Genomic DNA, 230686 nt, shown 5'->3' on the forward strand with positions numbered 1-230686 from the left:
GCGCAGCGTGAACCCGGCGTGCCGGCGCAGCAGCGGGTCGAGGCGGTCCACGGCGGCGGCGAACTCCGGTTCCTGGTCGAGCAGTTGGCGGCCCATGCCCGGCCATTGGGAGCCGTAGCCGGAGAAGACCCACACCACGCCGGGGTGGCCGGCGGTGCCGGGCGCGGCGGTGACCACGTGCGGGTGCGGGTGGCCGGCGGCGAGCGCGGTGAGGGCCGCCACCGTGTCGTCCCGGTCGCGGGCGACCACGGCGGCGCGGTGCCCGCCGCGTCCGGTGCGGCCGGCCAGGGTGTGGGCGACGTCGGCGGGGTCGGCGCGGTGGACGGGGGCGGTGCGCAGCCAGTCGGCGAGTTCGGCGGCGGCGTCCCGGACCCGGTCGGCGGCGGGGGCGTCCAGCAGCGTGATGGCGGGCGGCCGGGGGCCGTGAGAGCGGGGCGGCGCGGGTGGTTCCTCCAGCACCACGTGGGCGTTGGTGCCGCCGAAGCCGAAGGCGGAGACGCCGGCGGTGGCGGTGCCGTGGTAGCGCGGCCAGGGTTCGCAGCCGGTGACCACGCGCAGCCGCAGGGCGTCGAAGTCGATGTGCGGGCTGGGCGTGGTGAAGTGCGGGTGCGGCGGGATCTCGTCGTGCCACAGCGCCAGTGCGGTCCTGGCCAGCCCGGTGATGCCGGCCGCCGCCTCCAGGTGGCCGAGGTTGGCCTTGGCCGAGCCGATCAGCAGCGGGTGCCGCGGATCGCGCCCGGCGCCCAGGACGGCGCCGAGCGCGGCGGCCTCGATGGGGTCGCCCAGCGCGGTGCCGGTGCCGTGGGCCTCGACGTAGTCCACCCGGGCCGCGTCGACCGGTCCGTGGTGCGGGTAGCAGCGGCGCAACAGGGCTTGCTGGGCCTGTCCGTTGGGGGCGAGCAGCCCGTTGGAGCGGCCGTCGCTGCCGACCGCGGTGGCGCGGATCACGGCGAGTATCCGGTCGCCGTCGCGCTGGGCGTCGGTGAGGCGTTTGAGTACGGTGACCACGCAGCCCTCGCCGCGCACGATGCCGTCGGCGCGGGCGTCGAAGGCCTTGCAGCGGCCGTCCGGGGCGAGGGCTCCGGCGCGTTGGAAGGCGAGGGTGACGGCGGGTGACAGCAGCAGGTTGACACCGCAGGCCAGCGCCAGGTCGCTCTCGCCGTCGGTGAGGCTGCGCACCGCGTGGTGGACGGCGACGAGCGAGGAGGAGCAGGCGGTGTCCACGGCCATGCTGGGGCCGCGCAGGTCGAGGAGGTAGGACAGGCGTCCGGCGGCGACCGACAGGGCGGAGCCGGGCGGTGTCCAGGCGTCCACCGCGCCGAGGTCGGCGGTGGTCAGCCGGGCGTACTCGTTGCCGCTGATGCCGACGAAGACCCCGGTGTCCGAGCCGGCCAGCGAGCCGGCGGGCACCGACGCGTGGTCCAGCGCCTCGCGGGCCACCTCCAGCAGCAGCCGCTGCTGCGGGTCCATGGCGGCGGCCTCCTGCGGGGCGATGCCGAAGAAGTCGGCGTCGAAGCCGGCCACGTCGGCGAGGAAGGCGCCGTGCCGGCTCACCGCGGCGAGCGCCGGGTCGTCCGGGGGCGCGAACCCCGCCCAGCGGTCCTCGGGGACGGTGCCGACGGCGTCGCCGCCGCGGGTGAGGAACTCCCAGAAGGCGCCGGGGCCTTCGATGCCGCCGGGCAGCCGGCAGCCGATGCCGATCACCGCGATCCGGGTGTCGCCGCGGGGGCCGGGCGCGGCCGGTTCGCGGTCCGTACCCGTGGCGGGGGCGCCGGAGCACACCAGGTCGAGCAGGCGCCGCAGGGTGGGGGCGTCCCACAGCGCGGTGCCGGGCAGGGCGACCCCGGTGGCCTCGGTGATCTCCCCGGCGAGCGCGACGGCGTCCCGGGAGGTGACCCCGAGTTCGGCGAACGGCCGGTCGTCGGTGACCTCGGCGGGGTCGGTCCCGTACCGTTCCCGCAGCCGGGCGAGGACGGTGCGGCGGACGACGGCGGCGGTCTCGTCGCGGCCGGCGCTCACCGCCGGGCCTCCGCCGGGTCCGGGGTGTAGCCGGGGGCGCCGTCGGCGTCCGACCGGTAGCAGCCGGCCAGGTAGCGGGTGCGGCAGGCGGTGCGGGAGACCTTGCCGCTGGAGGTGCGCGGTACGGTGCCCGGGGGCACGGCCACCAGCCGGTGCAGGCGGATCCCGTGCCGGGCGGCGACCTCGGTGCGGGCGAGGCGTTCCGCGGCGGCCCACTCGTCCTGACGTACCGTCAGATTCTGTCGGTGTTCCGCGACGACCACCAGGAGTTCACCGTCGTCGTCGCCGTTCCCGTCGGGGACGGTGAAGGCGGCCGCCCGGTCGGTGCGTACCGAGGTGACGGTGTTCTGCACCGTTTCCTCGATGTCCTGCGGGTAGTGGTTGCGGCCGTCCACGATGATCAGGTCCTTGGCGCGGCCGGTGACCAGCAGCCGTCCCTCGTGCAGGGCGCCGAGGTCTCCGGTGCGCAGCCACTCCCCCGCCTCGCCGGGCAGCGGTGCGGCGAAGGTGCCGGCGGTGCGCCCGGCGTGCTTCCAGTAGCCCAGGCCGATGTTGGGGCCGCGCAGCCGGATCTCGCCGACGTGGCCGTCGGGCAGCGGCACGCCGGTGTCCGGGTCGGTGACGCGGATGCGCTGCCCGGCCGGTGCCCCGCAGTCCACCAGCAGCGCCGGGTCGTCCCCGGCCGGGCCCGCCGGGACGACCCGGCCCCGGGCGAGCGCGGCGCGGTCGCAGGCCACCTGCCGGGGCACCGAGTCCGGCCGGTCGGCGCAGGCCAGCACGGTGGCCTCGGCGAGCCCGTACGCCGGGCACTGGGCCTGCGGGCGCAGCCCCGCCGGGCCGAACGCCCGCTGGAAGCGCTCCAGGGTGGCCCCGCGCACCGGTTCGCTGCCGTTGATCAGCACCGCCACCCGGTCCAGCCGCAGCCGGGCGGCCTCCGGTGCCGGGACGCGCCGCGCGCAGTAGTCGTAGGCGAAGTTGGGGGCGGCGCTGAGGGTGCCGGGGTAGCCGCCGAGCAGCCGCAGCCAGCGCACCGGGTGCTGGAGGAAGGCCACCGGGTCCATCAGCACCGACGGCCAGCCGCCGGTCACCGGCGCCGCGACGCTGAGCACCAGCCCCATGTCGTGGAAGAGCGGCAGCCAGCCGACGCTGGTGGTGGTGTCGGCGGCGAGCCCGAAGGCGCCGGCGGCCTGCCGGGCGTTGGCGACCACGTTGCGATGGGTGATCATCACGCCGGCCGGGGTGCGGGTGGAGCCGGAGGTGTACTGGAGGTAGGCGATGTCGTCCGGGTCGGGCGGCGGCAGGGTGCGTCCGTCCTCGTCGTCGGGGATCCGGTCGGTCTCGATCACCGGGGCGCCGGGCACCGCGTGCCGGGCGGTGAAGTCGCGTACCGCGCCGGCGGTCGCGGAGTCGGTGAGCAGGCAGGCCGGCTCGCAGTCGTGCAGCACTGCCGCCAACCGCCCGGAGTGGCCGGGCAGTTGAGGGCCGAACAGCGGCACGGCGATGACCCTGGCGTACAGGCAGCCGAGGAAGGCGGCCACGTAGTCGAGCCCCTGCGGCAGCAGCAGGGCGACCCGTTCGCCGGGGCCGGTCCGCCGGGTCAGCTCGGCGGCCACGGCGGTCGCCCGCCGGTGCAGTCCCCGCCAGGTCAGCGAGTCGTGCACCCCGGTGGCGGCCGGCGCGCCGCCCGGGCCGGGGTCGGGGAAGCGCACGAAGGTGAAGGCCCGGTGGGCCGGGCGGACGGTGGCCCAGTGCCGCAGGTGTTCGGTGAGCGGGCGGTCGTCCGGCGCTGGCCGTGCTTCGCGGACGGCGGACATGGCGGCTCCAGGTTCTCGGGGGGGGGACGGGGAACTCGGGGCGGGGCACGCGCGTCCCGGCGGCGTGCCGGGCCGGTGCGCACGGCGGACGCGGCGGGGCGCGCCCACGGTGGTCACAGCGGGATGTTGCCGTGCCGCCGCTCCGGGGCCGGCCGGCTCTTCTCCCGCAGCGCCCGCAGCGCCCGCAGGACGTACCGGCGGGTCTCGCGGGGCGCGATGACGGCGTCGAGGTAGCCGCGTTCGGCGGCGGTGTAGGGGGTGGCGACCTCGCGTTCGTAGGCGTCGGCGAGTTCGCGGCGCAGCGCGTCGGGGTCGGCGGCCTCACGCAGGGCGCGCCGGTGCAGGATCTCCACCGCGCCGCGCGCCCCCATGACGGCGATCCGGGCGGTGGGCCAGGCCAGGTTGACGTCGGCGCCCAGGTGCTTGGAGCCCATCACCGCGTATCCGCCGCCGTAGGCCTTGCCGGTGACCACGGTGACCTGGGGGACGGTGGCCTCGGAGTACGCGTACAGCAGTTTGGCGCCGCGGCGCACGATGCCGTCGCGTTCCTGCTCGGCGCCGGACAGGTAGCCGGGGACGTCGACGAAGGTGAGCAGCGGGATGCCGAACGCGTCGCAGAAGCGCACGAAGCGGGCCGCCTTCTCGGAGGCGTCGATGTCCAGGGCGCCGGCGGCGTGGGCCGGCTGGTTGGCCACCACGCCCACGGTGGCGCCGGCCGCGCGGGCGAAGGCGCACACCACGTTGGGCGCGAACCGCTCGTGGATCTCCAGGAGTTCGCCGTCGTCGACCACGCGGCGCACGATGTGCCGCATGTCGTAGGCGGCGCGCGGGGAGGCCGGGGCGAGGGTGTCGAGCACCGGGTCGTCGGCGGCGTCGTCCGCGCCGGGGCCGGCGTAGACCGGCGGCGGCTCGCAGTTGTTGGCGGGCAGGTAGGACAGGAGCACCCGGGTGAAGTCGAAGGCGTCGGCCTCGTCGGCGGCCAGGTAGTGGGCGTTGCCGTTGACGGTGGCGTTGGCGCGGGCGCCGCCGAGGGCTTCGGCGGTGGTGTCCTCGCCGGTGACCGAGCGGATGACGTCGGGTCCGGTGACGAACATCCGGGAGGTGCCCTCGGTCATCACGGTGAAGTCGGTGAGCGCCGGTGAGTAGGCGGCGCCGCCCGCGCAGGACCCGAGCAGCAGGGAGATCTGCGGGATGACCCCGGAGGCGCGGACGTTGCGGTGGGCGAGTTCGGCGTAGTGGGCGAGGGAGACCACGGCTTCCTGGATGCGGGCGCCGCCGGAGTCGTTGAGGCCGACGACCGGGCAGCCGGTCCTCAGGGCGTGGTCCATCACCTTGAGCACCTTGCGGCCGAACGCCTCGCCCATGCTCCCGCCGAAGACGGTGGCGTCGTGCGCGAAGAGCGCCACCGGCCGCCCGTCGACCGTGCCGTGCCCGGTGACCACGCCGTCGCCGTACGGGCGGGACGCGCCCAGGGCCGGGCAGTCGTGGCGCACCAGGGCGTCGGTCTCGGCGAACGAGCCGGGATCCAGCAGCAGTTCGACGCGTTCCCGGGCGGTGAGCCGGCCTCGGGCGTGCTGCCGGGCGGCGGCCTGTGGTCCGCCGCCGAGCAGGGCGCGGGCGCGGCGTTCGGCGAGCGCCGTCAGGGCCGCCGCCGTCCGCGGGGGTGTCGTCGTCGCGTCGGCCACCGTCATGCACGTCCCTCCTCACCCGGCCGGGTACCGGCCGTGCCGGTCGGAGGAAAAGACTCCTGGGCGGCGCTACCGGTGGGTAAGTGCGTGTGGTGACAGTTCCGGCACGGTCCGCTGTCAGCGCGGTGACAACACGCCCGCGGGGCGGGCGTCCGGCGGGCCGGTGGCGCCGTGTTGTGTCGCGGCGACAGTCGGAGGCGGCCGGGTTGTGCCGCCGGGGACTATGGCCGCCGCCGGGCCGCTTCGTAGCGTCACCGCTTGCCAAGCGACGGGTCCGAGGGCCTGCGGTGCCGTGCGCGCGCCGCACCGGTCGCGGGACCCGCTGCACCGAACGCGAAGGGACGAGCCCTGGTGAAGACGAAGCGGAAGAAGACAACGGCGGACCACGGGACCGCCGTACCGCACCGCACCACCCGTACGGTGGCCGCCGTCGCGGCCCTGCTCGCCTGCTCGCTCGCCGCGCCCCAGGTGGCGGCGGGCACCGCCCGGGCCGCCGAACCGGCGGCCACCACCTGCGACGCGCCGGACGCGGCGATCTACACCGCGCCCGACGCCGTCACGGCGGCACCGGGCACCGTGCTCGCCTGCCGCCAGGTCACCCTCACCCAGGTGCCCGGCGGCATACCGATGACCGCGTGGAAGGTGCAGTACGCCTCCACCGACAACTCGGGCCGCCCGGTGGCCGTCTCGGGGACGGTGGCGGTGCCCACCGCGCCGTGGACCGGCGCCGGCAGCCGCCCGGTGATCGCCTTCAACCCCGGCACGCTGGGCCTGGGTCCGCAGTGCGCGTTCTCCCGGCAGCTGGCCGGCGCGTACCAGGACGAGTACGAGGGCGACAACATCGCCGCGGCGCTCAAGGCGGGGTTCGCGGTCGCCGCCACGGACGGCGCCGGCTACCTGGGCGGGCAGACGCATCGGTACGTCTCCGGCACCGACGCGGCCCACGCGCTGCTGGACATCGCCCGGGCCGCGCCCGCCGTGCCCGGCAGCGGTCTGGACCCGCAGGCGCGGGTGGGGCTGTGGGGGTACTCCGAGGGCGGCGCGGCCAGTTTGTGGGCGGCCCAACTCGCGGGCTCCTACGCGCCGGAACTGCGGGTGGCCGGGGACGCCTCCGGCGGGGTGCCGGGCGATCTGAAGACGGTCGCCGCCTCGCTCAACGGCGGCGCGTTCGCCGGGTTCCTCGGGGACGCGGCGATCGGCATCGCGGCGGCCTACCCGACGCTGCCGTTCGACTCGCTGCTCAACTCCACCGGGCGGTCGGCGGTGGCCAAGGCCAAGTCGCTCTGCCTGGCCGGCACCGTGGTCTCCTTCGCCGGTCAGCGCATCGAGAGCTACAGCACCGCCGGTTACAGCCTCGACCAGCTCTACGCGCTGCGCGGCACCGACGGACGCAGCTGGGGCGAGATCCTGGACGCCCAGAAGCTCGGGGTCGGGGTGGGCCCGGCCGGTTCCGGCGCCGACCACGAAGTGGCCTTCCCGGTCTTCCAGTACCGGGGCCTGGCCGACGAGGTGATCCCCACCGCCACCGAGGACGCCACCCGGCAAGCGTACTGCCGGGCCGGGATCACCACCGCCTGGAAGACCTACCCCGGTGACCACCTGCTCACCGACAAGGAGGCGGTGAACGACGCCGTCGGCTGGTTCGCCGACCGCTTCGCCGGCAAACCGGCGCCCGACGACTGCTGATCCGCCGCGCGGGCCGCCTTGCCCCGGCCGCGTGTTGTCAGCAAAGTGACAAGACGCGGCCGGGCAATCCGCGTTCCGGTCAGCAGCGCGCGCCCGGACGGGCCGGTACGGTCGACGGCCCGGAGCGGTCCCGCCACGCGGAAGGAGCGGCAGCCACGGTGTCGGAGCGCAAGCTTTCGGTCCATGAACCGTTCAGCCGGTTACCGCCCCAGCTCCACGACCACTTCCTGCCGTACCTCCCCCAGGTCTCCGAGGACGTCGTGGCGGCCATCCAGACGCAGATCCCGGAGTACGCGCGCCCCGCCGACCCGACGTACACGCGCACCGTGCGCACCGGGGTGGAGCAGGGGCTCACCTTGTTCATGGAGCGGCTGCGGCAGCCGGTGGGCGCCTCGGAGTCGGTGATCGACACCTATCGCAGCATCGGCCGCGGGGAGGCCAACGAGGGGCGCAGCCTGGACGCCTTCCAGGTGGCGCTGCGGCTGGCGGCGCGGGTCACCTGGCGGCGCATCAACGAGCTGGCCGACCCCGAACTGGTGCCGCGCGAGGTGCTGGCCGCGCTCGGTGAGGCGATCCTGCTGCACCTGGACGAGATAGCCGAGGCCACCTCCGCCGGGTACACCGAGGCCCGATTACGCGCCGCCGGGGAGCTGCAACGGCGGCGCCGGCGGCTGCTGGAGATGCTCATCAGCGAACCGCCCGCGCCCGCGGAGGTCGTCAGCGACCTGGCGCACGCCGCCCAGTGGCCGGTGCCCAGGGACATCGCCGTGCTCGTGGTGGACCACGCCGGCGAGCCGGAGGCGGCGCCGCCGATGGTCCCGCCGGAGTTCCTGGCCCGCTTCGACTCCCGTCCCGGTTGTGTGGTCGTCCCCGATCCGGACGGCCCCGGCCGGGACCGCGCCGTCGACCTGGCGCTGCGCGGGCACCGCGCCGCCCTGGGGCCGACGGTGCCGGTGCCGCAGGGCGCCCGGTCGCTGCGCTGGGCCACCGAGGCGCTGGTGCTGGCCCGCCGCGGCATCCTCCCCGGTGACCAGGTGGTGCGCTGCGCCGAGCATCTGGCGACCATGCTGCTCTTCCGCGACGAGGCGCTCACCGACGCCCTCGCCGCCCGCCATCTGGGCCCGTTGCAGAGCGTGCGCCCGCCCCATCGCGACCGGCTCGCGGAGACCCTGCTGTGCTGGTTGCAGAGCGGGCGCAACGCCAACGAGGTCGCGGTGCGCCTCGGTATCCATCCGCAGACCGTGCGTTACCGGCTGCGGCAGCTCGACGACCTCTTCGGCGATCTCCTCCAGGACCCCGACGCCCGCTTCGAGCTGGAACTGGTGCTGCGCGCGGCCCGGTTGCGCGAGGGTCGCGGCGCCGGGTGAGGGACCATGGGACGGGAGAGGTGGTGCCCGCGATGACGGTCAGGCTGGCGCTGGCCGGGGACACGATGCTCGGCCGCGAGGTGGCGGGGCGCCTCGCGCGGTGCGGGGCCGACGCGCTGTTCGCGCCCGAGGTCGGGCGGGCCGCCGCCGCGGCCGATCTGTTCGTGCTCAACCTGGAGTGCTGCGTCTCCGACCGCGGCGCCCCGGCCCCCGTCCCCGGCAAGCCGTTCTTCTTCCGCGCCCCGCCCGGCGCGGTGCGCGCGCTGGCCGGGCTCGGGGTGGACGCCGTCACGCTCGCCAACAACCACGCCCTGGACTTCGGCCCCGAGGCCCTCGCGGACACCCGTGAGCTGCTGGCCGGGGCGGGGATCGCGGCGGTGGGCGCGGGGCCGGACGTGGCCGCCGCGCGGGCCCCGGCGGTGCTGACCGCGGGCGGGGTACGGGTCGGGCTGCTGGGCGTCACCGATCACCCGGAGGAGTTCGCGGCCGGTCCGGACCGGCCCGGCACCGCGTACGCGGATCTGTGGTCGGGGGTGCCGGGGTGGCTCACCGACGCGGTGGCCGCGCTGCGGGAACGGTGCGACGTGGCCGTGGTCACCGTGCACTGGGGGCCCAACATGACGCCGCGGCCGGTGGCCCACGTACGCCGCTGCGCGCCTGGGTTGCTGGCGGCCGGCGCCACCGTGGTGGCCGGTCACTCGGCCCACGTACCGCACGGTTTCACCCGGCGGGTGCTGTACGACCTCGGGGACTTCATCGACGACTACGCGGTGCACCCGGTGCTCCGCAACGACCTCGGGGTGCTGTGGCTGGTGACGCTGGACGGCCCGGTGGTGCGACGGGTCGACGCGGTGCCGCTGGCGCTGGACTTCTGCCACACCCGGCGGGCGGTGGGCGCCGAGTACGCCTGGATGCGCGACCGGCTCACCTCGGCCTGTGCCGAACTGGGCACGCCGCTGGGTGACATGGGCGACCGCCTCACCGCGCGCTGGGTGTGACGGCGGGCCCGGCGCGGCCACGGGTACGCTTGGCTCGGCCCCGTGAGTGGATCATGCTCGGGGCGACAGCGCCGCACCGCGGTGGGGCGTGCGAACAACGGGACCTTCAGGGGGTACCAGTGACCTGCTTCTTCGATCCTTCCCACGCTCCGGGCAGCGTCAGCGTGATGTGGGCCCCGCAGTGGGGCGTCTCCCGGCCGATCCAGGCGTGCGGGCCGTGCGCGCAGCGGGTGCAGACCACCCCGCCGCCGTTCTACATGCCGCAGGGCGCCGCGGCCGGTTACCCGCAGCCCACCGCCGGTTACCCGCAGCCCGGCTACCCTCAGCAGGGTTACGCCCAGCCGTCCGGCGGCTACGCCCAGCCCGGTTACCCGCAGCGGCCCGGGCACAGCACCGCGGCCGTGGTCGGCGCGGGCGTGGCGGGGCTGGCGGCCGGCGCGCTCCTCAACGAGATGCTGGACGACCACGAGCCGCAGGTGATCGAGAACACCACGATCGTGGAGAACAACTACTACGAGGGCGACGAGTACGACACCGTCGTCACCGACGACGACGGCGGCTTCTTCTAGCCCGCCGGCGGACCGCCGACCGGCCGGGAAGCGGCCAGGGCGCACACAGGGCACCGGCCCGGCCGACTGATGTCGGCCGGGCCGGTGCCCTGTTCGGCTGGGTCCGTCGATCGGATCCGGTCAGTGGCCGCCCTCGTCGACCACGGTGACGTCGGCGATGTTCCGCTCGATCTCCGGGGCGGGCAGCGCGGTGGCCCGGGCCCAGTAGTAGATGCCCAGCGAGAAGACCGCGATCACGGCCATGTCCCACCACAGCGGCAGGTTGCCCTTGGAGCCGTCGCCGAAGCCGCCCTGCCAGGAGATGACGCCCATGCCGATCAGGTAGACCGGCAGCCACTGGGCGGCCTTCCAGTCCAGCCGGGGCGCCTGCGGCAGCCCCTTGCGGTGCGCGTAGGTGGCGTACCCGCCCAGCAGCAGGTAGCCGAGGACGATGGCGATGCCCAGGCGCCACAGGGTGCCCCAGCCGGACCAGTAGATGATGAAGCTGGAGATGACGAAGGAGACCGGGGATATCCACGAGCCGCCGGGCAGCCGGTAGGGGCGCGCCCGCTCCGGCAGCCGGTCCCGCAACACGCCGAAGGCGAGCGGGGCACCGGCGTACATCAGCACGCTCGCCGAGGTGATGAAGCTGACCAGCTGCTGCCAGCTCGGGAAGGGCAGGAAGCAGACGACGCCGGTGACGAACGAGATGATCAGGCCGAACCACGGCACGCCGCGCTTGTCGGTGCTCTCGAAGAGCTTGGGCGCGTAGCCGTTCTTGCTCAGGCCGTAGGAGATGCGCGAGGTGGAGGTGGTGTAGATCAGGCCGGTGCCGCCGGGGGAGATCACCGCGTCGACGTAGAGGACGACGCCGAGCCAGCCGAGGCCGACCAGGGTCGCCAGACCCGCGAACGGGCCGCTGATGCCGGCGAAGTCGAGGTTGGCCCAGCCCTTGGCGAACGAGGCGCCGGGCAGCGCGCCGATGAAGACGACCTGGAGCAGCAGGTAGATCAGGGCGCCGATGGCGACCGAGCCGAGCGTGGCGCGCGGGATGTCGCGCTTGGGGTTGCGGCTCTCCCCGGAGAGCTGGATCGCCTGCTCGAAGCCGAGCAGGGCGAAGATGATGCCGCTGGTGCTGATCGCTCCGAGGATGCCCTTGACGCCGAACGGGGCGAAGCCGTGCGAGGTGAAGTTGCTGCCGTGGAAGTGGGTGGCGGCGAGCACGAAGATGGTGAAGAGCGGCACGGCCACCTTCCACCAGGTGGCGGCGCTGTTGGTGTGGGCGAGCAGCCGGACGCCGAGGAAGTTCACCGCCACGAAGACGGCCATCAGCACGACTGCGACGACGAAGCCGCTGATGGTCAGCGTGGAGTCCTTGTGCTGGAGGCCCTGGGCCCAGTGCCAGTGACCGGCGTAGCCGATCATGGCCTCGACCTCGATCGGGGCCACGGTGGCCGCCTGGAGCCAGGAGAACCAGCCGAAGGACATGCCGGCCAGGCCGCCGAAGGCGTAGTGCGGGTAGCGGGCGGTGCCGCCGGCCACCGGGAAGAGGCCGCCGAGTTCGGCGTGGACCAGGGCGAGCAGCACGATCGCCACGGCACCGATGCCCCAGGAGATGATGGCGGCCGGTCCCGCCACGACGACGGCGTTCTTGGCGCCGTACAGCCAGCCGGAGCCGATGATGGATCCGACGGACGCCCACATCAATCCGATCAGACCGACATCGCGGCGCAGGGTGCTGGGATCACGTGCCGTCTGCGGGGCGTACTGGTCAACGCTAGCCATGAGGGCCTCTCGAAAAATGGGATGAGATTGAGAGTTGCCTCAGAGTAGGGAGAGTTAAGTGCTCTGCAAAGATCCCGTGTCTGAATAGTTACCTTCCCTGCCGCCGCATCGCAGGTAGGCGCGGGTCAGGGCGCAATTTCCGCCCTCACCCGCGCCTCTTTGGACCCTGTCCGGCTAATCGGACCCAGCAGACACAAGGTCCACACAGAACGGGACCTTGGAAATCCAGTTTCTGTGAAGTAAAGGAATGCGACATTCCCGCCGGACGGCCGCGGCGGCCCCGGCGGGCTACCCGGCCGGCGGCAACTCCCCGGTGCGCGCGACCTCGGCGTACCAGCGCGCGCTCGACTTGGGGGTGCGCACCTGCGTGGCACGGTCCACCCGCACCAGCCCGAAACGCTTCCCGTAGCCGTGGGACCACTCGAAGTTGTCCAGCAGCGACCACACGAAGTAGCCCCGGACCGGGGCACCATCGCTGATCGCCCGGTGCGCCGCGGCGAGGTGATCGTGAATGTAGCGGATCCGGTCGGGATCGTGCACCATTCCGGACGCGTCGGGTTGGTCGTCGAAGGCGGCGCCGTTCTCCGTGATCAGCAGCGGCAGCCCCGGATGGTCGGCGCTCAGCCGCATCAGCAGGTCGTACAGGCCCGAGGCGTCGATCGCCCAGCCCATGGCGGTGCGCTCCCCGTCCGGCCGCCGGAAGTCCACCCGGTCCGCCCCTGGCCAGGGCGAATGCGTGGTGGAGCCGTGTCCGTCGGCGCGCTGCGCGGGCCGTCCGTCGGGGGCGGCGGCGACCAGGGTCGGGGTGTAGTAGTTGACGCCGAGCGCGTCGAGCGGCTGATGGACGGCGCGTTCGTCGCCGTCGCGCACGAAGGACCAGTCGGTGACCGACGCGGTGTCCTCGACGAGGTCCGCCGGGTAGCGGCCGTGCAGCATGGGACCGGTGAAGACGCGGGTGCCCAGCGCGTCGATGCGCCGGGCGGCGTCCAGGTCGGCCGGGTCGTTCGAGGCGGCGCGCACCAGATGGGGGTTGAGGCAGACCGAGACCCCGGCGTGCCCCGGCAGCACGGCGCGCAGCGCGCTCACCGCGAGGCCGTGCGCGAGGTTGAGGTGGTGGGCGGCGGCGAGCGCGGCGGCCGGTTCGGTGCGGCCGGGCGCGTGCACCCCGGAGCCGTAGCCCAGGAAGGCGCTGCACCACGGCTCGTTGAGGGTGGACCACAGCGGCACCCGGTCGCCCAGGGCGGCGCCGACCAGGGCCGCGTACTCGGCGAAGCGGTACGCGGTGTCCCGGTGCGGCCAGCCGCCGGCGTCCTCCAGCTCCTGCGGCAGGTCCCAGTGGTAGAGGGTGAGCGCCGGCTGGATGCCGTGCGCCAGCAGGTCGTCGACGAGGGCACGGTAGAAGTCCAGGCCGCGCTGTACGGCGGGGCCGCGCCCGGTGGGCTGCACCCGGGGCCACGAGACGGAGAACCGGTAGGCGCCCACCCCGAGGCCGGCCATCAGCGCCACGTCCTCGGCCCGGTGGTGGTAGTGGTCCACCGCCTCGTCCCCGGTGTCGCCGCCGGTCACGGTGGCCGGGCGGTGGCTGAAGGTGTCCCAGATCGACGGGGTGCGGCCGTCCTCGCGCACCGCGCCCTCGATCTGGTAGGCCGAGGTCGCCGTCCCCCACAGGAATCCGGTGGGGAACCGCAGGGTTCCGGGGTCGCGGGCGGGTTCGGTCATCGATGGCTCCCAATCGTGCGGGGTCGGGCGGCGGGAGGTACGCGAGGCCGGGCGGCGCGGGGCGGACGGGGTCGCCTGGCTCATCCCTTCACCGCCCCCTGCATCACACCGCCGACGATCTGCTTGCCGAAGAGCGCGAACGCCACCAGCAGCGGCACCGTGGCGATCACCGCGCCGGCCATGATCACCGCCTCGTTGATGTTGTATCCGCCGCCGATGCCGGCCAGCGCCACCTGCAACGTCGGGTTGCCGGTCGGGGTGAGGGCGATCAGCGGCCACAGGAAGTCGTTCCACGCCTGGACGAAGGTGAGCATGCCGAGCACCGCCATGGCGGGACGGGCGGCGGGGAAGACCACGTGCCACACGATGCGCAGCGAGTTGGCGCCGTCGGTGCGGGCGGCCTCCAGCAGTTCGGTGGGGAGCGCCTCGCTCAGGTACTGGCGCATGAAGAAGACACCGAACGCGGTCACCAGGCCGGGCAGGATCACCGCCTGGAGGTGGTCGGTCCAGTGCAGCCCGGAGATCAGCTGGAACAGCGGCAGGACGCTGAGCTGCGGCGGCACCGCGATGGTGGCGACCACCAGCGTCAGCAGCACGTTGCGTCCGGTGAAGCGCAGCTTGGCGAAGGCGAAGCCGGCGAAGGTGGCGAAGAGCACGGTGGCCGCGGTCACCGCGCCGGCCACGATCACCGAGTTGACCAGCGCCAGGCCGAGGGAATGGGCACCGGGTCCGTTGTAGTTCCACACCGCCCGCAGGTTGCGCAGCAGGTTGCCGCCGGGCACCAGCGGCGGCGGGCTCTGGGCGATCCGGCTCTGCGAGGTGGAGGCGGCCACCACCGCGAAGTACAGGGGGAACAGCGAGGCCACCGCCACCACGGTCAGCACCAGATACGCCAGCGGTCCGCCGTGCCGTTGCCGTCCGGCCCGTACGCCCAGGCGCAGGCTCGTCATGTCCGTCCTCCCGCCCTGCCGCGCCGCAGCCGGACGGCCACCGCGTTGGCGGCGCCGATCAGCACCGCGAGGAAGAAGATCACCCATGCGACGGCGGCGGCCCGGCCCAGGTGCTCGGAGCTGAAGGCGAGCCGGTAGACGTAGAGCGCGAGGGTGGAGTACTGGTTGTCCGGGCCGCCGTTGATGCCGAGCTGGCTGCCGCCGAACAGATAGGGCTCGCCGAAGAGTTGGAGCGAGCCGATGGCCGAGATGATCGCGGTGAAGAGGATGGTGGGCCGCAGCGCCGGCACGGTCACCCGGCGGAACTGCTGCCAGCAGTTGGCCCCGTCGATCGACGCCGCCTCGTACAGCTCCTGCGGGACGGCCTGCATGGCGGCGAGGTAGATCAGGGTGTTGTAGCCGGTCCACCGCCAGATGACGATGGCGGAGACGGCCAGTTGTGAACTCCACGACCCCGCCTGCCAGGCGACCGGGGGCACCCCGAACCAGTGCAGCACCCAGTTGACGAAGCCGGCGTCGTCCTGCTGGAAGATGAACTGGAAGATCAGCGCCGCGGCGGCCACCGAGGTGGCGTAGGGGGCGAGCAGCGCCACCCGGAAGAACGCCCGGCCGCGCAGCCGGTAGTTGAGCAGGTGGGCCAGTCCGATGGCGGCCAGGAGCTGCGGCACCGCGGAGAGCACACCGATGGTGAAGGTGTTGCGCAGCGACTTGAGGAAGACCTGGTCGTGCAGGAGCGAGGTGTAGTTGTCCAGCCCGGTCCAGGTCATCTCGTTGGGGGCCAGCGTGCTGACGGAGTGCAGCGAGGTCCAGCCGGTCCACACCAGCGGGAAGACCCCGAAGGCGGCGAAGAGCAGGAAGAAGGGGGCGACGAACAGGTAGGGGGTGAGGCGTACGTCGAGCCGGTAGAGCCGGCCGCGCCAGGTGGGGCGGGCGGGCGGTGGCGGGTGGTGCGGTGCGGGGCCGGCCGGGGGCGGGGGCTGGGGCCCGCTCCCCCGGGCGGCGGTGGCGGACACGGCCACGGCGTTCTCCTTGGGCGGGGTCGGTGCGGTTGCCTGCGCGGGGGCGGCCGGGACGCCGCGGTGGTGTCGGGTCCCGGTGCCGCGCGCGCCGGGTCAGCCGGTGGTGTCCGTCCGGATCTGCGTCATGGTGGCCTGCCACGCCTGGTCAGGGCTCTGGTGGCGCTGTTCCATCAGCAGCACGCCGTTGCCCATGTCGTTGCGGATGACGCCGTCGTAGCGGCCGATCGGGGCGGCCGGGATCTTCCGCGCGGCCTCGGAGAAGATCCGGCCGATGGGGGCGCCGGACAGGAAGGCGTTCTTGGCGCCGGCGACTTGGGGCAGCGGGTAGGCCTTGACGTTGGACGGGAAGTTGCCGACGTTGGGGGTGGCGAAGACCTTGGCCTCCTGCGGGGCGTCGGTCAGCCAGCGCACCAGTGCCTCGGCCTCGGCCACGTGCCTGCCCTGGGCGGGGACGGTCAGGTAGGAGCCGCCCCAGTCGGAGGCCTGCGGGGCGGTGGCCACGTTCCACACCCCGGAGTTCTTGGGCCCGGCGTCGTTGACGATGTTGGCCATCTGCCAGGCGGGGCAGATGGTGGTGGCGAAGGTGTTGCCGGAGAAACCGGCCGACCACTGCGTGGAGAACTGCGCGATGCCGCCGGTCTCGCCAGCCGCCACCGCCTGCCCGGCCAGCCGCCAGGCGGCCTTCACCGCCGGGTTGGTCTCGTACACCGGATTGCCGGAGGTGTCGTAGTACTGCTGGGCGCCGCTGCCCACCACGCTGTTGAACAGGCCCTCGCCGCTGTCCAGGAAGTAGGTGCCCTTGGGGGCGTGCTGCTGGTAGCGCTTGCCCACCACGTTGACGAAGGTGTCCCAGCTTCCGGTCCACAGCGCGCCGACCGCGGCGGGGTCGGTGGGCAGCCCGGCGGCCTTGAACAGCTTGGTGTTGTAGCAGACCGCCTCCGGCCCCAGGTCGGTGCCGAGGCCCACCACCTTGCCGTCCGCGGCCTTGCCCTGCGCCCACTTCACCGGTGCCCACGAGGACGGGTCGACCCCGGACACCTTGGACAGGTCGGCGAACTTCCCGGCCAGCGTGGTGGTCACCTGGCCCATGCGCGAGATGTCGAACGCCTGGATGTCGGCGGCGCCGGAACCGGCCGCGAGGTGGGCCTGGGTGGCGTTCCAGTAGTTCTGCTCGTTGGAGTTGTTGTCCTCGACGATCTTGATATCGGGGTGGAGCTTCATGTATTCGGCAAAGAGGCCCGCGCCCTTGTCGTTGTAGCCGAACGTCCCGAAGTCACCGACCTTCAAGGTGATGGTCCCGGAGGAGGCGGACGTCTCCCCCGGGCCGTCGGAGCATCCGGCGAGCAGACCGGCGGCGAGCGCCGCGGCGGCGGCCACCACCGGCAGGCGGCGGCGTGGCCGGTGAGGGTGCGGACGGGAGGTGGACATGGCGGAGCCCTCCTGAATGGCGACTGGCTGGCGCGCGGTTGGGCGCGAGAAGCTGCGGCTGGACGGCGGTGCGCGGTGGTTCACAGTTCGGTGACATGTGACAAGTGAAGTGTCGGCTACTGTGGGAGCGCTCCCAGCCGACGTGAGTCGAAGACTCTCCGGTCTCCGGGAGGATGTCAAGGGAGCGGAGTCGCCCGGCGGACGACCGGGGCACGCCGCCGACGGAGGGACCGGGCAGTGGAGCACGACAGCCGGGAGGCGACGATGACGGCGAACGGACGGCGGATGCGGGGGCCGACCCTGGAGGAGGTGGCCTCCCTGGCCGGGGTGGGCCGGGGCACCGTCTCCCGGGTCATCAACGGCTCCGGGCGGGTCAGCCCCAAGACCAAGGCGGCGGTGGAACGGGTCATCGCCGAGCTGGGCTACGTGCCGGACCGGGCCGCCCGGGCGCTGGCCGGCCACCGCAACGACGCCATCGCGCTGGTCATCCCCGAGTCCGAGAGCAAGCTGTCGGAGCCGTACTTCTCCGACATCATCCGCGGTGTCGGCGCCGAACTCGCCGAAACCGACACGCAGTTGCTGCTCACCTTGATCCGCACCCCCAAGGAGCGCCAGCGGCTCGCCCAGTTCCTCACCTCGCACCGGGTCGACGGCGTGCTGCTGGTCTCGGTGCACGAGGACGACCCCCTGCCCGACCTGCTGGAACGCATCGAGATGCCGGCCGTGCTCAACGGCCGCCGCTCCGGCCGGGAACGGGTCAGCTACGTCGACTCGGACAACGTCGGCGGCGCCCGCGCGGCCGTGGCCCACCTGGTGGCGCGGGGGCGCCGGACGATCGCCACCATCACCGGCCCGGGCGACATGTACGTGGCCTCCTGCCGGTTCCAGGGGTACGCCGACGCGCTGCGGGAGGCCGGGCTGCCGGTGGACCGCCCGGGGCACGGCCTGGTGGCCGCCGGGGACTTCACCGAGGAGAGCGGCACCCGGGCGATGCGGCTGCTGCTGGAGCGCCGCCCCGAGGTGGACGCCGTCTTCGCCGCCTCCGACCTGATGGCGGCCGGGGCGCTGCGGGCGCTGCGCGAGGCCGGTCGCCGGGTCCCCGACGACGTGGCCCTGGTCGGCTTCGACGACTCGGCGGTGGCCCGGCACACCGAGCCACCGCTGACCAGCGTGCGGCAGCCGATCCACGCCATGGGCAGCACCATGGCCCGGGTGCTGCTGGACGAGATCGCCGACCGCTCGGCCGCCCGCCGCCAGGTGGTGCTCAGCACCGAGCTGGTGGTGCGGGAGTCCGCCTGACCGCTCCGCTCCCCCGCCCAACCTCCTTCAGGAAGTGAACGCATCCGGGCCCCTTGACGCGGCACCGGGGCGCTGGCTTGATGTGATGCGGTGTCAGATGACAGCGCGTCGCCGACACCGGTGACCCGGTGCCCGTAGCCGGCGGCCCCCGCCGCCGCACGTCGCCGCCGCCCCGCAGCGAACCGTACCGCCCCACCAGGCGGGCGGTTCCGCCGCGGCAGGCGTGGGAGCGCTCCCAACCGGCGCCGTCCCACCGCACCACCACGCACCGCATCCACCGACCGACCAGCGAAAGGATCGGCAGTGCCGCATCCCCTCATGCGTCGGCTCAGAGCAGCCGCTACGGCGGCCGTGCTGGGTACCGCGGCGCTCCTACCCGTCGTCGCGTCCCAGCCGGCCCACGCCGGTACGGTCCACGTGGCCAACCCCTACGTGGGCGCGACGAGTTACCTCAACCCCGACTACGTCGCCGAGGTCAAGGCCCAGGCGGCGGCCGACGGCGGCAGCCTCGGCGCCGCGGAGGCGAAGGTGGCGGACTACCCGACCGCCATCTGGCTGGACCACATCGCCGCGATCGCCGGTGACGGCACCCACCGCGGCCTGCGGGCCCACCTGGACGCCGCCGAGGCCCAGGCGAAGAGCTCCGGCTCGCCGGTACTGGTCGAGCTGGTCGTCTACGACCTGCCCGGCCGGGACTGCGCCGCGCTGGCCTCCAACGGCGAACTGCCCGCCACCGCGGCGGGGCTGGCGCAGTACGAGTCCCAGTACATCGACCCGATCGCCGCCATCGTCGGCGATCCGGCCTACGCCGACCTGCGGGTCGCCGCGGTGATCGAGCCGGACTCGCTGCCCAACGCCGTCACCAACCAGAGCAAGCCCGCCTGCGCCGCCGCGACCCCCTACTACGAGCAGGGCATCGAGTACGCGCTCGACAAGCTCCACCCCGTCCCCAACGTCTACACCTACCTCGACATCGCCCACTCGGCCTGGCTCGGCTGGTCGAGCAACATGGGCCCGGCCGCGCGGGAGTACGTCAAGGTGGTCTCCGCGACCAAGGCCGGGTACGACAGCGTGGACGGCTTCATCAGCGACACCGCCAACTACACACCGCTGCGCGAGCCGTTCCTGACCGACCCCGACCTCACCGTCGGCGGCACCGCGCTCAAGGCGGTCAACTTCTACCAGTGGAACCCCTACTTCGACGAGTACGGCTACGACAACGCCATGTACTCGACGCTGGTGTCGGCCGGGTTCCCGGCCCGGATCGGGTTCCTGATCGACACCTCCCGCAACGGCTGGGGCGGCCCCGGACGCCCGGCCGCGCTCGACCCCACCCCGGGCAACGCCACCGACTACGTCAACGCCAACCGTGTCGACAAGCGCCCGTTCCGCGGTGACTGGTGCAACGTCGACGGGGCCGGCCTCGGTGCCCGTCCGCAGGTCCAGCCGTACGGCGCCGACAGCCACATCATCGGCTTCGTGTGGATCAAGCCGCCGGGCGAGTCCGACGGCGACTACCCCACCGCCACGCACAGCCACGGCGACCCGCACTGCGACCCGGCCGGCACCCAGACCGACGGCAACGGCGGCACCTACCCCACGGGCGCCATCCCCGGCTACGACGTCCCGGCCGGGCAGTGGTTCCCGGCGCAGTTCCAGCAGTTGGTGAGCAACGCCTACCCGGCGATCGGCTCCACCGGCGGCACCGGTGACACCACCCCGCCGACCGCGCCCACCGGGCTGACCGTCACCGGCACCACCGCCTCCAGCGTGTCGCTGTCGTGGTCGCCGGCCACCGACAATGTCGGCGTCACCGGATACCGCGTATACCGCGGCACCACCCTGGCGGCCACCGTGACCGGCACCTCGTACACCGACACCGGTCTGTCCGCGGCCACCTCCTACACCTACACCGTCACAGCGTTCGACGCGGCCGACAACGTCTCCCCGGCCTCCGCCGCGGTCACCGCGACCACGGCGAGCGGCGGCGGGGGCGGCACCGGTTCCGGCTGCCGGGCGGCGTACACCGTCGCCAGCGACTGGGGTTCCGGCTTCACCGCGAACGTCACGGTCACCAACACCGGCCAGACGCCCACGAAGTCGTGGACGGTGACCTGGACCTGGGGCGGCGACCAGAAGGTCACCAACGCCTGGAACGCCGCCTACACCCAGACCGGGGCGTCGGTGACGGCGAGCGCCCAGAGCTACGACGCGGTGATCGCCCCCGGCGGCAACACCTCCTTCGGGTTGCAGGCCACCTACTCGGGTGCCAACCCGGCTCCCACGCTCAGCTGCACCGCGAGCTGAGACCGGCGCGGCCGGAGGCGGGCGCGACGCCCCTCCGGCCGCGCCGCTCCACCACCGGCGGTGGGACGGACGGGTGATCCGGCGGCCGGGCGGGACCGGCCGGGCGGCGGGCCCGGTGCGGCGGCCGTAGGATCGCCAGGGCCGGTCACCGGGACACCACGAGGTGCCGGTGACGGATGTGCGTTCCACCGTCCCGGGAGGTCCCATGCGCCTGCGTCCCCGTCCCGTCGCGGCCAAGGGCGGCGTCGCCGTCGCGGCCACCACGCTGGCCCTGGCCGGGGTGGCCTGCCAGGCGCCGGGCGTCCACCGGGCGAGTCAGGCCCCGGCGGCGGACGCCCGCCCCTCGGCGATCGTCCTGGGCCACCGGGGCGCCTGCGCCTACGCCCCGGAGAACACCCTGGCCTCGATCGACATGGCCCGGCAGCTCGGGGTCACCTGGGTGGAGAACGACGTCCAGCGCACCAAGGACGGCCACCTCGTGGTCATCCACGACGCGACGCTCGCCCGGACCACCGACGCGCGGCAGGTCTATCCGGACCGGGCGCCGTGGAACGTCTCGGACCTCACCCTGGCGCAGATCGAGAAGCTCGACGCGGGCAGCTGGTTCTCCTCGCGGTACGCCGGCGAACGGGTGCCGACCCTGGACCGCTACCTCGCCCGGGTGGAACGCAACCGGCAGAACCTGCTGCTGGAGATCAAGGAACCGCGGCGCTACCCCGGGATCGAGCGGCAGATCGCGGACACGCTGCGCCGCGACGGCTGGCTCGACCAGGACCACGTGGCCCGGCGGCTGATCGTGCAGAGCTTCTCGGCGACCTCGCTGGCCGCCTTCCACCGGCTGCTGCCCCAGGTCACCACCGGCCTGCTGGGCAACCCCCCGGTGTCCGAACTGAAGCGGGACGCGGCCTTCGCCGACCAGATCAACCCGGACGGCAACCGGGTGCCACCCGGCTACTTCGCCGCCGTCCACGCGGTGCGCGGGCCGCACGGCCGGCCGATGCGTGCCTTCGCCTGGATCGTCAACGACCCGCGGACCGCGGTACGGCTGACCCGGGAAGGCGCCGACGGCATCATCACCAACAAGCCGGACGTGATGCGGAAGGCGCTGGCGGCCGTCGCCGCGCCGGCCACCCCCAAGAGCTGACACCACATCAGCTTGCGGGCGTGGCCGCCGGGCGGGCGCCGTCGCGCTCCGCAAAGCGCCGGTGAGCACCGAAGGCACCCGTCGCACAACCTCCCAAGCCGGGAATCGCGGCCTTTCACCCTTACGGGTGGTGCCAATTTGACTACGCACTGCAACACTTCTTTACAGCGCCAGGCTTTGACATGGCGAGAGGAGGTGTTTTGCGGTGACCGAAAGCATCGAGGCATACGAGCCCCCCATGCTGGTCGAGGTCGGCTCCTTCGCCGAGCTGACCCGTTCCTACCACTGGGGTGACTACCACGACTGGCACCACGGTTGGTACGGCTGGTGGGACGACTGACCCAGCGCCCTTGCGGCTGCGCCGGTGCGGGGACACCGGCGCAGTCCGCCTGCGCACATCGGTGAGGGGGGTTGTGTGGGGGTGGAGTTCGCGGTCTTTCCGGACCATCCGCACGGCGCGGCGCTGGCGCGGGGGTTGCAGAGCGCGAGCGGGGGGCGGTCGATCGCCCATCCGTCGGGCAGGCCCTGGATCGTGGGGCACTGGGCCGAGGACGCGGTGGTGCGCGCGTCCGTCGGTGACCGGAGCGCCGTGGTCTTCGGCATGACGGACTTCGACGAGCGGTCGCTGGCGGCGGGGCTGGCCACCGTGGTCTCCACCGACGAGACAGGCGCGCTCACCGGCCCGTTGGCCGGCAGCCACCACCTGTGTCTGTCGGTCGGCGGTGAAGTGCGCCTCCAGGGCAGCCTGTCGGGGGTGCGCGAGGTCTACTTCGCCGAGCACCACGGGGTGACGGTGGCCTCCGGCAGCGCCGCGCTGGCCGCCCGGCTGTCCGGCCGCGGGGTGGACGAGGAACGGCTGGCCCTGCGGCTGCTGGCGCCGGACGCGCCGTGGCCGGTCGGCGACGAGAGCGGCTGGGCCGGGGTCACCACGCTGCCGGTCGGCCACTGGCTGCGGCTCGCCCGGGACGGCGGCGGACGGGTGGTGCGCTGGTGGGTGCCGCCGGAGCCACGGCTGCCGATGGCCGCCGCCGCGGCGGCCGTACGGGAAGCGCTGGCCGAGGCGGTCGCGGTCCGCACGGCACGCGGCGGGGTGCTCAGCGCCGACCTGTCCGGCGGTCTGGACTCGGCCGGCCTGTGCTTCCTGGCCGCCGACGGCCCGGCCCGGCTGGTCACGCTGCACGCGCTGGCGGTCGACGCCGGCAACGACGACAGCGCGTGGGCGGCCCGGTCCGCCGAACGGCTCGGCGCCGCGCGGCACGTGGTGGTGGCCGCCGACGACGGCCCCCGGTGGTTCGCCACGCCGCCGTGCGCCGACGGTGATCTGGAGGGCCCGGTCGTGCTGGCCCGCACCCGGGCCAAGGCCGCCCACGCGGTGGCCCACGCGGCGCGGGAGGGCTCCCGGATCCATCTCACCGGGATCGGCGGTGACGAGTTGTTCACCATGCGCCCGGCGTTGCTGCACGCGATGGCGCGGGCCCATCCGGCGGTGGCGGTACGGCAGTTGCGGGCCACCCGGACGCTGGGCCGGTGGTCGCTGCTGACCACCGCGCGCCAGGTATGGGGCGGCGGTGACTACCCGCGCTGGCTGGCGCGCTGCGCCGAGCGGCTCACGCTCACCCCGGGTTCGTCCTGGGTCACCGGTGCCGACTGGGGGGTGCCCCCGGTGATGCCGCCGTGGGCGACGCCACGGGCCACGGCCACCGCGCGCCGGTTGCTGGCCGCCGCGGCCGAGGCCCGTCCGGCACCGCTGGCCCCGCTGCGGGTGCAGCACGACATGATCCGCGCGGTGCGCGCGGCCGGCGCGGCGGTACGCGGTCTCGGTCACGCCGTCGCCGGCCTCCAGGTCGCCTACGAGGCCCCCTACCTCGACGACCGGGTGCTCGACGCGGCGCTGGCGGTGCGGCTGGCCGACCGCTGGGCGCTGGACCACTACAAACCCGTACTGGCGGCGGCGCTGCGCGGCGTCGTCCCCGGCGAACTGCTCGACCGCCGTACCAAGGGCGACTACAGCGCGGAGCTCTTCACCGGGCTGCGCCGCCACCGGGACGACGTGCTCGACGTCTGCGCGGAACTGGCCGACCGGGGCCTGGTGGACGGCCAGGCGCTGCGCGCGGCGCTCACCGGGCTCCATCCGGTGACCCGGGGGCTGCTGCCGCTCGACGCCACGTTGTCCTGCGCCACCTGGCTGCGGGCGGTCGGGCACGACACGGCGTGGCAAGGAGGTGCGGCGTGAGTTTCACACTGGCCCGTCATGTGACCCGTTCGGCCACCGAGGGAGGCATGGTGCTGCTGGACGAACGCAGCGGCCGTTACTGGCAGTTGAACGCCACCGGGGCCACCGTGCTGGAGGCCCTGCTGGACACCGGTGACGAGGCGCTGGCCGCCGCCGCTCTGCGGGAGCGGTGTCCGAGCGCGGGCGACCGGGCGGAGCGGGACGTCGGGCGGCTGGTCGCCATGTTGCGGGACGCCGGGCTGGTGGTGTCGTGAGCGCCCAGGTGACGCTGGACGAGCGGGCGTTGCTGCCGTGGTGGCGGCGGGCGGTGGCGTTGTGCGCGGTCTTCGCGGCCCGGCTGCTGGTGCGCCTGCCGCCGGGGCGGTTGCGGCGGGTGCTCACCCGGGTGTGCCGGGGCGCGCGGCCGGCCGGCGCGGAGTCGGCGGCCCGGGCGCGGGAGGCGGTGGTGGCGGTGAGTCTGCGCTGCGCCGGCCCCTACTGCCTTCAACGGTCGGTGGCCACCGCGTTGTTGTGCCGGCTCTCCGGTCAGTGGCCGGACTGGTGCACGGGGGTGCGCACCGAGCCGTTCCGGGCGCACGCCTGGGTCGAGGCGGAGGGTGTTCCGGTCGGCGAGGACGCGGCGGGGTTGCGCGGTTTCCGGGTGCTGCTGAGGGTCTCCGCCTCGGGGAGGCGGGCCGGGTAGCGGGCCCGGGTGCGCGTCGGCTTCGCGGTGCGCGCGGCGCGGCGCTCCGGTGTGCGGTGCCGGGTCCGGCCACCCGGCGTACGCCGCCGTGGTCCTACCGCCGGGGGCTCAGTCCGCGCAGGGCGGTCTCGACGACCCGGTCGGCGAAGGCGGCGGTGAGCGGGCCGGTGCGGTGGAGCCAGCGGTCGAGCACCGGGCCGAAGATCATGTCGACGGCGAGGTCGAGGTCGACGTCCTCGGCGAGCTGGCCGGCGTGGCGGGCGGCGCGCAGGCGTTCCTTCTTCAGTTCCCGCATGGGGCCGCCGAGGCGTTCGGCGTATTCGGCGGCGAGCGCGGGGTCGTTGACGATCTCGGTGTGCAGGGCGCGCATCGGGCCGTCGTAGCGGGGGTCGCGCAGTTCCTCGACGGTGGCCCGCAGCACGAGTTTGAGGTCGGCCTCCAGGTCTCCGGTGTCCGGGAGCGCGGTGGGGCCGCCGTCGGGCGGTTCGGCCAGGGTGAGGAAGGCGTCGAAGAGGAGTGCGCCCTTCGAGGGCCACCAGCGGTAGATGGTCTGCTTGCCCACCCCGGCCCGGGCGGCGATGCCCTCGATGCTCAGCTTGGCGTAGCCGACCTCGCCGACGAGGTCGAAGGCGGCGGTGAGGATGGCCCGCCGGGAGGTCTCGCTGCGGCGGCGGGAGTCCGGGGTGCCGCTCCGGCGCTGAGTGGTCATGGGGCGACCTTACCAGGAGCGAGACGAGACGGTCCGTCTTGACTCGGGCCGGTCGAGCTGTCATGGTCGCTGGCAAGACGAGACGGCTCGTCTCGCTGGAGGCGACGACCGTCCGCCCGCCCCGGCCCCCGCACCCGAAGGGAATCCCCCATGACCACCGCCCCCTCCGCCGCCCGCGCCCCCCGCACCTGGTTCATCACCGGGGCCGGCCGGGGGCTCGGCCGCGCCTTCACCGAAGCCGCCCTCGCCGCCGGCGACCGGGTGGCCGCCGCCTCACGGGACATCACCGGGCTCGAAGAGCTGGCCGCACACCACGAGGGACGGCTGCTGCCGCTGCGGCTGGACGTCACCGACCGCGCCGCCGTCCTCGCCACGGTGGCGGCAGCCGCCGACCACTTCGACGGCCTCGACATCGTGGTCAACAACGCCGGGGTGCTCGCCACCGGCATGGTCGAGGAGTTCACCGAGGCCGAGGCCCGCGCCCACCTCGACGTCAACTTCTTCGCCGCGCTGTGGGTCACCCAGGCGGTGATACCGGTGCTGCGGGCACGGGGCCGGGGTCACCTGGTGCAGATGTCCAGCATCGGCGGCGTGACTTCGATGGCGACCACCGGACTGTACAGCGCGGGCAAGTTCGCGCTGGAGGGGATGAGCGAGGCGCTCGCCGGTGAGGTCGCCGGGTTCGGCGTCAAGGTGACCATCGTGGAGCCCGGCGGCTACTGGACCGATCTGTACGCCAACGCCACCGCCACCACCCCCGACCCGGCGTACGCCGGACTCCGCGCGGAGCTGGAACGGCTGTGGGCGGAAGGCTCCGTCGACAGCGAACCGCGGCTCGCCGCCGAGGCGTTGCTGACCCTGGTGGACAGCGACGACCCGCCGCTGCGGCTGATCCTCGGCGGGACGGTGTACGACGCGGCGCTGGCGGCATACCGGCGGCGGATGGAGACCTGGGCCGCCTGGGAACCGGTGACCCGGGCCGCCGAGCACGCCGCCCCGGCCCCGTCCGGCCAGGGGTGACGCCCGGGCCTGCCGCCCCGCGTCACCGGGTCATCCGGTCGATGGCGGCCATCGGCACCGCCACCATCGCGGGCCGGTTGCGCGCCTCGTACATCGCCTCGTAGACCGCCTTGTGCACGGTGTAGGCACGCAGCAGCACCGTCTGCTCGCGCGGATCGCGGCCGGCGACGGCGGCGTACCCCCGGCAGAACGCGTCCTGGGCGCGGTCGGCCCAGGCACGTCCGGCCCGGGCGCCGGCCGGATCGGGGGCGCGGTCCGGCACCGCGAGGTGGGCGGCGTAGTCGAAGGAACGCAGCATCCCGGCGACGTCGCGCAACGGTGAGTGCTTGACAGCGCGTTCGGCCATGGGCGCCGCCGGCTCGCCCTCGAAGTCGATCAGTGTCCAGCCGGACCGCGAACGCAGCACCTGGGCGAGGTGGAGGTCGCCGTGCACCCGCTGGACGGGGACGCCGGGCGGCAGGGCGGCGAGGGCCGCGAAGGCGTCCCGCAGCGCACCCGCGTACCGGCGCAGCCCCGGCACGACGTGCTGGGCCTCGTCCAGCCTGCCGTTCATCGCCTCGGCGAGCGCGACGAGTTGATCCCGCCCCATGGTGTCGCTGCCGAGCGCGGCGGCCAGGTCGGCGTGGACGGAGGCCACCGCGCGCCCCATGGCGAAGACCTCCGCCGCGAAGCCGGTTCCGTCCCCCTCCCACCTGCCGTCATCGGTCAGCAGCCGCCGCAGATCGCGTCCGGCCAGCTCCCAGCCGTCCACCGCGCCGGAGAGGAAGGTCTGCACGATGGCGCAGGTCAGCGGCGCACCGTCGAGTTCGCCCTCCACGGCGCCGTGCAGTGGCGCGGTGTACGGGCTGGCGCTGGCACGCAGCGCGCGCTGGAGTTCGAGGTCGGGGTTGACCCCGGTGTGCAGGCGGCGGAAGACCTTGAGCAGGTAGCGGTCGTCCACCACGACACAGGAGTTGCTCTGTTCGGCGCCGATCGGGCGGCTGGCGGAGGCGGGCTCGGCCAGCGGTGCGGCCACCCCGGAGCGCACCGGCGGTTCGCTGCGGAAGGCCAGCGGGTGGTGGGTGCGTCCGGACCCGATCAACCGCAGGATCTCGCAGACGAGTTCGTGGTCGGCGAGGGCGTCGTAGAGGGTCGTCCCGTCGATGTGGCCGATGACGTGGGGGCCCGGCGGCTCCGGCGCCCCGGCCCGGACGGCGAGCGGCACCTGGTAGTGCTGGGCCGCGGTGCCGTCGGCGAAGTCGACGCGGACCACCAGGAAGAGCCCCCGGGGTCCGCCCTCGGCCAGCCGGTCGGCGAAGACGGTGCGCTGCACCACGCCCACCCGGGCCGGACCGGCGCCCTTGCCGGCGAACCAGCGCTGCCGCGGCAGCCAGTCGGCCAGCGCCGCCTCCGTCCCCGGCGGCAGCACCGGTCCGGTACGGCTCACCACATCCGCCGCGACGCTCACAGCACGTCCTCCGACGGCAGCAGCGCGAACCAGTAGAACCCGTGGCCCTTGAGGCTGAGCCGGTAGGCGTCGGTGACCACCGGGGGGAACGGCACGTCACCGGTGATCTCCACCGGGGTGGTCCCCAGGTAGGCGCCGAGCGAGAGTTCGGCGGGCTGCGGATGGCGGGAGAAGTTGTTGACGCACAGCACCGTGGAGCGGGTGCCGTCCTCGGCGACGTGGCGGCGGCGGTAGGCGAAGACCGCCGGGTTGGAGGAGGGCACCTCCTCGAAGTCGCCGAGTCCGAACGCCGGATGGCGCCGGCGCAGCCCGAGCATCCGGCGCGTCCAGTGCAGCAGCGAGCTGGGCCCGGCCATCTGCGCCTCGACGTTGACCGCCTGGTAGCCGTGGACCGGATCGGTGATGGCGGGCAGGTAGAGGCGGGCCGGGTTGGCCGAGGAGAAGCCGGCGTTGCGGTCGGGGGTCCACTGCATGGGGGTGCGTACCGCGTCCCGGTCGCCGAGCCAGATGTTGTCGCCCATGCCGATCTCGTCGCCGTAGTACAGGATGGGCGAGCCGGGCAGCGACAGCAGCAGGGCGTTGACGAGTTCGATCTGGTCGCGGTCGTTGTCCAGCAGCGGGGCGAGGCGGCGGCGGATGCCGATGTTGGCGCGCATCCGGGGGTCCTTGACGTACTGGTCGTACATGTAGTCGCGTTCCTCGTCGGTGACCATCTCCAGCGTCAGCTCGTCGTGGTTGCGCAGGAAGATGCCCCACTGGCAGCCGGAAGGGATCGGCGGCGTCTTGGCGAGGATCTCGGAGACCGGGTGGTGGTTCTCGCGGCGCACCGCCATGAAGATGCGCGGCATGACGGGGAAGTGGAAGGCCATGTGGCATTCGTCGCCGCCGACCGAGTAGTCGCCGAAGTAGTCGACCACGTCCTCCGGCCACTGGTTGGCCTCGGCCAGCAGCACCCGGCCGGGGTACTCGGTGTCCACCAGGCGGCGCACCCGCTTGAGGAACTCGTGGGTGCGCGGCAGGTTCTCGCAGGTGGTGCCCTCCTCGGCGTACAGGTAGGGCACCGCGTCCAGCCGGAAGCCGTCCACCCCGAGGTCGAGCCAGAACCGCAGCGCGGCCAGGATCTCCTCCTGCACCGCCGGGTTGTCGTAGTTGAGGTCGGGCTGGTGGGAGAAGAACCGGTGCCAGAAGTACTGCTTGCGCACCGGGTCGAAGGTCCAGTTGGAGGTCTCGGTGTCGACGAAGATGACGCGGGCGTCGCGGTACCTGGTGTCGTCGTCGGCCCAGACGTAGTAGTCGCCGTAGGGGCCGTCGGGGTCGGTGCGGGAGGCCTGGAACCACGGGTGCTGGTCGCTGGTGTGGTTCATCACGAAGTCGATGATCACGCGCATGCCGTGCCGGTGGGCGGCGCGCAGCAGTTCGGCGAAGTCCTCGACGGTGCCGGTGTCGGGGTGGATCGCGCGGTGGTCGGAGACGTCGTAGCCGCCGTCACGCAACGGGGAGGCGAAGAAGGGCGGCAGCCACAGGCAGTCCACCCCGAGCCAGCGCAGGTAGTCCAGCTTGGCGGTGAGACCGCCCAGATCGCCGATGCCGTCGCCGTCGCTGTCGTGGAAGGCCCGCACCAGGACCTCGTAGAAGACGGCCCGTTTGAACCACTCGGGTGCCGGGGCGAGGGCGGTGGTGGTACGGGGCAGGCCGCCGGGGAGCGGCGCGGCCACCGGGGCGAGCGGTGACGACGTGGGCGTGCTCAACTGTTCCTCCCATGGGTGGCGGGGATGGGGCGACGGTCCGCACGGGGCGGGGTGTGCTGCGGGGACCGGCCGGGCACGCCGGACGCCACCGGTCGTCCGCCCGCCGGTGAGGTTGCGGTCCCGCGGGTGCCGGGGAGGTCCGACGGACGCGCCACCAGCATCACGTCCGGCGGCCCGGGGCTGCCAGGAACCGGTGGAGACTGCGGCAACTCCCGCAAGTCGCGAGATCGTTCAGCGCACCGGCGCCGGATCGCGCGCCGGTGTGACGGGCACCGGACGCCGCCGCCCCCAGCGTCTGGTCGCCGGGCGTTCCACGACGCCGTACAGCACCCAGGCCGCCAGCAGGCTCACCGCGAGGAAGGCGAGCACCAGCCCCACGGCGGCCGGGGTGGACCAGGTGCGTCCGGCGCCGAGCAGCCGGTGACCGTACATCAGCACCAGCCGGTGGACCAGGTACAGGGCGAACGACAGCTCGCCGAGGCGGACGAGCGGCGGCCGGCCGAGCACCCCGGCGCGTCCGGTCACATCCGCCCGGGCCACCGCGGGGATCAGCAGGGCGAGCGGCACGATGGTGACCGCGGTGAGGCTGTACAGGTAGGGCGCCCGGGTGGCCCCCCAGTAGCAGAGCACCAGCAGGGCGGTGGCGGGCAGCGGGCCGACCGGGGACCACCGGCGGGCCCGCACCGTCCGGGCGAGCACCGCGCCGAGCACGAACTCCGGTAGCCGGGCCGCCGGGAGCACGTACACCAGCCAGAACCGCCACTGCGGGCTGGTGCCGTCCGGCATGGAGACCAGCGGACGGGCCGGCAGCGCCTCGGCGACCAGCGGCAGCAGGGCGACCACGGCCACCATCGCCGCGGCCCACCACCACAGCCGTTCGGGGCGGATCCGGCGGATGCCGCGCCACAGCAGCGGGAACGCCAGGTAGAACAGCACCTCGCAGGAGAGCGACCAGGTGACGGGGTTGCCGCTGCCGAACATGGTCACCTGCGGGAACCAGGACTGGATCAGCAGCAGGTTGGTGACGGCCTGGCCGACGGTGAAGACACCACCGGTGGCGGCCAGCAGCGCGAACGCGGCGACGGCGGTGAGCAGATGGCCGGGGTAGACCTTGGCGCACCGCCGCCGCCAGAACGCCCGGGCGGTGTCGCCGGGCGCCGCCGACCAGGCCAGCACGAAGCCGCTGAGGACGAAGAAGAACGACACCCCGAGCCAGCCGGCCTTGGCCACCAGCGCGGAGAACCCGTGCTGCGCCCCGGGGTCGCCGAAGAAGTGCTCGAAGGAGGCGTGGAAGACGAAGACCAGGGCTGCCGCGACGAACCGCAGTCCGGTCAGTGAAGGCAGTCTGGCGGTACGGGGATCGGCAGGTGTCATGACCGACGGCTCCTGGTTCTCGGGCGGTGCCGCCCACGGGGGACACGGCGTCGCCGCCTCGTGGGGACGCGGGGCGCGCCGCCGCGTTGTTCGAATTTCAGGGCAGCAGAGCGACCCCGGCCGTGTAATCAGCGCGGCCCGGATCCGCGACGGTTGCGGCAAGTCACGACAGTCGTCACGCGGCTGTTGTGGTCGGTGCCCCGGGCGGGCTTGAATCGGGTGCGTCTGCGGTGCTTCCGCGCCCTCCCCGGGCTGTCTTTCCCGGGCACCCGGGCATCCCCTTTCGCAGCAGGGAGACATCCGTGTCCAAACGCATCCTGGTGGTGCTTTCCGAGTACGGCTACTGGGGGGAGGAACTCGTCGGTCCGCTGGAGGCGTTCGACGCCCGCGACTACCGCACCACGTTCATCACCCCCAACGGCAAGCGGGCGCACGCGCTGCCGCCGAGCCTGGACTCCGAGTACCTCGACCCGCCGCTGGGCCGTTCGGTCACCAGTCGGGACATGGCCCGGCGCGCGCGGGCCCTGGACGACTCCAGCCGGCTGGACAACCCGCTCAGCCTCGCCGAGATGGTCCCCGAGCGGCCCTACTACAGCGCGCTCAACCACCTCCGTGAGCTGGAGGAGTACCACCGCGGGCTCGCCGGGGCCACCGGCGAACTCCTCTCCGCCTTCGACGCGTTGATGATCGTCGGCGGCAGCGGTCCCATCGTTGACCTGGCCAACAACGAGCGCCTGCACGAACTGGTGCTCGCCTTCGCCGCGGCGGGGCGGCCGATCCTCGCCGAGTGCTACGGCGTGGCGACGCTCGCCTTCGCCCGGGACTGGGAGAGCCGGCGCAGCCTGTTGTGGGGCAAGCACGTCACCGGCCACCCCAAGGAGTACGACTACAAGGACGGCACCGGCTTCCTCGGCGTGGACTTCAACATGGGTCCGCCGCCGTACCCGCTGGAGTACATCCTGCGGGACGCCACCGGGCCGGACGGCCGCTTCCACGGCAACGTCGGCAAGGAGACCTCGGTCGTCGTCGACTTCCCGTTCGTCACGGCCCGTTCCACCCCGGACTCCACGCTCGCCGGCGAGTTGCTGATCGAGGTGCTGGAGAACGGGCTGACCCGCTACGGGTGGTAGCGGCGCGCCCGGTGCCGGGTGCCGTGTCGTGCGCCATGTCGTGATGTGCCGTGTCGTGCCGTGTCCCAGGGTTCCCAGGGAGGGACGGATGTCCGCCAGACCAGGCAAGGCCGCGCTCTTCGAGCAGTTGGCCGCCGACGGCATCACCCATATGTTCGGCAACCCCGGCACGGTCGAGCAGGGCTTCCTCGACCTGGCCGACGGCAGTGCCACGCGCTATGTGCTGACGCTCCACGAGAGCGTGGCGGTGGCCATGGCGGACGGCTACGCCCGCGCGGGCGCCCGGCCCGGCCTGGTGCAGTTGCACAGCGGGGTGGGGCTCGGCAACGCGATCGGGATGCTGTACCAGGCGCGGCGCGGTGGTTCGCCGCTGGTGGCGCTCGCCGGCGAGGCCGGGGTGCGGTACGACGCGATGGACGCGCAGATGGCCGCGGACCTGGTGGCGATGGCCGAGCCGGTGACCAAGTACGCGACCCGGGTGGTGCATCCCGCGTCGCTGCTGCGGGTGGTGCGCCGGGCGGTGAAGATCGCCATGACGCCGCCGCGCGGACCGGTGCTGGTGGTGCTCCCGGCCGACGTGCTCGACCAGGAGACCGAGGAGCCCGCGGTGGCCGCCGGTGTGCCGTCGACCCGGGTGGTGCCGGAGCCGGACGCGATCGAGTGGGCCGCCGACGCCCTGCTCGCCGGGGACCGGCCACTGGTGCTGATGGGCGACGGGGTCGCGGTCAGCGGCGCGCAGCGGCAACTCACCGAGGTGGCCGAGTTGTTGGGGGCGCCGGTGTGGGGGGTCAACTCCTCCGAGGTGAACTTCGACACCACGCATCCGCTCTTCGCCGGCAACCTCGGCCACATGTTCGGCGCGGACAGCGCCCGGGTGGTCGCCGACGCCGACCCGGTGCTGATCGTCGGGACGTATGTCTTCCCCGAGGTCTTCCCCGAGCTGGCCGCCCCGTTCCGGCCGGGCGCGCGGATCGTGCACATCGACGCGGACGCCTACGAGATCGGCAAGAACTTCCCCGTCGGCGTCGGCCTCGCCGCCGACCCGGCGCCCACCCTGGCCGCGCTCGCCGGACGGCTGCGGGCCCGCGGACGCGAACCCCGCCGCGGCACCCGGACACCGCCGGAGAACGGCACCCGGACACCGCCGCGGGCCGACGGCCAGGCGGCGCCGCGGACCATGACGGACCGCTTCGCCGCGGAGCTGGCGGCGCAGGCACCGCCCGGGCTGGCCGTCTTCGACGAGGCGCTGACCTGCTCGCCCGCGCTGACCCGGTGGCTGCCGCCGCGGGTGCCGGGCACCTACTTCCAGACCCGCGGCGGTTCCCTCGGAGTGGGCATCCCGGGGGCGCTGGGGGTCAAGCTGGCCCGGCCGGAGCTGACCGTGGTCGGCTTCACCGGCGACGGCGGCAGCATGTACACCATCCAGGCGCTGTGGACGGCGGCCCGGTACGCCATCGACGCCAAGTTCGTCGTCTGCGACAACGGCCGTTACCGGCTGCTGGACCACAACATCGAGCGCTACTGGCGGGACCGGGCGATCGAGCCGCACGCCTACCCGGACGCCTTCGACCTGTCCCGGCCGCGGATCCGCTTCACCGAGTTGGCCGGCTCGCTCGGGGTGCCGGCCGTCCGGGTGGCGGAGCCGGAGCAGGTGGCGGACGCGGTGCGCGCCATGCTCGGCCACCGCGGTCCGTTCCTGGTGGACCTGGTGACCGACTGACCGTGCGGCACCGCCCCGACGACGTTGCGAGGAGCAAGCCATGCCGACCGTGCAGAACCACGCGGAACTCACCCTGGCCACGGTGGAGGACCTGGCCCGCCGGTGGTACCGGGCGCTCGACCGGCACGACCCACTGGAGGAGGTGGTGCCGTTCCTGGTCCGCGACGGGCTGGTGATGCGCTTCCCCGAGGGCACTGTGGAGGGCCTGGCCGGCTTCGCCGACTGGTACGAGACGGTGACCCACCGGTTCTTCGACGAGGCGCACGAGGTGCGTTCGGTGGCCGTGCTGCCGATGGGCCCGGCGATCGCCGAGGTGAAGGTGGTGGTCAACTGGCAGGCCAGCGTGTGGTCGCCACCCGCCCCGCAGAGCCGGTGGCTCGGCTTCGACGCCCACCAGACCTGGACCGTGGTGCTCGACGGGGGCTCCGCGCGGATCCGCGGCTACACCGTGGACGCGCTGGAGCCGATGCCCGGCTCGGCCGTGCTGTGACCGCGGCGGCCGGCGCCCGATGGAACTGACACGACATCAGCCGGATCGATTCGGGGAATGTGCACATGGGTACCGTCAAACCGCTCAAGACCGGACGACTGGCCGGCAAGCGCGTCGGCGTCCTCATGGAGAGCGACTTCGTGGAGGACGAGATCGACTACTACCTGCGGCGCTTCGCGGAGGAGGGCGCCGAGGTACGGCTGCTGACCCGGCTGTGGGGGCAGCCCCGGCTCACCTTCACCGGGCACGAACACCGGCGCGCCGTCGAGGTCGACGGTGACCTGGAGGCGCTGGACTACCACGAACTGCTCCAGTACTCCGCGCTGGTGGTGCCCGGCGGGATGGTGGCGGACCGGCTGCGGTACAGCGAGGACGTCGACCAGGCGTCGCCGGCGCTGGAGCTGCTCCGACGGGCGTTCCGCATCCCCAACCTGGTCAAGGCGTTCTGCTGCCACGGGCTGCTGCTGGTCTCGGCCGCCCCGGAGCTGGTCCGGGAGCGCCCGGTCGCCTGCCACAACAACCTCGCCGCCGACGTGCGCAACATGGGCGCGGTCTACCTCAACCAGGACGTGGTGGTCGACCGCGACCTGGTCACCGTGCGCACCGCGGACCACTGCCACCTGCTGGCCCGTACCGTCATCGAGCGCCTGGCCGAACTGCGGAAGGCAGCCGCGTGAACGCCCACCTCAGCTGGTCCTTCTCCGACAGCGCGGCCGGCTACGTACTCTCCCGGCAGGGCAGCCGGGTGCAGATCAAGACGCTGGACGACCGGGAACTCACCCTCCATCTGTCCGAGTCCACCTCGGCCGAGCTGCTGCGCAACCTCGGCGAGCCCTACCGGGACGTCACCGAGCGCATCGACGAGTACCTGGTGCACGGCGCCCTGGTCTTCTCCTACGGGCCGGTCTACCCCGATCCGGAAGGGCTGTACTTCCAGGTGTCCAAGCTGCTGTTCGTCGGGGACGGCGAGGTGCCGTACCCGTTCGACCGCAAGGGCTGGTGGGTGCGGCAGATCGAGCGGCTGGGGCGGTTCTACCGCCGCTCGCAGTTCGGTGACGGCCCGGTGGACTTCACCGATTACCGCACCCGGGTCAACACCGCCGGCCACAAGACCGACGAGCACGTGCAGGAGACCGACACCATCTCCCGGATGGTGTACGGCATGGCCAGCGCCTACATGCTCACCGGCGAGGAGGACTTCCTGGAGGTAGCCGAGCGCGGCTCGCGCTACCTCCACGACCACATGCGCTTCCACGACGAGGCCGAGGACATCGTCTACTGGTATCACGGCATCGAGCTGGAGCGGCTGCGCGAACGCAAGCTGTTCGCCTCGGAGTTCGGCGACGACTACCAGGCGATCCCGGCCTACGAGCAGATCTACGCGCTGGTCGGGCTCGCCCAGACCTACCGGGTCACCGGCGACCCGGTGATCGCCAAGGACATCGAGGACACCGTCCGGCTGTTCCAGAAGTTCTTCCACGACCCGCGGCTGGGCGGCTACTACTCGCACATCGACCCGGTGACGCTCAGCCCGCACCACGACGGCCTCGGCCCCAACCGGGCTCGCAAGAACTGGAACGCGCTCGGCGACCACGCCCCGGCGTATCTGATCAACCTCTACCTCGCCACCGGCGAGGAGCGCCATCTGCGCATGCTGGAACACATCTTCGACATGATCGTCACCCACATGCCGGACCGCTCGCCGGGCGGCAGCCCGTTCGTCAACGAGCGCTTCCAGGGTGACTGGACGCCCGACCACACCTGGGGCTGGCAGCAGAACCGGGCGGTGGTCGGCCACAACCTGAAGATCGCCTGGAACCTGATGCGGATGAACGCCGTGCTCCCCAAGCGCGAATACCTCGCGGTGGCCCGGGAACTGGCCCGCACCATGCCCGCGGTGGGCCGTGACCCGCAGCGCGGCGGCTGGTACGACACCGTGCAGCGCAAGGCGGTCAACGGCCGGCACGCCTTCGCCTGGCACGACCGCAAGACCTGGTGGCAGCAGGAGCAGGCGATCCTGGCCTACCTGATCCTCGCCGGCCACACCGGTGACCACGACTACCTGCGCCACGCCCGGGAGGCGTCCGCCTTCTACAACGCCTTCTTCCTCGACCACGACGAAGGCGCCGTGCACTTCACCGTGCTCGCCCAGGGGCTGCCCTACCTGATCGGCAACGAACGGCTCAAGGGCAGCCACGCGATGGCCATGTACCACAAGGCCGAACTGTGCTATCTCGCCGAGGTCTACACGCAGTTGCTGGTCAACGGCGAGCCGATCGAGCTGTGGTTCAAGCCGCGTACCGACGCCGAGTTCCCCGGTCGGCTGCTGCGGGTGGCCCCCGACATCCTGCCGCGCGGCCGGGTGGTGCTCGACCGGGTGCTGATCGACGGCGCCCCCAGCACCGACTTCGACGCCGAGGCGATGACGGTCGCGCTGCCGGTCAGCTCCGAGCGGCAGACGGTACGGGTCCGGCTGCGGCCGGCCGACGGCTGACCGCGCCCCCGCCGCGTTCCGCCCCGGTCGTCCGTACGGTACGGCCGGGGCGGACGCATGGCGTGTGGTGCGCCCCGGGCCGGGTGGCCCGGGGCGGGGTTCACGCGACGCGGGCGAGGGTGGCGACGGTGGTCGGCACGCTCTCCAGCGGGGTGGTCGGGGTGGGCGCGGTGGCCGCGGCGCGCTCCACGGCACGCAGCAACTCCTCCTTGCCGGGCACCCCTTCACGGCGCCAGGGGCCGATCGCCACGGTGGGCACCATGGTGACCCCGTGCCGTCCGCGAGCCTCGGCGACCGCGTCGAGGTGGCGGCGGGTGTACCGCTCGGAGAGGATGGCCGCCCGGTACGCCCTCGGGTCGAGCCCCACCTCGGCGGCGAGCCGGGTCAGCTCCACCGGGTCGGAGATGTCCGCCCACTCGTGGAAGTACGCCGTGGAGACCCGCTCGGTGTAGGCGGTGCCCACGCCGTGGTCGAGCGCGAACTGGTAGCCCAGGAACGCCATCCGGCTGCGCCGCAACGGGGTTCCGGGCGGGCTCGGCAACTCCACGCCGACCCGCTCGGCCAGCGGCCTGACCTCCGCCTCCCAGATGCCGCGCGGGTACTCCCCCACCTCCACGGCGCAGTCGGGGTTGACCTCGAACGGATGCCACTCCAGGACGACGTCCTGGCGGGGCAGCGCCTCCTGGAGCACCCGGCGGGTGATGAGGCTGAACGGACAGATGTAGTCGAACCAGACGTCGATGGTGACGGTCACGGACTCTCCTCACGACGAGCGGAGGTTGACGTGTGCCACGCGTCCCGGCCGGCCGGGACGCGCGAGGGGCCGGGGAGCGCGGCGGGGCGCGCCCCGGTGGGTTCGGGGGGCCGGGCCGGGGAGCCGAAACGGCGCAGCACGGGGCGTTCGTAGCCCACGTGCACCAGCCAGGCCAGCAGCAGCGACACCACGGCGCTGAGCAGCACCATGCCGACGGCGGCCGGGGCGGACCACGCCCGCCGCTCCCCCAGCGCGATGTGCCCGTAGCGCTGCACGAGCCGGTGGACCAGGTAGAACGCGAACGACACCTCGCCCAGCCTCACCATCGCCCGATGGCGGAACGGCGACCGCGTCCCCCGTACGTCGGCCACCGCGGCGGCGCTGATCAGCCAGGTGACGGGGACCAGGGTGACGGCCACCATGCCGTACTCGAACGGCGCGTACAGCGCGACGGCGTAGCCGGCCACCAGGGCGGCGCCGGCCGGCAGCAGCCCCGGGCCGCTCCAGCGTCCGGCGCGCACGATGCGGGCCATCACCATGCCCAGCACGAACTCCAGCGCCCGTACCGGCGGGAAGGCGAAGACGAACCAGTACCGCTGCTCGGAGACGGCCAGCCACGACATGTGCGGCTGCCCCGGCAGCAGCGCGCCGGCCACCGCCGGTACGCAGCACACCGCCGCCACCAGGGCGCCCGCCCACCACCACAACCGCTCCGGGCGGACCCGCGCGACCAGCCGGAACAGCAGCGGGAACGCCAGGTAGAACAGGGCCTCGCAACTGAGCGACCAGCTCACCGGGTCGACGCTGAGGATCACGTTCACGTCCGGGGTCCAGCTCTGCACCAGCAGCAGGTTGCGCACCGCGCCCGGGGCGGGCAGCCCGGCCCAGGCCAGCAGGGCGAGGGCGGCCAGGAAGGTGAGCAGATGGGTGGGGTAGATGCGGAAGAACCGCCGGCGCCAGAAGCGGCGCGCGGGGTCGTCCCGGCGGGCGGACCAGGTCAGCAGGAAGCCGCTGAGCACGAAGAAGTACGAGACACCGACCCACCCGGCCTTGCCGGCGAGCCAGGAGAAGGCGGCACCGGCCGCGTGGTCGCGGAAGGCGTTCTCGTAGGTGGCGTGGAAGGCGAAGACCAGCGCGGCGGCGACGAACCGCATGCCGGTCAGCGACGGCAGGCGGCCGGGACCGGGCCGGCCGACGGTGTCGGATGCGGTGGTCGCGGTCATGGTGGCTCCCGGGAGGAGGGGTTCAGCGAGGCCCGCGTCGGGCGAGAGGTCGGCGCGCCGTCCGGACCGGGCCCGCGCGGAGCCCGGAAGGGGGAGGTACGGCCCCGGGGTTCGCGGCCCGGACGGCGCGTCGTGGCGGCCCCGTCACCGACGGAAGGCGGCGGGGCGGGTCGGTGGTCATGTCGGCCGGGCCGACCGGGCGGTGAGCCGGGGCACGAGCGCGAGCGCGGCCAGGGCGAGCACGGTGTTGGCGACCAGCGCGGCGGTGAAGGCATGCCAGTGGGCGGCCGGTGTGGTGCCGGAGCCGAGGGCGGTGAGGAAGACCAGGCCGACCACGGTGACCCCGAGCGACATGCCGATCTGGGTGGACGTCTCCAGCACGCCCGAAGCGGCGCCGGAGTCGGCCGGCGGCACCCCGTCGAGCGCGGCGCCGAACAGCGGGCTGACGCCCAGCCCCTCGCCGAAGCCGATCACCACGAGCGCGGGCAGCAGGACCCACCCGGTCGCCCGCTCCCCCGCGGTCACCGAGGTCACCAGGAGCGCCACCGTGCCGGCCGCGTTGACCAGGTAGCCGATGGCCGGCACCCGGTGCCCGGCCACCGCCTGGAGCTTCGGTGCCACCAACGAGGCCGCCACGAAGGCGATCGCCAGCGGCGCGAAGGTCAAACCGGCGGCCAGCGGCAGGTATCCGAGACCACTTTGCAGCTGGAGGGTGAGGACGAAGAAGAGCCCGGCGTTCCCGGCGAAGAAGACCAGGGCGACGAGGTTGCCCCCGGCGAAGGCGGGCCGACGCAGCAGCCGGGGGTCGATCAGCGCGTCACCGCCGCGCGCGGCCACGGCGCGTTCGACGGCGAAGAACGCGGCGAGCGCGGGCACGGAGACCGCGAGGCAGATCCAGCACCACGCGGGCCAGCCGGCCGACCCGCCCTCGATCAGCGGCAACGACAGCGCCAGCAGCGCCACCGTGAGCAGCAGCGTGCCGCGCACGTCCAGCCGCGGGCGTCGCCGGCCACCCGGCACCTTGGGCATCACCAGCGCGGCGCCGATCAGCACCAGCAGTCCCAGCGGCACGTTCAGCAGGAACACCGACCGCCAGGACAGCCCGAACAGGTCGGCCTGCACCAGCAGTCCGCCGAGTACCTGGCCGACGACGGAGGCGACGCCGATCGTCGCCCCGAACACCGCGAAGGCACGCTCGCGCCACCGGCCGTGGAACGACGTCTGGAGCACCGAGAGAACCTGCGGGTAGAAGAGCGCGGCGCCGAGCGCCTGCGCGACCCGGAAGCCGATCAGCGCGCCCGCCGAGCCGGCCAGCCCGCAGGCGAGCGAGGCCGCGGTGAACAGCGCCAGCCCGGCCTGGAACATCCGCCGGGCGCCGTGGATGTCGCCGAGGCGTCCCCCGGTCACCAGGAAGAGCCCGTAGGCGAGCACGTACCCGGAGACCACGAGTTCGACCTGCGGGTAGCTCGCGCCCAGCCCGGTGCGCACGGCGGGCACCGCGACGTTGACGATGAACGAGTCCATGACGGCCATGAAGGTGCCGGCCATCACCACCACCAGCAGCCATCCGTCGCGGGCGGACGGCACCGCCGCGCCGCGGGGCCGCGCGGAGGCCACCGCCGTGGTGGTCACACGGGTTTCCGCCACGAAAGCCTCTCCTCGCCGGATGTCGTCGAACGGCACGCCGGCGTCGGGCGGTCACGCCAGGTGCGCGGCCGCCCGCCGTGCCCCGCCGTACGCCGTCTCCCGCGCCGCGTCGTGCCCTTCAACCTTCGCCACAGCCCGGCCCGGGGGACAACTCCGACTTGTGAAAGAAGTCCTTGAGAGGCATGAAGGCATCTGGATCCGGCGGTTGCCGCGCACGCTCCCCTACGGCACGACTCGCGTCACCAACCTGCTCGACGCCGTCTCACACTTCACCTGGCGACGTCAGACCGAGGGTGGAAAGTCCTCACTGGATCAGCTCCTTGTGGGGGTGGTCCGACGACACCGGGCAGACGTGGATCTGAAGGCTGTAACCGCTTCCCACGGTGATCATCGTCGGGCGGTGGGCCAGGCTGTGGGCAGGGGCGGTCGACGCAGCGGCGGCCTGGTCCTCGTAAGGGATCCAACTGCCCGTGCTCGCGTCCCATTCGTCCGAGGCGATGGTCAGCAGCGGGGTCAACTCGGCGTCGCAGACCGCGCAGAGGCGGGGGACCGGGTCGGTGAGGCCCCAGCGGGACCAGCCACCGGTCTTCCAGCCGGGCGCGAGGGACAGTTCGTCGAGGTAGAACTCCCCGGGCGCGAGCTCGTAGGAGCTGTCCGGGGCCGCGCCGGCCGACTGCCACGTGGCCCAGTCGTCCAGCCGTGCCCGCAACTGCGTGCTGAGTTCCATGGGGTGGGGGTACTCGGTGACCTGTTCCGGGTCGAGCAGGCACGGCTCGGGCACGTAGTCCTCGGACTGGACCGCTGCCGACTGCGGGGGCGCCGTGAGGACCTCGGTGACCGTAGCGGCGGACCGCCAGAACAGCGCGGTCCTGGGCCTGGGTTCGGGCAGGTGGTCGAAGGGACACCACAGCACCTGGAGCAGGTCGGCCCCCTCGGGGACCACCGGCAGGGGGACGTCCCGCACGTACAACTGGGCCACGGGCAGCATGGCGACCGGTCCGTCGGGCCACGGCCGATCCGTCCTGAGCTGCTCGTCGGACACCAACTCCTCGGGGCCGAGGCCCGGTTGGCCCGCCGCCGCGGCCTGGATGCGCCGTCGTCGCCGTACATCCGCCGGCGAGACGGCCGGGTTCACCCCGTCCGGCTCATGCGGGCCCTCGCAGTACGGCCACGGCTCGGCGGCGGGCCACAGCAGCGGCCCACCGACCGAGCTGTCGTACGGCGACGGCGACCCGGGGCGGGGATGCAGCCGGGTCGCCGTACGTGCCAGCGGGGCCAGTTGGGGCAGGACCGCGGAGACGTCGACCGGCCGCGGTGGGGTGGTACGGCTCATCCTGGCTCCCGGCGATGTCGGTCGGTGGCGTCAGTTACCGAGGTTGAGGCCGCTGCTGGCCTGGGTGTTGGGGATGACGATGTTGCCGAACAGCTGTTGCCTCGTTCCGTTCGCCCGCTCGACGGTGGCGCTCATGGTGACGCCGTAGGGGATCGTACTGGTGCTGCTGAGGTAGTCGGGTGTCACCTCGTAGAAGATCGCGTCGTTGCCGCCCAGGCCTTTGATGGCTCGCCTGGTCTCCTGCTCGTACGTCCGCATGCTGGGGGTTCCGGTGTTCATGCCCACCTGCCAGCAGGGGACGAGGTTGGCCTGTCCACCGTCGCGCACCTGGCCCTTCCCGCCGAGTACGTTGGCGATCAGGTGGCACCGGGCGACGACGGCCCCCGGCGCGTGTGCCGCGACGAACTTCTGCGCGTCCTGCAGGCCGGTGATGTCCCCGGACGCCACGCTGCCCTCGCCCGGCGGGTTCCGCAGGCACGCCCGTGCCATGGCCGCCCGGGTCCCGGGCGGTCCGGGCGGGACGGTGGTCTTGTTGCGCTGCGGAACGGGCTGGGTGGTGTTCGTCAGCCAGCCGTGGCCGTCGTCGACCGCCCCGCCCGGCCTGTGCTCCAGGCAGTCGGCCTGCGGCCCGCGACGGGTTCCGGTCGCCCAGACCGACTGGTAGACCCCGAACCCGAGATCCTGGTAGATGACCACATTGCCGTCGTTCTGGATGTTGAGCAGGCACCCCACCCCCTGATTCCCGCAGTCCCAGGTGGTGTTGCTGGCCCAGATGGGCTGGTCCGCACGGTTGTAGACCACCAGGTTCCCGTCGAACTGGAAGGCCAGGTAGGCGCCGCCCGCGTTGGCCTGCGGCGCGGTCCACTCGATGTTCCCGTTGATCCGGACCTCGAAGGTGCCCTTGTTCATGTCGACCCAGGTACGGCCGTCCGGCGACGCCCTGCGGCTCCCGTCGCCGAGCCGCCAGCCCCCACTCCACGGATTGTGGAAGGGGCCGATGGCCGTACCCGGCGGAAGGCCGAAGACGATGCCGGAAGGTTTCGCCTTCGGCGTGGGACTGCCGGGGCGAGCGACATGGTGGGCCGGGGCCGGGTGGGACGATCCGGCCGACGCGGTCGGCGCGGTCTGTGCGGCCTGTGCGGCCTGTGCGGGCAGCGTCAGGCCGAGGGTGGCGAGTGCGGTGACGGCGGTGGCGGCGAGAATGCGCGGTAAATGCACGCGTGATCCCCCTTATGGGTCGGCGTGGTGTATTTCCTGGGTCACGGCGGGCTGCCCTTGGCGATACGAACGCCATGGCGACGGGTTCCACTCGCCGACGACCGGACTTTCGGTTGTCTGGGAACTCCCAGCGAGAATGCGGTTGTCGGTGCTGGTCCTCGTTCAGCCGTCGATCTGGTGCTGTCTGCCGACGGTGAAGTGGCGAGGTGGTGATTTCACACCTTCTTCGCATGTTCTGCGCATGCGGCCCCCGGAATTCCGGACTTTGCCTTCGGCTACGGCAGCACGATCCTGCACCGGAACAGCTCCGGGCGGTACCCCTACGGCGATTGTTTTCCCGCCGGATCGACAACAGGGTCGGACGAGTTCCTCTGCTTCTTCGGCAGGCGCGTGGACATCCGAAGCGGCGGCCATACCCACACCGCCCCGGTGACCGCAGAAGTCTGGGACAGCGCTCCGCCTGAGGATGCGTGAAGGAGATCGCTCCAACGGGCGCCGCGCGTCGGCCGCCGGCGGGAGACGGGTGTCCGTCAGGCATCGGCCGACCTACCGCCTTCCGGGTGACCCACGCGCCCGGTGGTACACGGGTGCCCACTCGTGCGGGTGCATCGGCGGTTTGCGCCCTACCCGTCGGCGCGCCCCGGGGGTTGACTGGGCGTCCCTGTCACCGAGCCGTGGGAGGCAAACCCGTGGATGTGATCGTGCGCGCCGGTGGAGGCGACGACGGCGACAAGCTGCCCGGCCAGCCGTGGCCCGGGCCGACGGAGGACCCCAAGCCTGACGGCAGCGCTCCGGAAGGCGACGGGAAACACCGGAGGTGACGACCACCGAGGAGCGGCCTGGCCACGCCGGGCTGGGCCGCTACCTGCACGAGATCGGCGCACTCACCCCCGAGTGGGCCGAGGCGTTCCACGCGGTGCCGAGGTCGGCGTTCCTGCCGGACCTGATGTGGCCGCACGACATGGAAACCGGCCGCTCCTCCCCCGTCGACCGGCGGAAGGACCCCGAAGCGTGGGGCCGGTACGCGCACGAAAACTGTCCGATCGTCACCCAGTGGGACGACGGCGCCCACGACGGGATCGAGCCCGGCACGGTGCCGACGAGTTCGGCGAGCGCACCGTCGGTGGTGTTCCGGATGCTGGCCGACCTCGATGTGCAGCCGGGCCACAAGGTTCTCGAACTCGGTGCCGGGACGGGCTACAACGCCGGCCTGCTCGCCTACCGGGCGGGTGCGGGCAACGTCGTCACCGTCGATGTGGACCCGGCCGTGACGGCGCGTGCCCGGCGGGCCCTGGACGGTCTCGGCCTTGATGTCGAGGTGGTCACCGGTGACGGGCTGGCCGGCTTCCCGGACCGGGCCCCGTTCGACCGGACGATCGCCACGTTCGGGCTGCGCTCGCTGCCGGGAGCGTGGGTGGAGCAGACCCGGCCGGGGGGCGTGATCGTCGCGCCGTGGGGGACGAACTTCGCCCACCACGACGCGGTGGCCCGGCTGGTGGTGGCCGGGGACGGCAGGTCGGCGTCGGGACGGTTCAGGCGGCTGGTGGAGTTCATGAAAGCCCGCTCGCAGCGGCTCGAGTTCGCGGGCCACAGCGCGTACGTGCCGGACGACGTACCCGGCAGCGCGGACGAGTCGTACACCGAGGTGCCGGCCGGGGACTTCCCCGCGCACCTGGACGCTCCGGCCCGGTTCGCGGTCGGACTGCGTGTCCGCGATGTCTGGCATGGCATGTCGGCTTCCGGGGATCGGCGGCTGGCCTGGTTCTACGGCCTCACCGACACGTCATGGGCGGTGGTCGCGTTCCGCGACGGGGAGAGGAGGCATCCGGTGTACCAGTCGGGGCCGCGCCGCCTCTGGGACGAGGTCGAGGCCGCGTGGCGCTGGTGGTGTGCGGTCGGCCGGCCGGGGGTGGACGGGTTCGGGCTGACGATGCGGCTGGACGGTGGCCACGAGGTGTGGCTGGAGACCGGGGACCGGCGGGTGCGGGTGCGGCATGAGTGATCCGCTGATCGGGCGCTCAGCAGGATAGGCGGGTGGCCTTCGACTGCCCGCCTCCAACACGTGGACGATCCGGCCGACGGCTGACGCGGCGAGGCCCGGACCCGACCGGGTGAAACGGCGATACCCCGCCGACTGCGGCTCGTCATCCACGGCCCGGCCACCCTCCTCCCCTGGTCCGCCGCCGCGATCGCCGCCCTCGGCCTGGTGCTGCACCTGCTGACCACCCGGGGCGCCACGGCCGCCAGCACGGAGGCGTCCCGGCTCGCCCAGAAGGTGTGAGGCGGCCCTTCGAGCCTGCGCGGACGCAACGCGCGGTACGCGGCGGGTCCGCCGAGCCGGAGGCTTGCGTACCGGCGGGCGGCCGGCGGGCGCGCACACGCCTAGGCGGAGCGGATCGGGGTGGTGTTCACTGAACGCGCCGTGCCCGTCGGATGTCGTCGGATGGGGGGAAGGTCCGTGGGGCGACCGAGGCGAGAACTGGACCCGCAGGCCGGTCCGTTGGAGGCGTTCTGCCATGACCTGGAGGAGTTGCGGGCCGCGGCCGGGCTGACGTTGCGCAGGCTGGAGGAGCGCTCCGGGTATTCGAAGGCGGCGCTGTCGAAGGCGACGTCGGCGGTGTCGTTGCCCTCGTTGGACCTGACGATGGCGTACGTCGGGGCGTGCGGCGGGGATCAGCGGGAGTGGGAGAGCCGGTGGACGGCGTTGCGGGAGGTGCTGAACGCGAGCCGTCCGGAGTTGCTGACCGATCCGTCCGGCCCCGCCGGGACGGACGCGGCGGACGCGTTGCGGGTCGTCCGGGAGACCGCCGGGGCCGGTCGCCACGGGGAGGCCGCCGCCATGGCCGCCGCCTGGGAGGAGCACGCGCGGCGCAGTCACGGCGACGGCAGCGCACAGGTAGCCCACTGGGCCGGGATCCGCGCCGATCTCGCCCGGATGGCCGGGGACATGGCGGGTGCCACCGGGCTGTGGATCGCCGCCGCCCGTGCCCGCCTGGCCGGCGGACCTGCCGACGACCCCGCGCTGCTCGCCGCGGCCCGCAGCGCCCACTGGTGCTGGCAGCAGATCGCCGACCCCGACCGTGCCCGGCAGGCCGGGGTCCAACTCCTCGATCTGCTGCGGTCGTTACCCGCGTTGGACCCGCGGCACGTCGCGGCGGCCGAGTACCGGCTCGCCGCGCTGGGGCCGGGGGCCACCGCATCGCCGCGGCCGGATCCGGCGGGCACCCGGTGGCCGGGGTCGGCGGATCCCGTCTCGGCGCCACCGGGGACCGCACCGTCCGGCGGCCGGGTTCCCCGCCGCGCCGTCGCCCCTCTGCTGTCCGGCGACCCGGACCGCGTCGGCCCGTTCCGGCTGCTCGGCCGGCTCGGATCGGGCGCGATGGGGCAGGTCTTCCTCGGGGTCTCCAGGGCGGGGCGGCCGGTGGCGGTGAAGGTGGTCCGTTCCGAGCTGGCCGAGGACGCCACCTTCCGCCGCCGGTTCGCCGCCGAGGTCGCCGCCGCCCGCACGGTGCAGGGTCCCTACACCCCGGCGGTGGTGGACGCCGATCCGGACGCCGAGCGGCCGTGGATGGCGACCACCTGCATCCCCGGGCCCTCGCTGGGTGACGTGGTGTCGTCCGGCGGCCCGCTGCCCGCCCCCGTGGTCCGCGCGCTGGCGGCCGGCATCGCGGAGGCGCTGACCGCCATCCACGCCGCCGGGGTGCTCCACCGGGACCTCAAGCCCGGCAACGTCCTGCTCGACCGCGACGGGCCCAAGGTGATCGACTTCGGCATCGCGCACGCCGCCGACCACACCCGGCTCACCCGTACCGGGGCCCAGCTCGGCACGGTTCCGTACATGGCACCGGAGCAGGCGGCGGGGCGGCCGGTCGGACCGGCCACCGACGTCTTCGCACTCGGATCGCTCCTGGCCTACGCGGCCACCGGCATCCCGCCGTTCGGGGAGAGCGGCACCGGCGAGGTGCTCTACCGCATCGTGCACTCCGAGCCCGACCCGGAGGCGCTGGAGTGCGCGGATCCGGCGCTGCGCGAGCTGATCGGGGCGTGCCTGGCCAAGGACCCGGCGCGCCGGCCGACGCCCGGGAGGATCGTGGCCGCCTGCGCGCAGGCGGCCGGCGCCGAGCCGTGGCCGCCGCCCGCGCTCGCCGCCCGGCTCGCCGAGCACGACGCGGAGTTGACCACGTTGCTGGCCCGGCAGCCGGAACGCCGCCGGATGCGTCCGACGCGTCCGGCGCTCCGGTTCAGCCTGGTGCCGCTGGTCCTCGCCACCGGGATCGTGGTGGCCGTGATGCTGGTCGGCTCGCGCGGCGGCACCACGGGCCACGACACCGGGACGCCACCGGCCACCTCCCGCTCCGCGGCACCGGTGCCGAAGCCGGCCCGCGACGGCCAGGACCCGTACACCGGGGCGCACTGCGGACCGGACCAGCAGGAGGCCGACCGGCGCGCGATGACCTGGCCGGACGGCTCCCCCTACGGCTACCTGGTGCTCTTCCACTCCCCCGGCTGCGCGGCGAGTTGGGGTTACGTCTACGGCCCCAACTCCCACAAGTGGTCGGTGCACATCACCGCCCACCGGCAGGGCGACGGGGCCACCGCGCCCTCCGCCTTCTCCGGCGACCTGCGCCCCAACTCCTGGGGCAACGTGCTCTCCACCCGCACCGGCTGCGTGTGGATCGAGGGGTGGGTCAGCGAGGAGAAGGCGCAGTCCCGGCACACCGTCACCGACTGCGTCCAGGACGGCGGCCCGGTCACGGTCACCGGGTCGCCGTGAACCGGCGGCCGGCTCAGGCGATGCCGAGCAGGTGGTCCATGGCGAGCTGGTCGAGGCGTTCGAAGGCCATCCCGCGTTCCGCGGCGGCGGCCACGTCGAACTCCTCGTAGGCGGATCGGTCGGCGAGCAGCGTCGTCACCGTCTCGCCGGGGGCCAGGGTGGGCCGGGCCAGGTCGTCCAGCCGGGCGGCGCGCAGCGCCTCGGCAACCCGGGGGTCGGCGCGGAAGGCGGCGGACCTGGCCTTCAGCGCGAGGTAGTTGCGCATGCAGCCGGCCGCGGAGTCCCACACCCCGTCGGGGTCCTCGGTGCGCGGCGGCTTGAAGTCGAAGTGGCGCGAGCCGCGGTACCCGGCGGATTCCAACAGGTCGACCAGCCAGAACGCCTGGCGGAGGTCGCCCGCGCCGAAACGCAGGTCCTGGTCGTACTTGACGCCCGACTGGCCGTTGAGGTCGATGTGGAAGAGCTTGCCGGACCACAGCGCCTGCGCGACGCCGTGGGTGACGTTGAGCCCGGCCATCTGCTCGTGGCCCACCTCGGGGTTGACGCCGACGAGTTCGGGGTGCTCCAGCCGTTCGATGAAGGCCAGGGCGTGGCCGACGGTGGGCAGCAGGATGTCGCCGCGCGGTTCGTTGGGCTTGGGCTCGACGGCGAAGCGCAGCGGGTAGCGCTGTTCGTGGACGTAGGCGGTGAGCAGGTCGAAGGCTTCCTTGAGGCGGTCGAGGGCGGCGGGTACGTCCTTGGCGGCGCCCGATTCGGCGCCCTCCCGGCCGCCCCAGGCGACGTAGACCTCGGCGCCGAGTTCGACGGCCAGGTCGATGTTGCGCAGGGTCTTGCGCAGCGCGAAGCGGCGCACGTCGCGGTCGTTGGCGGTGAAGGCGCCGTCCTTGAAGACCGGGTGGGTGAACAGGTTGGTGGTGGCCATCGGCACCTTGAGCCCGGTGGCGTCCAGTGCCTGCCGGAAGCGCTTGAGGATGGCCTCGCGGCGGCTGTCGGTGGCGTCGAAGCCGAAGAGGTCGTCGTCGTGGAAGGTGACCCCGTGGGCGCCGAGGGCGGCGAGGCGGTGGACGGCCTCGACCGGGTCGAGCGGGGGCCGGGTGGCGTCGCCGAACGGGTCGCGGCCGGCCCAGCCGACGGTCCACAGGCCGAAGGAGAACCGGTCCTCGGGGGTGGGGGTCAGTTCGTCGGTCACCGTGTCTCCCTGGGGTGTGCGAGGGGCGGGTCCGGCCACGCCCTATTGGTTAAGCCGGAAAACAAACTAATATCGCTGCGCGGCGCCGGGAACCCCCCGGCGCCGGTGAACCGCCGGGGAGGCCGGGTTGGCTGCACAGCAGGACGCGCGAGGAGAACGGGTCGTCATCGGCGTGGACAGCTCCACGCAGGCCACCAAGGCGGTGGCCGTGGGCGTGGACACCGGCACGGTTCTGGGCACCGGGCGCCACGCGCACTCCGTCACCTCCGGGGCGGGCCGGGAGAGCGACCCGGAGCAGTGGTGGGCCGCGCTGACCGGGGCGGTCGCCGCCACCGGCCACGCCGGCCGGGCCGAGGCGGTCGCCGTCGCCGGGCAGCAGCACGGCCTGGTGGCGCTCGGCGCGGACGGCCGGCCGGTGCGCCCCGCGCTGCTGTGGAACGACGTGCGTTCCGCGCCGCAGGCCGCCGCGCTGGTCGAACGGTTCGGCGCCGAGGAGCTGGCGGAGCGCACCGGCAGCGTGCCCACCGCCGCGTTCACCATCGCCAAGTGGGCCTGGCTGCGGGAGAACGAGCCGGCCGCCGCCGACCGGGTGGCCGCCGTCCGCCTGCCGCACGACTACCTCACCGAGCAGCTGACCGGAGCCGCCACCACCGACCGCGGCGACGTCTCCGGCACCGGCTGGTGGACCCCGCACGGCTACGACGGTGAACTCCTCGGCCACGTCGGGCTGTCGGCGGCGGCGCTGCCGGAGGTCGTCGCGCCGGGCACGGCGGCCGGACGGGTACGTGGCGGTGACGGACCGCTGCGGCCCGGCACCCTGGTCGCGGCCGGCACCGGGGACAACATGGCCGCGGCGCTGGGCCTCGGGCTGCGCCCCGGATCGCCGGTGGTCTCGCTGGGCACCTCGGGCACCGTGTTCGCGGTCACCCGGGGCAGGCCGCGGGACCCCTCCGGGGTGGTCGCCGGGTTCGCCGACGCGCTCGGCGGCTGGCTGCCACTGGCCTGCACCCTCAACTGCACGCTGGCGGTGGACCGGTTCGCCGCGTTGCTCGGCCGCGACCGGGAGGCCGTGGAGCCCGGCGGCACGGCCGTGGTGCTGCCGTTCCTGGACGGGGAGCGCACGCCCAACCTGCCGTACGCCTCGGGGCTGTTGCACGGGCTGCGCCACGACACCACGCCCGGCCAGGTGCTCCAGGCGGCCTACGACGGCGCCGCGTACTCGCTGCTGGCCGCGGTGGACGACGTGTTGCGGGCCGGTGGTGAGGAGAACGATCCGCTGGCGCCGCTGCTGCTGGTGGGCGGCGGTGCGCGGGGGACGGCGTGGCGGGAGACGATGCGGCGGCTGTCCGGGCGGCCCGTTCAGGTGCCGGCCGCCGAGGAGCTGGTGGCGCTGGGCGCGGCGGCGCAGGCGGCGGGGGTGCTGACCGGGGAGGCCGCCGACGAGGTGGCCCGCCGCTGGGGCACCGGCCGGCCCGCCGTGGTGCTCGATCCGCGGCCGGCCGACACCGAGGCGCTGGCCCGGATCGGCGACACGCTGCGGCGTTCCCACGACCTGATGGCCCGTCAGCTACCCGCCGCCGAAGGGTGATACGGGTGCTCGACACGACCGGACGCGGCGTCGCGCAGTCACCGTCGGCCGCCTCCCAGCGGGACATGCGCCGGCACAACCTCGCCGCGGTACTGCGCACCGTGGCGGCGCACGGCCCGCTCTCCCGCGCCGCCGTCGCCGATCACACCGGGCTCACCCGGGCTGCGGTCTCCAGCCTGGTCGACCAGTTGCGCGCGGACGGCCTGGTGGCCGAGGTGGGGCGGGCGCCCAGCGGCCGGGTGGGGCGGCCGGGCACCGCGCTGGCGGTCAACGAGCGCGGCCCGGCCGGACTCGGGCTGGAGATCGGCGTGTCGCACCTGGGCGCGTGCGTGGTGGATCTGCGCGGCGAGGTCAGGGTGTGGCTGCACCGCGACACCGGCAACCGCGGCCGGGACGCCGCCGAGGTGCTGGCGGAGCTGTCCGCGCTGGCGGGGCGGGCGATCGACCGGGCCGGGGCGGAGGGGCTGCGTCCGGTGGCGGCGGTGCTCTCGGTGCCGGGGGTGGTCGGCGCCGACCCCGGGGTTCTGGAGCACGCCCCCAACCTGGGGTGGCGGCAGGTCGCGGTGGCCGGGGCGGTGCCGTCGCGCGGGGTGCCGCTGCGCGCGGAGAACGAGGCCAACCTCGGTGCGCTGGCCGAGGTGTGGACGGGTTCGCCCGGCCCCGATGTGCTCCATGTGTCGGCGGAGGCCGGGATCGGCGCAGCGCTGGTGATCGGCGGGCGGCTGTTCCGCGGGGCCCGGGGGTTCGCCGGTGAACTGGGCCATGTCCCGGTGCATCCGTCCGGCCCGCCCTGCGGCTGCGGTGCCCGCGGCTGCCTGGAACGGTACGCGGGGCTGGAGGCGGTACGGACCCGCGCCGGGCTGGCCCCGGACGCCGCCGACGGGGACGTGGTGGCCGCGCTCGCCGCCCGGGCACGCGAGGGGGACGCCCGGACCCGGGGCGCGCTGGGCCGGGCGGCGACCGCGCTGGGCACGGCGCTGACCGGGGCGGTCAACCTGATGGATCCGGCGACGGTGGTGCTCGGCGGCGCCTACGCGGAGCTGGCGCCGTGGCTGCTGCCGGGGATGCGCCGGGAGTTGGCGGCGCGGGTCACCGTACGTCCGTGGCGGGACGGGCAGTTGACGGTGTCGGTGCTGGGGCGACGCGGTCCGCTGCTGGGCGCCGCGCTGTCGACGGTGCGGCGGATCGTGGAGGACCCGGTGGCCGCGGCGCCGGAGGGCGGCTGGGCGGGGTTGCGGGGGTGAACCGTGGCCGGGGGGCGTCCGTCCGGTACGCGGTCGGCGTGGTACCGGTGCGTCGGCGGCGGGTTGAGCCTTCAAGGAGTGAAGAACACGCCGCCGTTGGGATGTTTACCTCGTTCACATCTTGACCTCCATGTGCGGGGCGCGGGAATCTCTGCTGGGCGCCGCCCGCGGTAGGTGAGACGAGTCGGCGGCGACCGCCGCCGTCCGCCCACGTGCCGACGGCGGTTTCGTACTCACAGCCGTCACTGACGACCGGTCCGGTCGCGGCGCAGCCGACGCCGCGGCGCCTCCGGTCCCAGCCAGGGAGGACAGCTTGAGACAACACCCACCCCACGGCGGCCGGACGCGCCGGCGCCTGACGGCCGCCCGTGTGGCCGGCGCACTGGTCACCGCCGCGGCGCTGGTGGCCGCCGTGATGCCCGCCGCGTCGGCGCGGACCACGGCGGCCCCGGAGCACGGCGGCCACGCCACGGCCGCGCACCACGGTACGGCCCCCTACCTCGACCCCCGGCTGCCGGTGCGGCAGCGCGTCGCCGACCTGCTCGGGCGGATGACGCTGGAGGAGAAGGTCGGCCAGATGACCCAGGCCGAGCGCGGCGCCGTCGACTCCGACCAGGGGCAGATCACCGATCTGAAGCTGGGCTCGCTGCTGTCCGGCGGGGGTTCGACGCCGGCCTCCAACACCCCGCGGGCGTGGGCCGACATGATCGACGGCTACCAGTCGCACGCGCTCGCCACCCGGCTGCACATCCCGCTGCTCTACGGCATCGACGCGGTGCACGGCGACAACAACCTGGTCGGGGCCACCATCTTCCCGCACAACATCGCGCTGGGGGCGACCCGGGATCCGGCGCTGGTGCGTGCCGAGGAACACATCACCGCCACCGAGACCCGGGCCACCGGGCCGCAGTGGGTCTTCGCGCCCTGCCTGTGCGTCACCCGCGACGACCGCTGGGGACGCGCCTACGAGAGCTTCGGCGAGGACCCGGCGCTGGTGGAGCGGATGGAGACCGCAATCGACGGCTTCCAGGGCACCCGCCCCCAGGACCTCTCCCGCCCCGACCACGTGCTGGCGACCGCCAAGCACTTCGCCGGTGACGGCGACACCGCGTACGGCACCTCCACCACCAACACGTACACCATCGACCAGGGCGTGACCGTCACCGACCACCGGCACTTCGCCGCCGTGGACCTGGCGCCGTACGTCCCCGCGGTGCGCGAGCACCACGTCGGCAGCGTCATGCCGTCCTACTCCAGCGTGCGGTGGACGGACGTGCCCGGCAGCACCCCGGTGAAGATGAGCGCCAGCAAGGAGCTGCTGACCGGTGTGCTCAAGGAGAAGATCGGCTTCCAGGGCTTCCTGATCAGCGACTGGGAGGCGATCCACCAGCTCCCCGGGGACTACGCCACGCAGGTGCGCACCGCGGTCGACGCCGGGCTCGACATGTTCATGGAGCCGTACAGCGCCGAGCGGTTCGAGCAGACCCTGGTCTCCGAGGTGCGGGCCGGGCGGGTGCCGATGGCCCGTATCGACGACGCGGTGAGCCGGATCCTGCGGGCCAAGTTCGAACTCGGCCTCTTCGAGCACCCCTACACCGACCGGCGCGACATCGGCACGATCGGCTCGCCGGAGCACCGGGCGGTGGCCCGCCGGGCGGTCGCCGAGTCGCAGGTGCTGCTGAAGAACGACCACGGGGCGCTGCCGCTCAAGCCCTCCCAGCGGATCTACGTGGCCGAGGTCAACGCCGACGACCTCGGCAACCAGGCCGGCGGCTGGACGGTGACCTGGCAGGGCCAGTCCGGCAACGGCCGCTTCCCCGGCACCACGATCCTCCAGGGCATCCGGCAGGCGGCCCCGGACGTCACCTACAGCGCCGACGCCTCCGCGCCGACCGCGGGGTACGACGTGGGCGTGGTGGTGGTCGGCGAGACCCCGTACGCCGAGGGCATGGGCGACGTCGGCAACGGCCACACGCTCGACCTGTCGGCCGCCGACCGGGCCGCCGTCGACAAGGTGTGCGGGGCGATCCGCACCTGCGTGGTGCTCGACGTCGCCGGCCGGCCGCAGATCGTCACGGACGAACTGCCCAAGGCGGACGCCTTCGTGATGTCCTGGCTGCCCGGCAGCGAGGGCGAGGGCGTGGCCGACGTGCTCTTCGGCAAGCGGCCGTTCACCGGCAAGCTGCCGGTGTCGTGGCCGCGCGCCGAGAGCCAGGAGCCGGTCAACGTCGGTGACCACCGTTACGACCCGCTGTTCCGGTACGGCTACGGACTGACCACGGGGCGCTGACCGCCGACCCGGGCCGCCCGCACCCCGGTGCGGGCGGCGGGCGGCTCAGACCATGGCGCTGGTGATCACCGCGAACGTGGCGCCGAAGGGGTCGGTGAACATCGCCAGCCGGCCGACGTTCTCCGCGTCCATGGGGGCTATCAGCGCGGTGGCGCCGTGCTCGGCGGCCCGGGCGGCGGTGGTGTCGCAGTCGATCACCTCGAAGTAGGGGTGCCAGTCGGAGGTGGTGCCTGCCGCCAGGTTTTCCGGCTGGAGCTGCATGATGCCACCGTGCTGGGCGTCCTGGCCGCCGCCGGAGGGGGTGACCAGGGTGTAGCCGGGGCCGAAGTCCACGTCGCGCAGGTCCCAGGAGAAGACCGAGCGGTAGAAATCCTTGGCCGCCGAGGCGTCGGTGGTGTACAGCTCCGTCCAGCACAGGGTGCCGGGGGCGGTGACCTCCTCCAGGCCCGCGACGTCGGCGGGCTCCCAGACCGCGAAGTCGGCGCCGGTGGGGTCGGTGAAGCCGGCCATGCGGCCCGCGGTGAAGACGTCGAACGGCCCGAACCGCACCGTGCCGCCCGCCTGCTCGACGGCCTTGGTGGTGGCCTGCGCGTCGGTGGTGTGGAAGTAGAGCGTCCAGGCGGAGCGGGCGCCCTCCTCGGTGAGCAGGCCGGCCGCGGCGACGACGCGGTCGCCGAGCCGGAAGAATCCGTACCCGCCCGCGTCCGGCCCCGCGGACTGGAACTCCCAGCCGAACAGCTCGCGGTAGAAGGCCGCGGCGGCGTCCACGTCCGGCGTGCCCAGGTCGAGCCAGTTGGGCGCGCCGGGCACGAAGTCGATGGTGAGCATGGATGGTCCTCCGGCTCGTACGGTGGCGACGGCCGCCGTGCCGCGCGGAACGCGTCCCGGCGGCGGTCCCCTCGTACCTTCAGCATGGCAGGGCCCACTGACAATCGCCGTTCCGGCGGGTGCGCGGACGCGGGGCGTGGCCTTACGGACGCGGGATGTTGCGTAGGTTCGCCCGGGCCAGGTCGAGCATGCGGCCGACGCCGCCGTCGAGTACGGTGCGTCCGGCGGAGAAGGCGAACCCCTTGACCTGCCCGGCCGACAGGTGCGGCGGCATCGACAGCGCGTTGGGGTCGGTGACCAGCTCCACCAGGGCGGGTCCGTCGTGGGCCAGCCCCTCGGCGAGGGCGTCGCGCACCTGGCCGGGGCGTTCGGCCCGGATCGCGTGGATGCCCGCGGCCCGTGCGATGGCCGAGTAGTCCACCGGCGCGTGGTCGGTCTGGTAGTCGCGCAGGCCGTCCACCATCATCTCGAGTTTGACCATGCCAAGCGAGGAGTTGTTGAAGACGATCGTCTTCACCGGCAGGTCGTGCAGGCGCACCGTGAGCAGCTCCCCCATCAGCATGCCGAGGCCGCCGTCGCCGGAAAGCGAGATCACCTGCCGGCCGCGGTCGGCGAACTGGGCGCCGATGGCGTGCGGCAGCGCGTTGGCCATGGTGCCGTGCAGGAAGGAACCGATCACCCGGCGGCGTCCGTTGGGCGTGATGTAGCGGGCCGCCCACACGTTGCACATGCCGGTGTCCACGGTGAAGACCGCGTCGTCGGCGGCGAGTTCGTCGAGCACGGCCGCCGGGAACTCGGGGTGGATGGGCACATGGCGTTCGACGTTGCGGGTGTAGGCGCCGACCACGTTCTCCAGCGCCCTGGCGTGGCGGCGCAGCATGCGGTCGAGGAACGACCGGTCGGTCTTGGCGCGCACCAGCGGCAGCACCGCCCGCAGCGTCTCGCGGACGTCACCGTGCACCCCCAGCTCCAGCGCCGTGCGAGCGCCGAGCCGTCCCGCGTCGTGGTCGATCTGGACGGTGCGGGCCTGCGGCAGGAAGTCGTCGTACGGGAAGTCGGTGCCGAGCAGCACCACGAGGTCGGCCTCGTGTATGGCGTCGTAGCAGGCGCCGTAGCCGAGCAGGCCGCTCATGCCGACGTCGAAGGGGTTGTCGTACTGGATCCATTCCTTGCCGCGCAGCGAGTGGCCGACGGGGGCGTGGACGCGGTCGGCGAGGCGCATGACCTCCTCGTGGGCGCCGCGGACCCCGGCACCGCAGAAGAGGGTGACCGTGGCCGCCTCGTCGAGCTTGCGGGCCAGCGCCGTCACCTGGTCCTCCGGCGGCAGCACCCGGCCGAGCCCGGTGACCAGGTCGCTCGTCCCGGTGGGGTACCCGGACTCGGCGTGCGCCAGGTCGCCGGGGAGGACCACGACCGACACGCCCTGGTGGCCGATCGCGCGTTGCAGCGCGATGCGCAGGACGCGGGGCATCTGGGCGGGTGAGCTGATCAGCTCGCAGTAGCGGCTGCATTCGGTGAACAGCCGTTCCGGGTGGGTCTCCTGGAAGAAGCCGGTGCCGATCTGCTTGGCGGGGATGTGCGAGGCGAGCGCGAGCACCGGCGCGCCGGAGCGGTTGGCGTCGTACAGGCCCTGGATCAGATGGGTGTTGCCCGGTCCGCAGCTGCCCGCGCAGACCGCGAGTTCGCCGGTGAGCTGGGCCTGCGCGGCGGCGGCGAAGGCGGCGGCCTCCTCGTTGCGTACGTGCACCCACTCGATGCCCTCGGTGCGCCGTACGGCGTCCACCACGGGGTTGAGGCTGTCGCCCACCACCCCGTAGACGCGCTCGACCCCGGCCTGCCGGAGGATCTGCGTGAACTGCTGGGCCACGGTCGGGTTGGCCATACGGTCTCCTCGCGCGTCGTCGGCGGTGCGGATGCCACCGCCGGTGCCGGTCACGGCACGTGTGTCGCTTCCGATCCTGTCCGTGCCGGGCCGCAACCGCAGCGGGAGCGGCCGATCCGGGCACGGCTTCGGCGGGTCGCGGGCGGCGGGCGGTCACCCGGGTGGACTCCTTCGGCCTGACGGCGGGCGGGTGGCGGTGGTTCGGTGGGCGTGGCGGCCCACCGGCGGGGCCGTGGCCGACGGAAGGCGGAGCGGATGAGCGAGCCGACACAGGACGCCCCCGGCGAGGGCCCACCCGGCAGAGGGGTGGCACCCGCCCCGGGGACCACGCTGCTCGCCGAGGTGGCGGCGGAGTTCGCCGGGACGCTGGTGCTGATCCTCTTCGGCTGCGGCGTGGTCGCCCAGGTCTCCGCGGGCGGCGCGCTGACCAACCCCAAGGGCGGTCTGGGCGCCCATGACAGCATCGCGTGGGCCTGGGGCCTGGGGGTGACCTTCGGCGTCTACCTGGCGGGCCGGATCAGCGGGGCCCACCTCAACCCCGCGGTGACGGTGTCGCTCGCGGCCTTCAAGGGGTTCCCGTGGCGCAAGGTGGCCCCGTTCGCGGTGGCCCAGACCGCCGGTGCCTTCGTCGCCGCGCTGCTGGTGCGCTGGAACTACACCGAGATCCTGGCCAGGGCGGATCCGGGGCACAGCGTCAAGACGCAGACCGTCTTCTCCACGCTGCCCGGCAACGGCTCACCGGTCGCCGGGGTCCACCAGTGGGGTGCCTTCCGCGACCAGGTGATCGGAACCGCGCTGCTGATGCTGCTGATCCTGGCCGTCACCGATCTGCTCAACACCCCGCCGGGCGCCAACCTCGCCCCGCTGGTCATCGGGCTGATCGTGGTCGTCATCGGCATGGCGTTCGGCGCGGACGCCGGGTACGCGATCAACCCGGCGCGTGACTTCGGGCCCCGGCTGGCCAGCTTCCTGACCGGGTACCGCGGGGCGTGGCGGGACCAGTGGGGCGACTACTACTTCTGGGTGCCGATCGTCGGGCCGCTGGTCGGCGGGGTGGCCGGCGGGGTGTTCTACCAGCTGTTCGTGGGGCGTTTCCTGCCCCGGCCGGAGCCGGAGCCCCCCGGGGAGCTGCCGTCGGCGCCCGGCGCCGGGGCGTGAACGCGCGGACGCGACGAGGAGAGGCGGCGGGCGATGGCGGACTTCGTCGGCGCGGTGGACCAGGGCACCACCAGCAGCCGTTTCATGATCTTCGACCACGACGGCAACGAGGTGGCCAAGCACCAGCTGGAACACACCCAGATCCTGCCGCGCCCCGGCTGGGTGGAGCACGACCCGGTGGAGATCTGGGAACGCACCAACGTGGCCATCCAGAACGCCGTGCGGGCCGCCCGGATCGCCGCCTCCGACCTGGCCGCCATCGGCATCACCAACCAGCGCGAGACCACCGTGGTGTGGGATCCGCGCACCGGCCAGCCGTACTGCAACGCCATCGTGTGGCAGGACACCCGCACCGACACCATCGCCTCCGCCCTGGACCGGGACGAACGCGGTGAGCTGATCCGCCGGCGCGCCGGACTGCCGCCGGCCACCTACTTCTCCGGCGGCAAGCTGCGCTGGATCCTGGAGAACGTCGACGGGGTGCGCGCGGCGGCCGAGCGGGGCCACGCGCTCTTCGGCACCACCGACTCGTGGGTGCTGTGGAACCTCACCGGCGGTCCCAACGGCGGCATCCACGCCACCGACGTCACCAATGCCAGCCGCACCATGCTGATGGACCTGGAGACGCTGGACTGGGACGACGAACTGCTGGAGATCTTCGGCGTGCCCCGGGCGATGCTGCCGCGGATCCACTCCTCCGCCGACCCCGAGGCGTTCGGCCAGGCCCGCACGAGCCGGCCGCTGCGGACCCCGGTGCCCATCACCGCGGTCCTCGGCGATCAGCAGGCGGCCACCGTGGGCCAGGTGTGCTTCACCCCGGGTGAGGCCAAGAACACCTACGGCACCGGCAACTTCCTGCTGCTCAACACCGGGACGGAGCCGGTGCGTTCGCGGCACGGGCTGATCACCACGGTCTGCTACCGGTTCGGCGAGGGCCCCGCGGTGTACGCGCTGGAGGGGTCGATCGCGGTGACCGGATCGGCGGTGCAGTGGCTGCGTGACCAGATGCGGACGATCCGGGACGCGGCGGAGAGCGAGACGCTGGCCCGTACCGTCCAGGACAGCGGCGGGATCTACTTCGTGCCGGCGTTCTCCGGGCTCTTCGCCCCCTACTGGCGCTCCGACGCGCGCGGGGCCATCGTCGGCCTCGCCCGCTACCACACCAACGGCCACCTGGCCCGGGCCACCCTGGAGTCCATCTGCTACCAGAGCCGGGACGTGGTGGAGGCGATGGCCCAGGACTCCGGGGTGCGCCTGGACGTCCTCAAGGTGGACGGCGGGGTGACCGCCAACGACCTGTGCATGCAGACCCAGGCCGATGTGCTCGGCGTCCCGGTCAGCCGTCCGGTGGTCGCCGAGACGACGGCGCTGGGCGCGGCGTACGCGGCCGGGCTCGCCGCCGGGTTCTGGCGCGACACCGACGAGCTGCGGGAGCACTGGCACGAGTCGAAGCGCTGGGAGCCGCGGTGGAGCGAGGAGCGGCGGGCCGAGGGGTACGCGGGCTGGAAGAAGGCGGTGCGGCGCACGCTGGACTGGGTGGAGGTGTGACCACGCACACCACGGGTCACCGCGGGGCGGGGTGATACGCGTCATTTCGCCGGATCGCCCGGATGGGTAGGGTGGCGCGATCGTAGCGGGCGGCGAGCAGGAGACGCCCGGCGAGCGCGAGAGGGGAATCCGGCGCCCATGGCTGCCGACCTGTCCGGTGTCATCGCCGCGACCACGCAGTGGCTCACCCGTTCCTACCCGGTGACCGGTGGCGCGCTGGACGCCGCGCTGGCGCAGGCCCAGGCCCGTCAGGCGGTGACCGCCGCGGCCTGGCTGCGCTATCCCTCCCAGGCCGACGCCGCGCTGCTGGAGCTGCTCGGTCCGGGTGGCTCGGCGGCGCTGGACCGGCTCACCGGTTCCGGCGCCGCGGCTGCCGACGTCCCCGGCGCCGGTGAGGCGTGGCGCAGCTGGGTGGACGAGGTGGTGGCGAGCTGGGCGGCGTGCCTGCTCACCGACGCTCCGCTGGCCCGGGCCGCGGTGGCCGCGCTCGACGGGTGCGAGCACGCCGCGGGGCTGCCGTTCGAGTTCCGCCGGCTGACCGCCCCGGACCCGCACGACCGGCACGCCGCGCCGCTGCTGCGCCACCCCGATCTGCTGGCGCCGGTCGCCGCGCTGCACCGCTCCGAGCTGCTGCGCCGGCTGTCGGCCGGCCACGCCGCGGAGACCGAAGCCGCGGCCTGAGCGCGTCCCGCCCGCAGCCGCACCGCCGTCGGCCGTGCGGCTGGTCCCTGCCGACGTCTTGACGCGGGGAGTTGGTCTAGTCCAACGTCTGGTCCAGGCCTGTTCGACTCCCCCACCGCTCGTCGTCAGGAGACCGGCATGACCCCAACTCTCCGGCGTCGGTGGCGTGTCGCGCTGACCGCCGGCGTCACCGCCGCCACGGCCACCGCCGTGGCGGCGGCCATGAGTCCGACCGCCGCCGACGCGATGGCCTCCCCCGCCCCCGCCGCCACCGCCCAGCTCCTCACCAACCCCGGCTTCGAGACCGGCACCCTGTCCGGCTGGAACTGCTCGCCCCAGGACAAGGTGGTCACCACGCCGGTCGCCGAGGGCTCCTACGCCCTCGCGGCCACCCCGAGCGGCGGCGACTACGCGCAGTGCGCGCAGACCGTCGCCGTCCGCCCCGGATCGACGTATACGCTCACCGCCCAGGTACAGGGGTCGTACGTCTACCTCGGCGCCACCGGCACCGGCACCACCGATCCCAGCACCTGGACCTCCTCCGCCTCGTGGGCGCCGTTGTCCACCACGTTCACCACCGGCCCCGCGACCACCTCGGTGACGGTGTGGGTGCACGGCTGGTACGGGCAGGGCACGTTCGGCGCCGACGCGCTGTCGCTGACCGGTCCCCCGCCCGCCGACGGCACCCCCACACCGACCCCGACGCCCACACCGACGCCCACGCCGACCCCGACTCCCACGCCCCCGGGCGGCACCGGCGCCTTCCAGCACCCGGCCTACCTCATGCCGCTGGACAACAGCCCGCAGTCGGTCACCGACATCGTCCAGGGCTCCGGCGAGAAGCAGTTCCTGCTCGCCTTCGTGCTGGACTCCGGCGGCTGCACCCCGGCCTGGGACGGGGACCCCGCCCACACCGTGGCCGCCGACACCACCGTGCGCGCCGACGTCGACGCCGTCCGGGCGGCCGGCGGCGACGTGGCGGTCTCCTTCGGCGGCTACAACGGCACGGAACTGGGCGCCAGTTGCGGCGGACCGGCCGCCCTGGCCGCGGCCTACCAGCAGGTCGTCGACGCCTACCGGCTCACCCGGATCGACCTGGACTGGGAGGGCGACGACCTGGACGCCGACATGGCGGTGCGCTGGGCCGCGATCAAGACGCTGGAGCAGCACGACCCGGGGCTCGACGTCACCCTGACCATCCCGATGACCAGCGTCGGCCTGCCCGACACCGGCAAGGACGAGATACGCCAGGCCATCGCGGCCGGCGCCCGGATCGACGTCGTCAACATCATGGACTTCGACTTCGGCCTCACCGCCGGCACCGAGACCGACGCCGCCGAGACCGTGGCCGACGACGTCAACACCCAGCTCCAGGCGCTCTACGGCTGGGACTCCGCCACCGCCTGGGCGCACACCTCGATCCAGCTCATGAACGGCCACACCGACCAGCCCAGCGAGCTGTTCACCCAGGACACCTTCACCGCGCTGCTGGCCTTCGCCCAGTCCAAGCACGTGGCCGCCTTCACCTACTGGGACGTCAACCGCGACCGGGCCTGTGACCCCAACACCGAGCACCGCTGGGCGGACGGCGCGTGCAGCAGCGTTCCGCAGAACCCGTGGGACTTCACCCGGATCGTCACCCGCTACACCGGCTGAACCGGCGCACCGGGCACGCGGATGCGGGGGCAGACTGGACCCATGTGCCGCAGCATCCGCACCCTCCGCCCGCCCATGACCCCCGACGTCACCGAGGAGGAGATCCACGCCGCCGCGTTGCAGTACGTACGCAAGGTCTCCGGCTTCCGCGCGCCGGCGGCCCACAACCGCGCGGCGTTCGACGCCGCGGTGACCGCCGTCACCGACGCCACCCGGCACCTGCTGGCCTCCCTGGAGGTACGCGGCGCCGGCCCGGCCGCACCGCGCGCATGACGACGGCGGCCGGGACCCGTAAGGGGTCCCGGCCGCCGTTCACGCGGGGTGGTCCGCCGGTGGCTCAGCGCGCGGGGAAGGCGTAGCCGTAGCCCTGCGCGTCGAGTTGGTCGAGCAGCCGGGCGAGGGCCGCCACGGTCTGCGAGCGGTCGCCGCCACCGTCGTGCATGAGGATGACCGCGCCCGGCCGCAGGTTGCTGTTGACATTGCGCAGGATGCCGTCGACGCCGGGGCGCCGCCAGTCGTTGGCGTCGTCGGTCCAGCCCAGCGGGCGCAGCCCGTGGTCGGCGGCGATGCCGCGGATCATCGGCGAGAAGTCGCCGCCGGGGGCGCGGTAGTACCACACCTTGCCGCCGTTCCCGGCGGCGCCGGCTATGTCGTTCTGGGCGTCGACGATCTCGTGGACGTTGTAGTCGAACCCCTTGCCGCTCTGCTTCTCGTCGTGGTGCACCGAGTGGTCGCACAGCCGGTCGCCGGCCGCGACGATCTCCTTCGTGAGGTAAGGGTAACGCTGCGCGTTGGGGCCGATCTCGCAGAAGGTGGCCTTGGCGTGGTGCTTGGCGAGCAGCGCGAGCACCTGCGGGGTCCAGCGCGGGTCGGGCCCGTCGTCGAAGGTGAGCGCCACCGACTTGCCGCCGCCCTCCACCCCGTGCGAGATGGTCAGCGGGACGGTGGCCGACGAGCCGGGTGCCTTGCCGGGGGCCGCGCCGGAGGCGCCGGCCGGGTGCGACGGCGTGCCCGGGGCCTTGCCGGCCGGGGCCGACGCCTTCCCGTCGGACGCCGGGGCCGAGGAGGCCGGCGAGGACGGGCCCGACGGCTGCCGCGAGGGCTTCGCCGGGGCGGAAGCGGACGCCGGAGCGGCGGACGGGGTGGCTGGTGAGGAGGGGGCGACGCGTGCCGACGTCGCAGTGCTGTGCGCACCCGAGTGGGTACCGCACGCGGTGAGCGCGCCACCGCCGAGCGTCGCCACGAGCGCGGCGGCTGCCATCGCTTTGGCCCTGGCCGTTGCCACTGTTCTACCTCCGAGGGCACGCCGGGTGCCCGGATCGCTGGTGGGTCTGAGGAACGCGGATGATGCCGGCCCGGACGGCGGTGTCCGGTGGCCGGTCGTAGGGGGAAGGCCGGTGCGGGCCGGCCGTGGTGGAGCCGGTCGCCTTCGGGCGGACCGGCGAGGGGTGCGGATGACACGGGCGGACGGGCACGGAGGCCTGGTCGGGGAACCGGGTGCGCCCGCCTGTCGGGGGGCGCCGCATGCCGCGTCGGTGCCGAGGACCGCCCCGCGCACCGGCCTCGGGGCCGGCGGACGGCACGGCCGGGGCGGCGCCCCGGGCACGTCACTCGCACTTTTCCGATTTGCACCCGGTTGGGTCGGTCCACCCTAAACGAGAAGGGCGCGCGCGCCCCAGGGCGTACCGCGCATCAGTGGTGTGATTTATCTCCCTACAGGCGCACGACGAACCAACCCGGCGCCAATTACGTCTCCATGGTCGACTGAGCCCCGGCACGGGCGTCGTGGGCTCCCCGGTCATGGCACGGAAGCCGCCGGGGGACAGGGGGTTGGGCCATGAAGTGGGGCAAAGCGGCGTTGGCCGTGGGGAGCGCGGGGCTGCTGTGCGGCATGGTTCCGGCGGGGACGGCACTGGCCGCGCCGACCGCGCCGGAACGGGACAAGCCGGTGGTGATCCTCAACGGCAACCTCGACGCCAGGCCGGGCGAACTGGTGGACATCGCGCTGGACGGCGTCGGCCACAAGGCGGGCTCGCACGGCGTGACCGCCTCGTCACCGGCGTTCCACGGCCCGGTGCGGCTGCGCTGGCACAGCGACGCGTACGGCTCGGGCTGGGACGCGCTGGTGGCGCTGCCGATGACCGACAAGCCCGGCTGGTACCGGGTGAACGTCGCGGTGGGCGGCCGGGTGGTGGGCCACGACCAGATACAGGTGGTGCGTTCGCAGCGGCCGTCGTTCGCGGTACGGGCCTCCGACACCGTGGCCCGCCCGGGCGAGCGGCTGTGGGCCGGCTTCGACGACCTGTACCCGGGCGAGACCGGGCGGGACTTCACCGTCTCCTCCCGGGCACTGGCGAAGCCGGTGCGCCTGGTGCACGACAAGACCACGGACTTCTACAACCCCCGGGCGTTCAGCGCCCGTCCGCAGTTGCCGGCCGGTGTCAAGGACGGCACCTACGCCTTCGTGCTCTCCGGTCCGCACGGAGTGATCAAGTCGGTGCGGCTCACCGTGCGGGCGGCCCGCCCGGGCGACCCCGACTACCGCGGCGTGACCCGTGGCCCGTCGTTCTACGCGCCGGGCAACGGCCCGGGTGACGGTCCGGACGCCAAGGTCCGCTCCGGCGGCCGGATCGGCGTGGTGTGGCGGGACCGCTACCCGGACGCCGGTGAGGACGAGCGGCTGGTGGCCACCTCCCCCGCCTTCACCGCGCCGCTCAAGCTGCGCCTGGACGACAGCAAGGGCGCCGACGGGGACGACCCGCGCTACATCGGCGTCGCCCGGGTCCGCACCGGACTGCGCCCGGGCAGCTACCCGGTCACCGTGGTCAGCCACCACGGCCGGGTGGTCAAGACCCGCCGGCTCACCGTCACCGCCGCCCCCGCGGCACACGGCGACGCGGGGCGGCCGACGGTCACCGAGATGGGCGTCGGCGCCGGGGCGCTGGCGCTCGGGCTGACCGGGGTGGGCCTGGCGGTACGCAACCGCCGCTCGACGCGTACCCCGCACGACGCCTGACCGGAGCCGGGCCTAGCGCCCGGACGGGACCGGCCGCGCCGTCCGCCTGTCGCCCGCGGACGGCGCGGCCCCGCCACCTCCGTGGCCGTCGGCGGCCCGGCGTGGGACGCTGGACGCAAGGACACGAGAGGGGCCGCCACCGAGGAGACTCGGGAGGGGCGATGGGACGAGAGGTCCCCCGGCTCGACTTCACCCGCGACGACCGCCGCCGGTACCGGGAGAAGATGCGCGCCTGCCTGGACGCCCTGGCGCTCATGCTGCGCGGCGTCCGGTTCGACCAGGAGCACCCGCAGGTCGGGCTGGAGCTGGAGCTCAACCTGGTGGACGACGACGCCGAGCCCGCCATGCGCAACACCGAGGTGCTGCGGGCCATCGCCGACCCGGCGTGGTCGACCGAGCTGGGCCGGTTCAACCTGGAGGTCGACATCCCGCCGCGCACCCTGACCGCCGGCGGACCGGGCGACTGGGAACGCGAGGTGCGCGCCGCCCTCAACCACGCCGAGGCGCGGGCCGCCGCGCTCGGGGTGCACCTGATCATGGTGGGCATCCTGCCGACCCTGCGGCAGCAGGACGTCGGGATCACCGCGCTCTCCGAGAACCCCCGCTACCACCTGCTCAACCAGCAGGTCTTCGCCGCCCGGGGCGAGGACCTGCGGATCGCCATCGACGGTCCGGACCGGCTGCGCACCTGGGCGGAGAGCATCACCCCGGAGGCCGCCTGCACCAGCACCCAGTTCCATCTCCAGGTGGCCCCACTGGAGTTCGCCGCCTGCTGGAACGCCGCCCAGGCGATCGCCGGGGTCCAGGTGGCGCTCGCCGCCAACTCGCCCTTCCTGTTCGGCAAGGAGCTGTGGCGGGAGACCCGGATCCCCCTCTTCGAGCAGGCCACCGACACCCGCGCGGTGGAGCTGAAGGAGCAGGGCGTGCGCCCCCGGGTGTGGTTCGGCGAGCGCTGGATCACCTCCGTCTTCGACCTGTTCGAGGAGAACGTGCGCTACTTCCCCGCCCTGCTGCCCATCTGCGACGAGGACGATCCGCTGCGCACCCTCCAGGACGGCGACACCCCCGCGCTGTCCGAACTCACCTTGCACAACGGCACCGTCTACCGCTGGAACCGCCCGGTGTACGACGTGGTGCACGGCGTTCCGCACCTGCGGGTGGAGAACCGGGTGCTGCCGGCCGGCCCCACCATGGCCGACGTGACCGCCAACGGCGCCTTCTACTACGGGCTGGTGCGCGCGCTGGCGGAGGAGGAACGCCCGGTGTGGTCGCGGATGTCGTTCGCCGCCGCCCGCGACAACCTGCACGCCGCGGCCCGGTACGGCATCGACGCGCGGCTGTACTGGCCGGGGATGGGCGAGGTGCCCGCCCCCGAACTCGTGCTGCGCCGCCTGCTGCCCCTGGCCCACCAGGGGCTGGAACGGGCCGGGGTGGACGCCGACTGGCGCGAGCCGATGCTCGGCATCGTGGAGCAGCGGTGCGTCACCGGACGCAACGGCGCCACCTGGCAGGCCGAGGCGTTCCACGCCGTCGACGACCGGTTCAACCTCGGCGTCCACCAGGCGCTGCGCCGGGTGACCGCCGACTACATGGAGTACATGCACCTCAACGTGCCGGTGCACACCTGGCCGGTCGACTGATCCCCCACCGCGTCGGAGCGGCGCACTGTAGCAACACCTCCGCCCCGGCGGGGCCGGATCGCGGTGAAGTCAGGAGAAAGGGGGATGCCGGGGCGTCCGCCGCCCGGGCGGTCGGCGGCGACACTAGCCTGCCGCGCGTGGAGATCTTCGCCGACACGCTCCGCCGATTCCCGCTCGTCGCCCGGCCCCGCCCCAACTGCCCGCCGCTGCGGATGCGGACGGACGAGCTGTGCGCGCTCGCGGAGGCCGCGGACCGGGACGACAGCCTGCCGCTGGCGTCCGCCGTGCACAACCAGGCCGCGCTGCTCGCCTCGGACGTGGGGCTGCCGGAGCTGGCCCGGGCCTGGTGCCGGCGGCACGCCGAGGTCTACCTGCGGGCCGTCCCGCTGTCCGCCGCCACCGCGCGCCAGGCGCTCGAACCGCTGGTCAACCTCGGCCGGTTACAGGTGCGGGACGGCGCCGCCGCGCACGCCGTGCGACTGCTGGACGCGGTGTACGAGGCGGTCGCCACCGGCCGGCCCACCGAGGTCGACGGGGTGGCGCTGCCGGCCGCGGAGCTGACCGCGACCGAGGGTGACCACGACGCGGTGGTGCGCTGGCTGTCCGGGGTCCGGCTCGCCGACGCCGTGCGCGCGCTGATCGGCTTGGGCCGCTGGCAGGACGCGGAGGCCCGGCTGCGGCGGCAGGGCGCGGTGGGGGCGCGGATGTCGGAGGGACGCCAGGTGGCGGTGGTCTGCCGGGTGCTCGCAGGCGACGCCGAGGGCGCGCTGGCGCTGGTGGGGCGGACGGTCGCGGGCGAGCCGTGGGAGGCCGCGGTGACCGCGTGCCTGGCCGCGCTGTGCCGGCGGGCGGACGGCCACCCCGCCGCCGCGGACGCCGACGCCGCGCTCGACGCCTGCCGCCGGCTCGACCTGCCGCCCCGCCTGACGGTCTTCGCCACCCGCCTCGCCCTCACCGCCGTCGACGTCAGCGGCGGCACCGGCCACCCCGGCGCCCGCGACCTCGCCCACGACCTCCTCGACCGCACCACCGGCCGCCGCGACGGCTACGCGGCCCGCGAGGTACTCGGACACCCCGGCTGCGCCGTATTTATGACGGAGCATCAGCTCAAGGAGCTGACCGACACCGTGGACGCCTGCGGCCTCGGCCACGGCTCCCTGCCGGCCGCGTCGCAGGCGGCGCTGTCCACCGCGCTGGAGACCGCCGAGGCCGTGATCGCCCGAGTCCTCACGGCAGGCGGCTGAGCCGGACGGCGGGGCAGTCGGCCACGACTCCCTGCCGACCGCCGGGGCCGTGGTCACCCGGGCCCTGACGGCAGGCGGTTGAGCCGGGGTGACCGTCCGGCACGCCGTGTGCTTCGATGCCGCCATGACCGGCAACCCCCTGGCCCCGCGCGTCCGTCGCCGCCGCGACGCCGACCTCGACGGCTGCGCCCGTGCCCTGCGCGCCGTCCACGAACACGACGGCTACCCCGTGGAGTGGCCCGCGGACCCGGTGGCGTGGCTGCGCCCGCCCCAGTTGCTGGCCGCCTGGGTGGCCGGAACGGGTACCGGCGTCGCCGGCCACGCCGCGCTGACCCGTGGCGGCCCCGGCGACGCCGCGGCCGAGGCGTGGGGCGCGTACGGGGGCGCAGACCCCGCGGCCACCGCACTGGTCGGCCGCCTCTTCGTCGACCCGGCGGCCCGTGGCGCGGGCCTCGGCGCGCTCCTGCTCGACCAGGCGGTACGCGAGGCCCGGCGCGTCGGCCTCCATCCGGTCCTGGACGTGGTGTCCACCGACACCGCCGCGGTGGCGCTCTACGAACGGCTCGGCTGGATCCGTACCGCCTCCGCCGACCAGGTGTGGGGTTCCGGCCGCACGGTGACGGTGCGCTGCTACGCCGCCCCGGCGGGGTGACCGGAACGCGGCGGACGTGGCCGGGTGTTCTTCCGGACGGAACCCGCGCACCCCCTGGCGTTCCGTCGCCGGGCGCATACTCTGCGGACATGGACTGCTGCCCTCCGTCCCGCCGCCAGGCCCTGCTGTGGACCGGTCTGGCGGCGGTGGCCACCACCGCACTGGGCGCCGCGCCCGCCGCGCACGCCACCGCACCGGACGCGCTGCTCGTCACCGACCTCGACGTGGTCACCGTCACCGACACCAGCGTGGTGATCACCTGGTTCAGCGGCTCGCGCACCGAGCGGGACCGCTACGGCGCCCCCGCCCCCGTCCCCGGCGACACCGAGCTGCTCCTCGGCGACCCGGGCAACCCAGCCTCGCTGCGTACCGTCCTCCACGAGGACGGGCCCACCGCGTTCCACTACGCGGAGGTGCACGGCCTGGAGCCCGGGCGCACCTACGCCTTCGAGGCGCGTACCGCGGGCCGGCCGGCCCAGCAGTCGTCATTGCAGTTCCCCGGCAGCGGCGGCTCGATGGACCTGCCCGGGGTCTTCACCACCCTCCAACCGCCGCCCGGCAGGCCGCTGTTCACCATCGCGCTGGCCAACGACACCCACATCGGCGAGCAGACCAGCGGCATCGTCCACGGCGCCTGGCCGCCCTCGTTCCAGCAGGACCCGGGGCTGCCGCCGTACCCGGAGGTGATGCTCGGCGCGATGCTGGAGGACCTGCGCCGGCCCGACCGCGGCGCCGACGTCCTCGTGGTGGCCGGCGACCTGACCTCCGAGGCGAGACCCGCCGACGTGGCACGGGTACGCCAACTCCTCGACGGGTGGGGGACGTTGGGCACCGATTACTTCGTGGCCCGGGGCAACCACGACCGGCCGCACGTGGGGGACGCGTACGCCGGGTGCACCCCGGTCTCCGGCGCCGCCGACCACCACGACTGCTGGGGGGACGTGTTCACCTACCGGCGGCAGGCGCTCACCGAGCACGAGGTGGGCGGCCTGCGGCTGATCGGGCTGGACACCACCACCCTGGACGCGCCCGGCGGCACCCTGGAGGAGGCGCAGTTCGCCGAGCTGGCCCGGCGGCTGCGGCACGACAAGGAGCGGCCCACGCTGCTCTTCGGCCACCACCCGGTGACGTACGAGTCGGCGGTCACCACGGCGGCCGGCCCCTCCTTCGACCTCGACCAGCACCAGGCCCGCCGGCTGGAGGCGCTCTACCGGCGCACCCCCGGGGTCTTCCTGCACCACAGCGGCCACACCCACCGCAACAAGCGCACCTTCGCCGACGACGCGGGACGGGTGGAGTTCCTGGAGGTGGGCGCCGTCAAGGAGTACCCCGGCGGCTACACCCTGGTGCGGCTGTACACCGGCGGCTACCAGGTCACCTTCCACAAGACCCGCTCCGACCTGGCCCGCCGGTGGAGCCAGCGCAGCCGCGCCGAGTACTTCGGGGTCTGGCCGCACTACACGCTGGGCACGATCGCCGACCGCAACCACACGGTGGTGCGCGACCTGTCGGGGCTCACCCGGCCCACCGGTACGCGGACGGCGACCGGCGGCTGACCTGCCGTCCGGCGGGCGGCGCTGCCCCATGCCGACGATTTCCGGTCCGCCGGCCGGTGCCCGCTCCCCCGCGCGGGCAGGGATCGGGCATGCCCCTGCTCGTCGGAACCTCGGGGTGGCAGTACAAGGACTGGCGTGGCGTGCTCTACCCGCCCGACGTGCCGCAGCGCGCGTGGCTGGCGGAGTACGCCCGGCGGTTCGCCACCGTGGAGAACAACAACGCCTTCTACCGCCTGCCCTCCCCCGAGACCTTCGCGGCCTGGCGGGAGACGACCCCGGAGGGGTTCGTGATGGCGGTCAAGGCGAGCCGTTTCCTGACCCATATGAAGCGGCTGCGGGATCCGGCGGAACCGGTGGAGCGGCTGCTGCGGCACGCCGCCCCGCTGGGGTCGCGGCTGGGCCCGGTGCTGTTGCAGCTGCCGCCCACGCTGCGGGGTGACGCCGGTCTCCTCGACGCCTGCCTGGAGCGCTTCCCGGCCGGGGTCCGGGTGGCGGTGGAGCCGCGTCACGAGTCGTGGTGGACGCACCCGGTGCGCGCGGTGCTGGAGCGCCAGGGGGCCGCGCTGTGCTGGGCCGACCGGCTGGCGCGTCCGGTAACCCCGCTGTGGCCGACGGCCGGATGGGGATACGTGCGCTTCCACGTGGGCATCGCCTCGCCGTGGCCGCGGTACGGGCGGCGGTCGCTGGTGTCGTGGGTGGAGCGGATCGCGCGGGAGTGGCCGGACGACGCCGACGTCTTCGTGTACTTCAACAACGACCCCGGGGCGGCGGCGGTGCTGGACGCGGTGGCGTTCGCCCGGCTGGCCGCGGCGGCGGGGCGGACGGTGGGGCGGACACCGGCGATTTCGGGCCGTTCCGGGCCGCCGGGCCGCTGACCGGTGCGCTACCCGTGGTGGCGCGGGCCGTGCCGCGCCATGGTGGTACCCGGCCCGCGCGCTCCACCGCGCCGGGCCCGTTCCGGTCCCCGCTTCGCGTCACCCACGGAGGTCGCATGTCCCCCGGAACCGCTCCGCCGCACCGCGCCGGCCCGCCGCGCCGCGTCCATGCCGCCCGCCGGGCCGCCGCGCTGGCCGTGGTCTCGGCCGCCACCGCCGCCCTGGTCACCGTTCCGGCGGCCGGTGCCCACGCCGCCTCCCCCGCCCCGCCGCGTACCTCCGCCCGGGGCGGGGTCCTGGTGGACACCGGCACCGGACGCCAGTTGTGGGACAAGGGGGCCGACACCGCCCGCCCGATGGCCAGCACCACCAAGGTGATGACCGCCCTGGTCGTCCTGGACCGCCGTGATCCGCAGCTCGGCCGGCTCGTCACGGTCAAGCGGGTCTACCGCGACTACGTGGCCCGGATGGGCGCCAGCACCGCCGATCTGCGCACCGGCGACAAGCTGACGGTTCGTCAACTCCTGTACGGCACGATGCTGCCCTCCGGATGCGACGCCGCCTACGCGCTCGCCGACGCCTTCGGCAGCGGACGCACCATCGCCGCCCGGGTCGCCTCGTTCATCGCCCGGATGAACGCCGAGGCGGCCCGACTCGGGCTGCGCCGTACCCACTTCGACTCCTTCGACGGCATATCGCAGCACGGCACCAACCACGCCTCCCCGCGCGACCTGGTCCGGCTGACCCGGTACGCGATGGGCAACAGCCTGTTCCGCACGCTGGTACGCACCCCGCGCACCGTCCAGCGGGCCACCGACGGGCGCGTCTACACCTGGTACAACACCAACCGCCTGGTGGGCTCCTATCCGGGCGCGATCGGCGTGAAGACCGGTTCGGGCACCGCGGCCGGGCTGTGCCTGGTCTTCGCCGCCACCCGGGGAGGCCGCACGGTGGTGGGCGTACTGCTCGGCGACAACAACCGCTTCCCGGACGCGGAACACCTACTGGACTGGGCGTTCGGGGCGCGGCACACCTCCCGGCAGGCGTTGCCCGCGCTGCCCGCCGGCCTCCGGGCGGACTGATGTGACCCGGGCCACCCGCCCCCGGGACCGGGGCGCCGTCCTGGCGGCGCCCCAACTCCCGCCGCCCGCACGGCATGTGGCCCGGGCCACACCAACGGGGTGAAAAGCAGTGGCCCGGGCCACATCCGGCCCCGGCCGCGAGTGAACGTGCTCACAGGCCCCACCGGGCCTACGACCCGGCATAGTGGCGCCGTGCGGTACATCCGGCCACTTCCGGATGTACGGGTCTGACCTGGGCTTTCCTCCCCGTGGACCCGTTCGTCGAGGGGTGGTGCGCGGCGCCTGGAGGGCGTGTGATACGGCGGCCGGTAGTAACGGGCCCTCTTGGCTCCCGTTCCGAACCGGGTTACCAAGGATGTGTCACCACGACACGCGGCAATCCAGTCGCGATCCCGTCCCCCCGACGAGCGCCTCAACTCCCGTGTGCCGTCGGCCCCCGCCACCGCGTCGGGTCCCTCCCCGGACCACCGCATCTCGGCGGGAGACCCCCAACCACGTGAGGTCTTCTCTCTCCATGCGCAAGTTCACCAGCCGTCTGCGTACCACCGCCGCCCTGCTCGCCACCACCGCCGGTCTGGCCGGCGCGGGCGCGGCCCTCGTCCCGGCCACCGCCTCGGCGGCCCCGGCCTCCCCGCAGGCCATCGCTGCGCAGATCGTCCCGGCGAACCAGCTCGCGTCCTTCAACCAGATCATCTCCCACGAGAGCGGCTGGAACATCTCCGCCACCAACGCCTCCTCCGGCGCCTACGGCCTGCCGCAGGCCCTGCCGGGCTCCAAGATGGCCTCGGCCGGTTCCGACTGGCGGACCAACCCGACCACCCAGATCAAGTGGGCGCTGGACTACATGAACTCCCGCTACGGCAGCCCGAACGCCGCCTGGGCCTACTGGCAGACCCACCACAACTACTGATCGGCCCGTCCGATCCGATGACGCGCCCGATCGGGCGAGCGGTCAGCCGTCCGGCCCCGCCGCCATGATCCGCGTCACAGCCTCCGAGGGGGCCCGGTTCTCCGGGCCCCCTCCGGCGTTCCCGGCCGCCCCGGCGCGACGCCCGCGCCACGCACCGTTCGCCTCCCCGCGGCGAGCGGTGTAGGTATAGGCGTATGGCCCGCCCACAGGGCCGATCCTGGGCCCTGTCGGCCCCGCGAGTCACCGGTCGGCGCCGGGGTCGGCGTGAGCAACCGCGTGTCTCGGCCGCGGAGCGCAAGGAACGCGAGGAGCGCCGGCCCCCCGGGCGGCGCCCCCGGTCCCCGCTGAGCCCGCGCTCGCTGGCCGGCCAGGTCTTCGTCCTCCAGGTCTTCGTGGTGCTGCTGCTCGTGGTGGCCGGCGCGGTCGCCCTGGTCCTGCAGGCCGGCCGGGACAGCACCGAGAACGCCCGGAACCGTTCGCTGGCCGTGGCCGAGTCCTTCGCGTACGCCCCCGGCACCGCCGCCGCGCTGGCCTCCCCGCACCCCACCGCCGTCCTCCAGCCCCGCGCCGAGCAGGTGCGCCGGGACGCCGGGGTCGACTTCCTGGTCGTGATGAACCCGCGAGGGATCCGCTACACCCATCCGAACCCGGCCGAGATCGGCAGGCGCTTCGTCGGCGACCTGGGCCCGGCCCGCTCCGGGCAGCCGACCACCGAGACCGTCCAGGGCACCCTCGGCCGCCTGGTGCAGGCGATCGTCCCGGTGCCCGGCGCACACGGCCGGGTGGTCGGGCTGGTCGCGGCCGGGATCCGCACCAGCCAGGTCAGCGGCGCCGTCAACCGTCAGTTGCCGATACTGCTGGGCGCCGCCGCGGTGGGGCTCGCCCTCGCCACCGGCGGCACCGCCCTGGTCACCCGCCGGCTGCGGCGCCAGACGCGCGGGCTCGACCCGGCCGAGATGACCCGGATGTACGAACACCACGACGCCGTACTGCACGCAGTGCGCGAGGGCGTCCTCATCGTGGGCGGCGAGGGGCGGCTGGTCCTCGCCAACGACGAGGCGCGCCGGCTGCTGGCGCTGCCGCCGGACGCCGAGGGGCGCCCGGTGACCGCCCTCGGGCTCACCGGGCGGGCCGCGGAGGTGCTGACCGGCGGCGAGGCCAGCACCGACCAGGTGGTGCCGGCCGGGGAACGGCTGCTGGCGGTGAGCGTCCGCCCCACCGACCGGGCCGGCGGCCCGCCCGGCTACGTGGCCACCCTGCGCGACACCACCGAACTGCGCGCCCTGTCCGGCCGCGCCGAGCAGGCCCGTACCCGGCTGCGCCTGCTGTACGAGGCGAGCATGCGGATCGGCACCACCCTGGAGGTGTCCACCACCGCCGACGAGCTGGTCGCCGCCGCCGTACCGCGGTTCGCCGACTACGTCACGGTGGATCTGCTGGCGTCGGTGCTGGAGGGCGAGGAGCCGCGGGCCGGCGAGGAGGAGCAGATGTGCCGGGCGGCGGTCGGCGGCATCCGTCCCGACCACCCGCTGTATCCGCGCGGCTCCCTGGTGCGGTTCAGCGCGGCCACCCCGATGGGCGCCGGATTCGGCAGCGCCCGGGCCGTCCTCGAACCCGACCTGCGGGCCAAGCCGGACTGGTTCGCCCAGGACCGCGAACACGGCCGGCAGATCGCCGCCTTCGGCATCCACTCGCTGATCACCGCCCCGATCCAGGCCCGCGGGGTGGTGCTGGGGCTGGCCAACTTCTACCGCTCCGAGGTGCCGGCGCCGTTCGAGGAGGACGACCTCTCGCTCGCCGTGGAACTGACCGACCGGGCCGCGGTCTGCATCGACAACGCCCGGCGCTACACCCGCGAACACACCATGGCGGTCACCCTCCAGCACAGCCTGCTCCCGCGCGGCCTGCCCGACCAGCACGCCCTGGACGTCGCCTACCGCTACCTGCCGGCCCGCGCCGGGGTCGGCGGCGACTGGTTCGACGTGATCGCGCTGCCCGGCGCCCGGGTGGCCCTGGTGGTCGGGGACGTGGTCGGCCACGGGCTGCACGCGGCGGCCACCATGGGGCGGCTGCGTACCGCGGTGCGCAACTTCTCCTCGCTCGACCTGCCGCCCGACGAACTCCTGGGCCACCTGGACGAACTGGTCAGCCAGATCGACCAGGAGGAGGCGGGCGACGACGGCGCTCCCCCGGTCACCGGCGCCACCTGCCTGTACGCCGTCTACGACCCGGCCGAGCGCCGCTGCACCATGGCCCGGGCCGGCCACGTCGAACCCGCGGTGACGCGTCCGGACGGCACGGTGGGCTTCCTGACCCTGCCCGCCGGCCCCCCGCTGGGGCTGTCCGGGATGCCGTTCGAGGCGGCCGAGGTGGAACTGCCCGAAGGCAGCCACCTGGTGCTCTACACCGACGGCCTCGTCGAGGACCGCACCCGGGACATCGAGGAGGGCCTCGACATGCTGCGCGCCGCCCTCACCGCGGCGCGGGGCTCGCCCGAGGAGATCTGCCGTGCGGTGCTCGACGCGATGCTGCCGCCGCGCCCCAGCGACGACATCGCCCTGCTGGTGGCCCGTACCCGGGCGCTGCGCCCGGACCAGATGGCCCGCTGGGAGGTGCCCTCCGACCCGGCCGCCGTGAGCACGGTACGGGCCGCCGTGACCCGTCAGCTGACCGAGTGGGGCCTGGAGGAGAGCGCGTTCACCGCCGAGCTGGTCCTCAGCGAGCTGATCACCAACGCGATCCGCCACGCCTCCGGCCCGATCGGCGTACGGCTGCTCCGCGACCACGCGCTGATCTGCGAGGTCTCCGACACCAGCAGCACCTCCCCGCACCTGCGGTACGCGGCCACCACCGACGAGGGCGGGCGCGGGCTCTTCCTGGTCGCCCAGTTCGCCGACCGCTGGGGCACCCGGTACACCGCCACCGGCAAGGTCATCTGGGCGGAGCTGGCGTTGTCGTGAGCGCTGTTGTGAGCGCTGCCGTGAGCGGGGCGGCGGGCGGCCCGGTTGCCGTCATTCGGCCGCCTGCCGTCACTCGGCCGCCTGCTGGAGCCTGGCGTACGCCAGTTGCAGCGCGTCGGCCGCCGCGACGGCGGTCATCCCGCCGGTGATCCACCGGGTCGTACGGGGCAGCACCACGAGCCCGGCCAGCCCCGCCGTGGCCACCCACTGGGTCAGGCAGAACGGGCAGGTCACCAGCTCACCCACGGCGTGCCGCACCGGCCCCGGGCGGGGCGCCTCCATCACCTCACCGGGGCCCGCGGTGCCCTGGTAGGTGGTGAACGGGGCGCGCAGCGGGGTCATCACGGAGTCCTTGGCCAGCATCCGGCTGATCCGGAAGGTGGCCACCGCGAGCAGCGCGAGGTCACCGGCGGCCGGACGGGACGCGGGCCGGCCACGCCACCGCAGCACGGCCGCGGTCGCGGCGGCGGTCAGCGTGGCGTAGCCGGCGAGCAGCGCGGTGTACCCGGTCAACGGGCGCTCGTCGCCCGCCTCGTCCTGCCCCTCCTCGTAGCCCGCGCGGATCCGCGTCCACCATCCGCCCACTCGCCGCCCTGCTCGCACGCGCCCTCCAACGGTCTCGCCACGTTCCGTTCCGCCCGCCGGGCCGGGGCGCCGGCGGGCCGGGGCGGACGGGTACCCGGCGGGCGCGGCGCCATGCCGGAGCGCCGGAGCGGGGCAGGGCGGGGCCGGGCCGCCGGGCGGGGAGGTGTGCTCGCGATCACCCAGTAAATATGATCGATCAGGCTGCGGGAGTGGGCGGTCCGCCCTAGGCTGCCGTCCATGAGCGCACACTATGACGTCGTCGTCCTCGGGGCGGGCCCGGGCGGGTATGTCGCCGCGATCCGCGCCAGCCAGCTCGGCCTGACCACCGCCATCGTCGAGGAGCGGTACTGGGGCGGGGTCTGCCTCAACGTGGGGTGCATCCCCTCCAAGGCGCTGCTGCGCAACGCCGAACTCGCCCAGATCTTCAACCAGGAGGCCAAGACCTTCGGCATCCAGGTCGACGGCGCGGTCACCTTCGACTACGGCCAGGCGTTCATCCGCAGCCGCAAGGTGGCCGACGGCCGCGTCAAGGGTGTGCACTACCTGATGAAGAAGAACAACATCACCCAGTACCACGGGCGCGGCACCTTCATCGACGACCACACCATCCAGGTCCCGCTGGCCGACGGCAACACCGAGCTGATCTCCTTCGACCACTGCGTCATCGCCGTCGGCGCCACCACCAAGCTGCTGCCCGGCACCTCGCTCAGCGAACGCGTGGTCACCTACGAGGAGCAGATCCTCAGCGACACGCTGCCGCGCAGCATCATCATCGCCGGGGCCGGCGCCATCGGCGTCGAGTTCGCCTACGTCCTGCGCAACTACGGGGTCGAGGTGACCCTGGTGGAGTTCCTGGACCGGATCGTCCCGCTGGAGGACGCGGAGGTCTCCGCCGAACTCACCCGGCGCTACCGCAAGTTGGGCATCAACATCCTCACCTCCACCCGGGTCGAGGCGATCAACGACCGCGGCGGTTCGGTCCAGGTGGTGGTCTCCACCGGCGGCCAGCAGCAGGTCCTGGAGGCCGACAAGGTCCTCCAGGCGATCGGCTTCCAGCCCCGGATCACCGGCTACGGGCTGGAACGCACCGGTGTCGCCCTCACCGAACGCGGCGCCATCGACGTGGACGCCCGCTGCCGCACCAACGTGCCGCACATCTTCGCCATCGGTGACGTCACCGCCAAGCTCATGCTCGCCCACGCCGCCGAGGCGATGGGCGTCGTCGCCGCCGAGACCATCGGCGAGGCGGAGACCATGGAGCTGGACTACGTGATGATCCCGCGCGCCACCTACTGCCAGCCGCAGATCGCCAGCTTCGGCTGGACCGAGGCCCAGGCCCGCGAACAGGGCTTCGACGTCCAGGTCGCCAAGTTCCCCTTCTCCGCCAACGCCAAGGCCCACGGCCTCGGCGACAGCGGCGGCTTCGTCAAGATCCTCAGCGACGCCCGCCACGGCGAACTCCTCGGCGCCCACCTCATCGGCCCCGAAGTCACCGAACTCCTCCCCGAACTCACCCTCGCCCAGAAATGGGACCTCACCGTCCACGAAGTAGCCCGCAACATCCATGGCCACCCCACCCTCGGCGAAGCCGTCCAAGAAGCCATCCACGGCCTCGCCGGCCACATGATCAACATGTGACCACCCGGCGCCTCCGCGCCCCGTCTGCCCTGTGGTGATGTGGGCCGGGGGGGGCGTGGAGGCGCCGCGGAAGTGGTCAGGGGGTTCGGCCGTAGTACGCGAGACGACGCCGATGGCGGCGCAGCCTCGTGCGCGGGAAGTGTGTGGCATGGCTGAGCCGTTGGGCGAGGGAGACGATCGACTCGTCGGCCTCCGTTGCTCGGAGGCGTGGAAGTGCCGCAGGGTGTGGAAGCCGTGCTCCCTGGAGGCGGTGTAGCGGCGTGCTCCCCCGCGTTCGGGGTCTTTCAGTACGGCGATGACGCCGGCCTTGACCAGGGCGGGTTTCCACGTCGAGTCGTTGAAGTGGTTCCGCTTGATGGCCTCGCCCTGCTGTGTGGTCACCAGCAGGCGGTGGGTCCGCGGCTGGCGGTGCCTGGCTTCCGCCCGCGTCTGCGGCGGGCGCGGGTCGTCCCACGGCAGGGTCACCGGAACCGGGGCGAACAGTTCTGCGTGCTGCCGGATGGCCAGCGCCACGCTGGGAGGCAGGGGGACGTCGCGGACCTTCTTCCCCTTGGGCAGGGCGAAGCACGGCTTGGCGGCGACCAGTCGGACCTGCCGCCGGATGTGGACGACCCCTTCGGCGAAGTCGATGTCGTCCAGCTCGTTATCGGCAGGAAGGTTCGAGGACCAGTGGTCGGTGGGGGCTGCCGTCCGGGCAGGCCACTCGACCAGCAGCCACAGGACGGGCAGGACGCCGTCCCGCCAGCCCTGTTCGGCCGAGGCCCGGGCCCTGGGGCGGGCGGTTGACGCAGTGGCCGGCCGTGCGGACCCGCAGGGCCGCGAAGTGCGAACGCATCGGGTCGCGGGAGCCCTGTCGCCGGGTGACCTCGGTGAAGGTGCAGCGTCCCGGATCGGCGGCGTGAGCGGTCCCGGTCGGCGGGGCCTGAAGCGGCCGGCAGCCGTTGGCGCCCTTGCGGGCGGGCGCCTTGGAGACCGCGGACATGGGGAGGGTGTGCCCCAGAGACCCCAGAGGTGTCTTGTGAAAACTAGGGGATGGCTCACCGGGAAAACTAGGGGAGGGATCGCCGAGTCGCAGAGCCTACCGTGGGGCGCACGCAGCTTTCCGGAGGTTGATTCATGGCTCATGCCGACCGAGCGCCAGTCTTGACCCGTTTTCCGCCCACGCCATCACTGTTCCATCCCCCGCCGGAGCTGAACGGGCTGCAACGGGACCGGCCGGTCACCCGGTTCCGGCTCGCTGACGGCACGACCGGTTGGCCGGCCACGCGCTACGAGGACGTGTGCCAGGTGCCGACCGACCCGCCCGAGCACACCCGTCCGCGTCGGCTCGTCGCCGGCGCGTTCACCGCCCGTCGTGCGGACGCGATGCGACCGCGAGTGACCGATGTGGACGCCGACCTGGTGGAGAACTCGTGACTAGTCTGCGCTTCGGTGCGTTCCTGCCCCCGATCCACCCGCTGGGGGAGAGCCCGACGTGGTGGCTGCGCCACGACCTGGACTTCATGGCGCACCTCGATCGGCTGGGGTTCGACGAGGCGTGGATCGGCGAGCACCACTCGACCGGTCGGGACCTCATCGCCTCGCCCGAGATCTTCATCGCGGCGGCGGCGGAGCGCACCACCCGGATCCGCCTCGGGACCGGCATGACCTCGCTCCCGTACCACCATCCGCTGTGGGTGGCCGACCGGATGGTGATGCTCGACCACCTCACGCGGGGCCGGGTGATGCTCGGGGTCGGTCCCGGCTCCCTACCCTCCGACGTCGCCATGATCGGCATGACCCCCACTGAGAGCCGCGAGCTCCTCGAGACCCATCTCGACGTCATCCAGCGGCTGCTCGCCGGTGAGTCGGTCACCACGACGGTCGGGAGCCACACACTGGTCGACGCGACGCTGCAGCTGCGCCCGTTCACCGAGCCGTGCTTCGAGATCGCGGTGGCCGCGACGGCGTCGCCGACCGGCGCGCGCCTGGCCGGCAGCCGCGGTGCGAGCCTGATCTCGCTCGGGGCGACCATGAGCCAGGACGGATTCGACGCGCTGGCGTACCACTGGGGGATCGCCACCGAGCGCGCCGCCCACGCGGGACGGCCGGCGCCCGACCGCGCGACCTGGCGGCTGGTCACCAACGTGCACGTCGCCGAGACCCGGGAGCAGGCCTACCGCGACGTCGAGTTCGGGCTGCAGGACTGGTTGAGGCACCTGAATGACAACGCGGCCACGCCTGGGCTCGCGCTGCCCGACGGCAGCACGCGGGAGCTGATCGAGTTCGTCAACGAATCGGGCCTGGGCGCGATCGGCACGGCCGACGACGTCCGCCGCCAGATCCAGCGCATGGTCGACCAGTCCGGCGGGTTCGGCACGGTGCTGCTGCTGGCGCACGACTGGGCCGACCCGACGGCGAAGTGGCGCTCGTGGGAACTCGTCGCCCGTCAGGTCGCCCCACACTTCCAGGGATCGGGGACGACCCACGCCCAGGCGTCCCACGACGCCCGGGCCCGGATTCTCGCGCGGCGCGAGGAGGCGCGCATCGCAGCCGGCGCGGCGCTCGAGCACATGAACCGCAAGTACGCCGACGAGGTGGCCGGGGGGGCCTGACCGTGCCGTCGTGACACGCCTGTCCGTGGAAGACGAACGCCGCCAGGGGATCTCGTGGTCCGGGGCTGTGGCACCGGCGCGTCGCCACCCGGTCCCGCGGGCCGCGGCGTCGCCCGGCGACGTCGGACGGACAGTCAGCGCCCACCGCGAGCGACACCGCCGGATCAAGAAGGAACTTCGCCGGGCCGTTGACCGCGGCCCGGCAGCGAGCACCGATGCCTGCAGAAGGAGACGTTTCCGTAATGGCGACATGGTTGATCACCGGAGCCGCCCGAGGGCTGGGCGCTGAGATGGCCCGGCACGCCCTGAAGGCGGGACACGACGTCGCCGTCGGCGCCCGGCGTGTCGACGCGTTGCCCGACGACCTGCGCGGCGCCGAGCGATGCCATCCGGTCACCCTCGACGTCACCGACCAGGCCCAGATCGACCGTGCCGTCGCGCAGGTCGTCGATCGGTTCTCCACGATCGACGTGCTGGTCAACAACGCGGGCCGCGTGCTGGTGGGTGCGCTGGAGGAGGTCACCGACGCCGAGGCCAGGTCGCTGTTCGACGTCAACGTCTTCGGTTTGATCAACGTGACGCGAGCGGTCCTGCCGACGATGCGTGCCGCTGGAAAGGGCAAGATCGTGCACATCGGCTCCCGGGCGGGGTTCGAGGGCGAGCCCGGGGTGAGCCTGTACAGCGCCTCGAAGTTCGCGGTCGCCGGTATCAGCGAAGCCCTCGCCCGCGAACTGGGACCGTTGGGGATCCAGAGCATGGTCGTCGAGCCCGGGGCGTTCCGCACCGACCTCTTCGACGCCAGCTCCATGTCGGTCTCCGGGGCCCGGCTGGCGGCCTACGACGGCACCCCCGCCCACCTCGTGCGCGACGGGGTCGACGCGGCCAACCACGCCCAGCCCGGGGACCCGGTCAAGGGCGCGGCGCTGATCGTCGAGGTGACCGACGGCGAGACGCTGCCCTCGCACCTGCTGGTGGGCAGTGACGCTTACGAGCGTCTTGAGGCCAAGAACGCGATGGTCGCGGAGCACATCGCCCCGTGGCGCAGCAAGGCGCTGGCCACCGCGCACCGCGACTGAGCCTGACCGTTTCGCAGCGCGCCGCAGCGCCGGGCTCTGCTCGGCCCCACGGCGCGAACGTCCCCCGGCCGTGCCGCCCGGGCCGGCTGGGTGGGCGTGGTCGACGCCCGCGCGGACGCCGAACTCGACGGGCTTCCCGTTGCACTGCGTGGGAAAGTCGCCGCCGCGCAGGCAGCGTGGGTCGTTCCTCACCGGGCGCGGCACACGGTCGTCCCGGAACACCACTGGCCGCACGAAACCGATCCCGCCGCGCTGCGCGGCGCTCGGGGTCGCCGATTCGGAGGCCGTTTTCGGACCCGCCGTCGTCGGCTGGACCGAAGAGCCGGCGCTCGACCGGTTCGTCGACACGGTTTGGTGGGCCGAAGCACTGCGCGAGTGGCTCGGCAGGCCCGGTGACAACCCCTGGACTCCGCGGCCGGACGGCCGCCGGCGAACGGGAACGGCTGGTGGCGCCCGGGTGAACGTGCCGCCGGCGAGGACGACGAGGCCGACGCGGGCCTCCTGTCGTAAACCGGACCAGCGAAGGAAGGAAAGCCGTGCCGAACGCAAAGCTCAAGGAGATCCAGCAGGCCGTCGTGACCGGGGACCCGGGCGCGCTGGCCGGGCTGCGGGTGCCGGAGAGCTACCGCGGCGTGACCGTGCACGCCGAGGAGACCGAGATGTTCGAGGGCATCGCCGGCGCGGACAAGGACCCGCGCAAGTCGCTGCACGTGGAGGAGGTCCCGACACCGGAGCTCGGGCCCGGTGAGGCGCTGATCGCGGTGATGGCGAGCGCGATCAACTACAACACGGTCTGGACCTCGATCTTCGAGCCCTTGCCGACCTTCAAGTTCCTCCGGCGCTACGGGAAACTGTCCCCGCTGGCGAAGCGGCACGACCTGCCGTACCACGTGGTCGGCTCGGACGCCTCGGGTGTCGTGCTGCGGACCGGGCCCGGGGTGCACCGCTGGAAGCCCGGCGACGAGGTCGTGGCGCACTGCCTCAGCGTCGAGCTGGAAGGCCCCGAGGGCCACGACGACACGATGCTCGATCCCGAGCAGCGGATCTGGGGTTTCGAGACCAACTTCGGTGGCCTCGCCGAGATCTCCCTGGTGAAGGCGAACCAGCTGATGCCCAAACCCGCGCACCTGACGTGGGAGGAGGCGGCAAGTCCCGGGCTGGTCAACTCGACCGCGTACCGGCAGCTGGTGTCGCGCAACGGTGCGAACATGAAGCAGGGCGACGTGGTCCTGATCTGGGGTGCCTCCGGCGGGCTCGGCTCGTACGCCACGCAATACGTGCTCAACGGCGGCGGCATCCCGGTGTGCGTCGTGTCCAGCCCGGAGAAGGCGGAGATCTGCCACCGCCTCGGTGCGGAGCTGGTCATCGACCGCAGCGCCGAGGGGTACCGGTTCTGGCGGGACGAGCACACCCAGGATCCGAAGGAATGGCAGCGGTTCGGCGCCCGCATCAGGGAACTGACCGGCGGCGACGACGCGGACATCGTGTTCGAGCACCCGGGCCGGGAGACGTTCGGCGCTTCGGTCTACGCGGCCCGCAAGGGCGGCACGATCGTGACCTGCGCGTCCACCTCGGGGTACACGCACCAGTTCGACAACCGGTACCTGTGGATGAACCTCAAGCGGATCGTCGGATCGCACTTCGCGAACTACCGGGAGTCGTGGGAAGCCAACCGGCTGATCGACAAGGGACTCATCCACCCGACGCTGTCGAAGTCCTACGCGCTGGAGGACACCGGCCAGGCCGCACTCGACGTGCACCGCAACGCGCACCACGGCAAGGTCGGCGTGCTGTGCCTCGCGCCCGAAGAGGGCCTCGGCGTGCGGGACGAGGACAAGCGTGCCCGGCACCTCGGCAGCATCAACGCATTCCGCCAGGTGCCCCGGGATACCGGTCGGTGACGCGGCAGGCGTGGCCGTGAGCGACGAGTTCGGGGCCGAGGCCGGTGAACCGCCACGGGTGAGGTGGGGACTCGGTTCCGGGTAAGGCATCCGAGCCATGGCACGGCCCTCGATGTACCCGCCCGAGCTGCGCAAGCGCGCGGTCCGCACGGTCGTCGTTCCCGGCCGCCGCCCGGCGTGAGTTCGGCGTCGCCGGCGCCCTCCGCGGCAAGAAGGTGATCACCACCGTGCCGGATCCGGCCGCCGCCCGGGCCCCGGACCTGCTCGACCGCGAGTCCGTCGCCCCGGCTCCGAACCGCGCCTGGTCGCCGACTTCACACACGTCGCGGCCTGGGCGGGCGTCGTCCATGCCGCGTTCGTCGTGGACACCTTCACACGTCGCGTTGGCGGCTGGTCCGCGTCGCTGTCGAAGGAGACCCGACTCGTCCTGGACTCCCTGACATGGAGCCGCGGCAGCGCGACCGCGACGGCCGTCCGCCGCCCCCCGGCGAGTTGGTGCACCGCTCCGACGCCGGTTCGCGATACACCTCGTTCCGCCTCGCCGAAGACCTCGACGCGGCTGGCATCGCAGCCTCGATCGGCTCGGTCGGCGACGTGTACGACAACGCGCTGACGAAGTCTACGATCGGCATGTTCAAGACCGAGGTCATCAAACCGCAGCGGCCGTGGACGACACTCTCGCACGTCGAACTCGCCACCGCCGAGTGGGCCGACTGGTACAACCACCGTCGGCTCCACGGTGAAATAGGGCAAATTCCGTCTGTAAAATAGGGCAAATTCCGCCTGTAATACGAAACAAACTACTACCGAGCAACCACGAACCCCCAGCTCACAGCCGCCAACTGAGATCGAAACCAGGGCGGTTCATCATTCAGCTCACGGGTTCAACGGCGTGATCGACTGGGATAGACATGGATATGGCCATCGGTTTTCCGATCCTTCTTCCGCGCGGTCTGTCGGTGCGCGCGCGACGTAGGAACCGCTCCATGAGAGAGGGGATCGTGCATGATCGAGCGAGAGTCCGAGCTCGCTGAGCTGGCTGCAGCTTTTGCCGAGTCCGCCGCTGGGGGTGTGCGGGTCGTCGTGCTCAAGGGGGTTGTCGGGACCGGTAAGACAGCGTTGATGGAGGAGTTCGGTGGCCGGGCTCGTGGGGCGGGGGCGCGATTGCTCCGGGCGAGTGGGGCGCCGACCGAGAGCTCGCTTTCCTTGGGCATCGTGCGTCAGTTGCTTGCTGGTGAGGTTTTCGACCGCGACAGGGCGGTGGTCGTGCGTGGTTTGCTCGACCACCAGTTGCTCGCCGATGCGGCGTGCGACGGGGTGAGTCGCTCTCGGGTGTTGGACGGGTTGGCGACGGCGGTCCTGGAGTTGGCCGAGCAGAGCCCGGTGGTGATCGCCATTGACGACACACAGTATCTCGACGCGTTCTCCCAGGATTGGCTGATCTATCTGATCCGCCGTGCCGGGCTCGCCCGCATCTTGATCGTCCTTGGCTGGCGCGACGACGACATCGAGATGTCTCCGAGCAACTCCCGGCTACTGTGCGCCGAGCTCTACCAGCATGCCTACTTGCGACTGCTGCTGCTGGCTCCACTGTCGTCGAGCGGCGTCGCGGAACTCATGACCGAGCGACTCCCCCAGTCCGTTTCGACGGAACTGGCCGCGGAGGCACACCAGCTCACCGGTGGCAATCTGCTGCTGCTGCATGCGTTGCTGGAGGACAGTTGGGCTGCCATCCGCGGCGATGGCCCGCCGACCGAGCTGAACACCGGTCCCGAGTTCGAGCGGGCGGTCCAGCTCGTCCTGCGCCGGTGCGATCCGGTGACGTTGCGGGTCGCGGGTGCGATCTCGGTGATCGGTGAGCCGTCGCGGTTCGCCTTCCTCGACCGGCTGGTCGGCGTCGCGTCGGACCGGGTCGCTGCCGCCACGCAGATCCTGACCCGGACCGGTTTGGTGGAGGCCGGCCGGATGCGGCACCCGATCATGGCCGGCGCCGTGCTCAACGCCTTCTCGGCCACGGAGCGCTCCGAGCTGAGCCGACGCGCCGCGGATCTGCTCAAGGCGTGTGGTGCGGACTCCTTGACGATCGCGGAGCACTTCGTCGCCTCCGGCCGTCTCGACGACCCGTCGGCCGTGCTGAACCTGGTGGAGGGGGCGCAGCAGGCGCTGGAGGAGGGCCACTCGCGGCGGGCCACGGAGTTGCTGCGGCTCGCGTACCAGGTCGACACCGACGGCCGGCGTCGGGTGGAGATTCTCGCCCTGCTGCTGCGGGCGGGGTGGCGGGACGATCTGCGAGCCTCGGTCGGGCATCTGTCCGAGCTGACCGAGGCGATGCTGAGCGGTCGGCTTCGGGGCCGGCACGCGACGATGCCCATCATCATGCTGCTGATCCAGGGGCGGGTGGAGGATGCCTGCTCCGTGCTCTCCCGGCTGGCGGCCGACGTGCCGCCGGGCTCCCGGCCCTCATGGGAGTTCGAGATGGTACGGATGTGGCTGGCCAACATCTATCCGGGCATCTTCCGGCGCGTGGCCGGCGAGAGCAGGACGAACGGCACGCCGATCATGCCTCCGGGCGCTATCGGTTATCGACTGCTCGAACACTTCCAGAGCTCCCACCACCAGGGGGCACCCGCGGAACGCCTGGTCCAAGCCGACGAGGCGCTGTGGCAACAGCCGCTGACCGAGATCAATCTGTTGCCGCTCATTCTCGCGTTGCACACGATGATGTATGCCGAGCGATTGGAGGAAGCCGAGCAGCGGTGCCGGGAACTGACGCAGACCTGCCTCGACCTCCAGGCACCCACCTGGCGTGCGCTGTTCTGCGCGATCGCGGCGGACATCGCCTTGCGCCGAGGCTCGCTCGGCGTCGCGGCCTCCCGGGCGGCCGCCGCGCTCGAACTCGTCCCGGTCGCCGAATGGGGCGTGATGGCCGCTGAACCGTTGAGTACCCTGCTGACGGCGCAAACGCTACAGGGCAAACACGACGAAGCGGCACGCACGCTCGCCCTGCGAGTGCCGGACGTGATGTTCGAGACGCCGTTCGGCCTGTCCTACCTGCTGGCGCGCGGCCGCCACTACGTCGAACGCGGCCTCGCCCAGGTCGCCCTCGACGATTTCCAGGCCGTCGCCGACCTGCTCGACCAGTGGGGGGTGGCCCAAACCGAGACACTGCCGTGGCGCACCGAGATGGCCGCCGCTCACCTGCAACTCGGGGACCACGAGACGGCCGCGCGCTACGCTCGCGAGCAGCTGCGGCGCATCGGGACGGACAGCCATCTGCGGGTGCGCGGACGCACCATGCGGCTGCTGGCGGCCACCCGCGAACTGCACCTGCGGCCACCCCTGCTGTGCGAGGCTGTGGATGTGCTGCACCGAAGCGGGGACAAGTTCGAGTTGGCGACTGCGCTCGCCGCCCTGCGCGATACATACACCCAACTTGGTGATGCCGGCCGGGCGCGGTCAGTGGCACGCAAGACCAACAGCATCAGGCAGGCGTGCTTCGCGGAACAACCCGCTCGGCGGGTCGACGCGCCGGACGTGCTGGAGGAGACGGAAGTCGACATGCTCGCGCTCAGCGACGCGGAGCGGAGGGTCGCCAAGTTCGCGGCAAAAGGCCTGACCAACCGGGAGATCGCGAGCAAGCTCTACCTCACGACCAGCACGGTGGAGCAGCACCTGACCCGGATCTACCGCAAACTGGGGGTCAGCTCACGAGTACAGCTGCTGTCCCGCCTCGGACCCCAGCCAACCCCCTCACACCCGGCTCTTGAAAACGCCTCCGCCTGAAGGGCTGTCCCGTAACACCTGGTCACGGTAGGGCCCTGCCCACTGGGAAGCCGGGACCGACAGACTGCTCGCCACGATGGCGGGGCGGTTCGCCCGGGTGAAGACCCGGCGGCGGCTCCGATGGGTCCATGGGTCCTGCTCGGGCTGCCGGCCGACGTGCCCGGCAAGACCCGCTGGTCGATCGCCGGGCACGCTGATGACCCGGACCCGCATGGCACGCAGCACCTGCTGGCCCGGGCAAGCTGGGACACCACCGACGGGTGTCCACGACGACCTGCGGAACCACGTCACCTTCCACCTCCGCGACGCCGACGCCGTGTTGGTGGTCGACGAGACCGGCGACCTGAGGAAGGGCCGGTGCACGATCGGGGTCGGCGCCAGTACACCGGCGCCGCCGGTCGGATCGAGAACGCCCGAGTCGCGGTGCATTCGACCTCCGCCGGCGCCCGCGGACACGGCCGTGATCGACCGGGAGCTCCACCTCCCGCGGCCTTGGATCACCGAACCGGACCGGCACGACGAGGCCGGCATGCTCATCCGCGTCCTGGCCATCGGCCGCGGCCTCCGCAGCCGGACCGCCGTCGGGCTGCGGCGTGCCGACGAGATCACATCCTGCCCCGGCATGCCTGGCAACGGTTCTCGGCCGGGTCAGGAACCCAAGGGCAGCGCCGGCACGACTGGGCCCTGAACAGCCACCTGATCCCACCGGCGGGCCGAGGAGCCGGCGTTCCATCGCTGCTGTTCCCCCGAGATCGTGCCGCCGCGCAAGTCGCGGAGGGGCTGGCCGGGCTCGACGAACACCAGGTTCGGCGCCGGACTTCCTGGCAGCGCCGGACACTGCTTCGCGGTGCTCACCCACGCCCTGCTCGCCATGGTCGCCGCCAGTGAACACACCGAGCAGCCCGCCACGGACGGGCTGACTGCGCTGACCGGCAACGAGATCCGCCGACTCTGCACGGTCTTCGTCATCGAACCCGCCCCGCCGCCGAGCTTGCCCCCAGTCCTGGTCACGCCGGCGACGACGCCACCAACACCGCGCCAGGATCAGCCACTACCAACGCCAGGTGGTGGCCACCCTCGCACGCGCACGACGAACTACGGCCGGCGTACTGGAAGCAGGGGCCCCTGGCCGGCCGATGGGACAGATCGCCGTTCTCCGAAGATCAATCATGCCGCTTTGACCGGGATCCCCCGGAGGCCCCGCAGCGTGAAGTCGGGGCCGAATTCAATATCGCCCGCGATCTCGTACTCCGGCAACTCGTCCAGCAGCCGATTCAACCAAATATGCATCTCCATCCGAGCCATATGAATTCCAAGGCAGATGTGAGGCCCGAAACCAAATCCGATATGTGCTTTACGGAGACGGAAGATGTCGAAGGAGTCCGGGTTGTCCCAGCGAGCGGGATCGCGATTCGCGCATCCCAGAAGAGCCACGACCGAGGAACCCTCGGGGATCGTAAAGCCCTCGACCTGCGACTCGTCGCTACAGGCGAAGCGCAAGACCGATTGCGTGAGAGTCGACCAACGGTGGACCTCCTCGAGTGCGGCGGGAACGAGCGACCTGTCGGCGACCAGCGCGCGACGTTGGTCAGGATGGCGTCCCAGCGCGTACAACATCATCGCCATCACCTGTGCGGTACTCTCATTCGCCGCAACCGTCAGCATCGTCCCGTTGGCCAATATTTCCCGATCAGGCATGGACGGCGCGAAATCGTCGAACACCATCTGGCCCATGAGCGATCCATCAGACACCCCCAGCGCACGGTGCCTTTCGATGAGGCCGCCGATGTACGAGTTCAAAGCAACTGCTGCCGCAGCGCCCTCGGCGACAATCTCTTGCCCCCTCGGAGTCGGGTCCAGCCGCGCGCCGAGAACCGCCGCCGTTGCGTCACTCCATTTGATGAAGTCGTCGTACACGTCCTCTTCGACGCCCAGCAACTGGGCAGTGACAACAGTGGGAATGATCCGCGTCATCTCCGCGAGAGCGTCGAGAGATTCGCCGGAGCGAAGGCGTTCGACGAAACGATCCACGTATACGTCCACAACTCGCTGTATCCGCGCCGCCCACTCGGCCTCGACAGCCCTGCGCTCGAATCCTGGCTCCCAGATTCCGCGGACCCTCTGATGCCGTGCACCATCGGTGCCGAGAAAAGTCGGTCCGCCGAACGCTTTCTCCATCTCCGGGAGCACGTTCGCCGAGTTGAAATGGCGGATGTCACCAAGCACTCGCGCGCAGTTGTGATGCGACATGATCATGTACTGATCGTGGTGGGAGTTGTAGACAACCGGCCCCAAAGCTCGCCATGCGGCCATGGTCTCATAGGGGTCCTGCACGAAGTCTGGATCAAGCATGTTCAAGTCCACGGTGGGACATTCCGTCACTGCGGAGTTCATCGGACGTCCTCTCCCTGGCCGGGATCGATATCACCGGGCGTCATTGCGGCCAACACGTGTTCAGCGGGAACGTTGTAGCAGTGGGCATCAAGAGTGTGCAGCTGGGACAAGCGGATGAGCTCATCCTTGTCAGTCGCCTCGATGAGACCTCCGCACATCGGGCAGCTCACTTCAAGGCCGGCGTCCATGGCCGCACCCTCTTCCGGTTCGTCGCTGAACAGACCCTGGCGTTCCGCCGTGATGCCTCGTTCGGAACGGAAGCCGAAGAGCACACGCCTCACGCAGTCGGCTATCTCGGCGATGTGCTCGTGTATGAAGAAATGACCTCCGGTCAGGACCTTGATCTCGAAGGATCCGGCTGCGTGTTCTCGCCAAGCACTTGCCTCCTCGAGCGACACGCTCGGATCGCGATCGCCCGTTATTGCCATGATCGGCACGTTCAACGTCGTCTCTGTTGTCGGCGCACGATACGTCTCGACGGCCCGATAATCGCCACGGATCACGGGAAGGATCACGCGTCTCATCTCGTCGTCTTCGAGAAGAGCCGGGTCCGTGCCACCCAGCGATCGGAGGTTGGCGATGATGCTGTCGTCATCGGCCGCATGAGAATCCTCATCACGATGACGCGACGGGGCGCGGCGCCCGGACGCGAACAATGCGAGCGGCGCGCGTCGATCATCTCGCTGGAAGCGACGCGCCACCTCGAACGCCACCACCGCACCCATGCTGTGACCGAAGAATGCGAGTGGCTGCGTTTCCCACGGGATCAGCGCCTCACAAATCTCATCGGCGAGCTGACCAATGTCCTCGATCAAAGGCTCGTGACGACGGTCCTGTCGCCCTGGATACTGGACTCCGAGCACCAAGATGTCCGGTTCGAGCGATTTTGCCAGCGAGTGAAAATACCCTGCCGAACCGCCCGCGAACGGAAAGCATACGAGATGTACTCGACCGCGCCGAGCCGAGCTTCGCAGCGGCCTGATCCAGGATCCGCCACTCGTGGTTGATGCGTGCACGTTCCTTCTTTCTCAGGCTGCGCGACCGGCAACACCGCTGGTCGCCGAGAACGGGAATCCGAAGCAATCGACGCACAGCCAGGTGGTCGGCACCGGCCGCGGGGAGTCCTGCGATCCGACGCGTGACGGCGGCCTCAGGGCGTAGCTGTCCGGTCTACTGATCGAATGGGCTCCGCCCTGCCGGGAATTCGAAGGTACCGACTTCCGGCCTGGTCAACGGGATCACTTTGCGGCTGGCGAACTTCCAGATCCCGTCCTCGCGAACGTATTCATCCTTGTAGTACGCGGTGGCCCGTGAGATCCCGCCGGCCCGCACATCGCCCTGGGCGAAGACATGGCAGTTACCGGACGCTCGGGATTCGTGAATCTCATTGATGACATGATTGGCCGTCAGATGGCAGAGGTTCTCCATCTGCCCGTAAATATCGACTTCGAAGTGATGCCGGATCTCGTCCTTCCCGGTGAACCTTCCCAGTCCGAACTCTTCTTCGTCGAAAACCGGGCCGACGTCGCTCCACAGCTCCATCAAAGAATCGAACTGGCGAGTGTCGAGCCGATACGCATACTTGGCCGTCAGCTCAATGATGTCGAGTCGATCGACCATGCGAGAGAATGCGTTCTCCGTCACCACGGGAAGCCTCCGGTAACTTGTTCGCGCCTGGGGCGCTGACAGGACTTCGGTTGATCGATGAGCGACGTCTTTTTCGTGAACCGGCACCAGCTCCTATCGAATTTTGTTGGGAAGCATCATTCCGGCATCCACGGGAAGGGTGATTCCGGTAATGTGACGTGCCTCGTCCGACGCCAGATAGAGCACGGCGTCGCTGACCCCCCGCGAGTCCAGCCAGCCGACGGGCAACGCGCTCATCTCCTTCATCACATCGTTTGCAGCCTCCGGTGTCGGATCGGAGACTCCGGGCAGGAAGAGTTTTCGCATCGGAGCATTGTTGACCATCGGCGTGTCGATATTTCCCGGATTGACCGAATTCACGCGTATGTTGTGCGGTGCCAGCTCTGCTGCCAAGGCACGCATCAACCCGACCACGCCGTGCTTGGATGCGGTGTAGTGCGACATGGTCGGCACGCCGATCAACCCCGCTGTCGAGCTGACGAAGACCAGTGATCCGCCCTCGTTCCGTTCGATCATGTGGGGAATCACCGCTTTGACGGTTTTCCACGATCCCGTCAGATTGACGTCAATAATTTCCTGCCAGGCTTCGTCGGAAAGTTCCCACGAGAACCCGAAGCTGGATATTCCAGCATTTGCGCACACGACGTCGATATGACCGAACTCGGCTATCGCCTCATCGACGACACCCTGCAGTTCCTCGAAGTTGCGCGTATCCGCCCGGCGGGCGAGGATCCGCCGGCCCAGCTGTTCGACCAGTTGCGTCGTCGAGGCAAGATCCTCACTGTTCGCCCCTGGATACGGCGTGGTTTCGAGGTCCGCGCACAGGTCAACAGCTACGATGTCTGCCCCTTCCTGGGCAAGTCGCACCGCATGCGAACGTCCCATTCCACGCGCAGCGCCAGTAACCAATGCGACTTTCCCGGCGACCCGGCTCAATTCTCGACCTCCACGTCAAAGAAAACAAGGATGCTCGATTCGGATCGTTCACTCGGCAGCGGCGAACATGATCAGTTTCACGTCGGCCCCTTCGACCTTACCGAGATCGTAAGGACGCCAAGCCATGAAACCCGTCTGGCCGAGGTACCGGCCACTGGTACCCACACTCGGGTAGTAGGCCCAGTCCCCCGACAGGAGTGACCCGAGGTCGATCCAACCGGCAACCCGGATCGTTCCGGATCCGTCCTCGAAGACGACTTCGTTGGTCAGGTAAGCCATGAACTGGTTGTCGGATTCTCGCTGATAGAGAATCTTGTAGCCACCCGAGGTGGTGGCCACTTTTTCACCGGACCTGGTGAACAGGGCGTGCTCGTAGGTACCACCCTGGCCGACCTGGATGTTCTGGAAGTCCTCGATGTCAGTGGTGGCGCTGATCGTCGTCTCGACCAGTTCCTCGTAGCTGTTGAGCACGGTTGGACCCTTTCTTGACCGAGTAGTTCAGACCTTGCGGTAGACGTCCTTGAGCACGATCTTCCCGTCGCTCAGGATGAAGAGGTCGACACCACGATTGACCACCTTTCCGTCATCGGTCTCCACGGTCCACCGAACCAGCCCCATGTTCTCACCGAACATGATCGGCGATTCGAACTTTCCGTCGACCCCAGAGGCGATCATCTTTTCGCGCATCGCGTTCATGCTGGTGATCAGATCGCCGATCTGATCCTTGGTGTGGACCGTTCCGAGTCCGTCTCCGTCGGGCGTGATCCACTGCCCGTCATCGGCGAAACATTCGACGGCGGTCTCGATGTCGCCGGCCCCCGAGCTCTTGAAGAACCGGTCGATCACTTCTGCTGACATGGTTCCGCTCCGTTCTCGTCGTTGACGGTGCTCATCGGTCATGCGTGCAACCTGACCGGTAGCCGCTCCAAACCACGGAACTGCAGGGTGTAACGCCAGGTGAGTCGTTCCAGTGGCTCGGCCGCCTCCCAGTGGGAGAACCTGTCCAACAGCCGGGCCAGCACGATTTCGCCCTCGAGTCGTGCCAGCGGCGCACCGACACAATGATGGATACCGTGCCCGAAGGCCAGGTGTGTAGCAGCATTACGGCGAATGTCCAGCCGGTCCGGCTCCGCGAACCGATTCGGGTCCCGATTCGCCGAGGACAGCGCCAGGAACACGACCTCGCCGGCGGGAATAACAGTATCACCGACCTCCACCGGTTCGGTAGTGTAGCGCAATGTAGAAAGGTTCAACGGGCTTTCATACCGCAAGAATTCTTCCACTGCGTTCGGTATGAGGGTGGCATCCCCGCGCAACAGCTCCAACTGTTCGGGATACTTCAGCAGGGCGTACACCGAGCTGCTGATCAGGTTGGCGGTGGTCTCGTACCCCGCGTTCATCATCAGGAAGATGGTGGAAAGCAGCTCGGACTCTTCGAACCGCTCCTCGTTGTCCGGATCGATCATCGCGTTGATCAGGTCGTCCGCGCCGTCATGACTGCTCGCCTTCTGGGCCACCAGGGTCCGGAAGTACTCGAGCGACGCCATGTAGGCCTGATACTTCTCCGACGGCTCCGAGTCGACACTGGTCAGCGCGCGGTTCCACCGGCGAAGATCCTGGTGGGCGGCGCGAGGTACACCGAGCAACTCGCCGATCACCGCGATGGGGATGGCCATCGCCACCGACTCCACCAGGTCGATCTCGGCTCCCGTCGGGATCGCGTCGAGCAGCTCGTCGGTGAGCTCCTCGACGCGCGGCCGCAGATCGAGTGTCCGGCGCATCGTGAACGCCCTGCTGAACATCCGGCGCAACCGCGAGTGTTGCGGCGGATCGCTGAACAGCATGCTCTCCGACGTGATCGCCGCGCCCGAGACGTCCTCCGTGCTGTGCTTGGCGATGATCGGTGCGGCACCCCCGGCCGCCTTCGAGAGTCTGGGATCGGCCAGCAGCCGGCGCACATCGCTGTATTCGGTGACCAGCCATGAACGCAGGCCTGTGCTCAATGTCTTGATGACGAGCCGCCGAGGGCCCGTCCCGGCGCGCATCTCGTGGTAGGTCAGGTACGGGTCCTGGATGAAGTCCCAGCTCAACAGGTCGGCCTCGGCTGTCCCGGTGCCGGAGGCGCAGGGCTTCGTGGAGTCGGTCATGAGGGGGCGTCCCTTGTGCTCGAGTGGGGGAACGAGGGGATCAACTGGTCCGGACCGGTCTCGGTTCACTGGCCGGGACCGCCCAGTTCTCGATTGATGAAGTCGAACAGTTCGTCGTCGTCGGCGTCCGCGATGAGCCGGCTCTGCTCGGAACGGCCGCCTTGATCGGCGAGCGCGGCGGCCATCTTCTGGACTCGCCGCAGCACCTGGTCCTTGGCCGCCTCGTCGATGCCGTCGTCCGCCGTCACGGCCGAGAGCACCTCCTCCAGCCGGTCGAGTTCGGCCAGCGCGGACTCGGCCCGGTCGGCGTCCGCGCCGAACATCGCCGTCCGCAGGTGGTCACGGAGCGCCAGCAAGGTCGGGTGGTCATAGGTGAGCGTCGCCGGCAGCGTCAGCCCGGTCGCCGCGACGAGCCGGTTCCGCAGCTCGACGGCGGCGAGGGAGTCGAAACCCAGCTCGACGAACGCCTTGGTCGGCGACAGGGCCTCGGTCGAGCTGTGACCGAGCGCCTCGGCCACCTGCGCCCGCACCAACTCCAGTAGCACGGCGTCGCGTTCGTCGCCGTCCAGAGCGTCCAGCCGCGCCCAGGACCGGGACCCGCCGTTCGGCTCGGCGAGCCGATCCCCCGCGGCGGCCACCGGGAACGCCGCCCGGTACTCGGGCAGGTCGCTGATGACCGTGCACTTGACGGTGCCCGCGGTCGCCTTGATGAATCGGGTCCAGTCGACGTGCGTCATGGCGATGTAGGTCTCGTCGTCGTCCAGTGCTCGCCGCAGTCCGGCCAGCGACGGGCCGGGATCCATCGGGTGCAGACCCCGACGGCTCGCCCGGTCGGTCGCGCCGGTGTCGTCGGCCATGCCTCCGCCGGCCAGCAGGCCCCAGCCGATCGTCGTGGCCGGCAGACCGCGCGCCCGCCGGTGGTGGGCCAGGGCGTCGAGGAAGGCGTTCCCTGCCGCGTAGTGTGCCTGGCCGGGTGAGCCGATGAGGCCGGCGGCCGAGGAGAACAGCACGAAGGCCGAGAGGTCCAGGTCCTGGGTCAGCTCGTGGAGGTTCCACGCTCCCTCCACCTTGGGCCGTAGCACGTTGTCCAGCCGGTCGAGAGTCAGCTCGGTGATGACGCCGTCGTTGGCCACCCCCGCGCTGTGGAACACGGCGGTCAACGGCAGGTCGTGGGGAAGGTTCGCGAGCAGGGCCTTCACCTGGCCCCGGTCGGCGACGTCGCAGGCGGCGATGGTCACCGAGGACCCCAGGGCGGTGAGGTCGGCTTCGAGCTCGATGGCGCCCGGTGCTTCACGGCCCCGGCGGGAAGTGAGCACGAGGTGAGGCGCGCCCTGCTCGGCCAGCCAGCGCGCGGTGCGGGCGCCCAGGCCGGTGAGGCCGCCGGTGACCAGCACGCTGCCCGACGGTCGCCAGCTGCGACGCGGCGGCTGATCCGGTTCGGCGCGGACCAGTCGGCCGCCCAGAACGACTCCGTCCCGCAGCGCTGCTTGCTCCCCGGTGCCGCCGTCGCCCAGCAGGCGAACCAGCCCGTCCGCCGAGGCGTCGTCGGGGGTGACCGGCAGGTCGACCAGACCGCCCCAGCGGTCGGGGCGTTCCAGTGCGAGGGTGAGTCCGAAACCCCACAGCAGGGCTTGGTCGGGATGGTCGAGGCCGTCGCCGGGGACGGCGTTCACCGCGCCCTGGGTGAGACACCACAGGGGCGCGTCGATCCCGCGGTCCTCCAACGCCTGGACCAGGCTCACCGTGGCGGCCAGACCGGCCGGCACGCCCGGGTGCCCCGGGACGCGGGACTGCTCCACCGCGAGCAACGAGACCACCCCGGCGAGCGGCGGCTCGTCGAGCCGGGTCGCCAGCGCGGCCCGATCCAGCTGGTGCTCGCCGACCTCCAGGCCACGGACCTCGGCCCCGGCGGCGGTCATCGCCGCTTCGATCGGCGCGACCCAGGCATCGTCGCGGTGGCCGGCGGGCACCACCAGCAGCCAGGTGCCGGTGAGCGTGCCTTCGCGCCGGGTCGGCACGGGCCGCCAGCTCAACCGGTAGCGCCAGCTGTCCACCACCGTCTTCTCACGCCGGCCGAGGCGCCACCGGGCCAGTGCGGGCAGCACGGCGCCAAGGCCGTCCCGTTCCTCGGTGTCCAGCTCGGCGCTGAGCGCGTCGAGGTCGCCCTGTTCCACCAATCCCCAGAACCGGCTGTCCACGGCGTCCGGGTCGGCTGTCGCCGTGGCCGGTGTCTCCGGCGTGTCCGGCCAGTAGCGCGTGTGGTGGAACGCGTACGTCGGCAGCGGGGTGCGTCCCGCGCCGCCCGCGGGGAAAAGGGCCGGCCAGTCGACCTCGACCCCGGCGGCGAACAGGGTGCTCAACCCGGCGAGCACGGATTCGGTCTCGGGACGGCCTCGCCGGAGGCCGGGCACGGCGACGACATCCGCACCGGTCACGCATGCGCGGACCAGACCGGTCAGGGTCGCGTCCGGCCCCAACTCCAGGAAGCGGGTCACCCCGCCTGCCCGGAGTTCGCGGACCGTGTCGGCGAACCGCACCGCGTTCCGGACGTGCTGGACCCAGTACTCGGGAGTGGCCACTTCGCTGCTGGTCATCGGTATCCGCGGGGGCTGGAACTCCAGACCGTCGAGCGCGGCCCGGAATTCCGCGAGCATGGGGTCCATGAGCGGGGAGTGGAACGCGTGGCTGACGGCCAGCCGCTTCGTGCGGTATCCGGCGTCGCGGAGGCGTTGTCCGACCTCACCGACGGCGAGCTCGGTGCCGGAGACGACCACCGACTCGGGCGTGTTGACCGCGGCGATCGACACCCCGGCGCCCTGCTCGGCCACCAGCGGCGCCACCACGTCCTCACCGGCGTTGACGGACATCATGATCCCGCCCGGCGCGAGCCCCTGCATGAGCCGGGCCCGCGCGGTGACCAACGCGCAGGCATCGGTCAGCGACAGCACGCCCGACACGTGGGCGGCGCTGATCTCGCCGACGGAATGGCCGGTGACGAAGTCGGGCCGGATGCCCCAGGACTCGAACAGCCGGAAGAGGGCCACTTCGATCGCGAACAGCGCGGGCTGGGCGAACTCGGTGGTGTTCAGCCGGGCGTCGTCCTCATCGAAGATCATGTCCCGAAGCGACGGGTCCAAGGCCGCGCACACCTCGTCGAACGCCGCCGCGAAAACCGGGAAATCGCGGTGGAGTTCCTGGCCCATCCCACCTCGTTGTGACCCCTGGCCGGTGAAGACGACGGCCAGACCACCGCTGCCGGCCACACCGGTGGCCTCCACGCCGGGCGCGCAGGTGTCGTCGGCGAACGCCGCGAGTCGCTCGCGCAGTTGCTCGCGGTCGGCGGCGAGCACCACCGCCCTGTGATCGTGGATCGCGCGATCGGTCACCAGCGACCGCGCGACGTCGGCCGGCGTCAGTTCGGGCCGGTCGGTCATGTGGGCGTGGAGGCGCGCCGCCTGGGCGCGCAGGGCCGCCGGCCCCCGGGCCGACAACACCACCGGCTGCACCCGCCTGCGCGCGGAGCCCTCGTCCGGGGCCGGCGCCGTCGGCGGCGTGGTGCGGTCCTCGGGCGGTTGTTCCAGGATGATGTGTGCGTTGGTTCCACTGAGGCTGAACGCGGACACGCCCGCCCGCCGCGGGTGGCCCTGTTGGGGCCAGTCGCGGGCCCGGTCCAGCAGTGCCACCCCACCGGAGGACCAATCGACCTCAGGGGACGGGGTCTCGGCGTGGAGCGTCCGGGGCAACAGACCGTGCCGCATCGCCATGATCATCTTGATTGCTCCGGCGGCGCCGGCGGCGGCCTGCGAATGCCCGATGTTCGACTTGATCGAACCCAGCCACAGCGGGGTGCCGGACTCGCGGTCGCGTCCGTAGGTGGCCAACAGGGCCTGCGCCTCGATGGGATCGCCGAGCCGGGTCCCGGTGCCGTGTCCCTCCACCACGTCGACCTCGCTCGCCGACAAGCCGGCATTGGCCAGCGCGGCACGGATGACCCGTTGCTGCGACGGGCCGCTGGGCGCGGTGAGGCCGTTCGAGGCGCCGTCCTGGTTGACCGCCGAGCCGGCCAGGACAGCCAGCACGCGATGGTGGTTGCGGCGGGCCTCGGAAAGTCGCTCCAGCACGAGCAGGCCCACGCCCTCGGCCCAACCGGTGCCGTCCGCTCCGGCACCGAAGGCCCGGCACCGACCGTCCGGGGACAAGCCCCGCTGCCGCGCCATTTCCACGAACATGCCGGGGGTGGCCATCGTGGCGACCCCGCCGGCCAGCGCCAGCGAGCACTCGCCGGAGCGCAGCGCCTGGGCCGCCAGGTGCATGGCCACGAGCGAGGACGAACACGCCGTGTCGATGGAGACGGACGGCCCCTCGAAGCCGAACGCGTAGGACAACCTCCCGGAGATGATGCTGGCCGCGTTGCCGGTCAGCACCCGGCCGCCGAAGTCACCGGGGTCGCGGGCCAGCAGTGCGGGGTAGTCGCTCCCGTTCGCGCCCACGAACACCCCGATGGGGCCGCCGCGCAGGACGGAGGGGACGATGCCGGCGTTCTCGAACGACTCCCAGGCCGTCTCCAGCAACAACCGTTGCTGCGGGTCGATGGCGATGGCCTCGCGCGGCGAGATGCCGAAGAAGTCGGAGTCGAACTCGGCCAGGTGGTCGAGGAATCCGCCCCCCTGGGCGTACGTCGTGCCGACCTGGTCGGGATCCGGGTCGTAGAGGCCGGCCAGATCCCAGCCGCGGTCGACCGGGAAGCCGGTGATCGCGTCCCGGCCCTCGGCCACCAGCCTCCACAGTTCGTCCGGCGAACTCACCCCGCCCGGGTACCGGCAGGCCATGCCGACGATCACGATCGGGTCGTCACCGATCGCGGTGACAGGCCCGGCCGGAGTGACGTCGGCGGTGTCGGCCTCGTCGCCCACCAGCTCGGACCGGACGAATGCGGCCAGCGCCTCAGGGGTGGGGTGGTCGAACACCAGCGTCGCCGGCAGCCGCAGCCCGGTGGCCGTGTTGAGCCGGTTGCGCAGTTCGACCGCGGTGAGCGAGTCGAACCCGACCTCGTGGAAGGCGCGGGTCATGTCGACCGAGGCGCCGCTCGGGTGGCCGAGCACGGCGGCGACCTGCTCGCGCACCAGTGCACCGACGGCCTTCACCTGGTCGGCCACGGAGGAACCGGCCAGTCGCACCGCCTCCAGTCCCGCCACCGACGATGTCGCCGCGCGCCGGGCCGGACGCCGCACCAGGCCGCGCAGCAGGGCGGGCACCGTGCCGGCCGACCGCACAGCGGCCAGGTCGAGGCGAGCGGCCAGCACGTTCGGGCGAGCCAGATCGGCCGCTGTGGACAGCAACTCGAGGCCCTGGGCGGTCGCCATCGGCAGCATTCCGCCCCGCCCCATGCGAGCCACGTCGGTCTCGCTGAGGTTCTCGGTCATACCGCTGTCCTCGCCCCACCAGCCCCAGCTGATCGAGACCGCGGGGAGGCCCTGCCGGTGTCGCTCGACGGCCAGCGCGTCGAGGAAGGCGTTGGCGGCGGCGTAGTTGGCCTGGCCCGGCGCTCCGAAGGCCGTGGCGGAGGAGGAGAACAGCACGAACGCGGAGAGGTCCAGCTCCCGGGTCAGTTCGTGCAGGTGCCAGGCGCCGTCGACCTTGGGGGCCAACACCGCGTCGACCCGTTCGGCGGTCAGGGAGTCGAACACGCCGTCGTCCAGCACTCCGGCGCAGTGCAGCACCGCGGTGAGCGGGAACTCGGGCTCCACCGAGCGCACCAGGGCCGCGACCTGCTCGCCGTCGGCGACATCGCAGGCGACGACGCGCACCGCGGCGCCGAGCTCCGACAATTCGGCAGCGAGCCGGACGGTCCGGTGCGAGTTGTCGCCCTGCCGGGAGGCCAGCACCACATGGCGCACCTGGTGGTCGGTGACGAGGTATCGAGCCACCTGCCCCGCGAGCGCGCCCGAGGCACCGGTGATCAGTACGGTTCCGGCCGACCACGAGGTGGCTTGCGGGGTGTCGGTGGTCCGCAGGCGGGCCAGCCGCGGGGCCCGGAGGACACCGCCGCGCACCGAGACCTCCGGCTCACCCGATTCCACGGCCGCGTGCAGCGCCGCGGTGGTGGTCGCGTCGGCGCCACCCTCGACGAGGACGATGCGGTCGGGGTTCTCCGACTGTGCCGAGCGCAGCAGGCCCCGCACGGCCGCGCCGGTCAGGCTGTCGGTCGTCACCACCACCAGCCGCGAGGACTCCCAGGCGGGATCGGCCAGCCACGTCTGCACCGAGCGCAGCACGCCGTTGACCGCCGCGTGGACGTCTGCGGTGACGGCGAGCCCCTCCCCCGGTACCGACACCGCCACGAGGGCCGGAACCTCGGCTGCCTCGTCCCGCCCGGACATCAGCTCCGCGAGCCCGAGCGGGCCGTCCAGCACGGTGGCCTCGGAGCGGGGCGCGATGTCGTCGACCCGGCCGCACTCGACCCAACTGATCTCGAACAGCGAGTCGTCGCGGGACGCGGCGGCGCGGAGCTGGTCGGCGGAGACCGGGCGTGAGGACAGCGCCGCCACGCTGAAGACGGGAGCGCCGGTGTCGTCGAAGGCGTCCAGGGCGACGGTGTCGGTGGCCACCGGTCGGACCCGGACGCGCAGCGCGGTGGCGCCCGAGCCGAACAGCCGCGCTCCGGTCCAGGAGAACGGCACCAGACCCTGGGGGGTGTCGGAGGTGAGGGCCTGGAGCACGCCGCCGTGCAGACCGGCATCGAGCAACGCCGGGTGCACGCCGAAGCGCTCGACGTCGGTCCCGCTCGGCGGCAACGCCACCTCGGTGTAGAGCTCCGCACCGCGCCGCCAGCAGGCCACCAGCCCCTGGAACGTGGGCCCGTAGTCGTGGCCCGCCTCGGCGAACAGGTCGTACGCGCCGGCGACGTCGACGACGTCGGCTCCCCGCGGCGGCCATTCGGTGAGCGGATCGGGTTCCGGCAGGCTCCCTGAGCCGGACACCGTTCCGGTGGCGTGCCGTGTCCAGGGGGTGTCGTCGGCGTCGCCGTCGGGGCGGGCGGAGATCGTGATCCTCCGGCGGCCCCCCTCGTCGGCCGCTTCCACCAGAACCTGCAGCGCGACCGAGCCCGCCGGGGCGATCAGCAGGGGCGACTCGATCGTCAGCTCGTCGAGCACGGTGCAGCCGACCTGCTCGGCCGCCCGCAGCGCCACGTCCACGAAGGCGGTGCCGGGTAGCAGGGCCTGCTCGAACAGTACGTGCTCCCCCAGCCAAGGCTGGGTCTGCGGCGCCAGCCGGCCGGTCAGCAGCACGGCCTCGCCGCCGGCGACCTCCACGGCGGCCAGCAGCAGTGGATGGTCGAGCGGGTCGAGGCCCACCGCGGCGAGACCGGCCGGCGGCTCGGGGATGTCGAGCCAGTACCGCTGGTGCTGGAACGCGTACGTGGGAAGCGGGGTGTGCCGGGCCCCGGTGCCGTCGAACAGGGCCGGCCAGTCGACCTCCACTCCGGCGGCGAACAACGTGCCGAGTGCGGTGAGCGCCGTGTCGGCTTCGTCGCGGTGCCGACGCAGGCTGGGGACCGCGACGACGTCCGGCTCGACGAGACACTCGCGGATCGCGCCGGTCAACGGCGCGTCGGGGCCGATCTCGAGGAACCGGGTGACGCCGGCGCCGTGCAGTTCGCAGACCGTGTCGGCGAACCGCACCGTGTCGCGCACGTGCCGCACCCAGTACTCCGGATCCGTCATCTCCTCGCCGCCCACCATCGGAATGCGGGGCGGCTGGAATGCCAGGCCATGGACCAGGGCGCGGAACTCGTCGAGCATCGGGTCCATGAGCGGCGAATGGAACGCGTGGCTGACGACGAGCTGTTTCGTGCGGTATCCGTCCTCGGTCAGGCGCCGCACGATCTCGGTGACGGCCGGTTCGAGCCCCGAGAGCACCACCGAACCGGGGGTGTTGACCGCCGCGATCGACACCGCTTCGGCGTACTCCGCGACGAGCGGGGCGACCACCTGCTCGCCGGCGGTCACCGAGACCATCACACCGCCCGGGTCGAGCCGCCCCATCAGCCGGCCCCGCTCCGACACCAGCCGGCACGCGTCCGGCAGCGACAGCACGCCGGCGACGTGCGCGGCCGCGATCTCGCCCACCGAGTGACCGGTGAGGAAGTCCGGCCGGACACCCCAGGACTCGAACAGCCGGAACAGCGCGACCTCGACCGCGAAGAGCGCCGGCTGGGCGACCTCCGTGGCGTCGAGCCGATCCTCCCCGTCGCCGAGGACGGCCTCCCGGACGGCGGGATCCAGCTGATCGCACACCTGGTCCAACGCGGCCGCGAAGACCGGAAATTGCCGGTGCAGTTGCGAGCCCATGCCGGGGTGCTGCGCGCCCTGACCGGTGAACACCATCGCCAGCGGGCCCCGCCGGGCCACATCGCCGACGACCCCGGCTCCGTCGTCCCCGTCCGCGTACTGGGCCAACCGCTCCAGGGCCTGCGCGCGGTCGGAGGCGAGCAGTACCGCCCGGTGATCGTGGCGGGCCCGGTCGGTCACCAGGGAGTAGGCGACGTCCGCCAACGCCACGTCGGGCCGGTCGCGCAGGGAGGAGCGGAGTCGGTCCGCCTGACCCCGCAGGGCCGCGGGCCCGCGAGCCGTCAGCACGAGCGGCCACAACGGCAGGGTCGCCGCGGGCGGCGGGGCCGGGGCGGCGGACTCGGCCGGGGGCTGTTCCAGGATGACGTGTGCGTTGGTCCCGCTGACGCCGAAGGAGGACACCCCCGCCCGGCGGGGCCGGCCACGATCCGGCCACTCCCGAGCCCGGTCGAGCAGCGCGATCGCGCCCGACGACCAGTCGACCTGCGGCGACGGGGTCTTTGCGAACAGGGTCCTGGGCATGATCCCGTGCCGCATCGCCATGATCATCTTGATCGTGCCGGCGATGCCCGCCGCCGCCTGCGTGTGGCCGATGTTCGACTTGATCGACCCCAGCCAGAGCGGGGCGTCCTCGGTGTGCTCGCTGCCGTAGGTGGCCAGCAACGCCTGGGCCTCGATCGGATCGCCGAGCCGGGTCCCCGTGCCGTGTCCCTCGACGACGTCCACGTCGGAGGCGGACAACCCGGCGCTGGCCAGGGCCTGGCGGATCACCCGTTGCTGGGACGGACCGTTGGGGGCGGTCAGCCCGTTCGACGCGCCGTCCTGGTTCAGCGCCGAGCCGGCCAGCAGTGCCAGCACCTGGTGTCCGTTGCGCCGCGCGTCGGACAGCCGTTCCAGCACCACCAGGCCCACGCCTTCGGACCAGCCGGTGCCGTCCGCGTCCGCGCCGTACGCCCGGCACCGCCCGTCCGCGGCGTTCGCGCGCAGCCGGCTGTACTCCACGTACAGGTCGGGCGTCGCCATCACCGTCACACCGCCGGCCAGCGCGAGCGAGCACTCCCCCGACCGCAGCGTCTGCGCCGCCAGGTGCATGCTGACCAGCGATGACGAGCACGCCGTGTCCACCGTCACAGCGGGGCCCTCGAAGCCGAACTCGTAGGCGACCCGGCCCGACGCGATGCTGCCGGCGCTGCCGTTGCCCAGATAGCCCTCGAACTCCTCGGGCTTGGTGTGCAGCCGCGAGCCGTAGTCGTGGTACATCAGCCCGACGAACACGCCGGTCCGGCTGCCACGCAGCGAGGTGGGATCGACGCCCGCGTTCTCCAGGGACTCCCAGGCCGTTTCCAGCAACAGCCGCTGCTGCGGGTCGATCGTGATCGCCTCGCGCGGCGAGATGCCGAAGAACTCGGGGTCGAACTGGTCGGCGTCGTGCAGGAAGCCGCCCTCACGGGTGTAGGTGGTCCCGGGGTGATCGGGATCAGGGTGGTAGAGCTCGGCCAGGTTCCAGCCCCGGTCGGTGGGGAAGGCGCCGATCACGTCCCGCCCCTCGGCGACGACGTCCCACAGGTCGTCGGGCGAACTCACCCCACCCGGGAAGCGGCAGGCCATGCCCACGATCGCGATCGGGTCGTCCCCGGTCCCGGCTGCGGTCGCGCTGACGGCCGGCCGGGCCGGGGCGACCGCCCCGCCGCCGATGTCGCCCCGCACGAACTCGATCAGGGCGGCCGGTGAGGGGTAGTCGAAGATCAGTGTGGCCGGCAGCCGCAGCCCGGTGGCCGTGTTGAGCCGGTTGCGCAGCTCCACCGCGGTCAGTGAGTCGAACCCCAGAGCGCTGAAGGGCTGCCGGTCGTCGAAGGCGTTGCTCGAGGAGTGCCCGAGCACGGCCGCGGTATGGGTGCGCACCAGCTCGGCGACGGCCTGGTCGCGCTCGGCCGGCTCCAGTGCGGCCAGGCCCTCGCGAGGTCCGGCCGCCCCGGCCAGGTGGGGTTCGACGACCCGCCGCGCCGGACGGCGCACCAGCCCGCGCAGCGGTCCCGGGACCGTGGCCGCGGTGGAGAGGCCGGCGAGGTCGAACGGGGCGGCGATGACCCGGCCCTGCCGGCGGGCGGCCGCCTCGAACAGGGTGAGACCGAACGCGTTGTCCACCGGGCGGATACCGGTGCGTGCCATCCGGGCCCGGTCCTGGGTTCCGAGGTGGCTGCCCATCCCATTGGCCTCGGCCCACCATCCCCAGGCGATCGACACCGCCGGTAGGCCGAGCCTTCGCCGGTGCTCGGCCAGCTCGTCGCAGAACGCGTTGGCCGCCGCGTAGTTCGCCTGGCCGGCGGCGCCGAACACCGACGCGGCCGAGGAGAACAGCACGAACGCCGACAGCTCGGCGTCCTGGGTGGCCTCGTGCAGGTGCCAGGCACCGTCCACCTTGGGCCGTAGCACCGCATCGACCCGGTCGGGGGTCAGTGAACCCACGGTCGCGTCGTCGAGCACACCCGCGCAGTGCACCACGGCGCTGAGCGGGAACTCCGGCGGCACCGAGCCGACGAGGTCCATCACCTCATGGCGGACGGCGAGGTCACACGCGACCATCCGCACCGAGGCACCCGCCTCGGTCAGCCGCTCGACCAGCTCATCGGCGCCAGGAGCGGCCGGACCCCGCCGCGACACCAGCACCAGCCGCCGCACCCCGCACTCGGCCACGAGGTGCTCGGCCACCAACCCGGCCAACACGCCGGACGCCCCGGTCAGCAGCACGGTCCCGGTACCCCACACCGAAGACCGCTCGTCCGGCGCCGGCCCGGCGGGCTCCCGGAGCGCCTCGGCGGCGACCCTGTTCAGGCGGGGCGACCACAGCCGTCCGTCGCGAACCGACACCTCCGGCTCACCCGATTCGATCGCGGCGCGGGCGAGCGCCTCCACCGACCGCGCCCCGGCCGGCTCCGGATCGGCGAACGCCCGCTCGACGAGGACCACCCGCTCCGGGTTCTCCGACTGTGCGGAGCGCACCAGACCACCGACCGCCGCGCCCACGAGTCCGCCGTCGGTCACCACGACCAGCCGCGACCGCTCCCACCGGGCATCGGTGAGCCAGTCCTGTAGCACCCGCAACGTGCCGTTCACCGCGGTGTGCACCGAGTCGACCGTCGACTCGGGTGCCCGGTGGCCGGGAACGCGCAGCACCACCAGCTCGGGCAGCGGTGCGCCACCGTCAACCGCCGAGCCGAGCGCGGCCAGGTCGGGGTGGGACCACGCATCGACCGTGTGCTCGTCCTCCGACGGCGCGGTCCGCGCCGGATCGGACAGCGCCAGCCAGCCGACCGGTCCTTCGGTGCTCGCCCCCGGACCGGCCTCGGCCGGTCCGCACTGCACCCAGCCGAGCTCGAACAGCGCGTCGCCGTGTGCGGTGCCGACGTCGCGCAGCTGCTCGGCGGAGACCTCCCGGGCGGCCAGTGAGTCCACCCTCAGCACCGGGCGGCCGGTGGTGTCGAACCCGTCCACCGACCACGAGGACGGCCCCGTCGGGGAGAACACGAGCCGCAGTGCCGCGGCGCCCGAGGCGAGCAGCCGCACCCCGGACCACGAGAACGGCGCTCGCACGCCGGGGTCGTCCGGGTCGGCCCCCCGCGAGTCGAGCCGGCCCATCGCCAGGCTGTGCTGGCCGGTGTCCATCAGGGCCGGGTGCAGGCCGAAACGCATCGCATCGGCCGCGAGTCCCTCGGGCAGCTCCGCCTCGGCGAAGACCTGGTCACCCATCCGCCAGGCCCGCCGCAGCCCGGTGAAGGCGGAGCCGTAGTGGTAACCGAGCGCGCTGAGCCGCTCGTACGATCCGGCGACGTCCAGTTCGGTCGCCCCGGTCGGCGGCCAGGCCACGTCCGTCGGCCACGGCGCCGGCTCCGGGTTGTCGCCGGGTACCGCGCTCCCCGACGCGTGCCGCGTCCACGAGGCGGCCACGGCCTCGCCGGGTTCCGCCGGCCGGGAGTAGACCTCGACGGTGCGGCGGCCGTCGCGGTCGAGAGCCCCGACGAGCACGTGGACCAGCACGTCGCGCCGGCTCGGCAGGATCAGCGGCGCCTCGATGGTCAGCTCCTCCAGCCGGCCGAGGCCCGCCTCGTCGGCTGCGCGGATGGCCAGCTCCAGGAAGGCCGTACCGGGCAGCAGCGGTCGATCGAAGAGCGCGTGGTCGCCGAGCCACGGGTGAGCGTGCAGCGAGAGCCGGCTGGTGAACAGGAAGCCGGCGTCACCCGCCAGAGTCACTTTCGCCCCGAGCAGGGGGTGATCGACCTGTTCGAGGCCGCTGGCGGCCAGGTCGCCGGGCGCGGTCGCCGACACGGTCGGCCAGTAGCGCTGCCGCTGGAAGGCGTAGGTCGGCAGGCCGACCCGGCGCGCCCCGGTGCCGGCGAGGGCCGCGGACCAGTCCACGGTGAGCCCGGCCCGCCACGCGGCAGCCGTCGATCGCAGGAACGTCTCCGGGTCGTTCTCGCCGCGGCGCAGGGTCGTCAGCACGGTCGCCTCGACGCCGCGCTCCTCGGCGGTCTCCTCGATCGCGGGGGCCAGCAGCGGGTGCGGGGCCACCTCCAGCAGCACGCGGTACCCGTCGGCCAGCAGCACGGCGGCGGTGTCGTGGAACCGTACCGGCTGCACGAGGTTGGTGAACCAGTACCGGCCGTCGAGTTCGTCGCCGTCCACCCGGCGGGCGAACGTCGTGGAGTAGTACGGCACCGAGGCGGTGGCCGGGCGGATGTCGCTCAGGAGCGCGAGGAGCTCGTCCTCGACCACCGCCATGTCCGGGGAGTGCGTCGGGTAGTCCATCGGGACGGGACGCGCGCGGACACCGGCGGCCTCGTACTCGGCCCGCAGCGCGGCGACCCGGTCGAGCGGACCGGTCACGACGACCGATCGCGGACCGTTGATCGCGCTGACGTGCACGCCGGTCAGGCGTGCGACCTGGTCGCGCACCTGCTCGACCGGCAGCCCGACCCAGAGCGTGGCGTACCCGGTCACCTGGCCGGACACGCGCGCCCGCGCGGTCAGGACCCGGGCCGCGTCGGCGAGGGTGAGGATGCCGGCGATGTGCGCGGCCGCGACCTCTCCCACGGAGTGCGCGATGATCGCGGAGGGCACCACCCCTCGGGAGATCCACAACCGGGCGAGCGAGACCATGACCGCGAAGAGCGTCGGCTGGACGTGCTCGGCGTGCTCGAGGTCCACGCCGTCCGCGCCGGCCAGGAGATCGCGCAGGGTGTGGCCGTGCCAATCCACGTACGGCGCGAGCGCCGCCTCGCACTCCGCCATGGACGCGGCGAAGACCGGCGAGGAGTCCCACAGCCGCAGGGCCATCCCGGCGTACTGCCCGCCCTGGCCCGGGAACACGAACACCGGATCGGTGTCGCCGGAGCTGACGGGTCCGGTGACCGGGGTGGCGCCGGCCACCAGGTCATCCAGCCCGGACAGGAGTTCGGTGAGGTCGGAGCCGAGCACCACGGCCCGGTGATCCAGCGAGGAGCGGGTGGTGGCCAGTGAGAACGCCACGTCGGCCAGCTCCGCAGGGCCGGCCGCCCCGAGTGTCATGAGGTGCTCGCGCAACCGCACCGCCTGGCCGCGCAGCGCGGCTTCGCCGCGGCCGCTGAGCAGCAGCGGCAGCACCTGCGGCGCGTGGGACCGGTCCGCCGGTCCCCCCTCGGGTTCGGTGTCCGGGGCCTGCTCAACGATGACGTGCGCGTTGGTCCCGCTCGCCCCGAACGACGACACCGCTGCCCGTCGGGGACGCCCGGTCGTCGGCCACGGCCGGGCGTCGCCGAGCAGCCGGACCGTTCCGCTCTCCCAGTCGACGTGCTCCGAGGGCCGGTCCACGTGCAGGGTCTTCGGCAGCACACCGTGCCGGATCGCCATGATCATCTTGATGACGCTGCCGACCCCGGCCGCTGCCTGGGAGTGGCCGATGTTGGACTTGAGCGAGCCCAGCCAGAGGGGCTCGCCCTCCCCCCGGTGCCGGCCGTACACGGCCTGCAGCGCCTTGATCTCGATCGGGTCGCCGAGCACCGTGCCGGTGCCGTGCCCGTCCACCGCGTCCACCTCGTCGGGGCGCACGCCGGCGTTGGCCAGCGCCTGTCGAAGGACCCGCTGCTGGGCAAGGCCGTTGGGCGCGGTGAGGCCGTTGGAGGCACCGTCCTGGTTGACCGCCGAGCCACGGAGCACGGCCAGCACGCGGTGGCCGTTGCGGCGGGCATCGGAGAGCCGCTCCAGCACCAACAGGCCGGCGCCCTCGGCGAAACCGGTCCCATCGGCGCCCGCGCCGAACGCCTTGCAACGACCGTCGGCGGACAGCCCTTGCTTGTCGAACTCCTGGAGGTCGACCGGGGTCGCCATGACGGTGGCCCCGCCGGCCAGTGCCAGCGCGCACTCCCCGGAACGCAGCGCCTGCGCGGCCAGGTGCATCGCCACCAGCGAGGACGAGCAGGCCGTGTCGACCGTCAACGCCGGCCCCTCCAGGCCGAACTGGTAGGAGACCCGCCCGGCGAGCACCGCGGCGGAGGTCCCGGTGAGCAGGTAACCGTCGGCCAGCTCGGCGCTGCCTCGGAGCAGGTCCGCGTAGTCCTGGTCACTGGTGCCGGCGAACACACCGGTCTGGCTGCCCCGCACCGACTTCGGGTCGATCCCGGCCCGCTCCAGCGCTTCCCAGGTCAGTTCCAGCAACAGCCGCTGCTGCGGGTCCATCGAAGCCGCCTCGCGCGGCGAGATCCCGAAGAACCGCGCGTCGAACTGCGCAACGTCGTCGAGGAAGCCACCGCCGCGCACATGGGTGGCGCCCTGACGCGTCGGATCCGGGTGCAGCAAGGTGTCGAGGTCCCAGCCCCGGTCGGTCGGCAGCCCCGACACCGCGTCGCGCCCGCCGTCCACCAGTTCCCACAGCTGCTCCGGCGAGCCGACCCCACCCGGGTAGCGGCAGGCCATGCCGACCACGACGATCGGATCGTCGGCGAACGCGGCAAGGGGGACGGCCGTGCCGGGTTCCTCGTCAGCCGCGTCGGTCACCAGCCCGACCAGGTACGACGCGAGGGCCGCGGGGGTGGGGTGGTCGAAGGCCACGGTGCCGGCCAGCCGGAGATCGAGCGCCGCGTTCAGCCGGTCCCGCAGCTCCACCGCCGCGAGCGAGCTGAAGCCCAGGTCCTGGAAAGTGCTCTCCAGGTCGACCTCGGCCGGCGAGTCGAGGCCCAGCACCAAGGCGACCGAGGTCCGCATCAGATCGTTCACGACACGACGCTGGTCCACGACGGCCAGCACGTCCGTGACCCGGGCCTCGGCGCTCGGCTCGGGAACGGGGGCGGAAGGCGGGTCCGAGTGCGCCGGGGCGGCGGAGCCGTCGCGCGGCAGCCAGTGCCGATGCCTCTGGAAGGCGTAGGTCGGCAGGTCGACCCGCCGGCTCCCGTCGGGGAACAGCGCCGCCCAGCTCACCTCGCCGCCGCCGGTGAAGAGGCGACCGGCCGCGTCGAGCAGGGCAACGGCCTCGGGCCGGTCACGGCGGGAGGCGGCCACCGCCGTGACCCGCGGGTCGGTGGACAGGCATTCCCGGACCATGGCCGAGAGCACCGCGTCCGGCCCCAGCTCCAGGAAGCGGGTGACGCCTCGCTCGTGCAGGGTGGCCACCGCGTCGGCGAAACGCACCTGCTCGCGCGCCTGCCGGACCCAGTGCTCGGGGTCGCCGAGCGTGGCCGCGTCGGCCAGGGCACCGGTGAGGGTGGACACCACCGGGATGTCGGGCGCGCCGAAGGTGAGTCCGGCGACGACGGCCCGGAATTCCCCGAGCATCGGGTCCATCAGTGGCGAGTGGAACGCGTGGCTGGTCGTGAGCCGACGGGTCCGGTACCCGGCCGCGGTCAACCGGGCCACGACCTGTGCCACCGGTTCCTCCGCGCCGGACACCACGACCGAGTCGGGGCTGTTCACCGCGGCCACGGAGACCCCGTCCTCGGCCGCGATCAGCGGAGCCACCACGTCCGGGGCGGCGTTCACCGCGACCATGGCACCGCCGTCGGGCAGCGCCTGCATCAACCGGCCGCGCGCCACGACCATGCGTCCGGCGTCGGCGAGGGACAGCACGCCGGCCACGTGCGCGGCGCTGATCTCGCCGACCGAGTGACCGGCGACGAACTCGGGGCGGATGCCCCACGACTGGACGAGCCGGAACAGTGCGACCTCGAAGCAGAACAGCGCCGGCTGGGCGAATTCGGTGCGGTCCAGCAGTGGACCACCCTCCCACATCAGCTCGCGCAGCGATCGGCCCAGCAGCTCGTCGACCACCGCGCAGACCTCGTCCAGCGCCGCGTCGAACACCGGGTACCGCGCCGCCAGCTCTCGCCCCATTCCGGCGCGCTGGGCACCCTGCCCGGTGAAGACCATCGCCAGGCGGCCTTCCCTCGCCCGGTCGACGTGCACCGCGGGACTGTCCGTGCCGGCGGCCAGCGCGGACAGACCGGCCAGCAGGGCCGCTCTGTCCTCGGCGACCACCACGGCACGGTCGGCCAGCACGGCGCGGGTGGTGACCAGGCTTCGTCCGACGTCGGCCGGCTCCAGCTCCGGGTGGCGCTCGACGAAGGAGCGCAGCTCCTCGGCCTGACCGCGCAGCCCGGCGGCGCCCCGACCGGTCACCACGAACGGCCACGGACCGGTGCCGGCCCGCCCCGTCGGCACCGACGCGGCCTCGACCGGGTCATCGGGGGCCTGCTCCAGGATGACGTGCGCGTTGGTCCCGCTGATCCCGAACGACGACACCGCGACCCGCCGGGGACGGCCCCGGTCGGGCCACGGCCGCCGGTCGGCCAGGAGCCGGACCGTCCCCGCCGACCAGTCCACGTGGGAGGTCGGCCGCTGGGCGTGCAGCGTCCTGGGCAACTGCCCGTGGCGCATGGCCATGACCATCTTGATCACGCCGCCGACGCCGGCCGCCGCCTGCGCGTGTCCGATGTTCGACTTCAGCGATCCGATCCACAACGGCGTGTCCGCCGTTCGCTCCCGGCCGTAGGTGTCCAGCAGGGCCCGGGCCTCGATCGGGTCGCCCAGCCTCGTGCCGGTGCCGTGCGCCTCGACCGCGTCGATGTCGGTCGAGGCCACACCGGCGTTGGCCAGCGCGGCCCGGATCACCTGGCGCTGGGCGGCGCCGTTCGGCGCGGTGAGGCCGTTGGAGGCGCCGTCCTGGTTGAGGGCGGAGCCTGTCACGAGGGCCAGCACCTGGTGGCCGTTGCGCCGGGCGTCGGACAGCCGCTCGACCACGAGCACGCCGACGCCTTCCGCCCAGCCCATGCCATCGGCCTCGTCGCTGAATGCCTTGCACCGGCCGTCCGGGGCGATCCCGCGCTGCCGGGCGAACTCGATCAGCGAAGCCGGGCCCGACATGATCGTCGCCCCGCCGACCAGGGCAAGCGAGCACTCCCGCGAGCGCAGCGCCTGGGCGGCCAGGTGCAGCGCGACCAGCGAGGAGGAGCACGCCGTGTCCACGGTGACCGCGGGCCCCTGCAGACCGAACGCGTAGGACAGCCGTCCGGAGACGACGCTGGCGATGTTGCCGGTCAGCACGTAGCCCTCGTAGGCCGACGGCACGGTGCGCAGCGAGATGTGGTCCTGGTAGCTGACGCCGACGTACACGCCGGTCTGGCTTCCACGTACCGCGTCGGCGCTGATCCCGGCTCGTTCGAAGGCCTCCCACGAGGTCTCCAGGAGCAGCCGTTGATGCGGGTCCATCACGGTCGCTTCCCGAGGGGGGATGGCGAAGAACTCGTGGTCGAACAGGTCCGGCGACCGCAGGAAACCACCGCCCCGGGAGTAGGTCCGGCCCACCTTCCGGGGGTCGGGGTCGTAGAGCTCGTCCAGGTTCCAGCCGCGGTCCGTGGGGAAGCCGGACACCGCGTCGGTACCGTCGGCCACGAGCTGCCACAGGGCTTCGGGACTGTGGGCGTCACCCGGGTAGCGGCAGGCCATGCCGACGATGGCGATCGGCTCCCGGCTGCGCGCCTCGACGTCGCCGAGCCGCTGCCGGATCCGCTCGTTCTCCTTGAGTGCGTTGCGCAGCGCGTCAACGAGCTCGTTCATGGACGGGGTGGTCATGAGGTCGGCCCCTCCGCTCGGTCGCTCGCGTCGGCTCGGCCGTATGCGGCGCGTATGAGATCAGCCATGTCCATCGAGTCGATCGCGGTCGTGGGCCCGGCGCTGTCGGCCGGCTCGCCCTCGGGAACGGTCCCGACCAACCGGAGCAAGGCGTCCACCAGCCCGGCCTGCCTCAGCGTGGCGATCGGAATACGGTCGATGATCTTCTTCAGCCCTGCGTCGTCGACGCCCTCACCGGTCTCGCTCCCGTGGGCCCCGGCGTCCTCGCCGAACAGCTCGGCGTGGACCAGCTCGGCGACCGAGGCGGGCGTCGGGTAATCGAAGATCAGCGTGGCGGGTAGCTGCAAACCGGTCGCCACGCCGAGCCGGTTCCGGAACCGCAAGGCGGTGAGCGAGTCGAAACCGGATTCCTGGAAGCTGCGCCCTGACTCGACCGAGCTGACGTCAGGATGTCCGAGCACGGCCGCCACCGTGGCCCGGACGAGGTCGGTGATCGCATACGTCCGCTCGGTGGCGGGCAGGCCGACGAGCCGCTCGCGCACACCGGTGTCGGCCGCTCCGTCCGCCGGCCCTTCGGGGTCGTCCTTCCCCGCCTCGAGCAGCTCGGCGAGGAGTGACATCGATCGGGTGCCGGCGAGTTCGGTGGCGAACGAGGACCACTCGACGTCCACCACGACCACGGCCGTCTCGTCGCGGTCGATCACCTGGTCCATGGCCTGGACGGCGCGGCGCGGGTCCATCGCGCGCAGGCCGCGGGCCGCCAGTTGGTGCTCCACTCCTTCGCGGTCGGCGATCCCCGGGCCTTGCCAGAGTCCCCAGGCGATGGAGGTCCCGGTCAGACCGAGGGCCCTGCGGTGCGCGGCCAGTGCGTCCAACGAGCTGTTCGCGGCGGCGTAGTTGGCCTGGCCGGCCGGGCCGACCGTGCCGACGAACGACGAGAACAGGACGAAGTCGACGAGGTCGCGGTCCTTCGTCAGCTCGTGCAAGTGCCACGCGGCGGCCACCTTCGGGCGGAAGACCCGCTCGAAGCGTTCCGGGGTGAGCCGGTCGATGACGCCGTCGTCGAGCACGCCCGCGGTGTGCACGACCGTGGTCAGCGGATGTTCGGCCGGCCAGTCGGCCAGCAGGTCGGCGAGCTGCGCCCGATCGGCCACGTCGCAGGCGACCACCGACACCGAGGCGCCCTGCCCGGTCAGCTCGGCGGCCAGCTCGGCCGCGCCGGGTGCGGCCGGGCCACGACGGCTGGCCAGCACCAGGTGTCGCGCGCCGCGCCGGACGAGCCAGCGCGCCGCCTCCGCCCCGAGAGCGCCGGTGCCGCCGGTGATCAGAGCGCTGCGCTCGACGAGCGGCTGACGCGTCCGGGGCGCGGGTGCGGTGACCCGGGTCAGCCGGCGGCGGAACACCGCGCCGCCTCGCACCGCCAGCTCACTCTCGCCGTCTCCGAGCGCCCCGGCCAGCGCCGCCAGGTCCGCGGGGCCGACCTCGCGTGGCAGGTCGACGACGCCACCCCACGACACGGGTTGCTCCAACCCCGCGTGCCGGGCGAACCCCCACAGCGCGGCCTGCCGTGGCTGGGTGACGGCGTCTCCCGGCCGGACGACGACCGCGTCCTGGGTCACGCACCAGATCGGGGTCGACAAGCCGAGCCCGCTCACCGCCCGCACCAACGCGAGCGTGCCGCTCAGGCCGACCGGCACGGACACAGCGTCGGTGTCCTCGGCCGTGTCCATCGCCAACAACGACAAGATGCTCCCGGCCGGTTCGCCGTCCAGCGCCCTGACGAGCTCGTGACGGAGCGCCTCGGCATCCGCCGCTCGGGGGACGTCGAGGCGGCCGACCTGAACCCCTCGGGCGCTCAGCGCTGCGATGACCTGCCCGAGCCACGCCGGCTCGGCGCATTCCGCCGGCACCACGACCAGCCAACGGCCGGTGAGCGGTCGGTCCGATCCCTCGGTGGGGCGCCAGGTGACGCGGTACTGCCAGCCGGCCAGTGTCGCCTGCTGCCGGCTGCGCTCACGCCACGACGACAGGGCCGGGAGCACGGTGCCCAGTGAGGAGCGGCCAGCGTCGTCGGAGATGGCGAGCGCCGTGGTCAGTCCGTCGAGGTCGCCCTGGTCGACCATCTTCCAGAACCCGGTGTCGACCTCGGTGCCACGGGACGAGCGGCTGGGCGGCGTCTCGATCCAGTAATGGGTGTGCTGGAAGGCGTAGGTGGGCAGTCGCACCGGCTGCTGACCCGAGGGGAACAGCTCGGACCACCGCACGTCGACACCACCGACGAACGCCTCGGCGGCGTTGCGCAGGAATTCCCGCGCGTCGCCGTGGCCGCGGCGCAGCGTTCCGACCGTCGTGACCGACGTCCCCCTGGCCTCGGCGAGTTCCTGTATCGCATGGACGAGTACCGGGTGCGCGCCCACTTCGTGGAACGATCGATGCCCGTCGCTGAGCAGTTGGTCAACCACCTCCGCGAAACGCACCATCTCGCGCAGGTTCCGGTACCAGTAGTCGGCGTCGAGCTTGCGGCCGTCGAGCAATGAGCCGGTCACCGTCGAGTAGAACGGAACCGTGCCGGGCGAGCACTCGACCACCCCCAGCGTGTCGGCCAGCTCAGCCCGGACGACCTCTACTTCCGCCGAATGCGACCCGTAGTTGATCGGTACGCGCCGGACCCGCGCTCCCTCCGACTCCCAGACGGACAGGAGTTGATCGAGCTCGGCGGTGGCCCCGGAGACAACCGTGGACATCGGTCCGTTCACCGCGGCGACGCCGAGCGCGGGACAACCGGCCAGGCGTTCGCGCACCTCGTCCGCCGATCGGTTCAGCCAGCCCATGCCGCCCTGCGTCGCCAGACGCCGGAGCACCCGAGATCGCAGGGACACGACGCGCGCGCCTTCGGTCAGCGACAACGCCTCCGCCGCCACGGCGGCGGCGAACTCACCTTGGGAGTGCCCGACGACAGCCGAGGGTCGCACGCCGAGCGATGCCCACAGCCGGGACAACGAAACCCCGACCGCGAACAGCGCCGGCTGGACGACGTCGTCCCGGTCGAGGCTCGGCGCGCCCGGCACCCCGGCGAGCACGTCCCACAACGAGAAACCGTCCCAGTCGACCCATGGCGCCAACGCCTCGTCGCAGGTCCGCATCAGCTCCGCGAACGTCGGACTGCTCTTCCACAGCTCGATGCCCATCCCGAGCCACTGGCCCCCCTGCCCGGGGAAGACGAAGACCGGGCCGTCGTGGTCGGTTTCACCGGCTCCCGCCACCACCAGGGCCGAGTTCTCCGACTGGCCCGCCGCGATCGCGTCCAGGCCGGCCAGCAGCTCATGGCGGTTCTCCGCGATCACCACGGCTCGGTGGGGATGCGGGGCCCCGCGGCTGGTCAGTGCCGCGCCGAACCCGGCCACGTCGGTGTCCGGTGAGTCGGCCAGCGCGGCCCGCAGCCGGGTCGCCTGGCCGGCCAACGCCGCCCATCCCCGGCCTGACACCGGGAAGGCGGAGACTCCGAGCCGCGTCACGGCGTCCGAGTGCCCGGCCGCCGGCTGCTCCGGCGCCTGCTCGAGGATGACGTGCGCGTTCGTGCCACTGATGCCGAACGAGGAAACACCGGCACGGCGGGGCCGACCGGTCCGCGGCCAGTCGTGGTTCCGGTCCAGCAGAGCGACGGCCCCCTGCGACCAGTCGACGAACGGCGAGGGCCGCTCGGCGTGCAACGTCCGCGGCAGGACGCCGTGACGCATCGCCATGACCATCTTGATGACGCCGCCGACCCCGGCGGCAGCCTGGGTGTGCCCGATGTTCGACTTCAGCGAACCCAGCCACAGCGGGGTTTCGCGGTCCTGGCCGTAGGTGGCCAGCAGCGCCTGGGCTTCGATCGGGTCGCCGAGCTTGGTGCCGGTGCCGTGCCCTTCGACCACATCGACGTTCGACGGGGTCAGACCGGCCGAGGCCAGCGCCTGGCGGATGACCCGCTGCTGCGAGAGACCGTTCGGGGCGGTCAGGCCGTTCGACGCGCCGTCGGAGTTCACCGCGGAGCCCTTGAGCACCGCGAGTACCTGGTGGCCTTGTCGGCGTGCGTCCGACAACCGCTCGAGCACCACGAGGCCGACACCCTCGGCCCAGCCGGTGCCGTCCGCGCCCGCGCCGAACGCGCGGCACCGGCCGTCCGGGGACAAGGCCCGCTGGTGACCCAGGTCGACGAAGGTCATCGGGGTGGACATCACCGTGACCCCGCCGGCCAGCGCGAGCGAGCACTCGCCCGACCGCAGTGCTTGTGCGGCCAGGTGGAGTGCCACCAGTGACGACGAGCACGCGGTGTCGACCGAGACGGCAGGCCCCTCCAGGCCGAACTGGTACGCCACCCGCCCCGAGAGCACGCTGCCCGCGCTACCGGTCAGAACCGCTCCGCTGAGCTGGTCCGGAACCAGGTCCACCGCCGGCGCGTAGTCGTGGTACATGACACCGGCGAACACCCCGGTCCGGCTGCCGCGCAGTGAGTCCGCGTCGATACCCGCACGCTCGAAAGCCTCCCAGGCAACCTCCAGCAACAACCGCTGCTGCGGATCCATCGCCGTCGCCTCACGGGGCGAGATCCCGAAGAACCCGGCATCGAACTCACCCGCGTCGTGCAGGAACCCGCCACCCCGCGCATACGTCGTCCCCGGATGATCCGGATCCGCGTGATACAACCCCTCCACGTCCCAGCCACGCGACTCCGGAAAACCGGTGATCCCCTCCCTGCCCTCGACCACCAGCGACCACAAGTCCTCCGGAGAACCCACCCCACCCGGATAACGACATGCCATCCCGACGATCACCACAGGATCATCGGGATCGCCCGCCGGCGAACTCGTCGTGTCCGCTGTCCCGCCGCTCGGGGTGAGTTCGCCGGACAAGTGGTCGGCGAGGGCCCGTGGGGTCGGGTAGTCGAACACGGCCGTGGTCCCCAGGCGCGATCCCGTGACCGCGTTGAGCCGGTTGCGCAGCTCGATGGCGGTGAGCGAGTCGAGTCCGAATTCCTTGAAGGTGCGGTCGGCACCGATCGAGTCCCGCCCGTCGTAACCGAGGACTCGCCCCGCCTCCGCGCGCACCAACTCCAGCAGTCGCCCAGGACGGGATGTCACCTCCTCTCCGACGCGGCGCGGTCCGTCCGGACGGCCCGGTACGGCCGCTGGGCGAGCCGGGCGCGGCGCGCTCGTGGTCAGTTCGCGGAGCAGCGGGTGGGCGTTCCCGCCGTCCGTGGCGGAGGCGGTGTCCAGCCGCAGTGGTACGAGCAGCGGCTCGCTCCGCCGAAGAGCGGCGTCGAAGAGTGTTAGCCCCTCGGTTTCGGACAACGTCGCTATTCCGGAGCGAGCCATCCGGTTGAGGTCGCCGGCGCTGAGCGCCGCCGCCATACCGCCCCGCTGGTCCCACAGTCCCCACGCCAGCGACATCGCCGGGAGTCCGAGTCGGGCGCGATGGTGGGCGAGCGCGTCGAGGTAGGTGTTGGCGGCGGCGTAGTTGGCCTGGCCCGCCGCGCCGATCAGGCCCGATATGGAGGAGTACAGCACGAACGCCGACAGCGGCATGTCGGCGGTGAGCTCGTGCAGGTTCTTCGCCGCCACCGCCTTCGGACCCATGACCGCGTCGAGGCGCTGCGGACTCAGCTCGGTGAGCACGCCGTCGTCGAGCACGCCGGCCGTGTGGACCACAGCGGTGAGGGGTCGATCGGCGGGCAGCCCGCGAAGCACCGCGGCGAGTTCGGCGCGGTCGGCGACATCGCAGGCTTCGGCTCGCACGTCCACACCCAGCGCGGTCAGCTCGGCCACCAAGGCGCGTGCCTCGGGCGTGGCGGGGCCGCTCCTGCTGACCAGCAGCATGCTCGTCACTTCGTGCTCGGTGGCCAGGTGCCGCGCGAGCAGCCGGCCGAGTCGGCCGAACGCCCCGGTCAGCAGCACGGTTCCGCGCTCGGGTATCGGCTTCTCGGCGGCGGGGTGCGGGCCGGGGTCCACGGGCAGGCGCGTGAGGCGCGGGACACGAACGCCCTCGGCGGACAGAGCCAGCTGCGGCTCCCCCGTGGCCACCGCGGCGGCGAGCCGTCGGGCCCCCTCACTGCCCGGCGCCACGTCGACGAGCACGATACGGCCGGGGTGCTCGGACTGCGCGGTACGCAGCAGACCCCACACCGGCGCGTTGTCGAGATCGAGGCGCCCGTTGCCCCCCGTGGCGACGGCACCGGTGGTGACGACGACCAGTGGCGCGTCGGCCATCGTCCCGTCGGCCAGCCAGTCCTGTACCAGTCGCAGGACGCGGTGCGGGCCGCCGACGTCCGTGACGTCGGTCGGGGGAACCACGGTGATCACCGTGGACGGCGTCGGGGCCCCGGCCGCCATCGCGGCCCGCAGCGCGGAGAGGTCCGAGTACCGGTCGAGCGGTGAGCCGTCACCGGTCAGCTCGGCACCGAGGTCGTGCGGGTCCTCCCCCACCATCGCCCAGTGACCGGTGCCGGGGTGGGCGCCGACCTCCTTCGGCAGCCACGACAGCCGGAACAGCGCCGCCTCGCTCCGATCCGCCGGCGGAGTGCGTGGAGCGTCGGGCGCAGGCCGCAGCACCAGCGAGTCGATCGACGCGACCGGGTTGCCTTCGAGGTCGGTGAGCATCATGGCCACCGAGTCGGCGCCGGTCCTCGAGATGCGGGCCCGCAAGGCGGGCGGGGCCGCGGTGTGCACGGTGACACCGCTCCACGCGAACGGCACCAATGTCTCGTCCGCGGTCTCGAACAGGCCTACCAGCGCGGCCTGGATGGCGGCGTCCAGGAGTGCGGGATGCAGGTCGAACCCGGGACCGCTGTCTCCCGCCGCCTCGTCCAGGACGATGTCGGCGAACACCTCGCCGTCGCCGCGTCGGACGGCTCGCAGTCCTCGGAACGCCGGCCCGTAGTCGTACCCCCGGCGGGTGAGCCCGGCGTATGCGGCGGCGATGGCGATCGGCTGTGCATCGGGACCGGCCTCGCCGTTCGGGCCGGTTCCGGACGCCGGTCCGACCGACGGGAGCCCGGCAGGCGGGGCAACGGTGCCTTCGGCGTGCCGGGTCCAGGTGCCGTTCCCGGCGGTGTCCGCCGTTCGGGACAGCACGCGCAGTGCACGGCGACCGGTGCCGTCCGGCGCGTCGATCACCACCTGGAGCTGGGTGTCGCCGTGCTCCGGCACGACCAGGGGGGCGCGCACGACGAGCTCTTCCACCGGGCCGGCGCCGGTTCGCCGCGCGGCGTGCAAGGCCAGGGCCAGAAACCCGGTTCCGGGAAGGATCGGGGTGCCCAGCACCACGTGGTCGGCCAGCCACGGTTGCCGGTTCACCGACAGTCGGCCGGTCAGTACGAGCGCGCCGGCATCGCCCAGCGGCATCTCGGCGCGCAGGAAGGGATGATCGACCGGCTCCAGGCCGACGGCGGCGAGGTCGGTGTCCGGGCGGGAGGGGGGTTCCAGCCAGTAGTGTTGGCGTTGGAAGGCGTAGGTGGGCAGTTCGGTGTGGCGGGCGCCGGTCCCGGTGAACACCTCCGGCCAGTTCACCGCCACCCCGGCGGTGAACAACGCACCCAGCCCCGCCAGCACCGACTCGACCTCACCATGACCATGCCGCAGACCAGGCACCGCCGTGATCTCCTGGCCGTCCAGACACTCCCGCACCGCCCCGGTCAGCACCGCGTCCGGACCCAGCTCCACAAACCGCGTCACACCCCGCTCACGCAACCCCATGACGGTGTCGGCGAACCGAACCGTGTCACGCACATGCCGCACCCAATACTCCGGATCCGCCACCGCCTCGTTCACGGTCCCGATACACGGCGGCTGAAAAGCCAACCCGGCCACCACCGCACGGAAATCCTCCAGCATCGGCTCCATCAACGGCGAATGGAACGCATGACTCACCACCAGCCGTTTCGTCCGGCACCCCCGCCCCGACAACCGCCGCACCACCCGCTCGACCGCGGACTCCGCCCCCGACACCACCACCGACACCGGACTGTTCACCGCGGCGATCGACACCCGACCACCCAACTCGGCCACCACCGGCGCCACCACGTCCTCACCCGCGGCAACCGCCACCATCACCCCACCAGACGCCAGCCCCTGCATCAACCGGCCCCGCGCGGTCACCAACGCACAGGCATCCGCCAGCGACAACACCCCCGACACATGAGCCGCCGCCACCTCCCCCACCGAATGACCGGTCACAAAATCCGGAACCACACCCCACGACCCGAACAACCGGAACAACGCCACCTCAACCGCGAACAACGCCGGCTGCGCGACCTCCGTCGAATCCAGCAGACCCCCCGCACCGCCCTCACCGAAAACAGCCGCCCTCACCACCGGATCCAGCAACCCGCACACCTGATCAAAAGCAGCCGCGAACACCGGGAACCGCCCATACAACTCCCGGCCCATACCCACCCGCTGCGAACCCTGACCGGTGAACACCACCGCCACCCGGCCCCCACCCGCCACACCAGAACCACACCCCACACCGGACCCACCCCCGGCAACAACCGCCAGCCGATCCAGCAACTGCTCCCGCCCCGACGCAACCACAACCGCCCGATGCCCATGCACAGCACGATCAGCCGTCAACGAATACGCAACATCCGCCAACGCCACACCCGGCCGCTCCACCACGAACGACCGCAACCGAGCAGCCTGACCACACAACGCCCCCACCCCACGACCCGACAACACAAACGGCAACACGGGCAGTTCACGCGTAGCTGTCCGCGTCGGCCGCCGATCGGCCGTTGCTGGTTCATTCGGTGCTTGCTCCAGAATGACGTGTGCGTTCGTCCCGCTGATGCCGAACGAGGACACTCCGGCTCGCCGGGGCCGGCCGGTGTCCGGCCATTCTCGTGACCGGGTCAGCAACGCCACCCCGCCGGAAGACCAATCCACCTCGGTCGAGGGGTCCTCGGCGAACAGGGTGCTGGGCAGGAACCGGTGCCGCAGCGCCATCACCATTTTGATGACCCCGGCAACGCCCGCCGCCGCCTGCGGGTGTCCGATGTTCGCTTTCACCGATCCGAGCCACAGGGGTGAGCCGTCGGTGTGCTCCCGCCCGTAGGTTGCCAGTAGTGCCTGTGCTTCGATCGGGTCCCCGAGTCGAGTGCCCGTGCCATGTCCTTCCACCACATCGACATCGGCGGCCGTCAGCCCTGCGTTGGCCAGCGCCTGCCGGATCAGCCGCTGCTGCGATGGTCCGTTCGGGGCCGTCAGTCCGTTCGAGGCCCCGTCCTGGTTCACGGCCGAACCCGCCAGCAGCGCGAGCACCCGGTGCCCGTTGCGCCGCGCGTCGGACAACCGTTCCAGCACCACCAGGCCCACGCCTTCGGACCACCCGGTGCCGTCCGCGCCCGCGCCGAACGACCGGCACCGGCCGTCCGGGGACAATCCACGCTGCCGCGCGAACTCCGTGAGGATCATCGGAGTGCCCATGACCGCGACACCGCCGGCCAGCGCGAGCGAGCACTCGCCCGACCGCAGTGCTTGTGCGGCCAGGTGAAGTGCCACCAACGATGACGAACAGGCCGTGTCGACCGTTGTCGCGGGCCCCTCGAGGCCGAACTGGTACGCGATGCGCCCGGAGAGGACCCCGGGCGTGGTACCGGTGAGCAGGTATCCGGCGGCGTCAGTTCCTACCGCGCCGTATCCGTGCGGTGTCGCCCCTACCACCACCCCGGTCCGGGTGCCGCGCAGTGAGTCCGCGTCGATACCCGCACGCTCGAAAGCCTCCCAGGCAACCTCCAGCAACAACCGCTGCTGCGGATCCATCGCCGTCGCCTCACGGGGCGAGATCCCGAAGAACCCGGCATCGAACTCACCCGCGTCGTGCAGGAACCCGCCACCCCGCGCATACGTCGTCCCCGGATGATCCGGATCCGCGTGATACAACCCCTCCACGTCCCAGCCACGCGACTCCGGAAAACCGGTGATCCCCTCCCTGCCCTCGACCACCAGCGACCACAAGTCCTCCGGAGAACCCACCCCACCCGGATAACGGCAAGCCATCCCGACGATCACCACAGGATCATCGGGATCGGCGATCGACGCAGCCTGGGTGTCGACAACGGCATCCGCGCCCAACACCACTGATTGCAAGTGGTCGATGAGGACAGCGGGGGTGGGGTAATCGAAGATCACCGAACTCGGTAGCGTGATCTCCAGGGCGCGCGAGAGCCGGTCCCGCAGTTCGGCGGACATCAAGGAATCGAAGCCCAGATCCCTGAACGTCTGGCCGAGTGCGCCCTCACCGAGCACGCCGCCGCCGAGAGTGGCTGTGATGTGCGCGCGAGCCAGCTCCGTCATCCGGTACGTGCGCTCGGTCTCACCGAGCCTCCGCAGCTCACTCACGAGAGCCGGCGTCTCCACCGATGTCTTCTCGTCGTCGAGCGGCATGCCGAGCCAGTAGTGTTGGCGTTGGAAGGCGTAGGTGGGCAGTTCGGTGTGGCGGGCGCCGGTCCCGGTGAACACCTCCGGCCAGTTCACCGCCACCCCGGCGGTGAACAACGCACCCAGCCCCGCCAGCACCGACTCGACCTCACCATGACCATGCCGCAGACCAGGCACCGCCGTGATCTCCTGGCCGTCCAGACACTCCCGCACCGCCCCGGTCAGCACCGCGTCCGGACCCAGCTCCACAAACCGCGTCACACCCCGCTCACGCAACCCCATGACGGTGTCGGCGAACCGAACCGTGTCACGCACATGCCGCACCCAATACTCCGGATCCGCCACCGCCTCGTTCACGGTCCCGATACACGGCGGCTGAAAAGCCAACCCGGCCACCACCGCACGGAAATCCTCCAGCATCGGCTCCATCAACGGCGAATGGAACGCATGACTCACCACCAGCCGTTTCGTCCGGCACCCCCGCCCCGACAACCGCCGCACCACCCGCTCGACCGCGGACTCCGCCCCCGACACCACCACCGACACCGGACTGTTCACCGCGGCGATCGACACCCGACCACCCAACTCGGCCACCACCGGCGCCACCACGTCCTCACCCGCGGCAACCGCCACCATCACCCCACCAGACGCCAGCCCCTGCATCAACCGGCCCCGCGCGGTCACCAACGCACAGGCATCCGCCAGCGACAACACCCCCGACACATGAGCCGCCGCCACCTCCCCCACCGAATGACCGGTCACAAAATCCGGAACCACACCCCACGACCCGAACAACCGGAACAACGCCACCTCAACCGCGAACAACGCCGGCTGCGCGACCTCCGTCGAATCCAGCAGACCCCCCGCACCGCCCTCACCGAAAACAGCCGCCCTCACCACCGGATCCAGCAACCCGCACACCTGATCAAAAGCAGCCGCGAACACCGGGAACCGCCCATACAACTCCCGGCCCATACCCACCCGCTGCGAACCCTGACCGGTGAACACCACCGCCACCCGGCCCCCACCCGCCACACCAGAACCACACCCCACACCGGACCCACCCCCGGCAACAACCGCCAGCCGATCCAGCAACTGCTCCCGCCCCGACGCAACCACAACCGCCCGATGCCCATGCACAGCACGATCAGCCGTCAACGAATACGCAACATCCGCCAACGCCACACCCGGCCGCTCCACCACGAACGACCGCAACCGAGCAGCCTGACCACACAACGCCCCCACCCCACGACCCGACAACACAAACGGCAACACCGCCGGTGACCGCCCGGAGTCCGCTTCGCCGGTCTCAGGATTCCCGCGCGGGGCGGTCGAGCCGGGGGGGACATCACTGATGACCAGGTGACAGTTGGTGCCGCCCATTCCGAAGGAACTGACGCCGGCGATCAAGGGGCTGTCGGGCGCTTCCCACGAACCGAGGCCCTGCTGCACTCGAAGATTGAGTTCGTCCAGCGCGATCTCGGGGTTCGCCAGCTCGAAATTGAGGCTGGCGGGGAGTTGGCGGTGGCGGATCGACATCACCACTTTGATGAGGCCCGCGATCCCCGCGGCAGCCCCCAGATGCCCCAGATTCGTCTTGACCGATCCGACGGGCAGCGGTCGCGTTCGCGGCCGGGCGGAGCCGACAACGGCACCGAGCGCCGAGGCCTCCACAGGGTCGCCGGCGGGTGTCCCCGTTCCGTGCAACTCGACGTATTGGAGTTGTTCGGCACTGATGCGAGCGCGCTCGTGAGCGCGGCGCAGGACGTCTCGTTGCGCGAGCTCATCAGGCTGGGTCAGGGCGTGGCCGTTGCCGCCGTGATTCACCGCGCTCCCGAGAATCACGCATTGCGGGGTGTCACCGTCGGCCAGGGCGTCCTCGAGCCTCTTGAGTACGACCAGACCACCGCCTTCGCCTGGTACGTAACCGTTCGCGCGAGCGTCGAAGGTGTAGCAACGGCCGTCCGGTGACAGTGGCCCCCAACGGTCCGCGATGTCCACGGACTCCGGCAGCAGGTTGAGCTGCACGCCGCCCGCGACGGCGAGGTCCGACTCACCGGTGAGCAGACTCTGGCAGGCCAGGTGAACGGCGACCAGCGATGAGGATTGACCGCTGTCGATGCCCACACTGGGCCCGCGCACGTCCAGGAAGTGGGAGAGCCGGTTGGCGATCACCGCACGTTCGATGCCGGGGTAGGTGTGCTGGGTCGCCGCGGCGGAACCGTTGCGGTGCACGAGATGGGCGTAGTCGTCGGCGAAGGCACCCACGAAGACACCGAGTCGGCCGCCGCGTACGCTGTCCGGCACGATCCCCGCGTCCTCCAGCGCCTCCCATCCCAGCTCCAGCACGAGTCGCTGCTGCGGGTCGACGGACGCCGCCTCCCGGGCGGAAATACCGAAGAACTCGGCATCGAACTCGTCGACGGCGTCGAGGAACCCGCCCCAGGGGGGCGCGACCGTCCTGCTCGAGCCACGACGTCCGGGCGGGCGCTCGGTGATCGCGTGACGTCCCTCGGCCAGGAGGCGCCACAGTTGCCGAGGCCCATCAGCGCCGGGGAAACGGCAGGACGCACCAACCACCGCGATGTTGTCACCTTGGGCCCGGACATCCACCCGGATCGTCCCCTTCCACATCTCACATTGCGTCTTGCGGGGTCACGGCGGCGAGCGCCGGACACAATCTCCGTGGCGCGTCGAATTCCCCGGGCCGGATTTGTGCGCGGCCAACTTCAGCCGGTCAAGACTGCGGAAAGTCCCACCTGGTCGCGGACTCCCATCCGGCGATTCCCGCCCACCCGTAGATCCGCTCGGGGTTCAGCCGGAACACCGGCGCACTCTGGCCGAAACGCGTGTGGACACGATCCTCGCTCACCGAGAGTTCCCAGTCGTACTTCACCCCGACGCCTTCGGCGAGCACGTTGATGTCGTCCCCGATCACTCGGGAGCAACTGCCCTCGACCATCACCACGTCCTCGCCGACCTGCAAGTTCACGGAGGCCCGCGGGTTGACCTTCAAGAATTCACCGCAGCGGTTCTGGCTCGAGAACCAGAAGGTGTTCCGCTGCCAGATACCCCACAAGGGCCTGCTGTGTGGGCGTCCGTCCGGGCTGGTGGTGACCAGCCAGTACGTGGACGCGGACTTGAGCAAGTTCTCCGCCCAGCCCCACGGTTGTGTCGGCCCCGGCGCGGTCTGGCTGAAGATGAATGCCGACGTCCCCTTCGGGTTCTCCGCGTTCTTCAACACCTCGGCAGTCATGTTGCTGTCCCTTCGCTCGTCCGCTGTGGGCGACCAGCGAGACGCACCGGTCTGGCTTCCGCGGTTCATGCTCGCAGCGCGATCGCGACACCGGCACCCCAAAAGAACCGCGTGACCACCGGGGTGGCGACTAGGGGGGTTAGGGGGGTGCCCGCGCCGACGTCGCAAGAGCATGGTTGTTCACGCGACCGCCCAGAGGTGGTCTTGATCGTGGTCCCGCCCAAGCCCTTTGCGCACGAGCTCTTCGCCGGACCGCCGGCCTCAGCAGACGCCTGCCACGTGTCCAGGCACGACAAGTCCGGGGTACGCCGGACCACTCCGGGGTCCCCCGGGCCACTGGAACAGACGGAAGACAGATGGGGTTGCTCGTATGGAGAACGAGGACAAGCTTCGCCAGTATCTCAAGTTGGTCACGAGCGACCTCTACCAGGCTCGCAAGAAGATCACCGAGATGGAGGCCCAGGACACCGAGCCGATCGCCATCGTCTCGATGGCCTGCCGCTTGCCCGGCGACGTCTGGTCACCGGAGGACCTCTGGGAACTGGTCGCCAGTGGAACCGACGCGATCGGCGAGTCGCCGACCGACCGGGGCTGGGACATGGACAGCATCTACGACCCGGAGCCCGGGAAGCCCGGAAAGACGTACACCCGCGAGGGCGGCTTCATGTCCGGCCTGGCCGACTTCGACGCGGACTTCTTCGGCATCTCCCCACGCGAAGCTCTTGCCATGGACCCGCAGCAACGGATCGTCCTGGAGGCCGCCTGGGAGTCGTTCGAACGGGCCGGCATCGACCCGGAGACCCTCCGCGGCACCGAGACAGGTGTGTTCATCGGCTCCAACACCCATGACTACGTGCCGTTGACCGTCACGGCACCCCGCGAGGTCGACGGCTATCTGCTGCTGGGCAACGCGCCCAGCGTGCTCTCCGGCCGCGTCGCGTACACATTCGGCTTCGAGGGCCCCGCAGTCACCGTCGACACCGCCTGTTCCTCGTCGTTGGTCGCGATGGACTACGCCGTTCGGGCCTTGCGTCGCGGCGAGACCACGATGGCTCTGGTCGGCGGCGTCGCGTCGATGTGCTCGCCACTGGTCATGGTCGACTTCAGTCGGCAGCGCGGGATCGCGCCCAACGGCCGGTGCAAGGCGTACGCGGACACCGCGGACGGCACCGGCTGGTCGGAGGGGGTCGGCCTGGTCCTGCTCGAGCGGCTCTCCGACGCGCGGGCCAACGGCCACCCGGTGCTTGCCGTCATCCGTGGTTCGGCGATCAACCAGGACGGTGCCTCCAACGGCCTGACCGCTCCCAACGGCCCCGCCCAGCAACGGGTCATCCAGGCGGCGCTGGCCGACGGCCAGGTTCCGATGGAACAGGTCGACCTGGTCGAAGGGCACGGCACCGGCACCCGGCTGGGCGACCCGATCGAGGCTCAGGCCCTGCTGGCCACCTACGGCCGCAAGAAGAAGGACGGCGAGCCACTGTGGCTGGGCTCGCTGAAGTCGAACGTGGGTCACACCCAGGCGGCCGCGGGCGTCGTCGGCGTGATCAAGGCAGTGATGGCCATGCGCCACGGCGTCCTCCCCAAGACACTGCACGTGGACGAGCCGACGCGCGAAGTGGACTGGTCGGCCGGCGGGGTCAAGGTGCTGACGGAGAACCGCCCGTGGCCGGAGAACGAGTGGCCGCGCCGGGCAGGTGTGTCGTCGTTCGGCATGAGCGGTACCAACGCGCACGTCGTCCTGGAGCAGGCGCCCGCGCCGGAGGCGGTCGAGGCCGAGCCGGTGAGCGCACGGCCGACCGCCTTGCCCTTCCTGCTCTCCGCCCGTACTCCGCAGGCCCTGGCCGGTCAGGCGACGCGGCTGCGTGACTGGCTCGCCGACGAGGACGTCGCCCTGCTCGACGTCGCGAAGTCGCTCGCGCTGCACCGCGTGACGTTCGAGCACCGCGCCGCCGTGGTCGCGGGCGACAAGGAGGGCCTGCTCGCGCAGCTCGACCTGCTGGCCGGCGGCGGCAGCGGTGCCACGGCGGTCGTCGGCACCGAGTGTCGCGGTCTCACCGCGGTGATGTTCCCCGGGCAAGGCTCGCAGCGCATCGGCATGGGCGCCCAACTCGCGGCCGCCTTCCCCGTCTTCGCCGCGGCGTACTCGGAGGTGCTGGGGTGGCTCGACCCCGAGCTGCCGCGGATCATCGCCGAGGGCGGCCCGACGCTGGACCGGCCCGAGTACGCGCATCCCGCGCTGTTCGCGATCGAGGTGGCGCTCTACCGCCTGGTCGAGTCGTGGGGTCTGCGCCCCGACTACCTGCTCGGACAGTCCTGTGGGGACATCGCGGCGGCGCACGTCGCGGGTGTGCTGTCACTCAAGGACGCGGCCACCATGGTCACCGCCCGAGCACGGCTGATCCAGACCTCGGCCGCCGGTGTGATGGCCTCGGTCGCGGCCGGCGCCGACGTGGTGGAGCCGGTCATCGCCGGCATCGAGGGCGTATCGCTCGCCGGTATCAACAGCCCGAGCTCAGTCACCATCTCGGGGCTGAAGGGCCCGGTCGAGGCGGCTGTGGCGCGACTGTCCGAACTCGGCCACGCGTCCCGCACGCTGCGGGTCGGCGTCGCGGGCCACTCGGTCACGATGGAGCCGATCCAGGCCCGGTTCCGGGCCGTGGTGGAGACCTTGACCTATTCGGCCCCGACCATCCCGATGGTGGTGCCCGCCGAGGTGCTGTGCACCCCTGAGTTCTGGGTCCGGCAGATGCGCGACCCGGTGGACCTCGTCGGCGGCGTGGCCCGGCTGCGCGAGCGCGGCGTCACCCGGTTCATCGAACTGTCGCCCGCCGCGTCGATGACCAGCCACGTACGCGAATGCTACGGCGACGAGTCGGTGGTGGTCACACCGTCCCTGCGCAGTCGGCGCGACGAGGCGGAATGCGTCGCCGTGGCGATGGCCACCCTGCACGCCGCCGGCGTCGAGGTGGACTGGGCGGCCTTCTTCGCCGGCACCGGCGCGCGACGCGTCGACCTGCCCACCTACGCGTTCCAGCACGAACGCTTCTGGCTCGAGACCAGCCACGTCGGAGGGAACGACCTCAGTTCGATCGGCCTGCGCTCGGTGGACGCCCCGCTCCTGGGTGCCGGAGTCTCGCTCGCCAACGACGGCGGCTTCCTGTGCACCGGCCGCCTGTCGCTCTCCACCCAGCCCTGGCTTGCCGACCACGCCCTGTTCGGCCGCGCCCTGCTGCCCGGCACCGCGTTCGTCGAGTTCGCGCTGCGCGCGGCGGACCAGGTCGGCTGTGAGCTGGTCGAGGAGCTGACCATCGAGGCCCCGCTGCCGCTGGAGCGGGGCGGCGTGGCGCTGCAGATCGTGGTCGGCGAGCCGGAGGAGTCCACCGGCCGACGGTCGATCACCATCTGGTCGCAGCAGCAGGACCCGGACTCCCCCGACATCGACGCGGCCTGGACACGGCACGCCAGCGGGTTCGTCTCGGGGACCGCCGGCGCGAGCCGCGACGACCCCGAGATGGCCGAGTGGCCACCCGCCGGCGTCGAGGAAGTCGGGGTCGGCGATCTTTACGAGACCTTCGCCGCCGCCGGGTACGCCTACGGGCCGGTGTTCCGCGGTCTGAAGGCCGCCTGGCTGCGCGACGGGGAGGTCTTCGCCGAGGTGGCCCTGCCCGAGCAGGTGGGCGACGCCGGCGCGTACGGCATGCACCCTGCCCTGCTGGACGCCGCGCTGCACGCGATCGCGGTCACCGGCACCACCCAGGGTGTCGTCCCCTTCGTGTGGTCGGGCGTCCGGCTGTACGCCGTCGGTGCTTCCGCGCTGCGCGTACGGCTGACCCCGGTGGGGGCCGACACGGTGGCACTGCTGGTCGCTGACGGGACCGGCCGCACGGTACTGTCCGTCGACTCGCTGACCTTGCGGTCCGCCACCGCGGAACAGATCGCCGAGAGTGCTCCCCAGGCCCACGACTCCCTCTACGAGATCGAGTGGATCTCCGCGGGTGAGGTCGAGTCCTCGTCGCCCACCGGCTGGGCGAACCTGGGCGGCGGCGCGCCCGCGACGGGCACGGCGTACGACGGCTTCCCGGCGCTGCGGGCCGCCCTCGACGCCGGGGGCGAGGTGCCCACCGTGGTGCTGGCCGCTCCCGGTCACGACCACGGCCACGACGTGGCCGCGAACGTGCACTCAGCTGTCAACCAGATGCTCGAACTGGTCCGCGCCTGGCTGGCCGACGAACGGCTGGCCACCTCACGGCTGGTCCTGGTCACCCGTGGCGCGTTGGCCACGTACGAGGGCGAAGTCGTCCGTGACCTGGTCGGCGCGGCCCTGCACGGCCTGTTCCGCTCGGCGCGTGCCGAGAACCCGGGCCGGCTCGTCCAGGTCGACCTCGCGCCCGGCGAGCCCGACTCGGCCGTGGTGGCGGCGCTCGACGCCGGGGAGGACGAGGTCGCCGTGCGCGCGGGCACGATCCTGGTGCCGCGGCTGGTCAAGGTCTCCTCCTCGAGGACGCTCGCCGTGCCGGCGGAGTCGACCGCCTGGCGCCTGTCCGCCCCCCACCCCGGTACTTTCGACGGGCTCGCCTTGATCGAGTCACCCGAGGCGGTCGCGCCCTTGGCCGAGGGTGAGGTGCGGGTGGCCGTCCGAGCCGCCGGCGTGAACTTCCGGGACGTCATGTCCATCCTGGGCCTGGTCCGCGGTCAAGAAGTGCTCGGCGGCGAGGCGGCCGGCGTGGTGACCGAGGTCGGCCCGGGGGTCGTCGGTCTGGAGCCCGGGGACCGGGTGATGGGCCTGTTCTTCGGGCCGTTCGGGCCGGTGGCCGTGGGCGACCACCGGATGGTGGTACCGATCCCGGACGGGTGGTCGTACCTGCAGGCCGCGACAGTCCCGATCACCTACCTGACCGCGTACTTCGGGCTCGTCGACGTGGCCGGCCTGCGGCCCGGCGAGTCCGTGCTCATCCACGCCGCCGCCGGTGGCGTCGGCATGGCGGCCGTGCAGCTGGCCGCCCATCTGGGCGCCGAGATCTTCGCCACCGCCGGCCCCGCCAAGTGGGCGGCCGTTCGCGAGCTCGGCGTCCCCCGCGAACGCATCTCGAACTCCCGCACCGCACAGTTCGCATCCGATCTGCTCGGCGCCACCGACGGCCGCGGCGTCGACGTGGTCCTCAACTCGCTCACCAACGAGCTCGTGGACGCCTCGCTACGACTGCTGCCGCGTGGCGGCCGGTTCGTCGAGATGGGCAAGACCGACATCCGCGACGCCGACCGGGTGGCCGAGGCGTTCCCCGGTGTGCGCTACCAGGCGTTCGACCTGCTCGGGGTGGCGCCCGAACGGGTCCACGAGATGTTGGTCGAGTTGCTGGACCTGTTCGACCGCGGCGCTCTCACCCTGCCTCCGACCACCACTTGGGACGTCCGCCGGGCCCCGGACGCGTTGAGGTTCCTCAGCCAGGCTCGGCACGTCGGCAAGATCGCCCTGACCATCCCGGTGCCCGTCGATCCGGCCGGGACCGTGCTGGTGACCGGCGCCTCCGGCGCGCTGGGCGGCTTGGTCGCCCGGCACTTGGTCGCCGAGCACGGCGTACGCAACCTCGTGCTGGCGAGCCGGCGCGGCCCGGATGCTCCCGGCGCCACCGAGTTCACCACCGAGTTGACCGAGCTCGGCGCCTCGGTGACGACTGTCGCCTGTGACGTCTCCCACCGCGAATCGCTGCTCGGGGTGCTGGCCGCGATCCCCGCCGAACATCCGCTGACCGCGGTTGTGCACATCGCGGGCACCAGCGACGACGGCGTCATCGGCTCGCTGACGACCGAGCAGATCGACACCGTGTTGCGTCCCAAGGTGGACGCCGGTTGGCTCCTGCACGAGCTGACCCAGGATCTCGACCTCTCCGCCTTCGTGCTGTTCTCCTCCGCCGTCGGGGCATTCGGCGCCCCGGGCCAGGCCAATTACGCCGCCGCCAACGCGTTCCTGGACGCCCTCGCCCGGCACCGCCGCGCGTTGGGTCTGCCCGCCGTCTCGCTCGACTGGGGCCTTTGGTCCGCCACGAGCCACATGACGTCCTCGCTGCGGGAGGCCGACTGGGAACGGATGGCACGCGCCGGTATCAAGGCGATGTCCGACGAGGAAGGCCTGGCCCTCTTCGACGCGGCCGTCACCGTCGGCGCCCCGGTGGTGCTACCGGTCCGGCTCGACCTGGCCGCGTTCCGCGGGGAGGTGCCGCCCCTGCTGCGCCACCAGGTCTCCGGGCGGGTGCGTCGTACCGCCGTCGCGAGCGGCGGCGATGCCAGCTCGTGGACCCGCCGTCTGCTCGCCCGGCCTCCGGCCGCCCGGCATCGGATCGTGCTGGACGCTCTCGCCGCCGAGACCGCGGCCGTGCTCGGGCACACGTCGGCGTCGAGACTCTCGCCGGACCGGACCTTCAAGGACATCGGCTTCGATTCGCTGGCCTCGGTGGAGCTGCGCAACCGGATCACCGCGCTCACCGGCCTGCGGCTGCCGGCCACGGTGGTCTTCGACCACCCGGACCTCACGTCGCTGACCGCGTACGTGCTCGGCGAGGTGGTCAGCGCCAGCTCCTCCGCGTCGGCGGCACCCGCGGTCGTCACGGCGGACACCAGCGGCGACGCGATCGCCATCGTCGGCATGGCCTGCCGCTACGGCGGCGGGATCGACTCGCCGGAGGCGTTGTGGGCGATGGTCGAGGAGAGCCGGGACGCCGCCACGGAGTTCCCGACCGACCGTGGCTGGAACCTGGCCGAGCTGTTCGATCCCGAGCCCGGCCGCTCGGGCACGACCAACGCCCGGGCGGCCGGCTTCCTGCCCGGCGCAACCGAATTCGATCCCGAGTTCTTCGGCATCTCACCTCGTGAGGCCACCGCGATGGACCCGCAGCAGCGCCTGCTGCTGGAGTCGGCATGGGAGGCGTTCGAGCGTGCCGGTATCGACCCGTTCGCGCTGCGCGGCACGAAGACCGGTGTGTTCGTCGGCCTCAGCGCCCATGACTACGGCAACTTGCTCGCGCTCGAATCGCGCGGTCTCGACGGCCACCTGCTGACAGGCACGGCGCCCAGCGTGGCCTCGGGCCGCATCGCCTACGAGTTCGGCCTTGAGGGCCCCGCCTTGACGGTCGACACCGCCTGTTCGTCCTCGCTGACCACGGTGCACATGGCGGCGCAGGCGCTGCGGGCCGGTGAGTCCGACCTCGCGCTGGCCGGCGGTGTGGCCGTGATGTCCACACCGGTGGTGTTCCAGGAGTTCGCGCTGCAGGGCGGCCTCTCCGCGGACGGCCGCTGCCGGGCGTTCGGCGCGGACGCGGACGGCACCGGCTGGGCCGAGGGCGTCGGACTGCTCGTGCTGGAGCGCTTGTCGGACGCCCGCCGCAACGGCCACCAGGTCCTCGCGGTGGTGAAGGGCTCCGCGGTGAACCAGGACGGCGCCTCCAACGGGTTGACCGCGCCCAACGGCCGCTCGCAACAACGGGTGATCCGAGCGGCGCTGGCCAATGCCGGTGTCTCCGCCGCCGATGTGGACGTCGTGGAGGGACACGGCACCGGCACCAGGCTCGGCGACCCGATCGAGGTGCAGGCACTGCTGGCGACGTACGGGCGGGAGCACACCGAGGAAAACCCGCTCTGGCTCGGCTCTTTGAAATCGAACCTGGGCCACGCGCAAGCGGCTGCCGGCGTGGCCGGGGTGATCAAGATGGTCCAGGCGCTGCGACACGGCCTGCTGCCCCGGACGTTGAACGCCGAGGAGCCCACCCCGCACGTGGACTGGTCGGACGGTGCCGTGAAGCTGCTGACCACGGCACAGCGGTGGCCGGAGCGCGACCGGCCCCGGCTCGGCGCCGTCTCCGCGTTCGGGATCAGCGGCACCAACGTGCACGTGGTGCTGGAGCAGGCACCGGAGCTCGGCGAGCCGCCCGCTCCGCCCGCGCCCGAAAGGGTGCTCGCACCGTCCGTCAAGCCGTTCGTCCTCTCAGCACGCGGCGCGGCGGCACTGCGCGGTCAGGCAGCCAGGCTCAGTGCCTACCTCGCCGAGCACCCGGAGGTGGACCTCGACGCGCTCGGCCGCTCGCTCAGCGGCCGAGCCACATTGGAGCACCGGGCCGTGGTGCTCGCCGAAAACCTGGGCACGCTGACCGCGGGGCTCACGGCGATCGCCGCCGGCACGGCGGACTCCAACGAGGACGTCGTGCTGGGCGACGGCGGTGAGGCGACCCAGCCGGTCTTCGTCTTCGCCGGTCAGGGCGGCCAGTGGAGCGGCATGGCGCTCGACCTGTGGAACACCAGCCCGCTGTTCGCCGCCGCCATGACCGAGTGCGACGCGGCGCTGGCCCCGCACGTCGACTGGAACGGCGCCACACTGTCGGACGTCCTCACCGGCGCTTCGGGCGCGCCGAGCCTGGACCGGGTGGACGCGGTGCAGCCCGCGCTGTTCGCGGTGATGGTGTCCTTGGCGCGGCTGTGGCGGTCGCTCGGGGTCGAGCCGGCAGCGGTGGTCGGTCACTCCCAGGGCGAGATCGCGGCGGCCGTGGTGGCCGGTGTCCTCACGCTGGCCGACGGCGCCCGCATCGCCGCGTTGCGCTCGCGCTTGATCGCCGGCCTGACCGAGCGCGGCGGGATGGGCTGGATCGGCCTGCCGGTCGCCCGGGTCCGGGAACGGCTCGCCGACTACCCTGGGCTCGGCGTCGCCGCGGTCAACGGGCCGCGGTCGGTGGTCGTCTCCGGCGCCCGCGACGAACTGCAGAGCCTGTGCGCGGCGCTCGCGGCCGAGGAGGTCCCGGCGCGCACGCTCCTGGTGGATTACGCGTCGCACTCGCGTGGGGTGGAGGAGCTGCACGCCGAACTCGTCGACGCGCTGGCCGATGTCGCGCCCGCCGAGGCAGAGGTGCCGTTCTACTCCACGGTCACCGGCGGGCGGGTCGACGGCACCGAACTGAACGCCGAGTACTGGTACCGCAATCTTCGGGAGACGGTGCGGTTCAGCGCGGCCGTCGAGGCTCTTGTGAACGACGGGCACAGCTGCTTCGTGGAGCTCAGCGCGCACCCGGCCCTCGTCGACGCGGTCGAGGCGGTTGCCGAGGCCCGAGGCATCGAGGTCGCCGCGTCGTGGTCGTTGCGGCGGGACGGCGGTGACGTCGAGTTCACCCGCTCTGCGGCCACGGCCTTCGTGCACGGGGCAACGGTCCGCTGGGGGACGGCGTTTCCCGCCGGAGGGCGAATCGACCTGCCCACGTACGCGTTCCAGCACCGCCGGTTGTGGGTCGAGCCCGCCGGCGCGGCGACCGCGAGCGTCGCCGACCTGGGGCTGGCGTCCGCCGATCACCCCCTGCTGGGCGCCACCGTGGAACGCGCCGGCGAGGACCAGGTGCTCTTCACCGGCAGGTGGTCGCCGGCGACCCAGCCGTGGCTGGCCGATCACGTCGTGCTCGGCACCCTCCTGCTGCCCGGCGCCGCCTTCGCCGAGCTGGTCACCCACGCCGGGCGCCACGTCGACTGCGCCCGCTTGGAAGAGCTGGCCTTTCAGGCACCGTTGGTGCTCTCGGAGAAGTCAGGTGTGGCGGTGCAGGTCGCGGTCGGCGCCGCTGACTCCACCGGGCGGCGTTCGGTCACGGTGCACTCACGGCGCACCGGGTCCGGCGCCGGCGGCAGGTGGATTCTGCACGCGGAAGGCACGCTCGCCCCTGTCGGTACCGGCCCGGTGCCGGGCGGTCTGACGACCTGGCCGCCAACCGGCGCGGAGGCGGTCGACGTGACCGACATCTACGCCCGGCTCGCCGAGCGCGGATACGCCTACGGGCCTGCCTTCGCCGGGATCCGCGCGCTGTGGCGGGACGGCGAGGACATGTACGGCGAGGTCGCGCTGCCGAGCACGGTCCGTGCCGATGCGGGGCGGTTCGGCCTGCACCCGGCACTGCTGGACGCCGCCTTGCAGGTGCCGGTCGCCGGACTGATCGACAGCGAGAGCGAGGCGGTGATGCCGTTCTCCTGGAACGGCGTCACCGTGCACACCCGAGGAGCGAGTTCGCTGCGGGTCGCCTTCCGGCGCAAGGGCCCTGACTCCTCCACGATGCTGCTCACCGACGGCGCGGGCGAGCCCGTCGCCTCGTTCGACTCCATCGTCGCGAGGCCGGTCAGTCGTGCACAGCTGCGGAGCGCCGTGGACAGCGCGAGCGACAACAACGTCAACGACGAGAACTACCGCGTCGAGTGGCGCGCGCTGCCCAGCGGCACCCGCACGCCGGTCGGCGGTACCTGGCTGGCGGTGGTCGCCGAGGGGCAGCCGGCCGAGGGCTGGGCCGCGGAAACCGTGCGCCGCCTCGCTGCCCACGCGCCCGGCCTGGTGACCTGGACCGTACCGTGCGGGAACCTCGACCGGGCGGCGCTGGCCCAGCGGCTCCGCGAGCTCGTGGCGAACGGCACGAGCCCGGACGGGGTGCTGTCGCTGTTGGCCGAGGACGAGACCCCGTGCGAGGACTCGCCGGCGCTGCCACAAGGGCTCGCGGGCACGGTGGTGCTCACCCAGGCCCTGCTCGACGCCGAACTCGACGTCCCGATCTGGGCGGTGACCCGGGGCGCGGTGGCGGCCGGTCCCCAGGACCGCATCGGCTCGCCCACCCAGGCGCTGGTCTGGGGTTTCGGGCGTGTCGCCGGCCTCGAACACCCGCGGCTCTGGGGCGGCCTGGTCGATCTGCCGGAGACGGTGGACGACGACGCGGTCGCCGAACTGGCCGGTGTACTCGCAGGCAACGGCGAGAACGAGGTCGCCGTACGATCCCAGGCCGTCCTGGCCCGCCGTCTGGTCCGGGCGACAGCGCCCGAGCAGGAGCCGCCCGAGTGGCGGCCTCGCGGCACCGTGCTCGTGACGGGTGGCACGGGTGGCCTCGGTGCCGAAGTGGCCCGCTGGCTGGCCGACCGCGGTGCCGAACATCTGGTGCTTGCCAGCCGCAGCGGCGCCGATGCGGCCGGGGCCCGGCGCCTGGTCGAAGAACTGGTCGCCAAGGGCGTCCTGGTCTCGGTGACGGCCTGCGATGTCGCGGACCGGGCCGCCGTGATCGAATTGCTGGCCTCCGTTCCCGCCGAGCACCCGCTGACCGCGGTCGTGCATGCCGCGGCCAGCCTCGATGGCGGGCCGATCGCCGACACGACGTTGACCGAGTTCGGCGACATCCTGGCTGCCAAGGTGCTCGGTGCGGCGCACCTCGACGAGTTGCTCGACCACGACAGCGTCCGGACAGTGCTGCTGTTCGGCTCCATCTCGGCGACCTGGGGCGTCGGCAACCAGTCCGCGTACTCGGCTGCCAACACCTACCTCGATGCCCTGGCTCGGCAGCGGCACGACCGCGGCGGCCACACCGTCTCGGTGGCGTGGGGCCCGTGGGAGGCCGGAATGCTCGCCGAGGACGAGGAGATGGCCGACTCGCTGCGCCGCGGAGGTCTGCCCCTGCTGCCGGTGGACTCCGGGCTGGCGACCCTGGACCGAATCGTCGCCGAGGACGAACCGTGCCCGGTCGTGGCACGAGTCGAATGGGCCCGGTTCCATTCCCGCTTCACCTCGCTGCGGCCCAGCCCGTTCCTGGCCGACCTGCCGGATGTCCGCCGGCTGCCGACGGCGGAGTCCCAGACCTCGGTCGAACGCGGCGCGGCCCTGATCGAGAAGCTCACCGCGCTGCCCGAGGAGGATCGGGAACCGGCCGTGCTCGATCTGGTCTGCTCGCACGTCGCGGCCGTGCTCGGCCACGACTCTCCGGAGCAGGTCGATCGCAAGCGGGCTTTCAAGGACGTCGGCTTCGACTCGCTGATCGCCGTCCAGCTGCGCAACCGGCTCAATGCGGCGACCGGGTTGCGGCTGCCGGTGACGCTGGTCTTCGACTACCCGAATCCGACGAGCCTGGCCTCGTTCCTGCGCTCCGAGGTGGCCGCCGCTGTGCCGTCGCCGACGGACGCGGCACTGGCCGAGTTCGACCGGCTGGAGGCGTCGCTCTCCGCGATACCGATCGAGGACGCGGACGTGCGCGACGTCCTCGTCAGCCGGGCGCGCGAACTGCTCAGCCGGCTCTCGGGCCCGGCGCGGGCCGCGAGCGTCGAGGGCGACGTGGCGACGCTGACGGCGGCCTCCGACGACGAACTGTTCAGCTTCATCAACACGCAGCTCGGCCACGAGTGATCCGTGTCCACGCGTGGAACGTGCCGCGGCGTCGGCTGAGGGGTCGAGGAGCAGATGGACAACAACGAGCACAAACTGCGGCGCTACCTGAATCTGGTCACGGCAGACCTCGTGCAGGCCCGCAAGCGGTCGGAGGAGCTCGAGCGGCGGATCGGCGAGCCGATCGCGATCGTCGGCATGGCTTGCCGCTACCCGGGCGGCGTGCGCTCACCGGAAGACCTGTGGGAGCTGGCGATCACCGGGCGGGACGCGATCACCCCGTTTCCCCGCGACCGGGGTTGGGACCTCGACTCGCTCTACGACCCCGATCCAAATCACCCGGGCACCAGCTACACGCAGCAGGGCGGCTTCCTGACCGATGTCGCTGACTTCGACGCGCAGTTCTGGGGCATCTCGCCCCGTGAGGCCACCGCGATGGACCCACAGCAGCGACTGCTGCTGGAGACATCGTGGCAGGCGCTCGAAAGGGCTCGGATCAATCCCCACTCGCTGCACGGCAGCGAGACCGGGGTGTTCGTGGGCCCGAGTGTGACCGACTACGCGGCCCTGTTGGCGCGCTACCCGACCGGGTTCGAAGGGCTCCTGCTCGGCGGCCTGGCAGGAGCCATCATCTCCGGCAGGATTTCCTACCTCCTGGGGCTGGAAGGTCCGGCGGTGACCGTCGACACCGGTTGTTCCTCGTCACTCACCGCCTTGCACCTCGCGGCGGGTGCGCTGCGCGCCGGGGACTGCTCACTCGCCCTGGCCGGTGGCGTTTCCGTGTTGGCCACGCCGGGCTCGTTCGTCGAGTTCAGCACCCAACGCGGGCTCGCTCCGGACGGCCGGTGCAAGTCCTTCGGCGATGCTGCGGACGGTACGTCCTGGGCCGAGGGCGTCGGCATGGTCGTGGTCGAGCGGCTTTCCGACGCCCGCCGCCACCGGCACCCGGTCCTGGCAGTGCTGCGCGGCTCGGCGATCAACCAGGACGGAGCGTCGAACGGGCTGACGGCACCGAGTGGCCCGTCCCAGCAGCGGGTGATCCGGCGTGCGCTGGCCGCGGCCGGGCTCAAGCCCTCCGACGTCGACGCCGTCGAGGCACACGGCACCGGCACGACACTGGGCGACCCGATCGAGGCCCAGGCGCTGCTGGCCACGTACGGGCGTGACAGGCTGCCCGGCCGTCCGCTGTTCCTGGGGTCGCTCAAGTCCAACCTGGGCCACAGCCAGTCCGCCGCTGGAGTGGGCGGTCTGATCAAGACGGTGATGTCGCTCCGGCACGGCATGTTGGCACCGACGCTGCACGCCGACCCGCCGTCCACCGAGGTCGACTGGACGGCCGGCGACATCGAACTCCTGCAGGAGCCGCGGTCGTGGCCGGAGACGGAGGACCGGCCACGGCGTGCGGCAGTTTCCGCCTTCGGCATCGGCGGCACCAACGCGCACGTCATTCTCGAGGCGGTGTCCGAAGAGGACGCCGGACGGGAGGGCGACGGCATCGCGCACCGCACGCTGACGGCCGTCCCCTGGTTGGTCTCCGGCCGCACCGCGGCCGCGATGCGCGCCCAGGCCGCGCGGCTGGCCGCCTTCCTGACGAACCGGGCCGAGCCGGCCGATCCCACCGACGTCGGATACTCACTGGCCACCACTCGCGCCGCCCTGGACAACCGCGGCGTCGTCGTGGCCGCCGATCGGGACGGCCTGCTCACCGGGGTGCGGGCACTCGCCGAGGGCAGGCCGCATGCCGCGGTCACGACAGGCGCCACCGCGCGCGGACGGCTGGCCTTCCTGTTCACCGGCCAGGGGGCGCAGAAGCCGGGCATGGGCCGCGAGTTGTACGCGGAGCATCCCGTCTTCGCCGAGGCGTTCGATGCTGTCTGCGCGCACCTGGACGGTCCGATCGGCCGTTCGCTGCGTGACCTGACCTTCACCGAGGACGACCCGCTGGGCCTGCTCGACCGCACCGGATTCGCCCAGCCGGCCCTCTTCGCCGTCGAGACCGCGCTGTTCCGGCTCGTCGAGTCGTGGGGTGTACGCCCGGACTTCGTCGCGGGGCATTCCGTCGGCGAGGTCACCGCCGCGCACGTGGCCGGGATACTGTCGCTCGAGGACGCTTGCGCGTTGGTCGCCGCCCGGGCGCGGCTCATGCAGAGCATGCCTCCCGGCGGCGCGATGGTCGCTGTCCGTGCGGCCGAAGAAGACATCCTGCCGATGCTGGATCAGCTGACCGGCCTGGTGTCCGTCGCCGCGGTGAACGGTCCCACCTCCGTGGTGCTCTCCGGCGACGAGAAGACGCTCACCACTGTGATGGCGAGACTCACCGACAAGGGCCTCCACCCGCGCGAACTGCGGGTGAGCCACGCTTTCCACTCACCGCGGATCGACCCGATCCTGGCCGACTTCCGATCGGCGATCGAGAGCATCTCGTACGCCGCGCCGCGCATCCCGATCGTGCCGCTCGCACCGGGTGACGCGGACCGGGGCGAGCGGATGCGTTCGGCGGACTACTGGGTCGCCCAGGCCCGTGCGGCGGTGCGGTTCCACGACGGTGTCGTGCGCCTGAGCGAGGCCGGTGTCACCACCTACCTGGAGCTCGGGCCGGGCGGGGTCCTCGCCGCCCTCGGCCAGGACTGCCTGCCGCCGGCCGGTCCGGGCGTACCGGAGCGGGCCTTCGTGCCGACACTGCGTCAGGGCCGGGCCGAGCCGGCCGCGCTGCTGGACGCGGTGGCTGCCCTTTTCGTCCGCGGTGTGCGGGTCGACTGGCGCGCGGTCTACGCGGGCACCGGCGCCGCCCAGCTCGACCTGCCCACGTACGCCTTCCAGCGCCGCCGCTACTGGCTGGTCGATCACCTGCCGACAGGGGCGAGCCTGCTGGCCGACCAGGGCGTCGTCGGCGGGACGGGCGCCCCGCCGCCGGACGCGGTGATGGCCGAGACGGTCACCGAGATCCCCTCCGTACGCGGCAAGATGGCCGATCGCCCGCGCCAGGAGTGGGCGGAGATCCTGCTCGCCGAAGTGCGCGACCAAGTGGCGCAGTTGATGGGCTACGACGCGTTCGAGGACGTCAACCCCCAGCGCGGTTTCGCCGAGTTGGGCTTCGACTCGCTGACCGCGGCCTGGCTCACCGAGCGCCTGAGGGCCGTCACCGGTCTGGAGCTGTCCCGCGCACTGGTCATCGACTGTCCGACGCCGCACGCCGTCGCCACACATCTGGCCGACCGCTTCGCCGTGCTCGAGGACCTCGAAACACCACCGGCCGCCCCCGCCGCCACACCGGCGCGTCCGACGCCGCCAACGACCGAACCGCTGCCGGTCCTCTTCGCCCAGGCCTGCGCGCGGAACCAGGTGAAGGATGGGCTGGAGCTGCTGGCCGTCGCCGCCCGGATGCGCGTGGGTACCGGCTCGCCGAAGATGCGGGAACCGGTCAGTTTCTCCCAGGGGCTCGCGGGCCCGACCCTGGTCTGCATCCCGTCCGTGGTCGCGCCCTCCAATGTCTACCAATACGCTCGGATGGCCGACACGCTGCGCACGACGCACAACATGGCTGTGCTGCCGTTGACAGGCTACGCCGACCACGAGTCCCTCCCCCCGAGCCGAACCGATCTGGTGGCTGCTGTCAGTGAGACCGTGCTCGCCAACGTGACCGGCCCCTACGTCCTCGTCGGATACTCCTCCGGCGGCTGGATCGCACACGCGGCAGCCGCCCGACTCAAGGATCTGAACACCGCACCGGAGTCACTCGTGCTGCTGGACAGCCACCTGCCCGGCAGCACAGGTCTGGCCGACATCCAGGTCGACCTGCTCGGCGACGCGTACGCCGAATGGACCGCGACGCAGCCGCTGCGCGGCGCCGAACTGACCGCGATGGCACACCACCTCCAGCTGTTCGACGACTGGGCACCGACCGACATCGACGGCGTACCGACACTGCTGCTGCGCGCCACCGAACGGATGGGCGGCCGGCCCCCCACAGGCGAGCACTGGCAGGCCCACTGGGGTCCCGACCACGACGCCATCGACGTGCCCGGCACCCACCTGAGCATCATCGACGAACACGCCGCGAGCACCGCCTCAGCGATCAGCGGCTGGCTGGCCCGACGGCCCACCCATCCCTGACACGCCGACTCGATCTCGGCGGCGCGCCGCTTCGTAGCAAGGCAACCGCCGACCGCCCTGGTCGAGCGTCCGCGGTGAGCACCATGGCGCTTGGAAGGTGGCCCGGTGGAACAGGTCCTCCCGTGCGGGCAGCGGCCGGGCGGCTCGTTCCGCGCCCAACTCCCCGGCGGCCCGAGGGAGATCCGGGCGTGCCGAGGCTCGGCCACCGGCCAGCAGGAAACCGGCCGCTGTTCGCGTTCCCCTTGGTGGACTGTCCGGTTGCTCGCACCGTCCGGTGGGGTCGGACCAGCTGCCATGCCGCAGGTCCGGGGAGCGCACGGTGCCAGGGATCGGCTGACGACGCTTCCTGCCTCGCTGGGGTGTTCGGCTTTACCGGTCAGTCCGGTATGTCGGGCAGGGACGGGGGGCAGCAGGCCGGGTACGGCGACGCCGGGCAGCAGGTACCGCCACATGTCCGTCACGCGTTCGGGCGGGTCTTGCGGTTGGTGGAGACGGTCAAGGACCGGTGCGCGGTCCTCCAGGGTTCGCCGTGGGAGGGCTGGACCCCGTGGCCCGGTCTACCGGCGCAAGGGGCAGACGACGTTGAAGGCGTCGTACACCAACCACTACCGGCGCGGGCTGATCAAGCTGCTGGACGTACTGGAGTTCCGCTCGTCCAATCACACGCACCGGCCGGTGATCGAGGCCCTGGTGCTGGTGGCCCGGTGCGCGGCGGCGGGGACACCACGTACTACCCGCTGGGCGAGAGGGTGCCGGTGCACAGGGCGATGGGCGGGGACTGAGCGGAGGTTGTCCACCGCACCGACAAGCGGGGCCGGCGCCGGGTGGTGCGCATGGTCTACGAGGTCGTCGCCTTCCAGGCCCTGCGCGACCAGCTCAAGTGCAAGGAGATCTGGGTGGTCGGCGCTGACAAGTGGCGCAACCCGGATGAGGACCTGCCCCAGGACTTCGCCGAGCGGCGCGAGGAGAACTACCGCGAGCTGCGCAAGCCACTGGACCCGCAGGTCTTCGTCGACGAACTGCGCGAGCAAATGACCGTCGAACTGGGCATGTTGAACGACCGGCTGCCGAAGATGGGCTGGCTGGAGATCGCCGAACGGAAGTCCGGCCGCCGACGACTTCCACTACGGTCCGGACAACGCGTACGGGAACGGCGCGCAGGATGCCGACCGCCTGATCTACGAAGACAGTATCGCGCCCATCCACCAGGCCGGACAGAGCGTGCTGTGGGACGGCCTCCACCGCATCGACGAACACCTCACCTTGGAGTCCGCGCCCGGTCACACTCCCGGCTCGTCCGTGCTGCGCCTCGCGTCCGGCAGCGACCGGGCAGTCTTCGTGGGAGATCTGTTGCACAGCCCGGTGCAGATCCTGCACCCCTGCTGCAACAGCAGCGCCTGCCTGGCCCCGGAACAAGCGGTGGCCAGCCGCCGTCGGATTCTCGGGCGGGCGTCCGACGAACGGGAGTTGCTCGTTCCCGCGCACTTCGGTGGCGCAGGGGCCCTGGAAGTACGACGGGACAGTGACGGCTTCGCCCTCGGCCCATGGGCAACAACCACCCGGAAGAAGAGTGCGTCCACCTTCGAGTGAGCCGTGACCTCGTCCGTTCACCGCCACGCCGTCCTCCCAAACCCTCAACGCCTCGGCGGACGCGCGACCGTCGCCACCTGCGTCAGCCCAGGATTCCACGGCTGAGCCGGGTGCATCGACATCCGGCACGGAACCACCCGCCGCTCGGGATCTGCGCCACCACGACATCGAGTGGTCTTGCTGCGTCGGGGAAGCCACCCCCGCCAACCTTTGCAACGTTGTAAGGTGACGCTCGGACGGTCCCGCGTGTGCGCGCCCTTGACGGAGACCCGGCCCCCGCGGCGCGCGGCTCCCCCACTCCGACGTCTCAGTCTCGAGGAGAAACATGGCCGCCTGCACAGCAGTTCGCGAGGCTCTGCCCGTCACCGCGCACGAGTCGCCGGTGGAACGCTGGACGCTTCGCTCCCCCAGCGGGGTCCAGGCCTCCGTGCTCAGCTTCGGAGCCGTCCTCCAGTCACTGCGCGTGCCGGACGCCGCCGGGACCGCGGTGGACGACATCGTGCTGCGCCTGGCAGGCCCCCGGGAGTACGCCGGTCACGGTTCCTACCTCGGGGCGGTCGTCGGACGGTACGCCAACCGCATCGCCGGGGGCACGTTCCACCTGGACGGGGTGGTGCACCGCGTCCCCGCCAACGACCGGGGCAACGCGCTGCACGGCGGCCCCGACGGCTTCGACCAGCGCGTGTGGCAGGCGAGTCCTGTTCCCTGCGCCGACGGCTCGACGGGCGTGCGGATGACCCTCGACAGTCCGGACGGCGACCAGGGGTTCCCGGGGCGCCTCACCGCCACGGTCGACTACGTCCTGCGCACGGACGGCACCCTCGTCATCGACTACTCGGCCCGCACCGACCGCCCGACGGTGGCCAACCTGACGCACCACGCGTACTTCAACCTCACCGGGCGGCCCGAAAAAGGCGTGCTGGGCCACGTCCTCACCGTCGACGCCGACACGTATCTGCCGATCGACGACACCGCGATCCCCCTGCCGGGCGCGCCGGAGCCGGTGCGAGGCACCCCGTTCGACTTCACCGGCCCGCAGACGCTGGGGGGACGCATCGGTACACCGCACCCCCAACTCGCCACGGCGGGCGGGTACGACCACTGCTGGGTCCTGCGCGGCCACGCGGCAAGCCATGCCCCGGACGCCCGGGAGAACGCACCCACGCGCCCACTCGTCCCGCACCGGGCCGCGCGTCTGGAGGAGCCGCGCAGCGGCCGGGTCATGGAGGTCCGCACCACCGAACCGGGTTTGCAGGTCTACAGCGGACAGCAGTTGGACGGCACGCTCCGGGACGCCGAAGGACGGCCGCTCACCCCGCACGCGGGCGTGTGCCTGGAGACCCAGCACTTCCCGGACTCGCCCAACCGCCCGGACTACCCCAGCACGGTGCTCCGGCCGGACCGGCCGCTGCGCAGCCGTACGGAGTTCTCCTTCCCGCACCTGAGAGCCTGTGGGTGAGCGCGGCATCCAGTCGATCGGCCTCGGCCTTGAGGTCGAGGACGATCTCCGGCTGAACGAGGGCGAGTTCGCGCGAATCACGTTAGGGGGGATGATCCGTTCGCGATGCGGTCATGCCGGGGCTGCGCCCGATGGTGCCCCGCCGTCGTCGCCGCCCTACGGGGGCGAGAGCACGGGCCGCCTGCTCTCCCTCCAGACTCCTGGCGGACTGGGCGGGGTCACCGCCGTGCCGGAGATCGTCCACCAGGCAGTAGGCCGACCGCGGTCGGTCATCTCCACGCTGAACGCACCCAGTTGCTCGCGCCGCCCGGCCGGCTCTTCCTGCCGGGCGGACTGTTCGGCGCCCGGTCAGTCCGGTAGGTCGGGCAGGGACAGGGAAGGCAGCAGCCCGGGTATGGCGACGCCGGGCAGCAGGTACCGCCACATGTCCGTCACGCGTTCGGGCAGGTCCTTGCGGTTGGTGGAGACCTGGGAGGACAACTGGACTCCGGTGAACGCGCTTTGCAGAACGGTGGCGAAGCGTTCGGGCTCGACGCTCGGCAGGAGTTCGCCGTTTTCCGCGGCGGCGCGGATGAGTTCTGTCAAAGACCGGTGCGCAGTCCGCCAGGGTTCGCCATGGGAGGGCTGGACCCGGTCCACGGACAGCCGGACGAGTCCTTGCAGTACGGGATCGTGCATCAGAACGTCCGCGTAACGGTAGGTGAGGGCGATAAGGGACTGCAGCTTCAGGCGGCGCACCGGCGGCACGATCACATCGGCTTCCGCGGCGACGATCGCGTCGGCGACGGCCTCCTTGGACGGGAAATGGAAGTACATCGTGCCACGGGGCACACCACTGCGCTCGATGATCATCTCGGTGGTGGTCGCGGCGTACCCGATGGCTCCGAACAGTGCCCCGGCCGCCTCCAGAATCGTCCTGCGCGTCTTGATCGAGCGTGCCTGCTGCGGCTGCGCCATGCCGAATACACCCCTTATCGCTGTCCACCGCGTCCATGGGCCGGTTGGCGGGCGGATCCGCACCGGCAACCGTCGAGGCGCCCTGCGGCCCCTTCCTGCTGTACCAGGGCAGGTGTTCGCCGCCTGGCAACTCCCACCGTGAGGGTATCTCCGCCAACAGCGCCCGGCGCCGCATGCCCTCGCCGCGCGCACGAACGGCCGGCCTGCTGGTACACCGCCCGCACCTGGCCGGGCTGCGGGGCTTCGCCGCGCGAACCGCGCCGTGCACTCCGCGCGTTGATCGCCGCCGGACACGCACCACCGCGAAGGCGGCACGGTGCATGGCTGTACCGGTCACGCGCACACCGCCTCGAAGACCGTCCGCACCGGCACGGCCCCCTCGCCCAGCCATGCCGGTCTCGCCGGATCCGACGCCCCCGGCAGGCGTCGTCCAGCAGTTCACCGCTGGTCGGATCGGGCACGCCGTCGGGCACCCGGCGCAGCGGGGGCCGCGCTGTCCGGTGGTCCTCCCTCGCCCTGCGATGGCGCTGGGGCCGCCGCTCCCCCGGGCCGCCGGCCCCGCGCCGTCAAACCGTCTGCCGCATCTGTTCGGGGTCACCCCGCGCCCCGGCCGCATCCGGACCGGCCGACCGAAGCGCAGCCGTAGACGCCGGAACCCGTTCCGCCCGACGGCGAAACCGCCGCTTGCGCGCAGACTCGCGGACGAGGGCCGCCCGGATTCCCGAATCCCGCGCTGTGCACCGTGGTGCGGGCCGACTGGATCAGCTCCCCACCGTCACTCAAGGTCCGCATCGGACACGGAGCCCGGGCCGTCGATGTCGCCCGCCCCCACCGCCTCCGTCACCGGGCTACGCGATCGGCTGGTACGCCTCGCCCGTCGCTTGGGCTCAGAAGCCGATCAGCGTGGTCAGCGGCCGGTGATGGCTGGCCCGTGCGGGGCCCAGGGCTCCTGCGGTGTCAGCGCCCTGGCGGCGGTCTGGGGCGACCAAGAGCACGGCCGTAGTCCGCACGGCACGGCTCAGATCGGCCGGGAGCCCAGGCGTCACTGCTCACAAAACGTCACAGCCCTAACAACTACTTTAATGACTTCGTTAGGTAACACTAGCCGTTAGTGTAAGTTGGGATGCCTCAAGAGGGTGGGCTCGGCGAGTCCGACGATCCGGCGCCCGGTTGGCCGTCTCCCGTCGCCGCTTGGTCTCACCACCGCAACGGACGGCAAGTGGAGGAACGATGCGCACTGTGATCGTGGGAGGGGGCCTGGTCGGGCTCACCACCGCGGCTTCGCTGCGGCTGATCGGGCATGAGGTCATCGTGCTGGAACACGCGCCGCAGGTGCGGGCCGCCGGGGCCGGTATCGGTCTGTGGCCCAACGCGCTGCGGGAGTTGGACACCCTCGGCATCGGCGACGACGTCCGGCGCATGGGCAAGACCGTCGACGCCTGGTTCTTCGACGCCGCCGGACACCCGATACGCGCGGCCGGCTACGACCCCGCCGCCCACCAGTTCCTGATGGTGCCGAGGCCGGACCTGAACAACCTCCTCGCCGACACCCTCGGCAGGGACCGGATCCGCCTGGGAACACACGTCACCGGCTTCACCGAACACGACACGCACGTGGAAGTACACCTCGCCGACGGTGCACCGCTGCGTGCGGATCTCCTGATCGGAGCGGACGGCGTGTACTCCGACGTACGCGCCGCCCTGGAGCCCGGCAGCGCGGCGGTCGTGCATGCCGGCAACTACGCCTGGCGGGCCGTGCTGCCTTCCGGGGACGACGAGCGGCCGGAGGGCACGTTCGTCACGATCGGCGCCGCGCGGACCCGAGGCGGCTACACGCGCATCGCGCAGGGCCGGACCATGTGGTGGATCGGCCAGTTCGACGCCGGTGAACTCGTCGGCAGCAAGAAGGACCGGGCGCTGCGACGGGCCCGCAACGTGGCCGAGTCCGGCTGGCACGACGAGCTTCTGGAGATGATCACCGCGACCCCGGAGGAGTCCATCCTGGAGAATCAGATCATGCTCGTCCCCGAGCTGCAGCGCTGGACCACGGACCGGGTCGCGCTGATCGGGGACGCCGCGCACGGCCTGTCCCCGCACATCGCGGCGGGCGGCACCCTGGGCATCGAAGACGCCGGAGTGCTACGCGCCGAACTGGCGAGCCGATCCACCACAGCCGCCGCCCTCGCCCACTACGAGAAGGCCCGCCGATCCCGGTTCGAGCAGGTGCGTGAACACTCCACCGCGGTCGAGCACGCCAACGGGGCCACCGAATCCGCCGAGCGCTACGCCGCCTTCACCCACTGGATGGTCACCACCGCCCCCACCGCCTGATCCGGGCCCACAACCGCAGGCAGGCTCAATCCGCAGCAGCCCACCTCACGGCCGCCCCAGGACTGCTCGTCTCCGGAAGAAACCCCTCGATACTCCAGCAGTCACCCAAGGAGGCCACGCTGGCGACCGAGCGGCGCGACACCGACCGGATCCTCTACGGCCTGATGGAGGACCGGTTGGCGGTCTGCGTCAGCCGGTGCCTCAGCGTCGTCTGTCCGGGCAGATCGTGCTGCGGCGCATCAGGTGTCGCCAGCTCGCGGACTCCGAGGGGGCTGAACGTGATCCGGAAACACATCAGCATGGCCAGTACGGTGGAACGCCGCCTGCTGGTCAACTACCGGGCCGATCCGGCGGCCGGGCGCTGTCCGCGCCGCTGCGGCCGAAGCTGGCAGACAGCGGTTGGGCGCTGGGCGGGGTCCGCCTGATCCGGCTAAGGGCTGTCCCGTAACTGCTGGTCACGGGTGAGATGATCTGGCTGTGTCTGGTGTGATCACGGCGTCTGAGCCCTCCTGGATAGCCCCGTTCACTGGGCTGAGCCCGCGCCAGTTCGGCAAGCTGATCACCGCGCTCCGGCGTGAGGGTGTGGACCCGGTGCGCAAGGGTCGGCCATGGAGCCTGCCGCTGGAGGACCGCGTGCTCCTGATCGCCGCGTACTGGCGGACGAACCTGACCCTGCGCCAACTGGCCCCGCTGTTCGGGGTGTCCAAGTCGGCGGCCGACCGCATCATCGACCACCTCGGGCCCGCGCTCGCGCTCCAGCAGCGCAAGCGGTTCCGCAAGGACACCGTGCTCATCATGGACGGCACCCTCGTTCCCACCCGTGACCACACCATCGCCGAGCAGTCCAAGAACTACCGGTACTCCACCAACCACCAGGTCGTCATCGACGCCGACACCCGGCTCGTCGTCGCGGTCGGCCGACCAGTCGCAGGCAACCGCAACGACTGCAAGGCGTGGGAGCTGTCCGGCGCGAAAGACGCCGTCGGCAAGACCACGGTCATCGCAGATGGCGGCTACCGGGGCACCGGCCTGGTCATCCCGCACCGCCGCGAGAAGGGCCAGACCGAACTCCCGGAATGGAAGGAGGAGCACAACGCCTCCCACCGCAAAGTCCGCGCCCGTGTAGAGCACGTCTTCGCCCGGATGAAGGGCTGGAAGATCCTTCGCGACTGCCGGCTGAAGGGCGACGGCGTCCAGCACGCCATGCTCGGCATCGCCCGCCTGCACAACCTCGTCCTTGCCGGGTGACGCAGAAACCAGCAGGCCACCAGACCCGTCAGAGATCATTTACGGGACAGCCCTTAGGGTCGGGTGCCCGGGCTGCGTGCTCCGCGGCACCGGCCTGCGGATCGCAGGCTACGGCGCACCGGCTCGCCGTGGAGTGGTACGGGCCGGCGGACCTCCACACCGACGTGTACGTCCGGCGCCGGCCGACAGCCGACCCTCCCCCGGGCCGCGCGGCCTCGCCGACTTCCGCGTGGAGGAGACTGGGGACCGGCTCGACGTCGCCTACGCCAGTCGGGACGGCGGCACGCACCTCGGTCACCGCGACCGCCATCGACCAGCCGCGTGACAGCCTGCTGTTCGCCGACATGGCAGAGATGGTCGGGAGATGACGCCCTGCCGGATCGGTTCGGTCGAGTCCTCCTACGTCGACGACCCGACCCGGTTGCCGCCCGGCAGTGCTACTCCGGACAGCGTCTTCCTGATGCGTGGGTGCCGGAGCCATATCCCTGATGGCGCGTCAGGTCGTATGACAGGGCCTCACCGTCCGGCGAGGGTGTCGAACCAGGTGCGGATGAGGGGGTAGGAGGCCAGCGCCGAGCCGTTGTGGTCGGGGGCGCCCGCGTCCGCCACCGGCGCGTCGACCCCGGCACGCGCCAACTGTGCTTTGCAAGCGAGGGTGTTGGTGGGTGCCACGTCCCGGTCGCCGTCCGCGTCGTAGAGCTGGACCGGCACCTGCGGGGCCCACTGGCAGACGCTGTCCGCCACCCGGAACATCTGCGCGAGCTTGCCGGTCGGGTGTTGGAGTCGCCGCAGGAAGGCGGGGGTGAAGAGTTGCTGCAGGCTGTCCGGGAGGGCGGCGGCCACCTGCTCGTCGGTGTGCTCGCCGTCGAACAGGTCGGTCACGGTGCGGTCGTAGGGCGCCTGGAAGGCCTCGGCGGGCGAGCCGTAGAGCGGGTGCAGCCGGTTCCACGCGACCACCAGGTCGGCGGCGTAGAACGTGGCGTCCCGGCCGAGCAGTTGACCGCTAAGAGCGGCCGGCAGCTCGCTGCCCGTCAGGTCGTACGGTCCGCTCACCGGGGCCAGTGCTGTCAGCCGGTACCCGGGGACCTGCCCATGCTGCAACGCCCGCCCGATGCTCATCGCGGCTGCCCCGCCCTCGGAGAAGCCGGTCACCAGCACCCGGCCGTCGGCGCGCATGCCGTGCCGGGCCTCGACCTCCCGGGCGGCGACCAGCAGGTCGGTCGAGGCGGTGGTCTCCGAGGGCGCGTCCAGGTACGGGTGGGTGCCGGGCCCGACGCCCAGCCCCAGGTAGTCCGGCGCCACCGCGGCGAAGCCGTCCCCGGCGAACATCACCGCCGCCGCGCGGTTGGGCCCGTCCGCCACTGACGGGGCCTCACCTCGGTAGGCCATGGTGCCGTGCGCGTACTCGACGGTGGTCAGTGCGCGCGGCCCCGGATCGCGCGGGAGCGCCACCAGCCCGCTCGCGGTGGTGGGCCGCCCCTTAGGGGTGACCGTCCGGTACACCACCCGCTCCAGCTCGACCCCGCCCCGTTCGGCCGGGGTGACGAAGCCGGCGTCCCGGACACTGGTGGTGGCCTGTTGGGCATCCAGCGAGGCGAGCGGGGTGACCGAGACCACGGCGCCGCGGTGTACCCGGCCGGCGCCCGGGTCGGCCGCCATCGCGGTGGCGCTGCCGGCCCCGGCGGTCAGGCAGAGGACGGTGGCGGCTGCGGACAACCGCAGGGCGGTACGGCGGTGCGACTGCTGCTTCGGCATCGGATTGGTCATCGACGTCTTCCCTCGTTCGGTTGCGCTCCCGGGAGCTTTCCGGTGCGCCCAACGCTTCCAGCGCGGCGGCCCGGGAACGATGGCGCTGCCAGGCGTACCGAAGGTGGGGTGAACCCCCCGGTACGCCCGGGGGAGAACGGGGCCTCAGGTGCCGAGCGAAACGCACCCGGAGCGCCAGGAGGCGTGCAGCGCTGTCGTCACCCACGTTGACCGGGCCGCTCAACGTGGGGCACCTCCCGGCCAGGGCTGGCGGACAGTGCGGCCAGGGACGGCCCGGGCTGCGTCGGCGAGCGTGCCGTAGCGCAGCACAACCGGCTCGGGCAGCTCGGCGGCGGTCTCCGGTGAAACAGCATGTGGTCCTTCTCGTAGTCGCGGGCGGTTGGACCGAGGTAGTACGCCCGGGCGTCGCAGTAGAGCGGGTCGACCTGGTCGGCCTCCAAGGCGTACTGGTCGCTACCCATGTCAGCGCCCTGACGACGTCGGCGAATGGCACCGGCTCACCGGTGCGCTCGCTCACCCTCTGATGGCACGCCCGGGCACCGGTGTCGCGTTCGACTTCATGGAGCTTCGGACGGCACACCTCGGTCGCGGAGTGCAGCGACACGGTCAAGACAGCCGGCACCGGCGTCAGGCCCACCAACCTCCCGGACCGCAGCGGATGCCGACGCACCGCGGCCGACAGCTGCCTCTCCAGCCCGAGCGGGTCGGTCATCGGCTGACGCCTTACCGACAGAGCGTCGATCCCCGCAAGCGCCTGGCCTCGCCAGCCGGTCACCACGGCCTGGCGCCAGCCCGCCGTTCTTGCCGCCTCCGCGAACCGGACCTCGTCCTCTTCCGCGATCAGGCCCACCGGGCGTACGTCCAGCAACCAGGACGCGCCCGCCCCAATACGAGGAAGTCCGGGGCGTGCGCGCCCTTCCTCGCCGAGCGCGTAAACCGCGGGCGGAACGGCTGGGCCAACACCTCGGCGAACCGGTTCACGAAGTCCAGAGCCAGCAGCAGCCACCGCTCGACCAGGCTTTCGAAGCCGTGCTGCCGACCGGTGGAGACCAGGCACTCCGGCCCGGGACGGTGCCGCTGGCCGATCCGCCAGGCGAAGCGCTGCACCGGTGCCGACGCCATCGCCGATACCTCGCCCAACACCCGCCCCGGACTGACGACCTCGGCCATTCCCATTTTCCACCTCGTTGTCCACGACCTGGACCCCGTCGGGTCCAGGCACCTGGCACGCACGCCGGGGCGCACACGGTCCGCCACATCCCCGAGCCGGTGGGCGCAGATCACCCCCTGGCCGTCGGCCCTGCCGTCACCTCCGGCGGCGGTGACGCCGTCATCAGCCGGGCGGAGGTGACCTCGGCGGTCGCCGACGTGCTACGGCGTGAAGTCTCCTCGGGTGCCGACCGAGCCCGCCGGCCGGCACCCGGTGGCGAGCTACTTCTGCTGCGGGTTCGGAGTCTGCGGTTGGCCGAGTTCCTTGGGCCCGTAGTGGGCAACTGCCGCTCCTGTTGCCATGGCCCAGTAGCGGTCTCCGTATGACCAGTGCCACCACTCCGTGGGGTAGTTGACCAGGCCGGCGGCAGTGAGTGCGATGCTCAGGATGTTCCGATGGGAGCGAGCCTTGTCGCTGATGTTGTCGGCCTGCGTGTAACCGGCGCCAGCACTCTCCTCCGGAGTCGCGTTCATACGCGTACCCATGTCGAGTTCGCAGCCGTCGTCATCGGCAAGGGTCAGGTCAACCGCTGCCCCGGCGCTGTGCGGTGCGATCTCGGGAGGGGACACGTAGCGGCTGGCTGCCGAGCGGACCTGCTCAGCGGCCCATTCCGGGTGTTCAGCACGCAGTTGGGCCGCGTACTTGTCGAAGTAGTGGCGCTGAAGGGACGGTGGGCGGTACCCCTCGACGAACAGCAGCCGCATCCCTTGAGGTAGCTGTGCCTGTGCTTCGAGGAGGCGGTCGAGCACTCCTTCCCGCAGGTAAGCGAAGGCACCGGCAGAATCCTGCAACTTCCGCTCGTCGATCAGCAGACGGCTGTCTCGCCGCAGGTCCACGAGCCGTTCACCACACTCCTGAACAGGCACGGCTGCGACCTTCGGGTCGGACATCAGAACGATCTCAGTCATGACAGGATCATCTCGTGGCCTCGCGCCCCTTCGACCGGGCTCTTCCGAGCTGCCGTGACGACGCGCGTCCCGCCAACGCCAGCCGGAGCGTGGGAGGCCCTGTCCGAGGCGCAGCGCGAACGCCTGGCCCACTTGGACATCCGGCCGGTGCCCGCGGCTCCCTGCGGCCCCGCAGACGGCCGCCCGGGGCCGGGTGCCGCCTTCGCACGGGCCCTGCGCGATGCCCTGGTCACCACCACCGGCACCCAAATCGCCGTCGTCACCGCCGACTCCGATAGCCGCGCCGACCGGAGCGGGGCAACCGTGATCTCCATCGGCGCCGCCGGGATCATCCTCGGCCAGCGTGGACGCGGCGCCCCCGTCGTAGTGCCTTGTCATCGTTGCCACACGGGCTCACCGGTGCTTCGTGGTCGAAGCCACGGACATACGCCCCGGCCGCCGAGGACACGATCCGTTGCGCATCAACGCCATCTCCTCGCCATCGGCCCATCCGGCGTCACGTGGGTCAACTCGCGACCGTTGAATACGCGAGCCCACCAGTATCAACCGAGCGACTCCGGGCCCGCTCGACGTGACACCGCTGCGAGGCTGTCTGGGCTGGGGGTTGCTCGCCGGAGCCGCTGCGGAGAAGGGATTGAGCGTTCCCTGGCGGCTCCGCTCTACCTGAGCCGACGTCACCCGGGCTCGGCTCAAACGTCGTTGCCGTCGGGGCCGTCGTTCGGGAGGAGGACGACCTTGCCCAGTGGGTGGTCGTGTTCCAGGTGGGAGAAGGCCGACCGGACCTCGGACAGCGGATAGGTCCGGCTGATCGGCACATGGATCCGGCCGGTCGCCGTCAGCTCGGCCAGCTCGGTCAGCACGGCCTGACCGGTGCCCTCGGCACTTCCCTGCGACCGGGTGCCGAGGGTGGTGGCGGCACGGTAGTCGAGGGTGTTGACCCGGTGGGGCAGCACCCCCAGGGAGAGCGCGATCCGGGGGTAGTCGCCGCCGTGGAAGTCGAGGAAGGCGTGGGCCGTGCCGGCCCCGTCGCCCTCGATCGCCCGGCGGAGGCGTTCGGTGACTCCACTCCCGTAGTGGACGAGGGTGGCGCCCTGGGCCTCCAGCCAGTCCCGGTGTCGCGGGGAGGCGATCGCGACCACGTGCGCCCTTCGCAGGCGCAGGAGTTGGACGGCGATGGTGCCGACCCCGCCGGTGGCCCCGCTGACCAGGACCGTCTCGCCGGCCCTCGGGGCGACGGCGGCGATCGCGGCCCAGGCGGTGCTGCCCGCGACGTAGAGGGCGCCTGCGGCGGTCCAGGGGAGCCCGTCGGGCTTGCGGACGAGTTGGTCGTCCGGGACGACGACGTACTCGGCGTGGCTGGAGCGCTCCCAGGACCAGCCGATGACCGGGTCCCCGGGTGCCCAGCCGGTCACCGCGGACCCGGTCGCGGTGACGGTGCCGGCCAGGTCACTGCCCTGGCCGGAGGGGAACGTCGCGGGGAACCGCTCGTGCAGGGCCCCGGTACGGATCTTGGCCTCGCCCGGGTTGATCCCGGCGGCCCGCACCCGTACCAGCACGTCGCGCGGGCCCAGCGGACGCGGTTCGACGTCCTCGACGCCGAGCACGTCGATGTCTCCGTAGCGGTGGAAACGTACGGCTTTCACGGGCGTTCCTCCAACTGGACGTGGCCGTTGATGAAGGCGGCGACCTGGTCGAGGGCCTGCGCCGCATCGTCGTCGAGCGGGATTTCCCGGCCGCCGGCCTGGATCAGCAGCGGTGGCAGTCCGCGTAGATCGGCGTGGGGCGGGCCGGCCAGCGGGGTGCGCGGGTCCGTTCCGGCGAGGGCCGCCACCGCGCGGTCGGCGGACTCCTGTGAGGTGACGTCGAGTTCGACCACGTTCAGGTCGAGCCGTTCGGCCTCGGCCAGGCGGTGCAGTTCCTTGGCGCGGGCGGCTTTGCGGGTTTCGGGGGCGCGCATCGAGGCGTGGACGCGGTGACCGGCCCGGGCGAGTGCCCGCGCGGTGAGGTTGCCGATGCCGGTGGCGGCACCGGTGATGAGCACGGTCGACACGGTGGGTCTCCTGTCGGAGGGGGTGAAGGGGAGGAGAAGAGAGGGGGAAGTGGTGGAGGGGGTCAGGCGATGCCGCCGTTGCTGAACAGCACTTGGCCGTTGATCCAGTGGCCGGCGGGGCCGGCCAGGAAGGAGACGGCCTCGGCGATGTCTTCGGGGGTGCCGAGCCGCTCCAGGGGTGCGGCGGCGGCGATCCGGGCCATCAGCTCCTCGCTCTTGCCCTCCACGAAGAGCGGTGTCGCAGTGGGGCCGGGGGCCACCGCGTTGACGGTCACATCCCGGCCGCGCAGCTCGCGTGCCAGGATCAGGGTCATGGCCTTGACCGCACCCTTGGTCGCCGCGTAGCCGCCGTAGCCGGGCTGCTGGAGCCGGGTCACCGAGGTGGAGAAGTTGATCAGCGCGCCGCCGGGGCGCAGCCTGCGGGCGGCGAGCTGGGAGACCACGAAGGTCCCCCGGACGTTCACCCGGTGCATCCGGTCGAATGCCTCCAGTTCCATCTCGGCGAGCGGGGCCAGCAGCATGATCCCGGCGGTGTTGACGACCGCGTCGACGCCGCCGAAGCGTTCTTCCGCAGCGTCGAAGAGCCCGGTCATCTCCGTCGGCTCGGCGACATCGCCGGGCAGGGCCATCGCCGTGCCACCGGCCGCGGTGACCGACTCGACGACCGCCTCGGCCTTCGCCGCGCTGCCCGCGTAGTGGACGACGACGGCCATGCCGTCCGCGGCCAGCCGGCGCGCGATCGCGCCACCGATGCCGCCCGAGCCGCCGGTCACCACGGCCACCCTGGGCCGACCGGATCCGTTCTGCGATACCGCACTGTTCACAACTGCTCCTCATCCGGCATCCGGCATCCGGCATCCGGCCTCAGGACGGACACCTGGCACTGTGGGAGTCCGGGCGATCCGCCCGGCGACGGGATCAATACTCCGCCGCCTCGAAGTATTCGTCCAATGCATCACCGGCATTTAGATTATTCGGATGGTGCATATTGAACGGGTCGACCTCAATCTGCTGGCTCCGCTCGCCGCGCTGCTGGAGGAGCGGCATGTCTCGCGCGCAGCCGAAGTCGCCGGGATGAGCCAGCCGGCGATGAGCCGGGCGCTCCAGCGGCTGCGGGACACACTCGGCGACGAGTTGCTGGTGCGCACCCCGGGCGGGTACCGGCTCACCCCGCGGGCCGAGCGCGTCCAGCGTCAGCTGCGGGCAGTCCTGCCGCGGCTGGAGAGCCTGTTCGCCCCGGAGGGGTTCGACCCTGCCGAGGCCGCCGAGGCATTCCGGGTCGCGGGTACCGACTTCACCCAGGTGTTCGCGCCCGCGGTCTTCCAGCGTGTGTTCCGAGAGTCGCCGCGCTCCACACTGCACTTCCGCACCTGGCACGACGCCATCTACGAGGACCTCGACCGGGGCGTCGTCGACCTGGTGTTCTTCGCCAGATCGACGCCGGCCACCGCCCTGCGCACCGAACACCTCCTCGACGACCGGTTCGTCTGCGTGCTCTCCGCGGACCACCCGCTCGCCGAACGCCCCGGGATCGCCCTGGAGGAGTACCTGGACGCCGCCCATGTCATCGTCGGTACCATCGGCGCGCGCCAGACCGCGATCGAGCAACGCCTGGAAGACCTCGGAGAGCACCGCCGGGCCGGACTGACCGTCCCCTACCACTCCCTGGCCCTGCGCTCGGTCCCGGGCACCCGGCTGATCCTCACACTGCCCGCGCGGCTACTTGCGGAGCGGCACCCGGACCCCGGGATCCGGATCCTGCCCGCTCCTCAGGAAATCCGCCCGCTGGACTACCAGATGGCCTGGCACCCCCGGCTCGACGGTGATCCGGGACAGCGTTGGCTCCGTGACGTCATCCGCGCCGTCACCGCCGAACTCCCTGAGCCGGCCGAGCAGTTCTGAGGCAGCGCCCACCCTGTGGTGGGCGAACGCCGGCGACTGCTGTACCCCGTGGTGGCCGTGATCGCGGCATCGGAGGGCTGCTGGAGGGGCGGATCACAGGGCTGGACCGACCCGGCGCAGTGACCGTCGCAGAGCTCCGGCGTCCCGGGCCGTCCAGACGCTCGGGTAGATCGGTCGGAAGCCGAGTTCCCGGCGGATCCGCTGATTGGACACGATCCCGAACCACGGGTCGGGGTCCGTGAGCTCGTGGAGCCCGGCGGGCACCTCGACGCCGTTGAGCTGGTACAGCTCGACCGTCGTGACGGGGGCGTCATCGGCGATGTTGTAGATCCGGCCGGCGATGCCCGGCGCGCACCCTTCACATCACCCATCCGCACAACACCTCCATCAGCCAGGTGCTCGACGCCTTCCACGCCCGCTATCCCGGCATCTCCCTGTGCGTCGAACCGTCCGTCCCGGATCCCACGCCCTTCGAAGCGGTCGCCTCCCGGCAGTGCGCCCGCTTTCTCGCGTTCAGCTCCCAGCGCCGCACCTACGGCCGCACCCACTTCCAGCGGGCGGTCGCAGACCTGCCGGACCCTGACCGCATCGACCAGCCCTACCTGCTGCGTGCCTTCGGCGGACTCCAGGGTCTCGAAGCGGCCTGAGTGTCGGCTTCCTCCTCGGCGGCGTCTCAGCGGTCCTGCGTATGGACGCGGTGCCCGTCGAAGGAGAAGCGCCGGGTCATGGCCCGGTAGCTGCGCACGGACCGCGGCCATACAGCGGTGTTGTGTCCGTTCCGGGGGTCCAGGTACCAGCTTCGGCACAGGTGCGGAAGCCACAGGGTACGTTGGACGTACTGGTGGAGTCGGGCGGTGTACGCCCGCTGGGTCTCCGGGAGCACCTCCACTTGAGCCAGTCCGCGCCGCGACATCCGCGCCAGGCAGTCCAGCACGTAGTCGAGTTGTGCTTCCAGCAGCAGGGTGAGCGAGGCGTGACCGAGTCCGCTGTTGGGTCCGAGCAGGAGAAACATGTTCGGGAAGCCGGCAACCATGATGTTCCGGTCGGCCGCCATGCCATCGCTCCAGGCGTCCGACAGACGTCGTCGCCCCTGTCCGACGATGCGACGCGCGATGGCCGGTCTGTCGACCCTGAACCCGGTGGCGAGGACTATGACGTCGGCAGGCCGCGCGGTCCCGGCGCGGGTGACGACCGAGCTGTCGGTGATCTCGGAGATGGGGTCGGTGACCAGTTCGACGCCGGCTCGCCGGAGCGCCGGATAGTAGTCGTTGGACAGCAGGACGCGCTTGCAGCCGAGAGGGTAGGCCGGGGTCAGTCGGCGTCGCAGGTCGCGTTCGGGGATCTGTCGGCGCATGTGGGCACGGGCCAGGCCGGCCACGCACGTGCTGACGGCACGGTGGACGGGCCCGGCGAAGCAGAGCAGCCAGCTCTCGCGTAGCCAGTAGACCGCCGTTCTGACCAGCCGGCGCAGGACCGGCGAGCGCCGGTACAACGACCGCTCGGTGGCGGTGACGGGGCGTTGCAGACGGGGAAGAACCCAGGGAGGCGACCGCTGGTACACATCAAGGGCTGCCGCCGATGCCGCCAGGTGGGGAACGCACTGGACGGCGGAGGCCCCTGTCCCGATCAGCGCGACACGCTTGCCGTCGAAGTCGCACGTGTCGTCCCAGCGTGCCGTGTGGAGCACCGCACCACGAAAGGTGCCAAGGCCGGGCAGCTCGGGAACATGTGGTTCGCTGAGCAACCCCGTGGCGGTGATCAGGAACCGGGAGAGATAGCGGCGGCCGGCCGCCTGGATGTGCCACCGCATCTCCGTCCCGTCCCATCGGGCTTCGTCAACGGGACTGTTCAGTCGCAGATGCGGCTCGAGCCCGAAGTCGGTCACGCAGTCGCGCAGGTATGTGTGAATCTCCTCCGCCTTCGGCAGCGTTGAGCGCCATCGGGGGGCGGGAGCGAAGGAATAGGCGTAAAGATGCCCCGGCACATCACAGGCCGCCCCCGGGTAACGGTTGTCGCGCCAGGTTCCCCCGACGTCGTGGAAGCGCTCCAGCACGACGAAATCCGTGATTCCCGCCTGCCGCAGACGGATGGCCGCGCCGAGTCCGGACATTCCAGTTCCGATGATCGCAATGCGGTGTTCTTCGGCCGGGAGTTGTTCGCCACGGGGGTGTTCCGCGCCCGGCATCTGCTGAAAGGTCGTGTTCATCAAGGAGGTTCCGGCCACATGGTTGCGTCGCGGGTTCAGAGCAGGTGGTGATCAGGGCCAAGCGAGGCCCGGTCGGTCCTGAGGCGGGGAAGGCGGCCGGACAGAGGCCGTGCGACAAACGTAGGTGCGTGTGACCGCGTCATTCGGATACGCCGCGCATGCCTACCTGCGCTCACTCGAAAGTGTTTCGAAAGTGGCCGTAACTCAACTCCCGGCCTTCGAGGGCCGAGTTGCGTCCAGCAGTGGGGATCGGCCACAGGCCCCGGGAGGTCTCGACCACGGTGACGCCGGTGTAGTGCGGCGTCACCGGCGAGAGTGCGGGACGGACCGGGACCGGGCGCCGTCCCGTCTGACAGGGTCAGGTGCCGGCGCTCAACGCGGGCTGCGCCGGCTCCGGAAGGCCGCGACGCTGGCCCGGTGTGCGCAGGTTCGGGTGCAGTACTGCTTTGAGCCGTTGCGTGAGAGGTCCACGAAAGTGGCCCGGCAGGTCGGCCCGGCACATACGCCGAGACGGGCGGGACCGAGCGTGGCGATCACCGAGGCCAGTGCGCTGAGCGTAGTCGCGGCAAGGTGCGCCGACCAGCGGTCGGTGTCGGAGGTCACCTCGGTCCACCAGCGGTCGCCCTCGTGGCGCAGTACCGGGGTGGCGCCGCTGCGACGCAGGCCGTCGTTGATCAGAGCCGCGGCTTCGACCGCGTCCGCGTTCGCCCGTTCGAGCACCTCACGCACCGTCGCGCGCAACGCGCGGACTTCCGCCAGGTCGGCGCGGGTGAGATGCCGCGGACCGGCCCCTTGGTCCGCGGCCGAACTCGGAGGCTCAGCCGCGGGATGGTCGTCAAGGAAGTCCCGGAGTTGCTCCACGGTCTCGAGCGCGTCCTCTCCCTTGATCGGCCTCAAGGTGTTGGCCAGGTCGACGGCCGTCTGGACCACCAATGGACTGTAATACGCATCCCGCATTTGACGTATCTCCCCACCGCTCCGTAATGTTACACGCAAAGGAGGATTAGCATGTCACAGCATACTCGGCAGGGGACGACGCCGCAGGCGATCCCGGCTGGAGTGGCCCCGGCACCGGAGCGAACCGACGCGCCGGACGGGCGTCGGCTGGGGCTGACTTTGGGGATGCTGGTGCTGCCGATGTACGTGGCACTGGGAGCGCCGTCGGTGGCCCTGCCGGCCGTCGGCCGCGCGCTCGCGGTGCCGTTCGGGGCCACCGCATGGATTCTCGCCGCGTGGTCGCTGACCTCCGCGCTCGCGATGCCGGTCGCGGGTCGGCTGCTGGTCCGCTGGAGCCCCTTCCAGGTCCTCGTCGCCGGGGTCGTGACGCTCGCCGCGGGCTCCGTGCTCGCCGGAGCCGGGCCGACACTGTCCGTCGTGATCGTCGGCCGACTGATCGGCGGCGCCGGGGCGGGCGCGACCGTGATCGCCGTCTTCGCCGCGGCCACCGCCCTTCCCGGGCGGCAACGGATCCGCGCCCTGGGAATCATCGCGGCCGCCAGCGCGACGGCGTCGGGGTGCGGGACGCTGTTGGGCGGGGCGGTGACCGCATGGCTCGGGTGGCGTGCCGTGCTCGCGATCCCGGCCCTCGCGCTGCCCCTCCTGCTGGCCGCGTTGCCGAGCAGGCGCGCGCTGACGCGGAGCGGCAGCGGCGAGCGAAACGGCTCGACCGGGCGACTCGACATCGTCGGCGCGGCCGTGCTGTCGGTACTCGCCGCCTCCTTGATCACGTTGCTTCAGGCACACTCGGTCGGCCTGCCCGCTCCGGTCACGCTCGTCGTTGCTGTCGCCGGGGCGCTCGCCGCCGTGGGACTGTGGTGGCGTGTGCGAAGCACGCCCGACGGGTTCGTGCCTCGGCGGGTGATCGCATCCCGCGGTTTCCTGGCGGCCGGGCTCATCGGCGGGACCGTCTTCGCCGGCTACTACGGGGTGCTGTTCCGCGCCCCGTCCCTGATCGAGCAGGCCACGGGCGGTGGCCCCCTGGAAGCCGGCGTGCTCCTGGTCCCGGCCGCCGCCTGCTCGGTGCTGGCCGGGCGGCTGGTCGGCACTTTGACCGACCGGTTCACCGGCTGGCAGATGTCGGCCGGGCTCGCGGCACTCACCGTCGTCGGCGTGCTCGTGGTCGCGATCTTCACCGGGCCGGTCCCGATCGTCGCCGGCACGGCGTTGACCGTGTGCGGGTTCGCCGGCGCCCAAGCCGTACTGGTGAGCCTCGCGCCGGACCTCGTCGCCGCGGACGACCGCGACACCGCGCAGGCCCTGCTCAACTTCATGAACGCCCTGGGTGGCGGGATCGGTCCGGCCGCTGTCGCGGGTCTGTCCGGCATCGTGGCGGTGCCGGTGGCCCTCGCCGTGCTCGCGGCTCTCCCCCTGGCCGGACTCGTCCTCAGCCTGACCCGGCGCCCTACCGCCGACCGCCGCCCCGAACCCGACGCCACGCGTGGGAGACCGCGATGACGGTCCACTGCCTCTGATCCGATGACGCCTCGACCAGTAGGGAGCCTTGCCATGTCCGCCGAGCCATTCGAGGTCAGTATCACCGAAGCCGAGATCGCGGACCTGCGTGAACGATTGCGACGGACACGGTGGCCCGAGCGCGAGCCGGTGGACGACTGGTCACAGGGCTTGCCGCTGGCGTACGCGCAGGAGCTTTGCCGCAGCTGGGCCGAGGACTACGACTTCGGGTTCGCCGAGCGGCTGAACGTGTTCCCGCAGTACCGCGACACGATCGACGGGCTGGGCATCCACTTCCTGCACGTCCGCTCGCCGGAGCCGGACGCGTTCCCGCTCGTGCTCACGCACGGGTGGCCGGGCTCGGTGCTCGAGTTCCTGGAGGTCCTCGGCCCGCTGACCGACCCGCGCGCGCACGGCGGTGACCCGGCGGACGCGTTCCACGTGGTCGCGCCGTCGTTGCCCGGGTACGGCTGGAGTGACAAGCCGTCGACGACCGGGTGGGGCGTCACTCGCACCGCGCGCGCCTGGGACACATTGATGGTCTCGCTGGGTTACGAACGGTACGGCGCGCAGGGCGGTGACTGGGGTTCGGCGGTGTCCGGGGCGCTGGGCGAGGTGGCGCCCGAACGGGTCGCCGCCGTGCACCTGAACCTGGGATCCGTGGCGGCCGGCACGTTCGACGACCCCACGCCCGCGGAGCTGGCGAATCTCGAGGCCGAGAAGGAGATGCGGCGCACCGGCCGGGGGTACTCGGCGATCCAGGCGACCCGGCCTCAGACGCTCGGCTACGGCCTCACCGACTCCCCGGCGGGGCAGGCCGCCTGGATCGCCGAGAAGTTCTGGGCGTGGACGGACAACGACGGCCATCCCGAGGACGCGTTGTCGCGGCAGACGATCCTCGACGAGATCTCGGTCTACTGGTTCACCGCGTCGGCCACGTCGTCGGCGCGCCTGTACTGGGAGAGCTTCGCCAACTTCCGGGACAAGGTGACCGCGCCGTCCGGGCTGTCGGTCTACCCGCGCGACATAACCCGCCCGTCGAGGCGGGAGGCCGAGCTGCGCTTCACCGACCTGCGCTGGTTCGAGGAACTGCCGCGTGGTGGCCACTTCGCCGCGCTGGAGCAGCCGGAGTCGCTGGTCCAGCAAGTGCGCGGGTTCTTCCGCCTGTTCCGCTGACCGTCCGTGCCACCCCCTGGGAAGCCCACGCCCGGGGGATGGTCCTGTCCGTCCCCCGGGCCACCGGCGGAACGACGGACGCGCTCGGCGAGCGGACGCGTCAGGGGCGGAGTCAGGCCGCTCGGCCGTATCCGTCCGTGCCGGGGTCGTCGCCGCGCAGCGGGCTTCGTGGGTGGGGTATTCGCGGGCCAGGTCTCGTCGCGGCGGGGCGTCCGGGAGGTGGCGCAGCAGCTGGACGGTGTGGACGACACGGCCGGCCTCGCGGAAGGCGGTGCAGGTCGCGTTCGGCGACGTGCCGGGCGACCGATTCCACGCCGGGACGGGCGTACCGCTCCAGGGAGCGGATGGATGCGTGGCGGGAGCGGGCCGGCAGCTTGTCCAGCGAGACGGTGGAGACTGCCTTCGAGCCCGTAACCGGCGGCGAACCGCATACCAAGCGGGAGCCCCGTGCCGGCGTCAGCCGTCGCCGGCACGGACATGGCCGGCATGGCCGCCACGCTGAACGATGACCGGTCGAAGACACGACGAATCCAGCCAAGGCCTTCCAGCGCCTTTGATCAGGATGAACGATCGAAGGTAGCGGTTCACATGTCAGCGGCGGCTCGCGTGCAGATGGGCCGCGAAGAACTCGGCGGCGGCCGAGGAGGTGGCCTCGAACTGTTCGACATAGGGGCCGAAGTGGCCGCCGGGTATGATCCGCAACCATTTGGGCTCCAACGCTCTGTTGAAGGCGGACAACTGCAAGTCGGTGCCCGACGTGGTGTCGTCGTCTGCGACTATCATCAGCAGCGGCCTGGGACTTACCATCTCGATATAGTCGCTGGCGTTGTAGACACGGCTCCACTCGCCGGTGCGGACGGTGACCTCGTTGCGCCACGACGGGGCGATCTCTCCGACCGCGGTGAAGTAGTCGGACGCGTCGTCGGCGGCGTAGACGGGGCCGTCGGCAGCGCCGCCGATCACCGGGCGTGTTGTGACTTCGCCGGTTCGCATGCGGACGATCCGCTCAGCCGCGAACTGCCTGCCGGCTGCCGCCAGTTGCGCCATGGGAGTACGCCGCCATCCGGTCTGCACGCCGTTGACTGCGGGCACCTGGCAGACCACGGCCTTGACCCGCAGGTCGCTGGCCGCCACGACGATGGCGTGCCCGCCGCTGTAACTGGTCCCCCACACCCCGATGAGGTCGGGGTCGACCTCCGGCAGTGTACTGGCGTAGGTGATGGCGTGCCGGTAGTCCTCGATCTGACGCCACGGATCGATCTCCTGGCGAGGACTGCCGTCGCTCGCGCCGAAGTTGCGGTGATCGTAGACCAGCACCGCCAGCCCGGCGGCGACGAACCGCTCGGCGTAGCGGTCCAGGTACGCCTCCTTGACCAGGGAGAACCCGTGCGCCATGACGACGGCGGCGGTCGGGGTGCTGTCAGGGGCCGGATAGAACCAGCCGCGCAATGTGGTGCCGTCCGCGTCGAATTCGACGTCGCGGCGTGTGCTGGAGTTTGGAACTGCGGACATGAGCGGGGCTCCTTCGTGGAACGTCGGCAGGTGGGGCCGACGACGAGGGTGGTGCGGGCGGCGCGCACCGTGACCGTGTGCGGGGTCCTGCCGTACCGGGACGACATGCGCGAGGTGCTTCGCCCGCTCGCTCAGCGCACGGCTCGTTGGCTCCCGGCGGCAGGGGCGCTTCTCAGTGGCCCGTGCGGTTCCCCGCCCACACCGGGGGGATTCGACCCGACCACGGGCTGGCCTGTTCCAACTGGCCGGCAAGGCGGAAGAGGCGGCTTTCGAAGCCGTATCCGGCGGCGAACTGCATACCGATCGGAAGCCCCGTTCCGGCGTCGGCCGTCAACGGCACCGACATGGCCGGCGTGCCCGCCATGTTGAACGGCATGGTGAACGGCGAGCGGTCGAAGACGCGGTCGATCCAGCCGAGGCCGTCCAGCGTTTGCGCACTCTCGGCATAGGCGCCCAGGGGCGTGGGAAGCTCCGGCACGGTCGGGGTGAGCACTATGTCGTAGGTGTCGAAGCACCGTGCCAGGCTGCGGGCGACACGGTTGCGGATCGTGAAAGCGGCGACGAACTGGGCGCCGCTGACCCGCTGCCCGTAGTGGTAGCCGGCCAGGGTCGCAGGTTCGAGGGTGGAGGAATCGATGGGCCGGTCGAAGGCGGCAGCCAGTTCGTCGAGCGAGGCCACCAGGTTCGCCGTGAACAGGTGGGCGTTGGCCAGGACGTACTCCTCCCAGTCGGCCCCGAGGCCGATCCCGGCCTCCTCCACCTGGTGGCCGAGGGATTCGAGCAGACCCGTGGTGCGGGAGAGGGCGTCGGCCACCGGTGCGGTGGTGCGGCGTCCACCCCATGCCTGGGTGAGGACACCGATCCGCAGCCGGCCCGGGTGGCGGGTGACTTCCTCCGTGTACGGCCGGGACGGCTGCTGGGCGAAGTACGGGTCACCCGGTTCCGCGCCGCGGATCTGGTCGAGCAGGGCCGCGCTGTCGCGTACCGTGCGGCTGACGCTGCCGTGCACGGCCAGGCCGCTGAAGACCTCGTCGAAGTCGGGGCCCATGGAGACCCGGCCGCGGGTGGGCTTCAACCCGAAGAGGCCGTTGTAGGCGGCGGGGATACGGAGCGAGCCGGCGGCGTCGGTGCCGTGGGCAAGGGACACGACCCCGGCAGCTACAGCCGCGCCCGCACCCCCGCTGGATCCGCCCGCGCTCCGCTCCAGATTCCACGGGTTACGGGTCGCGCCGTACAGCACGGGTTCTGTCGTGATGCTGTAGGCCATCTCCGACGTCGCGGTACGTCCGAACGTCACCAGTCCGGCGCGGCGCAAGCGCAGCATCAGGAAGGAGTCGGCGCGTGCGACGTTGCCGGCCGCGAGGCGGCTGCCCAGTTCCATGCGCCGCCCGGCCATGGAGACGCCGATGTCCTTGACCAGGAAAGGGACCCCGGCCAGCGGGGTGCTGCCGGGCTTGGGTACGTCGTCGGTCGGCCAGGTCTCCACAACGGCGTTGATCTGCGGATTGACCGCCTGTGTGGCTTCGATCGCGGCAGCTTGCAGTTCGTCGGGGGTCACCTCCCCTTCGGCCACCAGCTCCGCGAGTCCGACCGCGTCGTAGTTCACGTACTCGGCAACTCTCATTTTTTGCTCCTAGCGGAAAGGACGATACTGATGAGTCTCTGACGATACCAGGCGGTATCGCGTAGAACGAAGTGGTACCGTAGGAGCGGTGAGGCAAGGGGTCCCGCACCGACCGGACGTCACGGAGCAGTCATGACATCGACCGCCAGAAGGCCGAGCAGGGTGGCGAAACTGCCGCCCCGTGAGCGCATCCTTGACGCGGCGGAAGAGCTCTTCCAGAACGAGGGAATCCGGCAGGTGAGCCTCCAGGCGATCGCCGAGAAGGCCGAGACCACCAAAATGGCGATCTACCGGCACTTCGAAACCAAGGACGAGTTGGTCGCGGAGTGGATGCGGATCGTCGCCGCCGACTACCAGGCGGCCATCGACCGGGTCCAGACGGAGTACCCCGGCCGGCCCAGGGAGCAGATCCTGGGCTTGGCCCGCTTCATCGCCGAGGGATTGCCCGCCATCTCGCACCGGGGCTGCCCGTTCATCAACTCCCTCGCCGAATTGCCCGACCGCTCCCATCCCGCACGGCAAGTGATCGAGAAGCACAAGGCCCACCAGACCCGCAGGCTGGTGGGCATGTGCGCCGAGGCCGGGCTGCCCGACCCCGAGCAGGCCGCAGCCGAGATCACCTTCGTACTCGAAGGCGCGCAGGTCAGCAGGCAGAACGGAAGCATCGATCAGGCGGGGGACCGCCTGATGAGAATCGTCGAGGGGATCGTGGATCGGCACCGCTCCCCCCTCGGCGCATCTCGGCCGACCATCGGCTGACAGCCTCGAATCCGTGTCCCCCGATGCCGAGAACCCGGTGCGCAGGCCTGGCGGCCCTGTCCGTGCCGCTGGCCGGTGAGCTGGTCGCCGCGGTCACCCGCCGGCGTGGCGGCGCGTCCGAGAGGTAGCGCAGAAGGACAGCAGGGGCGGTCGCCGGGGCTCGGTCCACCAGGCCGGAGGCGCGCTACGGGCGGCGCGGCGGACCCGCCCGTCTCCCGCACCCGGCGGGCCGGAGACGGAGTGATGGCATCGCGCACCACGCACTGGGCGGCGCCCACGGTGCTCGCTCCCGGGTTCCTGGCCGTCCCGGCCCGCCCGCGCCGCCGGCAGCGGCAACCGCTCCTCCCCGGCCGCCGCGACCGGCGAGCCCGACCCGCACGGGACGACGCCCCCGCGAGAGTGCCGTCCGGTCGCGCTGCCCACCGACGCGTCGCACGCCGCGGATCCGGCCGCGGCGACCGCCCCAGCCGGCGGGCTGCGCGCGGCCGGGCGGAGCGGCGGAACGAAGCCATCCTCACGGCGCACTCCGCCCGCCCCGCCTTGTCCTGATCAACAGGTGACCGTCCGGCGCCAGTACGAGCGGGCGGCGACGGCCAGGGCGACCCCGTACACGGCGAATGCGGTCATGCCGATCCAGCCGGCCGACAGGGCATCCTGTGAGGAGTGGAAGTCACCTGCTCTCATCGTCACCACGCCGGTCGTGGCGAGGGTGCAGTAGACGGTTCCGAGCACTCCGTACGGGGCCAGGGCGGCGGCGCCGATCAGGGCCGGGGTCAGCGGGAGCCAGCGCGGAACGCGCCGGCCGGTGAGGGGGAGCGTCCAGCGCAGGAAGACGCCGAGTGCGGCGAGCAGCACGGTGGGGTCCAGGCCCCAGGATTCCAGGATGAGCCACATCCCCGAGGCCCCGTTGCGTCGGGAGGACGCCAGCATCTCCTCGTTGCTCGTTCCGGCGAAGGTGCCTCCCCATGCCCACAACTGCTTCATCGCGATGTACGGCAGGAACGCCACCGTCCCGGCGCAGGCGGCGAGTTGGACCCGCGCGGGGGCACGGGACGATACGGGCACGTGGTCCCTGGGGGCCGACGGCGGAAGGAACGGTCGGTCGCCACGAGCAGCAGCACACCGACGGCGGCCATGGCACGGTTCGCGGCAGCCGCCCAACTGTCCACGCCTTGCCCGAACAACAGCGTGATCAGGTCCATCAGCAGGCTGAACGCGGCGATCCCGGACAGCCCGCAGAGCATCCACAGCAGCACCCGCAACCCGGTACGCAACCCGCACCGCACGACCGCCGCACCCACCAGGGCGGCCAGCGCTCCCACCGCCACGACCGCGTAATCGAGGCCGGAGGACGCCCGGGCACCGAGCCCGTGGAACAGCGGTCTTCCGATCACCGCGCAAACGAGACCGAACGCCGCGTACGTCGTCCCCCACAACACCGTCACCGGACCCACCCGACGCCACCAACCACGCCCGTGAGCGGAGATCGACCACGGCTTCGTGGGTGAGCAGGGCGGGCAGCCGGCAGGCGATGTCACTTCCGGCCGGGAGGCGGGTATCCGCGGGTGCCGATGTAGTCGTGGAGGACGCGGGTGAAGGCATGGGTGGCGGCGGTGCGGTAGGCGTCGGTGCGGTGGAGGAGGGCGACGGTCCGGGTGGGGAGGGGCGGGGCGAGGGGGACGGGGTGGAGGGCGGGGTGGTCGTGGGTGATGGCTTCGGGGAGCACGGTGGCGGTGGGGGTGCGCTGGACGAACTCGGTGAGGGCCTGGATGGAGTTGGCCTCCACGGTGATCTCCGGGTTGACGTGGTGGTCGGCGAAGTAGGCGTCGATGTGGCCGCGAGTGGCGAAGTCACCGGTGAGCAGGGCGAGTTGCAGCCCGGTGAGGTTGTCGACCGGCAGTGGGGTCCGGTGGGCGAGGTCGGCGTGGTGGGTGCCGGTGACGAGGGTGAGTGTTTCGGTGAACAGCGGTGTGGCGGTGATGCCGGGCAGGTGGGGGCCGGTGAAGGCGATGCCGAGGTCCACGTCGTCGGCGAGCAGCCAGTTTTCGATGGCGTCCTGCGTTGTTTCCCGCACGGTCATGCTGATGCCGGGGTGGCGGGTGTGGAGCTGCGCGGTCAGGGGGCCGACGAGGTAGGCGGTGAAGGTGGGGGTGACGGCGAGGCGGAGGTGGCCGCGGGAGAGGTCCTGGACGTCATGGACGGCGCGTTCGGCCGCGGCCAGGTCACGCAGGGCCCGCCGGGCGTGGTGCGTGTACGCCTCGCCGGCGTCGGTGAGCCGTACGGCACGGCCGGTGCGGTCCAGCAGCTGCACGCCGAGGGCCTTTTCGAGTTGCCTGACCTGCTGGGACAGCGTGGGCTGGGAAATGTGCAGGTCTTCGGCGGCGCGGGTGAAGTTGCCGTGCTCGGCCACGGCGAGCAGGTAGCGCAGGTGCCGCAGTTCCAGGGCCATGGAGAAAGCATAGATCCCATCGATGGAAGTCATCGACAGCAAGTCTTGGACTCTATAGGGCCAGGTCATGCATGGTGGATTGCGTCCGGCCCCCACATCGCGCCGGTCCCCGGCACAACGCGCCGGACCCGCACATCGCGCCGGCCCCACAGCGCGGGCGGCCACCGAAGGGAGTAATCCATGCGCAACCTCGCCGAGGGCGTCGCGCGTTTCCAGCGGGACGTCTTCCCGGCCAGGAGGGACCTCTTCGCCCGCCTGGCCACGCGGCACACACCGCACACGCTGTTCATCGGCTGTTCCGACGCTCGCGTCGTCCCGGAGCTGATCACCGGTTGTGAGCCGGGTGAGCTGTTCGTCGTCCGGACCGCCGGGAACCTGGTGCCTGCCCACGCCCCCGGCGCCGACGGGGTGGCGGCGAGCGTGGAGTACGCCGTCACGGTGCTGGGTGTGACCGACATCGTGGTGTGCGGCCACTCGGCCTGCGGCGCCATGACCGCCCTCGCCCAGCGGCACGATCTGAGCGCCGCGCCGGCGGTGGCCGACTGGCTGCGTCATGCGGACGCCTCCGTCGCCCGTACCACCACGGGTGACGTGGCCACCCTGGTCCGCCGGAACGTGCTCGCGCAACTGGCGAACCTGGCCACCCACCCCTCGGTCGCCCGCGCCCTGGCCGGACGGAAGGTCACCCTGCACGGCTGGGTCTTCGACATCGGCACCGGCCACGTCGAGGTGCTGGACGCCACCGGGACCGCCCCGGCGACGGCAGCCTGACCCGGCCCCCACCCCCGCCGCCGCACCGAGGCGGCCCGACACCCCCCGTTCCGGCAGTCACCCGCGAACGACACAACGACACGACGGCACAACGACGGCACAACACGAAAAGGACACCGCCCCATGGCACACGCCCAGCTCGACCCCACCGCCCGCCAGGCCCTGGCCGCCCAGGCCGTCGAGGCCAAGACCCGCAAGAACCTCACCTGGCAGCAGATCGCCGACGCCGCCGGCCTCTCGGTCGCCTTCACCACCGCCGCCGTCCTCGGCCAGCACGCCCTGCCGGAGCGGTCCGCCCAGGCCGTCGCCGGACTGCTCGGCCTGGACGACGACGCGGCGCTGCTCCTCCGGACCATCCCCACCCGCGGGTCGATCCCCGGCGGCGTCCCCACCGACCCGACGATCTACCGCTTCTACGAGATGCTCCAGGTCTACGGCACCACCCTCAAGGCCCTGGTCCACGAGCAGTTCGGCGACGGCATCATCAGCGCGATCAACTTCAGGCTGGACGTGCAGAAGGTCGCCGACCCCGAGGGCGGCGAGCGCGCCGTGATCACCCTGGACGGCAAGTACCTGCCGACCAAGCCATTCTGACGAGACATCAGCCCAGCCCCGGGCGAGCCGGGACACCACCCGCCCGCCCCTCCTCCCCAAGGAAGTAATCATGGACTTCGTCCAGCGCACCATCGACATCGCCCGGCAGAACGTCGCCGAGGGCGGCCGACCGTTCGCGACCGTCATCGTCAAGGATGGTCAGATCCTCGCCGAAAGCCCGAACAAGGTCGCCCAGACCAACGACCCCACGGCGCACGCGGAGATCCTCGCCATCCGCGAGGCGTGCCGGAAGCTGGGCACCGAGCACCTGACGGGTACCACCATCTACGTGCTGGCCCACCCCTGCCCGATGTGTCTGGGCTCGCTGTACTACTGCTCCCCCGACGAGGTCGTCTTTCTCACCACCCGCGACGCCTACGAACCCCACTACGTCGACGACCGCAAGTACTTCGAACTCGCCACGTTCTACGACGAGTTCGCCAAGGACTACACCGAGCGGCGCCTGCCGATGCGGTACGAACCGCGTGAGGACGCCGTCGACGTCTACCGGTTCTGGCAGCGACGCAACGGCGGTGAACGGCACGTTGCCGACGCCCCCACCACCACCTGAGGACCACCATGCCTGATGTGATCGAGAAGGTCGCCTGGATCCACCTGGACGCCGGCCGGCTCCTGACCGCCCGTTCCCACGGCAGCGCGGCGTTCTACCTGCCCGGCGGGAAACCGGAGCCCGGCGAGACCCCCGAGCAGACGCTGGTCCGCGAGATCCGCGAGGAACTCGGCGTCGGCCTGGACGCCTCCACCATCACCCCCCTGCTGGTCGTCGAAGCCCCGGCCCATGGCAAGCCGGCCGGCACGACCGTGCGCACCGTGTGCTGCACCGCCGCACACACCGGCGAGCCGAGCCCCCGATCCGAGATCGCCGAGATCGCCTACTTCACCCACGGCGACCTCGCGCGTGCCAGCGCCACCACCCGCGAGGTGCTCGACCACCTCGCGGCGACGGGCCAGCTCCTGCGCTGCTGACCGGAAGGCACGGCGCAGGCCACGTTGCCGGCCCGGACGGAACCGTTCACCACACCACCGGCGGCTCGTCCGGACCGGCGCTCACCCGGGCCCGGGAGCCACCGTGGTCGGCGGTGCGTCCCCGCCAGGTCGCCAAGCCGGTCGCGCCACCGAAGCCGCGCGGGGTGGTGAGGACCGGGAGGCCGTGGTCCACGGTCGAGCACGGTGAGCGCGCCGTAACGCAACAGTACGGTCGCGTTGCCGATGACGTGGACGCCGACCGCGTCGTGAAGGGCAACGCCTCGAACGACGACGACCGTTTCCAGCGGTTCTGCGTTCAGGAGCGGGTGGGCGGGGGTGTCTGGCGTACGGTGACGTGCGCTCGCGGGGACATCGGCATGGGCGGATCCGTCGACACCTGGATGAAGACACGGCAGCGGGGTACGTCGCGGTTCCGCGGCGCGTTCTACGAGGATGATCCCCGTCGGAAGCGGCACCTCGGCCCGAAGTGGCTCACGCCGACCGTAAGTGTCAGGGTCCGCTGACCTCGGGTTCCCGTGGGGCGGTGCCGTCTCGGCCGCCGACCGCGGTGGTCGGCGAAGCCCAGCGGCCGAGGCGGGCGGCGGCGTCCCGCGTCATGCGGCGCACCACTTCTCCGGCGGGCGGGGTGTCGTGGATCTGGCTCACCCCTTCGCCGACGGTCACGTTGGCGACGTCGAAGTCCTGTCGTGAGACGGCGTCCTCGAACTGCCCAGTGCATTCGGCGAGTTGGGCGGTGAGTTCCGTCTCGCGTCCGTGCCACCTGTCGACGAACCCGTTGCGTAACACGCGGCCCTTGTAGTCGTCGGGCCAGTCGTATCCGCGCACGATGTCGAAGACGCTGGTGCGTACGGTGTCGTCACCGCCGGCGGCCATCGCGCGGGCCTGGGCGCGAGCCGGGACCACGGCTTCCTCCGTCGCCCAGAAGCGGGTGCCGACGAGGACACCGTCCGCGCCGAGGGCGAGCGCGCCGGCGAGCCCGCGGCCGTCCGCCACGCCGCCCGCGGCCAGCAGGAGCGTGGCCGGGGAGCGGTCGGCGATCAGGTCGGCGACGTCGGGTACCAGGGTGAACGTCGACCGCGTCCCCACCCCGTGCCCGCCGGCCTCCCCGCCCTGCGCGACGACGGCATCGGCTCCGGCGTCGAGGGCCTGGCGGGCCTGGTCGAGCGTGTGGACCTGACACAACAGCGGTACGGCGGCGGCGCGGATCCGGTCGGCGAACGGGGCCGGGTCGCCGAAGGACAGCATGACCGCGGCAGGCCGGTGCTCCAGGGCGACGTCGAGCAGTTCGGGGCGGCGGGCCAGGCTCCAGGTGATGAGGCCACATCCGACCCGGGTACCGGCCGCGGCGGCGAACTCCCGCTTCAGCCACTCCCCGTCGCCGTAGCCGCCGCCGAGCAGGCCCAGTCCGCCCGCGCTGGTCACGGCGGTGGCGAGCCGGGCCCCGGCGACACCGTCCATGGGGGCGAGCACGACGGGGTGCGTGATGCCCAGGGCGTGCGTGAGGCGCGTTGTCAGCAAGGTGAAGCCCTCCTCGTTCAGGCGTCCGCCGGGTCAGCGGGCGGACGGTGCGCGGGCGGGTCCGTGCGGCCGGTGGGCCGGCGGAGGTGTCAACGGCCGGGGACGGGCAGGGCGCCCTCGGTGTACTGGGCGCGTCCGAAGCCGAACGACCAGTCCTGAGGGCCGTTCTCGACGATGCCGATGAAGATGTCCGCACCGCCGATGCCGAGGGGTTCCAGTCGCTCGGCGATGGCCTGGAAGACGCGTTGTTTGACCTCGGTGGTCGGCCCAACTGGGTGAAGATCTGGATCATCACCAGGCGGTCGGTCCGCTCGAAGCCGAGGCCGGCGTCGAGGGCGATGACGTGGTCCGCGTCGTGTTCGGTGACGATCTGGAACCTGTCCCGCTCGGGGATGGCCAGCACGTCGACGAGCGCCCGGTGTGTCGCGTCGGCGATGGCCCTCAGCTCGTCGGGACGACGTCCGCGGATGAGATCGATGCGTACGAATGGCATGTGTGTCGTTCCCTGCCGGTCCGCTGGTTGGTATGTGGGCGGTCAGCGGGTCAGTGGTACCCACGTTCCGTGGGCGGCGGCCCGCAGTACGGAGGAGAGGCCGGCGTCGTGGAAGGCCGATTCGATCTCCCGCAGTCCCTCGGAGAAGTGGGCCCAGCCGACGTAATGGGCCGGGACGACGGTGCCCGCGCCGAGGACGGCCGCGGCGGCAGCGGCGCTTCGGCCGTCGAGGGAGAGGGGGCGGCCGTCGAACTTCGCCGGGACGCGGGCCGCTCCGGCGTGCAGGACGGCCGCGTCGATGTCGGGCACCCGGCGGGAGATCTCCGCTACGGTGCGGATCGACGCGTTGTCGCCGCTGACGTAGACGGTGGGGAGCCCCTGCCCGGACAGCACGAACCCGGTGACTTCGCAGTTGACGTTCCCGTCGGCGTCGCGCTCGCCGTCCTCGGGGCCGTGGACCGCGGGGACCGCCAGCACGGTGAGGTCGCCGCCGCCGTCCGGGCGGGGCACGCGGTGGGCGGCCCACGGTGCGAGGCCGACGGCCGTCGGCCCCAGCCGGTCGGCGGCCCGGGGGCCGGTGAGCACCAGCGGGGCGGCCCGCGCGAACGCACGGCCGCGCTCGTCGAGGTTGTCCGGATGCGTGTCGTGGCTGACCAGGACGACGTCGGCCGGCCCCACACCGTCCTCGTCGACGGCGGGGCCCGCCGTCTTGGTGAGGTACCCGTGCGGGCCCGCCTCGTCGAAGGTCGGATCGCTGACGATGCGCAGTCCGCCCAGGTCGATCACCGCCGTGGGGCCGCCCAGGACGGTGATCGCGGATTCCTGGCGGCACAGACTCGCGCGGAAGGTTTCGCTCATGTCATCGACGCTAATGACTTCCGCGCCGCGCCAGAAATGCCTGTTGTGTTGTGTTCATGTGTGTCACGCATAGATCCGTGGGCGCGGATCACCCCGGGGCGGCGGCCGAGTGCCGCTGGCTTGTCAGGAGAGCGTCGCCGGGGTGTCCCGCAGGGTGACGTTGGCGTGGCTCTCCTGGAAGCTCTGTTCCGAGACGACGGTCAGCCGGGCCGTGGCGCGGAACTCCGGCAGGGTGGTGGAGCCGCAGGAGACCATCGTGGTCTTCAGCTTGGCGGTGGTCAGGGCGAGCCCTTCGGCGAGGTCGCGTCGCCCCCGTGTCCCAGGGCCCGGGCAGGCAGAGATCGGCGGGGCGGCCGGGTACGTCGCCACCGACTGCGGCAGAGCCCTGACCGGCTCGTTGGTCGAACGGGGTGCGGTCGTGACCGGGAAGCCTATCGGCTGACCCGGCCGGGCACGAATCGTGGCCCACACCGGCAGCCGCCGCTCAGCACGGCCGAGTTGGCGTCGACGGCTCGGACGCTGTCGGTGTGGGCCCGTGGTTCCTAAGGGCTGTCCCGTAAATGATCTCTGACGGGTCTGGTGGCCTGCTGGTTTCTGCGTCACCCGGCAAGGACGAGGTTGTGCAGGCGGGCGATGCCGAGCATGGCGTGCTGGACGCCGTCGCCCTTCAGCCGGCAGTCGCGAAGGATCTTCCAGCCCTTCATCCGGGCGAAGACGTGCTCTACACGGGCGCGGACTTTGCGGTGGGAGGCGTTGTGCTCCTCCTTCCATTCCGGGAGTTCGGTCTGGCCCTTCTCGCGGCGGTGCGGGATGACCAGGCCGGTGCCCCGGTAGCCGCCATCTGCGATGACCGTGGTCTTGCCGACGGCGTCTTTCGCGCCGGACAGCTCCCACGCCTTGCAGTCGTTGCGGTTGCCTGCGACTGGTCGGCCGACCGCGACGACGAGCCGGGTGTCGGCGTCGATGACGACCTGGTGGTTGGTGGAGTACCGGTAGTTCTTGGACTGCTCGGCGATGGTGTGGTCACGGGTGGGAACGAGGGTGCCGTCCATGATGAGCACGGTGTCCTTGCGGAACCGCTTGCGCTGCTGGAGCGCGAGCGCGGGCCCGAGGTGGTCGATGATGCGGTCGGCCGCCGACTTGGACACCCCGAACAGCGGGGCCAGTTGGCGCAGGGTCAGGTTCGTCCGCCAGTACGCGGCGATCAGGAGCACGCGGTCCTCCAGCGGCAGGCTCCATGGCCGACCCTTGCGCACCGGGTCCACACCCTCACGCCGGAGCGCGGTGATCAGCTTGCCGAACTGGCGCGGGCTCAGCCCAGTGAACGGGGCTATCCAGGAGGGCTCAGACGCCGTGATCACACCAGACACAGCAAGATCATCTCACCCGTGACCAGCAGTTACGGGACAGCCCTTAGGTCGGCCGCACGGCGTCGGCTTCGGCGTCACCGCATGTGTCGTCGGACGACGGGGCGGTGCGGGGGCCGGGGAGTGCGGTGGGGGTGGCGGTGGGGGTGGCGAGGCCGAGGCGGGTGTGGATGATGCGGGCGAAGTCGGCGATGGTGCCGTTGCTGCGCAGCAGTTCCATCGGGGGGATGTCGATGTCGTACTGCTGGCGCACGGTGACCAGCATTTCGGTGGCCATCAGGGAGTCGAGGCCGTACTCGTCGAGGCGGCGGTGGTGGTCGATGTGTTCGGGGGTGGTCTGGAGGACGCCGACGAGGAGTTGGGCCATGGAGTCGGCGATGAACTGGTGGGCTTCCTGGGAGGAGAGGCCGGCCAGGAGGGACAGGAGTTCGTCGCGGGTGTGGGTGGTGGTGTCGATGTGGGTGGGGAGCAGGGCCGCGATCCTCGGGGTGTGGATCGCGGGCAGAAGCTTCAGCAGAGGGATCCAGTTGTAGCGGCCGATGCCGACGCAGGGTTCGCCGGACACCAGGGTGTTGTCCAGGGCGCGGAAGGCCTCGGTGAGGGTGAGGGGTTCGATGCCGGCCTGGGTCATGGTGCGGGTGAGGTTGTTGCGGGCGACGTATCCGGTCTCGCCGATGGCGCCCCAGGCGACGGCGTTGGCGGGGAGTCCGGTGTGGCGGCGTTGCCGGGTGAGGGCTTCGAGGTAGAGGTTGCCGGCGACGTAGGGGGCCTGGGTGAGGTGGCCGACGGTGCCGGTCGCCGAGGAGTAGGCGAGGAAGAGGTCGACCGACCGGTCGCGGGTGAGGGTGTCGAGGACGCGGGCGCCGACGAGTTTGGGGGCGAGGACGGCGCGGAACCGGTCGTCGGTCAGTTCGGTCAGGGGTGCGTCGTCCAGGTGCATGGCGCAGTGCACGATGCCGCGCAGCGGGTGGCCGTCGGACTCGATGTCGCGGAGCAGTTGTTCCACGGCCCGCGGGTCGGTGACGTCGGCGGCGAGGGCACCGGCGTGCACGCCGCGGGACGCCAGGTCGGCGAGGAGCGCATCGGCTTCCGGCGCCTGGTCGCCACGGCGGCCGACCAGGGCGAGGCGGCGGGCACCGTGGTCGGCGAGCCAGCGGGCGGTGGCCGCGCCGAAGCCGCTCAGTCCCCCGGTGACCAGGTAGGTGCCGTCGGGGTGGAAGGCGGGCGCGGGGCGGTGGCGTTCGATGACCGGGGGCTCGTCGGCCGGGTCGAAGGTGATGACGAGCTTGCCGATGTGCCGGGAGTGCTGCATCAGCCGGAAGGCGTCGGCGATGCGGGCGGCCGGGCGGACGGTGTGCAGCAGCGGGCGGTAGCGGCCGGACCGGATGGCCTCGCCGAGTTCCCGGAACTGCTCCTTGGCCAGCTCGGGTTCGTGCAGCAGGGCGGTGAGGTCGACGCCGAAGAAGGCGATGTTCTTGGCGAAGGGGCGCAGCAGGAGCGGCTTGTTCTCGTAGATGTCGCGTTTGCCCAGCTCGATGAAGCGTCCGCCGTAGGCGAGGGTCTCCAGGCTGCGGGAGATCCCCTCGCCGGCCAGCGAGTTGACGACGACGTCCACGCCCCGTCCCGCGGTGATCCGCCGGATGTGTTCGGCGAAGTCCATGCTGCGGGAGTCCAGCACGTGCTCGACGCCCAGGCTGCGCAGCAGTGAGCGTTTGACGGGGTCGCCGGCGGTGGCGATGACCCGGGCGCCGACGTGCCGGGCGTACTGGAGGACGGCGAGCCCGACGCCGCCGGCGCCGCCGTGGACGAGGACCGTCTCCCCGGCCGTGAGACGGGCCAGACGGCCCAGGCTGTACTGGACGGTGAGGAAGACCACCGGCATGGTGGCGGCCTGCGCGAAGGTGATGCCGTCCGGCAGCCGGATCGCCGCGTCGGCGAAGGTACGGACGTGGGAGGCGAACGCTCCGGGGGCCAGAGCGGCGACGCGGTCGCCGGGCCGGAGGCCGGTGACGCCTTCGCCGACGGCTTCGACGATGCCGGCGCATTCCATGCCGGGGTCTTCGCCACCGGTGTTGGCATCGGCGGGCAGGACGCCGATGGTCTGCATCAGATCACGGTAGTTGAGGGCGGCGGCGTGCACGGCGATCACGATCTCACCGGGGCCCGGCCGCGGGCGGCGGGACTCGGTCCAGGCGAGGCGGTAGGCGAGCCCCGGGTCGTGGGCTTTGAGGGTGTAGGCGGGTACGTCGGCCGGGCCGCAGGTGCCTTGCGCGGCGGTGGTGCGTTCGGTGAGCCGGGGGACGAAGCGGCCGGCACGGGTGAGGACGATCTCGTCCTCGTCGCCGGGTGTCAGCAGTTCACGGGCTGCGGCGAGGCCGTCGCGGGCCGGGTCGTCACCGCGTTCCAGGGAGAGCCGGCGCACCGTGATGCCGGGGTGTTCGTTGGCGAGGGTGCGAGTCAGTCCCCAGATGGCCGCGTCGGCCGGGGCGAGGGGTCGTTCGGGGGCGGGCAGGGCGCCGGTGGGCCGGGTGATGAGCCACAGCACGATCCGCCGTCGGGCGGCGGGGAGACGTTCGCAGGCGGTGGCGAAGGCCCGCAGTACGGCCGCTCGCCGGGTCGTGGTGTCCAGCTCGGAGGCGGCGTCGGTGTGGACGTCGCCGTCCAGGACGAAGACGGCGTTGACCGTGGCGGTGTCGTCCCCGGCGGCGAGGTGGTGGTGCCACTGCTCGGTGTCCTCGGGGTCCGGGATGCGCTGCGCATCGGGCCCGGTGGAGCGCAGGGCGTCGGTCAGCGCTCGGGTCAGCGTGGCGCTTTCCGTCGGTTCGGTTCGGGCGGTCGGGTCGCCGGCCACGATCCAGCGGTCGTGCGGTGCGGGTGTGGGCAGCGGTGCCGTGTGCGTGGTGTGGTGCGGGGTGGCGGCCAGCAGGACGGAGAAGTCTCCCCCGGTGTGTTCGGCCCCGTGCGCGGTCTGCACGATGTCGGTGTAGCCGGTGTCGCGCAGCAGTCGCGGCCAACGGTGCGCGGGCAGCAGCAGGGTTTCGGGCCGCAGGTCATGGTCGGTGACGTCCCAGAACGCTTCCATGAACCCGAACAGCGGGACCATCAGCAGTGGGTTGTGGGTCTCCACCGCCAGCAGTTGTCCGCCGGGCGCCAGCAGGCGGCGCACCGTGCTCAGGGCGCGGGTCAGGTCGCGGGCGGTGTGCAGGGCGTTGGCGGCTACGACGAGGTCGAACCCGCCGTCGGTGAAGCCTTGTTCGGCCGGGTCGCCGTTGAGGTCGAACGTGCGGTACTCGACGAAGTCGAATGCGGCGAGGCGCTTCTCCGCCCGGACGCAGAACAGCGCGGAGACGTCGGTGAAGGTGTACCGGGTGCGCTCGGGTGGGAGCAGGGGCAGCAGGGCGCGGGTGGTGCCGCCGGTACCGGCACCGATCTCCAGGACGCGCAACGGCCGCTCCTTCGGCCAGCGGCTGACGATGGCGCGCACGAGGGCCTGTGCCGTGCGGTTGAGGTGGTGCGTGCCAGGTGCGGTGCTGAAGAAGTCTTCGAGCCGGTCCATGCCTCCGTCGGACACCAGCGCCTCCAACGGATCCATCGTTCCGCGCAGCAGCTCACCGATGTGGTCCGCGTTGTGGGTGTACAACGCGATCTCGGTGCAGTAGGCGGGGAGGTCGCGCACCATACGGCACATGAGCGCTTCGACGTCGAAATCCGTGCGGGTGAGTTCCCACCTTCCGGCGAGGTCGGTGCGCAGCAGCCCGTGTTCCTCCTGCAGGGATGCGAACAGTCGCAGCAGATCGCGGTGGCGCGGGAGCACACCGCTTTCGATCAGGTCATCGACCGTGAAGGGCCGGACCGGGTCGGACAGCAGGTCGGCGAAGGCAGCAGCAGTGCTGTGCGTGATCATCTCGTGCGACAGCTGCCGCGCACGGTCCCAGTCCTGTTCCCGCCAGGCGGGCAGCAGCCTCTCGATGTCCGCTTCGGCGTCCTTGAGGATCTGGGACGGACCCGGCAGCGGGGACGGCTCGCACGGCAGGTTCGTGTCGGGCGCCGCCCGCATGACGAAGTCGTGGACGTTCAGCCGGTTACTGCGCATCCCGTCGAAGCCCCGTAGCCGACATCCTTCCAGCTCCGCGACGACCGTGCCGTCGCGGTCCATGACGGTGACGTCCCAGCACACCTCGGTGGCGGAGCGGGCCCGTTCCCTCACGTGCACCATGCCTTCGGCGGGCGGTGTCCGCCAGACGCGGACCGCGTCCAGCGCGCCGGGCAGGTAGGCGCGGCGGCCGTCCGCCAGCAAATCGGCCAGCAGCGGGGCGCCGGCCTGCAACGCGCCGTCCAGCAACGCGGGATGGGCTTCGTAGCCGTTGGCCGGATCGGTGTGCCGGTAAGTGGCCAGCACCTCGCCGTCCCCCGTCCACGCTTCGCACAGCACCTGGAAGGACGGACCGTAGTCCAAGCCGGCCGAGGACAGCTCGCGGTACTGCGCGGCGATGTCGACCCGCCGGGCGCAGCGCGCGCCGACCGCCGCCAGGTCCACCGGTGCGGGGCGTTCGCGCAGCAGACGGCGTACCCGGCCGCGGGCGTGCACGCGGACTTCGCCGGTGTGTCCCTCCCCGGCGCCGATGGTGACGATGCCGTCCTCCGGCGAGACGGTGACGTGCAGCGAGACCTGGCCCGGGTCATCCCACGGCACCACCACGGCCCGGTACAGCTCAAGGTGCTCAACCTCGGCGGGGGCGTCGAAGACGCGCCGTCCGGCGGCCAGGGCCATCTCCGCGAAGCCGGTGGCGGGCAGGATGACCGCGCCGCCGACGCGGTGGCCCGCCAGCCACGGCACCTGTACCGCGTCCACCAGTCCGACCCACGACGGCGCCGGTGCCGCCAGCCGGTCGCCCAGCAGCGGGTGGTCGTACCCGCCCTTGCCCAGGCCCCCGGTCCACGCCGACGGGTCTCCGCTCCAGTGCCGCTGCCGCTGCCAGGGGTAGGCGGGGAGCGTGGCCACCCGGCCGGGCCGGGGGAAGTGCACGCCCCAGTCGGGATCGGCGGCGCAGGCGAGCAGCGCTGCGGTGGCGTTGTGCAGGTCGATCGGTGCGTCGCCACCGCGGCGAACCGTGGGCACCACGGTTGCCTTCTTGTTCGCGGCGCCGGTGATCCGTCGGATGTAGGGACGCAGGATCGGGTGGGGGCCGATCTCTGCGAAGACGTCGTAGCCCTCGTCCAGCAGGTGCTCGATCGCGGGGGCGAAGAGCACGGGTTGGCGCATGTTGTGCCACCAGTACGCGGCGTCCAGCGTGGCGCCGTCGATGGGCGCGCCGGTGACCGAGGAGACCATGGGGATACGGGTCGGACACGGTGTCAGTGCGGCCAGGGCGGCCTTCAGCGGTTCCTCGCCGGGATCCATCGCCCGGGTGTGGAAGGCGTGGTCGAGGTCGAGCAGGGTGCAGGCGACGCGGCGGTCGTGCAGTTGCCTGACGAACGCCTCGACGTCCTCGGTCGGGCCCGCGACGGTGACGTCCCGGCTTGTGTTGACGCAGGCGACATCCACTCCGGGGAAAGCCTCGATCTCCCTTTCCGCCTCCGCCCGGGAGAGCGTGACGGAGGCCATCCGGCCCCGTTGCGCCAGTTGTGACTGCACCCGGCTGCGGGTGGCCACCAGCAGCGCCGCCTCTTCGAGGGTCAGCGCGCCGGCCACGCAGGCCGCGGCGATCTCGCCCACGCTGTGTCCCACCACCGCCGCCGGCTCGACGCCCTGGGCGCCGAGCATCCGCACGATGCCCAACTGGACGGCGAACAGCAGTGGTTGGGCCACCTCCGTGGACGCCATCCGGTCTGCGTCGGCGGCGCTTCGCATCTCCTCGGCGACCGACCAGCCCAGCATCGGCTCCAGCACCCGGTCGGCGTCCTCGACCGCTTCCCGGAACACCGGGTCGTCCGCGTACAGGTCGCGGGCCATCCCGGGCCACTGCGCGCCGTTGCCGGAGAAGACGAAGACACAACGGCCGCCGGGCACGGCTTCGGCGACCGCTCCCAGGGCCCGTTCCGTCCGGGACGGGGGTTCCTGGGCGTCGGCTTCGGGTGCCGTCGCCGGGCCGTGCGGGCGGGAGGTGTCGGTGTCTTCTCCCAGTCCCCGCGCGAGTGCGGCGGCCAGTTCCGGGACGGTGGCTCCGGTGCCCGGCGCGTTCCCGGCCAGCGCGGCACGCAGGGAGGCCAGCTTCTGCCGGGCCGCCGTCGGGCCGGCCGACGCCGTTTCCTCGCCGGAGGCCACCGGGACGTCCTCGGCGAGCCGCAGCAGCCGTTCGGCCGCCTGGCGCGGGTCGGCGGCGAGGACCACCGCCCGGTGCGGATGCCGGCCGCGCCGTACGCACGTGGTGTACGCCAGGTCGTAGAACTCCTCCGGGCGCGCGGACGCCAGTCGTTCGGCGGTACGGCACATGGCGCCGACGAGAGCGGTACGGGTGCGGGCGCTGACGACGACGGGCAGCCGGACCCCGTCCCCCGAGGCGTCGGCCGGGTCGGACACGGAGTCGGCGGGGACGGCGGGCGCGGGCAACGCCACACCGGCGGTCACCGGGGGCGCGGCCAGGATCGCGTGGGCGTTGGCCCCGCCGAAGCCGAAGGAGTTGACGCCCACCACGGTGCGTTCGCCCACCTCGATCGGCACGGCGTCGACGGCCGGGGCCAGCCGCAGCGCGGCGAAGTCGACGTGCGGGTTGGGCGGTGTGGCGTGCAGCGTCGGCGGCACCAGGCGGTGGCGCAGCACGAGTAGGCCCTTGAGCAGTCCCGTGATCCCGGAGGCCGGTTCGGAGTGGCCCAGGTTGGACTTGACCGAGCCGATCGGCAGCGCGCCACGGGTGCGGCGCACCCCGAGGGCCTTGCCGATGGCGTGGCATTCGATGGGGTCGCCGGCGGGGGTTCCGGTGCCGTGTGCCTCCAGGTAGGCCACGTCGTCGGGGTCGATCCCGGCCCGGTGGTAGACCTGCCGCAGCAGGGCTTCCTGGCTGTCGGCGTTGGGCAGCGCCAGGCCGGGGGTCCTCCCGTCGCTGCCGACCGCGCTGTCCACCACGACGGCGTGGATCCGGTCGCCGTCGGCGAGCGCGTCCGTCAGCCGCTTGAGCAGTACGACTCCGCCGCCCTCGGCCCGTACGTACCCGTCCGCCCCGGCCGAGAACGAACGGCACCGGCCGCTCGGTGAGAGCATCGACGCCTGGCTGAAGCCGACGTAGTGGTACGGGCTCAGCAGGACGTTGACGCCCCCGGCGAGCGCGACCCGGCTGCGTCCGGAAAGCAGTGCCTCCTGGGCCTGTACCAGTGCCACCAGCGAGGACGAACACGCGGTGTCCACCGCGATGCTGGGTCCGCGCAGGTCGAAGTGGTGCGAGAGCCGGTTGGCGGCGATCGAGGAGGCCGCGCCCGACATGGTGTAGGCGTTGACGGCCCGTGGTGACAGCATCTGCAACGCGCCGTAGGAGTGGTCGGAGATCCCGACGAAGACCGCCGTGTCCGACCCGGCCAGCGATTCCGGGGCGAGTCCGGCGTCGTCCAGCGCCTCGGCGGTCATCTCCAGCAGCAGCCGCTGCTGCGGGTCCATCTGTGCGGCCTCACGTGGCGCGATGCCGAAGTAGTCGGCGTCGAAGGAGGCGATGTCGTCCAGGAAACCGCCGGCCGCGGTGTAGGACTTGCCCGGCCTCGGCATGCTGGTGTCCACGAACCGTGCCTGGTCGAACCGTTCGGCGGGAACCTCGGTCACCAGGTCCCGGCCGGCCTCCAACGCGCCCCACAGGCCGTCCAGATCACCGATGCCACCCGGCAGCCGGCACCCCACCCCGACCACCGCGACCGCCCGCCCGCTGGGCCCCGCCCCGAATCGACCACCACGCATACCCTGGCCCTTCCGTCCAGTTCAGCCCGCCCCCGGCCGCGGGCGAACCCCCGGCGACCGGTCCCGATCGACCACGATCTTGGACGGACATAACGGGCATAAGCAAATAAGGGTTACTCCATCCGGGAAGCGGTGCGCGGTGTCTTCTTCCCGTCGGCAGGGCGGGACGCGTTTGTCATCGCACCGGTCGACGTACTCGGGAGGCGGTCCGGCGGCCAGGAGCCGCGGCCATGTACCGGCGCACGGCGCGGTACGACTCCAGAGCGCCGGTCTCGGTGTACGGCACTCCGACGCGTCGGCAGTGCCGGACCACCAGGGCCCTGGCGTGCCGGAGGTGGGGGCGCGGCATGGCGGGGAACAGGTGGTGCTCGATCTGGTAGTTGAGGCCGCCGAGCAGCCAGTCGGTGAGCGGCGACGGCCGTACGTTGCGTGAGGTGAGGACCTGCGCGCGGAAGAAGTCCCATTCCGTTTCCGCGTCGGCTATCGCCATGCCCTTGTGGTTGGGGGCGAAGCTGCATCCGAGGTGGAGGGCGAAGAGCGTCTGGTGGAGCACCGCGAAGGCCGCGGCGCGCACCGGGCCCAGCGCGGCCAGCAGGCAGGCGGCGTACCCGGTGAAATGCGTGAAGAGCAGGACGCCTTCCAGCAGGCGTTCCCACCTGGGGCGCCTGCGCAGGCCCAGCGCGCTGCTGAGGCTCACCACCGCGGCGTCCAGGGCCAGCAGCGGCAGGAACAACACCCCCTGGGCGACGGCCACCACGCGTCCGGGCAGCCACCGTTCCGCCGCCGCGAGTGTCCACGCCAACGCGCTCTCGACGACGTTGGGGTCCCGGCGCGGGTCGTTGGGGCGGGCGTGGTGGCGCACGTGGCGGTCCCGCCATCCGGTGAATGCCACCCCGGCCGACAACGACATGTGCACCAGCCCGATCAGCCGGTTTCCCGCCCGCGAACGCACGATCTGCCGATGGCTCGCGTCATGCCCCACGAAAGCCACCCGCGCGGACCACAACGCCGCCGCCGGTGCCCCCGCGAGCACCCACCACGACCCACCCGCGACCACCAACACACCCCCCAACGCGGCCAACCACACCCCATTGACCGCCGCGTCCCGCACGTAATACCCGGTCGCCTTCTCCAGCAGCCCCGCCGCCCGGACCTCTCGGACCAACTCCGAGAAGTCACCGCCCGAAGACCCCGACCCGGACTCCGCCGCCGTCACCGATGTTGTCACGCCCGGTGAACGAGGCGGGGGGTGTGGCGTCACGCGAAGACACCCCGGCCGGGAACGCGACGTGGCGGTCATGTTCCCGCGACCTACGGGCCCTTCACCGGCGGATACGGCTCCGACGGCACACCACCGTGCGGGCGCCTGGCTGAGCCACCTGGCCGATGGGCACGGCGCGGGATGGGCCGCATGGACACGTCCACGGCAGGGCGCGGCGGGGCCGGAACCTCACGCCTCGGCGCGGGCCCGGCCGAACTCGGCCATGACGTGGAAGGCTGCTTTGGGTTCCCATCCCAGGCCGGCGTAGGGGCCTTGGGCGGTGCCGGGGGGCAGGATGCGGACGACGCCGAAGCTGGCGGCGTCGAAGTCGTGTTCCGGGTCGTCGAGGGCGGTGGTCGCCAGGTCGCGGCGGGCGAAGGTGTAGACGAAGGCGGCGTCGACGCCGGCGGTGTCGTAGATGTGGAGCATCTCCCGGATGTAGGAAGCCTGTTCCCGCTCGTCGCGCACTGTTCCGGCGGCCATGCTCAGCGGGCGGGCGTCGTCGCCCCATTCGACGATCGAGTCGCCTCGGCCGCCCAGGTCGTAGGCGCCGCGGAAGGTGCCGCAGCCGAATTCGGTGACGCCGAGCGGTTTGTCCCGCGCGACCTGGGCGCGGAGTGCGTCGGGAAAGGATTCGGCGTTGGTGGCGTCGCGGTAGCCGGCGTCGGTGGCGGCGATGTCGAACGGTGTCCAGTCGACGCCTTCGAAGGCGAGGGAGGCGTAGCCGACCGGGCCGCCGAAGCGGGCGCGTACCTCATTCACGACGCGTGCGAGGAACGCGTTGAGCTGAACGTCGAGTTGAGGGAGGAGGGCGCGGAACGCGGCGGGGTCGGCCAGGTGCGCCGATCGTTCCCGCAGCGTGTCGCCGGGCAGGAAGCCGTCGGTGAACAGGGTGATCTCGGAGCCGGTGAGGAAGACGACGCGTGCGCCGTCGCGGCGCAGGCGCTCGGCGCGTTCGGCGGCGTCGAGGAGGAACGCCAGGAGTTCGTCCTGGGTCAGGCCGTTGGTGAACGGTGCGTACCAGACCTCCAGCCCCGCGTCGGCGGCGGCCCGTGCGGCGGTCTCCAGGCGGTCGGCGTCGCCGCCGGTGACGCGGACCGCCTCGCAGCGCAGGTCCTCGCGGATCACCCGCATCTCACGCTGGACAATGTCCGGGAGGAAGGGTTCGTGGGTCGTGGTCCCGCCCGACAGGAATCCGGTGTCGTAGTTGATACCGAAGGCGCGCATCACCGCTCCGATCCGTCCGATCTGCGATCACTTTAGGGTACCGACCGTACCCTATCTCGGAAGGAGGGGCCACGATGGCGCCCGACCAGCAGCGCGGCAACGCGACCCGGCGCCGGGGCGCGGTGCTGGAGGAGGCGATCCTGCGAGCGGCGGCCGAGGAGTTGAAGGCCGGCGGATACGCGGGCATGACGATGGACCGGGTCGCCCAGCGCGCGGGCACCAACAAGAACGCGATCTACCGGCGTTGGCCGTCGCGCGCCGCGCTGGGCGTCGCCGCCTACCGCCACCTGGCCGACGCGGAGCTGCGCGTCCCGGACACCGGAACGCTGCGCGGCGACGCGCTGGCACTGCTGCGCGCGGCGAACACGACCTGGTCGTCACCCCAGGGCGCGGTACTCCGCGACCTGCTCGCGGCGGCGGCCGACACCCCCGAACTCCTCACCCTCCTGCGGGAACAGGCCGGTGCGAGCGACACGGACACCGCATGGCTCACCCTGCTGGAACGCGCCGCGGCCCGCGGCGAGGCGACGGCCGGGGCGGTCCACCCACGCGTCGCCTCCGTCCCCCTGACCCTCCTGCGCGGCGAATACGCCGTCCGCGGCCTGCCCCAGGTCCCCGACGAAGTGCTGACCGAGATCGTGGACGAGGTCTTCCTGCCCCTGGTCCGCGGACGCGCGACCCAGCGGTGAGCGGGCGCGTCACCTACGCCGGAACACGGACCACCCACCCCACGCCCCCGCCCCCGCCCTCCTCACCCCACCGCCCACCCAGCCGTACGTCCTCTGCGTGAGCCGCACCGCCGCGAAAGCCGTCCTACTCGCGGTTCGGGGCGGAAGAGGGCGTTGGGCGCACACTGGTGGACGTGGGGCGGCAAGAGTGGGCGGGGGTGGGCAGTAGCCTGGGGGTGGGGGGGCAGGAAGACATGGACGATGTGCTCGGGGAGTTGTTCGGGTCGCTCCGGTTGCGGGACGCGTTCCGCAGTCATTGGCGTGCGCGGGCGCCGTGGGGGATCCGGGGGCCGGCGGAGACGTGTGCGGTGTTGCACTACATCGTCGAGGGCGGGTGCTGGGCGACGCTGGCGGAGGAGGTGGAGTTGCCCGGAGCGGCGCTCCATCTGCGGAGTTCGCTGTTGCGGCGGGGGGACGTGGCGATCTTCCCGTGGGGGGCGCCGCATGTGCTCAGCGACCGGCCGGGCCGGGAGGTGGTGCCGTTGGCGGCGGTGCTCTCCGGTCGCGGGCCGGAGGGGGACGGGGTGGTGCGGCTGCCCGGGCCGGGCCCGGAGACGACCATGCTGTGCGGCGGGCTGTACTACAACTCCGTGGGCGAGTCCGCGCTGTACCGTGCGCTGCCGCCGATGATGGTGGTGGATCACAGTGTCGTACGGCGGCAGCCGTTGCTGCACCACACGCTGTCCGCGCTGGCCGCGGAGGGCCAGGACGACCCGGTGGAACGGGAGTTGACCAGTGTGCGCGGCTTCGAGACGGCGCTGGTGCTGGCGTTGCGGCTGGCGTTGCGCGCTGAGGCGGCCAGTCGGCTGGCCGACGCGTATCCGTCGTTGCGGGCGCTGTGCCACCCCGGGATCAGCCGGGCGCTGATGGCGGTCTACCGGCGGTACGGCGAGCACTGGACGATCGATCTGCTGGCGCGGGAGGCCCGGATGTCCCGGACGGCGTTCACGACGGTCTTCCGTGAGCTGGTGGGCGAGAGCCCCGGGCGACACCTGACGGATCGTCGGATGCGGGAGGCGGCCCGGCTGCTCGGTGAGACCGGTGAGGCGCTGTCGGTGATCCCCGCGGCGGTCGGTTACCGCAGTTCGGTCGGGTTCCATCTGGCCTTCCGCAAGTGGTCGGGGATGACGCCGGGGGAATACCGGGACGCCTGCTCGGGCCGGCGTGGAGCGGCCGTCCGCGCGGTGTCCTGAGCCGGGCCGGCCACATCGCGGCGGGGGCGCGGCCGGGCCTCGTCGAAGACCCGGCCGCGCCCCTCGCCATCTCAGCGCGCCCAGACCTGCCAGTCGCGGGCGGCGATCCAGTCGGCCACCGGGGTCGGCCGCACGCCCAGCGTCGACTCCAGTGCGGCCGGGTCGGACTCCAGCAGCGCGGCGCCCTCCTCGGTGGCGGCCCAGCGGTAGGTGCCCGCGATGCCGGCGGCGGTCTCCGCTCCGAACGCCTGGGCCAGCCCGGCCTCGAACCGCTCCGGCGGCAGCGGCACGTAGCGGATCTCGCGGCCGAGGACGGCGGCGAACCGCTCGGCCAGTTCCGGGCCGGTCAGCGTCTCGGCGCCGCCCAGGTCGATGGTCCGCCCGGCCACGTCCGCCGTGGTCAGGGCGGCGACCGTGGCCTTGGCCAGGTCCTCGTGGGAGAGCCAGGCGGCGCGCACCGACGGGGGCAGCGGGAACGCCAGCACCCCGTCGTTGACCAGGGCGGGGCCGGCGATGGGGCTGTAGAGGTTGTCGAGGTAGACCGGGGGGCGGATCGCGGTGGTGGGGACCCCGCTGTCCAGCAGGATCCGCTCGGCCTGCCGCCTGGTCTCGAAGCCGGTGAACTCCGTGGTCTGTGCGGGGATACGGGTGTTGCCGTTGACGACGAGCCGCGCGACGCCTTCGTCACGGGCCGCGCGGGCGACGTTCCGCGCGAACCGCACCACCGTGTCGGGGTCGTAGACCTGCGGGATCAGGACGGAGGCGTGGGTGACGCCGGCGAACGCCTTGCGCACGGCCTCGGCGTCACCGAGGTCGCCGGTGAGGACGTCCACCCCGGGGACGGCCTGGTCCGCCGCCGGGGCCGTCCGGGCGAAACCGCGCACCGTCCGCCCCTGCTCGGCGAGGAGCCGGGCCACCGCGCCGCCCTGGAACCCCGTCGCACCGATGACGAGAACTGTCATTCCTCGTTCCTTCCGTTGCCTTGTTGTGAGGTGAGCCGGCCGCCCGCGGGTCGGGGCGGCCGGATCGCGGCCGGGTCAGGGCGTGGTGTCCCACGTCCTCCCCGGTTCCGCCGACGCCGGGCCGAGCGCGTCGAGCAGCGCGTCGTTGGCTTCGCGGGTGCCGATGGTCACCCGTACCCCCTCTCCGGCGAACGGCCGTACGGTCACGCCGCGTTCCGCGCAGCGGCGGGCCAGAACGAGGGCTCGTTCGCCGACCGGGAGCCACAGGCAGTTGGCGTGGCTGCGCGGGATCCCGTCGACGCGTGCGGAGAGCGCGTCGGTCAGCCGGTCGCGTTCGGCGGCCAGCACGCGCACCCTGCGGCGCATCTCCGGTTCGGCCCGCAGTGCCGCCAGGCCGGCCGCCTGGGCGAGCGCGTTGGTGGAGAACGGGGTCACCACCTTGCGTACCGCCGCGGCCACCTGCGCGTCGGCCACCAGGAAGCCGAGCCGTATCCCGGCCAGCCCCCACGCCTTGGACAGGGTGCGCAGCACCACGACGTTGCGCCGGTGGCCGTGTTCGGCGAGCGTGTCCGGCAGCCGGGGGTCGGTGACGAACTCCCGGTACGCCTCGTCCACGGCCACCACGATGTGCGGGGGCACGGCGTCGAGGAACGCGGCGAGTTCGGGGCGGGAAATGGCCACACCGGTGGGGTTGTTGGGGTGGCAGAGCAGGACGAGCCCGGTGGCCGGGGTCACCGCGGCGAGCATGGCGTCGAGGTCGTGCCGGTGGTCGGGCAGGCACGGCACGGGTACGGAACGTCCGCCGCCGGCGGCGATCAGCACCGGGTACGCCTCGAAGGAGCGCCAGGCGTGCACCACCTCGCCGCCGCCGGCCGCCGTCGCCCTGACCAGGTGCTCGATCAGCGCGGCGGATCCGGCGCCGGTGACCACCCGTTCCGGTGCGACGCGGTACCGGGCGGCCAGCGCGTCGCGCAGTTCGGTCGCGGCCATGTCGGGGTAGCGGTGCACCCGGGCGGTGGCGTCGGCGACGGCTTCGGGCACCCCGGGCAGCGGGCCGAACGGGACCTCGTTGGTGCTGAGGTTGACGTGGCGCTCCGGGATGCGGTGCACGATGTAGGAGGGGACCGCGTCGAGGTCGGCGCGGGTCAGCCCGGTCATACCCTCACCTCCGCGCGCCCGGCCGGCACGGCCGCCGCGTCCACGGGGAACGTCGGCTCGTCGAGGGGCAGGAACGGGACGAACGGCGGGACCTCCTCCTGGGAGATCCGCAGGTCCAGCAGTCCGGGCAGGCCCGTCCCGGCGGGGACGTCGGCGGCCCGCGCGGCGTAGTCGGCGAGTGCCCGGTCGAGTTGTTCGCGGCTGTCGACGCTCGCCACCCACAGGCGGTCCGGGCCGCCGAGTCCGCGTGCCACCGTGGCGATGTCCACCGGCGCGTAGCGCACGGCCTCGATGCGGGCGTCGAAGAACGTCTGCTGCCTGGTGACGCACATGCCGTGCATCGCGTTGTTGAAGACCACGTACAGGATGGGCAGCCGCAGGTCGACGGCGGTGTGCACCTCCAGGCCGTTCATGAGGAAGGCGCCGTCGCCGCAGATCACCACGGTGCGCGAGCCGGCCCGGGAGCCGAGTTGGATTCCGACGGCCGCGCCGATGCTGTAGCCCATGCCGCCGGCGCCCAGTGCGATGGTGGAGCTGGCCCCGCCGGGGACGTCGCTGAGGTGGATCGCGGCGGAGGCGCAGTTGCCGGCGTCCAGTACGAGGTGTCCCTGGGCCGGGAGCCATTTCGCCAGGGTGGTGATGGCCTCGCTCTGTCGCAGTGCGCCGCCGGAGGGTGCCGGGTCGAGCCGGCGGGCCGGCCTGGGCCGGTACCGGGTGCGCCGGTAGCCGTCCAACTCCGGGGCCTGGAAGGGCTGTTCGCGCAGCAGCGCGAGGAGGCGTCGTGCCACCACGCCCGCGTCCGCTCGCACCACCAGAGCAGGCGACACCGCGCGGGACGCCTCACCGGGGTCGACGTTGACCACCGCGACGCGGTTTCCCCGCAGGTCGCCGAGGGGGCCCCGGGTCATCGCGTTGAGTCCGGCGCCGATGGCGACGACGAGGTCGGCCTCGCGCAGCGCGGCGTGCGCGGAGGGGTGGCCCACCGCGCCGGCCACCCCGAGGTAGAGCGGGTCGGAGTTGGGGAACTCGGCGCGCGCCGACATCGTGACGGCCACCGGGATCCGCGCCGCGCGCGCGAACTCCACCACCGCCTCGCGGTCGGCGCTGCGTCGCACACCGTGGCCCAGCAGCACCACGGGCCGCCGGGCCCGCCGCATCGCGTCGAAGAGGGCACGCACCTCGACCGGGTCCGCCTCGGGCGGCGTGACCAGGTCACCGGGGGCGGACGGCCAGTCGGCCGGGCGCGGGGGCACGGTCCGCTCGAAGACGTCCCTGGGCAGCAGCAGCGCCACCGGGCCGGGCCGGCCGGACAAGGCGGTGCGGGCGGCGTGCGCCATCTCGTCCCAGAACCGCTCGGGGTCGGTCAGTGTCGTGGTGTGTTTGGTGACGACCGACAGCAGCCGTCGGGCGTCGACGGTGCGTCCGATCCCGGATCCGTCCTGGAAGGCCCCCTTGCCTGCCAGTTCCTGTGGTGGCTGTCCGACCAGGGCGAGCACCGGGACGGACTCGGCGTAGGACTCGGCCAGTCCGACGGCCAGGTTGACCAGGGCGCCGCCGGAGGTCGAGCAGCACACGCCGAGCGTGCGGTGGACGCGGGCGTGGCCGTCGGCCATGAAGGCGGCGCCGTCCTCGCGGCGGGCCAGCACCGAGGTGAGCCGGCCCCGGCCCAGGCGGTGGATCGCGTCGTGCAGGTGCTCGATGTTGGCGCCGCTGACGCCGAAGACGTAGCGCAGACCCCAGTCGCGTAGCACCGTGACGGTCGCGTCGGCGACCGTGCGGGTGGCGGGGCCGGGCGGCGCCGCCTGTGGTGTTGCTCCCCGTTTCATCTTTCCCCTTGTCACTGCTCCCCCGTTGTCGCCGGCCGGGCCGGCCGTTCCCGTGCGCCGTCCCCGAGGTGGCGGCGTCCCCGTCATCGGTCCGCCCGCCAGCGGACGGTCATCGCGCTCACGAGGTCACCGCCGTTGGCGAAGGTCCCGAACGCGAGGACGTCGCCGTCCTCGACCAGGCCGCGGTCGAGTGCGTCCGCGACGGTCACGGGGATGGAGCCGGCGAAGAGGTTTCCGTACTTCGCCAGCGTGTCGTGTGTCCGTGCCTCGTCGATGCCGCAGCGTTTGCGCCATTCGGTGAGGAAGTCCTCGTTGGGTTGGTGGGTGATCAGAAGTGAGACGTCGTCGGTGGTCAGGCCGGCCTCGGCGAGGCTGGCGGCGACCGCCTGCGGCACCAGGGCCATGGAGTTCTCGCGGATGGCGGCCAGGCGTTCCTTCGTGAAGTTGACCGTGATCGGTCCGCAGCCGCGTTCCCAGTAGTTGCGGAACACCCCGTCGACCGGTTCGGGTTCGAAGCGCAGCAGGCCGTAGTTCTCGCCGTGCGAACGCTCGTAGGCCGACAGGATGCTGGGGCGGCCGGGTGCCACCAGGGTGGCGGTGGCGCCGTCGCCCAGCACCCGGGAGCGCTTGGAGCGCTGGAACTCCGGCAGCCGGGAGACGAAGTTGGTGACCGTCAGGACGATGATGTTGCGGTGGACGCCGGATTCGACGAACGCCTTGGCGGTGCGCAGCCCGGTCAGCCACGAGCAGCAGCTGGTGTCGAGCTGGAGCACGGTGGCGTGGGAGGCGCCGATCGCCGACTGGACGGCGGGGCCGATCCCCGGCCAGAAGGTGTCGTTGAATACGCAGTTGTAGATGATGAGGTCGACCTCGTCGGCGGCGAGCCGGGTGCGCCGCAGGAGTTTGGCGCAGGCCGCCGCCCCCAGTTCGGCGGAGCTGTGGTCGGGCGAGGCGAAGCGGCGCTCGGCGACGCCACGGAAGAACTCGTGGTCGCCGAGGTCGTCGTGGGCGCCCCGTGGACCGGCGTTGGAGACGACGCGTTCGGGCAAGTAGCTGACCACGTCGATGAGTTGGGCGTGGCGCCCGGTGTGGTCGTCGGGTTCCGTCGCCATGGTGTCAGCCGTTCGCCGGGGCGCCGCCGAAGCGGTGTTCCAGGATGCGTTTGAGGTTGGCGGTCTCGATGCGGTGGATGGCGTCGAAGTTGGGCCAGATGTCGCCGACCCAGTAGCGGTCGGTGCGGGCCCGGCCTTCGGCGATGTAGTCGGGGACGTCGGTGACGGACCGGTCGTAGTAGGGGTGCTTGCAGTTGGTCCACAGCACGACGGTGCCGGGGCGGCGCAGCGTCCGGGTGGCGTCGATGAACGTGAAGTAGTAGCGCATCCACAGTTCCTTGCCCTGGTCCCAGGCGCACGGGTAGAACACCAGCCCGTACTCGGGGCCCTTCATCACGTCGGCGCGGATGAAGATCTCGGTGTCGGGCTGGATGGCCTCGGTGCCCCGGTACAGGCCGCCGCCGACGTGGCGGAGGTCCCGGACGCTGAAGGTCCACTCCTCCATGGAGTGGACGTTGGCCGCGTAGTCGAAGACGACGTCGTACGGCACGTCGATGTACTCCCCCAGCGAGCAGTACTGGCCGAAGACCTCCTGGTGCGAGTAGGTCTCCTTGGTGCCTTCCGTCATCAGGCGGTAGCACTCCTGCTGGCTGACCGTCTCGCTGCGCACCAGACCGGGGATGCCCGCCAGGTCGGAGCCGTCCAGCAGGTAGTTCTTCAGGTCGCCCGAGTCGTCCGCCCGGCGCGGGGTGGTGTTCGCGGTCACGCTCCGACCTCCTTGCGGAACTGGTCGATGTCCTCCCAGTGTTCGGTGGTGGAGATGAGGCCGTGGGTGATGGTGTGGGTCTCCTCGCCGCGGAAGCAGACGTACTTGTACGTCGCCGGGACGCCGGCGAACTCCGCGGAGTGGGTGCCGCAGTGCAGCAGCGAGACGTGGACGCGGTCGCCGCCGCGGCTGACGGCGGTGATGTTCTCGGTGAGGTCGGGGAAGACACTCCGGATCTCCCCGACGAGCTGTTCGGCACCGGCCACCCCGGTGCCCAGGCCCGGATGGGACGGGACGTCGGTCCAGTCCTGGTCGACCGCATCCGCCATCAAGCCGGCGTCCCCCGTGCTCAGGGCCGTGTAGAAGTAACCCACCGCGCTCCAGCCGTTGCCGGCGGCGTCCTGTGCCGCCATGGCCGGGTCACCGCCGGTGGCCGGCGCCGCCGTCGCCGCCACGGCGCCCGCGAACAGCAGCGTCGCGGCAGCCGCGGGCGCCACCAGCGCGCGTGGCGCCCATGATGATGTCCAGGTCATCGAGAACCTCCCCCTGGGTTCGATGAACAACTGATCACCATCTTCATCGAGCGGCCCGGGAGCCGTCGATGAGGATCCGGCCGGGATGACTTAGCAATCGTCCGGACGCGCGAAACGGTGACGGCCCGTTCACCCGAACAGCGAGGCGCCGAGCGGATGGTGATCGTCGAAGCCCGGGAGGATCAGGAAGGTCGCGCCGGCGGTCGTGGTGGTGAGGTCGAGGAGGGCGTCGGAGGTTTCCATCCGGGTGAGGGTGCTGGTGAACGTCCGGATGTCGTTCTGGAAGCTGATGAAGAGCAGGGCGGGGGCGGGGTCGGCGGTGCTGTAGGAGCGGCGGAGCATGAGGCCGACGCCCACGGCGTTGGCGTTGGCCCGGCGGACGTGGGCGTCGGCCGGGATGAGGTAGCGCCCGTCGGGTGTCTTGGCGCCGAGGACGGGGTCGGAGGTGATGGAGCCGCCGGACAGCGGGGTGCCGGTGGTCCGGCGGCGGCCGACGGCCGACTCCTGGGCGGAGACGGGCAGTTGGGCGAACCGGGACAGGTCGAGTTCCATGCGCCGCAGGACGGCGATCGTGCCCCCGGCGACGGGGGCCGGGCCGGGCAGCCACAGATGCCGTCGTTGCCGCTCGGCCGTGTGCGGGCCCACGATGCCGTCGATGAAGCCGAGTACGTTGCGTGGTGCGGTGAGGTCGTGGTCCACGGGAACGTCGGGGCCGCGGTGTCCGGACTGCCGCCAGCGTTCGTGGACGCGGTCACCGGCCTGGTCCAGGAGTGCGGCGGCGGCCACGGGGACGACCAGGGCGTCACCGGCGCAGATCTGGATCAGCAGGTCACCGCCGCGTGCCTGCGGGTCCATGCGCTCCCGGGAGAAGCCGGGCAGCTCCGTCGCGCCGGGCAAGGCGGGACCGGCCGCGCGTACCAGCCGGGGGCCCACCCCGATCGTCACCGTGAGGTCGCCGGGCGCCAGGCCCAGCAGTCGTGCGTCGGTCCCCGCGGTGAGGGCGCGGACGGTCCGGCCCAGGTCGGCCAGCAACGGCCCCGGCGCCACGGCGGGGCCCACGTCGGCGACGACGACCAGCAGGTTGCGCTGGGCCGGCCGCGGAGTCGTGATGCCGGCCTGGTGGCGGCCGGTGGCCGGCACCGGGGCGGCCGACGCCGGGGCGTCGGAGGGCGGGCCCGGCCGGGCGGGACGTGCTTCGCATCCGGCGGCCAGGCCGACGGCGGCCATGGCTCCGGCGGCATCCAGGAACGCCCGGCGTGACGGATGGTGATCGGCTCGGCGCATGGTGTGGAGGGTGCCACATCCGGCCCGCCGCGGGCGACCCCCGCCGTCGCGCCAACTTCCTTGAAGGCGCGTGGAGTTCGGCGTCGTCTGGGAGACTGGGATCATGCCTCGTTCGGGTCTTCGCGCGCTGGTCGCGGTGTTGGGTGTGCTGGCCCTGGTGGCTGGCTGCGGTTCCGGCGACGGCGGATCGGGGAAGGGGCGGCGTCCGGCCGGGGCCGACGTGACGATCCGGGTGCCGGCCGACGCCCCGACGATCTCCGCCGCGGTCTCCCTCGCGCACCCCGGTGACCTGGTGCTGGTCGCGCCGGGTGTGTACCACGAGTCGGTGCGGATCGGCACGGCCGATGTCACCCTGCGCGGCGAGTCCCGGGACAAGGTGGTCATCGACGGGCGGCTGCGGCAGCCGAACGGCGTCGTCGTCGCGGCCCCCCGGGTGGCCGTGGAGAACCTGACCGTGGAGAACAACACGCAGAACGGCGTACTCGTCACCGGTTCCGCCGCGGCGGTCGCCGGATCGCCCGGCCGCACCGGCGGTTACGACACCGGTGACGAGCCCGTCACCTTCCTGAAGTCGTTCCTGGTCTCCTACGTGACCGCGACCCGCAACGGGCTGTACGGCATCTACGCGTTCTCCGCGCAGAACGGTGTCATCGAGCACTCCTACGCCTCCGGCGGGGCCGACTCCGGGATCTACGTCGGGCAGTGCAGGCCGTGCCGGATCGTCGTGCGGGACAACGTCGCCGAACTCAACGCGGTCGGCTACGAAGGCACCAACGCCGGTGGCGAGATGTATGTCGTCGGCAACCGTCTCGTCGGCAACCGCGTCGGGCTCACCACCGACTCCGACCACCAGGAGAAGCTCGGCCCGCAGCGCGGCGCGGTCGTCGCCGGCAACCTGATCGCGGCCAACCAGCAGGCGGCCACGCCCGAACAGGCCGACGGCGGCTGGGGCATCGGCGTCGGGATCGACGGCGGCAGCGACAACGAGTTCACCCGCAACCGGATCACCGGCAACGTCACCGCCGGGCTGGTGCTGACCGCCACCGCCGACATGCCGCCGGACACCAACCGGATCACGGAGAACACCTTCGCGTCCAACGGCGTCGACGTCGGCTGGACGTTCCCCACCGCCACCCGCGGCCGGGGCAACTGCCTGCGCGGGAACGAGCTGCGGACGACGGCGCCCGAGCGCCTCGCCGACGTGGCGTCCTGCCCGGCCTCGTCCGCGTCACCCTCGCCGTCCGGCACCTGGGCGAAGCCGGCGGCGCCCGGCGGTATCCCGTTCACGGACGTGGCCGCGCCCGGCGCGCAGCCGCAGTTCCCGCACGCCACGACCGCCGGTGCCACCACCGTCCCGGCCGTGCCCGCGCTGCCGGACACCACGGGCGTCACGGTGCCGCCGGTGTCGCTGCTCGCCGACGGCGCGCGGGTGCCGGTCCGTTGAGCGGCGGCTACCGGGTCGGGGTGGTTCCGGGGACCGGGCGCACCGGGACGTACCGGTGGGTGTCGAAGTCGATGACCACCGGTTGCGGCTCGGAGGCGACGGTGGCCTGGACCCGGTACATGGTGCCGTCCGCGCCGATCCAGTAGCGCACGGTGCCGGAGGTACCGGCCTTGGTACGGGCGTCGGGCCCGGTCATGACGTCCGCCTGGTGGCCGCGTACCTCGGCCCGCCCGGTCCAGGCGGCGCCGTTCTGCGGCAGGAGTTCGGCGTTGTCGGGGCGGTCGCTGCCGAGTCCGAGCGCGATCGCCAGCGAGCTGTCCAGGGAGCTGCCGGCGGTCCGCAGCGGACGGCCGTACCAGCCGGAGGCGGGCGGTGCCGCCGGTGCGGTGGCGGGGGCGTCCGGCATGGGGCGGACCAGCACGGTGGTGGAGGTCCACTCGATCAGTCCGTCGCTGGACGTGTCGCGTCCGGTGCCGTGCACCACGCCGTAGCCGCGTTTGCCGCGGTAGTCGATGGAGCCGCTGATCACCAGCGTGCCGGCGGTCCCCGGCACGCTGATCGTCATCGCCCGTCCTCCCGCCTGGTAGTTGCGGAACCGTGTGATCGCCAGCCGGTCGGCCTCGTCCGGGGTCAGCGCGCGCCGACCCGCGTGGCCGTCACCGTTGCCGAGGATGACGACGGCGGCCACCGCGGCAGCCGCGACACCGACGGCGGCTGCCGCCCAGCGTGGTCGCGGCCACCGGCGCCGTTCCGTCGTGCCCCGTGGAAGACCTCCGCGTAATCTCATCGTCCGCACGCGGCGCGATGCTAACAGGTCGGCGGCTCACCGCAGTTGGGAACGGAGGCGTTGTCGCGACATGACGGGACGTCACCTCAACGGCACGTCGAGTTCCGACGGCGAGCCGGGCCGGGAGGTGAAGGTCACCGTGCTGCCGAGGGGTGAGGCGCTGGCGTAGAGGGGGTCCTGGGTGTCGATGACGACGGCCAGCCGGTGGCCGGCGGGGAGGTCGTAGGCCGTGGCGTACAGGGCGAGGTCGAGGGGGAAGGGGTGGCCCGGGGGACGGTGGGACCAGGTTCGGGGGGCGTGGGTGACGAGGGCGCCGAGGCCGAGGGGGTTGACGTCGTAGAGGTAGGCGATCGCCGTGCCGTCCGGGGCGGAGGAGGTGACCGTGGTGTGCAGGCGGGGTATGCCGCGGATGTGCTGGGTGGTGGCGTAGACGGGTGACTGCCACACCGCGGCGGCGGTGGCCGGCAGCAGGGGGATCTCGGCGAGCGGTGGTACGCCGGTGACCTGGTCGAGCAGGCCGGAGACCTCGATGGTGCCGGCGTCGGCTCCGGAGTCGAGGCCGCCGGTGACGGTCCGCGGTTCGGCCAGCGGGAGGCGCCGGGTGCGCGTGCTGATGTCACGCCAGTGCGCGTACTGCTCCTGGCGGCCGGAACGCAGCACGGTGAGCCGGACCGGGAGGCCGGTGTCGTCGGGGGCGCCCTTGAGGTGGTGGTCGAACCATCCCAGCGCGGTGGACCAGGCGGGGCCGGGCAGGCCGAACAGGCTCCCCGCCTCCTGGGTGGCGTGGTCGCCGGGGCGCATCACGAGGCGTTTGGGGACGGTCAGCCGCTGGTAGAAGGCGGTGATCTGGCTGGAGTTGAAGATGCTGTCGCCCCAGGCGTTCTGCAGCAGGACGGCGGTGCCGTGGGCGTTGATGCGGTCCGCGTAGGTCGACGGCGACCTGGTGCGGGCCCAGGCGCGCAGGCCCGGTATGTCGCGGTCGGCGAAGAGGTCGGAGACGGCGTTCCGCAGCGGCGGGCCGGGGCGGCCGGCGGGGAGCCGGATCGCGGTGAGGCCGGCCGCCGCCTGGAGGTGGCGGGTGTCGGCGCCGTCGAGCGAGTCGGTGAGGTCGCCCCAGCCGCTCATCGCGGCGACCGCCTTGAGCCGTGGTTCGAACGCGGCGCCCATCAGCGTGAGACCGGCGCCGAGGGAGAGCCCCATCATGCCGAGCCGCCCAGGGTCGGCCGGGGTGTGGGCGAGGGTCCAGTCGGTGACCGTGGAGATGTCGGCCACGTCCTTGGCTCCGGCGACGTCGACCTCGCCGCCGGAGAGCCAGAAGCCGCGCACCGTGTAGGTGACGGCGACGTAGCCCTCGGCGGCGAGGCGGCGGCCCTCCATGACGTATTCCAGGTCCGGCTGGCCCCAGGCGGCGGGCTGGACGACCGCCGGATAGCGGCCCCGTGCGTCCGCCCCGGGGGTACCGGGGCGGGGGTGAACACGTCGGCCTTGAGGACGATTCCGTCCTTCGCCGTGATGTCGGCCGTACGGAAGACGGGAGCGGCGGCCCGCGCGGCGGGTGCGGTGACGGTGACGGTCGCCGCGGCCAGGGCCAGCGCGGCGGCGCCCGCCGTACGGCGGGGCAGGCTCGCGCGGCGTGGGGTTCGGGTCATGACCGGCAGCGTAGGAGGGGCGGCGTCCGGCGCGGCAGGTGATCACCAGCCAAAGTTACCGACGGGTAGAAACCGGCCAGGCGCCGCCGCACGTACCGGTCCTCACGGCTCGGCGGGCAGTTGCTCCGGTACCGGGCGGATGACGGCGTACCCCTGGCGCGGCGAAGCGGCCAGCGCGCACCGGCCGGAGAAGACGACATCGGCCAGCGGAATCCGGCGGTGGTAGAAGCACAGGGAGGAGCCCACCTCGAAGATGTCGGCCGAGGCGACGAAGAACGGCAGTTCCTCGACGAGGTAGCGGACGCCCTGGTCGATCTGGGCCGGCCCGGGTTCCTGGTCGGGGCGCCGGGCGAGCAGCGCCTCCCGGCTCATGGCGCGGCAGGTGCGTCGCAGACCGGCGTCCACCCGCAACGCCGCCTCGCACTGCGCGAGAACACGCTGGTAGACGGGGTGACCGGCGAGGTCGGACATCATGTGGTGTCCGTCGGCGGGGCGCCGACCGCCCGCATCGTGCCAGGCCCGCAGCACCCGGTTACGCAACACGTTGGTCTCGCCGCGCACTTTCACCGAGGCCCGCTGCGGGGTGTATCCCAGGGCTTCGTAGGTGTGCGTCAGCGCGGTGTCGGGGATCACCACGTCGATGCGGCGGAACCCCTCGGTCAGCCAGACCAGCAGCTCGGTCAGCAGCGACGTCCGGAAATAGCTGTTACCGGGGCTCACCCCGAGGACGACGTGGTCCCTGTTGTGAACCACCACGCGGCAGGTTTCCGTCAACGGTTCCACGGAGAAGGACGTTCGATGCAGCACGCCTGGACCTACCTCTCCTCGTGCCCGCCCGCCGAACACGGCGGGCTGCCAAGGTGATGGCATGCGGATACCTCGAGGCGTTATGTCCCTCTCAGCGTATCCGGTGGTCGCCCGCCACGCCGACACGAACGCGACGCCGGGCATCCGCGCGGGGTGTCGAACGGGGCCGTTCGGCCCGCGGCGGACGCCGAACGGCCCTGGCCGCCACGCCGGGCGCGTCCCGGTGTGGACAAGGCAGCGATACGGCGGGTGGACGGTGGTGAGCGGCGTCCCGCCGCGGGTGAGGGGGCGCGGCGGGCGGGCCGGGGTTCCTGGGTGGAGTGGCTGACCACCACGGCCGGGGCTCCAGGTCCTGTCCGACGAGCAGTTCAACCAGGCGTTCACCACGCATGGTTCGGTGATGCTGCTGCTCCTGGCGATGCCCCCGCAAGGCGCCGCCGACTTCGGCTGGTTCGCCTACGCCCCGCTCTCCGGCGCTCGTTCGCGGGTCGGGCGGGTCCGGCCGGGGGTCAGGGGCGGGTGGGCGGAGGTGCGGGGTGGGTGCGGGTGGCGATGACGGCGGCCTGGACGCGGCGTTCGACGCCGAGTTTGGCCAGCAGGCGGGAGATGTGGTTCTTGACGGTCTTCTCGGCGAGGTAGAGGCGTCTGCCGATGTCGCGGTTGGTCAGCCCCTCGCCGATGAGCAGCAGGATCTCGCGTTCGCGTGCGGTCAGGTCCGCGAGGGCGTCCGGCTGCCTGGGGGTGTTGTCACCGCGCAGCCGGGCCATCAGGCGGGTGGTGGCGTCGGGGTCGAGCGTCGAGCGGCCGGAGGCGACCGTGCGCACCGCGCGAACCAGGTCGGTGCCGCTGATCTGCTTGAGCACGTATCCGCCCGCGCCGGCCATGACCGCGTCCAGCAACGCCTCCTCGTCGTCGAAGGAGGTCAGGATCAAGCAGGCCAACCCCGGTACTCGCGAGCGCAGTTCGCGGCAGACGGTCACCCCGTCACCGTCGGGCAGGCGCACGTCCAGCACCGCGACGTCGGGGCGCAGCGCCGGCACCCTGGCCAGTGCCTGCTCGGCGGTGCCGGCCTCCCCGACCACGGCCAGACCCGGTTCGCACTCCAGCAGGTCGCGCACCCCGCGCCGTACCACCTCGTGGTCGTCGAGCAGGAAGACCCGTACCGGTCCCCGTTCGCCCGAAGCCGTGGCGTCCGTCATGGCTCCCTCCCCTGATCGTCGGCGGCCCGCCGCCATCACACCACATCACCGCGAACCGCCACGCCGCCGCACACCGGACGGATCCGCGCATGGGCCCAACGTCCCCTGGGACCAGGGACGTTCGGCCCTTGCCCGCGATGGGCGACGCGCTCCTGCGGACGCGGCCGACCGGTCACCCGGTCTGTTCCGCGCCCCCTCCCCCGGCCGCCCGGAGCCTCCCCGCGCTCGGGCATACTTCCCGGCGGAGACCGATCGGTGAGGCGCGGGAGGGGCGGCGGCATGGCCGGCGACGACACGCTCGGCGCGGAGCGGAGGCGGCCCGCGGCGCCCCAACTACGGCTGGACGTCCTCCTCGACGCCTTGCAGCAGCACGTGGAACGGGTACGGGGCACCCGCGACCAGGTGCAGGCACTGCTGGACTCGGTGCTGGCCATCGGTTCCGACCTGGATCTGGAGACGGTGCTGCGGCAGATCGTGCAGTCCGCCGTCGACCTGGTCGACGCCCGGTACGGGGCGCTGGGCGTGCTGGGCGAGGAGGGCCGGATCCGCCGGTTCATCACCGTGGGCATGGACGAGGGGACCATCGCCGCGATCGGCCCGTACCCGCGCGGTGAGGGCATCCTGGGGCTGCTGATCCGCGACCCGCGACCGCTGCGCCTGCCCGATCTCACCCGGCATCCCGACTCCGTCGGCTTCCCCCCGGGCCATCCGCCGATGCGCGGCTTCCTCGGCGTTCCGGTCCGGGTACGCGACCAGGTCTTCGGCAACCTGTACCTGACCGACAAACGCGGTACCGAGGGGTTCGACGCGGACGACGAGGCGGTGCTGCGCACCCTGGCCGCCGCGGCGAGCGTGGCCATCGACAACGCCCGGCTGTACGAGGACGCCCGGCGCCGTCAGCGGTGGCTGGCGGCCGGCGCCGAGCTGACCCGCTCACTGCTCTCCGGCACCGAGGTGCACCAAGGGCTGGGCACACTGACGCAGACGGTGCGCGAGATGGCCGGCGCCGACCTGGCCACCCTGGCCGTTCCCGTCGAGGGCACCGGTGACCTGGTGGTCGAGGCGGCGGCGGGCGAGCAGGCGGAGCGGGTACGCGGACTGGCGCTGCCCGCCGCGACGTTGGCCGCCGAGGTGTACCGCACGGGAGAGCCGGTCAGCAGTGACACGGTGTCGGCCGATCCGCGCTCCCGGGCGGGCGGCAGCGCCTCGCGCATCGAGCTGGGCCCGGCGTTCTTCGTTCCGCTGGGCAGCGGGGACGACATCCGCGGGGTGCTGCACATCGCCAGGGTGGCCAGCGGTCAGCCGTTCGGCGACGCGGTGCTGGAGATGATCACCGGGTTCGCCGGGCAGGCGGCCCTGGCGCTGAAACCGGCCGAACACCGGCGTGCCGCCGAGCGGTTGATGGTCCTCGACGACCGCGACCGGATCGCCCGCGACCTGCACGACCTGGCGATCCAGCGCCTCTTCGCGTCCGGGCTGAGCCTCCAGGCGGTCCACGGCCGGCTCGCCGACCGCCCCGAGGCGGCGGAGCGGGTGCGGCGGGTGGTGGACGACCTCGACGACACCATCAAGGTCATCCGCTCGACCATCTACTCCCTGCACGAACACCGGCACGGTGACGGCACCGGGCCGCGCGCACGGCTGCTCGCCGAGGTGGACGCCGCCGCCGGGACGCTGGGGTTCACCCCGTCGCTGCGGATGACGGGGCTGCTGGACACCCTGGTGCCGGACGCCCTGGCCGGGCATCTGACAGCGGTGGCGCGCGAGGCGCTGGCCAACGCGGCGCGGCATTCCGGCGCCACCACGGTGGAGGTGTCCGCCGCGGTGGCGGACGGGCGGCTGACCTTGGTGGTGTCCGACGACGGCCGCGGCATCGACCCGTCCGCCACCCGCCGCAGCGGTCTGGCCAACCTCCGTTCCCGCGCGGAGGATTGCGGCGGCACCTTCCGGGTCGGCCCCGGACGGTCCCGGGGGACGCGGCTGGAGTGGAGCGTGCCGCTGCCCGCCGACGGCTGAGCTACCGGCGGGGCGTGCCGTCCCAGCGCCAGGTGGTGAGGCGGGGGCGGCCGGGGAGTTCGCCCCGGCCGGTGGCCCACAGCAGGGTGGGCCAGGGGTCGGTGGTGCGGGGCGCGTCCGGGAAGAGGCGGGCGAGCACCCGGGCGCACACACCGGCGGGCGGGTTCCAGCCGAGCCCGAGCCCTTGGGCCAGGTCGTAGGTGTGGACCAGGGTCTCCACGATCCCCATCGCGGCGAAGCCCTCGGGGTCGGAGACGCCGAAGACGTGGTAGGCACGCACCCGCGGCGGCCTCGTCCGCACCATGGCGGCCAGCAGCGCGCCGCTCGCCTCCAGCACCCGCAGCAGTCCGGCGGGGCCGGCCGCCCGGTCCGCGTGCACGGCGTTCGCCGGGCCCCCGGGCCGCCGACTCTCCCAGACGAAGGGCACCTCGCCGTCCAACGGCGGCTCCTGCGGGCCGAGTTGGGCGGCGTAGGCGAAGAGGTCGTCGGCGAGGTGCTCGACCGTCTCCCAGCAGTCCCACTCCAGCGAACCCGCCTCGCGGTCCCACGCCTCCGGCGGCGCCTCACGCAGCGCCGCCACCGCGAGGCGCACGACGAGGTCGAGGTCGTCCGCGGTGACGGGGGCCGGGGCGGCGTCGGGCTCAGCTGATCTGGACATGGCATGACCGTATCGCAGCGGCAAGAGGCTGTTTCCTGCCGTCCCGCCGTCGAGGGCTGCGCCGGGCGGGACGGCGCTCCCGCCCACGCCGGACCGGGAATCACTTGCGTGCATTACCCCCCGGGGGTATAAAAGTGAGCACCGGATACCCCCTGCGGGTATAGTGACCACGAGATGGAGAAGACGATGTCCTGCTGCACGCCCGACGGAAGCTGCCACTCCGCCCCGGCCACCGTCCCGGCCCCCGCCGGAGCGTGGACCGTGAGCTACGCGGTGTCCGGCATGACCTGCGAGCACTGCCGTGCCGCGGTGACCCGGGAGGTCTCGGCGGTGCCGGGGGTCCGTGACGTGGCGGTGGACCTGGTGGCCGGTACGGTCACCGTCACCGCCGCCGACGGGCCCGACGACGCGCGGGTGCGTGCCGCCGTCGAGGAAGCCGGTTACGAGCTGACCGGCCGTGTGTGAGACCGACGGGTCCGACCCAGTCCACAGCCAAGGGAGCAGTCGATGAGTACCGCGGCACCGAGCCTGTCCGAGGTGGAACTCGCCATCGGGGGCATGACCTGCGCGTCGTGCGCGGCCCGGATCGAGAAGAAGCTGAACCGGATGGAGGGCGTGGCGGCGACCGTCAACTACGCCACCGAGAAGGCACGGGTGTCCTTCCCGCCGGAGGTGGCGGTCGACGAGCTGATCGCCACCGTGGAGCGCACCGGCTACACCGCCGCGCTGCCCGCCCCGGCGCCCACCGCGCCCGTTCCCGGGGCGGACGGCGAGCGGCCGGACGAGCCGGGCGCGGGTGAGGAGGAGCGGCGGCTGACTTCACTGCGGCAGCGGCTGGTCACCTCGACGGTGCTGGCGGTACCGGTGATCGTGCTGGCCATGGTCCCGGCGTTGCAGTTCACCTACTGGCAGTGGCTGTCGCTGACGCTGGCGGCCCCCGTGGTCGGCTACGGGGCGTGGCCGTTCCACCGCGCGGCGGCGAAGAACGTCCGGCACGGCGCGGCGACCATGGACACGCTGGTGTCGGTGGGGACGCTGGCGGCGTTCGCCTGGTCGCTGTACGCGTTGTTCTTCGGGACGGCGGGGATGCCGGGGATGCGGCACCCGTTCGAGCTGACCATCTCCCGCACCGACGGCGCCGGCAGCATCTACCTGGAGGTCGCCGCCGGGGTGACGGTGTTCATCCTGGCCGGGCGGTACTTCGAGGCCCGTTCCAAGCGCCGGGCCTCGGCGGCGCTGCGCGCGCTGCTGCATCTGGGCGCCAAGGACGTCACCGTGCTGCGCGACGGCCGCGAACTGCGCCTGCCGGTGGAGCAGTTGGCGGTCGGGGACGTCTTCGTGGTGCGGCCGGGTGAGAAGATCGCCACCGACGGGACGGTCGAGGAAGGCTCCTCCAGCGTGGACGCCTCGATGCTCACCGGTGAGTCCGTCCCCGTCGAGGCCGGGCCGGGCGACGCGGTCACCGGGGCCACCGTCAACCTGCACGGCAGGCTGCTGGTGCGGGCGACCCGGGTCGGCGCCGACACCCAGCTGGCCCGGATGGCCCGGCTGGTCGAGGACGCCCAGAGCGGCAAGGCCGCCGCGCAGCGCCTGGCCGACCGCATCTCCGCGGTCTTCGTCCCGGTCGTCATCGCGCTGTCGCTGGGCACCCTCGTCTTCTGGCTGGTCTCGGGGGCCGACACCACGGCCGCGTTCACCGCGGCGGTCGCCGTGCTGATCATCGCCTGCCCGTGCGCCCTGGGCCTGGCCACCCCCACCGCGCTGCTCGTCGGCACCGGACGCGGCGCGCAGCTCGGCATCCTCATCAAGGGCCCCGAGGTGCTGGAGACCACCCGCCGCGTCGACACCGTCGTGCTGGACAAGACCGGCACCGTCACCACCGGGCGGATGGCGCTGCTGGCCGTCCACACCACCGACGACACCACCGAGGCCGAGGTCCTGCGGCTGGCCGGGGCCCTGGAGAACGCCTCGGAACACCCCATCGCCCAGGCCGTCGCCCAGGGCGCCGCCGACCGCGTCGGCACCCTGCCGGCCCCGCAGGACTTCACCAACGTCCCCGGCCTCGGCGTCCAGGGCGTCGTCGACGGCCACGCCGTCCTCGTCGGCCGCGAACGCCTCCTGCTCGACTGGTCGCTGCCGCTCCCCGGCCACCTCAAGCGGGCCAGGGCCGACGCCGAGGCGGCCGGACGCACCGCCGTCACCGTCGCCTGGGACGGCAAGGCCCGCGCCGTCCTGGAGGTCGCCGACGCGATCAAGCCCACCAGCGCCGAGGCCGTCACCCGGCTGCGGGCGCTGGGGCTGACCCCGATCCTGCTCACCGGTGACAACCGCACGGTCGCCGAAGCCGTCGCCCGCCAGGCCGGCATCGCGCCCGAACACGTCATCGCCGAGGTCCTCCCCGAGGACAAGGTGGCCGTCGTGCGCCGCCTGCAGGGCGAGGGGCGCAGCGTGGCCATGGTCGGCGACGGGGTCAACGACGCCGCCGCGCTGGCCCAGGCCGATCTGGGGCTGGCCATGGGCACCGGCACCGACGCCGCCATCGAGGCCGGCGACCTCACCCTCGTCCGCGGTGACCTGCGAGTGGCGGCCGACGCCATCCGCCTCGCCCGCCGCACGCTCGGCACCATCCGGACCAACCTCTTCTGGGCCTTCGGCTACAACGTCGCCGCGCTCCCGCTGGCCGCCGCCGGACTCCTCAACCCGATGATCGCCGGTGCCGCGATGGCCCTGTCCTCCCTGTTCGTCGTCGGCAACAGCCTGCGCCTGCGCCGCTTCCGGCCCACCACCGACGCCTGACCACGGAACGGCGAGGGGCCACCCCGGATGCCGTCCGGGGTGGCCCCTCGCCGTGTCCGGGCCGTCTCACCGCCCCAGGGCGACCTCGACGATCCTGACGATCACCAGGACCATCGCTATGAGCAGGTAGGTCCGCAGGGCACCCATGCCGATCTTGCGGGCGGTGGACATGACCGGCTTGGGCAGCGTCTCCAGCGGCGGCATCCGCCAGCCTTCCCGGCCGGTGCGGTCGACCGGACGGGACGCCAGCGTCCAGCCGCGCCGACGGCGCCGGGCCTCCGCGTAGCCGATGGCGACCACGCCGGCGATTCCGCAGGCGGCCATGATGTCGAGGATGGTGTTCGCGGAGATGTCGGGGAAGAGGACGGCGGCGGTGAGGATGACCGACAAGGTGACCAGGACGCCGACGACCGCGGAGGTGAAGGCGTTGGTCTTCGGGCCGTTGGCCCACGGGCCCAGGACCGCTTTGTCGTTGCAGAGCAGGAGCAGGAAGACCGAGGCGGACGGCAGCAGGACGCCGGCGAGGGTCTGGACGCCTTCGGTGAGCAGGCCGAGCGGGGAGCCGGGGATCAGCACGATCGTGGCGGCGGCGGCCACGAGTGCGGCGTAGACGGTGTAGAAGCCCTTGGCGCCGCCGACACCGCGGTGCAAGGAGTGCTTCAGGCCCAGGACGTCTCCGATGGCGTAGGCGGTGGACAGGGAGACGGCGAAGGCGCCGATGATGGAGGCGTCCAGCAGTGCGATGGCGAAGAGGACTCCGGCCAGTTTGCCGGCGTGGGCGGCCAGTCCGTGGGCGATGCCGGCGGCGTCGGTGAAGTGGCCCTGGCCGCCGGTGCCGGCGAAGGTGGCGGCGGTGAAGCCCATCATGGCCGCGGCGCCGATCACCACCACGGCGATGCCGATCCACAGGTCGGCCTTCTCGTACTTCATGAAGCGCGGTGTGATGCGCTTGTCGATGACGTAGGACTGCTGGAAGAACAGCTGCCAGGGTGCCACCGTGGTGCCCACGATGCCGATGATCAGCAGCATCACCGTGGCCAGCTGGCCGGAGCCGCCCGGCATGCCGGGGACCACGAAGTCGTGGACCATCGTGGAGGTGGCCGGGTGGGCCATGAAGTAGATCGGCACCAGCAGCAGCGAGGCCGCGCACAGTGCGATGGCCACCCGCTCGAAACGCTGGAAGGAGCCGGTGAAGGCCGAGGCGATGATGATGGCGGCGGCCAGGACCACCGCGGCCACCTTGGGCAGCCCGAGGTATCCGGCGGCCAGGGTGATCCCGATGAACTCGGTCACCAGGGTCAGGGCGTTGAGCAGGAACAGGTCGATGACGCTGAAGGCGCCCCAGAACTTCCCGAAGCGTTCCAGGATCAGCCGGGCGTGGCCGACGCCGGTGACCGCGCCGAGGCGCAGGACCATCTCCTGGTTGACGTAGAGCACGGGGATCAGCAGCAGCAGTGTCCACAGCAGGTGGGTGCCGTAGTTCTGGCCGGCCTGGCCGTAGGTGGCGAACGCGCCGGCGTCGTTGTCGCCGACCATCACGATCAGTCCGGGGCCGACGATCGCCAGCAGCGTCTTGAGTTTCGCGGTCAGGCCGGTGCGCGGTGCGGTGTCGTCGAGGCGGATGGTGCCCAGTGCTCCGCGGATGTCGCCGACGTGCGCGTCGTCGAGTACCGCCGTGGCGCGGGGGGTTTCCACCGGGGTGGCCGTGGTGGTGTGGGTCATGGCGTACCTCCCGTACCCCCGGGAGGGGGCGGACAGGGGGCACGCAGCAGCCATCCCCCCTGCGCGGAGGCGCAGGACGGCGGCCCGCGGCGGCACAAGGGCCGTGCGGGTGCGCACACAGGGGTCGCGGGGCCGGCGAGGGGCCGCGCAGGGAGGATGGTTACCGCGTGCCGGAAGAATGCGAGGACAAGCGGGGATGGGGCCGATGATGGCCCGGACTGCTACTGCAATCCATGTCTGTCGCCTCCTTCCGGCCGGGACGCGACCGTGCGCGTCGTCATCGACTCGGCAAGGAGCGGCCGGTCCCGCATCAACGCGGCCGGCTCACCCCAACTCGTCAGAGCTTTGGCACTCCACGGCGTGATCCCCGTACCGGGGAAGCCACTTGGGGTCACCCCTTAGGCCGGGGAGACCTGTCCTGACCCTGGGCGTCTCTCGACGTCGTGGGGTCAGTGGCCTGTGTCCGTGCAGACGCCTCACCGAACGAGGTGCCTCTTCAAACCTCCACGAGTGTAGCCCGACACTTGCGCGTCGACGCAACTCCTTGGCGGACTCTTGACACATCGGGAACGAAGCCGTGGGGCGCACCGCCGATCGGCGGACGCCACCCCGGTCACCCGGCGCGCGCCCGGCGCCCGGATCCGGACCGCGGATACGTTGGCTCCCCATGGAACCCCTCCGTGTGCCGGGGCCGGGGCGACGCGCCCGCCGGCTGCCCGTGCTCCTCGCGCTCCTGGCCCTGACGGTGACGCCGGCCCCGGTACGGGCGACGGCCGTCCCGGACGACTGTCGGCGGCCGGTGGCCCAACCGGCGGCGCCTACGGGGATGTCGGGCGCGGTCAACCGCAGGATCGCCACCTCCGAGCGCGTGGTGGCGCTGACGTTCAACGCGGCGTGGGACGACAGCGGGGTGCCCGAGGTGCTCGGGGTGCTGCGGCGGCACAAGGCACCGGCCACGTTCTTCATGACCGGACGGTTCGCCGAACGCCACCCGGCGGCGGCACGGGCGATCGCCGCCGAGCACGGCGTAGCCAGCCATTCGTACCGTCACCCCGATTTCGCCGGGCTGACCCGTCAGGAGGCGTGCCGGGAGGTGCGGCGGGCGGACCGGGCGATCCGCCGGGCGACCGGTGCGGTGCCGCTGCCGTTCTTCCGCTTCCCGTACAGCTCCGTGCCGCCCGAACGGCTCGCGGACGTCAACGCGTTGGGCTTCGCGGACGTGGAGTACTCCGCCGACACCAACGGCTACCTCGGGGAGCGCGGCGGGATGACGGTCGCCAAGGCGGTCTCGCGGGCCCTCGACGCGCTCGGCCCGGGGGAGATCGTCCAGATGCACGTCGGGGCAGGCGACGGCGGCCCGGGGCTGGACGCGCCCGCGTTGCCGCTGATCATCGACACGGTACGGGCCCGTGGCTACCGCGTCGTCGACCTGCGGGCGCTGCTCAAACCGCCGCTTCCAGGGCGAGGACCGCGAACGTGGCCAGCCAGTGGTCGCCGGTGAAGTCACCGGTGGCGGTGTGCGGCAGGGCGGCGGACAGGTGGGCGGTGGCCGCGTCGGCGAGGACGGCGGTGCGGGGGTCACCGGGCGGGAGCGCGGCGGCGAGGGAGCGCAGCGCGGCGGCCCGGCTGAGGGAGAGGCCGACCAGATGGCCGATCTGCGGGTCGGCGGGGTCGGTGACGGTGGGCGGGGTGAGCAGGGACGACGGGGTGCCGGGGGCGAGCGCGGGCAGGAAGCGGGACAGCCAGCGCGCGAGGTCGCCGGAGGGCAGCACCCGGCGCACCGTGTCGGCCTCGGTGAGCGCGGGCGACAGGAAGTCCTGGCCGGAGGGTTCCCAGTGCGCGGGGGCGTCGTGGTCGTCGGCGAACCAGCGCAGGACGGTGTCGGTCACGGTGGCGGCCAGCCGTGGGCGGTCGAGCACCGGGGCGCTGTCGAGGACCAGGCCGAGGGCGAAGGCGCTGTTGGTGTGGGTGCCGTGCCGGACCGGGTAGGCGGCCTTGGCCAGCCAGCCGCACAGCAGTTCCGCGACGGTGTCGGCGGCCGGTTCCAGCGCGTCGGCCCAGCGTTCCCCGGCCGGGCCGAGCCGTCGGCACTCGGCGGTGAGCGCCAGCAGCCAGGCCCAGCCGTAGGGGCGCTCGAACGACGGGTTGGCGCGCAGGTACGCGGCTTCGGTGGCGAGCCGGTCGGCGGTGAGGTGCCGGTCGAGCACGGCGGTGGCCGGTGCGGTCTCGACGTGGTCGTGGTAGCGGCGTAGCAGCCGGACCAGCAGCCAGTGCATGTGCACCGAGGAGTGCCAGTCGTAGGAGCCGCAGAAGGCGGGGTGGTGGTGGCTCGGCGGGAGCAGGTCGTCGGGGCCGGTGAGCAGGTGGGCCGGGGCGTAGGGGTAGGGGCGGGTGACGTTGGCGGCGGCGAGCCGGGCGAAGTCGGCCGCGCGGCGGGCGAGTTCAGCGGATCGCGGCTGGTCCGGGGTCAATGGGTGGCTCCTTCCGCGACGCGCAGGTCGGTGCGGGTGTGGACGGCGGCCGGCAGCAGGGCGCGCAGCGCCCGCGCCACCGTCGGCACCGGCATCGACGGCTCCGCGCGGTCGACGACCTGCTCGGGCGCGTAGGGGACGTGGACGAACCCGCCGCGCAGCGTGGGCCGTTCGGTGGCGATCAGATGGGCCAGCCCGTAGAAGACGTGGTTGCACAGGTACGTACCGGCGGTCTGGGAGACGGCGGCCGGGATGCCTTCGGCACGTATCGCGGCGACGCACGCCTTGACCGGGAGCGGGGCGAAGTAGGCGGCGGGGCCGCCGGGGACGACCGGTTCGTCGATCGGCCGGCCTCCGGCGTTGTCGGGTATGCGCGCGTCGTCGATGTTGACCGCGACGCGTTCGACGGTGACCGCGCTGCGACCGCCCGCCTGGCCGACGCAGATCACCAGGTCGGGGTCGGTACGGGCGACGGCGGCGCGCAACTCGTCCAGGGCGGTGCCGAAGACGCAGGGCAGCCGCACGGCGGTGGTCTCCAGCCCGGCCGGCGGGTCGGCGGCGACCGCGGAGACGGCCTGCCAGGAGGGGTTGACGCTCTCGCCGCCGAAGGGTTCGAAGCCGGTGAGAAGGACGCGGGTCATGGGGTCCCCTTCTAGAAGGCGAAGAGCGCGATGATGGCGATGTTGCACACCAGCAGCGCCCCGGCGGTGGGAATCTGGGCCTTGATCGGCCCGTACTGGTCCTTCAGCTCCAGCAGGGCGGCGGGCACCAGGTTGAAGTTGGCCGCCATGGGGGTGACCAGGGTGCCGCAGAAGCCGGCCAGCATGCCGACGGCGAGGACGACGGGGACGTTGCCGTGCATCTGCTGGATGAGGACGGGCCAGCCGATGGCGGCGGTCATCACCGGGAAGGCGGCGAAGGCGTTGCCCATGACGATGGTGAAGACGGCCATGCCGACGCAGTAGACGACGACCGCGACGAACCGCTGGCCGTGCGGGAGGACCCCCTCGGTGATCTTGCCGACCTGGGTGCCGACGCCGGCCACCTGGAAGATCGAGCCGAGGACCGCGAGGAGCTGCGGCAGCAGCAGCGCCCACCCCATGGACTCCAGCAGTCCGCGTCCGGCGTGCAGGGGGACGGCGGGGTTGCGTTCGCGTACCACCACCATGCCGACGACGAGGGCGGCCACCGCGCCGAAGCCGAGGCCGAGGATGGTCTCGCTGCCCGGTTCCAGCAGGTGGCTGCCGCCGATGCTCCAGTGCTTGACCAGCGAGGCGCACAGCACGGCGACGACCGGGATGGTCAGCGCCGGGACGAAGAGCCGGTTGCCGAGCCGGGCCGCGGAGGCGGTGCGCTGCTCGGGGGTGGTGGTACGGGGGGTGCCGCGCCCGGTGAGTCCGAACCCGGCCAGGCAGATCATGACCAGGACGGCGGCGCCGAGCGGTTCGGCCGGGGCGGACTTCTTCACCACCCAGGTGCCGTAGCAGAACGACAGGCCGAGCAGCCCCCAGAAGCCGGCGGAGCCGAAGCGCTTGGGGTTGGTGCGGTCGAAGGCCATCTGGACGGCCATGGCGACGAAGACGGCTCCGACGAGCCAGTAGAACCACTCGACCTTGATCACTTGGCCTCCTCCGGGGTGGTGCGGCGGGCCGCGGTGGTCTGCGTCGCGGAGGCGGCGGCCAGCTGGCGTTCGAGGGTGCGGTCGAGCCGCAGCAGCCGGGCGCCGTGGATGAGGAAGGCGCACACGGCGGTCGGCGCGGCCCACAACGCGAGCTGCATCGGCTCCAGATGCGTGTGGTAGGTGGTGTTGACGAACCCGGTGATGAGCAGGATGGAGCCGACCGCGAGGAAGCAGTCCTCGCCGAAGAAGACCCCGACGGTGTCGGCGCTGGAGCTGTAGGAGCGGATGCGTTCGACGATCCGTTCCGGCAGCGGTCCGTGGCGTCGTTCGGCGGCGGCCTCGGCCATCGGCGCCACCATGGGGCGGACGCTCTGCGCGGGGCCGCCGATGTTGGTCAGGCCGACGGCGGCGGTCAGCTGGCGCAGCAGCAGGTACAGGGCGAGGAACCGGCCGGTGGTCAGCTTGCCGAGCCGGCCGATCAGGGTGCGGGCCTGCTCCTGGAGGCCGCCGCGTTCCAGCAGGCCGATGACGGGGAGGGTGATCACGAAGATGGTCACCGACCGGCTGGAGGCGAAGCCGTCGCCGAAGGCGGCGAGCACCGCGCGCGGCGACAGGCCGCCGAGCAGCGCGGTGACCACACCGGCCACGCCGACCACCAGGAGGGGATGGCGTTTGGCGGCGAACCCGAGGATCACCACCAGGACGCCGAGCAGAACGATCATGGGTCCGCCTTCCGTGCGCAGGACCCCACGGACGTGAGGAGATCAGGACCTCACCGACGTGAGGGGATGCGGGGAGGCTAGATGCTTGTTCAACAATTCCACAAGAGGTTGAACCGGCCTGCTGTGTTTCCGCACCCCTTGTCGCCCCGCCGCGCCGTTCGGTGACCGGCGCCCGCACCTGCCGGCGGCGTGACCGCCGGAACGCCTCAGACGCTCCCCACGCGCTGCGCGTAGGCGCCCGCCAACTGCGCCAGCGAATCCTCCAGATACGCCGCGAGCAGCCGTTCCGCCTCGGCCGGGTCGCCCGCCTCCAGCGCCTCCAGGATGTGCCGGTTGCGGACCAGGTAGGGCTCGTGGAAGCGGCGCGGGTCGTCCATCACGTGGAAGACCAGGCGCAGCTCGGCGAGGACGGCGCGCATCAGCTCGTCGGTGCGCGGGCTGCCGGCCAGCGCGGCCAGCGCCTGGTGGAACCGGATGTTCGCGGTCGACAGCTCCTGCCAGGCCCGTTCGCGCGCGGCCCGCTCCCCCGCGGTGACGGCGGCCTCCACCGCGTCGAGCCGGTACGGCGGGGCGCCCAGGCCGCGTACGGCGGCGCATTCGACCAGTTGCCGCACGCGGTAGATGTCGGCGAGGTCCTCGACGGTCACCACGCGGACGAAGACGCCGCGGTTGAGCCGGTGGACCAGCAGCCGCTCCCGGGTGAGCAGGCGGAACGCCTCCCGCAGGGTGTTGCGGGAGACCCCGAGGGTGCCCCCGATGGCCTCCTCGGAGAGGCGGACGCCGGGCGGCAGGTCGCCCTCGGCGATCCGGTCGCGCAGGATGTCCGCCACCCGCTCCGCGGTGCTGGTGCGGCCCAGCAGCCCCCGGTCCGCCCCGAGTGCGGTCAGGTCGATGCCGTCCCGGACGACCCCGTGTACCACCATGCGCGCTCGTCTCCCCTTCTCCGGCCGTCACGGCCCGCTCGAAGTCAATCCCAGATCGCGGAAAGAGACAACGCTCCCCTTGTCGGATCGTTGAACAATCGCCTACCGTGAGGCGCCACCCGGCCCGCATCTCAACGGAAACGGAGACGGACGGACATGACCGACACGGACCACCGGCCCGCGGCCGACCCTGCGACCGGCACCGTCGCCGCCGAGGACACCACCGCCCCGGACACCACCGTCTCCGCGCCCGTCGTCGACCTCAACGCCGACCTCGGCGAGGGGTTCGGCCGCTGGCGGCTCACCGACGACGAGGCCCTGCTGTCCGTGGTGACCAGCGCCAACGTCGCCTGCGGCTACCACGGCGGCGACCCGGCGACGATGCGCCGGGTCTGCGAGGGGGCCGCCGCGCACGGGGTGGCCATCGGCGCCCAGGTCTCCTACCGGGACCTGGCCGGCTTCGGCCGCCGCACGATGGACGTCCCCCCCGACGAACTGGCCGCCGAAGTCGCCTACCAGATCGGCGCGTTGCAGGTCTTCGCCCGCGCCGCCGGAAGCGCCGTGCGGTACGTCAAACCGCACGGCGCGCTGTACAACCGCTGCGTCCACGACGACGAGCAGGCCAGGGCGGTGGTCGAGGGGGTACGCCTGGCCGGCCCCGGACTGCCGGTGCTCGGGCTGCCCGGGTCACGGCTGCACGCTGCGGCGCGGGAGGCCGGACTCCCGGTCGTCGCCGAGGCGTTCGCCGACCGCGCGTACACCGCCGCCGGAACCCTGGTGCCGCGCCGCGAACCCGGTGCCGTGGTGCACGACCCGGACCTCGTGGTGGCCCGCGCCCTCGGGCTCGCCCGGGACCGCCGGGTGGTCTCCGCCGACGGCACGCCGGTGGAGGTGGCGGCGCGCTCGCTGTGTCTGCACGGCGACACCCCGGGCGCCGCCGCCCTGGCCCGCCGGGTCCGCGCCGCGCTGGAGGCCGCGGGGGTGCGGCTGGGGGCGTTCGCATGACGCTGCGGTGCCTGCCGGTCGGCGAGGACGCCCTGCTCGTCGAGGCCGGCAGCGGCGAGGAGACCGAAGCGCTCCACGCCGAACTGCTGCGCCGCGCCGCCGCGGGGACGCTCCCCGAGATACGCGACATCGTGCCGGCCGCCCGCACCGTGCTCCTTTCCGGACTGGCCGAACCACGCGCGCTGGCCGGCGAGTTGACCACCTGGACGATCCCGCCGCCGGACCGGGGGGCGAGCGCGCTGGTGGAGATCCCGGTGCGCTACGACGGCCCCGATCTGGAGGAGGTGGCCCGGATGTGGGGGTGCTCCCGGCAGGAGGCGGTACGGATCCACTCCGGCACCGAGTTCCGGGTGGCCTTCTGCGGCTTCGCGCCGGGCTTCGCCTACCTCACCGGGCTCCCGGAGCGCTACCACCCGCCACGCCGGGCGACCCCGCGCACCAGTGTGCCCGCCGGATCGGTCGCGCTGGCCGGACCGTACACCGGCGTCTACCCCCGTTCCTCGCCCGGCGGCTGGCAGTTGCTGGGCCGTACGGACGCGGTGCTGTGGGACGCCGGGCGCGACCCGGCGGCGTTGCTGGCGCCGGGCAGCCGGGTGCGGTTCGTCCCCGAGGAGGCGCGGTGAGCGGGCCGGCGTGCACCGTGGTCCGCGCCGGGCTGCTCACCACGGTGCAGGATCTGGGGCGGCCCGGCCACGCCCACCTCGGGGTGCCGCACTCCGGCGCCCTCGACCGGCCCGCGCACCGGCTCGCCAACCGCCTCGTCGGCAACCTGGAGGACGCCGCGACGCTGGAGACGACGCTCACCGGCTGCGCGCTGCGGGTGCACCGCGCCGCCGTGGTGGCGGTCACCGGCGCGCCCTGCCCGGTCACCGTCGACGGCCGCCCGGCCCCCTGGGGCGCCGCGGTACGGGTGCCGGCCGGCGCCGTGCTGGAGGTCGGCCGGGCCACGGCCGGCGTCCGCAGCCATGTCGCCTTCGGCGGCGGGATCGACGTCGTCCCCGTGCTCGGCAGCCGCTCCACCGACGTGCTCTCCGGACTGGGCCCGGCCCCGCTGCGCGACGGTGACGTGCTGCCGCTCGGCGCCTGTCACGCCGCTCCGCCGCCGGTGGACTGCGTTCCGCAGCCCGGTCCGGCTCCGGAACTGGTGCTCCCGGTGCTGCTCGGTCCACGCCACGACTGGTTCGCCGCCGCCGCGCTGCGCACCCTGGCGGCGGGCGGATACCGCGTCTCGGCGGCGAGCAACCGCATCGGCCTGCGCACCGAGGGACCGGCGCTGGAACGCTCCCGGGACGGCGAACTGCCCAGCGAGGGCATGGTGTTGGGGGCCATCCAAGTACCCCCCGACGGCCGCCCGGTACTCTTCCTCGCCGACCACCCCACCACCGGCGGCTACCCCGTGATTGGCGTCGTCCCCCGCCGCCACCTCCCCGCCGCCGCCCAGGCGGCCCCGGGCACCCCGGTCCGCTTCACACCGGCCGGCTGACCCGACCGCCGCGCCGCGCGATCGTCCGGCGGAGGCGTCCGGCCGGCCCGCGGGCTCCGCGACGCCCGCTTCGTCGCCACACCCGGAGAGCGGCGGGACGACCCGGTGGCGCGGCTGCGCGGATGCCCGGGGAACGCGGGGCCCTCGGTGGAACGCCGTGCGGCGGGCCGGCCTCACGGTGACCGGACGGACACGGCGCGTCGGGGGCCGGGCGGACCGGGAGATCCGCCGGGGGGACATCCGGTGCTGGTGCGGCGTAACGTCGGTAGGGCGCCGTGGCGGTGCGCGTGGTCGGCCGTGTGCCGGGCGGACGGGACCGCCGCGGGGGCGTCCGGCGTCCGGGGACCACCGCCCGGTGGCCGCCGGATCCGGGGCCCGGCGGCGCGCGTCCCGCCCGGTCGCGTGCCTGTCGTCGCGGACGGTGAGGTGGTCACGGTGCCCGACCCGCACATCCGAGATCCGGCGCCCGGCCTGGCCGGGACGCTCTTCGGCGCCCCGGCTCCCGCCGCGGCGCCGCTCGACGCCCTCGCCGACGCGCTGCGCGACGGCACCGGGGAACTGTCCGCGCACGTCTCCGCGCTCTACGTGCTGCCGGCCGGCGGCACCGTGCTGGAACTGCTGATGATCAACGGGCTGCCGCCGGAGTTCGTCAGCGGCTGGGAACACATCAGTCTGCCGACCCCGCTGCCGGTGGCCGACGCGGCACGCGAGGGCCGGCTGATCTGGGTGGGCGACGAGCAGGAGATGGCCCGGCGCTACCCCCGGGTCGCGGTGGCGCTGCCGTACGACTTCCGGCTGGCCGCCACGCCCCTGACCGCCGACGGCGTCACCCACGGTTCGATGTTCGTGGCCTGGCCGGCCCGCCACCCCCGGCTCCTGGCCGAGCGGGAACGGGAGCGGCTGGAGGCGCTCGCCGGTGAGCTGGCCGGTCTGCTGGCCCGTACCCGGCCACCGGTACGCGCCGGCGAACCGCTGGTGGTGCTGCCCGAGACCGGTCCCCCGGGTTCCGAGGTGGCGCTGCTGGAGTTGCTGGAGCGGCTGCCGGACGGCAAGTGCGCCCTCGATCTGCGCGGCCGGGTGGTGTACGCCACGCCGTGCGCCGCCAAGCTGCTGGACGTTCCGGCCGAGCAGTTGCTGGGCCGCCGTCCCTGGCGGGTGCTGCCGTGGCTGCGGGACCCGGCGTACGAGGACCGCTACCGGGCCGCCCTGGTCAGCCGGGAGCCCACGTCGTTCGTGGCGTTCCGGCCGCCGGATCAGTGGCTGGCGTTCCAGCTCTACCCGGGCCCCACCGGGCTGACGGTACGCATCACCGCGGCCGAGGCGGCCCAGGGCGATCTGCCGGGACCGGCCCCCGCCCCTCCCCCGGCGGAGCCGGCCGCCGGCATGCCCACCCGGGCCGGCGCGCTGTACCACATCCTGCATCTGGCCACCGCGCTCACCGAGGCGGTCGGGGTGCAGGACGTGGTGCGGCTGGTCGCCGACCAGATAGCGCCGGCCTTCGGCGGCCAGGCGGTGGCGCTGCTGGTGGCCGAGGGCGGGCGGCTGCGCAACATCGGTCACCGGGGCTATCCGCCGGGCGTGGTGGAACGGATCGACGGCACGCCGCTGACCCGGCAGACCCCCGGGGTGCAGGCGCTGACCTCCGGGGTGCCGGCGTTCTTCGAGTCGCGGGAGGAGCTGGAGCGGGTCTACCCGGTCCGCCCCGAGGTGCAGGACACCATGGCGGCGTGGGCGTATCTGCCGCTGGTCGCCTCCGGACGGCTGGTGGGCACCTGCGTGCTGGCGTTCGCCCGGCCGCACCGGTTCACCGTGGACGAGCGCGCGGTGCTCACCTCGGTGGGCGGGCTGATCGCGCAGGCGCTGGACCGGGCCCGGGTCTACGACGCCAAGCTGGAGCTGGCGCACGGGCTCCAGGAGTCGCTGCTGCCGCACGCCCTGCCGCTGCTGCCCGGGCTGGAGACCGCCGCGCGTTATCTGCCCGGCACCGAAGGGATGGACATCGGCGGTGACTTCTACGACGTCATCCGGGTCGATCGGCATCACGCCGGTGCCGTCATCGGTGACGTGCAGGGGCACAACGTGCGCGCCGCCGCTCTGATGGGGCAGATACGCACCTCGGTGCACGCCTTCGCCAAGGCCGGGGCGCCGCCGGACATGGTGCTGGCCCGCACCAACCAGCTCATGGCCTATCTGGACACCGGGCTGCTGGCGAGTTGCGCCTACCTCCGGCTCGATCTGAACCGGCGGCGGGCCGCGCTGGCGGTGGCGGGCCATCCCCGGCCGCTGGTGCGCGACCCGCGGGGCCAGGTACGGCTGCTGGACGCCCCCGGCGGGCTGCTGCTGGGCGTGGTGGCGGACACCGGCTACCCGGTGACCCGGCTGCCGCTGCCGGCCGGGACCACGGTGGCGCTGTACACCGACGGCCTGGTCGAGGGGCCCGGGGTCGACCTGGACGAGTCGGTGGCGGCCCTCGCCGACCAGCTCGCCCGGCACGGCGCCGGTCCGCTGGAGACCGTGGCCGACGCCCTGGTCGCCCACGCCGAGCGGGCCAAGCACCGTACCGACGACACCGCGCTGCTGTTGCTGCGTTCGGTGCCCCGGTGAAGGCTTCGATGCGGATATGACGGGTAATCGTCAGGCGCACCACCTGGAGGAAAAGCGATGAGCGACACCACCCCTTCCCAGGCCGAGGGCGAACGGGACGACGAGTGGACCGGGGCCGACCCCCGCTCCCGCTCCGCCCGGCTCGACGACCCGGGGCCGCCGCGTACCACCCCGTCCCAGGCCGAGGGTGAGCGTGACGACGAGGACGAAGGCTTGACCGGACGCTGACCGCCGGTCACCGCCGCACCACGTCAACCCCGCCGCCCCGGCCGGCCCTCTTACGGGCGATTCCGCTGTGCCGTACCGCCCCCGGTGACGGTTGTGCCATTCACCCGCTTACCGCACCCGCGTTCCGTATTCCGCCGTGTGCCGTATGACGCGCGGAGGGACCAGGGTGACGGGCGAAGCGGGCATTTGCATGCCATCGTGTCGATCACGTCCACAAGTGACGGTAGACGCGAGGAGAGTCGCAGTGAGTACGACCGACACCCCGGGGGCCACCGCGCCGGCTTCGCCGACCCGTGTGGCGCGGCCGATCGGCGGCAAGAAAGTGGTGGGGTGGCTCACCACCACCGACCATAAGACAATCGGCACGCTCTACCTGGTGACATCGTTCGCTTTCTTCTGTGTCGGCGGCATCATGGCTCTGCTCATGCGCGCCGAACTCGCCCGCCCTGGCTTGCAGATCATGAACAACGAGCAGTTCAACCAGGCGTTCACCATGCACGGCACGATCATGCTGCTGATGTTCGCCACCCCGTTGTTCGCCGGTTTCACCAACTGGATCATGCCGTTGCAGATCGGCGCCCCGGACGTCGCCTTTCCCCGGCTGAACATGTTCGCCTACTGGCTCTACCTGTTCGGCTCGTTGATCGCGGTCGGCGGTTTCCTCACCCCGCAGGGCGCCGCCGACTTCGGGTGGTTCGCCTACTCCCCGCTGACCGACGCGGTGCGCACCCCGCAGATCGGCGGCGACATGTGGATCATGGGGCTGGGCATGTCCGGGTTCGGCACGATCCTCGGCGCGGTCAACTTCATCACCACCATCATCTGCATGCGGGCGCCGGGCATGACGATGTTCCGGATGCCGATCTTCGTGTGGAACGTGCTGCTCACCTCGGTGCTGGTACTGCTGGCCTTCCCAGTGCTGGCCGGGGCGCTGCTGGCGCTGGAGGCGGACCGCAAGTTCGGCGCCCACGTCTTCGACCCGGCCAACGGGGGCCCGCTGCTGTGGCAGCACCTGTTCTGGTTCTTCGGCCACCCCGAGGTGTACATCATCGCGCTGCCGTTCTTCGGCATCGTCACCGAGGTGATCCCGGTATTCGCCCGCAAGCCGATCTTCGGTTACATCGGTCTGGTGGGCGCCACGATCAGCATCGCCGGCCTCTCGGTCTCGGTGTGGGCCCATCACATGTTCGTGACCGGCGGCGTGCTGCTGCCGTTCTTCTCGTTCATGACGTTCCTGATCGCGGTGCCCACGGGGGTGAAGTTCTTCAACTGGATCGGCACGATGTGGAAGGGGTCGATCACCCTGGAGACCCCGATGCTCTGGTCCGTCGGGTTTCTGGTGACCTTTCTCTTCGGTGGTCTGACCGGTGTCATCCTGGCGTCGCCGCCGATGGACTTCCACGTCTCCGACTCGTATTTCGTGGTGGCCCACTTCCATTACGTGGTGTTCGGCACCGTGGTGTTCGCCATGTTCGCCGGGTTCCATTTCTGGTGGCCCAAGTGGACCGGGAAGATGCTGGACGAGCGGCTCGGCAAGATGACGTTCTGGACGCTTTTCGTCGGCTTCCACGGCACGTTCCTGGTGCAGCACTGGCTGGGCGTCATCGGTATGCCGCGGCGTTATCCGGACTATCTGGCCGCGGACGGTTTCACCCTGCTGAACACGGTCTCCACGATCAGTTCGTTCCTGCTCGGGCTCTCCCTGCTGCCGTTCTTCTACAACATCTGGAAGACCGCGAAGTACGCGCCGATGGTCGAGGTGGACGACCCGTGGGGGTACGGCCGGTCGCTGGAGTGGGCGACCTCCTGCCCGCCGCCGCGCCACAACTTCCTCACGCTGCCGCGGATCCGTTCCGAATCCCCCGCGTTCGACCTGCACCACCCGGCCGTCGCCGCGCCGGACAAGCTGGCCGGGGCGCACGCCGGGCGGCCCGCGGTCACCGGTGAGGACCCGGGCGAGGGCGGCGGCCAGGGCGGCCCCGAGGGGACGCGGCGGTGACCCCGCCTCCGCTGCCCCGCCCCACCCGGGCCCCGGCCGAGCGGCGGGCGAAGGGAACCTCGGCACGCCGGTGGCTCCGCCGGGAACGCACGTCCGGCCCCGAGGAGGCCCCGGCCGGGGCGGTACGCCGGTTCCTCGCCCGCGAGGGGGTGCGCCGCCGGGAGTGTGCCAAGGGGATCAACGACGTCGAGGGCTATCTGCTGTGGCAGGCCGAGGCGGCCTCCGCCGCGGCCGGGGCGGAGGTCTTCGCGGACCGGCTGCCATGGCTCACCAGCGCCCAGCGCGAAGAGGTGGTCCGCGTCTACACCGACGACCGGCTGGAACTCTCCCGGGCGGTGCTGGAGCGCATCGCCGACCGCGCACGCTCCCTGCAACGCGAGTACGGCGAACGGTACCGGCTGCTGCGGATCCGGCTGCTGGGCGGCTACCTCGCCGCGGCGGCGGGCGCGGCGGCCGTGCTGCTGGCGCTGGGCCGGCCGGGACACCCTTAGGCCGTGCGGTCGGCGGCCGAGCCCGCTCCTGGGACGGCGCCGGCGCGGTCATTCGGCACGCAGCAGGGCGTCGAGTTCGGCGGCGTTGAGCGCCTGGGCGTAGACCTTGGTGCCGGGCTGGTGCTTGCGCCCGCCCTGGCTGAGGGTGCCGGCGTCGACCGCGTCGAAGCCGATGTCCCGGATGAGGCCGGCCACCACCGCCTTGGCCTCCTCGTCGCTGCCGGAGACGGGGATCGCCAGGCGTCCGGGGTCGCCCTTGGGACGGCCGCCGTCGCGCAGTGTCGCGGCCGGCAGGGTGTTGAACGCCTTGACGAGGTTGGCCTCGGTGTGGGCCTTGATCTTCTCGCTGGAGGTGGTGGTGTCCTCGTCGAGGTCGGGGTCGTGGCCGTCGCGCTCGGGGTAGTAGTTGCAGGTGTCGACGACCACCTTGCCGCGCAGCGGTTCGGCGGGCAGTTCACGGTGGCGGCCGTAGGGGATGCTCACCACGACGGCCTCGCCGGACGCGGCGGCCTCGGCGGCGGTGACCGCGCGGACCGGGCCGCCGATCTCCTGCACCAGCCCGGTGAGCGTCTGTGGGCCGCGCGAGTTGCTGAGCAGCACCTCGTACCCCACCCGGGCGAAGCGCCGGGCCAGGGCGGAGCCGATGTTCCCGGCGCCGATGATCCCGATCCGCATCTGCTCTTCCCCTTCCGTCTGCCGGTGGCCGCCGAGGGGACGGCCGGGTGCCGGTCCGTCCCGACCGGGTACCCGGATCCGGTCGTTCCCACCTGGCCGGAGCCGACACGAGAGGCGGTGGTCCATGCGGAGCGTGGGTGTGGAGGAGGAACTGCTCCTGGTGGATCCCGGCAGCGGCAAGGTGACCGCGGTGGCCGGGCAGGTGTTGGCCAGGAGCGGCAGCCGTACCGGGCCGCGACCGCCGTCCCTGGCCCCGGAGATCCAGCGCGAGCAGGTCGAGGTGGCCACCTGTCCGTGCACCACCCTGGAGGAGCTGGCCGGGCAGATCCGGCAGGGTCGGGCCACCGCGTCCGAGCAGGCGCGGCGGGCCGGGGCGGAGGTGGCCGCGCTGGCCACCGCACCGCTGCCGGCCGACCCCTCGCTCACCGGTGAGCCCCGTTACCGCCGGATGGCCGAGGAGTTCGGGCTCACCGCGCAGCAGCAGCTCACCTGCGGCTGCCACATCCACGTCGAGGTGACCGATCCGGAGGAGGGCGTGGCGGTGCTGGACCGGATCCGGCCGTGGCTGCCGCCGCTGGTGGCGCTGAGCGCCAACTCCCCTTACTGGCAAGGGTGCGACAGCCATTACGACAGCTTCCGGTACCAGGCGTGGGGGCGGTGGCCGACGGCGGGGCCGACGGAGTTGTTCGGCTCGGCGGCGGCCTACCGGGAGGTGGTCGCGGCGATGCTGGCCACCGGCACCATCCTGGACGAGGGCATGGTGTACTTCGACGCCCGGCTCTCCCGCCGGTATCCGACGGTGGAGGTGCGGGTGGCCGACGTCTGCCTGGAGGCGGCGGACACCGTGCTGCTGGCGGCGCTGGTACGGGGGCTGGTGGAGACCGCCTCCCGGGCGTGGCGGGCCGGGCAGCCGGCGGATCCGGTGCCGGTGCCGGTGCTGCGCCTGGCGGGGTGGCGGGCCAGCCGGTCCGGGATCACCGGCACGCTGCTGCATCCGCGGACCCATGTGCCGGCCCCGGCCGGTGCCGTGCTGGACGACGTGGTCTGCCATCTCGCTCCCGTGCTGGCCGACCAGGGCGAGTTGGCGGCCGTGGACACCGCCCTGGCACGGTTGCGGGCGCGCGGCAACGGGGCCCGGGCGCAGCGGGCCCGGCACTCCGTGAGCGGTTCGCTGGCCGACACCGTGCGGTACGCGGTGGAGCGCACGCTTAGCTGACGCCGGCCCGGGGGTGTCAAGGGGTGGGTACGGGTTCGGGGTGGCCGGCCGCGACCACCGCCTCGACGGCTTCGCGGGCGGCGGCCTCGACCAGCGCGACGCCGGCGCCCTGGGTGGCGTTGCCGCTGGAGACCACGGCGACCAGCAGGGTGTGGCCGGCGTGGCGGACGCGGCCGATGCTGTTGATGTCCCACAGCCCGGTGGTGCTCCGTTGCAGCCAGCCGTTCTTCAGGGCGCTGGCCGTGCGGTCGTCGGCGGCGGCGGAGACCCCCCAGCGCTGGCTGGGGTCGATGTGCGCCATGAGTTCGCGCAGGTAGCCGCGGGAGTCCTCGTTGAGCGGCGAGGTGTCGCCGAACACCGCGCGCAGCAGGTCGAGTTGGCCGGTCGCCGTGGTCTGGGTGAGCCCCCACAGGTCGTCCTGGTCGCCGCGGACGCCGGTGACGCCGAGTTCCCCGTTGCCGGCGTCGAGTCCGTCGGCGCCGCCGATCCGGCGCCACAGCGCGGTGGCGGCGGCGTTGTCGGACTGGCGGACCATGACGGCGGCGTAGTCGCGTTCGGCGTCGGTCAGGCCGCGGTGGGCCTGCTGGGCGCGGAGCAGCAGGGTGGCCAGGATGTCGATCTTGACGATGCTGGCGGTGTCGAAGTAGCCGTCGCCGAGGCCGCCGCTGTTGCCGGTGGTCAGGTCGTGGACCGCGACCGCCCACCGGGCGCCGTGCGCGGGCACCGCGTCGGCCACCGCGGACAGGTCGACCCGGGTGTCGCGGACCTCCTTCGCCACCCCGGCGGAACGTTTCTCCGCCGCCGTGTCACGCGGGTTGGCGGGCCGGGGACGGGGACCGGGGGCGGAGGCGGCGGGGCGCGGTACGGCGGGCGGCCGGGCGCCGCGCGCGGCCGTGCCGGCCACGGCACGCGGACCGGCGGCGTGCCGGACGCGCGGATGGATCAGGTCGGCCACCACGGCGTACGCCAGCAGGACCGTGGCCACCAGGGCGCAGGCCCGCAGACACGGCAGCACCGTCGTGCGCAGCGCCGACCGGCGGCTCGGCTCGGCAGGCACCCGCTCGTCCATGCCCTCGGACGCTAGGGCGCGGTACGCCGCGTACCGGGCCGGCCGGGGTGCGGCACGCCGGGAATTGCCCCGGAAGGGCGCCGCCGGGTGACCCCGACGGTCCCCGATAGCGGTTCCGGGCGGTGGTGCCTACGGTGGACGTGGAAGTACATGTCGCATCGATCCGGCACGCGTTCGCCGTCCGGGGCGTGCCGGGCGGGCACGCGACGCCGACCGATCCAAGGAGGACCCCATGACGACCGCGCGCGACATCATGCACGCAGGGGCGCAGTGTGTCGGGGAGAACCAGACGCTGCTGGACGCGGCCCGGATGATGCGGGATCAGGAGGTCGGTTCGCTGCCGATCTGCGGCGAGGACGACCGGCTCAAGGGCGTGGTCACCGACCGCGACATCGTGGTGCACTGCCTCGCCGAGGGCGGCGACCCGTCGCGGGTGAAGGCGAAGGAGTTCGCCAGTCACATCCACGCCGTCTCCGCCGACGACGACATCGGCACCGTCCTCCGCAAGATGCAGGAACACAAGATCCGCCGGCTGCCGGTGATCGACAACGGACGGCTGTGCGGCATGATCAGCGAGGCCGACCTCGCCGTGGCCCACGCCCGCAAGAACGCGCTCTCCGACAAGGAACTCGCGAGCTTCGTCGACCAGATCTACGCCACCACCTGACCCCCGCTCCCCCGTTCGCCGGCCGCGCCGCCCCGCACCGGGTGTCCGCGGCCGGCGCCACGACCGCGGACCCCGGCCAGGTGCGGCGCGGAACTAGACTGGGGGCATGGCACGGCCCAACGAGGAGATCGCCGGGCTGATCCAGGAGTACGCCGACCTGCTCTCCGTCACCGGGGGCGATGCCTTCAAGGCACGCGCCTACGAGAAGGCGGCCCGCGCCCTCGGCGGCCACCACGCCGACGTCTCCCGGCTCGACGTGAGGCAACTGCGGGAGATCCCCGGGGTCGGGGCGTCGATCGCCGAGAAGGTCGCCGAGTACTTCCGCACCGGTCACATCCCCGCCCTCGACGAACGGCGCACCCGGATCCCGTCCGGCGTACGGGAGTTGATCCGCATCCCCACGCTCGGCCCCAAGAAGGCCATGGCGCTCCACGAGGACCTGGGCATCGCCTCGGTCGACCAGCTCTCCGCCGCCCTCGACGCCGGAAGGCTCCACGGGCTCAAGGGGTTCGGCCCGAAGACCGAGGAGAACCTGCGGCACGGCATCACGCTGCTGCGGCAGGCCGGCGGCCGGATCCCGCTCGACCAGGCGCTGCAGACCGCCGAGGACGTGGTGGCCGCGCTGAGCGCCGTCCCCGGGTGCGTGCGCTGCGCGTACGCCGGTTCGCTGCGCAGGATGCGGGAGACCATCGGGGACGTGGACGTGCTGGTGGCCGCGGAGGACTCGGCGCCGTTCATGACGGCCTTCACCGAACTGCCGTGCGCGGCCGAGGTGATCGCGCACGGCGGCACCAAGAGTTCGCTGCGCACCGCCGAGGGCGTCCAGGTCGATCTGCGGGTGCTGCCACCCGCGGCGTGGGGTGCGGGGTTGCAGTACTTCACCGGGTCCAAGGCGCACAACATCGGGCTGCGGACCATCGCCGTCCGGCACGGTCTGAAGCTCTCCGAGTACGGGCTCTTCGACGCCGACAGCGGTGAACTGGTCGTCTCCGAGACCGAGGAGGAGGTCTACGCCCGGCTCGGGCTGCCGTGGATCCCGCCGCCGATGCGGGAGGACCGCGGGGAGATCGCCGCCGCACTCGCCGGTGAGCTGCCCGATCCGGTGACCGAGGCCGACCTGCGCGGCGATCTGCACACCCACACCGACCTCACCGACGGCCTGGCTCCGCTGGAGGACATGGTGACCGCCGCCGCGGCCCGCGGCTACGCCTACTACGCGGTCACCGACCACGCCCCGGATCTGTACATGCAGCAGATGACGGCGGAGAAGGCACTGGCCCAGCGGGAACGGGTGCGCGCCCTGGACCGGCGCCACCGCGGCATGCGGGTGCTGCACGGCACCGAACTCAACATCGGCCCGGACGGCGAGGTGGACTGGCCGGACGACTTCCTGGCCGGGTTCGACCTGTGCGTGGCCTCGATCCACTCCCACTTCCAGCTCGACCGGGCGGCGCAGACCCGGCGGCTGATCCGGGCCGCGGAGAACCCGCACGTCGACATCATCGGCCACCCCACCACCCGGCACCTGGGCCGGCGGCCCGGCATCGACGCCGACCTGGAGGCGGTCTACGCCGCCTGCGCCCGCACCGGCACCGCCCTGGAGGTCAACGGGCAGCCGGAACGCCTCGACCTGTGCGACGAGGACATCCGGGCGGCCCGCGGGCACGGCGTGCGGTTCGCCGTCGACAGCGACGCCCACACCCCCGTCCACCTGCCCTACGTGCGCTACGCCGTGGGCACCGCGCAACGCGGCTGGCTCACCGCCGACGAGGTGGTCAACACCTGGCCGCTGCGCAAGCTGAAGAGTTTCCTGCGCACGGCGGGGTGAGGCGCGCACCGCCCGGCCGCCGCACCCCGGGGACGGCGGCCGGGCGGACGGCGTGGTGTCACGCGGCCACCGGGGTCAGGCTCCAGCGCAGCGCGGCGCCGATGCCGCCGGAGGGCCCGGGCAGCTCGGCGGGGACCAGTAGCGCCTCAGCGTCGGTGGCCGCGGCGCATCGCATCAGCGCGTCGTCGGCGCCCACCGTGATCGGCTCCCGTACCCCCATCGACCGCAGTTCGGAGCGTTGCACCCCGATCTGCTCGGGTTCCGGTCCGATCCACACCTGGCGGCGCAGATCGGGTCCGTCCGCCCGCAGCAGCAAGGTGCCCACCTGGTGGCGGCGGACCGCGTCGACCACCGCGGGGACCCCGTCGGCGGCCATCCCGGGGCTGCTGCCGGGGCCGAAGACACCGTGCTCGCCGGGGCGGCCCCGGCCGGCGTGGAACACGTCGAGGACCGCGCTCAGCCGGCGCCGGGCGAACTCGGCGCGGGCGCGCTCGATCTCCTCGTCGAGCTGCGGGTTGGACGCCCCGGGGGCGCGGGTGCCGTTCTCCACCTCGACGGTGACGTTGCGCAGCGGTTCGGGGAGGCGTTCGCGTACCGCGGCGCGTTCCCCGGGTTCGCCGACGAGCACGAGCATCCGCGCGTCGCACCGCGGGAACCGTTCGGCGAGTTCACCGGCGATGATCTCGGCGGTTCTGGACCACTGGTTCTGCACCTTGTTGCGGTAGTGCCACTCGTACCGGTCGGCGGGGATGCTGCGGTGGCCGCGGCCCTGCCAGGCGGCCCCCTCGGCGTGGCCGGTGGGTTCCCTGCGGTGGCCGTCGCGCCGTTCGAGGTCGGCGCCGGAGTGGTCGATGTAGGCGACCAGGCATGGCGGTTCGTCGCCGCGCCAGGACAGCAGCGGGGTGGTGCGGGGCAGCGGCGCCCAGCAGACCTCGGCGAGCGGCGGGGCGACCACCAGCGGTACGTCGAGGACGACCTGGCCGGCGGTGGCGAACAGCGCGCGGCCCGGCGGCGCCCCGGAGACGGGTTCGGCGGCGAGCCGGTCGAGGACGGCGCCCCGGGTACGGGCGTCGCAGCCCTGCTCGGCGAGGGTCGCCCCCACCGAACGCACCCGCAGCTCGTACTGCTTGGCGGCGTCCTCGGTGTTGCGTGAGGTGTCCAGATGCACCGACGCCCACGGTCCGGGGCGGTCGAGCGGTTTGAGGAAAGCGAGTTCCATTGGTCTCCCCCAGTGTCGGGGATCTGTGACCGCGATCGGTGATCACGGCCGGGAAACGCGAGTACCCGGCGGATGCCGACCGTCTACCCGCATCGCCGAGGTGGACACCTGCGCTTTGCCCGGGTACGCCGGGCGACGCACCCTGGAAGGACACGGAGGAAGGTGATGGCCATGAAGGCACTCCTCGAATGGCACATCGACCTGGGATTCCAGGAGATCGGCCACCGGGACACCCGCACCGCGGTGTCGCTGCGGCTGCCCGACAACACCGAACTGCACGCCGAGGGGCACGCCAGGAAGCATCCCGACGACCCGAGGCAGACACAGGTCGGCGAGGAGCTGGCGGCGGCCCGGGCGCTCAACGAGCTGGCCCGGCAGCTGCTGGCGAAGGCGGCCGACGACATCGAGCACGCCACCCACATCCCGGCGCATCCGACGATGTGAGCGCCGGGGCCGGTCTCAGCCGGTGGTCCC

Annotated in this window: 153 protein-coding genes, 3 pseudogenes and 1 riboswitch (2 of these 157 only partly in view); of the genes and pseudogenes, 77 read left to right on the plus strand and 79 right to left on the minus strand. The window is 72.4% G+C overall.

Features of this window, described 5'->3' with window-relative positions; all coding sequences use genetic code 11:
• The 3 genes from SCATT_RS00265 to SCATT_RS00275 form a co-directional block, all read right to left on the minus strand.
• A protein-coding gene (locus SCATT_RS00265) for a type I polyketide synthase (protein ID WP_014140836.1) crosses the window boundary here: on the minus strand, positions 1-2019 show its 5' portion. 2247 nt of this gene lie to the left of the window's left edge; 2019 of the gene's 4266 nt are visible here — the first part of the coding sequence; the start codon lies at positions 2017-2019; its stop codon lies off the left edge, out of view.
• Positions 2016-3833, minus strand: a complete 1818-nt coding sequence (locus tag SCATT_RS00270) for a fatty acyl-AMP ligase (protein WP_014140837.1) — start codon at positions 3831-3833, stop codon at positions 2016-2018. Before SCATT_RS00270 ends, SCATT_RS00265 begins: the two co-directional genes overlap by 4 nt.
• Positions 3834-3946: 113 nt before the next feature.
• Positions 3947-5524, minus strand: coding sequence for an acyl-CoA carboxylase subunit beta (locus tag SCATT_RS00275; RefSeq protein WP_014140838.1), 1578 nt, complete (start codon positions 5522-5524; stop codon positions 3947-3949).
• Positions 5525-5941: 417 nt separating this feature from the next.
• Here SCATT_RS00275 and SCATT_RS00280 point away from each other — a divergent pair, with 417 nt between their 5' ends.
• The 4 genes from SCATT_RS00280 to SCATT_RS00295 all read left to right on the plus strand — a co-directional run bounded on the left by SCATT_RS00280 (position 5942) and on the right by SCATT_RS00295 (position 10141).
• Positions 5942-7207, plus strand: a complete 1266-nt coding sequence (locus SCATT_RS00280) for a lipase family protein (protein WP_456114972.1) — start codon at positions 5942-5944, stop codon at positions 7205-7207.
• Between the two features lie 158 nt (positions 7208-7365).
• Positions 7366-8574, plus strand: a complete 1209-nt coding sequence (locus SCATT_RS00285) for a PucR family transcriptional regulator (protein ID WP_014140840.1) — start codon at positions 7366-7368, stop codon at positions 8572-8574.
• Positions 8575-8606: 32 nt separating this feature from the next.
• A complete protein-coding gene (locus SCATT_RS00290) occupies positions 8607-9572 on the plus strand; it encodes a CapA family protein (RefSeq protein ID WP_014140841.1) in 966 nt (321 codons plus the stop codon).
• Positions 9573-9739: 167 nt separating this feature from the next.
• Entirely contained in the window at positions 9740-10141 is a 402-nt protein-coding gene (locus tag SCATT_RS00295; protein WP_202446574.1) for a hypothetical protein, read from the plus strand.
• 120 nt (positions 10142-10261) lie between these two features.
• Here the strand turns inward: SCATT_RS00295 and SCATT_RS00300 are convergent, their stop codons facing one another.
• The 5 genes from SCATT_RS00300 to SCATT_RS00320 form a co-directional block, all read right to left on the minus strand.
• On the minus strand, positions 10262-11905 hold the full coding sequence (locus SCATT_RS00300; RefSeq protein ID WP_014140843.1) for an APC family permease: 1644 nt from the start codon (positions 11903-11905) through the stop codon (positions 10262-10264).
• 288 nt (positions 11906-12193) lie between these two features.
• The gene (locus SCATT_RS00305) at positions 12194-13624 is read right to left on the minus strand and encodes a GH1 family beta-glucosidase (protein ID WP_014140844.1); all 1431 of its coding nucleotides are present in this window, start codon (positions 13622-13624) and stop codon (positions 12194-12196) included.
• An 80-nt stretch (positions 13625-13704) separates the two neighbouring features.
• On the minus strand, positions 13705-14574 hold the full coding sequence (locus SCATT_RS00310) for a carbohydrate ABC transporter permease (RefSeq protein ID WP_014140845.1): 870 nt from the start codon (positions 14572-14574) through the stop codon (positions 13705-13707).
• A complete protein-coding gene (locus tag SCATT_RS00315; protein WP_014140846.1) occupies positions 14571-15593 on the minus strand; it encodes a carbohydrate ABC transporter permease in 1023 nt (340 codons plus the stop codon). The genes SCATT_RS00310 and SCATT_RS00315 overlap by 4 nt, the downstream gene beginning before the upstream one ends.
• 93 nt (positions 15594-15686) lie before the next feature.
• Positions 15687-17021 (minus strand): ABC transporter substrate-binding protein, encoded by a 1335-nt coding sequence (locus SCATT_RS00320; RefSeq protein ID WP_014140847.1) that lies wholly within the window; start codon positions 17019-17021, stop codon positions 15687-15689.
• A gap of 264 nt (positions 17022-17285) precedes the next feature.
• Between SCATT_RS00320 and SCATT_RS00325 the strand changes: the two genes are divergently transcribed.
• The 7 genes from SCATT_RS00325 to SCATT_RS00350 all read left to right on the plus strand — a co-directional run bounded on the left by SCATT_RS00325 (position 17286) and on the right by SCATT_RS00350 (position 24686).
• A complete protein-coding gene (locus SCATT_RS00325; RefSeq protein WP_173405665.1) occupies positions 17286-18320 on the plus strand; it encodes a LacI family DNA-binding transcriptional regulator in 1035 nt (344 codons plus the stop codon).
• Positions 18321-18623: 303 nt separating this feature from the next.
• Complete coding sequence (locus SCATT_RS00330; protein WP_014140849.1) at positions 18624-20627, plus strand: glycoside hydrolase family 6 protein; 2004 nt, start codon at positions 18624-18626, stop codon at positions 20625-20627.
• Positions 20628-20832: 205 nt separating this feature from the next.
• Positions 20833-21771 (plus strand): glycerophosphodiester phosphodiesterase, encoded by a 939-nt coding sequence (locus SCATT_RS00335; protein ID WP_014140850.1) that lies wholly within the window; start codon positions 20833-20835, stop codon positions 21769-21771.
• Between the two features lie 205 nt (positions 21772-21976).
• Positions 21977-22111: a lasso RiPP family leader peptide-containing protein gene (locus tag SCATT_RS37815; RefSeq protein ID WP_014140851.1), complete on the plus strand. Its 135-nt coding sequence runs from the start codon at positions 21977-21979 to the stop codon at positions 22109-22111.
• 75 nt (positions 22112-22186) lie between these two features.
• Positions 22187-24004 (plus strand): asparagine synthase-related protein, encoded by a 1818-nt coding sequence (locus SCATT_RS00340; protein ID WP_014140852.1) that lies wholly within the window; start codon positions 22187-22189, stop codon positions 24002-24004.
• Entirely contained in the window at positions 24001-24258 is a 258-nt protein-coding gene (locus SCATT_RS00345; RefSeq protein ID WP_014627213.1) for a lasso peptide biosynthesis PqqD family chaperone, read from the plus strand. The genes SCATT_RS00340 and SCATT_RS00345 overlap by 4 nt, the downstream gene beginning before the upstream one ends.
• Positions 24255-24686 carry a lasso peptide biosynthesis B2 protein gene (locus SCATT_RS00350; protein WP_014140854.1) on the plus strand — a complete coding sequence of 144 codons (432 nt, stop codon included), beginning with the start codon at positions 24255-24257 and terminating at the stop codon, positions 24684-24686. The genes SCATT_RS00345 and SCATT_RS00350 overlap by 4 nt, the downstream gene beginning before the upstream one ends.
• A 94-nt stretch (positions 24687-24780) precedes the next feature.
• On the opposite strand, the gene SCATT_RS00355 is transcribed toward SCATT_RS00350, so the two are convergent.
• Complete coding sequence (locus SCATT_RS00355) at positions 24781-25395, minus strand: TetR/AcrR family transcriptional regulator (protein WP_014140855.1); 615 nt, start codon at positions 25393-25395, stop codon at positions 24781-24783.
• A gap of 150 nt (positions 25396-25545) precedes the next feature.
• Between SCATT_RS00355 and SCATT_RS00360 the strand changes: the two genes are divergently transcribed.
• On the plus strand, positions 25546-26415 hold the full coding sequence (locus tag SCATT_RS00360) for an SDR family NAD(P)-dependent oxidoreductase (RefSeq protein ID WP_014140856.1): 870 nt from the start codon (positions 25546-25548) through the stop codon (positions 26413-26415).
• 22 nt (positions 26416-26437) lie between these two features.
• On the opposite strand, the gene SCATT_RS00365 is transcribed toward SCATT_RS00360, so the two are convergent.
• The 3 genes from SCATT_RS00365 to SCATT_RS00375 form a co-directional block, all read right to left on the minus strand.
• Positions 26438-27862 (minus strand): maltokinase N-terminal cap-like domain-containing protein, encoded by a 1425-nt coding sequence (locus SCATT_RS00365; RefSeq protein WP_014140857.1) that lies wholly within the window; start codon positions 27860-27862, stop codon positions 26438-26440.
• Positions 27859-29577 (minus strand): maltose alpha-D-glucosyltransferase, encoded by a 1719-nt coding sequence (gene treS / locus SCATT_RS00370; protein ID WP_042507600.1) that lies wholly within the window; start codon positions 29575-29577, stop codon positions 27859-27861. Before treS ends, SCATT_RS00365 begins: the two co-directional genes overlap by 4 nt.
• Positions 29578-29841: 264 nt before the next feature.
• Positions 29842-30984 (minus strand): acyltransferase family protein, encoded by a 1143-nt coding sequence (locus SCATT_RS00375; RefSeq protein ID WP_014140859.1) that lies wholly within the window; start codon positions 30982-30984, stop codon positions 29842-29844.
• 302 nt (positions 30985-31286) lie between these two features.
• On the opposite strand from SCATT_RS00375, the gene SCATT_RS00380 reads away from it, so the two are divergent.
• From SCATT_RS00380 to SCATT_RS00400, 5 genes are all read left to right on the plus strand, one after another.
• On the plus strand, positions 31287-32114 hold the full coding sequence (locus SCATT_RS00380; RefSeq protein ID WP_014140860.1) for a type 1 glutamine amidotransferase domain-containing protein: 828 nt from the start codon (positions 31287-31289) through the stop codon (positions 32112-32114).
• Positions 32115-32202: 88 nt separating this feature from the next.
• Positions 32203-33834, plus strand: a complete 1632-nt coding sequence (locus SCATT_RS00385) for a thiamine pyrophosphate-binding protein (RefSeq protein WP_014140861.1) — start codon at positions 32203-32205, stop codon at positions 33832-33834.
• A gap of 40 nt (positions 33835-33874) precedes the next feature.
• Positions 33875-34324: a nuclear transport factor 2 family protein gene (locus tag SCATT_RS00390; protein WP_014140862.1), complete on the plus strand. Its 450-nt coding sequence runs from the start codon at positions 33875-33877 to the stop codon at positions 34322-34324.
• Positions 34325-34389: 65 nt separating this feature from the next.
• Entirely contained in the window at positions 34390-35001 is a 612-nt protein-coding gene (locus SCATT_RS00395; protein ID WP_014140863.1) for a DJ-1/PfpI family protein, read from the plus strand.
• On the plus strand, positions 34998-36818 hold the full coding sequence (locus tag SCATT_RS00400) for an AGE family epimerase/isomerase (RefSeq protein WP_014140864.1): 1821 nt from the start codon (positions 34998-35000) through the stop codon (positions 36816-36818). The genes SCATT_RS00395 and SCATT_RS00400 overlap by 4 nt, the downstream gene beginning before the upstream one ends.
• 100 nt (positions 36819-36918) lie before the next feature.
• Here SCATT_RS00400 and SCATT_RS00405 read toward each other — a convergent pair whose 3' ends face one another.
• The 5 genes from SCATT_RS00405 to SCATT_RS00425 form a co-directional block, all read right to left on the minus strand.
• On the minus strand, positions 36919-37572 hold the full coding sequence (locus tag SCATT_RS00405; RefSeq protein WP_014140865.1) for a DsbA family oxidoreductase: 654 nt from the start codon (positions 37570-37572) through the stop codon (positions 36919-36921).
• Positions 37569-38795, minus strand: coding sequence for an acyltransferase family protein (locus SCATT_RS00410; RefSeq protein WP_014140866.1), 1227 nt, complete (start codon positions 38793-38795; stop codon positions 37569-37571). The genes SCATT_RS00405 and SCATT_RS00410 overlap by 4 nt, the downstream gene beginning before the upstream one ends.
• 177 nt (positions 38796-38972) lie before the next feature.
• Positions 38973-40442, minus strand: coding sequence for an MFS transporter (locus SCATT_RS00415; protein WP_014140867.1), 1470 nt, complete (start codon positions 40440-40442; stop codon positions 38973-38975).
• Between the two features lie 304 nt (positions 40443-40746).
• A complete protein-coding gene (locus tag SCATT_RS00420) occupies positions 40747-41775 on the minus strand; it encodes a hypothetical protein (RefSeq protein ID WP_014140868.1) in 1029 nt (342 codons plus the stop codon).
• A gap of 30 nt (positions 41776-41805) precedes the next feature.
• Positions 41806-42993 carry a DNA/RNA non-specific endonuclease gene (locus SCATT_RS00425; RefSeq protein WP_014140869.1) on the minus strand — a complete coding sequence of 396 codons (1188 nt, stop codon included), beginning with the start codon at positions 42991-42993 and terminating at the stop codon, positions 41806-41808.
• Between the two features lie 817 nt (positions 42994-43810).
• Between SCATT_RS00425 and SCATT_RS00430 the strand changes: the two genes are divergently transcribed.
• Complete coding sequence (locus SCATT_RS00430; RefSeq protein ID WP_014140870.1) at positions 43811-44995, plus strand: methyltransferase domain-containing protein; 1185 nt, start codon at positions 43811-43813, stop codon at positions 44993-44995.
• A 456-nt stretch (positions 44996-45451) separates the two neighbouring features.
• Positions 45452-47767: a protein kinase domain-containing protein gene (locus SCATT_RS00435; RefSeq protein WP_014140871.1), complete on the plus strand. Its 2316-nt coding sequence runs from the start codon at positions 45452-45454 to the stop codon at positions 47765-47767.
• Between the two features lie 13 nt (positions 47768-47780).
• Here the strand turns inward: SCATT_RS00435 and xylA are convergent, their stop codons facing one another.
• Positions 47781-48956, minus strand: a complete 1176-nt coding sequence (gene xylA, locus SCATT_RS00440) for a xylose isomerase (RefSeq protein ID WP_014140872.1) — start codon at positions 48954-48956, stop codon at positions 47781-47783.
• Positions 48957-49083: 127 nt separating this feature from the next.
• On the opposite strand from xylA, the gene xylB reads away from it, so the two are divergent.
• From xylB to SCATT_RS00455, 3 genes are all read left to right on the plus strand, one after another.
• Positions 49084-50544 (plus strand): xylulokinase, encoded by a 1461-nt coding sequence (gene xylB, locus SCATT_RS00445; protein ID WP_014140873.1) that lies wholly within the window; start codon positions 49084-49086, stop codon positions 50542-50544.
• A gap of 5 nt (positions 50545-50549) precedes the next feature.
• Positions 50550-51788: an ROK family transcriptional regulator gene (locus SCATT_RS00450; RefSeq protein ID WP_014140874.1), complete on the plus strand. Its 1239-nt coding sequence runs from the start codon at positions 50550-50552 to the stop codon at positions 51786-51788.
• A gap of 370 nt (positions 51789-52158) precedes the next feature.
• Positions 52159-54078 carry a glycoside hydrolase family 3 protein gene (locus SCATT_RS00455; RefSeq protein WP_014627217.1) on the plus strand — a complete coding sequence of 640 codons (1920 nt, stop codon included), beginning with the start codon at positions 52159-52161 and terminating at the stop codon, positions 54076-54078.
• Positions 54079-54123: 45 nt separating this feature from the next.
• On the opposite strand, the gene SCATT_RS00460 is transcribed toward SCATT_RS00455, so the two are convergent.
• Complete coding sequence (locus SCATT_RS00460; protein ID WP_014140876.1) at positions 54124-54906, minus strand: VOC family protein; 783 nt, start codon at positions 54904-54906, stop codon at positions 54124-54126.
• Between the two features lie 142 nt (positions 54907-55048).
• On the minus strand, positions 55049-56788 hold the full coding sequence (locus SCATT_RS00465) for a pyruvate dehydrogenase (RefSeq protein ID WP_014140877.1): 1740 nt from the start codon (positions 56786-56788) through the stop codon (positions 55049-55051).
• A 255-nt stretch (positions 56789-57043) separates the two neighbouring features.
• Between SCATT_RS00465 and SCATT_RS00470 the strand changes: the two genes are divergently transcribed.
• From SCATT_RS00470 to SCATT_RS00490, 5 genes are all read left to right on the plus strand, one after another.
• Positions 57044-57946: an MIP/aquaporin family protein gene (locus SCATT_RS00470; protein ID WP_014140878.1), complete on the plus strand. Its 903-nt coding sequence runs from the start codon at positions 57044-57046 to the stop codon at positions 57944-57946.
• A gap of 33 nt (positions 57947-57979) precedes the next feature.
• Positions 57980-59494, plus strand: a complete 1515-nt coding sequence (glpK, locus tag SCATT_RS00475) for a glycerol kinase GlpK (protein WP_014140879.1) — start codon at positions 57980-57982, stop codon at positions 59492-59494.
• 138 nt (positions 59495-59632) lie between these two features.
• Positions 59633-60175 (plus strand): hypothetical protein, encoded by a 543-nt coding sequence (locus SCATT_RS00480; protein WP_014140880.1) that lies wholly within the window; start codon positions 59633-59635, stop codon positions 60173-60175.
• A 138-nt stretch (positions 60176-60313) separates the two neighbouring features.
• Positions 60314-61831, plus strand: a complete 1518-nt coding sequence (locus SCATT_RS40215; protein WP_014140881.1) for a carbohydrate binding domain-containing protein — start codon at positions 60314-60316, stop codon at positions 61829-61831.
• A 42-nt stretch (positions 61832-61873) separates the two neighbouring features.
• On the plus strand, positions 61874-62104 hold the full coding sequence (locus SCATT_RS00490; protein WP_014140882.1) for a DUF2277 domain-containing protein: 231 nt from the start codon (positions 61874-61876) through the stop codon (positions 62102-62104).
• A gap of 64 nt (positions 62105-62168) precedes the next feature.
• Here the strand turns inward: SCATT_RS00490 and SCATT_RS00495 are convergent, their stop codons facing one another.
• A complete protein-coding gene (locus SCATT_RS00495) occupies positions 62169-63092 on the minus strand; it encodes a polysaccharide deacetylase family protein (RefSeq protein ID WP_014140883.1) in 924 nt (307 codons plus the stop codon).
• A gap of 576 nt (positions 63093-63668) precedes the next feature.
• On the opposite strand from SCATT_RS00495, the gene SCATT_RS00500 reads away from it, so the two are divergent.
• From SCATT_RS00500 to SCATT_RS00540, 9 genes are all read left to right on the plus strand, one after another.
• Positions 63669-64847, plus strand: a complete 1179-nt coding sequence (locus SCATT_RS00500; protein ID WP_014140884.1) for a hypothetical protein — start codon at positions 63669-63671, stop codon at positions 64845-64847.
• A 161-nt stretch (positions 64848-65008) separates the two neighbouring features.
• A complete protein-coding gene (locus SCATT_RS00505) occupies positions 65009-66487 on the plus strand; it encodes a glutamate--cysteine ligase family protein (protein WP_014627221.1) in 1479 nt (492 codons plus the stop codon).
• A gap of 137 nt (positions 66488-66624) precedes the next feature.
• Positions 66625-67731 carry a hypothetical protein gene (locus tag SCATT_RS00510; protein WP_014140886.1) on the plus strand — a complete coding sequence of 369 codons (1107 nt, stop codon included), beginning with the start codon at positions 66625-66627 and terminating at the stop codon, positions 67729-67731.
• Positions 67732-67855: 124 nt separating this feature from the next.
• Positions 67856-68383, plus strand: coding sequence for a GNAT family N-acetyltransferase (locus tag SCATT_RS00515; protein WP_202446576.1), 528 nt, complete (start codon positions 67856-67858; stop codon positions 68381-68383).
• An 89-nt stretch (positions 68384-68472) separates the two neighbouring features.
• Positions 68473-69939, plus strand: coding sequence for a metallophosphoesterase family protein (locus SCATT_RS00520; protein ID WP_014140888.1), 1467 nt, complete (start codon positions 68473-68475; stop codon positions 69937-69939).
• A gap of 89 nt (positions 69940-70028) precedes the next feature.
• Entirely contained in the window at positions 70029-70814 is a 786-nt protein-coding gene (locus SCATT_RS00525) for a DUF72 domain-containing protein (RefSeq protein WP_014140889.1), read from the plus strand.
• Between the two features lie 116 nt (positions 70815-70930).
• Positions 70931-71896 (plus strand): D-alanyl-D-alanine carboxypeptidase family protein, encoded by a 966-nt coding sequence (locus tag SCATT_RS00530; RefSeq protein ID WP_014140890.1) that lies wholly within the window; start codon positions 70931-70933, stop codon positions 71894-71896.
• A gap of 514 nt (positions 71897-72410) precedes the next feature.
• A complete protein-coding gene (locus SCATT_RS00535) occupies positions 72411-72806 on the plus strand; it encodes an aggregation-promoting factor C-terminal-like domain-containing protein (RefSeq protein WP_014140891.1) in 396 nt (131 codons plus the stop codon).
• A gap of 194 nt (positions 72807-73000) precedes the next feature.
• Positions 73001-75766, plus strand: a complete 2766-nt coding sequence (locus SCATT_RS00540; RefSeq protein ID WP_014140892.1) for a SpoIIE family protein phosphatase/ATP-binding protein — start codon at positions 73001-73003, stop codon at positions 75764-75766.
• 69 nt (positions 75767-75835) lie between these two features.
• On the opposite strand, the gene SCATT_RS00545 is transcribed toward SCATT_RS00540, so the two are convergent.
• The gene (locus SCATT_RS00545) at positions 75836-76369 is read right to left on the minus strand and encodes a DUF1360 domain-containing protein (protein WP_239013326.1); all 534 of its coding nucleotides are present in this window, start codon (positions 76367-76369) and stop codon (positions 75836-75838) included.
• Positions 76370-76588: 219 nt separating this feature from the next.
• Between SCATT_RS00545 and lpdA the strand changes: the two genes are divergently transcribed.
• The 7 genes from lpdA (at position 76589) to SCATT_RS00580 (ending at position 87343) form a co-directional block, all read left to right on the plus strand.
• Positions 76589-77989 (plus strand): dihydrolipoyl dehydrogenase, encoded by a 1401-nt coding sequence (lpdA, locus tag SCATT_RS00550; RefSeq protein WP_014140894.1) that lies wholly within the window; start codon positions 76589-76591, stop codon positions 77987-77989.
• A gap of 1116 nt (positions 77990-79105) precedes the next feature.
• On the plus strand, positions 79106-79405 hold the full coding sequence (locus SCATT_RS00555; RefSeq protein WP_157894795.1) for a hypothetical protein: 300 nt from the start codon (positions 79106-79108) through the stop codon (positions 79403-79405).
• Entirely contained in the window at positions 79402-80583 is a 1182-nt protein-coding gene (locus SCATT_RS00560; RefSeq protein WP_014140896.1) for an LLM class flavin-dependent oxidoreductase, read from the plus strand. Before SCATT_RS00555 ends, SCATT_RS00560 begins: the two co-directional genes overlap by 4 nt.
• Before the next feature lie 242 nt (positions 80584-80825).
• A complete protein-coding gene (locus SCATT_RS00565; protein WP_014140897.1) occupies positions 80826-81659 on the plus strand; it encodes an SDR family oxidoreductase in 834 nt (277 codons plus the stop codon).
• 560 nt (positions 81660-82219) lie between these two features.
• Positions 82220-83560, plus strand: a complete 1341-nt coding sequence (ccrA, locus tag SCATT_RS00570) for a crotonyl-CoA carboxylase/reductase (protein ID WP_197541058.1) — start codon at positions 82220-82222, stop codon at positions 83558-83560.
• A gap of 441 nt (positions 83561-84001) precedes the next feature.
• Positions 84002-84331, plus strand: coding sequence for an integrase core domain-containing protein (locus SCATT_RS35620; RefSeq protein ID WP_014140901.1), 330 nt, complete (start codon positions 84002-84004; stop codon positions 84329-84331).
• Between the two features lie 234 nt (positions 84332-84565).
• The gene (locus SCATT_RS00580; protein ID WP_014140903.1) at positions 84566-87343 is read left to right on the plus strand and encodes a helix-turn-helix transcriptional regulator; all 2778 of its coding nucleotides are present in this window, start codon (positions 84566-84568) and stop codon (positions 87341-87343) included.
• 648 nt (positions 87344-87991) lie between these two features.
• On the opposite strand, the gene SCATT_RS38405 is transcribed toward SCATT_RS00580, so the two are convergent.
• The 11 genes from SCATT_RS38405 to SCATT_RS00635 all read right to left on the minus strand — a co-directional run bounded on the left by SCATT_RS38405 (position 87992) and on the right by SCATT_RS00635 (position 126578).
• Positions 87992-88312 (minus strand): hypothetical protein, encoded by a 321-nt coding sequence (locus SCATT_RS38405; protein WP_157894796.1) that lies wholly within the window; start codon positions 88310-88312, stop codon positions 87992-87994.
• 198 nt (positions 88313-88510) lie between these two features.
• Entirely contained in the window at positions 88511-89737 is a 1227-nt protein-coding gene (locus tag SCATT_RS00590) for a cytochrome P450 (RefSeq protein WP_014627229.1), read from the minus strand.
• Positions 89734-90753, minus strand: coding sequence for a thioesterase II family protein (locus SCATT_RS00595; RefSeq protein WP_014140907.1), 1020 nt, complete (start codon positions 90751-90753; stop codon positions 89734-89736). Before SCATT_RS00595 ends, SCATT_RS00590 begins: the two co-directional genes overlap by 4 nt.
• A gap of 154 nt (positions 90754-90907) precedes the next feature.
• Complete coding sequence (locus SCATT_RS00600; protein ID WP_157894797.1) at positions 90908-91381, minus strand: nuclear transport factor 2 family protein; 474 nt, start codon at positions 91379-91381, stop codon at positions 90908-90910.
• Positions 91382-91477: 96 nt separating this feature from the next.
• Positions 91478-92320, minus strand: coding sequence for a mycofactocin-coupled SDR family oxidoreductase (locus SCATT_RS00605; RefSeq protein WP_014140909.1), 843 nt, complete (start codon positions 92318-92320; stop codon positions 91478-91480).
• A 48-nt stretch (positions 92321-92368) separates the two neighbouring features.
• Positions 92369-92791, minus strand: coding sequence for an allene oxide cyclase barrel-like domain-containing protein (locus SCATT_RS00610; RefSeq protein ID WP_014140910.1), 423 nt, complete (start codon positions 92789-92791; stop codon positions 92369-92371).
• 27 nt (positions 92792-92818) lie between these two features.
• Complete coding sequence (locus SCATT_RS00615) at positions 92819-93220, minus strand: nuclear transport factor 2 family protein (RefSeq protein ID WP_014627233.1); 402 nt, start codon at positions 93218-93220, stop codon at positions 92819-92821.
• Positions 93217-94467, minus strand: a complete 1251-nt coding sequence (locus tag SCATT_RS00620; protein ID WP_014140912.1) for a cytochrome P450 family protein — start codon at positions 94465-94467, stop codon at positions 93217-93219. Before SCATT_RS00620 ends, SCATT_RS00615 begins: the two co-directional genes overlap by 4 nt.
• 65 nt (positions 94468-94532) lie before the next feature.
• Positions 94533-112910 (minus strand): type I polyketide synthase, encoded by an 18378-nt coding sequence (locus SCATT_RS00625; protein ID WP_014140913.1) that lies wholly within the window; start codon positions 112908-112910, stop codon positions 94533-94535.
• Complete coding sequence (locus tag SCATT_RS00630; protein WP_014140914.1) at positions 112907-125956, minus strand: type I polyketide synthase; 13050 nt, start codon at positions 125954-125956, stop codon at positions 112907-112909. The genes SCATT_RS00625 and SCATT_RS00630 overlap by 4 nt, the downstream gene beginning before the upstream one ends.
• 103 nt (positions 125957-126059) lie before the next feature.
• A complete protein-coding gene (locus SCATT_RS00635; RefSeq protein ID WP_014140915.1) occupies positions 126060-126578 on the minus strand; it encodes a pyridoxamine 5'-phosphate oxidase family protein in 519 nt (172 codons plus the stop codon).
• A gap of 370 nt (positions 126579-126948) precedes the next feature.
• Between SCATT_RS00635 and SCATT_RS00640 the strand changes: the two genes are divergently transcribed.
• The 4 genes and pseudogenes from SCATT_RS00640 to SCATT_RS00660 all read left to right on the plus strand — a co-directional run bounded on the left by SCATT_RS00640 (position 126949) and on the right by SCATT_RS00660 (position 145885).
• A complete protein-coding gene (locus SCATT_RS00640; protein ID WP_014140917.1) occupies positions 126949-138744 on the plus strand; it encodes a type I polyketide synthase in 11796 nt (3931 codons plus the stop codon).
• Positions 138745-138798: 54 nt separating this feature from the next.
• Entirely contained in the window at positions 138799-142836 is a 4038-nt protein-coding gene (locus SCATT_RS40535) for a type I polyketide synthase (protein ID WP_014140918.1), read from the plus strand.
• Positions 142837-143940: 1104 nt separating this feature from the next.
• Positions 143941-144426: pseudogene (locus tag SCATT_RS00655) on the plus strand (MBL fold metallo-hydrolase); the annotation flags it as partial.
• Between the two features lie 325 nt (positions 144427-144751).
• Positions 144752-145885, plus strand: coding sequence for an aldose epimerase family protein (locus SCATT_RS00660; RefSeq protein ID WP_014140921.1), 1134 nt, complete (start codon positions 144752-144754; stop codon positions 145883-145885).
• A 348-nt stretch (positions 145886-146233) separates the two neighbouring features.
• On the opposite strand, the gene SCATT_RS00665 is transcribed toward SCATT_RS00660, so the two are convergent.
• On the minus strand, positions 146234-146842 hold the full coding sequence (locus SCATT_RS00665) for a ScbR family autoregulator-binding transcription factor (protein WP_014140922.1): 609 nt from the start codon (positions 146840-146842) through the stop codon (positions 146234-146236).
• 1230 nt (positions 146843-148072) lie between these two features.
• Here SCATT_RS00665 and SCATT_RS00675 point away from each other — a divergent pair.
• On the plus strand, positions 148073-149173 hold the full coding sequence (locus SCATT_RS00675; RefSeq protein WP_014140923.1) for an FAD-dependent monooxygenase: 1101 nt from the start codon (positions 148073-148075) through the stop codon (positions 149171-149173).
• Positions 149174-149650: 477 nt separating this feature from the next.
• Positions 149651-150421, plus strand: a complete 771-nt coding sequence (locus tag SCATT_RS00685; RefSeq protein WP_014627237.1) for an IS5/IS1182 family transposase — start codon at positions 149651-149653, stop codon at positions 150419-150421.
• A gap of 516 nt (positions 150422-150937) precedes the next feature.
• Here SCATT_RS00685 and SCATT_RS00695 read toward each other — a convergent pair.
• The 3 genes from SCATT_RS00695 to SCATT_RS00710 form a co-directional block, all read right to left on the minus strand.
• Entirely contained in the window at positions 150938-152188 is a 1251-nt protein-coding gene (locus SCATT_RS00695) for an alpha/beta hydrolase family protein (RefSeq protein WP_014140927.1), read from the minus strand.
• An 840-nt stretch (positions 152189-153028) separates the two neighbouring features.
• On the minus strand, positions 153029-153310 hold the full coding sequence (locus tag SCATT_RS00700; RefSeq protein WP_231905011.1) for a hypothetical protein: 282 nt from the start codon (positions 153308-153310) through the stop codon (positions 153029-153031).
• Positions 153311-153619: 309 nt separating this feature from the next.
• Positions 153620-154306 (minus strand): M15 family metallopeptidase, encoded by a 687-nt coding sequence (locus SCATT_RS00710; protein WP_014140931.1) that lies wholly within the window; start codon positions 154304-154306, stop codon positions 153620-153622.
• A 147-nt stretch (positions 154307-154453) separates the two neighbouring features.
• Between SCATT_RS00710 and SCATT_RS38850 the strand changes: the two genes are divergently transcribed.
• The gene (locus tag SCATT_RS38850; RefSeq protein WP_231905180.1) at positions 154454-155104 is read left to right on the plus strand and encodes a coenzyme F420-0:L-glutamate ligase; all 651 of its coding nucleotides are present in this window, start codon (positions 154454-154456) and stop codon (positions 155102-155104) included.
• Here the strand turns inward: SCATT_RS38850 and SCATT_RS00715 are convergent.
• The 3 genes from SCATT_RS00715 to SCATT_RS00725 form a co-directional block, all read right to left on the minus strand.
• On the minus strand, positions 154996-155949 hold the full coding sequence (locus SCATT_RS00715) for an NADP-dependent oxidoreductase (RefSeq protein WP_014627240.1): 954 nt from the start codon (positions 155947-155949) through the stop codon (positions 154996-154998). The genes SCATT_RS38850 and SCATT_RS00715 overlap by 109 nt on opposite strands.
• The gene (locus tag SCATT_RS00720; RefSeq protein ID WP_014140933.1) at positions 155946-156356 is read right to left on the minus strand and encodes an SDR family NAD(P)-dependent oxidoreductase; all 411 of its coding nucleotides are present in this window, start codon (positions 156354-156356) and stop codon (positions 155946-155948) included. Before SCATT_RS00720 ends, SCATT_RS00715 begins: the two co-directional genes overlap by 4 nt.
• Before the next feature lie 62 nt (positions 156357-156418).
• Positions 156419-157180, minus strand: coding sequence for an SDR family oxidoreductase (locus SCATT_RS00725; RefSeq protein WP_231905012.1), 762 nt, complete (start codon positions 157178-157180; stop codon positions 156419-156421).
• A 154-nt stretch (positions 157181-157334) separates the two neighbouring features.
• On the opposite strand from SCATT_RS00725, the gene SCATT_RS00730 reads away from it, so the two are divergent.
• A complete protein-coding gene (locus SCATT_RS00730; protein ID WP_014140935.1) occupies positions 157335-158258 on the plus strand; it encodes a LysR family transcriptional regulator in 924 nt (307 codons plus the stop codon).
• Between the two features lie 93 nt (positions 158259-158351).
• Here SCATT_RS00730 and SCATT_RS39230 read toward each other — a convergent pair.
• A pseudogene (locus SCATT_RS39230) lies at positions 158352-158609 on the minus strand (hypothetical protein); the annotation flags it as partial.
• 44 nt (positions 158610-158653) lie between these two features.
• Between SCATT_RS39230 and SCATT_RS00740 the strand changes: the two are divergent.
• On the plus strand, positions 158654-158905 hold the full coding sequence (locus tag SCATT_RS00740; RefSeq protein ID WP_014140937.1) for a hypothetical protein: 252 nt from the start codon (positions 158654-158656) through the stop codon (positions 158903-158905).
• Positions 158906-158931: 26 nt separating this feature from the next.
• On the opposite strand, the gene SCATT_RS00745 is transcribed toward SCATT_RS00740, so the two are convergent.
• Both SCATT_RS00745 and SCATT_RS00750 read right to left on the minus strand, forming a co-directional pair.
• Entirely contained in the window at positions 158932-160464 is a 1533-nt protein-coding gene (locus tag SCATT_RS00745; protein ID WP_231905013.1) for a flavin-containing monooxygenase, read from the minus strand.
• 372 nt (positions 160465-160836) lie between these two features.
• The gene (locus SCATT_RS00750) at positions 160837-161394 is read right to left on the minus strand and encodes a CGNR zinc finger domain-containing protein (RefSeq protein ID WP_231905014.1); all 558 of its coding nucleotides are present in this window, start codon (positions 161392-161394) and stop codon (positions 160837-160839) included.
• 78 nt (positions 161395-161472) lie between these two features.
• On the opposite strand from SCATT_RS00750, the gene SCATT_RS00755 reads away from it, so the two are divergent.
• Positions 161473-162918 carry an MFS transporter gene (locus tag SCATT_RS00755; protein ID WP_014140941.1) on the plus strand — a complete coding sequence of 482 codons (1446 nt, stop codon included), beginning with the start codon at positions 161473-161475 and terminating at the stop codon, positions 162916-162918.
• A gap of 51 nt (positions 162919-162969) precedes the next feature.
• Complete coding sequence (locus SCATT_RS00760) at positions 162970-164091, plus strand: epoxide hydrolase family protein (RefSeq protein WP_014140942.1); 1122 nt, start codon at positions 162970-162972, stop codon at positions 164089-164091.
• 591 nt (positions 164092-164682) lie between these two features.
• Here the strand turns inward: SCATT_RS00760 and SCATT_RS00765 are convergent.
• Together SCATT_RS00765 and SCATT_RS00770 are read right to left on the minus strand one after the other, a co-directional pair.
• Positions 164683-165603, minus strand: a complete 921-nt coding sequence (locus SCATT_RS00765; protein ID WP_014140944.1) for an alpha/beta hydrolase — start codon at positions 165601-165603, stop codon at positions 164683-164685.
• Positions 165604-165775: 172 nt separating this feature from the next.
• Entirely contained in the window at positions 165776-167227 is a 1452-nt protein-coding gene (locus tag SCATT_RS00770) for an amidase (protein WP_014140945.1), read from the minus strand.
• A gap of 132 nt (positions 167228-167359) precedes the next feature.
• On the opposite strand from SCATT_RS00770, the gene SCATT_RS00775 reads away from it, so the two are divergent.
• Entirely contained in the window at positions 167360-167986 is a 627-nt protein-coding gene (locus SCATT_RS00775) for a TetR/AcrR family transcriptional regulator (protein WP_041824299.1), read from the plus strand.
• Between the two features lie 549 nt (positions 167987-168535).
• Here SCATT_RS00775 and SCATT_RS39240 read toward each other — a convergent pair.
• From SCATT_RS39240 to cynR, 3 genes are all read right to left on the minus strand, one after another.
• A complete protein-coding gene (locus SCATT_RS39240; protein WP_231905015.1) occupies positions 168536-169051 on the minus strand; it encodes a hypothetical protein in 516 nt (171 codons plus the stop codon).
• On the minus strand, positions 168967-169431 hold the full coding sequence (locus SCATT_RS39245) for a hypothetical protein (RefSeq protein ID WP_014140948.1): 465 nt from the start codon (positions 169429-169431) through the stop codon (positions 168967-168969). Before SCATT_RS39245 ends, SCATT_RS39240 begins: the two co-directional genes overlap by 85 nt.
• Positions 169432-169520: 89 nt before the next feature.
• A complete protein-coding gene (cynR, locus tag SCATT_RS00790; protein WP_014140949.1) occupies positions 169521-170435 on the minus strand; it encodes a transcriptional regulator CynR in 915 nt (304 codons plus the stop codon).
• 180 nt (positions 170436-170615) lie between these two features.
• Between cynR and SCATT_RS00795 the strand changes: the two genes are divergently transcribed.
• The 4 genes from SCATT_RS00795 to SCATT_RS00810 all read left to right on the plus strand — a co-directional run bounded on the left by SCATT_RS00795 (position 170616) and on the right by SCATT_RS00810 (position 172787).
• Entirely contained in the window at positions 170616-171206 is a 591-nt protein-coding gene (locus SCATT_RS00795; RefSeq protein ID WP_014140950.1) for a carbonic anhydrase, read from the plus strand.
• A 123-nt stretch (positions 171207-171329) separates the two neighbouring features.
• Positions 171330-171800, plus strand: a complete 471-nt coding sequence (cynS, locus tag SCATT_RS00800) for a cyanase (protein WP_014140951.1) — start codon at positions 171330-171332, stop codon at positions 171798-171800.
• A gap of 70 nt (positions 171801-171870) precedes the next feature.
• Entirely contained in the window at positions 171871-172371 is a 501-nt protein-coding gene (locus SCATT_RS00805) for a nucleoside deaminase (protein WP_014140952.1), read from the plus strand.
• A gap of 8 nt (positions 172372-172379) precedes the next feature.
• Positions 172380-172787 carry an NUDIX hydrolase gene (locus SCATT_RS00810; protein WP_014627248.1) on the plus strand — a complete coding sequence of 136 codons (408 nt, stop codon included), beginning with the start codon at positions 172380-172382 and terminating at the stop codon, positions 172785-172787.
• A gap of 46 nt (positions 172788-172833) precedes the next feature.
• Here the strand turns inward: SCATT_RS00810 and SCATT_RS38415 are convergent, their stop codons facing one another.
• From SCATT_RS38415 to SCATT_RS00850, 9 genes and pseudogenes are all read right to left on the minus strand, one after another.
• Positions 172834-172980, minus strand: a complete 147-nt coding sequence (locus tag SCATT_RS38415; protein WP_014627249.1) for a hypothetical protein — start codon at positions 172978-172980, stop codon at positions 172834-172836.
• Positions 172981-173297: 317 nt separating this feature from the next.
• Complete coding sequence (locus tag SCATT_RS00820) at positions 173298-174326, minus strand: NAD(P)H-dependent flavin oxidoreductase (protein ID WP_014140955.1); 1029 nt, start codon at positions 174324-174326, stop codon at positions 173298-173300.
• An 89-nt stretch (positions 174327-174415) separates the two neighbouring features.
• Positions 174416-174819 (minus strand): annotated as a pseudogene (locus tag SCATT_RS40685) (tautomerase family protein).
• Positions 174820-174861: 42 nt separating this feature from the next.
• Positions 174862-175677, minus strand: coding sequence for an MBL fold metallo-hydrolase (locus SCATT_RS00825; RefSeq protein ID WP_014140957.1), 816 nt, complete (start codon positions 175675-175677; stop codon positions 174862-174864).
• A gap of 123 nt (positions 175678-175800) precedes the next feature.
• Positions 175801-176046 carry a hypothetical protein gene (locus SCATT_RS35855; RefSeq protein ID WP_014627253.1) on the minus strand — a complete coding sequence of 82 codons (246 nt, stop codon included), beginning with the start codon at positions 176044-176046 and terminating at the stop codon, positions 175801-175803.
• Between the two features lie 230 nt (positions 176047-176276).
• Positions 176277-177047: an IS5/IS1182 family transposase gene (locus SCATT_RS00835; protein WP_014627237.1), complete on the minus strand. Its 771-nt coding sequence runs from the start codon at positions 177045-177047 to the stop codon at positions 176277-176279.
• A gap of 43 nt (positions 177048-177090) precedes the next feature.
• Positions 177091-184923, minus strand: a complete 7833-nt coding sequence (locus SCATT_RS00840; protein ID WP_014140959.1) for a type I polyketide synthase — start codon at positions 184921-184923, stop codon at positions 177091-177093.
• A gap of 175 nt (positions 184924-185098) precedes the next feature.
• The gene (locus SCATT_RS00845; RefSeq protein ID WP_014140960.1) at positions 185099-186139 is read right to left on the minus strand and encodes a fatty acid desaturase family protein; all 1041 of its coding nucleotides are present in this window, start codon (positions 186137-186139) and stop codon (positions 185099-185101) included.
• Positions 186140-186373: 234 nt separating this feature from the next.
• Positions 186374-187411, minus strand: coding sequence for a hypothetical protein (locus SCATT_RS00850; RefSeq protein ID WP_014140961.1), 1038 nt, complete (start codon positions 187409-187411; stop codon positions 186374-186376).
• A 74-nt stretch (positions 187412-187485) separates the two neighbouring features.
• On the opposite strand from SCATT_RS00850, the gene SCATT_RS00855 reads away from it, so the two are divergent.
• The gene (locus SCATT_RS00855; protein WP_014140962.1) at positions 187486-188100 is read left to right on the plus strand and encodes a TetR/AcrR family transcriptional regulator; all 615 of its coding nucleotides are present in this window, start codon (positions 187486-187488) and stop codon (positions 188098-188100) included.
• Between the two features lie 233 nt (positions 188101-188333).
• The gene (locus SCATT_RS00860) at positions 188334-189332 is read left to right on the plus strand and encodes an AraC family transcriptional regulator (protein ID WP_014140963.1); all 999 of its coding nucleotides are present in this window, start codon (positions 188334-188336) and stop codon (positions 189330-189332) included.
• Between the two features lie 71 nt (positions 189333-189403).
• Here the strand turns inward: SCATT_RS00860 and SCATT_RS00865 are convergent, their stop codons facing one another.
• The 7 genes from SCATT_RS00865 to SCATT_RS00895 all read right to left on the minus strand — a co-directional run bounded on the left by SCATT_RS00865 (position 189404) and on the right by SCATT_RS00895 (position 196913).
• Entirely contained in the window at positions 189404-190294 is an 891-nt protein-coding gene (locus tag SCATT_RS00865; RefSeq protein WP_014140964.1) for an SDR family oxidoreductase, read from the minus strand.
• A gap of 75 nt (positions 190295-190369) precedes the next feature.
• On the minus strand, positions 190370-191452 hold the full coding sequence (locus SCATT_RS00870; RefSeq protein ID WP_014140965.1) for a histidinol-phosphate transaminase: 1083 nt from the start codon (positions 191450-191452) through the stop codon (positions 190370-190372).
• On the minus strand, positions 191449-193278 hold the full coding sequence (locus tag SCATT_RS00875) for a thiamine pyrophosphate-binding protein (protein WP_014140966.1): 1830 nt from the start codon (positions 193276-193278) through the stop codon (positions 191449-191451). The genes SCATT_RS00870 and SCATT_RS00875 overlap by 4 nt, the downstream gene beginning before the upstream one ends.
• An 83-nt stretch (positions 193279-193361) precedes the next feature.
• Positions 193362-194390, minus strand: coding sequence for a 3-oxoacyl-ACP synthase III family protein (locus tag SCATT_RS00880; RefSeq protein WP_014140967.1), 1029 nt, complete (start codon positions 194388-194390; stop codon positions 193362-193364).
• A 4-nt stretch (positions 194391-194394) separates the two neighbouring features.
• Positions 194395-195096, minus strand: a complete 702-nt coding sequence (locus SCATT_RS00885) for a hypothetical protein (RefSeq protein ID WP_014140968.1) — start codon at positions 195094-195096, stop codon at positions 194395-194397.
• A complete protein-coding gene (locus tag SCATT_RS00890) occupies positions 195093-195629 on the minus strand; it encodes an ester cyclase (protein WP_014140969.1) in 537 nt (178 codons plus the stop codon). The genes SCATT_RS00885 and SCATT_RS00890 overlap by 4 nt, the downstream gene beginning before the upstream one ends.
• A gap of 129 nt (positions 195630-195758) precedes the next feature.
• Positions 195759-196913 (minus strand): Dyp-type peroxidase, encoded by a 1155-nt coding sequence (locus SCATT_RS00895; RefSeq protein WP_014140970.1) that lies wholly within the window; start codon positions 196911-196913, stop codon positions 195759-195761.
• 103 nt (positions 196914-197016) lie between these two features.
• On the opposite strand from SCATT_RS00895, the gene SCATT_RS00900 reads away from it, so the two are divergent.
• Entirely contained in the window at positions 197017-198357 is a 1341-nt protein-coding gene (locus SCATT_RS00900; RefSeq protein ID WP_014140971.1) for a right-handed parallel beta-helix repeat-containing protein, read from the plus strand.
• Between the two features lie 7 nt (positions 198358-198364).
• On the opposite strand, the gene SCATT_RS00905 is transcribed toward SCATT_RS00900, so the two are convergent.
• The 4 genes from SCATT_RS00905 to SCATT_RS00920 form a co-directional block, all read right to left on the minus strand.
• Entirely contained in the window at positions 198365-199045 is a 681-nt protein-coding gene (locus tag SCATT_RS00905; protein ID WP_014140972.1) for a hypothetical protein, read from the minus strand.
• A gap of 180 nt (positions 199046-199225) precedes the next feature.
• On the minus strand, positions 199226-200839 hold the full coding sequence (locus tag SCATT_RS40220) for a CocE/NonD family hydrolase (RefSeq protein ID WP_265736837.1): 1614 nt from the start codon (positions 200837-200839) through the stop codon (positions 199226-199228).
• Between the two features lie 56 nt (positions 200840-200895).
• Entirely contained in the window at positions 200896-201639 is a 744-nt protein-coding gene (locus SCATT_RS00915) for a tRNA-dependent cyclodipeptide synthase (RefSeq protein ID WP_322972948.1), read from the minus strand.
• Positions 201640-202109: 470 nt separating this feature from the next.
• Positions 202110-202799 carry a response regulator gene (locus SCATT_RS00920; RefSeq protein ID WP_014140976.1) on the minus strand — a complete coding sequence of 230 codons (690 nt, stop codon included), beginning with the start codon at positions 202797-202799 and terminating at the stop codon, positions 202110-202112.
• A gap of 279 nt (positions 202800-203078) precedes the next feature.
• Between SCATT_RS00920 and SCATT_RS00925 the strand changes: the two genes are divergently transcribed.
• The gene (locus tag SCATT_RS00925; protein ID WP_014140977.1) at positions 203079-204815 is read left to right on the plus strand and encodes a sensor histidine kinase; all 1737 of its coding nucleotides are present in this window, start codon (positions 203079-203081) and stop codon (positions 204813-204815) included.
• 1 nt (position 204816) lies between these two features.
• On the opposite strand, the gene SCATT_RS00930 is transcribed toward SCATT_RS00925, so the two are convergent.
• Positions 204817-205473, minus strand: a complete 657-nt coding sequence (locus SCATT_RS00930; protein WP_014140978.1) for a maleylpyruvate isomerase N-terminal domain-containing protein — start codon at positions 205471-205473, stop codon at positions 204817-204819.
• Between the two features lie 186 nt (positions 205474-205659).
• Between SCATT_RS00930 and SCATT_RS00935 the strand changes: the two genes are divergently transcribed.
• Entirely contained in the window at positions 205660-205938 is a 279-nt protein-coding gene (locus SCATT_RS00935) for a heavy-metal-associated domain-containing protein (protein WP_014140979.1), read from the plus strand.
• 42 nt (positions 205939-205980) lie between these two features.
• Positions 205981-208269, plus strand: a complete 2289-nt coding sequence (locus SCATT_RS00940; RefSeq protein ID WP_014140980.1) for a heavy metal translocating P-type ATPase — start codon at positions 205981-205983, stop codon at positions 208267-208269.
• A gap of 66 nt (positions 208270-208335) precedes the next feature.
• Here the strand turns inward: SCATT_RS00940 and SCATT_RS00945 are convergent, their stop codons facing one another.
• Complete coding sequence (locus tag SCATT_RS00945) at positions 208336-209991, minus strand: NRAMP family divalent metal transporter (RefSeq protein WP_014140981.1); 1656 nt, start codon at positions 209989-209991, stop codon at positions 208336-208338.
• 321 nt (positions 209992-210312) lie between these two features.
• Positions 210313-210486: riboswitch (M-box (ykoK) riboswitch) on the minus strand.
• A gap of 172 nt (positions 210487-210658) precedes the next feature.
• On the opposite strand from SCATT_RS00945, the gene SCATT_RS00950 reads away from it, so the two are divergent.
• Entirely contained in the window at positions 210659-211492 is an 834-nt protein-coding gene (locus tag SCATT_RS00950) for a polysaccharide deacetylase family protein (RefSeq protein WP_050990274.1), read from the plus strand.
• Here the strand turns inward: SCATT_RS00950 and SCATT_RS00955 are convergent.
• The 5 genes from SCATT_RS00955 to SCATT_RS00975 form a co-directional block, all read right to left on the minus strand.
• Positions 211434-212462 carry a DUF2891 domain-containing protein gene (locus SCATT_RS00955; RefSeq protein WP_014140983.1) on the minus strand — a complete coding sequence of 343 codons (1029 nt, stop codon included), beginning with the start codon at positions 212460-212462 and terminating at the stop codon, positions 211434-211436. The two genes, SCATT_RS00950 and SCATT_RS00955, sit on opposite strands and share 59 nt — an antisense overlap.
• On the minus strand, positions 212459-213103 hold the full coding sequence (gene pcp, locus SCATT_RS00960; RefSeq protein ID WP_014140984.1) for a pyroglutamyl-peptidase I: 645 nt from the start codon (positions 213101-213103) through the stop codon (positions 212459-212461). The genes SCATT_RS00955 and pcp overlap by 4 nt, the downstream gene beginning before the upstream one ends.
• Before the next feature lie 11 nt (positions 213104-213114).
• Positions 213115-214083, minus strand: coding sequence for a DUF979 domain-containing protein (locus SCATT_RS00965; RefSeq protein ID WP_014140985.1), 969 nt, complete (start codon positions 214081-214083; stop codon positions 213115-213117).
• Complete coding sequence (locus SCATT_RS00970; protein WP_014140986.1) at positions 214080-214805, minus strand: DUF969 domain-containing protein; 726 nt, start codon at positions 214803-214805, stop codon at positions 214080-214082. The genes SCATT_RS00965 and SCATT_RS00970 overlap by 4 nt, the downstream gene beginning before the upstream one ends.
• Before the next feature lie 206 nt (positions 214806-215011).
• Positions 215012-215728 (minus strand): GntR family transcriptional regulator, encoded by a 717-nt coding sequence (locus tag SCATT_RS00975; protein ID WP_014140987.1) that lies wholly within the window; start codon positions 215726-215728, stop codon positions 215012-215014.
• Positions 215729-215884: 156 nt separating this feature from the next.
• On the opposite strand from SCATT_RS00975, the gene SCATT_RS00980 reads away from it, so the two are divergent.
• The 7 genes from SCATT_RS00980 (at position 215885) to SCATT_RS01005 (ending at position 223538) form a co-directional block, all read left to right on the plus strand.
• The gene (locus tag SCATT_RS00980) at positions 215885-216733 is read left to right on the plus strand and encodes a LamB/YcsF family protein (RefSeq protein ID WP_014140988.1); all 849 of its coding nucleotides are present in this window, start codon (positions 215885-215887) and stop codon (positions 216731-216733) included.
• Positions 216730-217356 carry a 5-oxoprolinase subunit PxpB gene (gene pxpB, locus SCATT_RS00985; RefSeq protein ID WP_014140989.1) on the plus strand — a complete coding sequence of 209 codons (627 nt, stop codon included), beginning with the start codon at positions 216730-216732 and terminating at the stop codon, positions 217354-217356. The genes SCATT_RS00980 and pxpB overlap by 4 nt, the downstream gene beginning before the upstream one ends.
• Positions 217353-218216, plus strand: a complete 864-nt coding sequence (locus SCATT_RS00990) for a 5-oxoprolinase subunit C family protein (RefSeq protein ID WP_014140990.1) — start codon at positions 217353-217355, stop codon at positions 218214-218216. The genes pxpB and SCATT_RS00990 overlap by 4 nt, the downstream gene beginning before the upstream one ends.
• Positions 218217-218618: 402 nt before the next feature.
• A complete protein-coding gene (locus SCATT_RS00995) occupies positions 218619-220820 on the plus strand; it encodes a SpoIIE family protein phosphatase (RefSeq protein WP_014627260.1) in 2202 nt (733 codons plus the stop codon).
• A 57-nt stretch (positions 220821-220877) separates the two neighbouring features.
• Entirely contained in the window at positions 220878-221048 is a 171-nt protein-coding gene (locus SCATT_RS38855) for a hypothetical protein (RefSeq protein WP_014140992.1), read from the plus strand.
• A gap of 244 nt (positions 221049-221292) precedes the next feature.
• Positions 221293-223047: an aa3-type cytochrome oxidase subunit I gene (ctaD, locus tag SCATT_RS01000; RefSeq protein WP_014140993.1), complete on the plus strand. Its 1755-nt coding sequence runs from the start codon at positions 221293-221295 to the stop codon at positions 223045-223047.
• Complete coding sequence (locus SCATT_RS01005) at positions 223044-223538, plus strand: hypothetical protein (protein WP_014140994.1); 495 nt, start codon at positions 223044-223046, stop codon at positions 223536-223538. The genes ctaD and SCATT_RS01005 overlap by 4 nt, the downstream gene beginning before the upstream one ends.
• 48 nt (positions 223539-223586) lie before the next feature.
• On the opposite strand, the gene SCATT_RS01010 is transcribed toward SCATT_RS01005, so the two are convergent.
• Entirely contained in the window at positions 223587-224213 is a 627-nt protein-coding gene (locus SCATT_RS01010; RefSeq protein ID WP_014140995.1) for an NADPH-dependent F420 reductase, read from the minus strand.
• 124 nt (positions 224214-224337) lie between these two features.
• On the opposite strand from SCATT_RS01010, the gene SCATT_RS01015 reads away from it, so the two are divergent.
• Positions 224338-225429: a glutamate--cysteine ligase gene (locus tag SCATT_RS01015; protein ID WP_014140996.1), complete on the plus strand. Its 1092-nt coding sequence runs from the start codon at positions 224338-224340 to the stop codon at positions 225427-225429.
• A gap of 16 nt (positions 225430-225445) precedes the next feature.
• On the opposite strand, the gene SCATT_RS01020 is transcribed toward SCATT_RS01015, so the two are convergent.
• Positions 225446-226498 (minus strand): serine hydrolase, encoded by a 1053-nt coding sequence (locus SCATT_RS01020; RefSeq protein WP_014140997.1) that lies wholly within the window; start codon positions 226496-226498, stop codon positions 225446-225448.
• A 232-nt stretch (positions 226499-226730) separates the two neighbouring features.
• Here SCATT_RS01020 and SCATT_RS01025 point away from each other — a divergent pair, with 232 nt between their 5' ends.
• Both SCATT_RS01025 and polX read left to right on the plus strand, forming a co-directional pair.
• Positions 226731-227165: a CBS domain-containing protein gene (locus SCATT_RS01025; RefSeq protein WP_014140998.1), complete on the plus strand. Its 435-nt coding sequence runs from the start codon at positions 226731-226733 to the stop codon at positions 227163-227165.
• 106 nt (positions 227166-227271) lie between these two features.
• Positions 227272-228993: a DNA polymerase/3'-5' exonuclease PolX gene (polX, locus tag SCATT_RS01030; RefSeq protein ID WP_014140999.1), complete on the plus strand. Its 1722-nt coding sequence runs from the start codon at positions 227272-227274 to the stop codon at positions 228991-228993.
• 58 nt (positions 228994-229051) lie between these two features.
• Here the strand turns inward: polX and SCATT_RS01035 are convergent, their stop codons facing one another.
• A complete protein-coding gene (locus tag SCATT_RS01035; protein ID WP_014141000.1) occupies positions 229052-230212 on the minus strand; it encodes a baeRF2 domain-containing protein in 1161 nt (386 codons plus the stop codon).
• A 171-nt stretch (positions 230213-230383) separates the two neighbouring features.
• On the opposite strand from SCATT_RS01035, the gene SCATT_RS01040 reads away from it, so the two are divergent.
• On the plus strand, positions 230384-230656 hold the full coding sequence (locus SCATT_RS01040; RefSeq protein ID WP_014141001.1) for a DUF1876 domain-containing protein: 273 nt from the start codon (positions 230384-230386) through the stop codon (positions 230654-230656).
• Between the two features lie 15 nt (positions 230657-230671).
• On the opposite strand, the gene SCATT_RS01045 is transcribed toward SCATT_RS01040, so the two are convergent.
• Positions 230672-230686, minus strand: partial view of a hypothetical protein gene (locus SCATT_RS01045; protein ID WP_014141002.1) — the end only. Its footprint extends 207 nt past the window's final position; the window shows 15 of its 222 coding nt (coding positions 208-222); the start codon falls outside the window, past its right edge — the gene reads right to left on this strand; its stop codon occupies positions 230672-230674.

Origin of the sequence: Streptantibioticus cattleyicolor NRRL 8057 = DSM 46488 (genome assembly GCF_000240165.1) — a bacterium.
In the GTDB taxonomy this organism is placed as follows: Bacteria; Actinomycetota; Actinomycetes; order Streptomycetales; family Streptomycetaceae; genus Streptantibioticus; species Streptantibioticus cattleyicolor.

What these genes read in the sequence shown, in the direction of transcription:
- SCATT_RS00270 (WP_014140837.1), bottom strand. Translation starts at nt 3,833, where the DNA reads ATGTCCGCCGTCCGCGAAGCACGGCCAGCGCCGGACGACCGCCCGCTC.
- SCATT_RS00275 (WP_014140838.1), bottom strand. Translation starts at nt 5,524, where the DNA reads ATGACGGTGGCCGACGCGACGACGACACCCCCGCGGACGGCGGCGGCC.
- SCATT_RS00290 (WP_014140841.1), top strand. Translation starts at nt 8,607, where the DNA reads ATGACGGTCAGGCTGGCGCTGGCCGGGGACACGATGCTCGGCCGCGAG.
- SCATT_RS00295 (WP_202446574.1), top strand. Translation starts at nt 9,740, where the DNA reads ATGTGGGCCCCGCAGTGGGGCGTCTCCCGGCCGATCCAGGCGTGCGGG.
- SCATT_RS00300 (WP_014140843.1), bottom strand. Translation starts at nt 11,905, where the DNA reads ATGGCTAGCGTTGACCAGTACGCCCCGCAGACGGCACGTGATCCCAGC.
- SCATT_RS00305 (WP_014140844.1), bottom strand. Translation starts at nt 13,624, where the DNA reads ATGACCGAACCCGCCCGCGACCCCGGAACCCTGCGGTTCCCCACCGGA.
- SCATT_RS00310 (WP_014140845.1), bottom strand. Translation starts at nt 14,574, where the DNA reads ATGACGAGCCTGCGCCTGGGCGTACGGGCCGGACGGCAACGGCACGGC.
- SCATT_RS00320 (WP_014140847.1), bottom strand. Translation starts at nt 17,021, where the DNA reads ATGTCCACCTCCCGTCCGCACCCTCACCGGCCACGCCGCCGCCTGCCG.
- SCATT_RS00325 (WP_173405665.1), top strand. Translation starts at nt 17,286, where the DNA reads ATGACGGCGAACGGACGGCGGATGCGGGGGCCGACCCTGGAGGAGGTG.
- SCATT_RS00335 (WP_014140850.1), top strand. Translation starts at nt 20,833, where the DNA reads ATGCGCCTGCGTCCCCGTCCCGTCGCGGCCAAGGGCGGCGTCGCCGTC.
- SCATT_RS00355 (WP_014140855.1), bottom strand. Translation starts at nt 25,395, where the DNA reads ATGACCACTCAGCGCCGGAGCGGCACCCCGGACTCCCGCCGCCGCAGC.
- SCATT_RS00360 (WP_014140856.1), top strand. Translation starts at nt 25,546, where the DNA reads ATGACCACCGCCCCCTCCGCCGCCCGCGCCCCCCGCACCTGGTTCATC.
- SCATT_RS00375 (WP_014140859.1), bottom strand. Translation starts at nt 30,984, where the DNA reads ATGACACCTGCCGATCCCCGTACCGCCAGACTGCCTTCACTGACCGGA.
- SCATT_RS00385 (WP_014140861.1), top strand. Translation starts at nt 32,203, where the DNA reads ATGTCCGCCAGACCAGGCAAGGCCGCGCTCTTCGAGCAGTTGGCCGCC.
- SCATT_RS00390 (WP_014140862.1), top strand. Translation starts at nt 33,875, where the DNA reads ATGCCGACCGTGCAGAACCACGCGGAACTCACCCTGGCCACGGTGGAG.
- SCATT_RS00395 (WP_014140863.1), top strand. Translation starts at nt 34,390, where the DNA reads ATGGGTACCGTCAAACCGCTCAAGACCGGACGACTGGCCGGCAAGCGC.
- SCATT_RS00410 (WP_014140866.1), bottom strand. Translation starts at nt 38,795, where the DNA reads ATGACCGCGACCACCGCATCCGACACCGTCGGCCGGCCCGGTCCCGGC.
- SCATT_RS00420 (WP_014140868.1), bottom strand. Translation starts at nt 41,775, where the DNA reads ATGAGCCGTACCACCCCACCGCGGCCGGTCGACGTCTCCGCGGTCCTG.
- SCATT_RS00460 (WP_014140876.1), bottom strand. Translation starts at nt 54,906, where the DNA reads ATGCTCACCATCGACTTCGTGCCCGGCGCGCCCAACTGGCTCGACCTG.
- SCATT_RS00465 (WP_014140877.1), bottom strand. Translation starts at nt 56,788, where the DNA reads ATGGCCAACCCGACCGTGGCCCAGCAGTTCACGCAGATCCTCCGGCAG.
- SCATT_RS00470 (WP_014140878.1), top strand. Translation starts at nt 57,044, where the DNA reads ATGAGCGAGCCGACACAGGACGCCCCCGGCGAGGGCCCACCCGGCAGA.
- glpK (WP_014140879.1), top strand. Translation starts at nt 57,980, where the DNA reads ATGGCGGACTTCGTCGGCGCGGTGGACCAGGGCACCACCAGCAGCCGT.
- SCATT_RS00480 (WP_014140880.1), top strand. Translation starts at nt 59,633, where the DNA reads ATGGCTGCCGACCTGTCCGGTGTCATCGCCGCGACCACGCAGTGGCTC.
- SCATT_RS40215 (WP_014140881.1), top strand. Translation starts at nt 60,314, where the DNA reads ATGACCCCAACTCTCCGGCGTCGGTGGCGTGTCGCGCTGACCGCCGGC.
- SCATT_RS00490 (WP_014140882.1), top strand. Translation starts at nt 61,874, where the DNA reads ATGTGCCGCAGCATCCGCACCCTCCGCCCGCCCATGACCCCCGACGTC.
- SCATT_RS00495 (WP_014140883.1), bottom strand. Translation starts at nt 63,092, where the DNA reads ATGGCAGCCGCCGCGCTCGTGGCGACGCTCGGCGGTGGCGCGCTCACC.
- SCATT_RS00500 (WP_014140884.1), top strand. Translation starts at nt 63,669, where the DNA reads ATGAAGTGGGGCAAAGCGGCGTTGGCCGTGGGGAGCGCGGGGCTGCTG.
- SCATT_RS00505 (WP_014627221.1), top strand. Translation starts at nt 65,009, where the DNA reads ATGGGACGAGAGGTCCCCCGGCTCGACTTCACCCGCGACGACCGCCGC.
- SCATT_RS00515 (WP_202446576.1), top strand. Translation starts at nt 67,856, where the DNA reads ATGACCGGCAACCCCCTGGCCCCGCGCGTCCGTCGCCGCCGCGACGCC.
- SCATT_RS00520 (WP_014140888.1), top strand. Translation starts at nt 68,473, where the DNA reads ATGGACTGCTGCCCTCCGTCCCGCCGCCAGGCCCTGCTGTGGACCGGT.
- SCATT_RS00525 (WP_014140889.1), top strand. Translation starts at nt 70,029, where the DNA reads ATGCCCCTGCTCGTCGGAACCTCGGGGTGGCAGTACAAGGACTGGCGT.
- SCATT_RS00530 (WP_014140890.1), top strand. Translation starts at nt 70,931, where the DNA reads ATGTCCCCCGGAACCGCTCCGCCGCACCGCGCCGGCCCGCCGCGCCGC.
- SCATT_RS00535 (WP_014140891.1), top strand. Translation starts at nt 72,411, where the DNA reads ATGCGCAAGTTCACCAGCCGTCTGCGTACCACCGCCGCCCTGCTCGCC.
- SCATT_RS00540 (WP_014140892.1), top strand. Translation starts at nt 73,001, where the DNA reads ATGGCCCGCCCACAGGGCCGATCCTGGGCCCTGTCGGCCCCGCGAGTC.
- lpdA (WP_014140894.1), top strand. Translation starts at nt 76,589, where the DNA reads ATGAGCGCACACTATGACGTCGTCGTCCTCGGGGCGGGCCCGGGCGGG.
- SCATT_RS00555 (WP_157894795.1), top strand. Translation starts at nt 79,106, where the DNA reads ATGGCTCATGCCGACCGAGCGCCAGTCTTGACCCGTTTTCCGCCCACG.
- SCATT_RS00565 (WP_014140897.1), top strand. Translation starts at nt 80,826, where the DNA reads ATGGCGACATGGTTGATCACCGGAGCCGCCCGAGGGCTGGGCGCTGAG.
- SCATT_RS35620 (WP_014140901.1), top strand. Translation starts at nt 84,002, where the DNA reads ATGGAGCCGCGGCAGCGCGACCGCGACGGCCGTCCGCCGCCCCCCGGC.
- SCATT_RS00580 (WP_014140903.1), top strand. Translation starts at nt 84,566, where the DNA reads ATGATCGAGCGAGAGTCCGAGCTCGCTGAGCTGGCTGCAGCTTTTGCC.
- SCATT_RS38405 (WP_157894796.1), bottom strand. Translation starts at nt 88,312, where the DNA reads ATGACGAAGACCGTGCAGAGTCGGCGGATCTCGTTGCCGGTCAGCGCA.
- SCATT_RS00590 (WP_014627229.1), bottom strand. Translation starts at nt 89,737, where the DNA reads ATGAACTCCGCAGTGACGGAATGTCCCACCGTGGACTTGAACATGCTT.
- SCATT_RS00615 (WP_014627233.1), bottom strand. Translation starts at nt 93,220, where the DNA reads ATGACCGATGAGCACCGTCAACGACGAGAACGGAGCGGAACCATGTCA.
- SCATT_RS00620 (WP_014140912.1), bottom strand. Translation starts at nt 94,467, where the DNA reads ATGACCGACTCCACGAAGCCCTGCGCCTCCGGCACCGGGACAGCCGAG.
- SCATT_RS00625 (WP_014140913.1), bottom strand. Translation starts at nt 112,910, where the DNA reads ATGACCACCCCGTCCATGAACGAGCTCGTTGACGCGCTGCGCAACGCA.
- SCATT_RS00630 (WP_014140914.1), bottom strand. Translation starts at nt 125,956, where the DNA reads ATGTGGAAGGGGACGATCCGGGTGGATGTCCGGGCCCAAGGTGACAAC.
- SCATT_RS00635 (WP_014140915.1), bottom strand. Translation starts at nt 126,578, where the DNA reads ATGACTGCCGAGGTGTTGAAGAACGCGGAGAACCCGAAGGGGACGTCG.
- SCATT_RS00640 (WP_014140917.1), top strand. Translation starts at nt 126,949, where the DNA reads ATGGAGAACGAGGACAAGCTTCGCCAGTATCTCAAGTTGGTCACGAGC.
- SCATT_RS40535 (WP_014140918.1), top strand. Translation starts at nt 138,799, where the DNA reads ATGGACAACAACGAGCACAAACTGCGGCGCTACCTGAATCTGGTCACG.
- SCATT_RS00660 (WP_014140921.1), top strand. Translation starts at nt 144,752, where the DNA reads ATGGCCGCCTGCACAGCAGTTCGCGAGGCTCTGCCCGTCACCGCGCAC.
- SCATT_RS00665 (WP_014140922.1), bottom strand. Translation starts at nt 146,842, where the DNA reads ATGGCGCAGCCGCAGCAGGCACGCTCGATCAAGACGCGCAGGACGATT.
- SCATT_RS00675 (WP_014140923.1), top strand. Translation starts at nt 148,073, where the DNA reads ATGCGCACTGTGATCGTGGGAGGGGGCCTGGTCGGGCTCACCACCGCG.
- SCATT_RS00695 (WP_014140927.1), bottom strand. Translation starts at nt 152,188, where the DNA reads ATGACCAATCCGATGCCGAAGCAGCAGTCGCACCGCCGTACCGCCCTG.
- SCATT_RS00700 (WP_231905011.1), bottom strand. Translation starts at nt 153,310, where the DNA reads ATGGCGTCGGCACCGGTGCAGCGCTTCGCCTGGCGGATCGGCCAGCGG.
- SCATT_RS00710 (WP_014140931.1), bottom strand. Translation starts at nt 154,306, where the DNA reads ATGACTGAGATCGTTCTGATGTCCGACCCGAAGGTCGCAGCCGTGCCT.
- SCATT_RS00730 (WP_014140935.1), top strand. Translation starts at nt 157,335, where the DNA reads ATGGTGCATATTGAACGGGTCGACCTCAATCTGCTGGCTCCGCTCGCC.
- SCATT_RS00745 (WP_231905013.1), bottom strand. Translation starts at nt 160,464, where the DNA reads ATGAACACGACCTTTCAGCAGATGCCGGGCGCGGAACACCCCCGTGGC.
- SCATT_RS00755 (WP_014140941.1), top strand. Translation starts at nt 161,473, where the DNA reads ATGTCACAGCATACTCGGCAGGGGACGACGCCGCAGGCGATCCCGGCT.
- SCATT_RS00760 (WP_014140942.1), top strand. Translation starts at nt 162,970, where the DNA reads ATGTCCGCCGAGCCATTCGAGGTCAGTATCACCGAAGCCGAGATCGCG.
- SCATT_RS00765 (WP_014140944.1), bottom strand. Translation starts at nt 165,603, where the DNA reads ATGTCCGCAGTTCCAAACTCCAGCACACGCCGCGACGTCGAATTCGAC.
- SCATT_RS00770 (WP_014140945.1), bottom strand. Translation starts at nt 167,227, where the DNA reads ATGAGAGTTGCCGAGTACGTGAACTACGACGCGGTCGGACTCGCGGAG.
- SCATT_RS00775 (WP_041824299.1), top strand. Translation starts at nt 167,360, where the DNA reads ATGACATCGACCGCCAGAAGGCCGAGCAGGGTGGCGAAACTGCCGCCC.
- cynR (WP_014140949.1), bottom strand. Translation starts at nt 170,435, where the DNA reads ATGGCCCTGGAACTGCGGCACCTGCGCTACCTGCTCGCCGTGGCCGAG.
- SCATT_RS00795 (WP_014140950.1), top strand. Translation starts at nt 170,616, where the DNA reads ATGCGCAACCTCGCCGAGGGCGTCGCGCGTTTCCAGCGGGACGTCTTC.
- cynS (WP_014140951.1), top strand. Translation starts at nt 171,330, where the DNA reads ATGGCACACGCCCAGCTCGACCCCACCGCCCGCCAGGCCCTGGCCGCC.
- SCATT_RS00805 (WP_014140952.1), top strand. Translation starts at nt 171,871, where the DNA reads ATGGACTTCGTCCAGCGCACCATCGACATCGCCCGGCAGAACGTCGCC.
- SCATT_RS00810 (WP_014627248.1), top strand. Translation starts at nt 172,380, where the DNA reads ATGCCTGATGTGATCGAGAAGGTCGCCTGGATCCACCTGGACGCCGGC.
- SCATT_RS00825 (WP_014140957.1), bottom strand. Translation starts at nt 175,677, where the DNA reads ATGAGCGAAACCTTCCGCGCGAGTCTGTGCCGCCAGGAATCCGCGATC.
- SCATT_RS00840 (WP_014140959.1), bottom strand. Translation starts at nt 184,923, where the DNA reads ATGCGTGGTGGTCGATTCGGGGCGGGGCCCAGCGGGCGGGCGGTCGCG.
- SCATT_RS00850 (WP_014140961.1), bottom strand. Translation starts at nt 187,411, where the DNA reads ATGCGCGCCTTCGGTATCAACTACGACACCGGATTCCTGTCGGGCGGG.
- SCATT_RS00855 (WP_014140962.1), top strand. Translation starts at nt 187,486, where the DNA reads ATGGCGCCCGACCAGCAGCGCGGCAACGCGACCCGGCGCCGGGGCGCG.
- SCATT_RS00860 (WP_014140963.1), top strand. Translation starts at nt 188,334, where the DNA reads ATGGACGATGTGCTCGGGGAGTTGTTCGGGTCGCTCCGGTTGCGGGAC.
- SCATT_RS00865 (WP_014140964.1), bottom strand. Translation starts at nt 190,294, where the DNA reads ATGACAGTTCTCGTCATCGGTGCGACGGGGTTCCAGGGCGGCGCGGTG.
- SCATT_RS00870 (WP_014140965.1), bottom strand. Translation starts at nt 191,452, where the DNA reads ATGACCGGGCTGACCCGCGCCGACCTCGACGCGGTCCCCTCCTACATC.
- SCATT_RS00875 (WP_014140966.1), bottom strand. Translation starts at nt 193,278, where the DNA reads ATGAAACGGGGAGCAACACCACAGGCGGCGCCGCCCGGCCCCGCCACC.
- SCATT_RS00880 (WP_014140967.1), bottom strand. Translation starts at nt 194,390, where the DNA reads ATGGCGACGGAACCCGACGACCACACCGGGCGCCACGCCCAACTCATC.
- SCATT_RS00890 (WP_014140969.1), bottom strand. Translation starts at nt 195,629, where the DNA reads ATGACCTGGACATCATCATGGGCGCCACGCGCGCTGGTGGCGCCCGCG.
- SCATT_RS00895 (WP_014140970.1), bottom strand. Translation starts at nt 196,913, where the DNA reads ATGCGCCGAGCCGATCACCATCCGTCACGCCGGGCGTTCCTGGATGCC.
- SCATT_RS00900 (WP_014140971.1), top strand. Translation starts at nt 197,017, where the DNA reads ATGCCTCGTTCGGGTCTTCGCGCGCTGGTCGCGGTGTTGGGTGTGCTG.
- SCATT_RS00920 (WP_014140976.1), bottom strand. Translation starts at nt 202,799, where the DNA reads ATGACGGACGCCACGGCTTCGGGCGAACGGGGACCGGTACGGGTCTTC.
- SCATT_RS00925 (WP_014140977.1), top strand. Translation starts at nt 203,079, where the DNA reads ATGGCCGGCGACGACACGCTCGGCGCGGAGCGGAGGCGGCCCGCGGCG.
- SCATT_RS00930 (WP_014140978.1), bottom strand. Translation starts at nt 205,473, where the DNA reads ATGTCCAGATCAGCTGAGCCCGACGCCGCCCCGGCCCCCGTCACCGCG.
- SCATT_RS00935 (WP_014140979.1), top strand. Translation starts at nt 205,660, where the DNA reads ATGTCCTGCTGCACGCCCGACGGAAGCTGCCACTCCGCCCCGGCCACC.
- SCATT_RS00940 (WP_014140980.1), top strand. Translation starts at nt 205,981, where the DNA reads ATGAGTACCGCGGCACCGAGCCTGTCCGAGGTGGAACTCGCCATCGGG.
- SCATT_RS00945 (WP_014140981.1), bottom strand. Translation starts at nt 209,991, where the DNA reads ATGACCCACACCACCACGGCCACCCCGGTGGAAACCCCCCGCGCCACG.
- SCATT_RS00950 (WP_050990274.1), top strand. Translation starts at nt 210,659, where the DNA reads ATGGAACCCCTCCGTGTGCCGGGGCCGGGGCGACGCGCCCGCCGGCTG.
- pcp (WP_014140984.1), bottom strand. Translation starts at nt 213,103, where the DNA reads ATGACCCGCGTCCTTCTCACCGGCTTCGAACCCTTCGGCGGCGAGAGC.
- SCATT_RS00970 (WP_014140986.1), bottom strand. Translation starts at nt 214,805, where the DNA reads ATGATCGTTCTGCTCGGCGTCCTGGTGGTGATCCTCGGGTTCGCCGCC.
- SCATT_RS00975 (WP_014140987.1), bottom strand. Translation starts at nt 215,728, where the DNA reads ATGGTGGTACACGGGGTCGTCCGGGACGGCATCGACCTGACCGCACTC.
- SCATT_RS00980 (WP_014140988.1), top strand. Translation starts at nt 215,885, where the DNA reads ATGACCGACACGGACCACCGGCCCGCGGCCGACCCTGCGACCGGCACC.
- pxpB (WP_014140989.1), top strand. Translation starts at nt 216,730, where the DNA reads ATGACGCTGCGGTGCCTGCCGGTCGGCGAGGACGCCCTGCTCGTCGAG.
- SCATT_RS38855 (WP_014140992.1), top strand. Translation starts at nt 220,878, where the DNA reads ATGAGCGACACCACCCCTTCCCAGGCCGAGGGCGAACGGGACGACGAG.
- SCATT_RS01010 (WP_014140995.1), bottom strand. Translation starts at nt 224,213, where the DNA reads ATGCGGATCGGGATCATCGGCGCCGGGAACATCGGCTCCGCCCTGGCC.
- SCATT_RS01015 (WP_014140996.1), top strand. Translation starts at nt 224,338, where the DNA reads ATGCGGAGCGTGGGTGTGGAGGAGGAACTGCTCCTGGTGGATCCCGGC.
- SCATT_RS01020 (WP_014140997.1), bottom strand. Translation starts at nt 226,498, where the DNA reads ATGGACGAGCGGGTGCCTGCCGAGCCGAGCCGCCGGTCGGCGCTGCGC.
- SCATT_RS01025 (WP_014140998.1), top strand. Translation starts at nt 226,731, where the DNA reads ATGACGACCGCGCGCGACATCATGCACGCAGGGGCGCAGTGTGTCGGG.
- polX (WP_014140999.1), top strand. Translation starts at nt 227,272, where the DNA reads ATGGCACGGCCCAACGAGGAGATCGCCGGGCTGATCCAGGAGTACGCC.
- SCATT_RS01035 (WP_014141000.1), bottom strand. Translation starts at nt 230,212, where the DNA reads ATGGAACTCGCTTTCCTCAAACCGCTCGACCGCCCCGGACCGTGGGCG.
- SCATT_RS01040 (WP_014141001.1), top strand. Translation starts at nt 230,384, where the DNA reads ATGAAGGCACTCCTCGAATGGCACATCGACCTGGGATTCCAGGAGATC.